The sequence below is a fragment of the Mucilaginibacter sp. P2_A4 genome, assembly GCF_056405015.1.
On record NZ_JBFUCX010000003.1, the window covers coordinates 288,358 to 518,121 of the forward strand.

The 229,764-nt window shown below is 42.0% G+C and carries 236 protein-coding genes, 1 tRNA gene, 2 pseudogenes and 1 riboswitch (1 of these 240 only partly in view); of the genes and pseudogenes, 153 read left to right on the plus strand and 86 right to left on the minus strand.

Annotated features, from left to right (window positions below; translation table 11 throughout):
* Both AC1DYB_RS07820 and AC1DYB_RS07825 read left to right on the plus strand, forming a co-directional pair.
* Positions 1-395 carry the 3' portion of a SulP family inorganic anion transporter gene (locus tag AC1DYB_RS07820; RefSeq protein WP_477433793.1) on the plus strand. Its footprint begins 1,162 nt before the window's first position, so 395 of the gene's 1,557 nt are visible here — the last part of the coding sequence; its start codon lies beyond the left edge, outside the window; it ends in the stop codon at positions 393-395.
* A 175-nt stretch (positions 396-570) separates the two neighbouring features.
* A complete protein-coding gene (locus AC1DYB_RS07825; RefSeq protein ID WP_477433795.1) occupies positions 571-3,618 on the plus strand; it encodes a thiopeptide-type bacteriocin biosynthesis protein in 3,048 nt (1,015 codons plus the stop codon).
* Positions 3,619-3,623: 5 nt separating this feature from the next.
* Here the strand turns inward: AC1DYB_RS07825 and AC1DYB_RS07830 are convergent, their stop codons facing one another.
* Together AC1DYB_RS07830 and AC1DYB_RS07835 are read right to left on the minus strand one after the other, a co-directional pair.
* On the minus strand, positions 3,624-4,355 hold the full coding sequence (locus AC1DYB_RS07830; protein WP_477433797.1) for a LytR/AlgR family response regulator transcription factor: 732 nt from the start codon (positions 4,353-4,355) through the stop codon (positions 3,624-3,626).
* Positions 4,352-5,410, minus strand: a complete 1,059-nt coding sequence (locus AC1DYB_RS07835; RefSeq protein WP_477433799.1) for a sensor histidine kinase — start codon at positions 5,408-5,410, stop codon at positions 4,352-4,354. Before AC1DYB_RS07835 ends, AC1DYB_RS07830 begins: the two co-directional genes overlap by 4 nt.
* A 132-nt stretch (positions 5,411-5,542) precedes the next feature.
* Here AC1DYB_RS07835 and AC1DYB_RS07840 point away from each other — a divergent pair, with 132 nt between their 5' ends.
* The 19 genes from AC1DYB_RS07840 (at position 5,543) to AC1DYB_RS07930 (ending at position 20,528) form a co-directional block, all read left to right on the plus strand.
* The gene (locus tag AC1DYB_RS07840; RefSeq protein WP_477433801.1) at positions 5,543-5,722 is read left to right on the plus strand and encodes a hypothetical protein; all 180 of its coding nucleotides are present in this window, start codon (positions 5,543-5,545) and stop codon (positions 5,720-5,722) included.
* Positions 5,723-5,733: 11 nt separating this feature from the next.
* Positions 5,734-6,975, plus strand: a complete 1,242-nt coding sequence (locus AC1DYB_RS07845) for a hypothetical protein (protein ID WP_477433803.1) — start codon at positions 5,734-5,736, stop codon at positions 6,973-6,975.
* A gap of 98 nt (positions 6,976-7,073) precedes the next feature.
* Complete coding sequence (locus AC1DYB_RS07850) at positions 7,074-7,925, plus strand: RteC domain-containing protein (RefSeq protein ID WP_477433805.1); 852 nt, start codon at positions 7,074-7,076, stop codon at positions 7,923-7,925.
* Positions 7,926-8,083: 158 nt separating this feature from the next.
* Positions 8,084-8,623: a hypothetical protein gene (locus tag AC1DYB_RS07855; RefSeq protein WP_477433807.1), complete on the plus strand. Its 540-nt coding sequence runs from the start codon at positions 8,084-8,086 to the stop codon at positions 8,621-8,623.
* A gap of 11 nt (positions 8,624-8,634) precedes the next feature.
* Positions 8,635-8,982, plus strand: coding sequence for a DUF4134 domain-containing protein (locus AC1DYB_RS07860; protein WP_477433809.1), 348 nt, complete (start codon positions 8,635-8,637; stop codon positions 8,980-8,982).
* Positions 8,979-9,314 (plus strand): DUF4133 domain-containing protein, encoded by a 336-nt coding sequence (locus AC1DYB_RS07865; RefSeq protein WP_477433811.1) that lies wholly within the window; start codon positions 8,979-8,981, stop codon positions 9,312-9,314. The genes AC1DYB_RS07860 and AC1DYB_RS07865 overlap by 4 nt, the downstream gene beginning before the upstream one ends.
* Positions 9,301-11,748 carry a TraG family conjugative transposon ATPase gene (locus tag AC1DYB_RS07870; RefSeq protein ID WP_477433813.1) on the plus strand — a complete coding sequence of 816 codons (2,448 nt, stop codon included), beginning with the start codon at positions 9,301-9,303 and terminating at the stop codon, positions 11,746-11,748. The genes AC1DYB_RS07865 and AC1DYB_RS07870 overlap by 14 nt, the downstream gene beginning before the upstream one ends.
* A gap of 32 nt (positions 11,749-11,780) precedes the next feature.
* A complete protein-coding gene (locus AC1DYB_RS07875; RefSeq protein ID WP_477433815.1) occupies positions 11,781-12,029 on the plus strand; it encodes a hypothetical protein in 249 nt (82 codons plus the stop codon).
* Between the two features lie 127 nt (positions 12,030-12,156).
* Complete coding sequence (locus AC1DYB_RS07880) at positions 12,157-12,840, plus strand: conjugal transfer protein TraI (protein WP_477433817.1); 684 nt, start codon at positions 12,157-12,159, stop codon at positions 12,838-12,840.
* Positions 12,794-13,465, plus strand: coding sequence for a hypothetical protein (locus AC1DYB_RS07885; RefSeq protein WP_477433819.1), 672 nt, complete (start codon positions 12,794-12,796; stop codon positions 13,463-13,465). Before AC1DYB_RS07880 ends, AC1DYB_RS07885 begins: the two co-directional genes overlap by 47 nt.
* Positions 13,452-14,084 (plus strand): TerB family tellurite resistance protein, encoded by a 633-nt coding sequence (locus tag AC1DYB_RS07890; protein WP_477433821.1) that lies wholly within the window; start codon positions 13,452-13,454, stop codon positions 14,082-14,084. The genes AC1DYB_RS07885 and AC1DYB_RS07890 overlap by 14 nt, the downstream gene beginning before the upstream one ends.
* Before the next feature lie 2 nt (positions 14,085-14,086).
* The gene (gene traJ, locus AC1DYB_RS07895) at positions 14,087-15,211 is read left to right on the plus strand and encodes a conjugative transposon protein TraJ (protein ID WP_477433823.1); all 1,125 of its coding nucleotides are present in this window, start codon (positions 14,087-14,089) and stop codon (positions 15,209-15,211) included.
* Positions 15,212-15,264: 53 nt separating this feature from the next.
* Positions 15,265-15,873 (plus strand): conjugative transposon protein TraK, encoded by a 609-nt coding sequence (gene traK / locus AC1DYB_RS07900; RefSeq protein ID WP_477433825.1) that lies wholly within the window; start codon positions 15,265-15,267, stop codon positions 15,871-15,873.
* Positions 15,870-16,061: a hypothetical protein gene (locus tag AC1DYB_RS07905; protein WP_477433827.1), complete on the plus strand. Its 192-nt coding sequence runs from the start codon at positions 15,870-15,872 to the stop codon at positions 16,059-16,061. The genes traK and AC1DYB_RS07905 overlap by 4 nt, the downstream gene beginning before the upstream one ends.
* Positions 16,062-16,063: 2 nt before the next feature.
* The gene (traM, locus tag AC1DYB_RS07910; protein WP_477433829.1) at positions 16,064-17,161 is read left to right on the plus strand and encodes a conjugative transposon protein TraM; all 1,098 of its coding nucleotides are present in this window, start codon (positions 16,064-16,066) and stop codon (positions 17,159-17,161) included.
* A 16-nt stretch (positions 17,162-17,177) separates the two neighbouring features.
* Positions 17,178-17,957 (plus strand): hypothetical protein, encoded by a 780-nt coding sequence (locus tag AC1DYB_RS07915; protein ID WP_477433831.1) that lies wholly within the window; start codon positions 17,178-17,180, stop codon positions 17,955-17,957.
* 534 nt (positions 17,958-18,491) lie between these two features.
* Complete coding sequence (locus AC1DYB_RS07920) at positions 18,492-19,091, plus strand: hypothetical protein (RefSeq protein ID WP_477433833.1); 600 nt, start codon at positions 18,492-18,494, stop codon at positions 19,089-19,091.
* Between the two features lie 63 nt (positions 19,092-19,154).
* Positions 19,155-19,322 (plus strand): hypothetical protein, encoded by a 168-nt coding sequence (locus AC1DYB_RS07925; RefSeq protein ID WP_477433835.1) that lies wholly within the window; start codon positions 19,155-19,157, stop codon positions 19,320-19,322.
* Between the two features lie 141 nt (positions 19,323-19,463).
* On the plus strand, positions 19,464-20,528 hold the full coding sequence (locus AC1DYB_RS07930; protein ID WP_477433837.1) for a DUF932 domain-containing protein: 1,065 nt from the start codon (positions 19,464-19,466) through the stop codon (positions 20,526-20,528).
* Between the two features lie 25 nt (positions 20,529-20,553).
* Here the strand turns inward: AC1DYB_RS07930 and AC1DYB_RS07935 are convergent, their stop codons facing one another.
* Entirely contained in the window at positions 20,554-20,766 is a 213-nt protein-coding gene (locus AC1DYB_RS07935) for a hypothetical protein (RefSeq protein ID WP_477433839.1), read from the minus strand.
* 194 nt (positions 20,767-20,960) lie between these two features.
* On the opposite strand from AC1DYB_RS07935, the gene AC1DYB_RS07940 reads away from it, so the two are divergent.
* The 4 genes from AC1DYB_RS07940 to AC1DYB_RS07955 all read left to right on the plus strand — a co-directional run bounded on the left by AC1DYB_RS07940 (position 20,961) and on the right by AC1DYB_RS07955 (position 24,065).
* The gene (locus tag AC1DYB_RS07940) at positions 20,961-21,338 is read left to right on the plus strand and encodes a hypothetical protein (protein ID WP_477433841.1); all 378 of its coding nucleotides are present in this window, start codon (positions 20,961-20,963) and stop codon (positions 21,336-21,338) included.
* A 135-nt stretch (positions 21,339-21,473) separates the two neighbouring features.
* Positions 21,474-22,010 carry an OmpA family protein gene (locus AC1DYB_RS07945; protein ID WP_477433843.1) on the plus strand — a complete coding sequence of 179 codons (537 nt, stop codon included), beginning with the start codon at positions 21,474-21,476 and terminating at the stop codon, positions 22,008-22,010.
* A gap of 113 nt (positions 22,011-22,123) precedes the next feature.
* Positions 22,124-23,764 carry a hypothetical protein gene (locus AC1DYB_RS07950; protein ID WP_477433845.1) on the plus strand — a complete coding sequence of 547 codons (1,641 nt, stop codon included), beginning with the start codon at positions 22,124-22,126 and terminating at the stop codon, positions 23,762-23,764.
* A 58-nt stretch (positions 23,765-23,822) separates the two neighbouring features.
* Positions 23,823-24,065 (plus strand): hypothetical protein, encoded by a 243-nt coding sequence (locus tag AC1DYB_RS07955; protein WP_477433847.1) that lies wholly within the window; start codon positions 23,823-23,825, stop codon positions 24,063-24,065.
* 172 nt (positions 24,066-24,237) lie between these two features.
* On the opposite strand, the gene AC1DYB_RS07960 is transcribed toward AC1DYB_RS07955, so the two are convergent.
* On the minus strand, positions 24,238-26,085 hold the full coding sequence (locus tag AC1DYB_RS07960; RefSeq protein ID WP_477433849.1) for a chloride channel protein: 1,848 nt from the start codon (positions 26,083-26,085) through the stop codon (positions 24,238-24,240).
* A 289-nt stretch (positions 26,086-26,374) separates the two neighbouring features.
* Between AC1DYB_RS07960 and AC1DYB_RS07965 the strand changes: the two genes are divergently transcribed.
* A complete protein-coding gene (locus tag AC1DYB_RS07965; protein ID WP_477433852.1) occupies positions 26,375-27,763 on the plus strand; it encodes a chloride channel protein in 1,389 nt (462 codons plus the stop codon).
* 150 nt (positions 27,764-27,913) lie between these two features.
* On the opposite strand, the gene AC1DYB_RS07970 is transcribed toward AC1DYB_RS07965, so the two are convergent.
* Both AC1DYB_RS07970 and AC1DYB_RS07975 read right to left on the minus strand, forming a co-directional pair.
* Positions 27,914-28,288: a response regulator gene (locus AC1DYB_RS07970; RefSeq protein ID WP_477433854.1), complete on the minus strand. Its 375-nt coding sequence runs from the start codon at positions 28,286-28,288 to the stop codon at positions 27,914-27,916.
* A gap of 66 nt (positions 28,289-28,354) precedes the next feature.
* Complete coding sequence (locus tag AC1DYB_RS07975) at positions 28,355-30,040, minus strand: tetratricopeptide repeat protein (protein ID WP_477433856.1); 1,686 nt, start codon at positions 30,038-30,040, stop codon at positions 28,355-28,357.
* Between the two features lie 1,005 nt (positions 30,041-31,045).
* On the opposite strand from AC1DYB_RS07975, the gene AC1DYB_RS07980 reads away from it, so the two are divergent.
* Positions 31,046-31,510 carry a DUF2147 domain-containing protein gene (locus AC1DYB_RS07980; RefSeq protein WP_477433858.1) on the plus strand — a complete coding sequence of 155 codons (465 nt, stop codon included), beginning with the start codon at positions 31,046-31,048 and terminating at the stop codon, positions 31,508-31,510.
* A 42-nt stretch (positions 31,511-31,552) separates the two neighbouring features.
* On the opposite strand, the gene AC1DYB_RS07985 is transcribed toward AC1DYB_RS07980, so the two are convergent.
* Entirely contained in the window at positions 31,553-32,116 is a 564-nt protein-coding gene (locus tag AC1DYB_RS07985; protein WP_477433860.1) for a helix-turn-helix domain-containing protein, read from the minus strand.
* 395 nt (positions 32,117-32,511) lie between these two features.
* Between AC1DYB_RS07985 and AC1DYB_RS07990 the strand changes: the two genes are divergently transcribed.
* From AC1DYB_RS07990 to AC1DYB_RS08070, 17 genes and pseudogenes are all read left to right on the plus strand, one after another.
* Positions 32,512-32,877: a cupin domain-containing protein gene (locus AC1DYB_RS07990; RefSeq protein WP_477433862.1), complete on the plus strand. Its 366-nt coding sequence runs from the start codon at positions 32,512-32,514 to the stop codon at positions 32,875-32,877.
* 383 nt (positions 32,878-33,260) lie between these two features.
* A pseudogene (locus tag AC1DYB_RS07995) lies at positions 33,261-33,418 on the plus strand (class I fructose-bisphosphate aldolase); the annotation flags it as partial.
* Position 33,419: 1 nt separating this feature from the next.
* On the plus strand, positions 33,420-34,058 hold the full coding sequence (locus tag AC1DYB_RS08000; RefSeq protein ID WP_477434218.1) for a class I fructose-bisphosphate aldolase: 639 nt from the start codon (positions 33,420-33,422) through the stop codon (positions 34,056-34,058).
* Between the two features lie 424 nt (positions 34,059-34,482).
* A complete protein-coding gene (locus AC1DYB_RS08005) occupies positions 34,483-36,480 on the plus strand; it encodes a copper-translocating P-type ATPase (protein ID WP_477433864.1) in 1,998 nt (665 codons plus the stop codon).
* A gap of 48 nt (positions 36,481-36,528) precedes the next feature.
* Positions 36,529-36,885: a DUF6799 domain-containing protein gene (locus tag AC1DYB_RS08010; protein WP_477433866.1), complete on the plus strand. Its 357-nt coding sequence runs from the start codon at positions 36,529-36,531 to the stop codon at positions 36,883-36,885.
* A 459-nt stretch (positions 36,886-37,344) separates the two neighbouring features.
* Complete coding sequence (locus AC1DYB_RS08015; protein WP_477433868.1) at positions 37,345-37,488, plus strand: hypothetical protein; 144 nt, start codon at positions 37,345-37,347, stop codon at positions 37,486-37,488.
* A gap of 175 nt (positions 37,489-37,663) precedes the next feature.
* The gene (locus AC1DYB_RS08020) at positions 37,664-38,305 is read left to right on the plus strand and encodes a PRC-barrel domain-containing protein (protein WP_477433870.1); all 642 of its coding nucleotides are present in this window, start codon (positions 37,664-37,666) and stop codon (positions 38,303-38,305) included.
* A 76-nt stretch (positions 38,306-38,381) separates the two neighbouring features.
* A complete protein-coding gene (gene ppk2 / locus AC1DYB_RS08025) occupies positions 38,382-39,122 on the plus strand; it encodes a polyphosphate kinase 2 (RefSeq protein ID WP_477433872.1) in 741 nt (246 codons plus the stop codon).
* 15 nt (positions 39,123-39,137) lie between these two features.
* A complete protein-coding gene (gene atpD, locus AC1DYB_RS08030; protein WP_477433874.1) occupies positions 39,138-40,589 on the plus strand; it encodes a F0F1 ATP synthase subunit beta in 1,452 nt (483 codons plus the stop codon).
* A 29-nt stretch (positions 40,590-40,618) separates the two neighbouring features.
* Complete coding sequence (locus AC1DYB_RS08035) at positions 40,619-41,002, plus strand: F0F1 ATP synthase subunit epsilon (protein WP_477433876.1); 384 nt, start codon at positions 40,619-40,621, stop codon at positions 41,000-41,002.
* Entirely contained in the window at positions 41,003-41,293 is a 291-nt protein-coding gene (locus AC1DYB_RS08040; protein ID WP_477433878.1) for an AtpZ/AtpI family protein, read from the plus strand.
* A 55-nt stretch (positions 41,294-41,348) separates the two neighbouring features.
* A complete protein-coding gene (locus AC1DYB_RS08045; RefSeq protein ID WP_477433880.1) occupies positions 41,349-41,642 on the plus strand; it encodes an N-ATPase subunit AtpR in 294 nt (97 codons plus the stop codon).
* On the plus strand, positions 41,639-42,349 hold the full coding sequence (locus AC1DYB_RS08050) for a F0F1 ATP synthase subunit A (protein WP_477433882.1): 711 nt from the start codon (positions 41,639-41,641) through the stop codon (positions 42,347-42,349). Before AC1DYB_RS08045 ends, AC1DYB_RS08050 begins: the two co-directional genes overlap by 4 nt.
* Positions 42,350-42,352: 3 nt before the next feature.
* Complete coding sequence (locus AC1DYB_RS08055; protein WP_477433884.1) at positions 42,353-42,622, plus strand: F0F1 ATP synthase subunit C; 270 nt, start codon at positions 42,353-42,355, stop codon at positions 42,620-42,622.
* A gap of 7 nt (positions 42,623-42,629) precedes the next feature.
* Complete coding sequence (locus tag AC1DYB_RS08060) at positions 42,630-43,406, plus strand: F0F1 ATP synthase subunit B family protein (protein WP_477433886.1); 777 nt, start codon at positions 42,630-42,632, stop codon at positions 43,404-43,406.
* 4 nt (positions 43,407-43,410) lie between these two features.
* Positions 43,411-44,958: an alternate F1F0 ATPase, F1 subunit alpha gene (locus tag AC1DYB_RS08065; RefSeq protein ID WP_477433888.1), complete on the plus strand. Its 1,548-nt coding sequence runs from the start codon at positions 43,411-43,413 to the stop codon at positions 44,956-44,958.
* A complete protein-coding gene (locus AC1DYB_RS08070) occupies positions 44,958-45,851 on the plus strand; it encodes a F0F1 ATP synthase subunit gamma (protein WP_477433890.1) in 894 nt (297 codons plus the stop codon). Before AC1DYB_RS08065 ends, AC1DYB_RS08070 begins: the two co-directional genes overlap by 1 nt.
* 393 nt (positions 45,852-46,244) lie before the next feature.
* On the opposite strand, the gene AC1DYB_RS08075 is transcribed toward AC1DYB_RS08070, so the two are convergent.
* From AC1DYB_RS08075 to AC1DYB_RS08085, 3 genes are all read right to left on the minus strand, one after another.
* On the minus strand, positions 46,245-46,679 hold the full coding sequence (locus tag AC1DYB_RS08075; RefSeq protein ID WP_477433892.1) for a hypothetical protein: 435 nt from the start codon (positions 46,677-46,679) through the stop codon (positions 46,245-46,247).
* A gap of 204 nt (positions 46,680-46,883) precedes the next feature.
* Positions 46,884-48,098, minus strand: coding sequence for a glycoside hydrolase family 130 protein (locus AC1DYB_RS08080; RefSeq protein ID WP_477433894.1), 1,215 nt, complete (start codon positions 48,096-48,098; stop codon positions 46,884-46,886).
* Positions 48,099-48,149: 51 nt separating this feature from the next.
* A complete protein-coding gene (locus AC1DYB_RS08085) occupies positions 48,150-49,157 on the minus strand; it encodes a type I phosphomannose isomerase catalytic subunit (RefSeq protein ID WP_477433896.1) in 1,008 nt (335 codons plus the stop codon).
* 298 nt (positions 49,158-49,455) lie between these two features.
* Here AC1DYB_RS08085 and AC1DYB_RS08090 point away from each other — a divergent pair, with 298 nt between their 5' ends.
* On the plus strand, positions 49,456-50,697 hold the full coding sequence (locus AC1DYB_RS08090; protein ID WP_477433898.1) for a cation:proton antiporter: 1,242 nt from the start codon (positions 49,456-49,458) through the stop codon (positions 50,695-50,697).
* Positions 50,698-50,742: 45 nt separating this feature from the next.
* Here AC1DYB_RS08090 and AC1DYB_RS08095 read toward each other — a convergent pair whose 3' ends face one another.
* The 11 genes from AC1DYB_RS08095 to AC1DYB_RS08145 all read right to left on the minus strand — a co-directional run bounded on the left by AC1DYB_RS08095 (position 50,743) and on the right by AC1DYB_RS08145 (position 62,752).
* Positions 50,743-52,119, minus strand: a complete 1,377-nt coding sequence (locus AC1DYB_RS08095) for a HAMP domain-containing sensor histidine kinase (RefSeq protein ID WP_477433900.1) — start codon at positions 52,117-52,119, stop codon at positions 50,743-50,745.
* Complete coding sequence (locus tag AC1DYB_RS08100; RefSeq protein ID WP_477433903.1) at positions 52,116-52,796, minus strand: response regulator transcription factor; 681 nt, start codon at positions 52,794-52,796, stop codon at positions 52,116-52,118. The genes AC1DYB_RS08095 and AC1DYB_RS08100 overlap by 4 nt, the downstream gene beginning before the upstream one ends.
* 145 nt (positions 52,797-52,941) lie before the next feature.
* A complete protein-coding gene (gene nhaA / locus AC1DYB_RS08105) occupies positions 52,942-54,168 on the minus strand; it encodes a Na+/H+ antiporter NhaA (RefSeq protein WP_477433905.1) in 1,227 nt (408 codons plus the stop codon).
* Positions 54,169-54,241: 73 nt separating this feature from the next.
* Positions 54,242-55,771 carry an ammonium transporter gene (locus AC1DYB_RS08110; protein ID WP_477433907.1) on the minus strand — a complete coding sequence of 510 codons (1,530 nt, stop codon included), beginning with the start codon at positions 55,769-55,771 and terminating at the stop codon, positions 54,242-54,244.
* Between the two features lie 866 nt (positions 55,772-56,637).
* Positions 56,638-57,522, minus strand: a complete 885-nt coding sequence (locus AC1DYB_RS08115) for a mechanosensitive ion channel family protein (RefSeq protein ID WP_477433909.1) — start codon at positions 57,520-57,522, stop codon at positions 56,638-56,640.
* An 11-nt stretch (positions 57,523-57,533) separates the two neighbouring features.
* Positions 57,534-59,279: an APC family permease gene (locus AC1DYB_RS08120; protein WP_477433912.1), complete on the minus strand. Its 1,746-nt coding sequence runs from the start codon at positions 59,277-59,279 to the stop codon at positions 57,534-57,536.
* A 9-nt stretch (positions 59,280-59,288) separates the two neighbouring features.
* Positions 59,289-60,611, minus strand: a complete 1,323-nt coding sequence (locus AC1DYB_RS08125) for a TIGR00341 family protein (protein WP_477433914.1) — start codon at positions 60,609-60,611, stop codon at positions 59,289-59,291.
* 399 nt (positions 60,612-61,010) lie between these two features.
* Positions 61,011-61,226 carry a hypothetical protein gene (locus tag AC1DYB_RS08130; RefSeq protein WP_477433916.1) on the minus strand — a complete coding sequence of 72 codons (216 nt, stop codon included), beginning with the start codon at positions 61,224-61,226 and terminating at the stop codon, positions 61,011-61,013.
* A 40-nt stretch (positions 61,227-61,266) separates the two neighbouring features.
* Complete coding sequence (locus tag AC1DYB_RS08135) at positions 61,267-61,473, minus strand: hypothetical protein (protein WP_477433918.1); 207 nt, start codon at positions 61,471-61,473, stop codon at positions 61,267-61,269.
* 460 nt (positions 61,474-61,933) lie between these two features.
* Positions 61,934-62,254 (minus strand): hypothetical protein, encoded by a 321-nt coding sequence (locus AC1DYB_RS08140; RefSeq protein ID WP_477433920.1) that lies wholly within the window; start codon positions 62,252-62,254, stop codon positions 61,934-61,936.
* A gap of 60 nt (positions 62,255-62,314) precedes the next feature.
* Entirely contained in the window at positions 62,315-62,752 is a 438-nt protein-coding gene (locus AC1DYB_RS08145; RefSeq protein WP_477433922.1) for an Hsp20/alpha crystallin family protein, read from the minus strand.
* A gap of 189 nt (positions 62,753-62,941) precedes the next feature.
* Between AC1DYB_RS08145 and AC1DYB_RS08150 the strand changes: the two genes are divergently transcribed.
* The 4 genes from AC1DYB_RS08150 (at position 62,942) to AC1DYB_RS08165 (ending at position 65,062) form a co-directional block, all read left to right on the plus strand.
* Positions 62,942-64,144: a GAF domain-containing sensor histidine kinase gene (locus tag AC1DYB_RS08150; protein ID WP_477433924.1), complete on the plus strand. Its 1,203-nt coding sequence runs from the start codon at positions 62,942-62,944 to the stop codon at positions 64,142-64,144.
* A gap of 68 nt (positions 64,145-64,212) precedes the next feature.
* On the plus strand, positions 64,213-64,404 hold the full coding sequence (locus AC1DYB_RS08155; RefSeq protein ID WP_477433926.1) for a hypothetical protein: 192 nt from the start codon (positions 64,213-64,215) through the stop codon (positions 64,402-64,404).
* Positions 64,405-64,462: 58 nt separating this feature from the next.
* On the plus strand, positions 64,463-64,690 hold the full coding sequence (locus AC1DYB_RS08160; protein ID WP_477434220.1) for an MBL fold metallo-hydrolase: 228 nt from the start codon (positions 64,463-64,465) through the stop codon (positions 64,688-64,690).
* On the plus strand, positions 64,691-65,062 hold the full coding sequence (locus AC1DYB_RS08165; RefSeq protein WP_477433928.1) for an MBL fold metallo-hydrolase: 372 nt from the start codon (positions 64,691-64,693) through the stop codon (positions 65,060-65,062).
* A gap of 67 nt (positions 65,063-65,129) precedes the next feature.
* On the opposite strand, the gene AC1DYB_RS08170 is transcribed toward AC1DYB_RS08165, so the two are convergent.
* The 7 genes from AC1DYB_RS08170 to AC1DYB_RS08200 all read right to left on the minus strand — a co-directional run bounded on the left by AC1DYB_RS08170 (position 65,130) and on the right by AC1DYB_RS08200 (position 73,219).
* The gene (locus AC1DYB_RS08170) at positions 65,130-65,516 is read right to left on the minus strand and encodes a response regulator (RefSeq protein WP_477433930.1); all 387 of its coding nucleotides are present in this window, start codon (positions 65,514-65,516) and stop codon (positions 65,130-65,132) included.
* Between the two features lie 273 nt (positions 65,517-65,789).
* A complete protein-coding gene (locus tag AC1DYB_RS08175) occupies positions 65,790-66,227 on the minus strand; it encodes a MarR family winged helix-turn-helix transcriptional regulator (protein ID WP_477433932.1) in 438 nt (145 codons plus the stop codon).
* Between the two features lie 46 nt (positions 66,228-66,273).
* Positions 66,274-66,891: a hypothetical protein gene (locus tag AC1DYB_RS08180; protein ID WP_477433934.1), complete on the minus strand. Its 618-nt coding sequence runs from the start codon at positions 66,889-66,891 to the stop codon at positions 66,274-66,276.
* 88 nt (positions 66,892-66,979) lie between these two features.
* Entirely contained in the window at positions 66,980-68,062 is a 1,083-nt protein-coding gene (locus AC1DYB_RS08185) for an efflux RND transporter periplasmic adaptor subunit (RefSeq protein WP_477433936.1), read from the minus strand.
* 4 nt (positions 68,063-68,066) lie between these two features.
* Positions 68,067-71,300: an efflux RND transporter permease subunit gene (locus tag AC1DYB_RS08190; protein ID WP_477433938.1), complete on the minus strand. Its 3,234-nt coding sequence runs from the start codon at positions 71,298-71,300 to the stop codon at positions 68,067-68,069.
* A gap of 12 nt (positions 71,301-71,312) precedes the next feature.
* Positions 71,313-72,704, minus strand: a complete 1,392-nt coding sequence (locus AC1DYB_RS08195) for a TolC family protein (RefSeq protein WP_477433940.1) — start codon at positions 72,702-72,704, stop codon at positions 71,313-71,315.
* A gap of 119 nt (positions 72,705-72,823) precedes the next feature.
* Positions 72,824-73,219 carry a hypothetical protein gene (locus AC1DYB_RS08200; protein ID WP_477433942.1) on the minus strand — a complete coding sequence of 132 codons (396 nt, stop codon included), beginning with the start codon at positions 73,217-73,219 and terminating at the stop codon, positions 72,824-72,826.
* Between the two features lie 655 nt (positions 73,220-73,874).
* On the opposite strand from AC1DYB_RS08200, the gene AC1DYB_RS08205 reads away from it, so the two are divergent.
* The 13 genes from AC1DYB_RS08205 to AC1DYB_RS08265 all read left to right on the plus strand — a co-directional run bounded on the left by AC1DYB_RS08205 (position 73,875) and on the right by AC1DYB_RS08265 (position 83,735).
* A complete protein-coding gene (locus AC1DYB_RS08205) occupies positions 73,875-74,300 on the plus strand; it encodes a MarR family winged helix-turn-helix transcriptional regulator (protein WP_477433944.1) in 426 nt (141 codons plus the stop codon).
* A gap of 105 nt (positions 74,301-74,405) precedes the next feature.
* Positions 74,406-74,843 (plus strand): hypothetical protein, encoded by a 438-nt coding sequence (locus AC1DYB_RS08210; RefSeq protein ID WP_477433946.1) that lies wholly within the window; start codon positions 74,406-74,408, stop codon positions 74,841-74,843.
* Between the two features lie 90 nt (positions 74,844-74,933).
* On the plus strand, positions 74,934-75,359 hold the full coding sequence (locus tag AC1DYB_RS08215; protein WP_477433948.1) for a MarR family winged helix-turn-helix transcriptional regulator: 426 nt from the start codon (positions 74,934-74,936) through the stop codon (positions 75,357-75,359).
* Position 75,360: 1 nt separating this feature from the next.
* Positions 75,361-76,539, plus strand: coding sequence for a prolipoprotein diacylglyceryl transferase (locus tag AC1DYB_RS08220; RefSeq protein ID WP_477433950.1), 1,179 nt, complete (start codon positions 75,361-75,363; stop codon positions 76,537-76,539).
* 349 nt (positions 76,540-76,888) lie between these two features.
* On the plus strand, positions 76,889-77,248 hold the full coding sequence (locus AC1DYB_RS08225) for a YidH family protein (protein WP_477434222.1): 360 nt from the start codon (positions 76,889-76,891) through the stop codon (positions 77,246-77,248).
* A 61-nt stretch (positions 77,249-77,309) separates the two neighbouring features.
* Positions 77,310-78,401 (plus strand): c-type cytochrome, encoded by a 1,092-nt coding sequence (locus AC1DYB_RS08230; RefSeq protein ID WP_477433952.1) that lies wholly within the window; start codon positions 77,310-77,312, stop codon positions 78,399-78,401.
* Between the two features lie 11 nt (positions 78,402-78,412).
* Complete coding sequence (locus tag AC1DYB_RS08235; protein WP_477433954.1) at positions 78,413-78,868, plus strand: DsrE family protein; 456 nt, start codon at positions 78,413-78,415, stop codon at positions 78,866-78,868.
* A 53-nt stretch (positions 78,869-78,921) separates the two neighbouring features.
* Positions 78,922-79,566, plus strand: a complete 645-nt coding sequence (locus tag AC1DYB_RS08240) for a Crp/Fnr family transcriptional regulator (protein ID WP_477433956.1) — start codon at positions 78,922-78,924, stop codon at positions 79,564-79,566.
* A gap of 75 nt (positions 79,567-79,641) precedes the next feature.
* Positions 79,642-80,445 carry a sulfite exporter TauE/SafE family protein gene (locus AC1DYB_RS08245; RefSeq protein ID WP_477433958.1) on the plus strand — a complete coding sequence of 268 codons (804 nt, stop codon included), beginning with the start codon at positions 79,642-79,644 and terminating at the stop codon, positions 80,443-80,445.
* Between the two features lie 139 nt (positions 80,446-80,584).
* Entirely contained in the window at positions 80,585-82,006 is a 1,422-nt protein-coding gene (locus tag AC1DYB_RS08250) for an MBL fold metallo-hydrolase (protein WP_477433960.1), read from the plus strand.
* A gap of 332 nt (positions 82,007-82,338) precedes the next feature.
* Positions 82,339-82,899 (plus strand): YeeE/YedE family protein, encoded by a 561-nt coding sequence (locus tag AC1DYB_RS08255; protein WP_477433962.1) that lies wholly within the window; start codon positions 82,339-82,341, stop codon positions 82,897-82,899.
* Positions 82,896-83,309, plus strand: coding sequence for a DUF6691 family protein (locus tag AC1DYB_RS08260; RefSeq protein ID WP_477433964.1), 414 nt, complete (start codon positions 82,896-82,898; stop codon positions 83,307-83,309). Before AC1DYB_RS08255 ends, AC1DYB_RS08260 begins: the two co-directional genes overlap by 4 nt.
* Positions 83,310-83,351: 42 nt before the next feature.
* Entirely contained in the window at positions 83,352-83,735 is a 384-nt protein-coding gene (locus AC1DYB_RS08265) for a hypothetical protein (protein WP_477433966.1), read from the plus strand.
* A 42-nt stretch (positions 83,736-83,777) separates the two neighbouring features.
* Here the strand turns inward: AC1DYB_RS08265 and AC1DYB_RS08270 are convergent, their stop codons facing one another.
* Positions 83,778-84,113: a response regulator gene (locus AC1DYB_RS08270; RefSeq protein WP_477433968.1), complete on the minus strand. Its 336-nt coding sequence runs from the start codon at positions 84,111-84,113 to the stop codon at positions 83,778-83,780.
* 178 nt (positions 84,114-84,291) lie between these two features.
* Here AC1DYB_RS08270 and AC1DYB_RS08275 point away from each other — a divergent pair, with 178 nt between their 5' ends.
* The 17 genes from AC1DYB_RS08275 (at position 84,292) to AC1DYB_RS08355 (ending at position 95,770) form a co-directional block, all read left to right on the plus strand.
* Positions 84,292-85,746, plus strand: coding sequence for an ATP-binding protein (locus tag AC1DYB_RS08275; RefSeq protein ID WP_477433970.1), 1,455 nt, complete (start codon positions 84,292-84,294; stop codon positions 85,744-85,746).
* Positions 85,747-86,203: 457 nt separating this feature from the next.
* Complete coding sequence (locus AC1DYB_RS08280) at positions 86,204-86,797, plus strand: sigma-70 family RNA polymerase sigma factor (RefSeq protein WP_477433972.1); 594 nt, start codon at positions 86,204-86,206, stop codon at positions 86,795-86,797.
* A gap of 3 nt (positions 86,798-86,800) precedes the next feature.
* The gene (locus AC1DYB_RS08285) at positions 86,801-87,073 is read left to right on the plus strand and encodes a hypothetical protein (protein ID WP_477433974.1); all 273 of its coding nucleotides are present in this window, start codon (positions 86,801-86,803) and stop codon (positions 87,071-87,073) included.
* A 2-nt stretch (positions 87,074-87,075) separates the two neighbouring features.
* A complete protein-coding gene (locus tag AC1DYB_RS08290; RefSeq protein WP_477433976.1) occupies positions 87,076-87,306 on the plus strand; it encodes a GDCCVxC domain-containing (seleno)protein in 231 nt (76 codons plus the stop codon).
* Between the two features lie 206 nt (positions 87,307-87,512).
* The gene (locus AC1DYB_RS08295) at positions 87,513-87,857 is read left to right on the plus strand and encodes a TlpA family protein disulfide reductase (protein ID WP_477433978.1); all 345 of its coding nucleotides are present in this window, start codon (positions 87,513-87,515) and stop codon (positions 87,855-87,857) included.
* Between the two features lie 122 nt (positions 87,858-87,979).
* On the plus strand, positions 87,980-88,399 hold the full coding sequence (locus AC1DYB_RS08300; protein WP_477433980.1) for a DUF6789 family protein: 420 nt from the start codon (positions 87,980-87,982) through the stop codon (positions 88,397-88,399).
* 18 nt (positions 88,400-88,417) lie between these two features.
* Positions 88,418-88,645, plus strand: a complete 228-nt coding sequence (locus tag AC1DYB_RS08305; protein ID WP_477433982.1) for a hypothetical protein — start codon at positions 88,418-88,420, stop codon at positions 88,643-88,645.
* Positions 88,646-88,681: 36 nt separating this feature from the next.
* A complete protein-coding gene (locus tag AC1DYB_RS08310) occupies positions 88,682-89,017 on the plus strand; it encodes an arsenosugar biosynthesis-associated peroxidase-like protein (protein ID WP_477433984.1) in 336 nt (111 codons plus the stop codon).
* A complete protein-coding gene (arsS, locus tag AC1DYB_RS08315; protein ID WP_477433986.1) occupies positions 89,017-90,066 on the plus strand; it encodes an arsenosugar biosynthesis radical SAM (seleno)protein ArsS in 1,050 nt (349 codons plus the stop codon). Before AC1DYB_RS08310 ends, arsS begins: the two co-directional genes overlap by 1 nt.
* 20 nt (positions 90,067-90,086) lie before the next feature.
* A complete protein-coding gene (arsM, locus tag AC1DYB_RS08320) occupies positions 90,087-91,061 on the plus strand; it encodes an arsenosugar biosynthesis arsenite methyltransferase ArsM (protein WP_477433988.1) in 975 nt (324 codons plus the stop codon).
* Positions 91,062-91,082: 21 nt separating this feature from the next.
* Positions 91,083-91,682: a TIGR04282 family arsenosugar biosynthesis glycosyltransferase gene (locus AC1DYB_RS08325; protein WP_477433990.1), complete on the plus strand. Its 600-nt coding sequence runs from the start codon at positions 91,083-91,085 to the stop codon at positions 91,680-91,682.
* On the plus strand, positions 91,679-92,368 hold the full coding sequence (locus tag AC1DYB_RS08330) for a TIGR04283 family arsenosugar biosynthesis glycosyltransferase (RefSeq protein ID WP_477433993.1): 690 nt from the start codon (positions 91,679-91,681) through the stop codon (positions 92,366-92,368). Before AC1DYB_RS08325 ends, AC1DYB_RS08330 begins: the two co-directional genes overlap by 4 nt.
* A gap of 28 nt (positions 92,369-92,396) precedes the next feature.
* Positions 92,397-93,833 carry a dihydrolipoyl dehydrogenase family protein gene (locus AC1DYB_RS08335; RefSeq protein WP_477433995.1) on the plus strand — a complete coding sequence of 479 codons (1,437 nt, stop codon included), beginning with the start codon at positions 92,397-92,399 and terminating at the stop codon, positions 93,831-93,833.
* The gene (locus AC1DYB_RS08340) at positions 93,833-94,165 is read left to right on the plus strand and encodes a hypothetical protein (RefSeq protein WP_477433997.1); all 333 of its coding nucleotides are present in this window, start codon (positions 93,833-93,835) and stop codon (positions 94,163-94,165) included. Before AC1DYB_RS08335 ends, AC1DYB_RS08340 begins: the two co-directional genes overlap by 1 nt.
* Positions 94,166-94,418: 253 nt before the next feature.
* The gene (locus AC1DYB_RS08345) at positions 94,419-94,910 is read left to right on the plus strand and encodes a sterol desaturase family protein (RefSeq protein WP_477433999.1); all 492 of its coding nucleotides are present in this window, start codon (positions 94,419-94,421) and stop codon (positions 94,908-94,910) included.
* 18 nt (positions 94,911-94,928) lie between these two features.
* Entirely contained in the window at positions 94,929-95,195 is a 267-nt protein-coding gene (locus tag AC1DYB_RS08350; protein ID WP_477434001.1) for a hypothetical protein, read from the plus strand.
* 56 nt (positions 95,196-95,251) lie between these two features.
* A complete protein-coding gene (locus tag AC1DYB_RS08355; RefSeq protein ID WP_477434003.1) occupies positions 95,252-95,770 on the plus strand; it encodes a DinB family protein in 519 nt (172 codons plus the stop codon).
* A gap of 1 nt (position 95,771) precedes the next feature.
* On the opposite strand, the gene AC1DYB_RS08360 is transcribed toward AC1DYB_RS08355, so the two are convergent.
* From AC1DYB_RS08360 to AC1DYB_RS08370, 3 genes are all read right to left on the minus strand, one after another.
* Positions 95,772-96,011 carry a hypothetical protein gene (locus AC1DYB_RS08360; RefSeq protein ID WP_477434005.1) on the minus strand — a complete coding sequence of 80 codons (240 nt, stop codon included), beginning with the start codon at positions 96,009-96,011 and terminating at the stop codon, positions 95,772-95,774.
* A gap of 6 nt (positions 96,012-96,017) precedes the next feature.
* Positions 96,018-96,212: a hypothetical protein gene (locus tag AC1DYB_RS08365; RefSeq protein WP_477434007.1), complete on the minus strand. Its 195-nt coding sequence runs from the start codon at positions 96,210-96,212 to the stop codon at positions 96,018-96,020.
* 289 nt (positions 96,213-96,501) lie between these two features.
* Positions 96,502-96,651 carry a hypothetical protein gene (locus AC1DYB_RS08370; RefSeq protein ID WP_477434009.1) on the minus strand — a complete coding sequence of 50 codons (150 nt, stop codon included), beginning with the start codon at positions 96,649-96,651 and terminating at the stop codon, positions 96,502-96,504.
* A gap of 143 nt (positions 96,652-96,794) precedes the next feature.
* On the opposite strand from AC1DYB_RS08370, the gene AC1DYB_RS08375 reads away from it, so the two are divergent.
* The gene (locus AC1DYB_RS08375; RefSeq protein WP_477434011.1) at positions 96,795-97,127 is read left to right on the plus strand and encodes a site-specific integrase; all 333 of its coding nucleotides are present in this window, start codon (positions 96,795-96,797) and stop codon (positions 97,125-97,127) included.
* A gap of 462 nt (positions 97,128-97,589) precedes the next feature.
* On the opposite strand, the gene AC1DYB_RS08380 is transcribed toward AC1DYB_RS08375, so the two are convergent.
* From AC1DYB_RS08380 to AC1DYB_RS08390, 3 genes are all read right to left on the minus strand, one after another.
* A complete protein-coding gene (locus AC1DYB_RS08380; protein ID WP_477434013.1) occupies positions 97,590-98,411 on the minus strand; it encodes a HipA domain-containing protein in 822 nt (273 codons plus the stop codon).
* A gap of 105 nt (positions 98,412-98,516) precedes the next feature.
* Positions 98,517-98,843, minus strand: coding sequence for a HipA N-terminal domain-containing protein (locus AC1DYB_RS08385; RefSeq protein WP_252793649.1), 327 nt, complete (start codon positions 98,841-98,843; stop codon positions 98,517-98,519).
* Positions 98,833-99,036 carry a helix-turn-helix transcriptional regulator gene (locus tag AC1DYB_RS08390; RefSeq protein ID WP_477434016.1) on the minus strand — a complete coding sequence of 68 codons (204 nt, stop codon included), beginning with the start codon at positions 99,034-99,036 and terminating at the stop codon, positions 98,833-98,835. The genes AC1DYB_RS08385 and AC1DYB_RS08390 overlap by 11 nt, the downstream gene beginning before the upstream one ends.
* A 1,095-nt stretch (positions 99,037-100,131) precedes the next feature.
* Here AC1DYB_RS08390 and AC1DYB_RS08395 point away from each other — a divergent pair.
* From AC1DYB_RS08395 to AC1DYB_RS08420, 6 genes are all read left to right on the plus strand, one after another.
* Positions 100,132-101,853 carry an HAD-IIIC family phosphatase gene (locus AC1DYB_RS08395; RefSeq protein WP_477434018.1) on the plus strand — a complete coding sequence of 574 codons (1,722 nt, stop codon included), beginning with the start codon at positions 100,132-100,134 and terminating at the stop codon, positions 101,851-101,853.
* 9 nt (positions 101,854-101,862) lie between these two features.
* Positions 101,863-102,105, plus strand: a complete 243-nt coding sequence (locus AC1DYB_RS08400) for an acyl carrier protein (protein WP_477434020.1) — start codon at positions 101,863-101,865, stop codon at positions 102,103-102,105.
* A 7-nt stretch (positions 102,106-102,112) separates the two neighbouring features.
* Positions 102,113-102,493, plus strand: a complete 381-nt coding sequence (locus tag AC1DYB_RS08405; RefSeq protein WP_477434022.1) for a VOC family protein — start codon at positions 102,113-102,115, stop codon at positions 102,491-102,493.
* A gap of 517 nt (positions 102,494-103,010) precedes the next feature.
* Entirely contained in the window at positions 103,011-104,066 is a 1,056-nt protein-coding gene (locus tag AC1DYB_RS08410; protein ID WP_477434024.1) for an MBOAT family O-acyltransferase, read from the plus strand.
* Entirely contained in the window at positions 104,066-105,013 is a 948-nt protein-coding gene (locus AC1DYB_RS08415) for a hypothetical protein (protein WP_477434026.1), read from the plus strand. The genes AC1DYB_RS08410 and AC1DYB_RS08415 overlap by 1 nt, the downstream gene beginning before the upstream one ends.
* A 445-nt stretch (positions 105,014-105,458) precedes the next feature.
* Positions 105,459-105,737 (plus strand): hypothetical protein, encoded by a 279-nt coding sequence (locus tag AC1DYB_RS08420; RefSeq protein WP_477434028.1) that lies wholly within the window; start codon positions 105,459-105,461, stop codon positions 105,735-105,737.
* 175 nt (positions 105,738-105,912) lie between these two features.
* Here the strand turns inward: AC1DYB_RS08420 and AC1DYB_RS08425 are convergent, their stop codons facing one another.
* Both AC1DYB_RS08425 and AC1DYB_RS08430 read right to left on the minus strand, forming a co-directional pair.
* Positions 105,913-106,725 carry a 3-keto-disaccharide hydrolase gene (locus tag AC1DYB_RS08425; RefSeq protein WP_477434030.1) on the minus strand — a complete coding sequence of 271 codons (813 nt, stop codon included), beginning with the start codon at positions 106,723-106,725 and terminating at the stop codon, positions 105,913-105,915.
* Positions 106,726-107,086: 361 nt separating this feature from the next.
* Positions 107,087-107,923: a helix-turn-helix domain-containing protein gene (locus tag AC1DYB_RS08430; protein WP_477434032.1), complete on the minus strand. Its 837-nt coding sequence runs from the start codon at positions 107,921-107,923 to the stop codon at positions 107,087-107,089.
* Between the two features lie 94 nt (positions 107,924-108,017).
* Here AC1DYB_RS08430 and map point away from each other — a divergent pair, with 94 nt between their 5' ends.
* Together map and AC1DYB_RS08440 are read left to right on the plus strand one after the other, a co-directional pair.
* Positions 108,018-108,782 (plus strand): type I methionyl aminopeptidase, encoded by a 765-nt coding sequence (map, locus tag AC1DYB_RS08435; RefSeq protein WP_477434034.1) that lies wholly within the window; start codon positions 108,018-108,020, stop codon positions 108,780-108,782.
* Positions 108,783-109,146: 364 nt separating this feature from the next.
* Positions 109,147-111,588, plus strand: a complete 2,442-nt coding sequence (locus tag AC1DYB_RS08440) for a TonB-dependent receptor domain-containing protein (protein ID WP_477434036.1) — start codon at positions 109,147-109,149, stop codon at positions 111,586-111,588.
* A 206-nt stretch (positions 111,589-111,794) separates the two neighbouring features.
* Here the strand turns inward: AC1DYB_RS08440 and AC1DYB_RS08445 are convergent, their stop codons facing one another.
* The 6 genes from AC1DYB_RS08445 to AC1DYB_RS08470 all read right to left on the minus strand — a co-directional run bounded on the left by AC1DYB_RS08445 (position 111,795) and on the right by AC1DYB_RS08470 (position 116,159).
* Positions 111,795-112,823, minus strand: a complete 1,029-nt coding sequence (locus AC1DYB_RS08445) for a 2Fe-2S iron-sulfur cluster-binding protein (protein ID WP_477434038.1) — start codon at positions 112,821-112,823, stop codon at positions 111,795-111,797.
* Positions 112,824-112,887: 64 nt separating this feature from the next.
* Positions 112,888-113,499: a superoxide dismutase gene (locus AC1DYB_RS08450; protein WP_295718471.1), complete on the minus strand. Its 612-nt coding sequence runs from the start codon at positions 113,497-113,499 to the stop codon at positions 112,888-112,890.
* A gap of 171 nt (positions 113,500-113,670) precedes the next feature.
* Positions 113,671-114,141, minus strand: a complete 471-nt coding sequence (locus AC1DYB_RS08455; protein ID WP_477396077.1) for a nucleoside deaminase — start codon at positions 114,139-114,141, stop codon at positions 113,671-113,673.
* Positions 114,142-114,477 carry a tRNA-binding protein gene (locus AC1DYB_RS08460; RefSeq protein WP_477434040.1) on the minus strand — a complete coding sequence of 112 codons (336 nt, stop codon included), beginning with the start codon at positions 114,475-114,477 and terminating at the stop codon, positions 114,142-114,144.
* Between the two features lie 163 nt (positions 114,478-114,640).
* Positions 114,641-115,639 carry a polysaccharide deacetylase family protein gene (locus AC1DYB_RS08465; RefSeq protein WP_477434042.1) on the minus strand — a complete coding sequence of 333 codons (999 nt, stop codon included), beginning with the start codon at positions 115,637-115,639 and terminating at the stop codon, positions 114,641-114,643.
* On the minus strand, positions 115,620-116,159 hold the full coding sequence (locus AC1DYB_RS08470; protein WP_477434044.1) for a hypothetical protein: 540 nt from the start codon (positions 116,157-116,159) through the stop codon (positions 115,620-115,622). Before AC1DYB_RS08470 ends, AC1DYB_RS08465 begins: the two co-directional genes overlap by 20 nt.
* 69 nt (positions 116,160-116,228) lie before the next feature.
* On the opposite strand from AC1DYB_RS08470, the gene AC1DYB_RS08475 reads away from it, so the two are divergent.
* Positions 116,229-116,960 (plus strand): pyridoxine 5'-phosphate synthase, encoded by a 732-nt coding sequence (locus tag AC1DYB_RS08475; protein WP_477434046.1) that lies wholly within the window; start codon positions 116,229-116,231, stop codon positions 116,958-116,960.
* Here the strand turns inward: AC1DYB_RS08475 and AC1DYB_RS08480 are convergent.
* On the minus strand, positions 116,943-119,915 hold the full coding sequence (locus AC1DYB_RS08480; RefSeq protein ID WP_477434048.1) for a T9SS type B sorting domain-containing protein: 2,973 nt from the start codon (positions 119,913-119,915) through the stop codon (positions 116,943-116,945). The genes AC1DYB_RS08475 and AC1DYB_RS08480 overlap by 18 nt on opposite strands.
* Before the next feature lie 124 nt (positions 119,916-120,039).
* Here AC1DYB_RS08480 and gcvP point away from each other — a divergent pair, with 124 nt between their 5' ends.
* Entirely contained in the window at positions 120,040-122,931 is a 2,892-nt protein-coding gene (gene gcvP, locus AC1DYB_RS08485) for an aminomethyl-transferring glycine dehydrogenase (protein ID WP_477434050.1), read from the plus strand.
* 115 nt (positions 122,932-123,046) lie between these two features.
* Here the strand turns inward: gcvP and AC1DYB_RS08490 are convergent, their stop codons facing one another.
* A complete protein-coding gene (locus tag AC1DYB_RS08490) occupies positions 123,047-123,424 on the minus strand; it encodes a response regulator (RefSeq protein WP_477392149.1) in 378 nt (125 codons plus the stop codon).
* A 296-nt stretch (positions 123,425-123,720) separates the two neighbouring features.
* On the opposite strand from AC1DYB_RS08490, the gene AC1DYB_RS08495 reads away from it, so the two are divergent.
* Positions 123,721-125,130: a glycoside hydrolase family 30 protein gene (locus tag AC1DYB_RS08495; RefSeq protein ID WP_477434052.1), complete on the plus strand. Its 1,410-nt coding sequence runs from the start codon at positions 123,721-123,723 to the stop codon at positions 125,128-125,130.
* 34 nt (positions 125,131-125,164) lie between these two features.
* On the plus strand, positions 125,165-126,934 hold the full coding sequence (locus AC1DYB_RS08500) for a cellulase family glycosylhydrolase (RefSeq protein ID WP_477434054.1): 1,770 nt from the start codon (positions 125,165-125,167) through the stop codon (positions 126,932-126,934).
* A gap of 404 nt (positions 126,935-127,338) precedes the next feature.
* On the opposite strand, the gene cfa is transcribed toward AC1DYB_RS08500, so the two are convergent.
* The 8 genes from cfa to AC1DYB_RS08540 all read right to left on the minus strand — a co-directional run bounded on the left by cfa (position 127,339) and on the right by AC1DYB_RS08540 (position 137,899).
* Complete coding sequence (gene cfa / locus AC1DYB_RS08505) at positions 127,339-128,454, minus strand: cyclopropane fatty acyl phospholipid synthase (protein ID WP_477434056.1); 1,116 nt, start codon at positions 128,452-128,454, stop codon at positions 127,339-127,341.
* A gap of 154 nt (positions 128,455-128,608) precedes the next feature.
* Entirely contained in the window at positions 128,609-130,147 is a 1,539-nt protein-coding gene (locus tag AC1DYB_RS08510; RefSeq protein WP_477434058.1) for a YifB family Mg chelatase-like AAA ATPase, read from the minus strand.
* Positions 130,148-130,338: 191 nt separating this feature from the next.
* Positions 130,339-130,989, minus strand: coding sequence for a hypothetical protein (locus tag AC1DYB_RS08515; protein ID WP_477434060.1), 651 nt, complete (start codon positions 130,987-130,989; stop codon positions 130,339-130,341).
* Between the two features lie 157 nt (positions 130,990-131,146).
* Positions 131,147-131,539: a hypothetical protein gene (locus AC1DYB_RS08520; protein ID WP_295720514.1), complete on the minus strand. Its 393-nt coding sequence runs from the start codon at positions 131,537-131,539 to the stop codon at positions 131,147-131,149.
* Positions 131,540-131,827: 288 nt separating this feature from the next.
* Positions 131,828-133,453 (minus strand): carboxylesterase/lipase family protein, encoded by a 1,626-nt coding sequence (locus AC1DYB_RS08525; RefSeq protein WP_477434062.1) that lies wholly within the window; start codon positions 133,451-133,453, stop codon positions 131,828-131,830.
* A gap of 199 nt (positions 133,454-133,652) precedes the next feature.
* On the minus strand, positions 133,653-135,236 hold the full coding sequence (locus tag AC1DYB_RS08530) for a M1 family metallopeptidase (RefSeq protein ID WP_477434064.1): 1,584 nt from the start codon (positions 135,234-135,236) through the stop codon (positions 133,653-133,655).
* Positions 135,237-135,413: 177 nt separating this feature from the next.
* Entirely contained in the window at positions 135,414-136,742 is a 1,329-nt protein-coding gene (gene ffh / locus AC1DYB_RS08535; protein WP_295720521.1) for a signal recognition particle protein, read from the minus strand.
* A gap of 140 nt (positions 136,743-136,882) precedes the next feature.
* Positions 136,883-137,899 (minus strand): DUF3078 domain-containing protein, encoded by a 1,017-nt coding sequence (locus tag AC1DYB_RS08540; RefSeq protein ID WP_477434066.1) that lies wholly within the window; start codon positions 137,897-137,899, stop codon positions 136,883-136,885.
* A 272-nt stretch (positions 137,900-138,171) separates the two neighbouring features.
* Here AC1DYB_RS08540 and AC1DYB_RS08545 point away from each other — a divergent pair, with 272 nt between their 5' ends.
* The 5 genes from AC1DYB_RS08545 to AC1DYB_RS08565 all read left to right on the plus strand — a co-directional run bounded on the left by AC1DYB_RS08545 (position 138,172) and on the right by AC1DYB_RS08565 (position 143,254).
* Positions 138,172-138,408, plus strand: a complete 237-nt coding sequence (locus AC1DYB_RS08545) for a hypothetical protein (protein WP_477434068.1) — start codon at positions 138,172-138,174, stop codon at positions 138,406-138,408.
* Between the two features lie 124 nt (positions 138,409-138,532).
* Positions 138,533-140,269, plus strand: a complete 1,737-nt coding sequence (locus tag AC1DYB_RS08550; protein ID WP_477434070.1) for a glycoside hydrolase family 13 protein — start codon at positions 138,533-138,535, stop codon at positions 140,267-140,269.
* 27 nt (positions 140,270-140,296) lie between these two features.
* Positions 140,297-141,187, plus strand: coding sequence for a helix-turn-helix domain-containing protein (locus AC1DYB_RS08555; RefSeq protein ID WP_477392139.1), 891 nt, complete (start codon positions 140,297-140,299; stop codon positions 141,185-141,187).
* 258 nt (positions 141,188-141,445) lie between these two features.
* Entirely contained in the window at positions 141,446-142,771 is a 1,326-nt protein-coding gene (locus AC1DYB_RS08560; RefSeq protein ID WP_477392138.1) for a sensor histidine kinase, read from the plus strand.
* A 252-nt stretch (positions 142,772-143,023) separates the two neighbouring features.
* Positions 143,024-143,254, plus strand: a complete 231-nt coding sequence (locus AC1DYB_RS08565; protein WP_295720534.1) for a hypothetical protein — start codon at positions 143,024-143,026, stop codon at positions 143,252-143,254.
* 60 nt (positions 143,255-143,314) lie between these two features.
* Here AC1DYB_RS08565 and AC1DYB_RS08570 read toward each other — a convergent pair whose 3' ends face one another.
* The 4 genes from AC1DYB_RS08570 to AC1DYB_RS08585 form a co-directional block, all read right to left on the minus strand.
* Positions 143,315-144,991, minus strand: coding sequence for a C45 family autoproteolytic acyltransferase/hydolase (locus tag AC1DYB_RS08570; protein ID WP_477434072.1), 1,677 nt, complete (start codon positions 144,989-144,991; stop codon positions 143,315-143,317).
* Positions 144,984-146,492, minus strand: a complete 1,509-nt coding sequence (locus AC1DYB_RS08575) for a phytoene desaturase family protein (RefSeq protein ID WP_477434074.1) — start codon at positions 146,490-146,492, stop codon at positions 144,984-144,986. The genes AC1DYB_RS08570 and AC1DYB_RS08575 overlap by 8 nt, the downstream gene beginning before the upstream one ends.
* A 178-nt stretch (positions 146,493-146,670) precedes the next feature.
* Positions 146,671-150,516: a 1-acyl-sn-glycerol-3-phosphate acyltransferase gene (locus AC1DYB_RS08580; protein WP_477434076.1), complete on the minus strand. Its 3,846-nt coding sequence runs from the start codon at positions 150,514-150,516 to the stop codon at positions 146,671-146,673.
* 11 nt (positions 150,517-150,527) lie between these two features.
* Positions 150,528-151,718 (minus strand): DUF2062 domain-containing protein, encoded by a 1,191-nt coding sequence (locus tag AC1DYB_RS08585; RefSeq protein WP_477434078.1) that lies wholly within the window; start codon positions 151,716-151,718, stop codon positions 150,528-150,530.
* A 552-nt stretch (positions 151,719-152,270) separates the two neighbouring features.
* Between AC1DYB_RS08585 and flxA the strand changes: the two genes are divergently transcribed.
* The 12 genes from flxA to AC1DYB_RS08645 all read left to right on the plus strand — a co-directional run bounded on the left by flxA (position 152,271) and on the right by AC1DYB_RS08645 (position 162,128).
* Positions 152,271-153,839, plus strand: coding sequence for a flexirubin biosynthesis tyrosine ammonia-lyase FlxA (flxA, locus tag AC1DYB_RS08590; RefSeq protein WP_477434080.1), 1,569 nt, complete (start codon positions 152,271-152,273; stop codon positions 153,837-153,839).
* A 44-nt stretch (positions 153,840-153,883) separates the two neighbouring features.
* Positions 153,884-154,612 carry a flexirubin biosynthesis SDR family reductase FlxB gene (gene flxB / locus AC1DYB_RS08595; protein WP_295720543.1) on the plus strand — a complete coding sequence of 243 codons (729 nt, stop codon included), beginning with the start codon at positions 153,884-153,886 and terminating at the stop codon, positions 154,610-154,612.
* A gap of 103 nt (positions 154,613-154,715) precedes the next feature.
* Positions 154,716-155,933: a beta-ketoacyl-[acyl-carrier-protein] synthase family protein gene (locus AC1DYB_RS08600; protein WP_477434082.1), complete on the plus strand. Its 1,218-nt coding sequence runs from the start codon at positions 154,716-154,718 to the stop codon at positions 155,931-155,933.
* Positions 155,934-155,946: 13 nt separating this feature from the next.
* Complete coding sequence (locus tag AC1DYB_RS08605; protein WP_477434084.1) at positions 155,947-156,204, plus strand: phosphopantetheine-binding protein; 258 nt, start codon at positions 155,947-155,949, stop codon at positions 156,202-156,204.
* Positions 156,205-156,249: 45 nt separating this feature from the next.
* Entirely contained in the window at positions 156,250-156,672 is a 423-nt protein-coding gene (locus AC1DYB_RS08610; protein ID WP_477434086.1) for a hotdog family protein, read from the plus strand.
* Positions 156,673-156,724: 52 nt separating this feature from the next.
* On the plus strand, positions 156,725-157,150 hold the full coding sequence (locus AC1DYB_RS08615; RefSeq protein WP_477434088.1) for an acyl-CoA thioesterase: 426 nt from the start codon (positions 156,725-156,727) through the stop codon (positions 157,148-157,150).
* A gap of 127 nt (positions 157,151-157,277) precedes the next feature.
* Positions 157,278-158,528, plus strand: coding sequence for an NAD(P)/FAD-dependent oxidoreductase (locus tag AC1DYB_RS08620; RefSeq protein ID WP_295720551.1), 1,251 nt, complete (start codon positions 157,278-157,280; stop codon positions 158,526-158,528).
* 6 nt (positions 158,529-158,534) lie between these two features.
* Entirely contained in the window at positions 158,535-158,792 is a 258-nt protein-coding gene (locus AC1DYB_RS08625; protein ID WP_295720553.1) for a phosphopantetheine-binding protein, read from the plus strand.
* Positions 158,793-158,982: 190 nt separating this feature from the next.
* Positions 158,983-159,618, plus strand: coding sequence for a flexirubin biosynthesis/transport protein LolA2 (gene lolA2, locus AC1DYB_RS08630; RefSeq protein WP_477434090.1), 636 nt, complete (start codon positions 158,983-158,985; stop codon positions 159,616-159,618).
* Positions 159,581-160,213 (plus strand): flexirubin biosynthesis protein LolB2, encoded by a 633-nt coding sequence (gene lolB2 / locus AC1DYB_RS08635; protein WP_477434092.1) that lies wholly within the window; start codon positions 159,581-159,583, stop codon positions 160,211-160,213. The genes lolA2 and lolB2 overlap by 38 nt, the downstream gene beginning before the upstream one ends.
* 92 nt (positions 160,214-160,305) lie before the next feature.
* Positions 160,306-160,671 carry an ApeI family dehydratase gene (locus AC1DYB_RS08640; protein ID WP_477434094.1) on the plus strand — a complete coding sequence of 122 codons (366 nt, stop codon included), beginning with the start codon at positions 160,306-160,308 and terminating at the stop codon, positions 160,669-160,671.
* On the plus strand, positions 160,668-162,128 hold the full coding sequence (locus tag AC1DYB_RS08645; RefSeq protein WP_477434096.1) for a cation:proton antiporter domain-containing protein: 1,461 nt from the start codon (positions 160,668-160,670) through the stop codon (positions 162,126-162,128). The genes AC1DYB_RS08640 and AC1DYB_RS08645 overlap by 4 nt, the downstream gene beginning before the upstream one ends.
* Here the strand turns inward: AC1DYB_RS08645 and flxY are convergent.
* Together flxY and acpS are read right to left on the minus strand one after the other, a co-directional pair.
* Complete coding sequence (flxY, locus tag AC1DYB_RS08650; protein ID WP_477434098.1) at positions 162,109-163,410, minus strand: flexirubin biosynthesis putative acyl-CoA ligase FlxY; 1,302 nt, start codon at positions 163,408-163,410, stop codon at positions 162,109-162,111. The two genes, AC1DYB_RS08645 and flxY, sit on opposite strands and share 20 nt — an antisense overlap.
* Complete coding sequence (acpS, locus tag AC1DYB_RS08655; protein ID WP_477392150.1) at positions 163,407-163,781, minus strand: holo-ACP synthase; 375 nt, start codon at positions 163,779-163,781, stop codon at positions 163,407-163,409. The genes flxY and acpS overlap by 4 nt, the downstream gene beginning before the upstream one ends.
* A 504-nt stretch (positions 163,782-164,285) precedes the next feature.
* Between acpS and AC1DYB_RS08660 the strand changes: the two genes are divergently transcribed.
* The 7 genes from AC1DYB_RS08660 to AC1DYB_RS08690 are packed head-to-tail and all read left to right on the plus strand — an operon-like array spanning position 164,286 to position 170,309.
* Positions 164,286-164,543, plus strand: coding sequence for an acyl carrier protein (locus AC1DYB_RS08660; protein ID WP_295720566.1), 258 nt, complete (start codon positions 164,286-164,288; stop codon positions 164,541-164,543).
* A complete protein-coding gene (locus tag AC1DYB_RS08665) occupies positions 164,543-165,421 on the plus strand; it encodes an LpxL/LpxP family acyltransferase (protein WP_477434100.1) in 879 nt (292 codons plus the stop codon). Before AC1DYB_RS08660 ends, AC1DYB_RS08665 begins: the two co-directional genes overlap by 1 nt.
* A gap of 34 nt (positions 165,422-165,455) precedes the next feature.
* Entirely contained in the window at positions 165,456-166,583 is a 1,128-nt protein-coding gene (locus AC1DYB_RS08670; RefSeq protein ID WP_477434102.1) for a beta-ketoacyl synthase N-terminal-like domain-containing protein, read from the plus strand.
* A 56-nt stretch (positions 166,584-166,639) separates the two neighbouring features.
* Positions 166,640-167,290, plus strand: coding sequence for a hypothetical protein (locus AC1DYB_RS08675; protein ID WP_477434104.1), 651 nt, complete (start codon positions 166,640-166,642; stop codon positions 167,288-167,290).
* A gap of 1 nt (position 167,291) precedes the next feature.
* A complete protein-coding gene (locus AC1DYB_RS08680; protein WP_477434106.1) occupies positions 167,292-168,497 on the plus strand; it encodes a beta-ketoacyl-[acyl-carrier-protein] synthase family protein in 1,206 nt (401 codons plus the stop codon).
* A 1-nt stretch (position 168,498) separates the two neighbouring features.
* Positions 168,499-169,542: a beta-ketoacyl synthase chain length factor gene (locus AC1DYB_RS08685; RefSeq protein ID WP_477434108.1), complete on the plus strand. Its 1,044-nt coding sequence runs from the start codon at positions 168,499-168,501 to the stop codon at positions 169,540-169,542.
* Positions 169,536-170,309: a polysaccharide deacetylase family protein gene (locus AC1DYB_RS08690; protein WP_477434110.1), complete on the plus strand. Its 774-nt coding sequence runs from the start codon at positions 169,536-169,538 to the stop codon at positions 170,307-170,309. The genes AC1DYB_RS08685 and AC1DYB_RS08690 overlap by 7 nt, the downstream gene beginning before the upstream one ends.
* Positions 170,310-170,330: 21 nt before the next feature.
* On the opposite strand, the gene AC1DYB_RS08695 is transcribed toward AC1DYB_RS08690, so the two are convergent.
* From AC1DYB_RS08695 to AC1DYB_RS08740, 10 genes are read right to left on the minus strand one after another with little or no spacing between them, the layout of a single operon-like run.
* Positions 170,331-171,380: a hypothetical protein gene (locus AC1DYB_RS08695; protein WP_477434112.1), complete on the minus strand. Its 1,050-nt coding sequence runs from the start codon at positions 171,378-171,380 to the stop codon at positions 170,331-170,333.
* Positions 171,377-172,567, minus strand: coding sequence for a beta-ketoacyl-[acyl-carrier-protein] synthase family protein (locus AC1DYB_RS08700; RefSeq protein WP_477434114.1), 1,191 nt, complete (start codon positions 172,565-172,567; stop codon positions 171,377-171,379). Before AC1DYB_RS08700 ends, AC1DYB_RS08695 begins: the two co-directional genes overlap by 4 nt.
* Positions 172,568-172,578: 11 nt before the next feature.
* Complete coding sequence (locus AC1DYB_RS08705) at positions 172,579-172,845, minus strand: phosphopantetheine-binding protein (RefSeq protein WP_295720582.1); 267 nt, start codon at positions 172,843-172,845, stop codon at positions 172,579-172,581.
* Positions 172,846-172,848: 3 nt separating this feature from the next.
* Positions 172,849-174,132 (minus strand): ABC transporter permease, encoded by a 1,284-nt coding sequence (locus tag AC1DYB_RS08710; RefSeq protein WP_295720583.1) that lies wholly within the window; start codon positions 174,130-174,132, stop codon positions 172,849-172,851.
* The gene (locus tag AC1DYB_RS08715; protein WP_295720584.1) at positions 174,132-174,878 is read right to left on the minus strand and encodes an ABC transporter ATP-binding protein; all 747 of its coding nucleotides are present in this window, start codon (positions 174,876-174,878) and stop codon (positions 174,132-174,134) included. The genes AC1DYB_RS08710 and AC1DYB_RS08715 overlap by 1 nt, the downstream gene beginning before the upstream one ends.
* Entirely contained in the window at positions 174,875-175,891 is a 1,017-nt protein-coding gene (gene darH / locus AC1DYB_RS08720; protein WP_477434116.1) for a BtrH-related acyltransferase DarH, read from the minus strand. Before darH ends, AC1DYB_RS08715 begins: the two co-directional genes overlap by 4 nt.
* The gene (gene DarG / locus AC1DYB_RS08725) at positions 175,881-176,288 is read right to left on the minus strand and encodes a flexirubin biosynthesis protein DarG (protein WP_295720588.1); all 408 of its coding nucleotides are present in this window, start codon (positions 176,286-176,288) and stop codon (positions 175,881-175,883) included. Before DarG ends, darH begins: the two co-directional genes overlap by 11 nt.
* A 19-nt stretch (positions 176,289-176,307) precedes the next feature.
* A complete protein-coding gene (gene darB / locus AC1DYB_RS08730) occupies positions 176,308-177,456 on the minus strand; it encodes a dialkylresorcinol biosynthesis protein DarB (protein ID WP_295720590.1) in 1,149 nt (382 codons plus the stop codon).
* Between the two features lie 7 nt (positions 177,457-177,463).
* Positions 177,464-178,363, minus strand: coding sequence for a hypothetical protein (locus tag AC1DYB_RS08735; protein WP_477434118.1), 900 nt, complete (start codon positions 178,361-178,363; stop codon positions 177,464-177,466).
* Positions 178,363-178,875, minus strand: a complete 513-nt coding sequence (locus AC1DYB_RS08740) for a hypothetical protein (RefSeq protein ID WP_477434120.1) — start codon at positions 178,873-178,875, stop codon at positions 178,363-178,365. The genes AC1DYB_RS08735 and AC1DYB_RS08740 overlap by 1 nt, the downstream gene beginning before the upstream one ends.
* A 316-nt stretch (positions 178,876-179,191) precedes the next feature.
* Between AC1DYB_RS08740 and AC1DYB_RS08745 the strand changes: the two genes are divergently transcribed.
* The 6 genes from AC1DYB_RS08745 to AC1DYB_RS08770 all read left to right on the plus strand — a co-directional run bounded on the left by AC1DYB_RS08745 (position 179,192) and on the right by AC1DYB_RS08770 (position 183,701).
* A complete protein-coding gene (locus AC1DYB_RS08745; protein WP_477434122.1) occupies positions 179,192-179,998 on the plus strand; it encodes an SDR family oxidoreductase in 807 nt (268 codons plus the stop codon).
* A 17-nt stretch (positions 179,999-180,015) separates the two neighbouring features.
* Complete coding sequence (locus tag AC1DYB_RS08750; protein WP_295720596.1) at positions 180,016-180,477, plus strand: 3-hydroxyacyl-ACP dehydratase FabZ family protein; 462 nt, start codon at positions 180,016-180,018, stop codon at positions 180,475-180,477.
* The gene (locus AC1DYB_RS08755; RefSeq protein ID WP_477434124.1) at positions 180,474-181,775 is read left to right on the plus strand and encodes a beta-ketoacyl-[acyl-carrier-protein] synthase family protein; all 1,302 of its coding nucleotides are present in this window, start codon (positions 180,474-180,476) and stop codon (positions 181,773-181,775) included. Before AC1DYB_RS08750 ends, AC1DYB_RS08755 begins: the two co-directional genes overlap by 4 nt.
* Positions 181,750-182,007 (plus strand): acyl carrier protein, encoded by a 258-nt coding sequence (locus AC1DYB_RS08760; protein ID WP_295720600.1) that lies wholly within the window; start codon positions 181,750-181,752, stop codon positions 182,005-182,007. The genes AC1DYB_RS08755 and AC1DYB_RS08760 overlap by 26 nt, the downstream gene beginning before the upstream one ends.
* Positions 182,004-182,675 (plus strand): 4'-phosphopantetheinyl transferase family protein, encoded by a 672-nt coding sequence (locus tag AC1DYB_RS08765; protein WP_477434126.1) that lies wholly within the window; start codon positions 182,004-182,006, stop codon positions 182,673-182,675. The genes AC1DYB_RS08760 and AC1DYB_RS08765 overlap by 4 nt, the downstream gene beginning before the upstream one ends.
* 159 nt (positions 182,676-182,834) lie before the next feature.
* A complete protein-coding gene (locus AC1DYB_RS08770; RefSeq protein WP_477434128.1) occupies positions 182,835-183,701 on the plus strand; it encodes a hypothetical protein in 867 nt (288 codons plus the stop codon).
* Here the strand turns inward: AC1DYB_RS08770 and AC1DYB_RS08775 are convergent.
* A complete protein-coding gene (locus tag AC1DYB_RS08775) occupies positions 183,690-184,175 on the minus strand; it encodes a hypothetical protein (protein WP_477434130.1) in 486 nt (161 codons plus the stop codon). The genes AC1DYB_RS08770 and AC1DYB_RS08775 overlap by 12 nt on opposite strands.
* Before the next feature lie 95 nt (positions 184,176-184,270).
* A riboswitch (Fluoride riboswitch) is annotated at positions 184,271-184,335 on the plus strand.
* Positions 184,336-184,549: 214 nt separating this feature from the next.
* Here AC1DYB_RS08775 and AC1DYB_RS08780 point away from each other — a divergent pair.
* Complete coding sequence (locus AC1DYB_RS08780) at positions 184,550-185,941, plus strand: voltage-gated chloride channel family protein (protein ID WP_477434132.1); 1,392 nt, start codon at positions 184,550-184,552, stop codon at positions 185,939-185,941.
* A gap of 377 nt (positions 185,942-186,318) precedes the next feature.
* Here the strand turns inward: AC1DYB_RS08780 and AC1DYB_RS08785 are convergent, their stop codons facing one another.
* On the minus strand, positions 186,319-188,895 hold the full coding sequence (locus tag AC1DYB_RS08785; RefSeq protein ID WP_477434134.1) for an OstA-like protein: 2,577 nt from the start codon (positions 188,893-188,895) through the stop codon (positions 186,319-186,321).
* 51 nt (positions 188,896-188,946) lie between these two features.
* Between AC1DYB_RS08785 and tilS the strand changes: the two genes are divergently transcribed.
* Both tilS and AC1DYB_RS08795 read left to right on the plus strand, forming a co-directional pair.
* Complete coding sequence (tilS, locus tag AC1DYB_RS08790; protein ID WP_477434136.1) at positions 188,947-190,281, plus strand: tRNA lysidine(34) synthetase TilS; 1,335 nt, start codon at positions 188,947-188,949, stop codon at positions 190,279-190,281.
* Complete coding sequence (locus tag AC1DYB_RS08795; protein WP_295720614.1) at positions 190,278-190,763, plus strand: hypothetical protein; 486 nt, start codon at positions 190,278-190,280, stop codon at positions 190,761-190,763. The genes tilS and AC1DYB_RS08795 overlap by 4 nt, the downstream gene beginning before the upstream one ends.
* A gap of 7 nt (positions 190,764-190,770) precedes the next feature.
* Here the strand turns inward: AC1DYB_RS08795 and AC1DYB_RS08800 are convergent, their stop codons facing one another.
* Positions 190,771-191,460 (minus strand): CPBP family intramembrane glutamic endopeptidase, encoded by a 690-nt coding sequence (locus AC1DYB_RS08800; protein ID WP_477434138.1) that lies wholly within the window; start codon positions 191,458-191,460, stop codon positions 190,771-190,773.
* Between the two features lie 453 nt (positions 191,461-191,913).
* Entirely contained in the window at positions 191,914-192,795 is an 882-nt protein-coding gene (locus AC1DYB_RS08805; RefSeq protein ID WP_295720617.1) for a LysR substrate-binding domain-containing protein, read from the minus strand.
* 142 nt (positions 192,796-192,937) lie between these two features.
* Between AC1DYB_RS08805 and AC1DYB_RS08810 the strand changes: the two genes are divergently transcribed.
* The gene (locus tag AC1DYB_RS08810; RefSeq protein ID WP_477434140.1) at positions 192,938-194,176 is read left to right on the plus strand and encodes an MFS transporter; all 1,239 of its coding nucleotides are present in this window, start codon (positions 192,938-192,940) and stop codon (positions 194,174-194,176) included.
* A gap of 49 nt (positions 194,177-194,225) precedes the next feature.
* On the opposite strand, the gene AC1DYB_RS08815 is transcribed toward AC1DYB_RS08810, so the two are convergent.
* Entirely contained in the window at positions 194,226-194,579 is a 354-nt protein-coding gene (locus AC1DYB_RS08815; RefSeq protein WP_477434142.1) for a hypothetical protein, read from the minus strand.
* 55 nt (positions 194,580-194,634) lie between these two features.
* Positions 194,635-195,597, minus strand: a complete 963-nt coding sequence (locus AC1DYB_RS08820; RefSeq protein WP_477434144.1) for an isopenicillin N synthase family dioxygenase — start codon at positions 195,595-195,597, stop codon at positions 194,635-194,637.
* Between the two features lie 193 nt (positions 195,598-195,790).
* Here AC1DYB_RS08820 and AC1DYB_RS08825 point away from each other — a divergent pair, with 193 nt between their 5' ends.
* The gene (locus AC1DYB_RS08825; protein ID WP_477434146.1) at positions 195,791-197,719 is read left to right on the plus strand and encodes a DUF6600 domain-containing protein; all 1,929 of its coding nucleotides are present in this window, start codon (positions 195,791-195,793) and stop codon (positions 197,717-197,719) included.
* 97 nt (positions 197,720-197,816) lie between these two features.
* Positions 197,817-198,266: a thioredoxin family protein gene (locus AC1DYB_RS08830; protein ID WP_477434148.1), complete on the plus strand. Its 450-nt coding sequence runs from the start codon at positions 197,817-197,819 to the stop codon at positions 198,264-198,266.
* A 66-nt stretch (positions 198,267-198,332) separates the two neighbouring features.
* Here AC1DYB_RS08830 and AC1DYB_RS08835 read toward each other — a convergent pair whose 3' ends face one another.
* Both AC1DYB_RS08835 and AC1DYB_RS08840 read right to left on the minus strand, forming a co-directional pair.
* Positions 198,333-199,187 carry a ferritin-like domain-containing protein gene (locus tag AC1DYB_RS08835; RefSeq protein ID WP_295720628.1) on the minus strand — a complete coding sequence of 285 codons (855 nt, stop codon included), beginning with the start codon at positions 199,185-199,187 and terminating at the stop codon, positions 198,333-198,335.
* A gap of 10 nt (positions 199,188-199,197) precedes the next feature.
* A complete protein-coding gene (locus AC1DYB_RS08840) occupies positions 199,198-199,893 on the minus strand; it encodes a ferritin-like domain-containing protein (RefSeq protein WP_295720630.1) in 696 nt (231 codons plus the stop codon).
* A gap of 539 nt (positions 199,894-200,432) precedes the next feature.
* Here AC1DYB_RS08840 and AC1DYB_RS08845 point away from each other — a divergent pair.
* Positions 200,433-200,744, plus strand: a complete 312-nt coding sequence (locus AC1DYB_RS08845) for a hypothetical protein (RefSeq protein WP_477434150.1) — start codon at positions 200,433-200,435, stop codon at positions 200,742-200,744.
* 131 nt (positions 200,745-200,875) lie between these two features.
* Here the strand turns inward: AC1DYB_RS08845 and AC1DYB_RS08850 are convergent, their stop codons facing one another.
* Positions 200,876-202,252, minus strand: coding sequence for a hypothetical protein (locus AC1DYB_RS08850; protein WP_477434152.1), 1,377 nt, complete (start codon positions 202,250-202,252; stop codon positions 200,876-200,878).
* Positions 202,253-202,281: 29 nt separating this feature from the next.
* Complete coding sequence (locus AC1DYB_RS08855; protein WP_477434154.1) at positions 202,282-203,529, minus strand: hypothetical protein; 1,248 nt, start codon at positions 203,527-203,529, stop codon at positions 202,282-202,284.
* 241 nt (positions 203,530-203,770) lie between these two features.
* On the opposite strand from AC1DYB_RS08855, the gene AC1DYB_RS08860 reads away from it, so the two are divergent.
* Complete coding sequence (locus AC1DYB_RS08860; RefSeq protein ID WP_477434156.1) at positions 203,771-204,604, plus strand: helix-turn-helix domain-containing protein; 834 nt, start codon at positions 203,771-203,773, stop codon at positions 204,602-204,604.
* 65 nt (positions 204,605-204,669) lie between these two features.
* On the opposite strand, the gene AC1DYB_RS08865 is transcribed toward AC1DYB_RS08860, so the two are convergent.
* Positions 204,670-204,747, minus strand: a tRNA-Val gene (locus AC1DYB_RS08865).
* 335 nt (positions 204,748-205,082) lie between these two features.
* Between AC1DYB_RS08865 and AC1DYB_RS08870 the strand changes: the two genes are divergently transcribed.
* The 6 genes from AC1DYB_RS08870 (at position 205,083) to AC1DYB_RS08895 (ending at position 211,447) form a co-directional block, all read left to right on the plus strand.
* Positions 205,083-206,312 (plus strand): phage integrase SAM-like domain-containing protein, encoded by a 1,230-nt coding sequence (locus AC1DYB_RS08870; RefSeq protein ID WP_477434158.1) that lies wholly within the window; start codon positions 205,083-205,085, stop codon positions 206,310-206,312.
* Positions 206,313-206,362: 50 nt separating this feature from the next.
* Complete coding sequence (locus AC1DYB_RS08875; protein ID WP_477434160.1) at positions 206,363-207,262, plus strand: hypothetical protein; 900 nt, start codon at positions 206,363-206,365, stop codon at positions 207,260-207,262.
* 71 nt (positions 207,263-207,333) lie between these two features.
* Entirely contained in the window at positions 207,334-207,750 is a 417-nt protein-coding gene (locus AC1DYB_RS08880) for a hypothetical protein (protein WP_477434162.1), read from the plus strand.
* Positions 207,751-207,839: 89 nt separating this feature from the next.
* Positions 207,840-209,717, plus strand: coding sequence for a hypothetical protein (locus tag AC1DYB_RS08885; RefSeq protein WP_477434164.1), 1,878 nt, complete (start codon positions 207,840-207,842; stop codon positions 209,715-209,717).
* Positions 209,718-209,743: 26 nt separating this feature from the next.
* Entirely contained in the window at positions 209,744-210,295 is a 552-nt protein-coding gene (locus AC1DYB_RS08890) for a hypothetical protein (protein ID WP_477434166.1), read from the plus strand.
* Between the two features lie 153 nt (positions 210,296-210,448).
* Complete coding sequence (locus tag AC1DYB_RS08895; protein WP_477434168.1) at positions 210,449-211,447, plus strand: toll/interleukin-1 receptor domain-containing protein; 999 nt, start codon at positions 210,449-210,451, stop codon at positions 211,445-211,447.
* Positions 211,448-211,533: 86 nt separating this feature from the next.
* Here the strand turns inward: AC1DYB_RS08895 and AC1DYB_RS08900 are convergent, their stop codons facing one another.
* The 3 genes and pseudogenes from AC1DYB_RS08900 to AC1DYB_RS08910 all read right to left on the minus strand — a co-directional run bounded on the left by AC1DYB_RS08900 (position 211,534) and on the right by AC1DYB_RS08910 (position 212,778).
* Entirely contained in the window at positions 211,534-211,917 is a 384-nt protein-coding gene (locus tag AC1DYB_RS08900) for a hypothetical protein (RefSeq protein WP_477434224.1), read from the minus strand.
* Positions 211,918-211,929: 12 nt separating this feature from the next.
* Positions 211,930-212,115: pseudogene (locus tag AC1DYB_RS08905) on the minus strand (helix-turn-helix domain-containing protein); the annotation flags it as partial.
* Between the two features lie 45 nt (positions 212,116-212,160).
* Complete coding sequence (locus tag AC1DYB_RS08910) at positions 212,161-212,778, minus strand: hypothetical protein (RefSeq protein ID WP_477434170.1); 618 nt, start codon at positions 212,776-212,778, stop codon at positions 212,161-212,163.
* A 778-nt stretch (positions 212,779-213,556) separates the two neighbouring features.
* Here AC1DYB_RS08910 and AC1DYB_RS08915 point away from each other — a divergent pair.
* Together AC1DYB_RS08915 and AC1DYB_RS08920 are read left to right on the plus strand one after the other, a co-directional pair.
* Positions 213,557-214,036, plus strand: a complete 480-nt coding sequence (locus tag AC1DYB_RS08915; protein WP_477434172.1) for a hypothetical protein — start codon at positions 213,557-213,559, stop codon at positions 214,034-214,036.
* A 34-nt stretch (positions 214,037-214,070) separates the two neighbouring features.
* Positions 214,071-214,601, plus strand: coding sequence for a hypothetical protein (locus AC1DYB_RS08920; protein ID WP_477434174.1), 531 nt, complete (start codon positions 214,071-214,073; stop codon positions 214,599-214,601).
* Positions 214,602-214,627: 26 nt separating this feature from the next.
* Here the strand turns inward: AC1DYB_RS08920 and AC1DYB_RS08925 are convergent, their stop codons facing one another.
* The gene (locus tag AC1DYB_RS08925; RefSeq protein ID WP_477434176.1) at positions 214,628-214,876 is read right to left on the minus strand and encodes a helix-turn-helix domain-containing protein; all 249 of its coding nucleotides are present in this window, start codon (positions 214,874-214,876) and stop codon (positions 214,628-214,630) included.
* Between the two features lie 154 nt (positions 214,877-215,030).
* Between AC1DYB_RS08925 and AC1DYB_RS08930 the strand changes: the two genes are divergently transcribed.
* The 3 genes from AC1DYB_RS08930 to AC1DYB_RS08940 all read left to right on the plus strand — a co-directional run bounded on the left by AC1DYB_RS08930 (position 215,031) and on the right by AC1DYB_RS08940 (position 217,066).
* Entirely contained in the window at positions 215,031-215,441 is a 411-nt protein-coding gene (locus AC1DYB_RS08930) for a hypothetical protein (RefSeq protein ID WP_477434178.1), read from the plus strand.
* Positions 215,442-215,527: 86 nt separating this feature from the next.
* Positions 215,528-216,070: a hypothetical protein gene (locus tag AC1DYB_RS08935; RefSeq protein WP_477434180.1), complete on the plus strand. Its 543-nt coding sequence runs from the start codon at positions 215,528-215,530 to the stop codon at positions 216,068-216,070.
* 123 nt (positions 216,071-216,193) lie between these two features.
* Complete coding sequence (locus tag AC1DYB_RS08940) at positions 216,194-217,066, plus strand: hypothetical protein (RefSeq protein ID WP_477434182.1); 873 nt, start codon at positions 216,194-216,196, stop codon at positions 217,064-217,066.
* A gap of 224 nt (positions 217,067-217,290) precedes the next feature.
* Here AC1DYB_RS08940 and AC1DYB_RS08945 read toward each other — a convergent pair whose 3' ends face one another.
* Positions 217,291-218,025 carry a hypothetical protein gene (locus AC1DYB_RS08945; RefSeq protein ID WP_477434184.1) on the minus strand — a complete coding sequence of 245 codons (735 nt, stop codon included), beginning with the start codon at positions 218,023-218,025 and terminating at the stop codon, positions 217,291-217,293.
* Positions 218,026-218,100: 75 nt separating this feature from the next.
* On the opposite strand from AC1DYB_RS08945, the gene AC1DYB_RS08950 reads away from it, so the two are divergent.
* The 12 genes from AC1DYB_RS08950 to AC1DYB_RS09005 all read left to right on the plus strand — a co-directional run bounded on the left by AC1DYB_RS08950 (position 218,101) and on the right by AC1DYB_RS09005 (position 228,472).
* Positions 218,101-218,616, plus strand: coding sequence for a hypothetical protein (locus AC1DYB_RS08950; protein WP_477434186.1), 516 nt, complete (start codon positions 218,101-218,103; stop codon positions 218,614-218,616).
* A 172-nt stretch (positions 218,617-218,788) separates the two neighbouring features.
* Entirely contained in the window at positions 218,789-219,919 is a 1,131-nt protein-coding gene (locus AC1DYB_RS08955; protein ID WP_477434188.1) for a hypothetical protein, read from the plus strand.
* 1,029 nt (positions 219,920-220,948) lie between these two features.
* Positions 220,949-221,770 carry a DNA adenine methylase gene (locus AC1DYB_RS08960; RefSeq protein ID WP_477434190.1) on the plus strand — a complete coding sequence of 274 codons (822 nt, stop codon included), beginning with the start codon at positions 220,949-220,951 and terminating at the stop codon, positions 221,768-221,770.
* Positions 221,763-222,266, plus strand: a complete 504-nt coding sequence (locus AC1DYB_RS08965) for a hypothetical protein (RefSeq protein ID WP_477434192.1) — start codon at positions 221,763-221,765, stop codon at positions 222,264-222,266. Before AC1DYB_RS08960 ends, AC1DYB_RS08965 begins: the two co-directional genes overlap by 8 nt.
* Positions 222,267-222,271: 5 nt before the next feature.
* Positions 222,272-223,447, plus strand: a complete 1,176-nt coding sequence (locus AC1DYB_RS08970; protein ID WP_477434194.1) for a DGQHR domain-containing protein — start codon at positions 222,272-222,274, stop codon at positions 223,445-223,447.
* A gap of 24 nt (positions 223,448-223,471) precedes the next feature.
* The gene (locus tag AC1DYB_RS08975) at positions 223,472-223,696 is read left to right on the plus strand and encodes a DUF2158 domain-containing protein (protein WP_477434196.1); all 225 of its coding nucleotides are present in this window, start codon (positions 223,472-223,474) and stop codon (positions 223,694-223,696) included.
* 215 nt (positions 223,697-223,911) lie between these two features.
* Complete coding sequence (locus tag AC1DYB_RS08980; RefSeq protein WP_477434198.1) at positions 223,912-224,205, plus strand: hypothetical protein; 294 nt, start codon at positions 223,912-223,914, stop codon at positions 224,203-224,205.
* A gap of 566 nt (positions 224,206-224,771) precedes the next feature.
* Positions 224,772-225,248, plus strand: coding sequence for a hypothetical protein (locus AC1DYB_RS08985; protein ID WP_477434200.1), 477 nt, complete (start codon positions 224,772-224,774; stop codon positions 225,246-225,248).
* 10 nt (positions 225,249-225,258) lie between these two features.
* On the plus strand, positions 225,259-226,101 hold the full coding sequence (locus tag AC1DYB_RS08990) for a hypothetical protein (protein WP_477434202.1): 843 nt from the start codon (positions 225,259-225,261) through the stop codon (positions 226,099-226,101).
* 701 nt (positions 226,102-226,802) lie between these two features.
* A complete protein-coding gene (locus AC1DYB_RS08995; protein ID WP_477434204.1) occupies positions 226,803-227,534 on the plus strand; it encodes an N-6 DNA methylase in 732 nt (243 codons plus the stop codon).
* 67 nt (positions 227,535-227,601) lie between these two features.
* Positions 227,602-228,045, plus strand: a complete 444-nt coding sequence (locus tag AC1DYB_RS09000; RefSeq protein WP_477434206.1) for a hypothetical protein — start codon at positions 227,602-227,604, stop codon at positions 228,043-228,045.
* 121 nt (positions 228,046-228,166) lie between these two features.
* Positions 228,167-228,472 carry a helix-turn-helix domain-containing protein gene (locus AC1DYB_RS09005; RefSeq protein WP_477434208.1) on the plus strand — a complete coding sequence of 102 codons (306 nt, stop codon included), beginning with the start codon at positions 228,167-228,169 and terminating at the stop codon, positions 228,470-228,472.
* Positions 228,473-228,511: 39 nt separating this feature from the next.
* On the opposite strand, the gene AC1DYB_RS09010 is transcribed toward AC1DYB_RS09005, so the two are convergent.
* Entirely contained in the window at positions 228,512-229,255 is a 744-nt protein-coding gene (locus AC1DYB_RS09010; RefSeq protein WP_477434210.1) for a DNA/RNA non-specific endonuclease, read from the minus strand.
* Positions 229,256-229,764: the final 509 nt, after the last annotated feature.

The window sequence follows — 229,764 nt, forward strand, 5'->3', positions numbered from 1 at the left end:
TTATCTCCGCATTGGTTTTTGCATGGGAAAGCGCCAAACGTATCAGGGCCAGAAAGTACCTCGATGATGCCGGGGTTAAACATTATGAATTATACGGGCCATTATTCTTTGGCTCGGTAACGGCTTTTAATGAAAAGTTTGATATAAGGAACGATCCTTACGAAGTGGTTATTAATTTTAAGGAAAGCAGGGTATCGGATATGTCAGCTATAGAGGCCCTAAATAAACTCACAGAGCGTTATCAGCAGGCCGGTAAAAAATTGCACCTGAAACACCTGAGTGAAGATTGCCGCCTGCTGTTAAAAAACGCCGCCGGAATTATTGAGGTAAACATTATCGAAGACCCAAGCTACTATATCGCTACCGACAGCATCAAAAGAGCAGCCCGGCCTTAATTAGCTGATGGGTCTAACGGTTAGCTGGGCGACCAGCTATAGCTCAGGGCCCTCGGGGCCTGTATTTTGGCTTCCCGAAGCCAAACATTTCTTCAGTTGATCGTTATAGATAATAACGTGACGCCTGTTTGGATAGGGCTCGCCGTTGTTCTGGCTATTTAAACTGGAGGTTGCTATGGATGAATATGAGTTCTTGGATGATTTGGTGCTCCGGACGCCATTGTTCAGCTATCGGGATTATCATTTGAACGGTCTCCCTGATATTGTCAATAATGAATCTTTCAAAGCCGCGCTTTTTTTGGCGAATCCCTCATTATACCAATTGGTGGCAGCTAAGAATTTTGAGTGGGTGAACCTCAGTACTAAAGAAAAACTGACTGTTTCCCGTTACTATAACCGGATGTGTTACCGGCCCACTCCTTTCGGCGCCTTTGCGGCGTTTTATGCGGCCAAATGGGGCAAAGTTAGCACCAAGGGAATGCGCATCACTAGCGACAACAGCTTGCATCTGTGGCTGGACCAGGAAATTTCTTACCAGCTGGCGAACGCTTTAGCAGATCAAAACGCCGAAAAACAATTGTATATCCTCAATCCAACGATCTATATGATTGACCGGGAAATGCGATTTGTAAAAACGATCATCGGCGATCAGCCCAAATTTGAATTTTCCATAGAATCAATGGATAAAAACCGGCTGATAGTCGCCTTGATGGATTTTATACGGCCGGAACCAAGGCCCGCATCAGCTATTGCCGGACTGATATGTCAGATGACAGGATGCGAACAAGATGCTGCCCGGGAGTATGTTGATTTTATGATCGACGCGCAGCTCATCAGATCCCTGTGGGATGGTAATATCTCCGGGGAGGACCGGCTGGCCCGCGTCCTGAAGGATGAGTGGGTAGCGGAATCGCCCCTAAAAGAAGAGCTGGCCGGGCTATACCGGGCTTTAAATGACACCCATAGCTTAGATGCAGGTGTGTTTCAGCGGATAAACGTACATATCAACAAATTGTTGGCAGAGACCGGCAATGATAGATCGATACAGGTTTTCTATGCAGGTTTGGAAGGCCGCATTCAGGAAGGCCATCTGGATGACCATTTTCAACAGGATATCAGGGGCGCATTAAAGGCTTTGTCATTATTGGTAGAAGGTACCCGTCCTGCCGGTTTAAAGCAATTTATCGCTGATTTTAAAAGCCGTTACGACCGGCAACGTGTTCCGCTGTTACAGGCGCTTGACCCCGAATTCGGCATTGGCTACGGCGGGGCATTCAGCAATAAAACAGGGGCCGATCTGTTAAAGGATATCAGGTTTAACAACGTTCAAAATCAACAGCAAACAGTTGATTGGACGATTGCGCATCGCTTATTATTTCGAAAATGGACTGAAAATACGATAGCTGGCTCGCCACTCGTTATCAGTGAACATGATCTTTCGGAATTGCAGGCCGCTATACATGATGTGCTACTACCTCCTTCTTTTCCCATAATGTTCAGGATATTAGATAACCATGTTTTCCTGGAATCAGGTGGCGGGGCTTCCGCTACTGGCCTGATTGGGCGTTTTACCCTTTGGAGTGATGAGTTGATGAGGGTAGCCAGGCGTATTGCGGACCTTGAACAAGCGGCAAACCCGGAAATCATCTTTGCGGAGATAGGCCAGTTATCCGGGCATCATGTTGATAACATCAGCCGCCGCCAGGTGATCTATCCTTTTGAAATACCCATCAACGTGGTCTCTGTATTGCCACGGGATAAGCAGTTACCCTTAGCTGATCTTGTCCTTTCCGTCCGGAATGATGAACTCATACTGGAGTCACAGCGTTTAAACCGCAGGGTAATACCCAGGATGAGTTCTGCCTTCAATTATAACCACAATGAGCTTGCCATATTTCGTTTATTAGGTGATCTGCAATACCAGGGTGTGCAGGCTAACCTTACCCTGGATATGGAAAAACTTTTTCCCGGTATGGACTTCTATCCCAGGGTAAATTATCAAAATACGATCCTGTCCCTGGCAAAATGGTATCTCAACAAAAAGCAGGTCGATTATCTCAAGGAGGGTGGCCTAAAAGACTTCCCTGTTCGTTTAAAGGAAATCAGGCAGCAATTACAGTTGCCGGAAACCGTTGCCATAACGCGGTATGACCAGCAGATTGTTTTTAACCTGTCCACCAAACAGGATCAGTTATTTTTTTGGGACTGTATCCGGGGAACCGAACAACTATTGTTACAGGAGTACCCGATCGCTGAGGAAACATCCGTCTGTAATTCTGTCGGAAAGCCGCTAACCGGGCAGTACATCGCCTTTTTGTACAAGAATAAGGCAGTGTACAATCACAACGTTATTCCAGTGAAGCCTTCGCTTGCCAAAGTGAAGCGTGACTATATGCTGGGGAGTCAATGGGTTTATTTGAAGATTTATTGTCATCCCGGCAGCACCAACCACCTGCTCGTGCAAAAGATACTCCCCCGGATTCGGGCCTGGGAGCCGCGGCACCTCTTATCCTGGTTCTTTATACGGTACATTGATTCAGGGCACCATATCCGTTTGCGGCTGAGGGTTGAAGAAGGTGCCCTTGAGCTCATACTTCGGGAGTTAAAGGCGGATTTAAGCGGTGCGTTTCGTTTTCAGCTGATCCGTGAATACCAGGCGGACACCTACCGGCGGGAACTGGAGCGGTACGGTGCCGATATTATTGAACAGGTAGAGGATCTTTTTTGTGTAAGCAGCGAACTTATTGTTGCTTTTATCCGGCGAAGCCTGGCTAAAGGTTTCATGTTTTCTTATCATAGCCTCGCATTTGTGACGGTTTGCAGCATGGTAGAGGCATGCTGGGTGTTATTGGAGGACCAGATTCTCTTTTTACAACAAATGTCAGGTTCTTTTTACGCTGAATTTTCTACCGATAAATTACTCCGGGTTGACCTGGACCGGAAGTATCGCAGCATCAAAAGCGAAATCTCCGGCCTCTTGAAAAATGACCGGTATTTCAGGGCGCTTAGGATCATGAAATGGGCAGATTGTTTCCGGTTAACTCAAAACCGGTTACTGGCCGCCGCTGAAGCATTTGCTGCTGACCGGAAAACGCAGCTTTTGGCGGATCTGATCCATATGCACCTGAACCGGCTTTTTACCGAAAAGCAGCGAAACCAGGAACTGGTCATATATTATTGCCTGTATAAATATAAATTGACTGAACAGGCGCTAAGGAAATGAATCCGTCAATATTTCCTTTTCGTCTTGACCAGTAAAAACTTCATTCTTTCCAGGAATGGCTCTTTAAATGCCCGCCCGATGCTGATCGTTTTATCATTGACCAGCGTTACTTGTCCGGGTTCCACCGTCCTGATCTTTTTATCGTTGATCAGGAAGGAATGATGTATTCTTGAAAACTTGTACCGGGATAAAAAATCGGTGACCTCCGTCATGGTCAGGTAGGCCATAATCCGGCCTGAATGAAGATGGATCTGAACATAATTCTGAGCGGCTTCCACAAAAACAATATCGCTGATCGCTATTTTGACCATTTTTCCTTTGGTTTCTGTGGAAATGAAGAAAAAGTCATCTTCCGTAGGCGGGGTAGGTTTTCGTGCTGAAACGGCTCTTTTAGCCTTCTGGATGCTTTTTAGAAAACGTTCATAACTGACCGGTTTGAGCAGGTAATCAAAAGCCTCCTTTTCGAATGCTTCTACCGCGTATTCAGGAAATGAAGTGGTGAAAATAATTTCTGTATGCAGCTTGGCCAGCCCGGCGAACTCCATGCCCGATAGTTCGGGCATATCAACGTCCAGGAAGGTTAAGGCCGGGGAATCCGTTCGGATAACCTCGTTTAAGGCGGTGACAGGGTTGGTTGCATACCCGATCAGCTCCAATCCATCCGTTTGTTCTATATACTGCCGAAGTATTTTAACCGAATGATGTTCATCATCCACGATATAACAAGTTAATCTCATAACTGCATCTTTAATTCCAACTCATAGCTTTCTTCTTCTTCATAAATATTTAGTTTAAATTGATGCGGATAACTGTACTCTAATCGTTTAATCGTGTTCTCAATGCCGATTGTTCTGATTCTCCGCCTTCCTGTTTGATTTTTTTTCAGGTTCCAGCTGTGAAAGGTTAGTTCCTGCCGCTGGGATATGCTGATATATAACATGGCTTTTTTTTCCGGCCGCTTCAGGTTGCCGTGTTTGAAAATATTTTCTGTAAGGGAAAGCAGCACAAGCGGAATGATCCGGCAACCTGCTGTATCGCCCGTTACTTTCATGTCTAGCTGCAAATCAAATTCGAAGCGGTGCCGGTTCAGGATAATAAAGTTATCGATCTGCTCCAGTTCCGTGTTCAGCTCCTTTTTACCATCAGGCCCGGGCTCCAGCATCGTATAATGCATGATTTCCGAAAGTAACATTACACATTTTGCTGCGTCCTTGGAGTATTCGTAAAAGGTATTATGGATGAAGCTGAGGCTGTTAAAAAGGAAATGCGGATTGATCTGGTGATGGAGGTAGGCATTTTGCGCAGCAACCAGGTCCCTTTCCAGCACCGCCCGCTCTTTTTCTAACTCAAGTCTGTCCTCGTTAATAACATGCTCATGTTGCTGGTATGCTATTAACCGTAACACAGACCAGTATAAGATACTGATACCCAGAAAATATAAACCCCGCCATAGATTAAGTACCAGATATTTTATCGGATGATCCCAGTGTACATGAACAAGATGCTTTTTCCAGTCAGTTAGCTCATCCAGTGAAACCTTGATCAGCAGATAAATCATCATCTCCCCCAGGATCAGAAGGAAAGCCTTCAAGTAAGGATTTCGGCTCTTACCAAACGCATAGGGCAGGATAATAATTGAAGTGACGTAAAATAAGCTGATATTCAGCGCATAATAAATCAGGTAATCCATAAGGCGCTTAACCGTTCCTGTCGTAATGTAAATTACACCGATCTCGTATAAGGCAAAAACCAGCCAGCCTAAAATATGCCATATAACATCTTTCTTTTTCATCCTTCATTTTTTTAACCGGAATCTGTCGCCGAATTGTCATCTGATGTTTTCTGTCGCAGGCAAATGGTCGTCGGTGTAACAAATTAATCCTGAAGCTAAGGGACTCGATATTTTGCTTAAAAGTTAATAATTATGAAGCACTTATCAGTAAAAAATTTGAAAAAGAGAGCGAATACCATATTTAAATACGGCTCCGCTATCAACCTTTCCGGGGTAGAAACGGAAACAGGGAACGACCCGACAAACACTACCGTAACGGTGTTAACCACAACCAGCCATGTTTTCATGGCCAATGAGAAAGGCCGGATATAAAAGACCGGGCAATGGAATTACCAATTAAATGGCATCGTATTTTGCTGAAGGACGAACTAAAAACATTACAGGAAATGGCGGCAGCGTTTCTTGCAGAAGATCAGGTGCCTGGGGGCACTTCCCCACAACAGCCGGAAGAGCAACACCTGGCAATGGTGACGGAAATCCGGCGGGTCAAGATGGCATGGAGCGCGCTTTTGTCTTCGTCCGTAAAGGACTACGTATTAAAAAGGCACGTTACCTACCATCAAACCTTGCTGGTTGATCTTTCGGACCGGCTGTTCGTTTGGCTGACCAATAAGGGGCAATCCCATGTATCGGATTTTTCCCAAGGGGAGTTCGCTCCGGCACAGTTATTACTTGACTGTCTATTGAAATTGCTTGCTTTTCTCGAACAATATTTTGAAGCCTATTTCAATAGCGCAGGCAAGTTACCGGCAGCACTTGTAGGGGATGCTTTAACCGAGATCGGCGGGCACACAGCCGCCATAGTTCAGGTCCTGGATGATCAGGGTATCGAAGAATTGCTGAAACAGTGTTTGACTGACTACCTGGAAATGCTCCCGCAGGAAAGCTACCGGTCAAAATTGAATTTCCGTACCGCTCATTATGTCAGGGATATGGCCCAGTTTTTAAACCCGGCTCACCGGAATTATCGGGAGGGTGACTGGAACAGCATCATTACGGATAGCCTGCTATACCTCAATTTTAATTTTCCGGGCTTCTTGGCCTGGTACCGGGAGAAAATCAATCGGAAAATCAGTACGCTCACGACTAGCGAAGAGCGCCTGCTGTTCCTGATCGAAGAATTGGTCAGGATAAAAACAAGCCCGGTAATGCTGTCGGTCGCTTGTGAGCTTTCGCTGCCTCCGCTTGCCGAATTATTGGAAAACTGCCTGAACGAAATGATCAAAAAGGAAAGCGGAAGATATTTTCCAAGGGAGCCGGAAGATTCAGAAAAGAAACTTGGCTTATCCTTGTCGGTTACGCAGCTATCCCTGTTCATCCGGCTGCTTTACGAAGAGGGTTTCTTTACCCTGAAAAATATAACCGCCATTCTGCGGTTTACCGCTAAACATTTTACGACCAAACGGCAGGAGCATATTTCCGCTGTAAATATGGGCAGGACTTACTACGGTACGGATCAGTTCACCGCGGCAGCGGTAAAGGATCTGCTGATCAGGATGCTGGCCCGCCTCAACAGGATGTTTTTTCCCTTGATCGCTTTAACTATTATTTTATGGACCTCTTAATCGGAATCGTATGATTTGAAATATTACCAACTGGTTCTGTTTGATACACTTATTGCCTGTGATGGGTGGCGGATCCGGGATAACTCATATTTTATGTTATGATCCTGAAATATAGTGAACGTTTGTACGAGGACCTCAACAGGGAACTGACAAATCTGAAATTAGATGAAAAACCGGTATTCAAAAGACTTGAACTATCCATACTAACCTGTATCCGTACATTGACTAAACTGAAAACGTTCTTTAAGGAAAATGGTCCGTGGACCAAAGCCGAAGAGATCGAGTTTTTCAAAAAGGTCAAACCCAAATTCAAATCCCTCCTCATCTTTCACCAGCAGGTGCTCAATATCGAAAGCCGCAGGCCTGTAGGTGACACACAAGCGGTTAGCGATTATTACCTCAATGAGCTTAAAGTGCTTACGCATTATTTTGATAGCCACATGTCTTTTTATCAGTATGTCCGGACAGAGGCCACGCATTTCGATGAGCAGTATTTTGTCAGGGATGTTTACCATATCCATCTGAATCCCTATGAAGGTATTGTGGACTTTGACACTTCTTTTAATACGAGTCACGACAGCCAGGTTGCTCATATCCTGGCTAACGAAATGATCCTGGCTTATTTGGAAAAACAAATACTGGGTGCAAATAACAAAGAGAATTCCGACCTGAAGACGTTTATGGAAGAGGAACTCGTAACCTGGACCCAGGCCAACACCGCCCTCGTGGAAAACATCTATGGCTGGTACGAAACCAAAGCCCTCAACCACGGCAAGCTCTCGCTGACCCGTATTTCGAGGTATATGGAAAAAGTCTTTCATGTCAAACTCGACGACTTTTTCGACACCTGGGGCTATATTTCTGACCGAGCCAATAAAACCATTTATATGGACGAAATGAAAGTAGGCATATTAAACAGGATCAGCCAGAAACTCGGGATTCGGAAATAGGCGATCAATGACTCACAAAGCGGCTCAGGCCGCTTTTTTTATGCATAAATATTAAAAAAAGCTTATCCGACGTAGGATAGCGTCGGATAAGGCGCGGATTTTAACCGGGCAATTTTGTCTCAACAACCGCAATGCAGCGGTTGGGTTAAATCATAGTCATGATCATACATTGCACATGGACACAGTATGGCATCACGGCCGGGGCCTGCTGCCTGCTGTACTACCTGCTGGTTTTGGGACGCTATTACCGGCAGGAGATCACTGTTTTTTTTCACCGGGAGAAACCGGAGCCGTCCCCCGGTACAAAGGCCGCTGTTCCCGCTGTATTTGGGCAGGTCCGATCAGACGATACGGAAATGGCGGTGATCTCCGCCGATGAACTTGCTTTTGCGGATAACGACGGCGGGGACGAGCCTTTAAGGGAGCCAATGCCCGATAAAGTATTCCTGCTTGGCGGCCTGGCCGATTTTCAGCAGGAACTGAAAACGCTGGTCCGTATCACGATTGAATCGCAGGATACCAGGGAAAATTTCCTTGACCTGCTACAGCTGGTTGCTTCCGGTTATCAACCGCTGGCCGATCAGCAATACATCGGGCCGATCACGGCGATGCTACTCGAAAACAGCGGTGACTTTCCCTTCGAACTGAGGGAGGCCGACATCCGGGAGGCCTTAATCAACACATCCTTTAACGATTAAAAAACACATTCATGAACAATCAATTTGTAACTCCCCGAAAAAGAATACTGGCCAAAGTCTGGCTGCTGGCTCTAACGCTCACCGTATACCAAATGCTGCTGATGGTTTTTGACGCCCGGGCCCAGGATGGCAATTCCGGTATTCAACAGGCCACCACGATGGTCAAAGGCTATTTTGACACCGGTTGTAACCTGATGTATGCCATAGGCGCGGTCGTCGGCATTGTAGGAGCCGTTAAGGTCTACCAAAAATGGAATGCCGGGGAACCGGATACCAGTAAAGTAGCAGCCTCCTGGTTTGGATCCTGTATCTTTTTGGTAGTGGTCGCCACCGTCATCAAATCATTTTTCGGATTATGAGCAGCGTCTATTTCATCAATAAGGGCATTAATAAAAGTATTGAGTTCCGCGGTTTGCGGGCTCAATACATTGCCTACCTCGCCATCGGGCTGGTTGGCTTACTGATCTTGTTTGTCGTCCTCTACATTTTGGGCGTTAATGCCTATGTCTGCCTTGCCCTCATAGCTGGATTGGGTGTCGCATTAGTGACCTGCACCTTTAGGCTTAGTCATAAATATGGCAAATATGGCCTGATGAAGAAACGGGCCCGACGCAGCCTGCCGAATTGCCTCAAATCCCGCTCACGGAAACTATTCATTCACCTTAAAGCCAAAACCCATGATCAACATTGAAAAGATACTTCCCATTTATCAGGTGGAGCATGATGCCTTGCTGTCTGCTTACGGTGATATCACGATCGTGTATGAGGTTGCACAACCCGACATTTTCACGCTTTCGGGTAACGACTATGAAAATTATCACCAATCCTGGATAAGGGCAGCCAGGGTATTTGGAAAATATACGATCCTGCATAAAAAAGATATATACCAGCGCAACACTTACAGGGCCGACAAGGCGAACCGTAGCTTTTTATCCGCAGCCGCTGACCGTTACTTTACAGGCCGGACCTGTCTTGATCATCATTGTTATATCCTGGTTACCAAAATGGCAACAGATCGCAAAGCGGCCAGCAGTTCCTATTCCGGCCTGATGCGTAAAAGTATTGTCCCCAGGCAGACCATCGACTCCGGGCTGTTTCCCGAATTCCTGGAAAAGGTGGGGCAGTTCGAGCGCATCCTGTCCGACAGTGGTTTCGTCACCTTACGCAGGCTTGGTGATGATGAACTGGCAGGTACGATGGATCATGCCGGGATACTGGAGCAGTATTGCTTCCTTTTAGGTCCCGGTGAAAGGCCAATGATCAGGGATGTGCAGTTCAAAGAGGGCTTGCAGATAGGTGACCTATATGGTCAGGTATTTACACTAAGCGATGTAGAAGACCTGCCATCGATGTGCGGGAGCCGTATCGATTATGATAAGTTCAGTACCGATCAGAGCCGTTTTCCTATCGGTTTTGTGGCCAGGCTTAACCTGTTACTGGACTGCGACCATGAATACAACCAATATGTTTTTATCGAAGACGCGCAAAAAACACTCAAGGCTTTGGAAGCAAAAAAGCGCCGCCTGCAATCGCTCTCTGCTTACAGCCGGGAAAATGCCATCGCACGTGACGCCACCAATGATTTTCTGAACGAAGCCATCAGCCAGGGTCGCCTGCCGGTTCGCGCTCATTTCAATGTGATCGCCTGGACGAGGGAAAAAGAGCACCTCCAGGATATTAAAAACCTGGTGGGTTCTGCGATGGCGCAGATCGGCGCCACAGCCAAGCAGGAAACAGCAGGTGCACCACAAATATGGTGGGCCGGGATCCCGGGCAATGCCGCTGATTTTCCGATGAACGATACTTTCGACACTTTTTTAGAACAGGCCACCTGCTTCCTGAACCTCGAAAGTAATTATAAAAGCGACCCGGTTGAAACAGGAATCCGCTTCTGCGACCGATTCGGCAGGCCGGTCTATGTTGACCTGTATGATGCGCCCCGAAAATCGGGAATTACCAGTAACATGGGCACACTGGTATGCGGCACATCAGGAGGTGGGAAATCAATGACGGTCAACCATATCCTGCGCACCATGCATGACCAGGGCGCACACAGTGTGATCGTGGATATCGGCGGCAGCTATAAAGGCTTATGCGAACTTGTCGGGGGCTATTATTTCACCTATGAGGAGCAAAACCCGATTAGCTTCAATCCCTTCTTCCTGTCTGCCGGGCAAATATTGGACACCGAAAAAAAGGAAAGCTTGAAAGCGCTGTTGATCGCCTTATGGAAGCAGGAGAATGAAAGTTTTAACCGGAGCGAGTATGTCGCTTTATCAAACGCCTTGCAGGGTTATTACCGGCACCTGCTGGGTGACTCCTCCGTGTTTCCGTGTTTTAATACATTTTATGATTACCTCGAAAACCACTACACGGAAGTATTAAAAGATCAGCGGGTAAAAGACCGGGATTTTGACATAGACAGTTTCCTGTATGTATTAAGGCCTTTTTATACCGGTGGCGAATTTGACTACCTGCTCAATGCTACCGAAAACCTGGACCTGCTGAACCAACCCTTTGTGGTCATTGAACTGGATCAGATTAAGGATCACCCCATCCTGTTTCCGGTGGTGACGCTCATCGTCATGGAGCTTTTCCTATCCAAAATGCGCAAACTGCACGGGGTGAGAAAAGTGCTTTGTATTGATGAGGCCTGGAAAGCGATTGCTAAGTCTGGGATGGCCGAATTTCTGAAATATGCCTTTAAGACCATCCGGAAATTCAACGGAGTGCCCATCGTGATCACCCAGGAGCTGGATGATCTCATCAATTCGCCGGTCATCAAAGACGCCATCATCAATAATGCCGACATCAAGATTATGATGGACATGCGCAAGTTCATGCACAAGTTTGATAAGCTACAAGATACACTTGGCGCTTCAGATAAAGCAAAGACGATGATGCTTTCCGTCAATAAGGACAACCGGGAGATCAGCATCGACATCGGCGGCCAGGTCGTCAGGGTTTACAAAAATGAGCTCTGCCCGGAGGAATATTATGCCTTTACCACAGAGGGTAAAGAACGGGTGAAGGTTCGTGAATATGCCGCAACATATGGCAGTATGGAAAAAGGCATCACCGCACTGGTTAACGACGAACAGCGGATCAACCTGGAGAACCCATAAAATACAACGCCATAAACTAAACAATCCATATTATGAAAACAAGAATCATCATGGCGGGATTGGCATCAATCTTTGCCGCCTGCAATCCGTCCGCAAAAACCACGGATTTTATTCCTGGTACTTATGTCAATCATGCGGAAAGTGCCTACAGTGTCGCCAATGACACACTGGCCATCTCCGCGGACCGGGATGATGCCAACAGCTATCATATTGTCCGCCGCACAGGTTTCTGGCGGAAAAAGAAAGGCAGATACTGCAGTACCAGGTTAAAACCTTTATAGGAATATGGTCTGAGCAACAGCAAACCTTACAGTTTAGCCCAAACGGCGTCCTGATCCTGTTCCACCCGGATAAGAATGAGTTGAGCATCGAAAACAGTACTTATTTAAAATTAAAAAAATGAACCTCATGAGATTTTATAAGATCGTCCTGCCCATCAGTATGGCGGTGATACTCATTGCCTTGCCGGAAAAAAAAGCGGAAGCCCAGTTGGTGATCACGGAAGTGCTCAACCAGACCGTTGGTAAGATCATTCGCGCCATTGACCTCGGCGTGCAAAGGGCGCAGAATAAAACGATCTGGTTGCAAAACGCCCAAAAGGTGATCGAAACCCAGCTTAACCAGCTTAAGCTGACCGAGATTGCCGGGATCGGCCAGCAGCAAAAAGACCTGTTCAGCAATTATTACCAGGAGCTATATCAGGTCAAGTCCATCATCAGCGGTTACCGTCAGGTAAAAAATATCACGCTCAGGCAGGCCGCCTTGGTCAAAGAATATCAGCGTGCCTGGGGCATGACGCAGCAGGACGATCATTTCTCAGCCGCTGAATTACAACATATATCTGCCGTATATACCGGGATACTGCAGGCCAGCATCAAAAACCTGGATGAGCTCATGGTCGTGATCAATTCCTTCCGGACCCAAATGAGCGATGGCGAACGCATGGAACTCATTGATCGCATTGCCGCAAGAATCGACGGGAACTACAATGACCTTAAACAATTTAATAACCAGAACATCCTGTTAAGCCTCGGGAGGTCGCGCAATGCACAGGATGTTCAAAGCCTCAAAAATCTTTATGGGATCAATTAAAAAAGCATGGACCCTCATTTTTCTTGTTGCTTCCTGCCTGCGGCTTTCGGCGCAGTCTTTCAGCTTCGGCGACCTGTTCGGACAGGCCGGCAAGCTGCAAAAAAACTACCTGGCCCAGATCGCAGCTTACCGGTTGTTTGAATCGGAATTAAAGCAGGGTTACAACGTCATCAGGCATGGCCTCGGCGGTATCCGGGATATCAATACGGCAGAGTTGAATGCCCACAGCAGCTACTACCAATCACTTGTACAGGTGAACAGCGCCCTAAAAGATGATCCGCGCCTTGCTGAAATACCGCAATGGCAGCGCGAAATCAACGGGAGTTTTAACCAACCGGTCAAGGGGCTGACCGGTGATGAGCAGGCCTACCGGGCTAATGTAAAAACCGCGGTGCTCAAAGGATGTAATGACGACCTGACCGACCTGCAACACCTGATGCAGGAAGGTGATCTGCAAATGACTGACGACGAGCGGCTGCAACGCCTGGCGAAGATCCATGCTTCCATGCTGGATAAATACGAGTTTACCCAGCGCTTCATCGCCACTGCCCGGCTCCTGGTTGCGCAGCGGCAGCATGAAATTAACGACACACAAACTTTAATAAAACTATATGAAAACCATTAGATCACTTTTTGCAATGGCGGTGCTCTTGATCATGACAACTACCGCTAACAGGGCACGGGCGCAAAGTTCCGACCTGATCCAGTTGATACTGGATATAGAAAAGCTAACACAGCTTAAAAGTATCCTGACTGATATGAAAACCGGTTACGACATCATCAATGGGGGGTATAACCAGGTTAAACAGATCGCCAGCGGGAATTTCAGTATCCATTCCGTGTTTCTCAACGGCCTTTTAGCCGTAAACCCCGGGATTGCCAAATATGGACGCGTAGCGGATATTGTCCTAGATCAGGCTACCATAGTCAGCGAATACAGCCGCTATTACCGGTACTTTAAAAATGGTGGAAATTTCAACCCTGATGAGATCGGCTATATGGCGAATGTCTACAGCCAGCTCCTACAGGAAAGCCTCAGCAATCTCGACCAACTAACCAGCATCCTGGCGGCAGGCAAGCTGCGCATGAGCGATGACGAGCGTATCAAAGCCATCGACAGGATTTACACGGCGACCGCTGACCAGCTGCAATTTCTGCGGCATTTCAACCGGCAGGCCAACGTATTGGCGGTAGAACGCCAAAAAGAACAGCATGAAATAACCGTAACACAAAAACTCTATTGACCATGGATAACCTTACAGGCCTGCAGGCCACCCTACAACAGGTCTATGACCAGATGCTGCCGCTTTGCGGTTCCCTGATCGGAACTGCGCAAGGATTAGCCGGACTGGCGGCGTTGTTATACATCGCCGTGCGGGTATGGCGCCACATCGCCGCCGCCGAACCCATCGATTTTTTTCCTTTACTGCGACCATTTGCCTTGGGTATTGCGATCCTCTTGTTTCCCGCTGTTATCGCCGTGATGAACGGTGTGCTGCAACCGGTTGTTAGCACAACCAATAATATGGTGCAAAACAGCAACCAGGCTATCGCCCTGCTGTTACAGCAAAAAGCCGAAGCAGTAAAGAAGACGGATGCCTGGCAAATGTTTGTCGGTTCTGACGGTGAGGGCGACCGGGACAAATGGTATAAATATACCCATCCCAAGGACCCGGGTGATACAGGAGAGGGGATATTAGGCAGCATCGGCAACGATATGAAATTCGCAATGGCCAAAGCGTCCTACAACTTCCGCAATAGTATCAAGGAGTGGATGTCTGAAATTTTGCAACTGCTATATGAAGCGGCCGCGCTTTGCATCAACACCATCCGCACCTTCCAGCTCATCGTCCTGGCTATCTTAGGGCCTTTAGTATTTGGAATTGCGGTCTTTGACGGTTTTCAGCATACCTTGACCGTATGGATGGCGCGGTATATCAATGTATTCCTGTGGCTGCCCGTCGCCAACATCTTTGGCAGCATTATCGGAAAAGTTCAGCAGAATATGATCCAGCTGGACATTTCGCAAATTCAAAGCTCCGGGGATACTTTCTTTTCCAGCACGGATACCTGCTATTTGATTTTTTTACTGATCGGCATTGTCGGCTATTTTACCGTACCCGGCACTGCCAATTATATCGTTCATGCAGGTGGCGGCAACGCTTTGCTGCACAAGGTAAATACCCTGGTCATTAGCTCTTCACGGTCGGCTGGCAGCATCATTTCCGGCGGTATGACGGCCGATGCTTACGGTAACCAGCGGGAAAATGTCAGCCAGGGTATGGCAGCCACCGCGATGACCGGGGGCTATTTTAAAGACAAGGACGATAACGGCAGCAACTACCAGAAAGATAAATTATCCGGTAAATAATCAATTATTAACCATTTAAACGCTTCCGCCCAGGGCGGAGATTGGGGGCCCTTATGTTTACACAAACCAAAAACATCGATACTGTAGCTAAACTAAACAGACGTTTTAACATCCTGCTCATGCTGGTTACCGCCGCTGTTTTATGCTTCGGTATCTATAAAAGTTATGATTTCGCCGACCGCGCGCAAAACCGGGTGCGTATCCTCTACAATGGGAAAGTGCTCGAAACTTTGCTTTCAGACCGCAAACATTCCCGGCCGGTTGAATTACGCGACCATATCAGGACTTTTCATGAGGACTTTTTTAACCTGCTGCCGGACGATAAACAGATACAGGCCAACATTGCCAAGGCTTTGTATCTGGCCGACGAGAGCGCCAAACGTCAATATGACGACCTGCGGGAGAAAGGCTATTACGCCAACCTCATCGCGGGTAATATCAGCCAGCAGATCAGCGTGGACAGCACGGTACTGGACCTTGATCAGCTACCATACGCTTTTACCTGCTATGCTACCGAAAAGTTGGTGCGGGCAACCAATACCGTGACGCGTAAACTCGTCACGAAAGGCAGGGTCCGGGAGCTCAGTACCGAAACCGACAATAACCCGCATGGCTTTCTGATCGAACGCTGGGAGATCGTCAATAACACCGACCAGCCATGAAGAAAATCACCAGCGATACTTTGGCCAGGCCCATCGCGGATCAGATCATCCGCTTACAAACGCGTGTAGCCAATAACCTCAACCACAGAACACAGCATTGGAACAAGGCATCCAAACTGGTCGCCTTAGCATCATTCGTCATGATTTTTGGCGGCCTGAGCATTTATTTAATCATTAAATCAATTTAACTATGGAACCACAACATTCAATTCAGTTTTTGCGGACACGCAGATTCCTGCTTATCCTGCCCCTGATGGTCTTACCGTTTTTGAGCCTGGCTTTTTATGCAGCTGGCGGGGGACGGGGAAGCAAAGCGGCTGACCCGTTAGAAAAAAACCGGGGATTAAATACCAGCCTGCCGGCCGCGGCATTTGGCAAGCATGAAAAGCCCAAGGATAAAATGGGGTTTTACGACCAGGCCAAACTGGATTCCGCCAAAGAACATTCTTACAGCAATAATCCTTTGTTGCAGGAAATGGGGATCAAAAAGGACAAGGCAAACATCCCTGACATCAGGTCTTCTGGTTTGCCTGCAAGTCAACCCGATGTCCGCCAGATCAATCAAAAACTGGCGGCTATTGACCGGCAGATCAGCCGGCCCGCTATACCATCCGTACCGGCAGCGGCGCTGAACCAGCCGGTTGAAAATAAACAGCTCACCGAGCAGGTAAACCGGCTGGAAACGATGATGAGATCCATGAAAGCGGATACGGGGCCAGACCCGGAGATGCAGCAATTGAGCAAAATGCTTGAACAGATCCAGGACATCCAGCGCCCCGAAACCCCTAAACACGATCATCAAGCCGATTCGGCAGGGACGAATCCCTTTAAAGCTATTCCTGCGGCTATAGATGGCAATCAGAAGATCAGGCAGTCGGGGGCTGTCAGGCTTTGCTTAAATGATACGGTCACCATTAAAGGGCAATTGATTCCTAAAGGAACTCCCGTGTACGGTACAGCCAATATGATCAACCAGCGCCTGCTGATCATTATTAAAAATATCCGGCTGGGTCAGTCCATTATACCGGCTGATCTAACCGTGTACTACATGGACGGGATGCCCGGAGTACCTGCACCGGAGGCTGAATTGGGCGAAGCTGCGGGTAACGGTGCCGGCAATGCCCTGCAAGGGATGCAGTTCCTTAGTATGGATCAGTCTCTGGCTACGCAGGCCGCCGCAGGCGGCATCAATGCCGCTAAGGGGCTGTTCAGCAAAAAAGTCAGGCGCATCACCGTTCATCTCAAAAACGGCGATGCCGTACTGCTACGCAATAACCAGATTCGTTAACCTTAAATAATAGACCATGAATACCGAAAATTTAGATTTCCTGAAAAACAACCTGTTGAACCTGGGCTTCGGCGATAAGGTCAACGCGGAAATGGAGAAACAGATCAAAGCCAAAGTCCCCGAGTTTAGCCTCAGCACGGAACAAACTTACAACCAGAAGAAAATGGATTATACCCTCCATTTTAAAGCTGGCGATCAGCATGACATGTATTTTTTCAACCGCTACGATGCCTCGCTCAAAAATGAAGCCGATCCCACTAAAGACCGGATGCAGACCCTGTATATCAATAAAGGCAACGGCATTACGGCTAAGGAAGCTTTTAATTTATTGGAGGGACGGGCTGTCGAAAAGAAACTGTACAATAAAGAAAGTGAGCCATACATCGCCTGGCTTAAACTTGATTTCAAGGACACCGACGATCGCGGTAACCATAAACTGCTTAAATTTGGCGAAGGCTATGGCTACGACCTGGAGAAAACACTGGCTCAATACCCGATCAAACAACTGGGAGATCAGCAGCAAAAGGAGGAATTACTGCGCTCCCTGAAAAAAGGGAATGCACAGCAGGTCACGATAGAAAAAGACGGGCAAAGCCAAAAGTATTACCTGGCCGCCGAACCCCAGTATAAACAGGTCAACGTTTATGATCAGAACCTGAAAAGCGTCAGGCGTGAATCCCTCAAACAGGATAACACCCAGGACCAAAGCCAGGCCAAAAGCAACAAGCAAAACCAAAAACAGCAACCGGACGATCAGCCCCGGAAGCAACAGTCTCGCAAACAAAAGGTCCATTGACCACAAGCCCCGAAAGGGGCTTGTTTGTTTCAGGCTGTTGCGGTCTGCCCCGTATGATTTATCAGCCTCTCCTTAACCGGGACAGGATAAAGGCGCAGTAAAAACCGCTTCGCTCATTTGCTCCATTACATTCCGTTCATTCCCTCAGCCATTTTTACTGCTTTAGGCAAAAGCCTTCCTGCCGTATCCCCAATCACCGCCTGGTATCCCCGATCCGGCAGGCAGGCATTTGCTTTTCGTAAAGACATCATTACAGGAAGACCTTCATTTTTTCAAAAGAAGGAAAAAAAGGCAGCCAAGTTGTGCCTTTAGAGATGCGATTGCTGCAACAACAGCAAAAAGCTTCCGGCATAATGGCGCCTGTTATTTTTTTTGGCGCGCCACCCTGCGGGACTTATTCCTTTTCCTTTTTGCCTATGTCAGGCACCTTGTATTGCTTTCTTTTTTTCCTTTTTCTTTTGAAAAAAAGCTTTTAAGGGAAAGGGTTGAAAGAGAAAAGAATAAACAGATTTTTTAACACTTAATTTTTTAACCATGCAAAACGCAGAAAAAAATGCAAAGGAAGTACAAGTTGTTGCTGCCGGTGCCAAAGGAACAAATCCCGCAAAAACTGAAAACCGCCCCAACATTCCGGGCAAAGCCAAAAATGATGAACCCACTCAAAATCAAAACCCCGGCACTGCGCCGGAAGCTGCGAAAGCCAATGGTGCCGAAGTTAAGACCGTTCAGCCCGCTGCCGGCAATAACCAACCCCTTAACGGTACAGCCGCAGCCGAGAAACAGGAACTGAGCGGTTCGGAGCCGAAAGCAGAAGTGAAGTACATCAAACCAGTGATGAACTTAGAACAAACTATTAAAACCGTGAACGACCTGCACCGCAGGAGTATTCAGCGATTGGCCCTGATTGCCCGCATCAAATTACTCGAAGATTTTGAGGTGAAACTGGTGGAAGAAAACGACGAACTGGAAAGCAACCCTTATCAGGGCTGCAAACTGATCATTAAAGATGACAAGGGCAGGGATTTTACCACCAATACGCCCGGCCTTATCCGCATGGTGGCGCAATTTATTTTTGATGCCTGCCATGAAAAACTGGCGGAGATCGAAGCCAATATCGTGCTTCCAAATGCTTAAAGGCTGATGCTCCCGGCTGTTGCCGGGAGCATTTTTTAAGGTTTACCAAAAATAGGAATTAAGATGTACGAGCAATTTATCGAACTGACCGACCAAATATTTTGGGACGGTTACGCTGCAAAACTGGCAGAGGAAAACCCGGCCAAATTCAGATTTGAATTCAACGAGTTCTTAAATACTTACGAAAATGATGACAGACAAAATGTTTTTACTGGTGAAAATTACGATTAGCACCGGGCACCGGGACATACACCATGCCATAGCGGAACTACAGGCGAACACCCGGCTATCCGTTAGCAGCACCCGAAATGTAAAGGTCCTGAAAACAGAAATTATGAAACTAAAAACAAGGAAACACTAAAAATTTAAGCGATGGCACACCATATCAATTTTAATGAAAAGACAGGAAGGCACAGCTTTATGAGCGTGAAGGAAAAAGCCTGGCATAATTTAGGGCAGATTGTTGACCGCTACCCCACGAGCAGCGAGGCGATACAATTTGCCGGTTTGGATTATATTGTTGAAAAACGCCCGTTATTTACCTACGATACCAATAACCATTTGTGGAATAATGGCGAAGCCATTCCCGAAATAGCCGTACCGAATTATTACGCCACAGTACGCGCCGACACGGAACAGGTATTGGGCGTCGTGGGTAATGATTATGAAGTCGTACAAAACCGGGATGCGTTCAGCTTTTTTGATGCCATCGTTGGTGGCGGAGACGGTATTCTTTATGAAACAGCCGGAGCTTTAGGGCAGGCAGGTACGCGTATATTTATTACAGCCAAACTGCCAGGTTATATCCGGGTAGGAAAGAATGATCTGATTGAGAAATATATTTTTCTGACCACCTCCCATGATGGGTATGGCAGTATAACCGCCGCCTTTACGCCCACAAGGATTTGCTGCAACAATACACTTCATGCCGCCTTAAATAATATGACCAACTGTGTAAAGATACGCCATACCCAAACCGCTCAGGAGCGGTTGACTCAGGCGCATAAGGTTATGGGCATATCCAATAGTCTTTCCAATAAGTTAGACGATATATTTAATCGCTGGGCGCATGTCCGGATCAACGATAAAGAGGTGTTGCGACTGGTGCAACAGGCGATGGCGCCCAGTAAGGAAGTATTACAAAAGGTGCTGGATGAGAATATAGACGAATATTCCAGCCAATTTTTGAACACGGTAGAAAAAGTATGTGAATTTGCTTTCAGCCATCCCACCCAGCAGACCGATACGACGAGAGGGACCCTTTTTGGTGCGTATAATGCGATCAGCGGTTACCTGCAAAATGTCAGGTCCTACAAAACCGAAGATGCCAAACTTAAATCCATCCTTTTTGGCAATGGCTTTAATAAAATTCAATCGGCGTTCGATCTCTGCGGGGAATTTGAAAAGCGGGGCAGGACGGTTTTTGAAAGAAATTGACATAAGGGGCGATGAGCCCCTTTTTCTATGGTTCAAAATTCCCGGACGCTACTTTTCTTTCTTTCAGTCGCCGGAAAGAAAAGTAGCAAAAGAAAGAGGCTTCAAATAGGAAGAATATCGCTTTGATACCAGGATTCAATGATTTGAAAACCGGGCCTACATAGTTCCATGCCCCGGAAACCGCCTTTAATGCCTGCAAAATATCCGGCCCGCTGTTGGTGAGATCTGGTATCCGCAAAGATTAAAACGTATATTATTTAAAATCTGCCAGCCATAAATCAGATTTTTATACGCTTGTAAACAATTATAATCTCAATTCGGAGTTTATATTAGGTTGAATCAGCTGGAATGCTCAAAAACCTGAAACTTTTCGAAGTCCGGGCTATGATAACTCAGCGTCTTTCAAAAAGGTATAACAGTTTGTCCAAAAGAATGAGTAAGTACAGGTCAAATGGCGTTTTTAAGGACTGGGTGATGTTTTTTCTGCTCATCTACCTTTTTTACTCATTTACCAATTTGTTTTTCATACCCAATTATAATACGGCAACTGCTGCCATGCTACCCGCGCATGGAATAAGAAGACAAACCATACAGCTCCATCACGATGCATTTGGGTTTATTAACGTTGCCGAGAAATCTATCATAGATGATGACCTGCTGAATTTTATCAAATCAGCTCCCGTTTTATTCCTGATCGCGTTCTTCGGGTATCGTTTTCTTCGTATGGAGAAACGATCCATAGCACCCCTCCGGTCCATATTAACCGACTCGCAGCACGCCTACCTTTCTTTTGGTATTTTGAGAATTTGATGCGTAATCAAAATTGATTTTCGAGCTGATGGCTTCTTTGCCATCTGCCGCCGCTTTTTCCTGACCAAAGGTCAACGGAACGGGTATGTCCATTATTGTAAACTCAAATCTTCATTACCAAAAGAAATTTCACTCATGAAATCTATAAAGTCAGGCTTCTTGCCCATCCTTGTGTTATTCGCAATAATTGCGTTACCGGCATGTAAAGCCAAAAAATTAGTTCAGAAACCTATACCGCCAACGCAAACTACCAATACCGTTCCGGCTGTACAGCCTAAACCAAAGCCGGTTACGGAAACGAAGCCTCCGGTTCCACCTGTCAAAAAAGCTGATCTCAACATTGATGATGTTAAAATTCAATTTGACTTTAATTCCAGTGTTTTACGCACTGGTTCTTACGCCATTCTGGATCAGGCAGCATCGGCCATTAAGGCGAATCCCACCGTTACCTATCAGTTGAACGGCTATGCTTCGATAGAAGGAACAGAAGAACATAATATGATATTGTCAAAAGACCGGGCGAACGCCGTTAAAACCTATCTGGTTAACGCTGGGGTGAGTCCGGGTAATCTGGAAGTCAAAGGATTCGGTACGCGCAACCCGGTGGCGGATAATAATACAGAGATGGGAAGGGAGCTGAATCGTCGCGTCGAAATCAAAACAAGATATTAAAGGATGTTTTCGGCACGAACCCGCTATTCGGCAGGTCATCAAAAACAGCTGAATAGCAGGATTTCAACAGTTTATATCCGGGAGGATATTCGTAATACTTTAAAGCTAATGCTATGTTTGAATACTTGCAACAACTTATCAGGTCAACTTACTCAACAACACAACCCGGTAGTTTACCAGACCGGTGCATTCCTTCTTTCTTGAAAAAGTTTAGCATCCCGTCTGCTATAATGGCTATTTCCGTCGTTTGTTTTCCCGGGACCTCCTTCGCCCATGGCTTTAAATTTAAGCTGAAGAATATATCAAAAACCGATGTTGCCGTATTTTATAAGGTCAGTAAAAAATCAGGATCAGCTAAAATTAAAGCGCTAATGAATCTGAAACCCGGTGAGGAAAAATTGAAGGATATCAAGGTAGATAAGGAGGATACAGTGGCTTTCTATGGGCAGGATGCTGAAAACAATACTTCCGTGATGATCAAAAGGGACTATAACTCTCTGGAGAAAAACAAAGACGGGATTTGTTACGTGCCTATTATTGTCCCACAGAAAGAAAGCTCTAATTTCGAGTCGCTGGATGGCCTCAGCGTAAAACTGGAACATAACAAAGTCCTTAGTTTTCTGCTTAAGATGGATTCTACCTCTATGAGCAGCCTCTCGATGCTGGAAAATAACTTTCAGAATATTTACCCCCTGGGGACTTTTATTTTTGTGGATACCAAAACTAACCGGTTATTGCTCCCTCCCTTAGAGCCATCGTTCTGGAACAGTAATGAAACTTACCTGACGATCCAGGATAGTCTTTACGCTATGGTCAATGCGGAACACAGGGGCATGGCCAATGTACAGGTCGCTTATTTCGTTGCAAAAATGTTTGATTCATTACGAGTCAACAATACGGCTGAACTCGAATTCAAGGCCAGAGTTTCCCTGTTAAGATGGAAACCGACGCCAAGTGCAAATATATACCAGGTATTTAATGATAAAGCCGTGCAGGGCTTTCTGCAGAATTGCTATGCCCAGATCGATAATCCTGATGTGGAATACCAGCGGTACCGGCTTTATTTTCTTTCGTCCTATGAACGGATAGATGACCTGGAAATATTCGGCAAACAGTATTACAACTTTGGGAACGAAACAGACCTTTCGTTAGGAAATATCGCCCAGGTATTCAGTACCAGCCTTGGTGTAATGTATACCAAGAACAAGACATTGAGTAATTATTATTCTGTCCAGGGAGCGGTTTTACGTACCAAAGCCTACGATTTCACTTCACAATTGTTTAACGGTTTTAAATATAATGTCAAGAGTAAGATTATTGCCAGCACCTATGCCAACCAGAACAAGATCATTGCGGGCATCGTCGATGAATATAAAAGCCTGGTTGCATATAACCCGGATCCGGTACGGTTAAGTCTCCAGGCGATTGATCCAAAAGATACGAGCCCGTCGCTGGTGCCCATCCAAACAACGATCAGCAACCTGTCACCTTATACCTTACTACCGGCTGATACCACCAAACAGGCATCGGCAACAGCCAATAACTATAAAATCGATACCTATAACAACAAGGCCAAATTCTATAATTCACATTTAAAACAGATCAACGACCTATTTAAGCAACTTGATCAGACCAACAGCGATCTCGCCAAAATATCACAATCAAATCCGGACAAAGGATTCAGTAGTTCTGTAAATGCCTCCGGTCTTATAAAAGAAATTGAGGTTAATAGCCAGATTGTGCGTAAAGAATAGGCAGTTTTTCCTGCTACAATTAATTAATAAACAAATTCATCATTAAAAAACAATCATTATGAAAAACTTCAGTATCGTACTAGCTATAGCAGGACTGCTGCTAACGACAGTTCCTAATTTTTTTTACAGCAACACTGCAAATGCTGTTGACAGCGGAGGCTCTACAGAAATTGTCACCTATTCCGATGGTACATGGACCAATAAATTACCTGTCTTTTTTGGGGCGGCAATCATAGGAATTGCCATGGTGTTTTATGTAGCTTCCCGCCCGGTGGTAAAAAAGAATGCGGCTTTGTTGTAGATGAAGCCGAAATTGCGGATCGGTTAAGATATCGCCTCGCCGTAGCTGCATAAAAGAGAAACAAAGGGCAAGCGTTCTTCATGCCTGCCCTTTGTTATTAGTAACTTTCATCATGTCATGAATTTTGTTCATGATCTGTTGCCGATAAGCAACTGTCGGTATGGAGATGTTTTTAGTCTGAAAGCTCTTTTAGCAACTGTCTGTATTGATTTAACATGCTTCTTTTTGATATAAAACCAACGAGCTTCCGCTGATCAATTACAGGAAGGTTCCAGGTATTGGTTTCATCAAATTTTTTAATGATCTCCCGCGCATCATCATCAATATCAATAAGGGCAGGTGGAGGTATCATAACTTCCTCGACACTTAATTTATCATATAATTCCTTATTAAACATAATCGACCTGATATCATCAAGCATGATAATACCTTCCAGTACATGATCATCATCAGTAACGGCAATGAAATTTCGCTTTCCAACGCTGATCAGCTCAATTAAATCCTCAAAGGAAGCATCCATGCTGATTTCTTGTACATCTTTGTCTATAAGATCAGAAATTTGTAGTACAGAAAGCAGGTTTTGGTCGTGCTCCCTCGTAAATATTTTCCCATCTTCAGCCAGTTGTTTTAAATCCGGCGAAATGCCGGAGAAGCGTTTGGCAATCAGGAAAGATACTACTGAAACGATCATCAGAGGTATGAACAAATCATAACCTGTACTTGACTCGGCAATGAGGAAAATAGCCGTTAAAGGGGCATATAATACGCCACTCATCACACCGGCCATCCCAACAATTACCATATTGGTGGTAGGCACATTTTGTATACCCAGTTGCGTACAGACCAGGGCCATAAAATACCCCAAGGTTCCTCCTGCAAATAATGCAGGTGCAAAATTCCCCCCGTTGCCGCCACCATAAATCGTAATAGATGTGGCAAAGGCTTTTAACAGACATATAAGCCCTAAGAACAATAAAATAAACCACTGATGGAAAGTGAAATATTTAAAGAAACTAACCGAAACAATAGATGCTATTTGTCCTGTAGCCAATGTCTTAACGGTAGAATACCCCTCTCCAAATAAGGGTGGAAATATTACACATAAAAGGGAAAGCATGATTCCTGCAATCAATGCCTTTTGAAGACGGCCTCTTTTAGAATGCTTAAACTGGTGCTCAATCCATTGCGATATCACTACAAAGTATCGGGCATATAAACCACAGGCAATACCCAGCACAATATAAAAAGGGATATTTTTATAATTAAAAGAATCCCTTGATGTGAATTTAAATAAGGCCTCTTCATTGAGAATTATCCGGGATACCAGACTGCCGCAAACGGCAGCTACCACTAACGGTATAAAATCGGTAAATACTACACCGGTAAGCAATATCTCAAATGCGAACATCATGCCCGCGATGGGGGCGTTGAATGCGGAGGCAATCCCAGCTGTAGCTCCGGCGGCCAGTAACAGGGTACGGTCTTTATATTCTAAATTATATGTTCTGGCAAAGTTAGAACCAATGGCCGATCCGGTTACTGCGATAGGACTCTCCAAACCGGCAGAGCCACCCAGCCCAACTGTAATTGCACTTTGCACAATTTGCGAATACATTTTTACCGGCGATACCAGACTGGAATTTTGAGCGATTTCATATAATATGGCGGGAATCCCCTTGCGATCATTACCCCTGTATATGTACATAACCACCAGCGTGGTAAGGAAAATACCTAATAACGGAAATACGATGTAAAATACAACTTGCTGTTCAAATTGAAACTTTGAAGTTATAATATGGTGTATGTAATGAACCAGCATTTTTAAGATCACGCCTGCAAGACCGGCGGTACAACCGACAAGCGCTCCTGATAATATTAAAAATTGGCTACGTGAAAGAAAACCCCGTACCCATAGCAGGATGATCTCATAACTTTTAACCTTTTTAACACTATTGGCTCTAAAATCTCTTTGAAATTTTAAAAAACTATGAAAACGCCTTGACTTGTTGAAACTGCTCACTATATACCTCCTGTTGCAAGTTAGGCATAAAATTAAAATGTGATGTTCAAATAATCTAATACGGAATCATTTTAAGGATTGAACATCTTAACGAGAACCTGATGATTATAGATATGATAAGTTCATTGAATATAATTAAAGAACACTTTCTGTCCAGATTCGATTTTTCCCAATAAAATAGCTAACTTATGCATTTCCTGATTGATTAACCACCAGGTGTGCCCATTTCATTGTTATTTCCTGCCAGTGGAAGATCAATTTAAATCCAGCATAAAATCTAATAAGTATAATGCTAAAGATTCGGTCCCTTTTAAAACGTTTAGATCTAAGAACCAACCTCCTTCAGGCTTTGCCGTTTTGGATCGCATCTTTAATAACTGGCGTAATAGCCGTATTGTATACCAAGTTGTTTGAGCGGGTCGAAAAATGGGGCTTCCTGATCTTTCATGCACATGGCTTGCTATTATTCGTCATCAGCCCTGTCGGTTTTATCTTGGCTTGGTGGGTGGTTAAACGGTTTAATACATACGCCAGGGGAAGTGGCATTCCTCAGGTAATGGCCGCTATAGAATTGGCAACACCAAAAGAAAATCACCAAATAGATAAGTTGCTAAATATCAGAATGATGCTGGTTAAAATAGCATCCAGTTTACTGATGATTTTTGGAGGTGGTGCTATAGGCCGGGAAGGGCCAACCATTCAAATTGCAGGAACTGTTTTTCGGAAAATAAACCAATGGCTTCCGCCGTCATGGCCAAAGATATCTTATAAAAACATGCTATTGACAGGCGCGGCTGCCGGCTTGGCAGCGGCATTCAATACACCGTTGGGAGGAATTGTATTTGCCGTGGAAGAATTGGCCAAAACGCATATTAGTCAGTTCAAGACTGCTATTTTCACTGCCGTAATTATTGCCGGTTTAACAGCGCAGGCATTTTTGGGCCCCTATTTATATTTAGGATACCCTGATGTGAGTCATCTTTCCAACTATGTGTTTTTAGGGGTTGTGTTGGTGGCCGCTGTGGCTGGCTGGTCCGGAAGTTTGCTAAGCCTCCTGATCTTAAAAGTACTTATCTGGAAAGACCGTTTAACACATAAATATGCGGAGGTGCTTTATGTATTGCTCTGTGCGTTAATTCTGAGTACCGTTGCTTATTTTGTTAATGATGCTATTTTAGGTTCAGGAAAGGCAGAGATGGCCAAGCTATTGTTTACGACAAACAAAAGCGTTGATTGGCAAATTCCTGTGGTTAGGATGCTGGGGCCGTTATTATCCTTTACCACAGGAGCTTCAGGAGGGATATTTGCTCCATCTTTGGGAGCCGGAGCTACCATCGGATCCTATATCGCCGGATGGTTTGATCTTTCGGCATCCAATACTAATTTATTAATCCTCTCTGGTATGGTTGCTTTTTTAACAGGGGTAACCAGGTCGCCTTTTACCTCGGCAATTTTAGTACTGGAGATGACGGATCGCCATAGTGTCATCTTTTTCTTAATGCTGGCGGCAACTATAGCGAGTTTGGTATCTTCGATGGTTAGTAAGCACTCTTTATATGAACATTTGAAGGTTCAGTTTATTGTGAAACTTCACCAGGAAGATATGCTAAAGGAAAATGTAATTGCTAAAGATGATACCAAGTCTTTAATTACGAAATCTCAAAACTCAGTTGATTGAGCCTTTTTTAAATATGGCTTGCTCTCTTTTGAAGTTAAAAATCACCGCTTTTAAAAAGCGGTGATTTGTTCCTCAGTTTCGTTGTGCACCAGCTATCCCCAATGATAATAAATGGAAGGGCTGTTATAATTTGATCTTTTTTTAAACTATTTAACTGTCTATATTTTTCCTGACTTTAGATAAAATGTCATGGATATTGAAAGGTTTGCTAATGTAATCATCAGCATAATAGTCTTTCGCTATTGATTCAATATCAGGCTCCGCAGAAATCAAAATCACCGGTATATTTTTGGTATTGATATTCGTTTTTATCTTTAGGCAAATTTTTGCCCCGGCTTTTGCAACGCCATGCATCCGCAGATCGAGCAACACGAGGTCAGGTAAAATCTCGTGAAGCACATCGGCTTCTTTACCATCAAAAGAGGTTACAATCTGATACCCCTCTGCCGCGAGGATATAGGTTAACAGTTCCAGTATATCCGGGTCATCATCGATGATTAGTATTTTATGTTCATGAGCAGGCATGTTGATGGTTTTTAAGCAGCAGACCATTTATTTCGGACCTGCTGCAACAATAATTTGATTTGTTATCTATTTACTCTTATTATCAGAAGCCTCTTTTTGGGCTAAATAGGCCTTGGCCTGTTTGTTATCAGGATAGATTTCGCTCGCCTTTTTGAAGTTCTCTATGGCCTTATTGTCGTCTTTCTCCTTGTAGGCATAATAGGAACCTAAATAAGCATAAGCCTCTGCCAGGTTTTTCTTGGTCCTTTCATCGGTCGGTGCATTTACGGTCTCCAACGTGATGTATTGCTCATACAAAGGTTTAGCAAGTCCTGCGATATTATTTCGGTCCTTTTCTTCCAGGTCCTTGATTCTTGCCCGGTACAGCAGTACATCGCCCACGGGTTTTGTAATGGTTTTTTGCTGGATATAACTAAACGCAGAATCCGCTTTGGCCAGCAACGTAGAATCCGGCGTGGCAGCGCCTTTGTCACTGGAGGATTTATAATACTGGTCACTATAACCGTAGTAATAACTCATGCCTTCACGGAAATATTCGGTGAGTCTCACATGATGGCTGTGTTCGATGTACTTTTTATAAGCATCGCCTGCCGCTATATATTTCTTCTTCGCATATAATGAACCGGCAATATCGTTGTAAGCTTCGTCAAAGGTGCTATCCAATTCGACTGCTTTATTTAAATTTATTATGCCCAAAGAATCCTGGTTTGTTTTTAACTGTAGCCTGCCGAGGTATAAATAGTCCCGGGGAATTACGCGCTTGACATCAGCTTCTTTGATAAATTTCTGTAAAGCATCAAGGCCAGCCTGGTAATTTTTGTTTTCATACCCGGCATAACCCATGTAACGGTAGATACGCAGATTGGACTTGCTGGACTTCGCCAGGTCATTGGCCACCTGTTCCAACCCCTGATAATCACCGGCCTGTATGAGAAAATCAGCATAACGCATTTCGGATTCTGCTGAACGGTCCGTCAGGTCGAGATATTTTTTATAGTAATCGGCACCCTCTTTCACTTTTACCGATGCCACTTTGGGATCAGTAAGTGCCCATCTCAGATCTGTCTCTGCTAATTCGCGGTAGGCCGGACCATAATTCGGATTGATAACCAATGCGTCCTTAAATTTCTGTGTAGCATCTTCAAAATTATTGGCTTGTTTCCAAAGGGAGCCGATGACTACATTGGTTCTTGCTGATTTTGGATCGAGGACCTGAGCTTGTGAATAGTTCGCGTAGGCATTATTATTATCCAGTTTGGAGTGGTAAATTTCGCCCATTGTTAAAAAGTATTCGGGATCTTTTGCACCGGATTTAGCGGCTTTGGTTAGGGTATTCAGCGCCAGATCTGTTTTAGGCGTGGGGTTTAACAGGTACGCTTTGGCCATATAAATATAGGGCTTATCACTTTTGCCGGCTAAAGAGGTGGCCTTTTCAAAATTAGCTAACATGCCGATGTCGTCTTTGTCTAATTTCGCAACTATACCTAAACCAACATAATTCAATGCTGATTTTGGATCGGCGGTGATGCCCTTGCCAAAAACAACTTTTGCAGAATCAGGGTAGTCTTGCAATACATAAACCCAACCCAGGTAAAAATAATTCTCATCCTTAGCGGGCTCTTTCACGATCAATTGCTGTAATTGTTGCCTGGCTTTTTGATATTGCTCGGCGTCGATCGCTTGTTGTGCCTCATTGGTACTTTGTGCCAATACAGGCATAACCATAGTTAATAGGCCCAGAAGGCCTATCATATTTTTAAATTTCATAATCAATAATTTCATTAATAAATTTACCCCTTTTTGCTAAAAAACTAAAAGTTGAACAGGGAAGAGTTGATAATTGCCAATTTGGCACCTCCGATTTTTGAACGGATACTGATAAAACAATCCCGTATTTGGCGATTCGCTTTAAAGGTTATGCCTATACGGAAGATTTAGCAGCAAATACTGCTTCAATTCCTTAAAGAAATCGGTTAAACAATAATGAAAGAATAAATGATCAGATCCTGAAATTACAATAGGCGAGATAAGCGTGCTGAAGATTATAACATATAAAAATTCGGGGCGGTGTTATTTTGGATAGAATTCGAAGTAAGGAGATGCCGAAAAAAAACAGTAGCAGGCACACAGGTATTAAATGTAAGCTCCTCAATTGGTTATTTTCCAGTATGGATTTTTCTATTACCCTGAATGAATTATTTGTGCTCAGGTGCAAATGTGGTAATGAATTTTTATCTGCAAAATGGGAATCGGCTCTGGGGCAGGCAATCGCTGAGACATACCGTGGAATGATCAGTACATTGGTAATTGTACCTAACACATACACTAAAGAGAAGCATATGACAAAAGATTTAAAAAAAACATGTGATTTAAATTCTGCCATTAAAATCAAGTGTAACTAACATCCCGCTAAAAATAACCAGAATAATGCTTGCTGTCAACTAATTTTCATCTTTTTAATCAAAATGAAAACAGGAATCGCCTAAAATGTTATTATATAATACATTGAAATACAGGACATTGCAAATTTAACAATGAAGTCGTAATCTGTTTTTTAGAAATCTTTTTGCTTTTAAACAGCTTGAGTACCCTCTATTCAATTTTTCAAGTAAACAAGAAGCAGGACCTTCATTGTTAATTTTCTCATCAAATGTTTTTGAGAATTCCGATTGAAAAGACAATGTGGTTTTGTAAGCTGCGTTAAATAGTTATTGTTTTACCCCAACTATTGTTGGAGCATATATTATTAAAATAATTATGATCGTTTGCCTTTCAACTAAATCTTATGTTTTAACTATTATCATCTCGTTCTTCATGGCTATTGTTGCAAGTGCGCAAACGGTTCCGCCCAGGTCAAAAATTTGCGGAAAATGGGAATCTACAAATAACAGCCTGATCATTACCATTTCATTGGTAAAAAATGAGTACAAGGCAGTCATAGACTGGTTTAGTGATACCGAAGGTAAGCCGCTGGATTACTGGAAAGACAGGCACAACCCTGATCCTAAACTTCGTAATCGTAAAATCCATGGTCTTAGTATCCTTAGAAATTTAACTTATCACATAGATACCAAATCATGGGAGGATGGAATGATCTATGACTCCAAGCATGGTAAAGAATGGAACGCATCGGCTTACATTGATGAGCAGGGTCTTCTGCGGGTAAAGGGCTATTGGCATTTTAAATTTATCGGCCGTACCATGAAGTTCAGGCGGATCTAATTTTTTGACAAATTATTTCCACTGCATCTTACCAATTGTTGATTATCCAGGGTTCACAATTCCCTTACGTCTGTATACTTTTAACTTCTTAAAATGTGACGGTGTTAAGCCGGTTATCTTTTTAAACTGATTGGATAAATGCGCGACGCTGCTATAGTGCAGTTTGTAGGAAATCTCGGTAAGCGATAACTCATCATAAACCAGCAATTCTTTCACACGCTCTATTTTGTGCACGATGATATAGTGTTCTATGTTAACCCCTACTATTTCGGAAAATAAATTGGCTAAGTAGGTATAATTATGGTTAAGTTTTTCGCTGAGGTAATCAGAAAAATTAATTTTCTCCGGCTCATCGGCATAGTGAATCAGCTCAACAATTACTTTTTTGATTTTTTCGATCATAATACTTTTCCTATCATCCATTAACTCTAAACCATACTTCAAAAGTGCGACGTTAAGTTCTTCCAATTGGACCGGAGAAATATTTTCTAGGATCTCTATTTCACCTAATTCTACGATCACATAATGCAAAGAAAGCTTTTTCAGCTCTTGTTTGACGATCATCTTGCAACGGATACATACCATATTTCTAACGTAAAGTTTCATGATAGCTCCAGTTGATTAAAAAAGCGAAGTGATGTATTTAAAACGGGTTTCAGATTCTGCCCCAAGCGCGTGAGAACTATTAGCATATATCTTATTAAGAAAATAAGGAAAGCAAACAGCTTTTATTAATTAGCTATTTTGTATCACTCACTATAGTTCAAGCGGGAAACAGGGTAAATGTTTCGTTTTTAAAAGTTAATTCTTCGGGACAATACGACAAAGCATAGAAATTATTTCACAAGTGTGAATAATGTAACTTATTTATAAAGTTGTGTAACTCTCCCGCAAAACAGAACCTCACCTTTACAGGGCTTGCAAATATCCTTTTACTGTGAATTAAAATACCGATCTCCGGTAAAGCAAGATGCTTACAAATTCATTTAAGAAAGAGGATCATGAATCAAAAATATAACCAGGTTAAGCCAAATACTACTGAAATAGAAAAGGCAAAGTCACACATTATCGTTGAAATCATTGAATATGTGCCCAATGCCGTAGTTATAAAAACCATTATTAAAAAGTCGACCGGAAATATCAGCATCATGTCTTTTGACAGTGGGGAAGGATTGACGGAAAAAACGTCTCCTTTTGATACGTTCGCGCAGATCATTGAAGGAAAAGCGGAAATTGTTATCGATCAGGTTTCCAATCATCTTCAATCAGGTCAAGGCATCATCATTCCGGCGCACCTTTCCAGTTTCATCAAACCCAACGGCCGGTTCAAAATGATCCAAACCATTATTAAAAGCGGCTATGAATAATGTTAGGCCTAAATCATTTAATGAAATGACTGGCGTCTGTTTTTATCGAGACCAGAATGCCGGCTTATATAGTATGGAGTTTACCTTAAAATCAAGGCTACGCTATGAAAAAAGAATATCAAATAAATACACTATTTCTTGATGTTGGAGGCGTTTTACTTAGCGACGGATGGGATCGTAATTCACGTAAAGCCGGTGCCAAAACATTCAGTCTTGATCTTCATGACATGGAAGAGCGGCACCATCTCAATTTTGAAACTTATGAATTAGGTAAAATGAGCCTGGATGAATATCTGGAAAGCGTTATATTTTATAAAGATCAGAATTTTACCACGGATGAGTTCAAGACATTTATATACGAACAATCGCGATCTCAGCCGGAGATGCCGGGTCTTAACGAAAGCATTAACGGAGTTATACTATTTGATGAGACCATAAGGCAGCAAAAAAAAGACGGCACCTTTTTTATTAAAGTGCTTGTTGATGCGGGAATTATCACGGGATCAAGGTAGACATTGGTGCAAAGCAATTGGCGGAATTTAATGGCGAAAAAGTTACGGAAGGACTTGAAGGTTTGCGTAGCCGGTTGGCTGAATACAGCGAAATGGGGGGCCCGTTTTGCCAAGTGGCGGGCGGTAATAGCTTTAGGCGATGGCCTCCCCAGCCGGGGTTGCATGCAAGCAAATGCCCATTCATTAGCCCGCTATGCGGCGTTGTGCCAGGAAGCCGGGTTGGTACCTATTGTTGAGCCGGAAGTGCTGATGAATGGTAGACACACGATAGAAGAATGCCTGGCGGCAACCCAGGAAATGCTTCACATCGTATTTGACCAGCTTTACCAGCAAACTATTTTATTGGAAGGCATGCTGTTAAAGCCAAACATGATTTTACCAGGTATCGATTGCAGCCTTCAAAAAGATGCTCATATCGTAGCACAGGCGACGATAAAGTGCTTATTGATGTCAGTACCAGCCGCTGTGCCGGGAATTGCATTTTTATCGGGCGGGCAACCTGCTGAAAAGGCCTCCGCGGGCTTGGACGCGATTAATGGCAAATACAGACCAGCTTTGCCCTGGGCGCTTACCTTTTCTTTCGGCCGCGTTGCCACAACAGACTTTGGAACGGCAATAAGGCCAACACAAAGGCCGCCCAACAAGTGTTATATCATCGGGCTAATGTAACCGCGCGGCCTGTATGGGTAAATATAATAGCGGAGTGGAAAATGCACCGGGAGCATCACCAGCACAAATGAATGTCGGACTACAAAAAAAATGAAATATTAAAGCGATGATGAATCATAATAGAGAATACAATTTTGGAGGAATGTAAATGTATTGGTGGATCACCTTGCTGGTCCTTTTTTTGCCGGAGTAGTATGGTATAGCCGCTTCCGGAAAAGAAAATAATTGGTGATATTCAATAAAATATATTCTTAGAATAGTGTTGCTTGGTGTCACATGCAAACTGTTATGCAGAGACTGTGCGGAAATAAAATTGGGGCACAAATTGAATAGAGAAATGGGGCTTGGTTCAAATGCAACCTTTATTTACCTGCATTTGAAACAGAAAAAAATCGAAAAATAAAAACGTCAAAAACATTCAAAAATGGACCATCGTAAAATGCACAAAAACCATGACCAGCACAAGGGAATGTCGGAGCACGATCATCATGCAATGATGATTGCTGATTTTAAAAAGCGGTTTTATGTGGTATCGGCACTCACCGCTCCGATTATGCTCTTATCAACCATCATCCAGCATTTTATGGGTGTGAACTGGTCTTTCACCGGCTCTTCTTACATTTTGTTTGCCTTGTCTTCGGTGGTGTTTATTTATGGCGGATGGCCTTTCTTAGTAGGACTTGTTGATGAGGTAAAGACAAAAAATCCCGGAATGATGTTCCTGATCGGCTTTGCTATTACCGTGGCTTACTGCTATAGTACGGCTATTGTATTCGGTTTAAAAGGAATGGATTTCTTTTGGGAGTTGGATACCTTGATCCTAATCATGCTTTTAGGGCACTGGATAGAAATGCGGTCCGTAATGGGAGCCTCCAATGAACTGGAGTTATTGGTTCAGTTAATGCCGGCAGATGCGCATAAGGTGGTGAATAATGGGATACATGATGTTAAAACGGATACCTTAAAAGAAAAAGACATCATCCTAGTCAAGCCAGGGGAAAAGGTTGCTGCCGACGGGATTATCCTGGAAGGTGAAAGTTACCTCAATGAAAGCATGCTGACCGGGGAATCAAAACCGGTAAAAAAAATAAAGGGAGATAAAGTGATCGCCGGTTCCATTAACGGCAACGGATCTTTTAAAGTTACAGTATCCCATGGCGCGAAGGACTCTTACCTCTCGCAGGTAGTCAAACTGGTGGATGACGCGCAAAAGTCAAAATCTCAAACGCAGTTGCTGGCGGATACGGCAGCAAAATGGTTGACCATTATAGCCCTGGTAACAGGTATTTCAACGTTCCTGTTTTGGTTTTTAACCGGTCACCCTTTATCCTTTGCGATGGAAAGAATGGTTACGGTAATTGTGATCTGTTGTCCGCATGCCCTGGGGCTTGCTGTACCCTTAGTAGTAGCAAAATCAACAGCGTTGGCTGCAAAACATGGACTACTGATCAAAAACAGGAATGCATTTGAAGATTCGAGAAAGATCACGACGGTTGTGTTTGATAAAACGGGGACACTCACGGAAGGAAAATTTGAGGTTTCAAAAATAATTTCCCTCAACAAAGACCTAAAAGAAAATGAAATCATACGGGTGGCTGCGGCCCTGGAGCAAACTTCAGAACATCCTATCGCTACGGGCATACTGCAAAAGGCAAAGGAGTTGAAAATAGTTATTCCTCCTGCCGAAAACTTCAAAGCAATTACGGGCCAGGGAGTTCAGGCTACGGTTACTGGTAAAAAAGTTTTAGTCGTTAGTCCCGGCTATTTAAAAGCGCATAAGATGGATCTGCCAGACGGCTTTTCAGCGGATGATACGGAGACTGCTGTGTTTGTAATCATCGATAAAAAATTGGCCGGATATATGGCCCTGTCTGATAAGATAAGGCCCGAATCGGCGGAGGCAATCAAAACGCTGAAGGATGAAAATATCAAATCTATCCTGCTTACAGGCGATAACACTAAAGTGGCCGCAAGCGTAAGTAAAACTTTGGGGATGGATAGCTTTATCGCAGAAGTATTGCCAGATCAAAAGTTGAAGGAAATAAAAGCCTTGCAGCAAAAAGGAGAATTTGTAGCGATGACGGGTGACGGCGTAAATGATGCCCCGGCACTCGCGCAAGCCGATATTGGTATTGCTGTCGGTTCAGGGAGTGATATTGCGGCTGCCACTGCGGGAATCGTTTTGGTGAACAGCAACCCGAAGGATATTGTGAGTTTGATCTTGTTTGGTAAAGCGACTTATCGGAAAATGATCCAGAATTTGGTTTGGGCAACAGGTTATAATGTGATTGCCTTACCACTGGCGGCAGGAGTTTTATACAACCAGGGTATTGTATTAAGCCCTGCCATAGGGGCGGCATTAATGACGGTTAGTACCGTGGTGGTAGCAATTAATGCCAGCATGCTCAAAGTAAAAGAATGAGCCTGTAAATGACTGTAGATTAGTAAGCATATATTAAAATTTGAAAACATGAAAAGAATGATGATCTCCTTAATTGCTGTTACACTGGGTTGTAGCGCAATGGCACAAACCAAAATGGCCGACACCTCCATGCATAAGATGTCGCACATGTCTATGAAAAAAATGAATCACTCCGCTATGATGATGGATGGTAAAATGATGACAATGATACATGGCAAAAGCGTGCCAATGACTAAAACAATGACCATGGCCAACGGAACTATGGTGATGACGGATGGTACCGTGAAAATGAAGGATGGTAAAACCATGACGCTAAAAGAAGGCCAATGCATAATGATGAATGGCGAGTTGATGAAAATGCCAATGAAAAAGGGTGTGATGATGAGGGATAGCATGAAAATGTAAAATATATTATGAGCTTCCGTCATCCGGGTAAAAGGTGTCCTTGTTGTTGTAAAAGCACCATCGCTAAGGCACAAAACAATAAAGAACATCAAACAGACCTCCTTCTTCGCCCTTGTTTATAAGACAACTGCAACCCCGATTGTAACAGTGCGTTATAACCTGGGCGGGGGGGGGGGGGAGCCCGTTTGCGGGACAATTTTTATGATGGTAAGCATGACCCTAGAGGCTATAAATATCAGCTTGCGTTAAGTAAACTTGCCATATTAAAGCCACTTTCTCCTCCGGCTCTAAGGTGTGAATCATGTAACTTTTGATTGGAGTTATGTAATATCCATCCGCCTCAAAACCCGACCTTTAACAAAGACGATTCCAGCTTGGTAAAAGCTAACACCGTTTATTTAATTCACATTTAAGATTTGAAATTACGTTTTACAACAAGTTCGGAGGCATGAACTTCATATGGTGGATCATTTGGATGATCATGCTGTTCTGGATATTTGCAACACCTTATATATTCCCGGTCAGCGCATCAGGAAAGATTCGCCGCTTGATATAATAAAAAAAAGACTGGCGTCCGGCATGATCACGAATGATGAATACTAGGAAAAGAAAAAAATCATTAAAGGATGGTATGAGTTTGGTTTGTATAGCCCACCTGGAACGGTAAAAGAAACCGAATAAATGATGAGCGTCATTTTATTCGCATTAGACCATCATTTATTAGCTGAAACGAAAATAGGATTTTTGTTTCAGCATCATTTATAAAGATCAAAACCATATGGAACGCAACGTTAACAGTTTAATATACTACAGCATTGGTGCTTCCGATGGCCCGATCGGAGAGGTTGAGGGATTTTACTTTGATGATGAAAGCTGGAAAATACGTTACCTCATCGTGAAAACGGGCGACTGGCTATCCGGCAGAAAAGTATTGATTGCACCCGGTGCCATAGTTAAACAGCCCTGGAAAAATGGTTTCTTCCCCGTTTCATTAACAAAACAACAGGTTCAGGAGAGCCCGGATATTGATACCGAAAAGCCGGTTTCTCACTTACAGGAGATTGCATTATACGGCCATTACCAATGGGAAAACTACTGGGGTAGCGGTTTTTACGGAGGTGGTTCTTTGGGTATTAGTATGCCCTTTCCTTCAATTGACCGCGAAGTGCTAATTGAGCCAGATAAGGATAAAATATCCGGGAATCAGATTCATTTACGTAGTACAGAACGGGTTACAGGTTATCACATTCATGCAACTGACGGAGAGATCGGTCATGTCAATGACTTTATTATCGACGATCAAACCTGGCAAATTACAGCTATCGTGGTAGATACACATAACTGGTTCGGTGGGAAAAAGGTGGTCATACAGGTCGCCCACATCAGGAAAATTGAGTGGAGTGATAATTGTTGTTCTTAGATATCGCCAAAGCCGGCATAGATCAAAGTCAGCTTTTCAAAGAAGATGACTACCTCCATTTATCGATATCAAGATCATGAAAAATAAAGAAATAATGCACGGGCTATACATTGAGCTGGTCAAGCTGCAAAAAGAAATCATCGCTTCCGGCCTCAAACTGGTAGTAATACTGGAAGGCCGGGATGCAGCCGGTAAAGACGGCACTATAAAAAGAATAGTCAAGCATCTTAGTCCGCGTGAAACTATAGTCGTGGCATTAGGTAAGCCATCAGACCGCCAAGATAGTGAATGGTATTTTCAGCGCTATACCGCCCACCTGCCAGCATCGGGCGAACTGGTGCTTTTTAACCGAAGCTGGTACAACCGCGCAGGGGTAGAAAAAGTCATGAAATTTTGCACAGATAAACAATACAAGTCGTTTTTTAAGGAAGTTGAATTGTTTGAGGAAACACTGGTAAATGCAGGTTTTATCATTTTAAAATACTACCTGGATATCAGTAAAAAGGAACAAGAAAAAAGGCTGGAAGATCGCCATAAAGACCCGCTTAAACAGTGGAAAATAAGCCCAATTGATGAAGCGGCCACCAAACATTGGAAAGACTATTCCGATGCCAGGGATGAAATGCTGTTGAAAACCAATTTCGAACATGCACCCTGGTATATTGTTAAGGCCGACGACAAACATGAAACCCGCATCAACCTGATCAGCCATTTATTGCGGCATTGCGATTACAACAAGGATGAAAAAACCCTGTCGCATACCTGCGATTTGGTCTATCCTGCTACGAAGGAAAATATAAAAGAAAAACTCTTCTAAAATGATCACAAAAAAATGAAGGCAGTCTTAAAAGATGATAAAGAGGTACTAAACCGTGGCAAAATTATTTCGGTACGCGGCAGCGTTATTGATGCCTGGTTCAACCATCCCTTGCCTGCAGTTTATACCTTGCTTCATGCAGGTGAACAACAGGAGATCGCCATCGAAGTATTGGCGCAACTGGACGATCACTTTGTCAGGGGGATTGCGTTAACACCCACACAGGGCCTGGCCCGCGGTATGGAGATAATTACTAACGGACAAGAGTTAAAAGTACCTGTCGGCAAACGAACGTTAGGCAGAATGTTTGATGTTTTTGGCAATACCATTGATCATTTGAAACCATTGGCAGAAGGCGAAAAACGAAACATACATCAGTCGCCACCGCCATTGCACAAACGCTCAACCCAATCCCAGGTTTTTGAAACGGGGATCAAAGCTATTGACATATTAATTCCGCTGGAGCGCGGCGGCAAGGCAGGATTATTCGGCGGTGCGGGCGTAGGCAAAACGGTTTTACTGACTGAAATGATCCATAATATGGTTGGCCAGAATAAAGGTATCAGTCTGTTTTGCGGCATTGGCGAGCGCTGTCGTGAAGGCAATGAACTTTATGAGGCAATGAAAGATGCCGGTCTATTGGAAAATATGATCATGATGTTCGGACAAATGAATGAGCCCCCAGGTGCCCGGTTTCGCGTAGGCCATGCCGCTTTAACAATGGCGGAATATTTTCGCGATGATGAACATAAGGAAGTTTTATTATTGATCGATAATATTTTTAGGTTTATACAGGCGGGTATGGAGGTATCCGGCCTGATGGGTCAAATGCCCTCACGCCTGGGTTATCAGCCTACGCTGGAAACAGAATTATCTGAACTGGAAGAACGTATCGCTAACACCGATGCCGGGGCCATCACGTCTATTCAGGCGGTATATGTACCGGCGGACGATCTTACAGACCCGGCGGCCGTTCATGCGTTTTCACACCTTTCCGCTACTATCGTGCTTTCGAGGGAAAGAGCCAGCGAAGGCTTATATCCATCTATTGATTTTCTGCAATCCAACTCCAAGATGGCAACCCCCGGCATTATAGGAGACAGGCATTATAAACTTGCCCAGCAAATCAGGCAAACCCTGGCTCAATATGAAGACCTTAAAGATATTATTTCCATGCTGGGCATGGAGCAATTATCCACCGGTGACAGGTTAGTAGTCAACCGGGCGCGTCGACTGGAGCGTTTTCTGACGCAACCTTTTTTCGCCACTGAACAATTCAGCGGCGTGAAAGGCGAAGTGGTCAGCTTAAAAGACGCGCTGAATGGTTGTGAGCGTATCCTGGCTGATGAATTTAAAGACCTGCCGGAGAATGCTTTTTACATGATCGGAAATATTGATGAAGCTTTAAATAATAAGGACAAGGGCGCTAAAAAGGATGAGCGGGTAGCGGCTACTTCTCCCAAATAGGTTATTAAACAATAGAAAAATAAAATATCATGGACCTCAAGATCTTACTTCCGTACAAAGTTTTCGCCGATATCAAAAACGTATATAGTGTTGTTGCGGAAACAAGCGAAGGTTCTTTTGGCTTCCTGCCGCTACGGTTGGATTGTGTGGCAGTTTTGGTGCCCGGTATTTTCGCTTACAAAACAGATAAGGTTCATTATTTGGCGGTGGACGAAGGGCTGTTAATAAAAGCCGGTAACCAGGTAATGGTTTCCGTCAGGAATGCGGTGGGTGGGGTTGAGCTGGGCAAGCTTGCCGATACCATACAAAACGAGTTTAAAGCGATAAGCGCCGATGAGGAAAAAGTGAGGTATATGGCATCAAAGCTGGAAAACGGGTTTCTATCCAGACTAAAGAAATTTCGGGAGGTGTAAATGGCAAGATCAGGAAAGGATGATGGCGATATTTTTCACCGCTTGATCTCGGAAAAGGAAAAACGAAAGCTAAAGGCGCTTAGTGAAAAAAAGCGGGCAGAGTGGTTTGGCCTGGGTATGTTCGGAATGGTCGGTTGGTCCGTTACCGTGCCGACATTTTTGGGTACTATCGGTGGCATATGGTTGGATAAAAATTACCCACAGTCGTTTTCATGGACAATAACCGGTTTGATATCTGGTTTAGCCGCCGGCTGCTTCATCGCATGGAATTGGGTAATTAAACAAGATTAAGCCCCACCCAACCGTCCCCGGTAGGGAGGGCTTTTAAAAATAAAGGAGGATAAAAATGATGATCATAGCATTAATAAGCGGAACAATATTAGGAGTGATATTCTTTGGCGGCCTTTGGTTCACGGTCAAAAAAACAGTGGGGAGCAGTTACGCAGCCATCTGGATACTGGGTAGTGCCCTTGTCCGGACGGTTATTGTTTTAACCGGGTTTTATTTTGTCGCACAAGGAAACTGGCAACGATTGTTAATAGCTGTGGCGGGATTTATTGCCGCGCGATTTTTAGTAATGAGGGTTACCAAAGCGCTTGATCAAAAACAAACTATACTAACTGCAACAACTCAGCCATGAATTTAACACCGGATCAGACCGTTTTTTGGAGCCGTGGTTTCATCACCATTAACCTCACCATAATCACTACCTGGTGCATCATGTTATTTATGGTTATAGGGGCAAAACTGGTGACACGCAAGTTAAAAACCACACATAAAATTTCCCGCTGGCAATGCATGCTGGAAATAATCGTGACCGGGATAAAGGATCAGATCCAGGAAGTCGGCCTGGAAAATCCCGGTCAATATATCGGCTTTATAGGTACACTGTTCCTGTTTATAGCGATGTGTAATCTTTGGATCATACTGCCTTGGTACGAGCCGCCAACCGGCTCGCTGTCAACTACGGCGGCACTGGCTATCGCCGTATTCCTGGCAGTTCCTTTTTTCGGAATTCAGAAGAGCGGCTTCTTTGCCTATCTGAAGACCTACGTTAAGCCTACTTTTATTATGCTGCCCTTTAATATCATCAGCGAACTGTCGCGGACCCTGGCATTGGCGATCAGGTTGTTCGGCAATATCATGAGCGGCGGGATGATCATTGCTATTTTACTAAGCATATCGCCATTATTTATACCGATTGTAATGAAAGCCCTCGGGCTGCTTACCGGCATGGTGCAGGCCTATATATTCAGCATCCTGGCCACGGTTTATATCGCGGCAGCGGTACAGGAAAGCATCAAGAAGAAAAAATTAATACATCAAACACTAATTAAAGGAAGATAAAAAATGGATAATGTATCAGCAATAGCAATAGCTTCAATTATTACGGCAGGCCTTACAACGGGCATCGGCTGTATGCTCCCCGCCTTGAGCGAAGGTAAAGCGGTTGCTACCGCTTTGAGTTCAATTGCACAGCAGCCCGATGCGGCGCCAACCATAACCAGGACCTTGTTTGTTGGGCTGGCGATGATCGAATCAACGGCTATTTATTGTTTCGTTGTATCTATGATATTGATATTCGCAAATCCGTTCTGGACGCATATCATCGCTAAATAATTACATCATGCAAATTAACTGGTTCACAGTAATAGCCCAGCTCGTCAATTTCCTGATTTTGGTATGGCTGATGAAGAAATATCTTTATAAGCCAATTCTGCAGGCTATCGATGAGCGCGAAAAAAAAATAGCGGCCGAACTTGCCGATGCTAAAAGCAAAGTGGCTGAGGCCAAAAGCGAGCAGAATGAATTTCAAAAGAAAAACGATGCCTTTGACCAACATAAAAAGAAAATGATGGACAAGGTAACAGCCGATGCGGAAAATGAGCGTCAAAAGCTAATTGATGCCGCAAAGACGGAAGCAGCAGCGATAAAGCATAAACTGGAAGAAGCCTCAAAGCAATTGCACGAAAGCTGGAATGAACAGTTAGTGCAAAAGACCCAGGAAGAAGTTTTATCCATTACAAAAAGAGCCCTTTCCGAACTGGCCTCCACCAACCTGGAGGAGCAAACCGTTCATGTTTTTATCAGGAATATTAACGCAATACCAGAAAAGGACAAAAAACAATTCATCGATGCTTTTCATTCAGATTCGGGGCCATTAGCCATAAAGAGTGCCTTTGATCTTCCTGAAAAAGAACAAAAAAGTATCAGAACGGCTATAGCTGGATTACTTGGGCCCGATGTTAAATATGCATTTGAAACTGATCCGAAAATGATCAGTGGGATTGAATTGATAACGGAGGGCTACAAACTCTCCTGGAGTTTTGCGGCATACATGAGTTCACTCAAAAAAAGTATTGCCTCAAGTGTAAAAGAATCCCCCATTGCAGTTAAGCAATAACGATATGCCAGCAACCTCTTTAAAAAACAACATTGCACACACTTTCGAATCTCTGGATAAGGGAATCGCGAAACATGTATTCCCATTTGCCCTACGTGAGGTCGGCCATGTGACAAGCGTAGCGACCGGAATTGTAAAAGTTTCAGGACTCGAAGGCGCAGGGTTTGAAGAACTGCTGAAATTCTCAGAAAATCTTTACGGTATTGCCTATAACCTCGATGAAAGGGAGATTGGCGTAATACTCCTTGGGGAGGACACCTTATTGAACGCGGGCGACGAAGTAGAACGTACCGGCAGGGTGATGGACATCCCGGTAGGTGATCACCTGATTGGCCGGGTCATAGATCCAATGGGCATACCTATTGATGGTAAAGGTGCCATATCTACTACTAAAAGACTGCCCATTGAAAGGCCTGCCCCTGCCATAATGAATAGGACTGCGGTAAACGCACCATTACAAACCGGGATAAAGGTTATTGACGCGTTGATCCCAATTGGCCGCGGCCAGCGCGAATTGATCGTTGGCGACCGGCAAACCGGGAAAACACAAATTGCTATTGATACCATCCTTAATCAGCGGGGAAAAGATGTGATGTGTGTATATTGTGCTATCGGGCAGCGTGCAGCGGCAGTCGCCAAGGTAATTGCCACCCTTGAAGAAAAAGGGGCTATGGAATATACCGTTGTTATGGTTGCTGAAGGGAATCAAACGGCCGGGCTAAAATACATCGCACCTTATGCGGCAACCAGTATCGCAGAATATTTTATGGAAGAGGGCCGCAATGTTTTGATTGTGTATGACGACCTCACCCATCATGCGCGCGCTTACCGGGAGTTATCGCTGTTGTTGCGCAGGCCGCCCGGACGGGAGGCTTTTCCAGGTGATATTTTTTATATTCATTCCAGGTTATTGGAAAGGGCTACACACCTTAACGATAAATTAAAGGGCGGCTCGCTGACCGCGCTGCCAATTATTGAAACGGAAGCGCAAAATATTTCCGCATACATTCCAACCAACCTGATCTCCATTACAGATGGCCAGATCTATCTTTCCCCCAAATTATTCGAAGCCGGCATTTTACCAGCGGTTGATGTGAGGAAGTCTGTTTCACGTGTAGGCTCAAATGCACAGTTACCCGCCTATAAAGCTATTGTAAACCTTAAATTGCAATATGCTCAATTTGAAGAACTGGAAAATTTTTCACGGTTTGGCACCCGTTTAGATGAAAACACCAAAAAAATTATTGACCACGGGGAACGTATCCGAAGTTGCCTCAAACAAAACGAACTTCATCCATTAACGGTGCCGCAGCAGATCGTGGTATTGCTTGCATTAACAAACGGTATTTTTGACAATGTTACTGTAGACAAGGTACAAGATGCTGAAGACAATATGCTGAAAAGTATGGATCAATTCCCCGGTGAATTACTTAATCGACTATTTGGTGCCCTGCCTTTAAATGATGAAGATCATGATCTGATCCTGAAAATCGCTGGTGAACTACTCGCTCCTTATAAGGAAAAGGCCGAGCCAGATCAAACCCCAAAGTAATGGATACTTTAGAAGATCTGAACGGGAAACTCGATGGCGCAAAAGACATTAAATCTGTTGTGAAAGCGATGAAGGCTATGGCCGCTTCCAGGATAACGGAATATGAATCGGCTGTAAAGTCGCTCGGGGATTACTACCATACCGTAAAATTGGGGATCAAGGCCTACCTAACAGCAGAAAAAATTCAGACAGTAATTCAAAAGCCGGTAATTCAGCCATCTAATGATCAGATCGTTTGCGCTATTGTTTTCTGTTCTGACCTGGGCCTGGTCGGGCAATTTAACGATTTGATCTCGGGGTATGTGCAGCGATCATTAAAGTCGATACCTGGCAAAAAAGAGGTTTGGGCGATCGGAGAGCGTGTGCAGGCACTGTTGACCGATGCCGGGCTGCCGATTACAAAATCTTATCCTGTTCCGGGTTCGATAGATGCGGTTACATCGCTTGTTCAGCATATTTTAATCGATATGGAAACCATCCGCGAAACACGCGATGTAAAGCAATTTTATTTGTTCCATAACCAGCCAAAAATAGGTTCCGGTTACGATGCGGTAATGCAGCGTTTGTTGCCGCTTGACGACCAATGGATGCAGGAGATTATAACGACACCATGGCCCACCAATAATATACCTGGAGTAGCCGGAAATTCAATAGCCACATTAACAGCACTCATTAACGCCTATTTGTTTGTATCGGTTTTTAGGGCTTGCGCAGAATCGCTGGCGGCTGAAAATGCAAGCAGGTTGGAAGCCATGCAGCGCGCGGAAAAAAGCATAGGTGATATGTTAGATAGCCTCGGTAAGAAATTCCAGAGTTTGCGCCAAAGTACGATCGACGAAGAACTTTTCGATGTGGTTTCAGGATTTGAAGCCTTGAAAAACACACATCGTTAACACAAATACGACCACTAAAACGATCATATGACAACTATTAAAAATATTAGAACATTAACCGCCGGGCAGCTTTTCAACGTGCTAAAAAGGGACTTCGCCGAATATGTGAATTCAAAATAGATTCTACCTTAACGATCGAATATGCTCACGTTTATAATCTGATCAATGTATTATTCCCTGAGGTTATTGAAGGCAATGCCTTTATAATAATCGTTACTGAAGATGAAATAACTATTGCCAAAAATGAAGAAGGTATGGAATATGACGCAGATCTTCTTGAAAAGTATTTAGTAGATTTTCTTATCGAAAAATGTGAGTAACCTTGCGTTAAGGTTCCGCCGAAACGATACTATCCAGTACAAAACGGCTGAAACCCTGCCAAGGCAGCGAATATTAAATGGTTAGTCCTTTTATAGGAATGGGAAATAAAAAATCTTCCAGCACGCTATGATGCGCCTCGGATACATGTTCTTTAAATGATTTCATGCTTTGGTGCATCGCATTGGCGTATGCCGGGCTGAATTTTTTCAGTAGTTCTTTTATCCTGCGTAACTCTACCTTAATGGCCACATCGCGCTGGAGTTTGCCTTTCGGTAGTTCATTGTCGATCTGTTCCAAATTTGTTTTAAAAACCCGATCAGCTTGTTCATAAAAACCGAGCAGTAACGGGTCCGCCGTATAAGTTTTAGTATGATCAAACTCGATAGCGCTGTTTTTTTCAGCCTCATCCGTTTCACCATTTGCATTGGCTGCCAGCAGTGATATATAAACAGGGAATTTAAGTAAGGCTTTTTGATCTTCTTCAGATAGTTCCTGGTAGGTGTCCATAGTTCAAATTTTAATCTTAATTAAGTTTAAGTCTTTGAATAGACCCACAAAATAATGATGAACCGGTTTGTTCTTAAGCTTAATCGAGAAGTGTATTTAAATAACTTTTAATCTGCCAATTTGTTTGATAAGACCGTGCAATTTGTCATGATTAACTTGTGGTGAAAGGAATTCTTTCTCAAAAGGAATATAATCAGATTTAAATCATAGCCATTCCAGGCTTTCAGGAAGATCAAGACGCGCCACCCCGATCCTGTTATCGGCCATGCCGTAATATACATCATAGCGGTCCGGCATGCCGATATCATTCCGCTGGTCTATTCCTGTCGGAAAAACAACATCAGCGATAATCCCGACTTTTTCTTCAGGAAGGGTTGGCACCAATACCGGCTCAAATGACCTGAACGCAATATCGTAAGGGTTATCGGCAGATAGAAACATTACTCCGGCCGAATAAATCAATTGCTGCCTCTCAGGCGTTGAGTGAGAACTTGCGTGTACGCCATGATACATAAACATCCAGCCGAATCGTGTCATTACCGGCGGTGTGCCGGAACCTATTTTTATGTTTTCCCAGTCAAATACCGGGACAGCGAGCGGCCGGTGAGATGTGAATGCCGCCGGGTGCCATTTTTCGCTTTCCTGTTTTTCCGGGTGAATGTGGCAATAAGATAGCCAGATACATTCATGGTATTTATCCATCGCTTTATCCCATGGATGCGCTGCTTTTTCTTCGGGTGATGTGCCGGGGAACAGAGGGCGATGCAGCATACCAAGGGCACGGTGGCCATGCGGGCTTGGTATTTGCATTGGGAAAACGCAGGCGTCTTTATTATTGATATGATTGAATTCAATATTTTCGTAAGGTTTATAGGTAACCAATCCAAGCCGTTCCCAGGTTAATAAATCTTGCGATTGAGCCATGGCGATCCTTGGGCCATCAGGTGAAAATGCTGTATAGGTCATGATGTAGCGCTCTAAAGGCTCAACGTAGGACACACGAGGATCTTCACAACCGCCACCGCCATCGGAACGCTTCTCATAATCCGCTTCCGGCTCCAGGGCAATGCCTAAACGTTCAACACCTGTAGGGTCTCCTGCATCATTGAACAGTACCTTAACAATGCCGATCCTCGAATAATTATCTTTTGTAGCAACTCGCGGAAACAGGTATAAATTCCCGTCTTTTCCCCTCACTGCGGCCGGGTTCAAAACACCGCCAGCTTCCATCGGGTTATTCATATCAGGCTCCATGATCGTGCCTAACCGCTTCAATTTTAATCCATCCATAGGTTTAGTTTTGGCAGGTGATGTTCGTTTGGATAATGATTTTATTAGTATCCTCAGGGCCGAGTGCCTGAATACAGGCCGCGCCAGTTGTTTTACCCGGATGATCATTTCCACCTTCAAAAAGGGCATCACCCATAAAATAACATGCCTACTTTATCGACCTTAAGCACATCTTTCATATTACGAATTGGTTATTGGCACACGTTTAACAGGTATAGCTATTTCCAGCAATGTAATTTCAGTATCCGGTTGAAAATTGCATTGGCCGATCAATGCGGGTAACAACATGACATCACCTTTGTTTATGCTGAAATCATTCCCATCATAGGTTAGTTTTCCATTACCATCTATACAAACTAAAATACGCGGCTCATTTTTACATCCTGCAGTGAAAAAGGAATCGCTTTTAGTGCGCCATAATATAAAGTGCTCATTATCGAATAATTTTTCGGTTTTTTGATTATCTTCTTCATAAACGGGTATTACTGGGCCAATATCAACTTGGTCAAAATCAATACATGCAAGTGCCTCGTCCACTTGGAGATCGCGGTGTTTACCTGTTTTGGCATCAGTACGATCCCAGTCATATAAACGGAAAGTGACATCACTGTTTTCCTGCACCTCAAAAACAACTGCTCCCTGAAGGGTATGTACCGTGCCTGAATGGATAAATATACCATCGCCCGGTTTAGGCACAAAGCTATGGAGGTGCTCGTCCACGCAATTGTTTTGCACCGCTTTGCGTAAATTCTGTTCGTTGGTTCCAGGCGTTAACCCGGCGTATATAAGGCTATCTTCAGCAGTTTCTAAAACTACCCAGGCTTCTGTTTTTCCGGTATCTCCCTTGGGTATAAATTTCTTTTGATCGTCTGATGGGTGTACCTGCACCGACAACACTTCTTTACAGTCTAAAAATTTCAACAGTAAAGGAAAACGGTCAAACTCGTCCTTTAACTTCCCCATTACCTCATATGGATAATCTGTCATCAATTGAGTAATCGTACGACCCTGTAAAGCTCCTTCAGAAACCATACTGGCATGATCCTTTCTGTCGCTTAGTATCCATGCCTCACCGACAGGTTCATCATTTGGCAACGGTTTGGAAAGCAGGCTTTCTAATTTCCTTCCTCCCCACAAACGATACTGGTAGATAGGTTCGAATTTTAATGGATACAATAAACTTTTCATACCATGTATATAAGCTTATTTACCCGAATTAGTTTTGATTATTATTGGCTTGCTTTGTTCGGCTTTACCTGGAAACAATTTTATTGACTTGAAGATTTATTGAATAATCAGACAGCCCCTTCGTTTGTAGTTAACTTTATATAGTGTGACTAACTCCGTTTAATTTGATAATTTAGCTGAAATGAGTAAAGTGATCGCAGGTGTTGTTTAACCGTGAATTGAATTAATTGAAAGTGTTAGATCCGAACGCGCTAGACACTTACCCCAATTTAACACGTTGCAATAATTATATCTCTTGATGAATATTAACGAAATACTTACTATTACCATCGTACTGGCTGCGATATTTGCATATATCAATCACAGGTGGATCAAATGGCCCCCTACAATTGGTATCATGATCCTTTCCCTGGTTTCTTCCATACTCATGGTGGTCTTGGGCAGCTCGCATTACCTGCTCTCCAGGAAAGCCATTGAACTGGCCTCTTCTATCGATTTTCAGGACGTATTGATGAATTTTATGCTCAGTTTTTTATTGTTTGCAGGAGCGATTCACATTGATGCGGGCAAATTAAAGCAGGAAAGAGTCCCGGTGATCGTACTGGCTACTATCGGTATTCTGATCTCCACTTTTCTGATTGGCGGAATGGTATGGTTTTTATTTGGTCTGTTTCATTTCCCGATTCCGTTTATATACTGTCTGCTTTTTGGCGCATTAATATCTCCCACCGATCCGATAGCGGTTTTAGGTATATTAAAAGAAGCTAAAATACCGGCTTCGCTTGAACTTAAGATCTCCGGAGAATCCCTGTTCAATGACGGTGTTGCGGTAGTGATTTTTATAAGCATTGCCGAGGTAGCCAGATCAGGAGATTTTTCGGCTGTGGATGTCGGCAAATTATTTTTTCAGGAAGCCATTGGCGGTCTGTTGTTTGGTGCCATTTTGGGCTACGCCGGCTTTCGGGCGCTGCGTTCTATCGACGATTATAAAGTGGAAACGCTGATCACCCTGGCGGTTGTAATGGGCGGTTATTTTATCGCGGGGCATCTCCATGTTTCCGGACCGCTGGCTATGGTGGTGGCCGGGATGATCATCGGTAACAAAGCCAAAGGGGAAGGTGTTTCGGCTATTACCAGGGACTATCTGGGCAAATTCTGGGAGCTGATCGATGAAATTCTTAACGCAGTGCTTTTTCTTTTTATCGGACTGGAAATGCTGATCATCAAAGTTAATACCACAGTGCTGATCATTGCCGGGTTTTCTATCCTGATTGTATTGTTAGCTCGATGGGTCTCTGTGATCATCCCGGTTTTCTTTTTAAGGTATAAAATTAAATTCGAAAGGAATGCTGTTGCCATCCTGACCTGGGGTGGCTTACGGGGTGGAATTTCCGTAGCCCTGGCTCTTTCTCTGGGGACCAATATGTATCGTGATCAGTTTGTTCTGATAACTTATGTGATCGTGGTGTTCTCGATATTAGTACAGGGGTTAACTATTGGAAAACTAGCAAAGAGACTACTGAAACCAGTTAATCAGTAACAGTAATTATGCAGTGGTGATTTTAAACGATTAAACTTGATTCTTTTAGATCTCCCGGTACAGCGAAAATAATACCTGTACCTGGTTGGTATTCTGATCGATGATATTATAGATAACATGGGCTTTATGATATTCGATTACCCGCTTAACAATACTCAACCCGATTCCGCTTCCCGCAACGTTTCCAATATTAGTGCCCCGATAAAAGGCGGTAAAAAGAGTGGCCGTATCTTTAATCTTCGGTACCTCACCTGTATTTGTGATCACGAGTTCTATTCCCTCATCACCCTGTCTGATTAGGCATTCCAATAAATTATTATCAGAGTAGATATAGGCATTTTTAAACAGGTTTAACAGCGCGATTTTTAACAAGGTCTCGTCACCCAGAATTTCGGGCTCTGTTGTACTCCCCGTGTTGTTCTCGATTTCAAACTTTAATTTAAAATCCGGAAAAACTTTTGAAAGGTCGGCTACGGAATTAAATATCAGCTCATCCAGCCTGATCTTGGTGAAAGAGAATTTATGTTCACTGCTGTTAATATCTGCCAATGCTACCAATGAACTGATGATTTCTGAAAGCTGAAATGTATCTTCAAAAATGCTGGTCAGGTTTGCCCTCCAGATTTCGTTTATGCCTGGCTGGTGGATTAAATTCTCCAACTGTGCTGCTACACGGGCAACAGGTGTACGCAATTCGTGGGAAGCATTGCCCGTAAATTCTTTTTGCCTGTTATAGGCATTGTCAATCCGGTCCATCATCTGGTTAAAGGAATGGGCCAATGCATTGATTTCATCTTCCCGCTTGGCTTCCGATAGCCTGATCTTTAAATTACTATCCGTAATCTCCTGAATTCGTTTGCGGAAATTATCCAGTGGTCGCAGCGCTTTTTTACTTAAACTAAAAGATAAAACCCAAACGACGGTAGTGCCAATGATAAAAGCCCCCAATAGCAGGTATTTTAAATAATTAAGTTTATGGTTGTCGTAGGTGTCTTCGGCGGAGACGACAACATAATAATGTTTGTGGTCATACGTATAATACAGCCCGAGTATATCATACTGCGCTGTCTTTTTAAATATCCTGCGTTTTTTTCTTATTTGGTCAAGATCAGCTTTTGTTAAATTTATGGTTAATGTATCGTTGCTATTGTAAATAAGTTTGTAATTTTCATCGTAGATCTGGGTGTTTTCCTTGTAAAGCTTATTGATACTGTTACTATCGATGATCTTTTGCATCCTATAATCGATCTCTTTCACTTCGATCAGCAACCTTGCCGTAGTCTGCGCTTTTTCGGCCATTAATGCGGAAAACTCACCCTGCCTGAACTGCGCAAAAAGCAGGTAAACCGTTAGCGTAACCGTCGCTAAAAGCACCGAAAAGAGGCAGCTGAAAATAAATGAAAAGCGCTGTTTTAAATTCATTTGAGATAATAGCCAAATCCTGCACGGGTATGAACCAGTGGCCTGTTAAAGCCCTTATCTATTTTGTTTCTTAAATAATTGATATATACTTCTATGGTATTGGTTCCCGTTTCAAAGTTGATATCCCATACCTTAGTCGCTATCGTTTGCTTGGAAACCGGTTTGCCTTCTTCCATCGCGAGTAATTCGATCAATTTGTATTCTTTAGGGGTCAGGGCTATTTCCTTCCCAGCCCTGGTTACCTTCATTTCGCCCGTGTAAATAACGAGATCGTCAACAATAAAAATTTGTTTATTATACTCGTCGATATGATAACTTCTTCGCAGGAGTGCATTAACGCGTACAAATAATTCTTCCAGGTGAAACGGCTTGACGAGATAATCGTCTGCACCGGACTCAAAAGCCATAATTTTGCTCTCAACGTCGCTATAGGCTGTTAACATCATGATCGGTTTAGTTTTATCCGTTACCCGGATTTTTTTACATACTTCAATACCGTTAATAGAAGGAACATTGACATCTAATATAAACAATTCATAATTTTCAGTCTGTAAATGCTTGAAGAACAGTTTGCCGTCGTAAACAACATCACAAATAAGGCCTCTGCTACCAAGAAAAATCTTGATTTCATTGGACATTTTATAATCGTCTTCTAATAGCAGAATTTTGTAAATCATGTATAATGAAGAGATGGTTGTAAAAACGTAACGGACAATGACCCAATATACAGATAAAGCTCCGGTTGATTAGTCCGAAGCTTTAAGTAGTTTCAATTATTTCCCTAAATAAAAGACCCAAAACAAGATATATAGTAAATATAACTTATCCTAACTCCAGCTCCAGCTTACCTTCGGCTGTTGAAGGGGCTTGCTCTGTTTCACCTGTGTGTTCAAATTTCATATTGACGCTGATGATCATAAAGTAAGCCATGCTGAATATTAATGACAGTAAAACGCTGACTAATATGGCAACTTTAGCGATATCCTGAAATGCTTCGGCTTTAAAGGCCAGCATCGTGGTGAAGATCGACATCGTGAAACCTATGCCTGCCAAAGTTCCCATCCCAAAAACCTGTTTCCATTGCACGTTGCTTGGCAAACTGGCAATTTTGCAGGCAACGAGTATCCGGCTGAACAGGAAAATGCCGATGGGTTTACCGATCACCAGGCCGAAAATGATGCCAAGGCTAACGGTGGTGCCTAAAGAACCTATAATATGTTCCGGCAGTAATATCGCCGTGTTTGCTAAGGCAAACAAAGGGATGATCAGAAAATTCACCGAGCGGTGAATAGCTTTTTCAATTTTTGGCAGTTCCGCAACTGGTGTGGCGAAGGCGACCAAAACGCCGACAATACTTGACTCTATTCCTGAATTAAAGAAAGCATACCAAAGCGCAAGGGAAAGTACAATTTGCATCGGTCCGAATTTGATTTTGACATAATTGACAGCGAACAATGCTGCATAGAGCAACGCACCGATTCCTAAAAACATCCAGTTGATATGCCCGCCATAAAATAGCGCAATAACAACAATAGCCCCCAGGTCATCAATAATGGCCAGTGCCATCAGCAGTATTTTTAAACCTACAGGTATTCGTTTGCCCAGTAAGGACGCTATCCCAACAGAAAAAGCTATGTCGGTAGCGGTTGGTATCCCCCAGCCGTGCAGGTAGCTGGTGTGTAGGTTAAAGGCGACAAATATCAGTGCGGGTACGACCATGCCGCCCAGCGCGGCCCCAAAAGGGAGTACCGCCTTCTTGAAGGATGAAAGTTCTCCGCTTACCAGTTCGCGTTTGATCTCCATGCCGGCCATTAAAAAGAAAAAAGCCATTAAGAAATTGTTGATCCAGCTTAAAAAGTTTTCGGGCATGGGTATAGATGAGAGGGTTATCAGATCATCATGCCAAAACTGCTTGTAGGCAGTTGCGAATCCCGAATTGGCCAGGCACATGGAAAGTACGGTGCAGGCAATTAACATCAGGCCGGTAAAACGGCTGTCGTTAATCAGAATCCTTAATGGATTAATGGCTTTTAATAATATCCTTTTCATGTAGCATTCCCTTTCCTTTTTAATAAAATTACCTGCCCCTCGCAGGCAGGTAATTTTCAACTTTCAAACTTAATTAATCGACGTAGCCCAAAACACCCATTTCTGGTATGTCCAATCCGGCAACTTCGTCTTCCGCTTTTACCCGTATTGGGGTAATTTTATTTGATATCTTGAAGAAGATATACATCACTATAAATACAAAAACGCCGCAGGTGAGTGTACCTACGCATTGCGCACCAAACTGGCTGGCATCACCATAAAACAAACCTTTTACCGGGCCTGCCACACCATTCCATCCATCACCATAAGTACCATCGGCAAACAAGCCCAATGATAATACTCCCCAGGCACCGTTTACACCGTGTACTGCAAAAGCACCTACAGGATCGTCTATTCTGAATTTATTATCCATTAAATGAATGGTTAAAACTACCAGGCAACCTGCTATTGCGCCGATAATAACCGATGATATCGAATTGACGAATGCACAGGGAGCTGTAATAGCCACTAAGCCGGCCAGCATACCATTCGCCAGCATACCCGGATCAGGTTTCTTTTTCTGTATGTAAAGAAGTGCCAATATGGCCAGCGTTCCGGCAGTACCAGCCATCATGGTATTAACCGCAACAATGCTGATACGGAAATCGCCACCCGCTAAAGTCGAACCAGGGTTGAATCCAAACCAGCCCAAAGCCAGGATGAAGGTACCGAGCAAAGCCATTGGTATATTGTGACCGGGAATGGTATTTGCAGTACCATCGGCATTAAATTTACCGATACGCGGCCCAATAATGATAGCACCGGCAAGTGCAGCAACACCACCCACCATGTGTACAACTGATGAGCCCGCAAAATCAACCATGCCATGGCCTAAATGAAAGTTAGCGCCTAATTGAGACAACCATCCGCCGCCCCATACCCAGTTACCATATAAAGGGTATACGAACATAGAGATGAATAAACCGAAAATGAGGAATGATTTAAACGACCATCTTTCGGCCATTGAGCCGGTAGGGATGGTAGCAGTCGTATCCATGAACACCATCTGGAACAGGAACAGTGTAAATACACCTACATCATAGACCTTGCTGTTCAGGAAAAACCCTACAGAACCTGCAATGCCAAAATCATGACCGAATAAGTGCACAACAACTTCATGGCTAATTACGCCGGGAGCACCACCTAAAGTAGCAGCATTTAACGCACCGCCAAACATAAAGGCAAAGCCACATATCCAGAAACCAAACATACCCAACGCGTAAACCAAAAAGTTCATACCCATGGTATGCGCTACATTTTTCTTTTGCGTGAAGCCTGTTTCAACCAGCGCGAAGCCGGCCTGCATGAACATTACGAGGAAACCTGCGATCAGCGTCCACATAATGTTGATGGCGATTTTGTTATGACCAACAGCGTCGCCAAGTTCAGCGGCTGTTGGAGCACCAGGCTTGGCAGCAGTAACATCAGTTATAGTTCCTGTTTTTGAACCGGAAGCATCCTGCGCAAAAGAGCGAACTGGTTCTATTAAAACAAAAACAATGAGTAGAATCATACCTAAGACCAGGTAAGCTGGGATTTTTTTTTGTAGAATTTTAATTTTCATGTGTTGAAAGGGTTAGTTTGGTTTGACTTATATGTAAATTTTAAGCTTTTTTTAATATCAAATCAAAATTAAAAGCATTAGTCGTTATTTTTTAACGCTTTGTAAATGATTTATGCTAAAAATACAGAATAATGAGTCGACAAAACCTTAGAAAAACCTTAGAATTTGAATTGTGTCACATTTTAATGGTTGTTATAAATAGATTTATATAGTTAAATTGAATTTATTCAATTTTTTACACTGATTTTATATTTTAAAACAGCTAAAAACCCGGCTATTAATAATAAATGAATTAATAAAGCAGGGTTTTCTATGAAAATATTAAAATTTCATCACTATGGTCTTGGCAATTATAAAAATCATCCTATTTCTTTGTTTCATCTCTTTGCCGCTCCTTCCATTGAAAAAACGCAAAAGTGAAGGAACTGCGGGAAAACAATCAGTTGAAGTCTATTCTAAATACAGTGTAAATGAGGATGGTTATATTGTTTCGAACGAAGGAGAAAAAAGAGAAATGTAGAAGTCATGTGACTTTATTGAACAATAAACAATATTTTGATAGTATATTTTTTATACCTTTTCAGTTATTAACGTTTTAATGGTGATTGTTGTATCAATATTATTCCTAAGTATGTTTGTTTGCCTAATTGCCGTGCAGCTTCTTCCCAAAGATTAATGGGCGTTTCTGAGCGGAGTTAGGTGGTTTTCTCCTTAAAGGATGTAAGTCCTGGCTGACCAAAGCTAGCTATCAACAAAGGTATGCGGGCCTATAATAGAAAACTGCTGATGATGCCATCTTAATCCTCCTTCAAATCCTTGGCTGATAATAACATTTTAAAATGTAATGGAAGAATTCCAGTAAAAACTTAGCTATCTTTTATCATTTCGTTTAAGGGAACGCCACCTTTAATACCGAAATCCATCGTACGGATAGGAAATGGAATCATGATGTCGTTAGCGTCATATGCTTTTTTTATGCGCATGATCGCCTGACTTTTGACATCCAGGAAATTTATCTGTTCGGTAGTAGCCAACCACAGCCGGATTACGTAGTTAATCGAGCTGTCACCAAACTCTGTATAGAACATGGTGATCTCATCATCAGCCGACAGGCCTTTAATGCCTTTTACCGCTTCCAGGGTTATATGACTTACTTTCTCCAGGTCATCCCCATATGATATTCCCACATTCAAATCCATGCGTCTCTTACCCAACATGGTGTAGTTTTCGATAGGGTTTTGAAAAACATCTTTGTTGGGAATGATAACCATTTGCCCCTGGAAGGTCAGTATTACAGTATCACGCAAATTAATGTCTTCCACCTTGCCCATGTAATCTTTGATCTTGACGATATCTCCGACGTGGATCGGGCTGCGAAAGGAAATAAAAATGCCTGAAATAAAATTTGCCGCGATATCCTGAAATGCAAAAGCCAGGGCAAGTCCCAAAATCCCGGCACCGGCCAGTACCGATGTTACTGCCGTATCCAGGTGCAAAATGCTCAGTACTGTAAAAATAGTCAGGCCGATGAAAGTGATATAAACGATAGATATCAGTAAATTATTAAGGGAAGCGTGTTTTGATATCCGGCTCACCAGCTTTTTGGCCGCCTTTCTGACCAATTTGGCAATATAAAAACCGAGCACCAGCACTACTGCTGATAAGATGATATTGGGCAACAGTTTTATCAGGTCGTGCACCCAGGTAACCAGTTTTTGCGAGATAAGTTGATAAGCTTTTTGAATATCCATTGGATTAAGATTTACATGATGAGCCTGACACCGCCGAGCTCAGAAACGTGATAAGGGAATTTGTTACTTGGCGAACCGATAAACATAAAGTTTTTGGGGATGCTCCACTTTTTAGAAAGCTCATCAATGATCTCCGGCCCGAATTTACCCTCGATCTCCACAAAATCAATGTCAATGTCGGGATAGGCCCTGTCCAATACCTCAATGTCTTTTTTCAGGCTTTCGTTATTGCTGTCTTTATTGGCGACATGGACGATCTTCAGCCTTTTTGTTGATTCGTTTTCTTCCACATAGATCATCACCCGGTTCAGGATTGATACGTTATCCCCGCGTGTGAAAAAAACCAGCGTTTGTGCGTTAATCTTTACTAGCGAACGACTTAACCTCATTTTACTATAAATGAAAGGCTTCAACGGTTCCTTTAAATAATTGACGGTATAGATGAGCCACCGTATGATAAGCGCCCTGTTCAGCATCACAATGATAAACAACATAGCCGGCACCAGGTACCTGATAAAAACATAAAAAGAGAGGATGTTCAACTCCATATTGCCTAAGAATGCAGCCAGGATAAAGGCAATGGCCAATACCACCGAAAGCACCGGTGCATTCTCCGTTCTTGGCAATTTGCTGCGTTTCGCTTTCAGCAATAAGTTACCTACACCAAACAGCGCCATCACCATTAAAAATGAAAAAGTATACACCCCGGCTAGGTTGGCCAGGTTGCCCTTGGTAACCAATAATATCGACACACACAACAGGAAAAAACCGACCACGATGCGGTAATTTACGCCCCTGCGGTTCTTAGCCAGAAAAAAGTTGGGCAGTATCCGGTCGAGCGTGATCCGTTCAGCAAGCCCGGTAACGCCCACATAAGAGGTGAGCACCGCACCGCTCAAAACCAATACGGCATCAATAGAGATGATATAACTCAACCAGCCGCCGCCCGCTGTCTGGCCCATGAAGGAGAGTAAAGATTCCTGATGGTTATTGATGGATGCCATTGGGATAATACTCAATGCCAGCAGGGCGATAACCGGATTGAAGAAACTAACCACCCGCCACATATTGCGAAGCGTTTTTGGGAAAACCCCTTCCTGCTGCTCTTCCACGAAATTCGCCGAACTTTCGAACCCAGATATACCGAGCATGGCCGCGGAAAAACCCAGGAACAGGGCCATGATTAATCCTCCGGATGTAACCGGCAGGTGCCAGTTGGCCTGAAAAATGGCGAAGCCATTATTAAACAGGAACCAGCAACACGTTAATACCAGCAAACTGAGGGAAGCTAAATGAGTGATAAATATAATTACTGCTACAACAGCTGATTCCCCCATCCCGATGATAGCCAGCATCATGAAAATGAGCAGGATCATAATTGTGGCCGGTATTAGCGGGAGCGCATGTACGATATCATGAAAATAGAACATCGCTTCATAAGCAGAGATAACAGCTGTTGCCATATAGGAAAGGATAGTAAGACAAGCGGCGAACGAAGCGGTTCTTTTAGAAGCAGTGTTCAAGAGGACATTATAAGCACCGCCATTTAAAGGCAGCGCGCCGACCACTTCCCCATATATTTTGCGAAACAGGAATAACACCAGCGCAACTATTAAAAGCGATACCCAGGCATACTGCCCCGCATAAGCAATGGTTAAAGCTGACACATACAGGCAGGAAGAACTAATGTCATTGCCACAGATAGATGTCGCCTGCAATTCGTTTAATTTCAGATGGGCGGCATCGGTTTCTTTCATCGGGAGATTTTATTGAATAATTAATTTTAGTGAGGGAGACTGGTAACGTTGCTGCAACCATCGTTGTAATTTTACAACGTCTGCTTTCCTTAATGGTTTGCCAAAGCGGGCTAAAGCGATTCGCTGGGTATCAACGCGGAGCGAATCAGCGGTGCGTATAGCTAATTTGGTTACGCCAAAAGTTTCTATCGCGGGATAAAGCACCTTCATTTCTACAATCACCATGCTGTCTATAGCAGCCTTTTTTTGGGGCATAATATGTATGGTATCCGTCTTAGCGCTATTGTTAAATACATCCTCCAGTATGCTCGCTTTGATCTGCGAAAGGTTTAGTTGGTGCTTCGCATTTAAGCCCTGCCGAATAGTAAGGCTAACATCTCGTAACCTATACTTATTCATTTCTTTTTTTAGTGAATCAATCTCCCGTTTATCAAGCACACTACCGATCAAGAGCAGGTCTATGCTTTTCTTATCACCAGTGTATTTAAAAGATTTAGAAACTACCTGGGTGTTATGAAAATGGAATTGTTCTTCAACAAATTTGCGCGCATTACTTTCAAAGATGTTTTTGTTGACGATACGGTAGGCCATATAGATGCTTGGCAAGATGGTAATCACAACGATCATGATGAGATATCTGGTTACTTTTTTCTCTGCCCCGGCAACTTCAAAAACCTTTTTATGCATTTTCAAATACCGCGCCATCAAAAATGTGGCGATAGCTATAAACACGCTGTTAATGAAGTAGAGATAGATGGCGCCAAAAAAGAAATACCAGTTACCCATAGCCAAACCAAACCCGGCCGTACATAATGGCGGCATCAATGCTGTAGCAATTGCTACACCCGGAATCACATTGTTTTTTTCTTTACGCGAGGCTGCAACCATGCCCGCCATACCTCCAAAAAAGGCGATGAATACATCCCAGGTCGATGGGGACGTCCTCGCCAGTAATTCTGACTGTGCTTCATGTAATGGCGTAATGGAAAAATAGATGGTAGAAGTAATGATAGCAATGATCGTAGCTACTAATAAATTCATCCCGCCCTTCTTTACCAGATCCAGGTCATTGATGCCTATACCAAGGCCTATACCCATCACCGGCCCCATGATAGGCGAGATCAGCATTGCACCGATGATTACGGCAGTGGAATTTACGTTTAATCCTATAGAGGCTATAAAAATTGCGAAGATGAGCGCCCATAAATTTGCACCACGGAAATCAACGTTTTTTCTGATAGAAGATATGATATCCTGCTCTTCGGCTTTATCTTCCTGTAGGTTAAACCGGTGAGTAAGATAATAACGGATTTTAGTGATTACTTCTTTCATGGCCTACTTATACTATTACCCTGTAGTTTTGGAACGAGTTTGCCGATTATCAATCCTTGCAGCAAGATAGAAAAAACAACTGTTATGTACGTCACAGGTACAAATTTACCCTGGCGTGTTTTCGCGCTTAACGATAAGGGTAGCGCGACAAAAACCCTTCTGGGTAATCCACCCCAGGTTAATATAGAGAAGGCATAATCTTCAAATTTAATCTTATAGCGCAAGAGCAGAACAGAGAAATTTACTGATATACAAGGAGCTATCAATACCATCAGTATCGTAATTCCCCCATCGATCATCATCTTCGTGTTGAATAGAGCGGCTAAGACGATGGCTAGAATTTCCTGCGTGTCCATCAGCGTAAAAGGATTAAAGAGCCATTATATGTATGCTCATAAATTAACGCTTCCTTTTTTCCATTATGATCAGGACAACTCCTCCGATCACCAAAATTCCTCCCGCATAAGGCGGCCAGTTTACAGATTTTTCTTTGTCAGCCGAAATCTGTATAGGTCCTGCATCTACTACTTTTTCTCTTTTTGTATACGTAAAGCCTGTCCATATGAGCATCGCAATGCCAACAACAAGTAGCACAATTCCTATAGTTCTTTTCATAATATATTTGATTAGTATATCAATAAAAGAGATAGTGTGCCTAATTGTTTGTCAAATGGCTCCAACGGCTGTGATTGCGTAATCCGCCTGTAACGTATTGCTCAACTTTATTCAGCTGGTAATTGATATCAAACGGTTTGCTGATAAAATCATTAGGGGCTCCTTTTTGATTTAAAGCAAGTGAAAGATCATGGCTGGCAGAGATCAGGATGGTATTGCCCGGACATGCCCAGCAGTTGCCGTACATCCTTGTTCTTCATCATTTCTGCCGCGAAAGGAGTTTACCGCACAATAAAGGCGCGAGGGTGTAGAACAGTTCCTTTTTAAAATCGGCAAGGTCCTTTTTGCTCAGCAGTTCATCTGCGGTCATAGGCTGTAGGGCTGGGTCCCTCAATTTCTACCACCCAGCTTTAGAAACGATCGCTGGGATGTCAAAACACTAAAATGCCTGTTCAAGAGGCGGGTTTCCAAATTTTGAAGCAGTTCTCGTAGCTGCCGTCCATGTCTCTGATGATAAGAGCTAGATTTTCTTTCCGGACCGGGAAGTGCTGGTCGACCGCGCGGTAAATTTAATTTAGCAGATTGCCCAGGCGATGTTCCACTTGAAAACGCGATATAGAGTCATTGACCGGCCCTACTACTGCCTGAACCGAAACGTTCATTGGGTTCATTTGATTCGTTAGTGTCCCGCTAATAAATGTAAGGCTTTACCGTATTCTGCAAGTTTTAAACGCTAATGGCATCTCCTCCAAATTTTTCAAACGGAAAATCTCTTTGGCGATCAGCTTACAATTAAAGCCGAGTTCTTCCAGTGTACAGCAAATGCTTTTGATTTTCACTGGCAGGCTATCAATGGTCTCCATCAGGTCGATATGCAACGGGCAGCGGGCGGCCATGTCCGGATCGCCCTTCATCTGACGAAATAAATCGTAAGCCGCTTCGCGGTTGTTCCCGAAAAAGTATTGTCCGTAATCGACATAGCCCTGGGTTGTTTTAAGGCTTAACAGGATATAAAACTGTGTTTCCATAAACCATCCAAATACCAAAAGCCCCTGCAAGCAGGAGCCCCTGAAAAAAAACTATTGCACTTATTTGATCTCGATCCGGCGGCGTACCGCTTTGGCTTCTTCACGTTTAGCAATATCGATGCGGAGGATACCATCGGTATAGCTGGCTTCGATCTGAGCGTGGTCGGCGCCGTCCGGCAGCGTGAAGGAACGCACAAAAGAACCGAAGATATACTCGTGCTTACTGTAATTTTTTTGATTATCCTCGTGTTCCGCGGATTGCTCTACCGAAATACTTAGCTGGCTGCGTTCCAGGTCCAGTTTGAAATCTTCTTTCTTCAGACCCGGTGCAGCCAGTTCCACATGATAGTTGTTCTCGCTTTCGTTGATGTTCACTGCAGGCACACGGCTGATCATACCATCGCTAACGAAAGTATCGTTGAAAATAGAATCAAAAACATCATTAAAGACTGGTATGAATGAGTTGTTAGCTTTGTGGTTGAATTTAACTAAAGTCATGGCCTTTTACTTTTTTAATAAATCAACAATTGATTAATTAACTATCGAGTACCTAACAAGCGTTTTGCCAGTTCATTAAGTCTGAAAAATTTGCAGGTTTCATCTGAAAAATTTTCAGTGGACTTGTCAATTTTTCAGCTGCCGTAACAATTCGTACCTTTAAGGGTTGTATGCAGAAGCAATAACCAGGTGAACAATACATTTAAACGCGATATCATTCCTGTTAATGACTCGGAACGCCTGGCGGTGCTGGCGAGGTACGGCCTGCTCGATACTCCGGCGGAGCGGGTCTTCGATAATATGACTGATCTGGCTGCTGCCACCTTCCAGACACCAGTCGCGCTGATCTCGCTGGTGGGCGCGGGAACCGTTTTTTTCAAGGCCACTACCGGCGTGGGTAAACTGCGCTGCGTGGACCGCGGAGAGAGTTTATGCGCCCTGGCCATCCTGAGTTCCGAACCGCTAGTCTATGAAGACACGCTGGAAGATCCAGTTTTGGTTGAAAGCGCACCTGTCAAACAAGGCGTTCGCTTTTATGCCGGAGCTCCGCTGACTAACCCTGACGGCTACCTAATCGGCACCATCTGTATCGCTGACTACCAGCCCCGTAGATTCAGCCAGAAAGATCGTGACGTATTGGAAGCCTTGGCTCGCGTGGTCATGGAACAAATGGAATTGCGGCTGAGCGTCATCAGGGAAACCGAACTGCAAAAGGAATTGCTGGAAAAGAAAGATGAGTTCATCAGCGTCGCCAGCCACGAACTTAAAACGCCTATCACCAGCCTGACCGCATCCCTGCAATTACTCGACCGGATGAAAACCAGCCCGAAACCTTTGATGGTGGAAAAGCTGATCACGCAGGCGAATAAAAGCCTGACTAAACTCAACCGCCTGGTGGCAAACCTGCTCAATACCAACCGGATCGCCTACGGGCAGCTGGAACTATGCAAAACCCGGTTCAATCCCGCCGAACTGGCGCGGGATTGCTGCAACCATGTCCGCAGTGAGGGCAAATTCGAGATCATCGTAGAAGGCAACCACGAGGTCGAAGTTGACGCTGACGAGCAAAAGATAGATCAGGTCTTGGTCAATTTCGTGAATAATGCCGCCAAATATGCGCCGGATTCCCCTCAAATCTTGATCCGGATCAGCGGCGAAAGCAATTTCGTTCGTATTTCCGTGACCGACAAAGGCCCCGGGATCGGACCTGACCATTTACCATACCTATTCGACCGCTATTACCGCTCCGGCCAGCACAATGTTTCCGGGCTCGGCCTGGGCCTTTACATAAGCAAGGAGATCATCCGCCGCCACGGCGGGGAGATGGGGGCGGATAGCGAAATTGGCAAAGGTAGTACCTTCTGGTTTACGCTGCCACTGACGGAAAACTAAACAAATACTCTGTTAATGCTGTGTTTATTTTTGATCAGCAAGGCTTATATTAGCTTCATTTGAATGCTATGAAATCCAAGAACCATCATTTTTTTGCTGCCGGTATTTTTTCGATCGTTGTGATAGTAGTACCCGAGGTTCGTGTTTATGGCCAACAATCGCCGCCTGTTCCGGATTGGTGCAGCCTGCCGCCACGGCTGGGCCTGGAGAATTTGAAAGAGATCAAAATAAACCGGCCTTGGTTTAAGGTATATGACTAGGTCAGCATACTTACGCAATAGCAGAGCCTTATAATGGGAGGAAACAATCGCTTACCTGATCCAGGGTAAGAACAAAGCCTTATTATTTGATACCAGGATGGGACTGGACAGCATTTCCCTGGTGGTGAAACAATTAACCAAACTACCAGTGGTAGTGTTCAATTCCCATACGCATCCGGATCATATAGGTTGCAACAATGAATTCAGATATATTCTGGCGATGGATACTAAATTTACCCGGATCAATGCTGCTAACGGCTATCGTCACGATGCGGTTAAATGGTAAGTGAGTCTTGCTTCGTTTTGCGTGGCCCGCCTGCCGCATAAAGATACTACGCATTATACGTTCAGGCTTTTTAAAGTGACACAATTCATTAAAGGCGGCTATATGATAGATTTGGGTGACCGAAAGATAAGGGTGGTCGCCACGCCTGGGCATATGCCTGACGCGGTTTGCCTTTATGATAAGCAGAGTGGTTACCTCTGGTGCGGTGACAGTTTTTACGAAGGACCGATGGGGACACTTTCTTCATGGTATAAATTTAAAGCGTTTAAGATGGCTGATTTTGCGCGTACTTCAACACTCCTGGTTACATTCAGGGCAACTAAATATTACAGAATTAGCTGTTTCCATAACAATTATTTTTTTTATTTTTAATGATTTTAATTATTCATTTCGGGCTCAGTTTACAATAGAGTTGCAAATAAAGTGATAGTCAAAGCAGTTACACTATTTTAGTTTTTTGCTTTTCCTTTTTTAAATGGAACCTGACTCGTTCCTTCAGGAATTTGATGTCGAATGGTTTTTCCAGAAATTCATCACAATTATAGGTACCTAAGGACAAAAATATCCGGGCGTGCGCGGATGTTAAAAGAATCGGAACGTGTAGCGTTGTGGTTTCGCGTTTAATCTGAGCGCACATTTCACCGCAGTTTATGCCCGGTAAAAGGTAGTCAATGATCACCAGGTCCGGGTCGGTGGTTTCGATAATGACCAGTATATCAACGGCCCCTTTCATAGCAGTCACTTCGTGGCCCTCATCGGTAAGTATAGCGGTGAAGAGATCCAGAATAACCTCATCGTCGTCAATTACTAAAATATGATTTCCCATAGATGTGTTTTTTTGACCTTAGCCCAAAAGCTACCGGTTAATATGGTTTAAAACTTACGCGTCCAATAAACCCAGTATCGCTGGAAGCAAATAATACAGGAGTAGCATAAAAACGGCTAAGGATAGTATATATAGAATGCCCAATCGGAATACCGGATCTTTGATCTGTTTCGTTCTCGGACCGGCATCTCCTTTTCTTTTCAAACGAATAGCTTTCATTGTAATATTTTAACAATTTATATTTTAATTAAATCTTGATGCTATTAAATAATTTTAGGTAAGAGAATTCTTAGCTAACAAATTAGCTTCCATTTGCCGTAACACATGGTAAAACACAAATGATGAATGATCGTCCAGGTGGTGGCTGATAATGGCATTTACGCTTTCTATGGCCAGCTGGATGGCAGGAATAAGTTCACCCCCTTTAGCTGTGAGGGAGACATAGTGCTGCCGTCGGTCGGCGGTATTTCTTTCTGTAATGATGTATCCTTTTTGAATCAGCGTGAAGATCACATCGGACACGCGCGAGACATCCATATTTAGTAAACCCGCTATTTCTTTTTGGGTCATTTCACGTTTATTGGAATGCAGGGTGGCCAGGATCGCCACCTCAATATCTGTGCGGATATCACTTTCGGGCATTTCAGCCATGATCAAATCTTTGTATAACCTGCTGATCTTGAAAAGCCGTTCGGAAAGTAAAAATTGCATAGCGCTCTTTTAATTCATTATCCTGGTCGGCGAGCAGTCTCCTCTGTTAAAGGATGGACATCGCGCAGGCAAACTCTGTCATTTTAACTGTTTTCTGAGCATCCAACCCGTCCGCGTATTCAACCATCAGCGTACGGTTATTGATATTTATGGAAAATTTCTCCTGGCTGTAACCCATGAGCAGGTCCCTGAAGTCTTGGTTGAGCAATTCATCAGCACATTCACCTCCTTCTGCCGATACATAAAACTTACTGCTAAAGGTTTTATCTCTTTTAAAATCTATGGATATAGCCGTAACAGCGTTGATCACCTTATCGATCAAAGTTTTGCGGCGGATAAAAATCTTACCATGATCTTTTCGTAAGATGGCAAACGCACGCACCTTATAGCTGCTTTCGTTGCTCCCCGGGTTGTTCCAGTCCATATGGGAGGCCCTGCTCTGACTTTTTGTAAATATCAGAAAACACTTTCTGATCTGCTTCTGGATCATCAGGGTCCCCGCCAGGTTTGCTTGCAGGGCGATACCCTTAAAATTCAGATTTCTGTTATCCTTAAATTCAAGAAACTGCGTCTTATACTTATAATTGAGTAATTCATATGTTTCTTTGAGCGTAACCACTTCTTCAGCCGCTATGCCTAACGTATCAAATTGCAGAAATTTCATAATATACCCCACTATCATTTGATGTATAGCATTATTCCCATTAAAAAAAACCGGCATGATCCCAAACGTGGCCATGCCGGTTCAGAATTTAATTGATAACTGTACCGTCTTTAACATCGTCGCCGGCTTTGGTAACGATGCGATCTGATGGCACCAAAGCGCCGAAAACTTCCGTAGAATCTTTTCCTGCCAGCCCTTCTTTGATATCGATCAGTTTAGCCTTACCATTTCTTACCGTGATCACATATTCCCGCTCGGTGGAGCGAACGATTGCAGCATTTGGTACCAGCAATGACTTGGCCCCAGAAAGCATTGGTATCTTTACCTCGGCATACATCCCCGGTTTAAGTTGTCCGCTTTTGTTGATGACATCGATTTCTATTGCTTCGGAACGCATATTGCCCAAAGCATTCGCTGAACGGCTGATCTTTGCGGTGTGCTCGGTGCCCGGCATCGCATTGAAGGTGAAAGTAACCGCTTGCTTCAGATCCACTTTATCTACATAATCCTCAGGAATGGCTACTTCTAAACGCAGCTTGCGGGTATCTTGTAACACCAGCATGGGCTGGTCGGTACCCTTGCCTGGTGCAACCAAAGCACCCGGCGAAACATTCCGCTGCACTATGGTGCCCTCAAAAGGCGCGTAAATTCTTAGATAACCCTGCATTGTGCTTACCGATTGCATATTAGATTTCTCAGCATTGGCTATGGCCATATCTGATTTCATCCGGGATACGGCATTGTCCAGGTCCAGTGGCGATACCGAACCTGGTTCAGCGGCGGCCTGTTTTAGACGGTTATACTTTTCCTTACTCGCATTGGCTGTTTCCTGCGCCTGCAAAAAGCGCGAATTGGCAGCCTGTAATTGTGATTCCATTTCGGGCGCTTCCAGCGTGATCAATAATTGCCCACTGGTGACCTGGGAACCCCGGTCTACGAAGATCTGCTTGACAAATCCGTTAGCTTTGGGGAACAGATTTACCTCGTTAAAGGCGTTTAATTGTCCAGGTAACCTGGCATAGCTGGACAAAGCTTTTTCGGTGATCGTTCCAGTCTCATATTTCTTGTTACCGCTTGCTTTCGCTTCGGTCAGGTCTACCGGCTTTTCATTACCGGAGCAGGCTGCTAAAAAACAGGCCGCAGCACCTAAGATGATTATTTTCGTTTTCATGTGTTTATATCGTTGATGTTTGAATAGCTGTAGTTTCTTCCGGCATTAATGACGGTGATTCATAAGTGGTTTTGTCTTGTACCCAAGCAAATACCAAGGGTAAAATGAACAGGGCGGCAAGCGTAGAGGCAAATAAGCCGCCGATAACAGCACGTCCCAGCGGCGCTGTCTGTTCACCTGCCTCACCCATGCCCGATGCCATGGGCACCATACCGGCCATCATCGCAAAACTGGTCATCAATATCGGGCGCAAACGAATAGCCGCGCTGGTGATCGATGCGCGGGTTGCGTCCCTAAATTCCAGGCGCAGCTTTTCACCATTAGTTACGATCAGGATCGCGTTCGCTACCGATACCCCGGTAGACATGATCATCCCCATATAGGATTGCAAGTTTAGCGTAGAACCCGTCAGCAGTAAAGCAGTCAGCGAACCTAAAATTACTGCCGGAACAGTCGAGAGTACCGTCAATGAGAGCTTGAACGACTGATAATTAGCCGCCAGTAATAAGAAGATCACCAATACCGCGAAGGCTAAACCGCTTTGCAAACTGCTCATAGTTTCGGTCAGCAAACTCGACATACCTTTTAGCTCTGCAACCAATCCTTTTGGCGGCGCGCCTAACAAATTCATCACTTTTTGTACATCGGCAGTAGCGGTGCCCAAGTCCATTTTATAGATGTTAGCGCTCACCGTTAAAAAGCGGCGTGGCCCCGAACGGTCATATTCACCGGGTGAATAGATCACCTTAAAATTGGCAACATCTGCTAATGTTGGGGTGCTTTGCCCCTTTAAAAGCGGTATTTCTTTTAACTCATCCATGGTATTCATCACATACTCTGGAATTTGTACCTGCACCTGGTAAGTATAGGCAGCCTTTTCATCCAGCCATTGGTTTTTTTCTGTGAAGCGGCTGGATGAGGTACTGGCGGTGACAGACCGTGCGATATCGGTTACATTCAACCCGAACTGCGATACCTTTTCGCGGTCCAGCGTAATAGCCACTACCGGAATCCTTAAAGGCTGAACTATCTGCACATCTCGCAGATAGCTAATCTGTTTTAATTTGGCTACCGCTTTATTAGCATAACCTTCAATTTGTGTCATATCCTTGCCGGCTACCCGGATCTCGATAGGCGTTGCCGCGCCCTGGCTCATGATCTTTTCGGTCATATCGATGGGTTCAAAGGTGATCCGCAGGTCTGGTAACTGATGCGAGATATTTTTTCGCAGTGCGTCCTTCAACTCATCCATATTCACCTTATAATGCTCATCCAGGTTTACCTGCAACACCGCTTCATGCGTACCCGTATTGAATATGTACAGGTTACTGGTACCATAGCTACTGGGGACGATACCCACATAGCCTGAACTGATAGCGATATGATGGTCTACCGTTTTATCGATAATGTTCAGCACCTCTTTGAATTTGTCTTCTGTGCGTTCCAAACGGGTTCCGTCCGGTGCTTTTATACGGATCAGGAATTGGCCGTTGTTCAGTTTTGGCATCATGTCTTTCCCGATGACCACAAAACCCACACCGGCCAGCACGATAATAATCACGGCATAAATCGGTACGATCAGTTTTTTATTCGGCATCCAGCGAGTGATGATCCCCATGAACCGCATTTTGACCTTTTCAAAAAAGTCGTTGTCTTCGGGATGATCCTGTTCTTCTTTCAGGTGTCTATTGACCTGTGTTTCTTCTTTTTGATTTAAAGATTCGCCTGCGTGAGCGTGGAGCTCGCCATGTACATAATACTGGTACCGCTCGGCTTTGATCAGCCAGTTACTCAAAATAGGCACCAAGGTTTGTGCCAGCAGGTAAGATACGATCATCGTCAAACCGATAGACATCGATAAAGGCAGGAACATGGCTTTAGGCACACCGTTCATCAGGAAGGATGGTGCAAATACAGCCAGTATACAAAGCAGTATCAATAATAACGGAAAAGCAATTTCTTCGCATGCATCATAAATGGCAAGTTTCTTTGGTTTGCCCATTTCCAAATGCTGGTGGATATTTTCGATTGTAACCGTCGCCTGATCGACCAGAATACCGATAGCAAGGGCCAATCCACTCAAGGTCATAATATTGATCGTCTGACCAAACATCCATAGCAGGAACACCCCCAATAAAATAGACACCGGGATAGTGATCACCACGATTAAACTGCTGCGCCAATCGCGGAGGAAAAGCAGCACCATCAAACCGGTAAGTAAAGCACCTAACCCACCTTCTGTTATTAAGCTTTTTACAGCATTGATCACAAAGACAGACTGGTCAAATTCATAAGATATTTTCACGTCGTCGGGTAGCAGGCCCTGCATTTCTGGTATTTTGCTTTTCAGATTTTGCACCACCGACCAGGTAGAAGCATCGGCGGTTTTAACTACCGGGATATAAACCGACCGTTTGCCATTGATCAACGCATAATCTACGGTAACGTCAGCAGCATCGGCTACGCGAGCAACATCTTTGACCAAAACGGACACCCCGTTTTTGGTCTTGATGGGGATATCACCAAACTCTTCTGACTTTTTTACCAGTGAGTTGATCGTAGTTGTAAACATCGTATTGTTGATACGAAGGTTACCCGATGGCGACATGGCGTTAAATTTAGCCAGCGCCTCTACCACCTGGTCTGGGGTAAGGTCATAACTGCGCATTTTGTTGGGGTCTACACTAACGGTGATCGAGCGCGAGTTGGCACCAAACGGCGGCGGCGCTGACAAGCCAGGTACCGAAGCAAACATAGGCCGGATACGGGTAGCCGCCATATCGTAAATTTCCTTCAGGCTGCGGCCGGGAGCGGATAAGACCAGCTGACCTACCGGCAGGGATGAGGCATCATAACGCACTACTTGCGGAGGCAGGGCACCCGGCGGAAAGAACTTCATCGCCCGGTTCACCTGCAGGGCAACCTGCGCCTGGGCCTCGGCCATGTTTACGTTTTCGTAAAAACTTAACTTCAGCATCGTTAAACCCTGAATATTCTTACTGGTAATAGTTTTGACGCCATTTACATACAGGAACTGGTCTTGCAAACGGGTGGAGAAAAAGCCCTCCATTTGTTGGGGCGACATACCCCCGTACGATTCGATAACGTAGATCGTGGGCAGATTCAACTGCGGGAAAATATCGATCGGTATTTTTATTGCACTAAGCACTGCAAATATCAAAAGGCTCATAGTAACCACCACTACGGTGATCGGCCTTTTGAGTGCGGATGTGACCATTGACATAGTTAATTAATTTAAAAGGTTTAAAACTGCACTGACCTGATTGCCTGTCACGGCCTTTTGGAACAAGGCAGTCGTGTACGAAGATTTTGCCTGGACATAATCGGTTTCCGCACGGTATAAAATATTTAAGGCGGCGTTCAGTTCAATAATGTCGGTCAAACCGCTTTTATATAAGGAAAGCTTTTGACGGTAGCCTGCATTGGCCGCCTTCAACTGGTTAGGGATTTCCTGTAAACGCTGCTTTGCGGTGTTTAATTCCACATCGGCCTCGTTTACACTCAGGGTTAAAGCGTTCCTTTGTTCATCCAGTTGTTTTTGCGCATAATTGGTCGCCGTTTTTTGGGTACGGAGTTTGAGTTGCCTGCGCCGTATATCAAACAGGTTATAGGAAATGCCTACGCCTACCAGATAATTATTCCTATTGAATCCCCAGCCGGCAGAAAGGCTGTTGAATTGATCATTGGCATCTATACTGGAACCACGGCCCCAAACAGCCGCTTCCAGTAATATCTTAGGGTTGTACTGTTTCCTGACAAGTTCTTCACGGTCGAGACTGCCCTGATATATCGACTTGTAATAGTTGATCAGGGGATTGCTGGCAGTATCGGCATTCAGCATGGCCGGGGTTACCGCCCCCGAAATCATCCTGGTCTCCGCTGCCGTATCAGGAATGATGGTTTGATAAGGCAGGCCACTAATAGCTGAAAGCTGCAGCTGAACCCTTTTCAACTGATTATCCAGCTCTATATAAGTTAGTCTTGCTTTGGACAGTTCTGCTTCAGCGATACTAGTATCAACACCGGGGCGGACCCCGCTTTTGGCCAATGACTGTATAGACCGGCGGATTTCCTGGTTTCGCTCGATATTCCTGTTTTGAATAGCCAGATAGTCCTGCAGGCGCATCAATTGCAGGTAGCTGCCTATAGTGTATGCCTGCAGTTGGTATTTGGACTGGGCGAACTTGTTCTGTTCGATATTAATATCTGAATTGGCCACCTTATTCTGGGCGCCGTAAGCGCCGAAATTGTAAACCTCCCAGTCCAGTGCGGCAATACCCAGGTTGGTTAATACCGCGCTCGTGTTACTTTCGGTCCTTACACCGCGCGAATTGGACGGGATAATACCAAAACCAAAGTACGGGCCGGCATCATTATTATTGGTACCGACATCAGCCTGGTAATTCAGTTTCAAATTGGGCAGCCAGTTGCTGCGGGTCTCAGCTGCCTGAGCCTGCCTGATCGTAATGGCAGCAGAATCCGTGAGCAGGGAGGGCGCTTTTTCATTGACCCGGTTTAACAGATCCTTTAATTTGACCGGCGGATTTGCTTGCTGTGCGTAAGTATGCCCTGCAATAAAAAGGCAAATGACGACAAATAGCTGTCTTTTTGAACTTTGCATATTGATTTTTCGGAAATGAAATAAATGGTGAGTGCCGTTTATAACGGCAATACCTTAAAATAATAGCATGTAGATAGCGTAACAGGCCTGGTACGGCACTAACGCAGGAGTGGTATTAATCAGATCCTGATCACGCAAAGGGATAAATACGAATGAATTGGTGGATAACAATAGCCAGACAAATCAGCAACCAACTTGGGCTTTAGCATCCAGACCAGCGGGATAAATAGCAGGATAGTAAAAAAACTTAAAAAGGATCTGATGGTATCCGATACCACTTTACGCTCTTCGAAGATCGATTTATCGGGCCGCTGAATATAACCCAACTGGTTACCGGCAACCGCACAATATTCCAGCTTTCTTTTAAAAATAGAATTATGGGAAAGCGCCGCATGATGGGTGCCTTGGGTCAGGCAGGGGATGAAAAAAATGTGGGTGGAGGCCGTGATAAAATACACCGCCACAAGCGCGAGCACTAAGATATTCCTGGCAAATGTGGCCTGCTTTTTTTTCACCTTTTAATATTTCACTGCAAACATCTCAAAAATAAAATAGTTTTTGTGCAAAACTATTGTTGCAATTACATTTATTTACTGCTGAATAATTATTAATCAGTAAATAACGGATTTTCTTCCCGTCGACTGTAAATAGTATTGATTCAAAACGGCATGTCCGGTCAATCTTTGCATTTTGCATTAACCAGATCAAAATACTTACATTTGCATATATGGGGCTTCTCGATCATCGGAAAATAAGCGTATTGCTGTTGACCGCAGCTTACCTGTTTGTCGTGCTTACCCATATCCTATTGCTGCCAAACCATCACCCGGTCTCTTCAAAATCACAAGCGCGTTTTAATTCGACCTTTAAAAGGAAACTGGATAACTCCAGCGCCCAGGCGCTCTGTTTGATGCACCGCACCGATAAGTCTGTCTTAAATAAAGATCAAAACACCCAAGATCTATTTATTAAACTGGCCGGCTCCTTTTTGATATTATTTTTAATTCCCAATATCATCCGGAAAATAAGGCGGCCTGCGCTCTTACGACATTACTTTTCGTCCTTTTTACCTTTCCGGCTTTCCCTCCGTATTTGATTCCCTAAGTCATTGAATGTTTGACAACTGCCCGTTTCTGGCTTGTTTCATTTCTGTTTCTTAAAGAATTTATTATGCAAATCTTATTATCGAAAAGCCTGCGTCGTTTAAGCAGACTTTATAGCCGTGCTATCGTTAAAGTCCTTCCTGACCTCCGCCTTGAACATTACGCTGAGATCATCCTGATCCTGGCATTCGCGGAACATACGCTAACACACAAGGAACTGGCTGAATTATTCCAGGTGGATAAGTCGCGAATTGCGGTGCTCATTGAAGGAATGACAAGGAACGGCTTTGTGTATACTGAACAAAATGCCGCTGACAGAAGAGCCCATTTTATTTATCTGACCTGTAAAGGCAAAGACAGCGTGCCAAAGATACAGGAAGCGATAGAACAGGTCAATCATATGGTCAATCAGCAATTGGACAAGACGCATTTGGATCATTTCTACGAAACACTTTATAAAATGCAGTCCAACCTGGTTGATATTGCTCGTTAGAGGTAACGACAGTAGCTGCAGCCAGTTGCCGATAATTAAGATCAACAGCGGCGCTCTGGTCGTTGATCTTAAATCATCGCCCGATCACCTATAATAAATGATAATATGATTGCCAAAGATCTCAGGAGATTCCCCCTTTTTTTAATAATATCAGAATTACTACATTTGTATATGATAGGTTATGTTTTAAAACAGCTTAAAACATTGCTGCTGCTGGCGGTGTATTTGTTTGTGGTCATAACCCATATTTTCTTTGTCGCGCATCATTCCCCGGAATCAGTTAAGGCAAAAAGCAGCTACAATTCTATTTTTAAACGAAAGTTAGAAGATGGCCTTGCGAACAAGCTTTCATTGCTGAAGCGGACAGATAAAACTGACTTGAATGATAGGAACGACGCTATTAGCCTGATCCTGATTTATGCAGGCATATTCCTAGTACTATTCTTTGGTACTCAACGTTTTCTTAAGTCTGCCATTTACCGGTGGATTGATTTTCTGTATTTTTCTTGGTACAGGCCCTTTAACTCCTCACTGCGGATTTGATTTTTAATCGTCCGAATGCCGGGCCGAGACCTGTTTTTTATTTCAAAACTTCGATCAATTAAAAGATTTTTTCCTTTTTACTGAGTTATTATGCAATTATTATTGTCAAAAAATCTGCGCCGCTTAAGTACGTTATATACCCGCACTATTACCAGGGAACTGCCTGTATTCCAGCCGAAATACTTTATAGACATCCTGCTGTTCCTGTCTTCCAGGACCAGCCCGGCCACTCAAAAAGAACTTGCAGATTTCCTCCAGGTTGATAAATCCCGGGTGGTGATCATGATAGATGAATTAACCAGGCAGGAATATATATTCACCCAACGAAATCCGAAAGACAGGAGAGAACATTTTGTTTTTTTGACCGGACAGGGAAATTTACTGGTTCCAATCATCAGAAGCGCAATCTACAAGGTTGATGCAGTCCTGTATAAGGAATTCAATAAGGATCTACTGAATTGTTTTCATTCTACGCTCCTGAAAATGGAACAAAATCTAATCCAAACCCAGTCGTAATATGTATCCTACTTTGTCTGATCTTTTACATGACCTGTTTCGATTTGATATCCCCCTGCCAGTTCAGACTTTTGGGCTATTTGTCGCCTTTGCTTTCCTGACCGCATCCTTTATTTTAACAAAGGAGTTGAAAAGGAAGCAAACTGCGGGCCTGTTATCCTCCGTTAAAGAAACGCTTAGGGTTGATCGGCCGTACGATTTTGTCAACGTTGCGATTGATTTTACCGTCGGTAGCATGATAGGGTTATTGCTATTGACTTTGATCAGTATCTGCTTCGGTAAGACCAACTGGGTTAATGCTTTTAAAAGCCTTGGAATGCTGCTTTATTTTATGTTAAAGCAGCACTGGGTTCTTTTATTGGTATTTGGCGTCACGTTTTCAGCGATACGATATTTCATCGAAAGGAAACAAATACCCATAACGCCGATCACTCAGGAAAAAGAAGTGTGGCCACATGAACGGGTAGATATCATCCTCACCATCGCCGCAATCGGCGGCCTGGTCGGCGCGAAGTTTTTTGATGCACTCGAAAACTGGAACAGCTATATGGCTCATCCTGAAAATTTTATTGCTTTTAGCGGACTGACTTTTTATGGAGGATTAATTGTTGCCGCCATTGGCATATTTATCTACGCGCATAATAAAAGAATTAATCCTTGGCACCTCGCAGATAGCGCGGCTCCGGCCCTGATGATCGGTTACGGGGTCGGTCGGATTGGATGTCACATGGCCGGCGATGGCGACTGGGGTATTGAGAACCCCTTTCCTAAACCATTTCGAGGCTTGCCTGACTGGCTCTGGAGTTACAGGTACCCGCATAATGTCAGCGATCAGGGAGTTTCTATTCCCGGGTGTAGCGGATTGCACTGCTTTGAATTACCACGTGGAGTATTTCCCACTTCTTTATATGAATTTGCGGCTTGTTGCTTATTGTTCTTTGTTTTGTGGAACATCCGTAAAAGGCTAAAAGTTCCGGGTTGGTTATTTGGCATCTATTTGTGCATGAATGGCGTGGAACGTTTTTTAGTGGAATTAATCCGGGTGAATAACAGGTATCAGTGGGGCTTTTTTCGGCCGACACAGGCAGAACTGATTTCGGTCGCTTTATTACTTACCGGAACTGTCCTTATCATTTTGAGGTCTAAGGCCGGTCAACCCCAAAAAAGGATCAGCTCTTAAATCATCTTTGCGGAACAGACACTCTGGTTGCTCAGGCTTATATGGCTATCGCATTTGTATAAAATAATCGTTGGGTCCATTTAATTGAGGCAAACAATCAGGCTTTATTCTTATTAATCATAAAGCAGTTTATAGACGAAGGCGAATGTCCCGCGAATGTTTGCGGGGCTTGGATTCTGCTCATAAATGGCTGCGGAGATAATCAAACAACATAGCCATCAAATCAGGTATACCAGCAACAGCAAGGGCTCGGCATTAAGCTTGGTTTGCCTTTAAGGACTAATGAGTAGTTGAAATCTCACTATAATTAAATTGTAATAAGGATAGCAAACAACAAGATCAACAGCCCATTAGCCCTGGGGATCACTTAGCCAACGAGCGTACGTTCTTAGCCTGGATTCGCACCAGTATCGCGATTATGGCGTTTGGGTTCGTCGTAGTTAAGTTTGCCCTTTTCATCAAGCAGATATCAATAGTATTGGCTGGTAAAGCAATTTTACCGGGAAAAGGTTACTCTGCATCTATTGGGATCATATTAGTTGGAATAGGCGCCTTTATGGCGCTTATGGCTTTCCTGAGGTATAAGCAAACAGAGCGTCAGTTATTGAACCGGGGTTACAAACCGTCTTATACATTATCACTCGTCATGACCGTAGCTATAATTGGAATGAGCGTTCTGTTGACTTATTATCTGTTACCGAGTATTTAACAAAAGCTTAAGTGACTTTGGTCACCGAAATATACTGACAGAATAACCAGCTTTGGTGTATATGAATATCGATCAGGTAAAGGAAATACGCAATGCATTAGTTAAAATCTCCCGCTATCTGATTTGGTTTTCATTGCTTATTGTGGGCCTAATTATCCTGCTTGTGAGTTTGGTGATTAATCCATCAGAAAATAAGGATCATAATATTTTGGTGCCGTCAATACAGGTCAAAACTATTAGCGCGCTTCCGGCAAATACAGAAAAAAAAAGAAACCTGCCGAATGACGCATGGAAAGCTCCGGGTATTCGATCTATCCCGGCTGGAAAGACTGGAGAGGTGATCCGTTATGGACGCGCGCTTGTTATTTCAACTGCTTCCTATCTTGGTCCCCGTGGAAGCGTTGCACACATCACCAATGGCATGAATTGCCAGAATTGTCATGAAGATGCGGGTACAAAATTATTCAGTAATGACTTTGCCGGCTTTATAGCGACTTATCCCAGAAAAAGCTCCCGTAGCGGAAGATTGGAGCCGGCATCAGCGCGTATTGCCGAATGTTTTGAGCGAAGCTTGAACGGCAGGGTTCCCGATACTGCTAAAAAGGAAGTACAGGCGATATTGGCGTACATGAAATGGTTGGGGAAAGATGTCGGAAAAGACCGAATACCCGCCGGAGGATCTACGGAAAAATTAAACTTTATGGTTAGGGCAGCAGATCCTAAAAAAGGACAGTTAGTCTTTGTCGCGAAATGTCAAAGTTGCCACGGAACTTCAGGTGAAGGCCTGCTCAACCCAGACAAAATATCATATACTTACCCGCCGTTATGGGGACCGCAAAGCTATAATGATGGTGCCGGCATGTACCGGTTAAGTAACCTCGCAGGTTTTATAAAAAACAACATGCCTTATGGTGCAAGCTATCAGTATCCACAGTTGCCGGATGAAGAATCCTGGGATGTTGCCGCCTTTATTAATTCGCAGCCCCGTCCACACAAAAAACAGCAAGCTGACTATCCTGATGTAAGCCAAAAACCAATAGATTTACCATTTGGACCATATGCGGATAAATTTAGTGCAAGGCAGCATAAATATGGGCCATACCTACCCATACAAGACGCTATACGTCTTAAAAAACTTAAATTAACGTTTTAATATATATCGCAATGAAAAACTATTTATCCTTATTGATCCTCGTCGGTGGCTTGTTTTTCTTTAACCCCGCATCCGCTCAAACGACAGTAAATGAATTTAAAGGAGCGGAAGCCCGGCTATCACATTATAAAGCGCTTTATTACCTCGATGAAGCCGACCCCAAAAAGATCAAACAAACACTCCGTAATATGGAAAATGCGTTGGAAGATTCGCGCCTAAAAGGTAAACTCGAAGTGGAATTGGTAGCTTTTGCTGATGGGGTAGCGGTTTATGATAAAACAGGGCCTTACGAGGGGCAACTACAGGCATTACAGCAAAAGGGCGTTGTCCTGGCGCAATGCAGCAATACAGTTCGTGAACGACACATTGATAAAGCGTCACTTTTTTCATTCATAAGTTATGTTCCGAGCGGAAACGGCGAGATTATTATTCGCCAGGCTGATGGTTGGGCGACCATACACCCGTGATTGGCCAGCCCGGTACACCGGTTAACATTTTTCTAACAATCGAAAGTTTTAATATGCAAGATAACCTTATGGTGAGGAGATATTTAAATCACCTTTTTCCGGATTTTGAGCCGGGACTGAAAGATTACCTGGAGGAGCACGCCGTTGTTTTACATATCCCGGCAGGAGAGGTTATTTTAAGAACCGGACAATACATCAAATCAACAATGATGATCCTGGATGGCCGTGTGAAATTATACCGGGAAGGTGAAGATGGCGGTGAGTTTTTTATGTATTACCTGGAACCGGGAAATGCCTGCGCGCTAACGATGATCTGTGCCACAAAGCAGGAAACCAGCGAGGTGATGGGAAAGGCGATAAATGATACTACCGTTTTAGCAGTGCCGATAACGTTAATGGATAAAATGATGACCACTTACAAAACATGGTATTATTTTGTGTTGGAAACCTATAGATCGAGGTATGAAGAGCTGCTGGTTGTTATTGACCATATCGCCTTTAAGGGAATGGATGAACGCCTTTTTTATTATCTCCAGAACCAGTACCTGAAGTTAAAGGCACGTGAACTCCGGATCACCCATAATGAAATAGCCACTGATCTGAACTCATCAAGGGAAGTGATCTCGCGGTTGTTAAAGAAAATGGAACAACGCGGCGATATTATATTGCACAGGAGTTTCATAGAGTGGAAGAAATAAATACCATACGTGACATAAGTCACCGTATCCCGCTGCTCAGCTGCCGAAATTTGTGCCTATCAAAAAATCATAAGTATGCAAATTTTTGCCTATCTCGCTTCTGCCTTAATCGGTATCTCACTTGGCCTTATCGGTGGTGGTGGATCTATCATGACCGTTCCGGTGCTGGTCTACCTTTTTGGTACAAGTCCGCTTTTAGCTACTTCATATTCCCTGTTCATTGTAGGATCCACGAGTATGGTGGGTGCTTTTAACAATTATCGCAAAGGATTGGTCAGTGTAAAAACCGCGCTTCTTTTCGGTCTAACATCGATCACAACGGTTTTTCTTACCAGAAAACTGCTGATTCCGATCATCCCTAAGCACATTACAAGAATTGGTTCGTTCGAGCTGACGGAGAATGTATTAACGATGGTGTTATTCGCTGTGCTGATGGTTGCTGCAGCCTCCGCGATGATCCAAAGCGGGCGGAACAAAGAGATACAGGCTAAAGCAAGCGAAAAGCAACTGAACATCCCCAGGTTGCTGGGGTATGGGGTTGCTATTGGTCTGGCCACTGGATTATTAGGCGCAGGCGGCGGATTTTTGTTGATTCCGACACTTGTATTACTCGTTGGTTTACCGATGAAAGAAGCAGTTGGCACTTCATTGCTCATTATTGCCCTCAACTCCCTCATTGGTTTTACCGGAGACCTTGGCCATTTTACAATCGACTGGATCTTCCTTTCAAAAATTACAAGTATAGCAGTTGCCGGAATATTCATCGGCGGTTTCATCAGTAAAAAAGTAGATGGTGCGAAACTTAAAAAAGGCTTCGGCTGGTTTGTGCTTATCATGGGCATTTACATTATCATCAAAGAGTTGGTTCTTAATAAATAAATGCGGATTATCTTATAAATGCTGAAATGCAGGTCGCTGCATTCAATTAAAAAATAACTGATTAAAAGGGGACCGGGTGACTTTAGTCACCGACAAAGCGAGGTTTAAAACCGAATTTTATACTATTAAACTCTAAGTAATGACTGTAGAACAAATATACACCGGATGTTTAGCGCAAGGGGCTTATTTCATCCGTTCCGCAAACGAAGTGGCTATTATTGATCCGCTAAGGGAGATAAGCCCTTATATAACTAAAGCCCATTTAGCAGGCGCAACCATTAAATATGTTTTCGAAACTCATTTTCATGCAGATTTCGTTTCCGGGCATATCGACCTGGCACGGAAAACCGGTGCCCGTATCGTTTACGGTCCGAATGCGGTTACAGGCTTTGAAGCTTATATTGCCCATGATAATGAAGTGTTCCGGTTGGGCGAAGTTAGTATCAGAGTATTGCACACGCCCGGGCATACGATGGAGTCTGCATGCTATCTGCTGACAGATGAACATGGAAAAGAAACGGCGCTGTTTTCTGGTGACACTTTATTCATAGGCGATGTAGGCAGGCCCGATCTGGCACAAAAAGCAACGGAGATGACGCAGGAGGAACTGGCTGGAGTTTTGTATGATTCGCTGCGCAACAAGATCATGACTCTCGGCGATGACATCATAATTTACCCCGCACATGGAGCCGGCTCAGCCTGCGGCAAAAATATGAGCAAGGAAACTACGGACACATTGGGTAATCAGAAGCAATTTAATTATGCCTTAAGAGCGGATATGACCAGAGACGAATTCATAATCGAGGTAACGCGTGGGCTTACCGCTCCGCCTGCTTACTTTCCTCAAAATGTTAAAATGAATCAGGATGGCTACGCGGATTTTAACACCGTATTGCTCCGGGGAACGCACCCTTTTTCACCCGATGAATTTGAATCTGCCGCAAATGACGTTGGTGCTTTATTACTTGATACTCGGGATCCGCAGGTTTTTGCGAAAACCTTCATTCCAAATTCCATAAATATTGGTATCGACGGTAGCTTTGCCCCCTGGGTTGGAGCATTGATACCTGAAATTGAACAACCGATATTATTGATCGCTGATGAAGGGCGGGAAGAGGAAGCAGTAACCCGCCTTGCCAGGGTGGGCTATGATCACGCGATTGGTTATTTAAAAGGTGGTATTGCTGCCTGGATGGCAGCCGGGAAAGAAACAGATACCATCCAATCCGTAACTGCTAAAGAACTGGCTGAAAAGATCGCATCAGAAGGCGCGGTAACCATCCTTGATGTGCGTAAACAAACAGAGCATTACCCGGAACACGTCATAGGGGCGGAAAATCTGCCGCTTGAGCATATCAACGAAAATATGTCGCAAATAAATAAGGATAAAACCTATTATGTGCATTGTGCAGGTGGTTATCGTTCAATGATTTTTAATTCTATGCTGCGTGCGCGTGGGTTTGATAACCTGATCGATGTTACAGGGGGCTTTAAGGCGATTAAAGAATCCGGCGGGCTGGAAGTAAGCGCTTATATGTGCCCAAGCACCATGATCCAGTAACATCTAATATTTGATATCAACAAAAGGCCCGGTTTCGCCGCTTTTTACAAAACAGGAAGTCGACACGGAAACTTTCTTAGTGTGGATATAAAGGCTCCTTAGTTGATATATCTATTTAGGCGCTTTCTGCTTATTCCCTGGTTGCAAAGCGGGAAATGTGATCTTCGGATTGAAAGAAAATTAAAAGATGTGCTCCGTATCATCCGATATTTTGTACTGCCGAACTGAGAAGTTAAGTGTATGGGGTTGGCTTAAGTGGGTTCAACTTGACGGGCGCTCCGGGACTGTTTCCGAATAATTTATCAAAAACTTAAAAAACAAAAATAGAATATATGCTCGATTTGCTCAGACAACCCTGGCCCTGGTACGTATCCGGTGCAGCGATTGCTGCTATCATGGTTTCATTACTATACTTTGGAAAGTCTTTTGGATTTTCGTCCAATCTCCGCACCATCTGTACGATAGCTGGTGCCGGCAGAAAATTACCATTTTTTAATTTTGACTGGAAAACGCAAAAATGGAACCTGCTTTTTTTAGCTGGTTCGGTAGTCGGCGGTTTTATATCTGCAACCTTGTTAAAAAGTGACATTCCACTACAACTTTCAAGCGCTACCGTTAAGGACCTGAGGGCAATGGGCATTCGTTTCGATGGACAGTTAAACCCCTTACAGTTGTTTGGAAATGGCGCGTTATCGTTGAAAAACGTTTTGATCCTGTTATCGGGTGGTTTGCTGGTCGGATTTGGGTCCAGATATGCTGGCGGCTGTACTTCTGGCCACGCTATTAGTGGTTTATCGAACCTTCAATTGCCCTCTCTCGTGGCTGTTATCGGTTTTTTTGCAGGCGGGCTTGTTATGACCCATTTTATATTACCCTTAATATTATCGCTATGAAAGGATTAAAATTTATTATTATGGGGGTAATCTTCGGTATCGTTATGACCAAATCAGAGGCCGTTTCATGGTACAGGATACAGGAAATGTTCCGCTTCCAGTCATTCCACATGTACGGTATCATCGGTACGGCTGTAATAATGGGTACTTTAGCAGTTTTCCTGATCAAGAAATTCCGGATCAAAGATTCACAAGGCAACCCAATCATATTCATGGATAAAGAGAAAAGCTGGGCCAAATACATTTTAGGCGGATCCATTTTTGGCTTGGGATGGGCCTTAACCGGTGCCTGTCCGGGTCCCATGTTTGTGAATATCGGGTACGGATACGTAACCATGATTATTGTTATCATGGGGGCCTTGGGAGGCACTTATCTTTACGGTTTACTGAAAAATAAATTACCTCATTAGAATTTGGGTTAGAAATTTTGCCTTAAGTTGATCAATTTAACCATGCAAGAAGAGCCGGTGGGTTACAAAGGCAGAATAAATTGTTTCTTAACCCCATGGCAAGCACAATCCTCCGATCACTTGCATGATATGATTAAATGTGACAAAAATGTAATGAAAATTTACAGTTCTGATTTTTCAGCTTTAAAGCGGAGCCAATCTCTGGGCTTTGAGCTTCGCGATTCTAAATGCATCTATAAGGCTCAATGTAAACGCTACCGCCGTGATCATTGGGGCGATGTTGATTTACCCATTATAGAACTTTTTGCCGTCAACTTTAACATTGGAAACTTATTAAATTTAAACGCTTGCGTTATAAATATTCTCCTTATTAATTTTAATTTGCCCAAAATACCGACTTCTTGTATTCTGAAGTTAAGATGGTAATATAGATGCCTGCAACCCTCGAGCTTGTTTATTATTGACGGCTTATTTATCGGGCATATCCGCAACGTATTGCTCAAATTTGTTCAGCAGATAATCGATATCAAACGGCTTGCTGATAAAATCATTAAGTGCCCCCCGTTGATTTAAAGCTAGCCAAAGATCATGGCTGGCAGAGATCAGGATCACGGGCAAATGCTTGGTTTCGGACGTTTCTTTCATATTCCTGCAAATCAATCTGCCGTCCATATCATCCAGTATGACATCCATCAGTATCAGGTCTATGTGAAAGCTTTTGATTGCTTCGAAAACATGTTTGCCATTTGAATAAGCCTGAATTTTATATCCCTGTTCTATTAAAATATAAGTGAGAATATCCAATATATCTTAATCGTCATCAAAAACCAATATTCGCTTACTCATAATCCCAGGGTTATCCTAATCTATACATCAATACAATGCCATGTTTGGACGCCGATCTTGTTTACTCTTTTTAGAAGTATGCTTTTGCTCAAAGGATATGCTTACTTTTGCCTCGGTTAAAATCAATAATATGGAAATGAAAGTAAAGAGTGCGAGTAACTTAGATAGCAATTTCTATAAAAACATACTGGAAAGCCTGGAAGATTATTGTGTTTTTACTACTGATAATGAACGAATCATTACATCCTGGAATAAGGGAGCAGAGCATGTCTTGGGTTATACAGAGGAAGAGATCTGTGGACAGCCTGGTAATATCATTTATACAGAGGAGGACCGAAAGAACGGGGTGCCCGAACATGAATTTACAGAGGCACTGGAAAAAGGCCGGGGTATGGATGAGCGTTATCACCAACGAAAGGACGGCTCCCTCTTTTGGGCAAGTGGGTTAATCTTTCCGTTAACTGACAACGGGAATAATCAGATCGGCTATACCAAGATCCTGCGAAACCTAAGCCGAAGGAAAGAAGCAGAAAATGAAGTATTGGAGGCACGTAAGTACGCCCAAAGTATCGTCGAGACTTCCAAGGAGCCGATATTAATCCTGAACGCTGATATGGCCATCAATTCGGCCAGCAAAGCTTTTTTTAAGCTTTTTGAGCTGGAAAAAGTACAGTCAGAAGGACGTAATATATTTGAAACCATCTCTGCCGGGCTGGATACGAAGGCCCTGGATGAGAAAATGCAGCATTATGAAAGCTTTGAGAATTTTGAGCTGATCTACAAGGGCGGGGACGCCGAAGAACATACCCTGCTGATATCGTGCCGTAAGGTTTTTCAAACCTTTAAAACTGTTGGCCAGCACTTGCTTACTTTCCAGGATGTTACACTACAACGGAAACTGGAGCAGGCCCAGGAGGATTTTATCAGCGTGGCCAGTCACGAACTCAAAACGCCGATTTCGGTGATACGGTCCTATACACAGATCCTGAATATTGAATTAAAAGGAAAAGTAAGCGACCGTGTAAATACCACCATCGAGCGCATCATTGTTCAGTCTGAGAAACTGAACCGACTGACTTCGTTCCTACTGGATGCATCAGCCTTTAAGGCCGGCACCATTCAGCTCAAAAAGGAACCTTTTGTTTTACTTGAATTAATTATTGACTTGGTACAGGAGATGAACCAAGCCAACACCAAACACCATATCCAGGTCAATGAAATAAGCGATGTATGCATATTGGGGGACCGTATGCGCATTAGCCAGGTGCTGACTAACCTGCTTACCAATGCCATCAAATATTCCCCCGATAACGCCAACATCAACATCAACTTAACAGTTGACGAAAAAAAGCAAACAATACGCACCAAGGTAACCGACCGTGGTATTGGTATCCCTATAGAGAACCAGGCCAGTTTGTTTCAGCGTTTTTCGCGTACCGATAATGTAAAAGCCCGTAAAATGGATGGTTTCGGAATGGGTCTTTATATTGCTGGAGAAGTTATCAAAGCGCACGACGGTAGCATTGGCGTTGAAAGCGATGGAAAGCAGGGGGCAGCTTTTTACTTTGACCTACCCTTATTAGTAAATTAAACATTGGATTTGCTGGTTTACCAGAATCTCAAACTAAGGCCCCTGTTTGAGATATCATCCAATGTTTTCAACCAAAAAACCTTGTCTTGGCTGAGTTGAGTCCAACAGTAGCATCAATGAAATTAACAAGGTATTGAGTGGTGAAGTAAAAAATAATCGGGTTAAAATCAAATGGTTTTATTTGCTGGTATATGCCATGATGGCTAAATGGAAAATGAACAATGTATGCAGAACTCTCATCAGTGACGAGAGTTTTCCCTGATAATTCCAATACCACCGATGGCGGGGATGTAGTTTTTTGAAGACTTATTCCTAACGTACTCCATGGTGTTATTAAACGTCGTCAAAATATCCTGCGATTGGTAATAACTACAAATAACTTATCGGAATGGTAGACGTAATTAGCGAAAATGGATAGGATTGCTTTCCTTTACTTAAGATTGCAGGACTACTATAGATGAACAAAAAAAAGGATACGGAAAGCGCTTCTGGAATTATAGAATCCTGGATAATAGAGTACACCAATAATTTGTATAGCTGGGCATTTTTTAAAACATCTAATAAAGAATCTGCCGAAGACCTGGTGCAGGACACATTTTTAACAGCGCATGAGCAATTCGCAAAATTCAGAGGAGAAAGTACGCCTAAGACTTGGCTTTTAGCCATACTAAATAATAAAATAAGGGCGTATTACCGTAAAAAATATCGACAACTTGCCGAAAAAGAACGCAGCGAAACAAGTAACAGTTCAATTTTCGGTCAGTTATTTGATGAAAATGGCCGCTGGAAAAATAAGGAAAAGCCGTTAGCGTGGCACGGCGATCAGGGGCACCTTTTGGATAACGTTGAATTTAATAGTGTTTTAAAGTCCTGTTTGGATAAATTACCGGAACATTGGCAGGTTGCCGTTAATCTGAAATATATAGAGCAAAAAAAAGGCGACGTCATTTGTCAGGAACTTGATATTGCGCCCACTAATTTCTGGCAGGTCCTTCATAGAGCAAAATTACAATTAAGGAAATGCCTTGAAATAAATTGGTTTAAAGTATAGATCATGCATAAAATAATGAATTGGTTGATGTTGTCCTGTAAAAAGGCAACCGAGCTGATCGAAAAGAAATCTCTTGTCGGGCTTTTATGGAAAGAAAACGTGCGCTTGCGCATGCACATAACTATGTGCGACGGCTGCACGGCATATCAAAAACAAAGCCTCCTTATCGACAAACTAGTCCAGCATCATATCAGCGATGACTCATCAACAACGATTTCACTGGTCGAAAATAATGCCCTGAAAGATCGTATTATCACCAAATTAACAGAGAAATAACAATGGACTCAACGACTTCGCTTTTGAGATCAATTCTTTCCTGCCCTTATTGCGGTCACAAAAAAGAAGAATTGGTGCCGTTAGACTCCTGCCTTTTTTTCTATGAATGTGAAAGTTGTAAATCCATGTTAACACCTCAACCTCGGGACTGCTGCGTATTTTGCAGCTATGGTACCGTGAAATGTCCGAGTCATGATTCAAATGAAACAAATCAGCCTGGATGTTGCGTATAGTAAAGGAGGAAGCTGAATTTCTGTTTTTTAATAATTACTTCTTTCTATTGGATGCTTTTGCTTTGGCATTGTAGTTTAAAGCCAGTCCGACCCAGAACTCAAAGTCATCGTTACTTAGGAAAATAAATAAATTCTTTTGTCAGGATTCTCGATTGAACGCAACTATTAGAACATATTAATCAAATTTTTACTTAAATCAACAAACGATGAAAAAGTTATTAGTTGCCACCATGCTTTTTATGGGCATCGCGATCTCCGGTTTTGTGCAGCAAGCCAAAGTTATCGCTTTAGTAAATAAAGCTTCCTGGTGCCCGGTTTGCCAAGCCAACGCCCCCCGTTTTGAAAAAGACATCATGCCTATGGCGATGGCAAACAAAGATGTTCAGATCGTGATGAACGACTTGTCTGACGACAAAACAAAGGCTGCTTCTTTACCTATGTTTCAAAAAGCTGGCATCGCATCATTTGCCAAGAAAAACACAGGAACAGGTACTTTGTATTTTATTGACGCGAAATCGAAAAAATTAATTTCAGAAAGTAAGCCTTGCTAAAAGCGACGAAGAAATTAAAAAAGTTTACATCGCTGCACTTGCTAAAGGATAAGCTATTTTCTGACATTTTATTACAAGGTTAACTCAATTTTCAAAGTTAACCCTGTTTAAACCAACCAAAGATGAACACGATAAAATTAAAACAAGGGCTGCTGGGGGGCATCATAGCTACCGTGGTGATGACGATGCTGATGCTTGCCGCACCGATGATGGGCATGCCTGATATGAATATTGGTAATATGATGGCTAACTTCTTGGACATTCCGGTTTGGCTGGGCTGGGCGATGCACCTGATGATCGGGATCTTTTGGGCTCTGGTCTATGTATTCCTGGTCAAAGACAGGCTTATAGTAAGCCCGGCAATCAAGGGTATGTTGTTTGCGCTGCTTCCATGGATACTCATGCAACTGATGGTGATGCCGATGATGGGCATGGGCGTATTCTCGGCCAACGCGCCAAATCCGTTTATGATGGTAGTAGGAATAATGATGGGACACCTGGTGTACGGGCTTGTATTGGGCCTGAGCACGAAGGGTGAATAACACTAATAATATTGAAAGATGAATAATCAAATCATTTTTAAAAAATTAACCAGGCTGAACTTCAGGCAGGTTATTTACGTGATCATAGGGCTTGTACTATTGGTTAACGGCATAGTTAGAAAAGATTGGACAACCGGTATATTAAGTTTGGTTTTTTATATCAGGGCATATTTAACACCTGCCTGTTCGGATCATGCGCTGTTCCCAGGCGCTGATAACTCTGTCAGGTCAGAAACATTCGTCTAATTCCGGGGTTAATTCAGATATTGAAAGAAAAAAGAAATGAGTGATCACTATTACAACGCTGGCGATCTGGCCAAATTTGGCAATATCGCTGAATATCAAAAGGAATTGGCTGATAAATTCTTCTCCTATTACGGAGATGTTTTTAAAGACAGCCATTTAACAGCTAAAGAAAAGTCACTCATCGCCCTGGCGGTAGCCCATGCGGTACAGTGCCCTTATTGCATCGATGCTTACAGCAGCGATGCTTATGAAAAGGGCTATAGTGAAGCGCAAATGATGGAAGCCGTGCACGTTGCGGCGGCGATCAAAGGCGGCGCGGTACTTGTGCATGGCGTACAGATGATGAACAAGGTAAAAGAGATAGGCATGTAATGATTAAATCACTTCACGTTTTACAACACCACTTGGCAGATTCCAATAATCAGCTGGCGATCCTTGAAGACGAAGGGCTGCACAAACACGCGTCCTTTAAAGAGAAACTGGCCGGGCTGGGTGAATTTCCTTTACGGGCGACCGGAGTAGAAATATTTCAGGTCAATGTCGGTAAAATGTGCAACCAGGTATGCAAGCATTGCCATGTGGATGCGGGCCCTGACCGTAAGGAGATCATGACCCGTGAAACCATGCAGTTATGTTTAAATATACTGGCGCAGTCAGACATACAAACAGTAGACCTTACGGGAGGCGCGCCCGAAATGAACCCTGACTTCCGCTGGTTCGTAACCGAGATCAAAAAACTGAACAAACACATTATCGTCCGGTGTAACTTGACCATTATTTTGGCTAACAAAAAATACCATGACCTGCCTGAATTTTTCAGGGAACATCGGGTGGAAGTAGTATCATCCTTACCCAGCTTCACCAAGGACCGCACGGACAGGCAGCGCGGTGATGGTGTTTTCGAGGATTCTATCAGAGCCTTGCAGATGCTAAATGCGGTTGGTTATGGCGAACCGGACTGCGGCTTGTTGCTTAACCTGGTGTATAACCCGGCGGGGGCATTTCTGCCGCCGTCACAGCAAGCTCTTGAAAAGGAATATAAGGACGAATTATTGAAAGCGTTCAGAATCCGATTCAATAATTTATTCGCCATCACCAATATGCCGATCAGCCGTTATCTGGATTATTTGCTATCAACGGGTAATTACGATAAATACATGGAAAAGCTCGTCAGTGCCTTTAATCCTGCGGCTGTTCAGAATGTCATGTGCCGCAATACGATCTCTGTTAGTTGGGATGGCTATCTGTATGACTGCGATTTTAACCAGATGCTGGATCTCCCGGTCAGCACCACAGGTTCCCTTCATCTCAGCGATTATAATGCCGCTGTTTTAGATAAACGGTACATCGTTCTAAAACAGCATTGTTATGGCTGCACTGCCGGTGCGGGTTCAAGCTGTGGCGGGGCAGTAGCCAGTTAGTACTATTAATAAATGAATCTATGAGCACAGGATATTTAGAAACAACCAGGAATATTTATAAAGAAGCGGCTGAAAACCCGCAGGTCGGCTTATGCTGTACAACAACCCCGTTATGGCAATTACCGGGTTTGGACATTCCAAAAAGAATGCAGGAGATGAACTACGGCTGCGGAAGTACTGTAAACCCCCGCGACCTGGTGAACGATCCGAAAATATTATATGTGGGTGTTGGCGGAGGGATGGAATTATTGCAGTTCGCCTATTTCAGCCGTCAGACAGGCGGAGTGGTCGGTATAGATGTAGTGGATGAAATGCTCGAAGCGAGCAGAAAAAATTTCGTGGAAGCGGAGCGGGTTAATCCCTGGTTTAAAAACGAGTTTGTTGAACTCCGCAAAGGGGACGCCCTGCATTTACCGGTAGAAGATAACAGTATTGATGTAGCTGCCCAAAACTGCCTATTCAACATCTTTAAAGAAGACGAACTGAAACAGGCATTAACAGAAATGTACAGGGTATTAAAACCCAATGGCCGCCTGGTATTGAGCGACCCAACATGCGAAACTTTCATGCCCGATGCCTTAAAAGATGATGAACGCCTTCGGGCCTTATGCCTGAGCGGCGCGCTGCCGCTTAAAGCGTATATCAAAATGATCACTGATATCGGGTTCGGCACCGTAGAGGTACGGGCCAAACGCCCCTACCGTATCCTTGACCCTAAACATTATGCAACGAAAGAACTGATCTTTATTGAAAGCGTGGAGGTTTGCGCGATCAAAGACCCAATGCCAGAAGACGGGCCTTGTGTTTTTACGGGTAAAACAGCCATTTATTACGGTGACGCTGAATATTTTGATGATCATAAAGGGCATGTATTGATGCCTAATCAGCCGCTGGCCGTTTGTGATAAAACGGGTGGCAAGCTGGAATCATTGAACAGGGATGACATTTTCATTTCCGGGTCAACCTGGTTTTACGATGGCGGTGGCTGTTGCTAAGTCGGAATAATTAAAATCACCATGAGCAATAATATCTTATTGATATTTACACGTAATCTGATCTACGGCAAAGTAAAAACAAGGCTTGCCGCAACGATTGGCCATGATCGTACGCTTTCTGTGTACCGGTTATTGCTTGAACATACCGCGCAACTCACAAAAACTATTGATGCTACCTGGATCGTATATTATTCGGATGCGATAGCAGACGGAGATGAATGGGACAATTCTTACCTGAAAACCGTTCAGCAAGGCGGCGATCTGGGTGAGCGGATGGCAAATGCCTTTGATGACAATTTAAAAAACGGGATTAAAAAGGTCGTTATCATTGGAACGGATTGTTACGAATTGACCGGCGGAGTTATTGCGGATGCTTTTGCGCAATTGGAGCAGCATGATGTGGTTATTGGCCCTGCGTTGGACGGCGGCTATTACCTGTTGGGCATGAAGGTATTTCATCCGGAATTGTTTGTTGATGTCGCCTGGAGTACCCCTTCGGTATTAAAAGATACCTTATCCCGTTGCGAAAGCCTTACTTTGAACTATTTTCTTCTTCCGGTACTTTCAGATATAGACGAAGAAAGGGACTTGTTGCATACCGATATACTTGATAAGCTATGATCAGCATTATTATCCCCACATTTAACGAAGCCGATCAGATCGCGAAAATCATTACCAGAATAAGAGATGCAGGCAATGGCGATACCGAGATTATCCTCGTAGATTGTGGAAGTAGCGATGATACGAGGGCAACAGCCCAAGCAGAAGGGGTAAATGTTATCATAGGCCCTAAAGGGAGGGCCAAGCAAATGAACTATGGCGCGTCAATAGCAAAGGGCGACCTGTTATATTTTTTGCATGCCGACAGTATTCCCCCTCAATACTTTACAGCAGCTATTTTAAATGCTCATAAAAACGGGGCCTCAAGTGGGTGCTTTCGTTTGGCATTTGATCATCATCACTGGTTCCTAAAAGCTAACAGTTGGTTCACCCGTTTTGATGTGAACGCGGTACGTTTTGGCGACCAAAGCCTTTTTGTAACTAAGGAAGTATTTGAAAAAAGCGGCGGCTTTAGAGATGACCTGATCTTAATGGAAGACCAGGAAATTATTCATCGCCTCAAAAAACATGGCAGGTTTGTTGTTATGAATGGATATGTAACCACATCGGCAAGAAAATATTTGGACAACGGGATTTATAGAATGCAAGGTATCTTCTTTCGGATCTGGGCACTTTATTATTTAGGTTACCCACAGCAACGACTATTAGAAGTGTACAGGAAACTCATACACAAACACAAACTGTAATAAGGAAGTCTAAAGAGGGCAATTCAAAATGGCAAAACACGAATTCGATATCATCGTGATCGGCGCAGGTTCCGGCGGGTTAAGCGTTGGGCTTTTTATGAACCAGGCCGGTTTTAAAGTACTGATGATCTCCCGGTTGGACAAGGACATTGGTGGGGATTGCCTGAATGACGGCTGTGTGCCAAGCAAGGCGTTGATCCATACGGCGAAACTGGTCAGGCAAGCAAAAGAGGCGGCGCAATTTGGCCTCGATGTAAATGGCAGCATTGACATAAAAAAAGTTATCGGCTATATCCGCTCAAAGCAATCAGTGATCAGAAAGCATGAAAATGCACAATGGCTACGGGATCAGGGGATCACTGTAGCTTTGGGAAATGCAAGCTTTGCCGGAAAGAACAAGGTTAAGGTAGATGGAAAAATGTACTCAGCCAAGAAGATTGTCATTGCCACCGGCTCGAAACCCCGGAAATTAACCGCCGAAGGAGTTGAAAAGGTAACTTATTTTGATAATGAAAGTATATTTCATTTGGATACCCTGCCGGAAAATATCTTATGTATTGGCGGAGGCCCTATCGGAATAGAGATCGCGCAGGCGTTATCCCGGTTGGGCAGCAATGTTACCGTTGTTCATAAAAACGCTTCGATACTCGAACACGACGATGCCTCCGTGACCATGGTATTAATGGAACAATTAAAAAAAGAGGGTGTAAAATTTTTATTAGACACCCGTATTGACCATTTCATATCCGCTAACGAGGCAGCTGTGAAGAATCCCGCAGATAAAATGGAAGTTGTTTATTTTGATGCTGTATTTGTGGCGATAGGCAGGGAATTATCTTTGGAGCCTTTAATACTTTCAAACGCTGGTATTGCCGTCGACGGAAATAAGATCATTACCGACCAGTATCTGAGAACGACCAATAAAGATGTAATGGTTTGCGGCGACGTGGCGGGCGACCTTCAGTTTTCCCATGCTGCCGAATTTCATGCCCGGCTAATCCTGAATAACCTATTTTCCCCTTTTAAAAAGAAACTCAATAATCAATATATGTCCTGGGTCACTTTCACCGATCCGGAATTGGCCACATTCGGCCTTAACGAAAATCAGTTAAAGGAACATCATATCAAATACCGCAGGCTGGAAAAAGATTTTAAGGACGATGACCGGGCCGTAGTAGATGAATATCAATATGGCAAATTAGTGCTGTTTTTCAGCGAAGCGGGCTTCCTAAAAAAACAATGGCTATTGGGCGGAACAATGGTTGCCCCGAATGCAGGGGAACTGATCCAGGAACTTATCCTGGCGAATACAGAGCAGCTTTCTGTCAAAGCGATATTTAATAAGGTTTATCCTTATCCTGTCGCCTCAAGGATCAATCAAAGCCTGATCACTGACCTAATGTCGGAAGGGCTGACACCGCTGGTAAAAGCGCTATTGCAAAAGGCCTATCAAATTTTCAGCTGATGGGATGGTGGCATACGATAAAGGATTGGTTTCTGGGGCTTGGAGAACAATACCATGTTAACCCTTTTATTTTTGGTGGTATATATGTTGGCGCTATCCCGTTTTTCTTTGCTTCACTTTCGTGGACAGTTCAGAATATCAGGAAGAAAAAGCCATTTTTGCTCCCATCAATGTTAACTGGTTTCTTTTTTATTTCGGCCTATTTGTACCTGATTGTAGTTGGAAAACATATCCCCATTTGGGTTTATATATTTTTAGCGTTGATGGTAAGTTATGGCGGATATTCCACCTTGATGAAGATCAAAGCGAGAACAAAGGACAATAATAATTAAATGTTCAAAGAACCTTATCTTGATGAATCATATGAAATTTGATCTTCAATTTTTTCAAGCTTTTGGGTTGGCAGTCTTATTCGTCTGCCTGTATGTTGTTGAACATATCATTCCCGCGCGAAAAATAATTTTAGGCAAAAAGCATGATCTCGTAAATATGCTGATTGGGGTGTTGAACTTAGTTATCGTATTTAGCGGCGGATATTTTCTGGGGAAACTGCTTATGGCGGGCCAGGCCCATCATTTCGGCCTAATGAACTTATTTTTCATTCCCCAGCTAATTAGACTTACTTTACAGGTGATTTTGATTGACCTGGTGATGTATTGGTGGCACCGGATAAATCACCTCATCCCGCTGTTCTGGCGTTTTCACAAATTTCATCATGTCGACGAGCAAATGAACAACACCACCACACTAAGGTTTCACCCGGTAGAACAATTGCTGTCATCGCTGATGAAATTGGCACTGTTTCCTTTACTGGGCTTGACTCCTACGGGCATATTGATTTATGGGTTTTTGTTTTTTCCTGTGATCCTGATCCATCACTCCAATATTTGTGTGTCAGAAAAAACCGATCACATTTACCGGAAGTTTTTTGTTTCACCGCTAATGCACCGAACCCATCATTCCAGGATCAGGCAAGAGACCGATTCTAATTACGGGTCGGTTTTCCCCTTTTGGGACAGGTTATTCAAAAGCTATACAAAAAAGCCTTCAGGACCTGTAATCTTCGGTATCGAATAAATATTTTAATGGTGACCAATGAGTTGTAAATTTAGTATAAAAACAAAACAGGATATAGCAGAGACCTACCAGATCGCTGTTCGGGAAATTGAACGGTTTGGAGCGACTTATAACGGGGACGCTAATGGCGGAAGTTTTAAGCTTGAAGTTGTGGGGATGGTTTTTAAGGGACATATACAGGTTGAAGGCAATACCATAGATGTAACGCTGACAGGTAAGCCTTTGCTGGTTCCCTGTTCCGTCATCGAAAGCAGTGTTAAGACCTACGTTGATAACTTGAAATAAGTTTAGGTTTCGGCGAATTTTCAAAAATATTCACGGATTAATAAACACATTTATAAATGAAACGAATTTTAACATTAATGATCTTTTTGGGTGCCATTTGTACTGCCAAGGCACAGTCGGCAGATAGCTTACAGGTGCAGCTCGCCCGCAAATGGGTAAATAGTAAAACCTACGCTTTGAAACTTGCCGCTCTAATGCCTGAAGAAGGGTATGATTTCAAGGCATCGCCGGAGGAAATGAGTTTCCGTGAGCAATTACTCCATATCGCTGAGAACATAACCTGGCTATCGTCATCCTATCTTTTGGTCGATGCGCCTGCTAAAAGTACCGGAACGCAAAAATTATCAAAATCAACGGTGTTAAAAGTTTTAGGGAATGCCTATGATCTCGGACTGAGCGCACATATGAAAATGAATGTCGGCCAATTAGATGAAAAAGTGACGTTCTTTGCAGGCCCTATGACCCGCAGGCAAATATTGATCTTAATGCATGACCATCAAACGCATCATTTGGGCCAATTGGTAGTTTACCTTCGCTTAAAAGGGATCAAGCCACCGGAATACGTGGGCTGGTAATTTATTCTTCCAGTTTTTTCATCCCTGCCTTTACAAAGGCGATCAGTGTTTTTGCATCCATATAACCTTCAGCTGCCTGTAGCGGTTTGCCTTCACTGTTCAAAATAATAAGCGTTGGGAATGCTCTTAAGCCGTAGGCCTGGAATAACTGCAGCCCTTCGCCCTTTTCTCCATTAAGTGAAAGATTGATGAAGTTCGAATTGAAGAATTGTCCCGCATCCCTATTCGGGAACGTTTTCAATTTCAGCTACATACATGGCCCGCACCAGGTGGCATAAATGTCGATAAAAATTAACTTTTTTTCGGCCTTCGCTGTTTGCAGTGCATGTGCCAGGCTCATTTTGGTAAACTGAATATCTTTTCCCGATCTTTGCGGCTCTGTTTTTGCACCAGCCATAAAAATCAGGGATAACACGCTCGTAAAAACAATAAGTTTTTTCATAAAAAAAGGTAATCAATATCTCTTTAAATATTAAGGATATCCAAAATGCAGTCATTATAATGCTTTTATAAATTTTATTAACGAAGGTTGGTTTTTATTCCAGCGTTTCAGTAGCGGTGCAAGCAACAGGCCAAAAACTATATGGGCGATCGAAACGGTCAATGCAAACTGATAGCCATTTTTATATTCCAGGCCCAAAAGGCCGATTCCCAATGATTTGACTACCGGTGTTACCATAAATCCCAATCCAATAAGGAAGCCATAAACAGCGCCATGCCAAACCTTCGGCTTAACCCATTACCAGGCTAAAGATGATACCAAATGCAGCGCCATTCCAGAAATGATACGCCCAGCCAGCCAGATCAGACCAAACATCAGGTCCGGAAGCAAACTGATCGAGCATAACAACCCCCATCAAGCGCGGCAGGTCGCCGGGCATGGTACCCCAGCCTGAAGCCGGTTGGCCTGGCTTATGTGGATGTAAATAGGCTGAAACGCTCGGAACTTGTCAGGGGCATTGATGGTGACTTATGAATATACACCAGCAGGCAAAAAAAGGACACACTTTCAAGGATACCTGTGTTGCCCGTTGCTCTAACCATTATTCGTGCCTATGAAGACCACGCTCAATGCGTAGTTAAGGACACGTTGCTTCCGGTGATGAGCAACCAAAAAATGAATGCTTATCTCAAAGAGATTGCAGACCTGTGCAAAATTAAAAAGCCTCTGACCTTTCACATTGCCCGACACACCTTTGCCACAACGGTAACGCTAAACAATGGTGTACCTATTGAAAGCGTTGCAAAGATGATGGGGCATACCAGTATTAAGACTACACAGATATATGCTAAGGTGATGGATCATAAGATCAGTTCGGATATGCAGCAATTAAGAGAAAAGTTAGGCTTGGGTTGATCCATTGCGCGCCGACTACCGAATAGAACCCGGTAGTTGATATTCAAAAATAGATTACCTTTTATATTTGATTATATAAATAAGCTTGACTCTTATCATACTCAGCCACAACTATACAAATTTAACCATTTGTGGCTGAGTATAAAAAATGATAACCAGCCACGAGTGTATTAGAGCAAGTTATGGCCGCTTATGGTGACAGCTTAAGTTAATGTCATGCTTTTTGCAGGTAACCATTTAACAGATCAATGAACGCCCCATCGTTATTCAACGCTTAAGCAACAAAAGCGCTTAGCCGGATCAAATGTCAAGGGTGGGCCAACCGCTGGAAGCGGACACAACGGCCCGCTTGTGTACCCTTGACTTTTGATTCCGGCGTGGGCTATCTTCGCGACTGCGGTGAATAAGGGTTTTATTTTTTTCTCACCAGGAGGAAAATCCACAATGTATAACTGTGGCTTGTCAATTAAACAACCGTTGCTTTTTATTCCAAATTTCCAGGTATAGTGCTTTTTTTTCGGGGCTCAGGAATGATGCTTCAATCATCCTACCAACCTCCTTATTACTGGAGGAAAATTTGTTATACGTATTCCTAACGGCGGTTTCAGGTATATTCATGCTTCTAGCCAACACATCAAAATCAGATAGCCTGATTCTTTTCTTTTTACCATTCATGGTCAGCGCCAGCTCTTCATCATCTTGTGGATTAACAAGATTTACATTGAGCAGGTCATAGGCAGGACTTAGACTTACCCCCTCGTCCGTATATAGCACAGAAAAGTTTTTCAGGTGCATATCATTGTTCCCTGTCAAAAAAGAAAATAACACCAGTTCAAAATAAGTCAGTGCATCAAAACCAGTTTGAGTGCAATATTTCAGAATAAGCTTGCCGATCTTTTCGTAAGAGCCCTTGTATTTATTTTCCGTTAAAAATTCAGAAAGCTGGCAGAAATCTTCCATGTGAACTTTATGGCCTTTTACCCGGTCAAACCTCCGGGCAAGATAAACCAAACTACCGTCTGACGCCTCCATTAAAGTATGATCACAAGTTGGCATTTTAAATAGGCTTGCCAAATGCATAGTCAGATCTTCTGATTGCGGCATTTCCGGAAAATCAGGATGCTCCGGTTTAAGTATGTATTCCCCCCAAAGTCCTACTATAGTCAAACGGTTTTGCTCCTTCGTCTTTTCCAGGGTAACAGAAAGCTTGGGCTGAACTCCGGTCACAGAGATCCTCTCGTTGATAGTCCGTTCGGCCAACGTTTTCAAAAGTTTATTATTCAATTCCAGCTCAGGTACCTTAGCCGTACCAAAAAATCGCCTTGAACATTTTCCATGATAAGACGATGTCCCTGCATCCTGATAACAAAACCAACAATTTGCCATAGTTTAATCTATTTCGGGAATAACCGTTACCGCTCCGATTGCATCCCTGCATGTTAATAGCAATAATTCAAACCGGTCATTGCTTTTGACCTTCCAGTGTGTTGTTGCCAAATCCAGTAGCCAACCTTCCGGTATCAAGCCATCGAAAAAAGCAAACAATACTTTACTTTCATATTTCTGGGTTGACAATGGCAGCGTTAAGCTTACCGGCTTTGCGTTCTTATTCTCTAAATAATCAGCCTGGTAAGTAAATTCGTAACCATCATCAGTTTCCGCAAGTACACCAGCCAGCGTATCCTGAAAATACACCAAACCTTTCCTACTCATCATTTTTTACTTTTAATATCACTCCGAGTTCTGCGCCAAATAACATCAACACCTGATTCACTTTATCCATCCGCAATGTTGGTTTTCCCTGTTCCATCTCACGAACGACCCTAAGTCCGACCCCCGCTTTAGATGCCAGGTCTTCCTGTGTGAGATTTAGTGATTTCCTTTTTTTCTTCAAATACTCTGACAACATATTATACCCTTTCGGGTACAAATATAATTTAAATTTATTAACTATACCCTATCGGGATCATATTGGCGATTTGTAATATAATTATACCCTATCGGGATTATTAAATCTCGTTTATTGCGCTTTATACCCTATCGGGATTACGGTATAATACTTAATCAGTGTGTATGCAGCTTTCCTACTTGCCTGACTTCACTTTTTTCAGGCTATCCTTTGCCGCTTTCTGTTCTTTATCTGCTTGCTCTGCCTGGGCTTCAGCTGCGGTAATCGCGTCCTGCTTTTCCATTTCCTTTTCTGCCTGCTGGTTTAAGCTCTTTGAGTCATCTGTTAACTTTTTTTCGATGGTTTGCTAAAGAAACTTAATTTTAATCTTGTATTTGTTCAATTGATATCAAAATAAAATTCCTTAAATTCGCTTTAGAAATTAGTTCTTTCCAAAAATCGCTAAAAAGAATCAATGTTGTAGGGTAACATTGAGGGTAACAAAGGCGATAATAGATTTTATAATTATTTCACAATAAGGCATATAGCAGCGTCAGATTGACCCCGAAACGGTCCCGTCCATTCCGCAAAAAGCAAAAAGCCTTACTGAAAAGTGAGGCTTTTTTGCGTTTAAGCCTTTTTTAAGAGGATATGGAAAAAAAGTGAACATCAACAGCTGGCAAAACGGGGATCAAGTTGAATTCTTGGGGTAATAGACTTATACAACAAAAAGACTTTAATCACTTCAATATTTTGCCTCAATTAACCCCTTTATTTTGTTTGTACCCGTGAGGCCGAATAGCCCCGCCCGTGCGGGATTAAGGGTGGTCCCGCACGGGCGGGGTATCGGTGATGATGTTTCTGCAATGAAAAAAGGGCAAAGGGGTTGGCTAATTTATTCGAGCGCATGGTCAACTTTAACGCGGATGAACTTAACGCAAAAGCAAGTTGACAAGCGGTATGATGCGAGAGTATCACGTACGGTTGCGTGAGAGGCTTGGGGTGCCCCCCTTGCCTACTCGACTCTTTAAACCTTTTCAAACATTCAGAATAATTTAATACCCGACGGTTAAATAAGTTTTATAAATTTACCCGGAGATTTATTACCCAAGAATAATGAAAGTTTTTTCTCATCTGAAGAAAAATTTAAAGAACGACTTTTCGCATTTGCAACCGATCCGCGTGGCACTTCTTGGTGATACAGCAACCCAATTTCTTTCGATAGCTGTACGCGGCACAGGATACGACCGCGGGTTGAACCTTGAAATATGGGAGGCCGATTTCAATCAAATTGAACGACAGGTTTTTGACCAACATTCGGAGTTGTATACCTTTGAACCCGAAATAATCGTTCTGTTTCGATCTACCCATAAGTTGCTGGGCAAATACGGAAAGCTTGAGGCTGGTTTGCATGAAACCCTTGCGGAAAGCGAAATGACATTGATCGAAAGCCTGCATGCTGCTATTATCACGCGGTGCAAAGCTAAAGTCATCTATTACAACTATCCGGAAATCAATGACGCGGTTTATGGGAACCATGCCAACAAAACCAGATCGTCTTTCCTGTTTCAGCAGCGAAAACTCAGTTACAGCCTGATGGAATATGCCGCGAAATCTTCTGGCTTTTTTATATGTGACCTTGCCGCTATTCAAAACCAAGCAGGTAAATGCGCGATGTTCCAGGCATCTATTTATATTAATACTGAAATGGTTTTAAGTGTTGATATTTTGCCTGAGGTCGCGGCTAAAACGCTTGATATTATCGGTGCTATCCATGGCAAATTCAAAAAGTGCCTGATACTCGACCTTGATAATACGCTATGGGGCGGCATTGTTGGCGATGATGGCTGGGAAAATTTGGAGATCGGCACATTAGGTATCGGTAAAGCCTTTACCGAGTTTCAATACTGGATCAAAAAACTAAAAAACAGAGGTATCATATTGGCCGTTTGCAGCAAAAATACCGAAGCAACAGCTAAAGAACCTTTTGAAAAACACCCAGATATGGTGCTGCACCTCGAAGATATTACCGTATTTGTTGCCAACTGGGAGAGTAAAGCCGACAATATCCGTCACATACAAAGCATTTTGAATATCGGGTTTGATACAATGGTTTTCCTGGACGATAACCCATTTGAACGGAACATCGTTAAGGAAAGCCTGCCGGAAGTTGAGGTGCCTGAGTTGCCGGTTGATCCGGCTGATTACCTGGAGTACTTGTATCCTTTGAATTTGTTTGAAACTGCTTCATTTTCGAAGCTTGACGCAGACAGAACAAAACAATACCAAATAGCAGCAGCGGCAGGCAATGTTCAGCAAAACTTCAAAAGTGAAGACGATTTCTTAAAAAGCCTTAATATGGTTTCGCTGGTGGCACCATTCAATACTTTCAATACGCCCCGCGTTGCACAACTTTCACAACGATCAAATCAATTTAACCTGCGGACGATCAGGTACACAGAACAAGATATTGAACGCTTGATAGAAACTGGCAACGATTTTACCTTTGCCTTTAACTTAGCTGATAAATTTGGCGACCATGGGTTGATTTGTATGATCATCCTCCAAAAGGAAACCAGTGACACATTGTTTATTGACACCTGGCTCATGAGTTGCCGTGTATTGAAACGTTGCATGGAGAATTTTGTGCTGAATACGATTACTACTTTCGCCAGAGAAAACGGTTTTAAGGGCTTGAGAGGGGAATATTTACCGACTGCGAAAAATGAGATGGTAAAATACCACTATGAAAACCTTGGATTTGAAAACGTTAAAGAGTATTGGCTATTAAACGTTTTGGACTATAAAAACAGAAGCTGTTTTATCAACAAAAAATAAAATTTGAGTATGGAAAAAAGTGAAATTTTAAAAACCTTAAATGATGTGTTCATCGATGTATTGGATAATGATGATATTGTTTTAACTTACGAAACCACAGCAAATGATGTTGAAGATTGGGATTCGTTAAATCATATCCAATTGGTAGTTGCTGTTGAAAAACTATTTAAAATCAGGTTTTCGTCCCAAGAAATACAAAATTGGGGCAACGTGGGTGATTTGATTAATTCCATAAGTGATAAACTTAATTAAGCAAATCATGAAATTTCATCACGTCGGGATTGCTTGCGCAAATATTGAAGAAGAAATTTTAAATATTTCAAAAATCCATGCGGTTATCAAACAAAGCCCTATTGTATTTGATACAGAACAAAATGCGCAATTGGTAATGTTAACCCTATCAGACGGATCAAATTTGGAATTAATATCGGGTAAACAAGTTGAACTGCTGGTAAAAAAAAGGATCACTTATTATCATATTTGTTTTGAAGTTGAGGACATATATGCGGAAATTGAGCGGCTTATCAATGGGGGTGCCTATCTAATTTCGGCTCCAAAACCTGCGATCTTATTTGATAACAGGGAAGTTGCTTTTCTAAATCTTTCTTATGGAATGATAGAATTGTTAAACTCAAATTGATTAAATAAGGATCGTTTCGGTTTTGGAAATGCAGAAACTTTATAGTTTCAAATAAATTTCGCTATCACTTTCAAAGTGATATCTTTAACACTACAGACTTATAACAGTATAATATCTCTTTTTAATGCTCTTTAATTCCATTACCTTTTTAATATTTTTTGTTGTAGTTAGTACTTTATATTTTGCGATCCCGCACAAGTTCAGATGGCTGCTATTACTATTGGCAAGCTGTTATTTTTACATGGCTTTTATACCTGTTTACATCTTGATTTTGGGCTGTACGATTTTAATAGACTATTTTGCAGGTTTACAAATCGAAAAGTCAAATGGCAAAAACCGTCGGCTATTTTTAGTTTTCAGTTTGATCGCCAATATTGGTATCCTTGCTTTTTTTAAATATTATAACTTTTTAAATTCAAACCTATCCCTTCTTTTACATTTTACGGGCCAGCGTAATCCCTTTCCTTATCTTTCTATTTTATTACCGATTGGTTTATCTTTTCATACATTTCAAGCGATGAGTTATACCATCGAGGTTTATCGTGGAAAACAAAAAGCAGAAAGACATTTTGGAATATATGCTTTATATGTGATGTTTTACCCACAATTGGTTGCCGGCCCTATTGAACGACCTCAAAACATGATTCATCAATTTCACGAAAAGCATGATTTTGAATATGAAAGAGTAACCAATGGCTTGAAATTAATGCTATGGGGATTTTTTAAAAAGATAGTAATCGCAGATCACCTGGCACTTGTTTCAAATAATGTGTTTGATCATTACCATAGTTTTAATGGCGCTGCTTTTTTTCTGGGTATGATTGCTTTCGCTATACAAATATTTTGCGATTTTTCAGGCTATTCTGATATTGCCATAGGAAGTGCCCAGGTAATGGGTTTTAAACTAATGACCAATTTCAACAGGCCTTTTTTTAGCAGGAGCGTTACGGAATTTTGGCGACGATGGCATATTTCATTGTCTACTTGGTTTAATGATTATCTTTTTACCCCTCTTATTGTTGCTAATAGGGACTGGGGTAAATTGGGGGTTGTATTTGCCTTGATGATAACTTTTTTTGTCAGCGGATTGTGGCATGGGGCAGGGTGGACATTTATTGTTTTCGGCTTAATGCACGGCACAGCAATGGCTTATGAATTTTTAACAAAAAAAACCAGGAAAACCTGGTCGAAAACTGTTCCTAAAATTATTTATAATAACGTATCCGTTGCTTTAACTTTTTTGTTTGCAGCTTTTTCATGGATATTTTTTAGATCGCACGATTTGGGAGAGGCAAAATATATAATTACGCACTTATTTAAAAGCTGGCAAGCAGCCGACATCCAAAGTGCTTTGTGGGTTTGGGGTGCAGGAAACGCTAATACTGTGCTAATGTTATCTTTTATAGCGGTATTATTATCCGTTGGTTTTTACCGGGAAAATTTTGGAAGTGTATCACAACTTATCTCCAAACAGAAACTTGTGATACGATGGTCGGCCTATTTCTTTCTTATTTTTTCAATCGCTTTGTTTGGAGTTTTCGAAAATATTCAATTTATTTATTTTCAATTCTGATGCCTGTTTTTTTAAAGAAAGCTGCTATATTTTTACTGGTTGGTTTAATTTTGGCTTACCTGTTGCAATGCATAATTGATGCCGGTTTAAAAAAATCCGGGTATTCCTTAAGTTACAGGGAATGGTACAACTTATATCATTCAGATATAAATGCTGATATTTTAATACAAGGCGGATCAAGAGCGAGGTTGCAGATCTCACCCTTGGCGCTGGAAAGAAATTTTAAACTTTCTGCGTATAACATAGGTATTGATCGCGCTAGTTTCCCAATAGAAAACTACATGTTTAAGGAATATGTTAAGTATAACAAAAGGCCGCGGTACATTATACATTCTATAGATGTAGGTATTTTTAATAACCCGGTAGAACAGTTTGACTATAAGCAATTTATCCCCTATTTAAATAAGGAATTCTTGCGATCATTTAAAGATCATAGTATTTTTACACTGAATGACCTCTACATTCCGTTATACAAATACAGCCATTCGCCGGGTATTGTTATTGCTGGGTTAGAGAGCCTTTTAAATAAACGGCCGCCGGATAATGGCAGATATAATGGGTTCGAATCTATCGATCACCACTATGTTGCCACGGTTCTGAATAAAAGATTAAAAGATTTCCCCAAAGGAATTATAACCAAAGATAATGACTCTGTTTACAATGATTTTATTTCCTATATAAAATATTGTAAAAAGGAAAATATCAAATTGATTTTGGTAATTACCCCGGCCTTATTTACGTTCCAAAACACACTTATTAATAGAGATTCAATTATGAATGTATATAATAAAACCGCTCAACAATATAATATCCCTTTTCTAAACTATTCGCGTGATAAAATGGGCCTCGACACCTCTATGTTTTTTGATTTTTATCATCTAAATAAAAAAGGTGTTAAAGTTTTCAATGAAAAATTAATGAAAGATTTAAGTGTTTATATAAAGTGATTTACACTCATATTTCTTTCCATTAAATAGTTCACGGATTTAACACATTAATTAGCCCTATATAGCAATTTTTATTTTTACTGCAGTTGTTGCAAACAAAATTGAATCGGTGTACACTATTTTACTTAAGTGATCAAACTAAAAATTTCATGGGTTTTGCGCAGAAAAACTTATCACCTGATTCCCAACAAAGCGAATACTCTAAATCCTGATCTTCCTAATATCCTGAATGCTGATAAATGACGTAATGAATTTGCTTTTTACTTCCGGTCTGGTGGTGGCAAGTCTGCGCCTTTACCCATAGTTTTAATTGATTATGTAAATTGTATGCAACTTGGAAGTTTTAATGAAAAATGCTTTGGCTATCAACTCTTTATCAAAAAATTTGTTATTTGATAAAGAAATAAAGTCAACATAGTAATGCTAACCCAAAACGGACAAAATCATGAGAATAAAAAACATCAGTAAAAAAATGGAGAGCGCTAAAGCAATAGGCGCTTACGCTTTGGGCGCCAGGGCGATAGGCGCGGGTGCAACAGGAGCCTTTGCGTTGGGGTGCATTGCGATCGGATCTGTCGCGATTGGTGCGTTTTATCTTGGTCGTTTATCTGTTAAAAAGGCCTCGTTTGGCGATATGCGTATTGGCAAGCTAACTATTGAGGACCTGGAAATTATAAACAGCAAAATCAATGTTAACGGATGTACCGATGGAAAAAAAATCTAAATAAAGGGACCGACAAAAACGTTGAAAATGAAATCTGCCTGAGCCATCTTTCAAACCCAGGAAACATTATAAGATTACTCTTGTATCGTTATTTTCAACAGTTCTGCGAGTTGATGAAAGCAAGACAATGACCAAATTTCCAATGCTTTGGGCTTACAGTATTTTTGCTTACTATTTAATTGTCAACACCCGGCAGCTGTTTGATCTCGATGTTCCTGAAATCGACAGGCTGCCCCTCACTTTGTAAGGCGATAAAACCACTGCTTAGTAATTTTCCGTCCTGTTTGTACTTCGGATCGTAACCATGTGCTACCCCGCCGCCTATGGTAGGTCTGGAATATTGCAGTACGGTATCGCCGTTGATGATATGCGTAATTAATTTGTTGCCCTGAACAATCAGTTCCCCCTTTACCCACTGTTCGCCATCATAGGTCTTTGAAGTAGAATTGATACAATGATCGGGCGAAACGCTGCCTTTGTAAACAACATCGGTGCCGGGTGAGCACATATTACCCGTTGGTCTTGGTTTCCCGTCACCGAGGCCGCCTAATAACTGCATTTCTATTGATATTGGCCAATCCTGGTCCTTTAGCATTGTCCTGGGATCCTGCGAATGAAACATCATACCGCTGTTAAGGAGCGTGTAGTCTGGTGCGCCTTTTTGTTGTTTACCAACAAAGCGATATTCAAAACGCAAATGATAATGAGAAAATGGCGTTTTGTAATATAAGTGGCCAAACTGATCGTTGAAATCGCCGTACTGGTCATAGCTGATCCTGATCATGCCATCTTCTACCCGAAACGTATTTCCATAATTTTCGCCAACAAGGTGATGATTGATCTTGACAAACCAATCGTTAATGTCTTTGCCATTAAACAGCTTCTTCCAGCCTTGGTCGGCATCGTTGGTGCCAGCCAGCTTTTTTACACCGGTACAGCCCAATATAAGGAAGCAGGAAAACATAAAAAGATAGTGCGTTTTTTTCATAGGTGATAAGTGTTGTGCTCTTCTTATTATTTATAAATTGAATTCTTTGTTCAGGTCTTAACCATTCGCCCGGCTATCAATTTCTCAGTTCAATATCCTTAAACAAATGGTTTACTAATTATAAAGGGGCGGTGATTCCACTATACGGGAGATCTCCAATTTATTAAAAGATTTTTTTTTGCAAAACATAATCCGAAGTCCGTCATAAATACTGGTTTTTCCGTACCTATTATAACCTTAACGTACAATTGCTTGAGAAAGCTAAATAATTTCATCGAATATGTTTCGAAATTTTTTTCATTTATTTCGATAATCAATATACTATAATTAATACCGGTTAAACACAAATTCCAACAGCATATTAAGCACGATTGCTGTTTTGAAAGAAAGCTTTGGGAGACTGCCCTGAAAAACTCCTAAAGTCTTTGATCAGGTGGTTATCATCATAATAACCATGTTCTAAAGCTATTTGCAACAGCGCTTTGGGAGATAATGAATCCAAACTGCGATAAGTATTCAAAAAGCGCCTGAGCAATAAATAGTCTTTCGGGGATACACCGATGTGCTTTTTAAAGTTTCTTTCCAACCATTTGTAGTTTATGCGCACACCGCATGATTTTGCGAGCTCCCTTACGGTGAGGCTCCGTCCCTGTTCAATATGATTAATTACGTCTCCTAATAGATTTGGAAATGCAGTTGCGCATATCCTTTGGGATAAAAAGTTAGTTACTGCTTCAACTTTATGCTCAATAGAGGCATTACTGTAAAAGTGGTTGTTGAAAACGCCGAAATCATCGGTTACAATTTCCGCGAGATCAAAAACTGGCTTATGCTTAAAAACATTTCCACGAATATTGAACAGCTTAAAAAAAGTAATGGGATTAAAGCGAATAACAAAAAGCTCTTCGGTACTGATGGAGGATTCACAATAGACGTTTTTTAGAACACCACCACAAACCCATGCATTGCCAATATTTATAATATCGCCGTTTAAATTGATTAGCATCTTACCTGCACGGTGTTGCATCAACGTAATTACAGGATAACCATCATTGAAAAAGAGTTGTCTTCCATACAAATCCTGAGTTTTAAATACATAAAACCCTTCAACAAAATCCCGTAAGCTTTCCGGTGGGCTTATCCTGGTAATAAGCGCGTTATTAGGAGTGTAGATATGTCTAAAAAAATTGATAGGCATAATGCGAATATACCAATTTGTTGATTAGTGAACAGATGTCTAATTTATACTGTCAGCGATAGCTCAAGGTTGATATTTTTGAAGCAAAATAGATATGACGATAAATAACGAAAAAGATCTTCAGGGAATGCGGGCCGTTAGCGAAGCCGTCGCCGTGACTTTAAAGAAAATGCGGGCATATACCCGACCAGGAATGAGTACAAAACAATTAGATAATTATGGAGGGCAGGTATTGAGCACTTTTGGTGCGCGGTCTGCTCCGCATCTTACGTACAATTTCCCTGGATTTACCTGCATTAGCTTAAATAATGAGGTGTGTCATGGAATACCCTCAAATGATAGGATCATACAGGACGGTGATGTTATAAACATTGATGTTTCTGCCGAACTTGACGGCTATTGGTCAGATAATGGCGGTTCTTTTATCGTGGGACAGGACATCCATGAAAAAAAGCACCTGGTAGATACTTCGCGGGAGATCCTTAAAAAGGCAATCAATAGCATTAAGGGCGGTGTAAAAATCAATGAAATTGGCGGACTGATTGAAAAAGAAGTCAAGAATGCCGGTTACAAAGTGATAAAAAACTTAGGTGGACATGGTATTGGAAGGGGGCTCCATGAACAACCGGACAGTATTTTGAATTACAAAGACAAGCTTGATCAAAGACGGTTCAGAAAAAACAGTGTTGTGGCGATTGAAACTTTCATCAACACAGCCTCAACCTGGACTGTAGAGTTAAGTGACGGATTTACGCTTGTGGGCGACAAAGGAGGGTTTGCGGTGCAACATGAGCATACCATTGTTGTAACAGATGGCTTGCCGATTATCCTGACCGAAGCTAATGGGATTTGGGATTAAAAGGTGATGACTTTTTTGGGGAAAATTTGTTTTTTTGAACAGACAGGTACTTTTAAATTCTCCATAGAGAAGGATTTATCAAGGATACCAATTAATATATTTGATTGTAAAAAATCTTTAAGTGAAATCATTTCAGCAGAATGTACAGCCCCCTCCATTCCACTGAAAACAAAAAGCCTTACTGAAAAGTAGCTTTTTTTGCGTTTTAGCCTTTTTGAGGATCAGTCCGAAAATTTGAGAAGTTAGCTATTTATGCCCCAACCTTTTACTAAATAACTATATCACAAGTAAATAATACAATTGCATTTGGATTAATTCTAAATAGACACTATCATTGCATCAATTTGTAATTAGTCTAAATAAAATGCTCTCGAATTTACTTTTCTGCAATAAACTACTTTCCAAAATTCTATTTGTCAATTGTCTGATTTTCTTTTCTGCGTTGCCTGGCTTTTCACAAGTCATTACATCAAAAATAGAAGGCCGAATAACCAATGAGAATGGGAATAGCATTGCAGGAGCCTCCATTCAAATAAATTACCATGCACAAAAAACAGTCACTGATAATAACGGATATTTTACTTTCAACCAGATCCCGACGGGAACCTACTTTGTTAAAATAACTATGCAAGGCTTTCAGCCGCAGGAAAATATTGTGAGTATCCAAAATGGGGAAAACGGAACCGTCAATTTTAGACTTAAGGCTTCAACGAATCAATTAAATGAAGTTGTAATCAAAGGCTATAAAGCCATTAAAGGTATGGGATACCTTAATGATGTTCATGATGGAGTAATTTATTCCGGTAAAAAAACGGAAGTAATATTATTGGATAGCCTGAATGCCAATACTGCTCAAAATAATCCAAGACAGGTATTAGGTCGTATACCAGGTGCTAATTACTCTGAAACAGAAGGCAGTGGCTTCCCCTCTAATGGAATCGGGTTCAGAGGACTAAACCCAACCCAGTCTGTTGAAACCAATATTCGTCAGAACGGCTATAACGTGGCTGCTGATATTTTTGGATATCCGGAAACCTATTACCTGCCACCTTTGGAGGCCATAGAAAGAATAGAAGTGACCCGAGGTGCGGCGTCCTTACAATTTGGCCCCCAATTTGGAGGTGTCATTAATTATATCACCAAAAAAGGCCCGGCTGATAAACCTCTTGAAATTAATATTCAGCAAACCGGGGGCAGTTTTAACCTTTTCAATTCATTTATATCGGCTGGCGGAACATTGGGTAAATGGAATTATTATAGCTTTATTCAATATAAAGCTATACAGGGCTGGAGGCCAAACTCGGATATTCAGCAGGTATCGGGTTTTGCAGGAGTGAATTACCAGGCCAATGACAAGTTGAAATTAGGCCTGGAATACTCCGTGCTACGGAACCGTATTCATATGGCCGGAGGATTTGATGATGAACAGTTTAATTTAAACAGCAGGGCTTCATACCGGGCCAGGAACTGGCTCAATAGCCCATGGAACATTCTGACCGGAAAGTTAGATTACCAATTTTCACCGTCTACTAAACTTTCCGTAAAATCAGCCTACCAGTTCAGCTCAAGAAACCTGGTATGGAAAAATGAGGATGGTGGACCAGGTACACCTGACAGCATCAGCACGGTAACTCTGCAACCGGTTAACCGGGAAGTACAGCGGGAAATATTCCATGCCAATACCACAGAGGCGCGTTTTACATCTGGTTATACTATAGGAACTATAAAAAACACATTGGCCGCTGGTATCAGGCTATTTTATGGCAAAATGAAAAGAGAAGGCGGAGGGCTGGGCACAACAGGGTCGGACTTTGACCTTACTCTTTTAGATCCTCGTTATGGATATAACCTGAATTTTACAACCACAAACATATCCCCTTTCGTAGAGAATATTTTTCGTTTGGGTAGCCGCTTATCAGTTACGCCCGGTTTTCGTTATGAATACCTGAAGTCTACCACGGATGGTTATATAGAAAATGATGTGGAGCAAACAACTCACGCTACAAGAAACCGCAACTTTGCTTTATTTGGTGTTGGCGCCCAATTTATCACTACCTCGACAACCAATGTTTATGCCAATATTTCCCAGGCCTACCGCCCGGTTACTTATGATCAGCTTACCCCCTTCGGGTCAGCTACTAAAATTGACCCGAATTTAAAAGACGCTAATGGCTATAATGCCGACCTGGGATGGAGGGGATCTGTTAAAAACTTTTTTAATTTTGATGTCAGCGGCTTTTACCTGCGTTATAATAACCGTATTGGGGTAACTGAAAAATTTGATGCCAGCGGTACTTCCTATCTTTTCCGTGCTAATATTGCCAATAGTGTGCACAAAGGTGCTGAAACTTATATAGAAGTTAATATCATCAAAGCCTTATTTCCGGGCAGTGCCATAGGCGAATTTAGTTTTTTCAATTCCTTTTCTTATGTTGATGCAAAGTACGTTTCAGGTGATTTCAAAGGCAAATCAGTGGAATATGCGCCTAAAACCATCAATAGATTTGGGGCAACTTATACCTATAAAGTATTTTCAACTACCTTCCTGATCAGTAATACTGCAAAATCTTATGGCGATGCGACAAATACAGTAAGCAGCGATGATCCGGCGGTTGGGCTGATCCCGGCTTACCAGGTAATGGATTGGTCTTCAGCGCTGCATCTTGGAAAATACAATTTTAAATTTGGAGTTAATAACCTGGCCGATAAAAGATACTTTACCGTCCGTACCAATGAATATCCGGGACCGGGCATCATCCCTGCCATAGGACGAAGTTTCTATTTTGGAATCGGAACCAGATTTTAAATAAATAGAATATAAAATTGTGTGAAAGCGAACTTGAATATTTCGGGATCACTGACCGCCACTTCTATCTTTTTGCGTCTAAAATTCCATCTAAGTGTTCTGATAGATTCCCATTTACCCCGCATCAATAATTAAGCAGTTGCATTAATTTGCAACTTCTTTTTGTTCCCGGCCGTCAAAAAGAGGACACAGCCAATTATGATCATCTACTCCCCAAATACAATCACCACATCATCACTCACGGGATGCCCGGTACAGGTGAGGATCCAGCCATCGGCAATATCGGCATCGGTAAGCACATCGTTTTTGATCATTTCTACTTTGCCGCTGAAACATTTGGCAGTGCACGTGGAACACACGCCGTTGCGGCAACTATAGGGCAACGGCACATTGTTTTGCAGGGCGGCCTGTAAAATGGATTGGTTTTCGCCCACCGCCAGGTCATGCAGTTCATTCCTGAATTTGATCATGATATTACGCGGCGAAAAGTTAATAGCAGTACGGGTTACAGCTACGGTTTCCAATACAAAATTCTCCTTTCTAATCCGCCCTGGTTCAATCCCCATATACACCAACGCGAATCTGATCATGCGCATATAAGGAAATGGTCCGCACAAATAAAACTCAGCCTTATCTAATCCAACGGGGACAATCTGGCGGGTGAGTTCCTCGACCCTATCAGCATTGAGTCGGTTAGCCTCGCTGCTTAGCAGGTGGGTGATTTTAAACCTTTCGGGATGTTGTGTTACCAGGAGTTCAAGCTCAGTCTTAAATAAAATAGAGTTTGCATCCTGGTTGCTGTAGATGAGTGTAAGCCTGCTGTTGCCCGGGCGGTTCAACACATATTTAATCTGCGAAAGTATAGGGGTGATGCCGCTGCCTCCAGCAAATAGTAAAATGTCTTTATCCTGTTCATAACGGTTAATGGTAAATCTGCCGGCCGGTGCTAAAGCATTCAGGGTATCGCCCACCTTCATTTTAGTGAGCATAAAACGCGAGATCTCGCCGTTTGTGATCCGCTTAATAGTGACGGATAATCTTGGCTCATCGGGCGATGAACTGAGCGAATATGACCTGCGGATCTCCTCGTTCCGGTGATTAAATATCAGGGTAACAAATTGTCCCGCCTTGTATTTAACAGGTTCCCCCGATATATTATCCAGGTAAAATGTAGCCGTATCCGGCGTTTCCCATTTTATTTGTTCAATCCTTAACTTAAGTATATCCTCGGTCATGTGCTATAAAAAAGCGGCAGAATGATTTAAATCCCGCCGCTTCAAATTTATGAGCTTAATTGAATTAAGCGATTGCTTTTGTATAAAGTTCAGCAACGTGAGCCCAGTTGATCACGCTCCAGATGCCTGCCAGGTAATCCGGGCGGCGATTTTGATATTTCAGGTAATAAGCATGCTCCCAAACATCAATACCTAAAATAGGCGTACCTTTTACTTCTGCAATATCCATTAATGGATTGTCCTGGTTAGGGGTTGAACAAATAGCCAGTTTTTTATCTGCAGTAACAATTAACCATGCCCAGCCAGAACCGAAACGGGTTGCACCAGCTTCGTTAACTTTTGTTTTAAGATCGGCAATTGAACCGAAAGTGCTTTTTATAGCATCGGCCAAAGCACCTGTAGGTTCGCCGCCACCGTTTGGAGAAAGCAAAGTCCAGAACATAGTGTGGTTAAAGTGACCACCGCCGTTGTTACGTACCGCAGGCGCAAATTTCGAGATATTTTTGATGATATCCTCGATGCTGCTGTCAGCTTCAGGCTTACCCTCAAGGGCTTTATTTAAGTTAGTAACATAAGCCTGGTGATGTTTACCATGGTGAATTTCCATGGTCAGTTTATCAATGTGCGGTTCCAATGCATCAGTAGCGTAGGATAACGCCGGTAGTGTAAATGCCATAATTACAATTTTAAAGTTTAATGATTGTGATGTAACAAATATAAGAGTAGAATTTGCTTTTTGTTCTAATTTAATGTCAAGTTTTAAGTCCATAGACGATAGACCATTGCCCATAGCCAGAATCAAAACATAATTACCATGGACGATGGTCTATCGTCCATGGACTTCCCACTACTTCCGCTTATTCCTAAAAAAGTTCTTCACCAGTTCAGAGCATTCATTTTCGCGGATGCCGCCGGTAATAACTGTTTTGGGGTGAGTGATCTTTTGATTAAGCCGGCCGAAGCCCAGCTTAGCGTCATAGGCTCCAAAAACTATCCGGCTCACCTGGAACCAATAGGATGCACCGGCGCACATTACACAGGGCTCCATAGTTACATATAGCGTACAACCCGGCAGGTATTTACCGCCCATAGAGTTGGCAGCGGCGGTAAGGGCCTGCATTTCGGCATGGGCAGATACATCGCTCAGGCGCTCGGTAAGGTTATGCCCCCGGCCGATGATCTTGCCACCATAAGTTACTATGGCGCCAATGGGAATCTCATCTTCTTCCAGGGCGTAGCGGGCTTCTTTTAAAGCTTCGCCCATAAAAAACTCATCGGGAGAAACTGCAGGCTCCTCCTCAAAATTTATATATCTCATTTAAATCAGTTTACTGCCATTCGGCACGGGTTTATCAACTGCGGCCAAAATTATATCGCCATTTTCATCAGCAAAGCCAGTCACCAAAAACTCTGACATAAACTTGCCGATCTGCTTTTTTGGAAAATTGATCACGCCAACTATCTGCCTCCCCTGCAATTCCTCCTTAGTATAATGCCTGGTGATTTGCGCGCTTGACCATTTGATACCAAATTCACCAAAATCAACTCTTACTTTAAAAGCCGGCTTGCGGGCCTCAGGAAAATCAGCGACTTCCAGGATGGTGCCCACCCGTAATTCTACTTGCTCAAAATCATGCCAGGTAATGGTTTCCATAATGGCAAAGGTAAAGTAGAATCAAGAGACAAGAATCAAGAATTAAGATTTTTTTGTTGCGTTCGCAACAGGTGAAACACCTCAAATACACAGCTACTTAAAGATCAACTAATTAAGAATTGTCATAAAATTCAAAACGCAACACTTTCCTTTCCCCGAAGGCTTATTGCCCCTGAAACTCCTCGTCTACACTCTCCCGAAGATCGTACAGCAGCCATTGTTTATTAGCGATGGCGCGTGTTTTTGATTGCAGCAGCTTTATAAAATCATTAACACCGGTAGGTTCATTACCATTGCCATGTATCAGTACAATGCTGCCGGCTTGCGGCTGTTGCCCTTTGGCCAGCCAGGCGTCCGTGCCTACAGGGATCAATCCAAAGTCGGTTATCTTATATACCAGTTGCTGGTCTGATACCAAACCCGGGAATCTGAAAAACACAGAGGGCTGCAAGCCATTTTTAAGCATGGCTTTCTCCGTTTCTAACACTTCGTAGCCAATATCGGTACCCGGTTCCAACAGGAAATTTTCCTTAAGCGGTGCTTTCATACTCACGCGATGGTTAAAAGAATGATTTATCCAGGTGATATAGATCTCGTGCTTTTGCTGCATTTGCTTTAGCCATTCCAGATCCTGCGGGTGCTGGCGCATCCAGATCCCGGTAACGGATAAGGCTACAGGCACCGGGCGCTCCACTTTCTTAAATTCATTAAATATATCTGTAAAAATGCGCTTATCTAAAGGGCGGTGCGAGGGGCAAAGATCAGCCGTCAAGCTGATACCGGTTTCTTTGGGTACACCGCTCTCAATACCGGCATCCTGAATGGCTACCGATTGTTTTTCGGCTTTGCGAAGTGCTTTTTGATAGGGCGTATTTTTAAAATATTCGCGGGCTTCGCTCATACCCATCGGCTTAACCTTGTAAAAGCCAGGTTCGTCAATTTTGGTTTCCAGCGTTTGCGGGTTTACAAGCAGGAGGTAGCTTTTTCCTTCGTTCTCAAACTGGCGCAATATCATCCAGTCTTGCGGAAAATGGTGGGCCCATCCATAAAACACTTTGTAGTTTTCTATTTTACGGTAATTGGCCTGGGCAAATACGTGTTGTTGCAGGCCGCCCAAAATTAAAAGTACGAAAGTAAGAAATTTAAGCTTTTTGTAGTTCATGTTTGTTTGCATTCCAGTTTTTGCCGGTTAGTACAGCACTTATAACCAGCAAGATTAGGAAAATGATTAAAATAATAAATATAATATGGCTGAACGGCTCCGATAGCGGTGTTTGATTTACTTGTTTCGGGGTATGGCCTAAAGCCGATAGTGGCGGGTATATCGTTAGGCCTCCGGATGCCGATGAAGTCATTCTATCAATACTAAGCGCAAGTTTGTATACCCTTAGTAAGATCAGCACATTTACAAATACTCCCGCAACCAGTATTATGTTTACCGCTCTTTTTGTAAAGCGACCGGCTATTGCCCGGATCAAATAAACCAAAACTAACAACACAAAAAATGGCGGGAATGTAAGTATCCACCATGAAAACTTACTGACAATGTAGGTATCATGCAGGTTGATATCAAGCGTTGAATAGCCAAACAGCATACTGCTAAACAATAATGACAATGCTGTAGTGAGTATGAAGATACCTAACAGCATAACCAACTCTGTGAGTACAGGTTTCCATTTCATAATTTAAATATAAACTTATCCCTTAATAATAGGTTTATTTATAAGTAAATGATGTATTAACTTTGCCTCATGACCCGTTTATCTGTCAACATCAATAAAATAGCTACGCTGCGTAATTCGCGCGGAGGTGATAATCCTAACCTGGTACAGGTTGCCAAAGATTGTGAACGTTTTGGAGCGCAGGGCATCACCGTGCACCCACGCCCCGATGAGCGCCACATCCGTTACCAGGATGTTTTTGACCTGAAGCAAATTGTTACCACCGAGTTTAACATTGAGGGCAATTGCCAGGAACAAAAATTTATCGACCTGGTACTGGCCAACAAGCCAGAGCAGGTAACTTTGGTGCCAGATGTTTTGGGTCAGATCACATCCAATCATGGCTGGGATACTATTACCAACTATCATTATTTAAAAGATATGATAGCCGTTTTTAAAGAAGCCGGTATCCGTGTTTCTATTTTTGTTGACCCCGTTGCCGAAATGGTTGAAGGAGCTGCCAAAACCGGTACCGACCGCATTGAATTATATACCGAAGCCTATGCCACCCATTATCATCAGGGCAAAGAACTGGCTGTAGCGCCGTATATCCAGGCTGCTAAAATAGCTCATGATGCAGGCCTTGGCATCAATGCCGGGCATGATCTTGACTTGCATAACCTTAAATATTTTGCTCAAAACGTTCCCGGTTTGGATGAGGTCAGCATCGGCCATGCCCTTATTAGCGACGCCTTATATTATGGACTGGAAAACACCATCCAAATGTATTTGCGGCAGCTGGCTTTACCTGATAATGGTTAAACTGCCCGATAGCAGGTTACAGTTTTTATTGAGGTTGATGATATAAAAGTAGGTGCCATAGGGTAGTGGCTTGCCATTATAACTACCGTTAAAAGGCTGCGTATATCCTTTTGATTCAAATAGTTTTTGCCCGTTGCGGTTAAAAATCTGAACAACCGCCTGCGGGTAATTTTCAATACCGTCAATCTTCCAGTAATCGTTATGGCCATCGCCATTAGGGGTAAAGGTGTTGGCAATATTGATGGCAGAAAGACTTAAAACAGCCTCGACAGGTGTACGGAGGCTTTCGCAGCTGCCAGTCGCTTGTGTAATATAATAGGTAGTATTTCCTGTCACGCTTACTTTAAATGTTCCATTAGTTTGCTCGGCAATAGGCTGAGGGCTGTCGGCCGTTGCATATAAACGATATGTATTGCCTGCAACCGGGTTATTTACCGATATCAGCGCATCGCCCGGAGTACATAACTGTATGTTGCCCGCTACAGGAGGCTGTACAATATTAGTTTGGGCGTTTATGGTGAAGCTGGCGGTAACCGGGCTGCATCCGGTTACATCATTTACAATTAATTTATAATCGCCGGCGCCCACACTTGTTAACGATGGCGTTGAGGCCACCGGTACATCCTGTTTATACCAGGCGTAAGTATAAGGCGGATTGCCACCGCTTACTTGTACGTTTTGAATACTGCCTGTTTTTAAGCCACATTCATCCGGTGTTTTCTGCACCGTATTCGAAACTACCTGTAGTTGCGCAAATTCATTGATGGTAAAGCTTTTATATAAACGTTCACAATCATTCTGATCGGTTAAGTAAAGAGAATATGTGCCTGGCGGCCGGTCGGTTAGCTTATTACCTGTCCAAAGGGGTTGCTCCTGGCTATCTTTCCATAGCAGGGATTTAACCAATGCATCCGTAGTTATAGAAACAGATCCATTACTTTGGCCATAACAAGCGTCTGCTTTAACAAAGGGATAATCGGGGTAATGTGTTGGCGAGTTTTCATTGATTTGATAAGGGCCGGTTGTGTTACTGCATCCAAAATCATTTGAAGCGGTAAGAGAGTATGCGCCTGCAGCTACATCTTCCAAGTCGGCTTTTTCTCCTTTTAGAAGATTATTGGCATCCCTCCACTCAAACTTTGTGGCTTCTGGTGCAGTAATACCCTTAATTGACCCGGTTGCCTTATTGCAACCCGCATTTATTTTTTTGAGGTTTGTATAATTAAACACGATCTCTGTTGATTCAAGCGTTATTGGCTTCGAAAATGCTGAGCCGCAACCTGTGCCTTTCACTTCTAACGTGTAGGTGCCTGCAGGTACATCCGTTAAATCCAGCGTTGTACCAACTTCAATATTATCATTGTTTTTCCAACTAAAGGTATACGTATCCGTGTTCGGCCCTAAATTATAAAGCTTGATGTTTTTTATGTAACCATTGGTAGAATTACAGTTTGCCGGCCTCCTTACTATTTCACCATCATCGATATTTAAAAAGAGAGACGATATGGTAAAATTTGACGTGCTTTTACCAAGCGTTGCTGATGCTATTACAGTTCCGGTTATAAGACCGTTATAACTCCAATTGCCTTTAGCATCTGCAGTTACCGATGCAAAATATGTTTCGGGCAAACAAGTGCCGCATTTATCGCTATAAAACAATTCAACAAGCGAATTTGGCGTAGCTGTACCCGCCACCGATGTATTAGATATTTTAGTAAGCTTAACCTCGGGGTAGGTAAAAAAGCCGGAACTGCCGAAATGCATAGGCTGTTGATACGGAGCACATGAAAAGCTATTTTTGTTCACTGTAGCATAAACGTAATCAAATATCCAAACAGGTATACAGTTAGTAACGTAGTTCGCATCCGCCTGGCTGCTACTACCTATAGTTATTTGGCCTGCATCTCCATTTAAAAATATTCCTCCTGTTTTAAAACTTTTTTGGCGGGCTCTATCAGTGCCAATATAATTTCTCATAATGGTTACATCACGACCAATATTGCTTATATAAATTGCCATACCAAACACGCTTTGAGCAGTTATTACATTATCCTCAATGTATATTGTGTTTTTACTATTTGGCGTGATGGATTCAATATTTATACCTGTCGATTCGACGAATGACTGGCTAACAAAATAATCAACTCCAACTTTATTATTGTTTACAATTATGGTAGCCGGAGCAGAAATATAATAGTCTTCCGGGCTTGTAGAATCGTAAACGTTTCCCTGATAAATAAACAGCCCTTGCGTAAATACGTTACCTTCGGCTGCGGTGCCGCCAATTATAACTTGCCCAATTACAAAAAAAAGGGCACACTGGTCTGTCTTATTTACCGACAATGTTTGACCGTCAGGGGCGATGCCAAAGAAATTTGCTTTGATTGTAAGGTTTTCGAAAAATTTTATACCCGGGCTGTCGGATTTATTTACTATCAATGGATTATAAAATCCAAAGAATACATTTCCCTTGCCTGCCGCTCCAATTTGTATATTTTTATCGCTTGCAAGTTCAATTCCGTTCCATGATTTTATTGTTAGGGCACCCGTTACATCTGTGAGATTGTTCACATACATTCCGTAAACTTCCACATCGGTTTGATTAACAATTTTTAAACCTGATATATCCTGATCCAAAGGCAATTTATAAGCAAGGCATACTTTAGCATCGCTAACACCAAATTTATTGCCCGGTTGTGTACTACCGTCTAAAACTAAATTCGAGGATATATCCGGCAACTGGGTAAGCAAGTTTATCGTCCTTCCTCCCACACTCAAATCCGGCAAATTAAAATTGATATAATCTTTCTCCGTACTACCATTAGCCGCAGCCAAAGTCAAAGCCTCCCGCAATGTTCCCGGCCCGCTATCGGCATTACTGGTAACTACAAATACCGCGGCAATACAGGTATTTGTTACAAATATTAAAAACAGGATAAGGATTAAGCGATGCATATGGTAGTCAAGGTACTAAAATACAATAATTGCCTGTAAACGTTTTGTCAATATCATATTACGCAATTGTTACTCATATTGTAAAACCGTACCTTTGTGGCAAATTTAAGGGGACGACTACTTCATGAAGCTTAACGCAGATTACCAGGAACAATTCCAGTCAAGGCATATTGCTCCAAATGAGGCCGATACGGCAAAAATGTTAAAAACCATCGGTGTTAATTCACTTGATGAATTGATAGCGCAAACTGTACCAGACAGAATCAGGCTTAAAAAACCACTCAATTTACCTCCCGCAAAAAGCGAATTTGATTACCTTACTACTTTAAAGCAAACATCTTTAAAAAACAAGGTTTTTAAATCATTCATTGGTAAAGGTTATTATGATGTGATTGTGCCGGGCGTTATCCAGCGTAACATCCTCGAAAACCCGGGATGGTACACCCAGTATACGCCTTACCAGGCCGAAATTGCGCAAGGCCGTTTACAGGCATTATTAAACTTCCAAACCATGGTGATTGACCTTACCGGGATGGAAATTGCCAACGCATCATTATTAGATGAGGGTACCGCCGCTGCCGAAGCTATGTTTATGCAGTACAGCCTACGCAAAAACACTGCTGCCAACGTGTTCTTTGTATCCGAAGAGCTGTTCCCGCAAACTATTGATATTTTAAAAACCCGTTCTGAGCCTTACGGCATCGAACTACAAATAGGCGACCACCGCACTGTTGAACTAACCGACAATATGTTTGGCGCTATAGTTCAATATCCGGCCGGTAATGGCGCTGTTTATAACTATACAGGTTTTGCCGCTAAAGGTCACGAAAAAGGCATCAAATTAACCGTTGTTGCCGATATCATGAGCCTGGTGCTGTTAACGCCTCCGGGCGAATGGGGTGCCGATATTGTTGTTGGCTCAACCCAGCGCTTTGGTGTACCAATGGGCTTTGGCGGTCCGCATGCGGCATTCTTTGCCACTAAAGATGAATATAAACGCTCTATCCCGGGCCGTATCATTGGTGTAACTATTGATAGCGCAGGTAACTACGCTTTGCGTATGGCTTTGCAAACCCGCGAGCAACACATCCGCAGGGATAAAGCAACTTCAAATATTTGTACCGCGCAGGCATTATTGGCTATCATGGCTGGTATGTATGCGGTATATCATGGCCCGCAAGGCGTTAAACTTATTGCCGAAAGGATTCATGGCTTAACCGTACTATTGGCTAAAGCCCTGGGCGAATTAGGTTATGAGCAACTGAACGAATCATATTTTGATACGTTGAAGTTTGATGTTGCCCACTTAGATGGTCCAATTCATTCTGAGGCATTAAATAACGAGATGAACTTTAGTTACAATGGCTCAGTTGTAACTATTTCTGTTGATGAAACTACATCGGCAGAGGATATCAAAACTATAGTAAGGTTTTTTGCCAAAGTATTGGGCAAAACGCTTAGTGATGTTGATTTTGACGGATTGAAAGCCGGTTTGGAAACTGTTATTCCTGCTGAATTACAGCGTACATCAGCTTATTTAACCCACGCATTATTTAACACGCATCATTCAGAACATGAAATGCTGCGTTATATCAAATCATTAGAGGCTAAAGACCTTTCGCTTTGCCACTCTATGATCGCTTTAGGTTCATGTACCATGAAACTAAATGCAACCACCGAAATGGTACCGGTTACCTGGAGCCATTTCAGTAAAATTCACCCATTTGCACCAACCGATCAGGTAGGTGGCTACATGCAGCTGTTTGATGAAATCAACAACTGGTTAAGTGAAATTACCGGCTTTGCAGCCATGAGCTTACAGCCAAACGCAGGCGCGCAAGGCGAATATGCCGGCTTAATGGTGATCCGCGCCTACCACCGCGACAGGGGCGATAACCATCGTAATATCGCTTTAATCCCATCATCAGCACACGGTACCAACCCTGCATCAGCAGCTATGGCCGGTATGAAGATAGTGGTTGTTAAATGTGATGATAACGGCAACATTGATGTTGCTGATATGAAAGCCAAAGCCGAGCAGTATAAAAACGAGTTATCGTGCTTAATGGTTACCTATCCATCTACCCATGGGGTATTTGAGGAGTCGATCATCGAAATCTGTGATATTATTCACCAGAATGGCGGCCAGGTTTACATGGATGGCGCCAACATGAACGCGCAGGTAGGCTTAACCAGCCCGGCTAATATTGGCGCTGATGTTTGCCACTTAAATTTGCACAAAACCTTCTGTATTCCGCATGGCGGTGGCGGCCCTGGTATGGGCCCTATTGGTGTGGCTAAACACCTGGTTCCTTATTTGCCAGGACACGCTGTGGTTGATATTGACAGGGGTAAATCTATCCACGCTGTATCTGCGGCTCCATGGGGTTCGGCTTCTATCCTCATCATCTCTCACGCTTATATAGCTATGATGGGCGGCGAAGGTTTGACCAATGCTACCCGTTATGCCATACTAAACGCTAATTATATTAAAGCAAGATTGCAGGACCACTTCCCGGTACTATATACCGGAGCCAATGGCCGTTGCGCTCACGAAATGATCCTGGATTGCCGTTCGTTTAAATCGTTCGGTATTGAGGTTACAGATATTGCCAAACGCTTGATGGATTATGGTTTCCACGCGCCAACTGTATCCTTCCCTGTTGCAGGAACGGTGATGGTGGAGCCAACCGAATCTGAGCCTAAACATGAGCTTGACCGCTTTTGCGATGCCATGATCGCTATCCGCCATGAAATTGCTGATGTAGCAAATGGTGTGTTAGACAAAACAGATAACCCATTAAAAAATGCACCGCACACCGTATCGGTAATTACCGGCAACGAGTGGGAGCATCCATATACCCGTCAAAAAGCAGCATTCCCGCTTCCTTATGTGGCCGACTTTAAATTCTGGCCATCTGTGGGCAGGGTAAATGATACCTATGGCGATAGAACACTGATCTGCTCATGCCCTCCGTTAGAAGAGTATGAGTTTGAAGAAAGTGTGATTGAATAAATTTACAGATTGTCATCTGCGCCAAGGCGCAGATGATTTTGCATAATTGGATTTATGCATTCATAAAAAAGACCGTCAGATAGCTGGCGGTCTTTTCTTTTATATCTAATTTTTATTAGTGCGCAGGTACCAACACCCGGTTAATAACACGTTCCAGTTCTTCTAGGTCAAATGGCTTGGCCAAATAGGTTTGAGCCCCGGCATGGCTGGCCAGTACCTGAATATCGCTGTTTGCCGAAAAGTAAATCACCGGGATATTCTTTAATTCTTCTGATTTTTTTAGGGTCTGTGTAGCTATAATACCTCCAGCATCCGGGATCCAGTTATCCATAAGGATCACATCCGGCAAAATCCCTGATACCTTTTCAGTAATATTATTACAATCGGTAAAGGTATGCACTTCCCAGCCCTGTTCTTCTAAAATGTAGCTGCAAATGGAAAGGATGTCTTCGTCATCATCAAAAATGATGATTTTTTTTGTGGGATTTTTCATTCGATAGTGCAAGTGAAACTAAGCATAATTTTTTATAAAAGCAAATAATTTTAGCTTCTAATTAAAAATACCGAGCATTCGGCTTTAATAACAGGCACTTCAAATCCACTACTCTATTGTTTCTAAAATATATCTGCCAGGCAATTACATAGCTTTGCATACCCAACCAGGTAATTTATCTGTTACTTAATAATTTACCGTTTTAAATACAAAAACTATAATAAATTTACTTCACCAATTATTCAACAACCCTTAATCCTTTTAGTATAATGCACAGCTTGCTTAATACCAGATCTATGAATAAATATATCAGTTTATTTTTATTGGGAACCACGCTTTTGGGTACAACAACCATATCCTATGCCCAGAAACCTGCAACTGCCAGCCTTTGGCTTACCCGGGCAGATAGATCTGCACTGTTCGAAAAGCAGAAAGAGGCCCTTAAATTTGAAGCAACCGGGAATAATAATTTCACCATTGCGGTTGATGATAAACAAACCTACCAGTCCATTGATGGTTTCGGCTTTGCGCTTACCGGGGGCAGTGCCATGCACATCATCCGGATGAGTGCTGATAGCCGGGCCGAATTGCTAAAAAACCTTTTTGCTACTTCCGAAAACAATATCGGGGTAAGCTATATCAGGTTAAGCATTGGCGCTTCTGACCTTAATGAAAAAGTTTTTTCATATGATGACATGCCCAACGGGCAAACGGACCCCACTTTGAAACATTTTGATCTTGGTCCCGATAAACAGGATGTTATTCCGGTAATGAAACAGATATTAGCCATCAATCCGGCTATAAAAATATTAGGGTCACCATGGTCGCCGCCGGCATGGATGAAAACCAACAATGACACCCGCGGAGGCAGATTAAAACCCGAATATTGGGGCACCTACGCCCAATACCTGGTTAAATATATACAGGGCATGCGGACACAAGGCATTAAAATTGATGCCTTAACCATTCAGAACGAGCCCTTGCATCCGGGCAATAACCCCAGCTTATTGTTAGCAGCTCCCGATGAAGGCGCGTTTATAAAAAACAACCTGGGCCCGGCGTTTAAGGCAGCCGGCATCAAAACAAAGATCATCTTATATGATCATAATGCCGACAGGCCTGATTATCCCATCTCTATTTTAAATGATGCCGCTGCCCGTAAATACATTGATGGCTCCGGGTTTCATTTATACGGAGGCGATATAAGCGCCTTAACCACTGTACACAATGCCCACCCCGATAAGAATATTTATTTTACCGAGCAGATGGTAGTGGAGCCCGAAAATCAATCAACCATTGATATTACATGGCCGGTTAAACAACTTATTATTGGCGCCACCCGCAACTGGAGCCGCAACGTACTGGAATGGAACCTGGCTGCCGATCAGGATTACAAACCCTACACAGACAGGGGTGGCTGCCCATCATGCCAGGGCGCTGTAACCATCAACAAAAATGAGGTAAAGAAAAACATTGCTTATTACTCAATAGCGCACGCTTCAAAATTTGTTAGGCCGGGATCGGTACGTATAGCCTCAAACAATACAGATAAACTACCCAATGTGGCCTTTAAAACACCCGATGGCAAAAAGGTTTTAATTGTAGCTAATGCCAGCGATGCCGCGCAGGATTTCAACATACAGTACGCAGGAAAAACCCTCGCCGCGCATTTGGACAAAGGGTCGGTAGGTACATACATCTGGTGATTTTTAAACAAAACGTTCATTATAATTTAGTATCATGTTACTCAAATCTGTTAAAAATATTTTAGTTGTTAAGGGCTTATTGGTTGTTGCTGCTGTTTCCCTTGTATCCTTACGAAGCAACGCACAGGGCTTTTTAAAGGCCGACGGCAAAAAGATAGTGAACGAGAAAGGTAAAAATGTATTACTGCGTGGCATGGGCCTGGGCGGCTGGATGCTGCAGGAGGGATATATGCTGCACGTGAACAAGGATAGCCGCCAGTTCCGCATTCGTGAGCGGCTGGAAGAACTGATGGGGCCCGCCGAAACCAAAGAGTTTTATGATACCTGGCTGGCCAACAATACCCGCAAAATTGATGTGGACTCTATGCGCCGCTGGGGCTTTAATTCGGTACGCCTGCCTATGCATTATAATTTGTACACGCTTCCTATTGAAAAGGAACCTGTTGCCGGGCAAAACACCTGGATTGATAAAGGCTTTAAAATGACCGACGCGTTGCTTACCTGGTGTAAAGCCAACCATATGTACCTCATCCTTGATCTTCATGCCACACCGGGCGGGCAGGGTAATGACCTCAATATATCCGACCGGAATACCGATCATCCATCACTGTGGGACAGTGAGGCCAACAAACAAAAAACGATTGCGCTTTGGCGTAAACTGGCCGACAGGTACAAAAACGAACCCAATATTGGCGGTTATGATATCATTAATGAACCAAACTGGGGTTTCGACGATCCTGCAAATGACAAAAACGGCCTGAAAGAAAAAACCAACGCGCCTTTAAGAAAATTGATGGTTGATATTACCGCCGCCATTCGCGAGGTTGATAAAAAGCACATCATTATTATTGAGGGTAATGGATGGGGCAATAATTACAACGGCATACTTCCTACCTGGGATAAAAACATGGTGCTCAGCTTCCACAAGTACTGGAATTATAATGATCAAAAATCAATTGAACATATTATTAAAACCCGCGACCAATATAATGTACCCGTATGGCTTGGCGAAACCGGCGAGAACTCGAATGTGTGGTTAACTGAAGCGATTGGTCTGTTGGAAAAAAACAATATCGGCTGGGCATTATGGCCGCTTAAAAAGATGGGCAATAACAACCCTATCGAAATTCCATCAAACCTGAACTATGATGATGTAACCAACTACCTGAATACCGGGCACCACAAGCCCAAAGAAAGCAATGTATACAGCGGGACCTTAGAGATGGCTACCTATGCAAAGTTAGAGAACGCCATCATTCATCATGATGTGATCGATGCTATTTTCCGCCAGCCCTTTACTACCGCTACCAAACCATTTAAGGCCAACAAAGTTGCCGATGGCACTATCATTAATGCAGTCGACTATGACATGGGCCGAAATGGCTACGCCTACTTTGATACCGATACCGCGGATTACCATGTAGCAACCGGGAAATATGGCAAAGGCAACAACGGGCATGTTTACCGCAACGATGGGGTGGATATCAGCAAAGATTCTGCCGCATATAACAGCTACTATGTTGATGATATTGAAAAGGGCGAATGGCTGCAATACACGTTGCAGGTTAAAACAGCGGGGGTATACACCGCTAAGCTGAAGATCGCCGCCGCTGCCGATGATGGCAAACTTTCCTTAATTGTAAATGGAGTAACGCAATCCATTAACGTACCCAGCACCGGCGGATTTAAAAAATGGCAGGTTATCGATTTAAAAAATATCCACCTAAAAGCAGGGATTAATAAAGTAAGGGTTTATGCCGATATGGGAGGATATAATTTCCATTGGCTGCAGTTTGTTAAGTAAATTAACAGGCTATCAGAGGGTGTCTAAATTTGATTCATTAATTGTTTTTATGCTTTTAAAAAGGGCTGTCATGCTGAGTTGTAAAATCCGCGGCCTCTGAAGATGGAAATGACAAAGCGATTTAAACCCAATGTCATGCTGAACTTGTTTCAGCACCCCACTTGCTAAGTATATAACATGTGGGCTACCTGTCCTGTGGGGTCCTGAAACAAGTTCAGGACGACTTCAGTTTTATAACTTGTCATAGGTAGCCCCGTCGAAGCATAGCGGGCAAAGGCCTCTCCGCGCGAGTCTTCGACAGGCTCAGACTGACAGGCCTACCCACCTCGATAAACAAGACGTCATTGCTTCGTGCCTCGCAATGACGATTTATTTATTTTTAGACAGCTTTTCCGTACAAAGCCCTACCGTACAGCCTCATACAATCCCAGCTTTACCGGCTTTGTATAAACTACTTGCCAAAGGTGATTTTTGCGCGACCTGAATGAGGCAGCACTTGCGTTGAGGTAATACTCCCACATCCTGTAAAAAGGCACGCCATGTTCAGCTATAAATTCATCTTTAAAATGCGCCAGGTTCTTTAACCATTCCATACAGGTGCGATCATAATAAACACCGAAATTATGCCAGTCTTCTAAAATGAACAAACCCATGGCCGCGGTTGTAATCTGGGCAGCCGAAGGGAGCATTCCATTGGGGAATATATACTTATCTATCCAGGGATCGGTAACTTTGGTTGAATAATTGCCGCCGATGGTATGCAGCAGAAAAATACCCTCATCGGATAGGTTTCTTTCTACTGTCTCCATTAATACCCGGTGGTTTCGGTAACCAATGTGCTCCATCATGGCTACACAGGCAATTCTATCAAACTTATCATTCAAATCGCGATAATCATGCACCCTGATCTCTACCGGTAAGCCTTTATTAACTTCGCGGGCCAAAGCTGCCTGCTCCTCAGAAATGGTTATTCCCACTACTGATACGCCATAGTTTTCGGCAGCAAATTTTGACAGTCCGCCCCATCCGCAACCCAGGTCGAGCAGGCGCATGCCGGGTTCTAACTTAAGTTTACGGCATATTAAATGCAGCTTGTCATCCTGGGCCTCATCTAACGTTTTCGCGGTTTTCCAATAGGCACAGGAATACAACATGTGCTTATCCAGTATCCGCTTATAAATATCATTTCCAATATCATAATGCTTACGCACAACATCTTTTGATCGGCTTTTGGTTTGCCGGTTCATAAACTTTGCCTTAAGCGCATATTTTAGGGTGGTAAAATCGCGGGGGATCATTTTATCAACCCTGTTATACTGCACCCGGAAAAAAAACTCGTCTAAAGCCTCACAATCCCACCAACCTTCCATGTAGGCTTCGCCGAAACCCAAAGAGCCTGCGCTAAGCAAGCGATCGAATGTTTTCGGGTTGTGAACTTGTAAATCCCAGGGGTTATCGCCATTCATTTTGATACCACCGGCGGCAAACATCTTTTCAATAATTTCTTTAGACGAACTCATATATTTAAGCCTTTAACCGTTTGTATGGTGAAGTTAATTTTTTTTTCGCGCTAACGCAAGAGCACTTTATAAGCGTAATTAATTTAATCTTTATTGGCATTACAAGCAATAGGGACTGTTTTCCGGGTTTACAAATTGCATAACAGCGATAGCATTACCCGGCCCAGCCTTCTCTATCCAAACTCCTGAAATGTATTGCCTCCGCCAAATGTTCCAGCCTTATTTCTTCGCTACCTGCAAGGTCGGCAATGGTGCGGGATACCTTCAGGATGCGGTCATAAGCACGGGCAGAAAGGCCCAGTTTTTCCATCGCTTTTTTGAGCAGCGTTTGGCCTGCAACATCTATCTTGCACTGGTCGCGTACCATTTGTGGACTCATTTGGGCATTGGCATGCAGATCTGGCCTGTTACCAAAACGTTCTATCTGGATCTCGCGGGCTTTGATTACCCGTTCGCGGATGTGCTCGCTTTTTTCGGCCAGCCTGTCTGATGATAATTCGGTAAAATTAACCGGCGTAACCTCCACGTGCAGGTCAATCCTATCCAACAACGGACCAGAGATCTTACTCAAATATTTTTGCACCATCCCCGGCGGGCAGATGCATTCCTTCTCGGGATGATTATAATATCCGCATGGGCACGGGTTCATACTGGCTATCAACATAAAGCTGGAAGGGTAATCAACCGTAAACCGGGCTCTTGATATGGTTACTTTGCGTTCCTCCAGAGGCTGGCGCATTACCTCCAACGCGCTCCGTTTAAACTCTGGCAATTCATCCAAAAACAAAACGCCATTATGAGCTAATGAAATTTCGCCGGGTGCCGGGTTACTTCCTCCGCCTACTAAAGCGACATCCGATATAGTGTGGTGGGGGCTCCTAAAGGGGCGTATGGTAACCAAAGCATCCGCGGCAGCAAGCTTTCCTGCTACAGAATGAATCTTGGTGGTTTCCAGAGCCTCATACAAACTCAGCGGCGGCAAAATGGAGGGCAGTCTGCGGGCCAGCATGGTTTTACCAGCCCCCGGCGGACCAATCAATATCACATTATGCCCTCCGGCAGCGGCAATTTCCAAAGCACGCTTGATATTTTCCTGCCCACGTACTTCGCTAAAGTCGCTGTCGTAATTGCAAAGGCTGTCGTAGAACTCCTCGCGGGTATTTACCAGCACGGGTTCCAATTTAGTATCGCCATTAAAAAAACCGGCTACTTCTTTTATGTTTTCTACGCCATAAACTTCCAGATCGTTCACAATGGCTGCTTCACGGGCGTTTTGCTTGGGGAGAATAAAACCTTTAAAGCCATCCTTGCGTGCCTGTATGGCAATAGGCAATGCCCCCTTTATAGGCTGCAGGCTGCCATCAAGCGAAAGTTCTCCCATGATGATATACTTATCAAGCTCCCCGGCTTCTAACTGCCCGGAGGCGGCTAAAACAGCGGTAGCAATAGTAAGATCATAAGAGGAACCTTCTTTTTTTATATCCGCAGGAGCCATGTTAACTACAACCTGCTGGCGGGGCATTTTGAAATTACAATTTTTTAAAGCCGAATCGATGCGGAAATAGCTTTCCTTTATGGCCACATCCGGCAAGCCCACAATAAAGTATTTTGTGCCCGCCACAATATTTACCTCAACTGTTATAGTGATAGCTTGTATCCCATAAACTGCACTGCCAAAAGTTTTAACCAACACTATGATAAAGTTTAATCAATGCGAAAGATAAATATTTTTAATTGTGTGGTAAAAATATGTGTGTATTAAAATAACCCGGCTGTAGGAAGCGCGAACGCTTTTATTGTTTCACTTGGCTATTACTCTCTAAAATCTACAAAAAAACTGCCCAAAAACAAAAAAGGCACCCTTTTAGGTGCCGTTGCTGTAATTTATTTTTTCTTGTAGCTGTCAAAATCGCTGGCGAAATCTTTCAGGATGTTATACCATGAATGTGCCCAATAATTTCTGAAGCCAAAGCCCCGGCTATTGCCTGTTTTATAAACAGTAAACAATACTGTTTTATCGTTCATATTTACAAAGGTTACCCATGCACCGGCCAAATGGGTTGCTTTACTCATGCCCTCTACAATCAGCATCATGCCTAAACCTTTTTGACCCTGAAAATCGTAGTTCTTAACTACTTCAACTATATCTTTTTCTTTAAGGGTGCTAAAGTCGTTCGGGTTTTCGGTAAAAAAGTTTTTAGTAAGGGCATTATTTGCTACTTCGGTTACTTTAAAAGCAAAATGTACAGTATCGCGATGAGATGCACGCGGAACATTATAAGTTTTGGGTTCGGTTATAAACAGGTTGGCCCAGGCCGGAATGTATTTATTAACAAACTCGGAGTTTAACAGCTCGCCTGAGGCTTTATATGCGGCTTCAGACCCAATAAATCTCATTTGCGAAAAATCAATTCCCAACCAGGTAACAGGTACCTTGGGGTTAAAAACATCTGCTTTGGTTTGTGCGAATAGTGCTTGCGTGGTAGTGCAAATAATTAAGGCAATAAGCCAGGTAAATTTTGTGATAATTTTCATGGTTGTTTTATGCAATTTAACAGTATCAAATAATAGTACCGCAAAATATACAGAATTCCTTAAAATAATATGCCCTTAAAATAAACAGATGGTTAATTTTAAGGGCACACGTCAATAATACTTTATAGATCAATATCTTAAATACCGTTACTGATCACTATATTGTGTTAGCAAAAAGGAAAAATACGCAGGAAACCACTGCATACACCATCAACATAACCGACCATACTTTCTGGTTGTTTTTGCTCAGTTTTTCAAATGCAACATTCCATCTTTTAAACCGGCCGTTGTTAAGCAGTATAAAATAGTTAAGCAATAAAACGCCGGTAGTTGCCAAAAGCATAATGGTAGCAGTTGTAGCATTGATGTTAAACCATTTTTGGTTTAAACAAAGCTGAGTGAGCACCAGTAAATTGGTTAATAATAAGATCATCAGGAAACTTACACCAAAAAGGGAATTAAACTTAGGTAAGCCACCTTGTCCGAAATTTTTTGCACTCCATCTGTAAGCTGTTACATAAATGGATTTTGAGATTCCTGATGCGTTCATAATGTTAGGGTTTTAGGGTTAATATTCAAAACAAGTAGCCTATACTGCTCAATTGTTTGGTTAATAACGCAACATACAAAATTTTGTTGTGTAAAAATTAGCTTATTTGCAAAATTCAACTGTCATCGATTAATATTTACGTTGCGGTAAAAAAACAATCGCATTTGTTAAAATAATAAAGCCTATCCTAAATAAGCGGCATATATATAGTCGTATCGCCGGTAATACAATAAAAACGGCCACTTTAAAGCGGCCGTTTTTATTGTATTCTGAAAATTTGTTAATTATCTATTTTGCCGATGCCATTTGAAGCAATGTTGCATCATGATGAAATTTAACTTCCGGCTTATTATCAAACAACATTTCGGCCCCATTTTGGGCGGTATAAGCAGGCCAGTTAGGAAGCCCTTTGGCATTAGGATTGCCGGTACGGGCAAAATTAACCCATGCCTGGCTCATCTTTGTGGCTAAGGCATAAGCTTCTTTACCACCACCTGTCATTTCCTCACATCGTTTAATGTTATCAAACTCAAAGCAGATATCAATACAGTGGATAGATTTGAACATGCCATCGGCAACGGGTGATTGCCAGGTGAACATATACATATAAACCGGCGCAGCCCCGGCAATGGCCTTAGCATTTGCCTGGCGGATAACACCCGGCCTGAATGTAGCCAGGTCAATATCCAGGTAATCTGATGGCTTTACAGTGCCTGGGTAGGATTTTAAAACCTCGGCCATATAAGTATCTGTTTTATCGCCATATTTCTTTTGCAGGTTGGTTTTAACTTCATCCAGGGAATAGTTTCTTATTGCCGGGTTAATAAGCGAAGCCATAAACTCGGTTTTGGTTGATCCTACCAGTAAGGGGATGTTTTTTGATAGCTCGATTGCCGCCGCGTCATTTAGCTGATAAGGCAAAAATACACCATCATTAACCGGCTCCCAGCCTAAACCAAAGCCAGCTACCGGTTTACCCTCGGCCTTTAATTGCTGCGCAACTTTTGGCAGGGCTTTTTTTGCCGCCGCGCTCAGGCGTTCGTAAGGTATGGTTTGTAAGGAATCTACTTGTGATGGTTGCAGATTAAGTACTTCCAGCATGGCGGCGCCTATCCTTTTTGATACATCATTATCCATAAATTTGGATTGATAGCTCCCACTCTGTACAATAGCTTTGTGAAACAAACCCTTTGCAGATGGCGCAGCCATTAAGGTAGTAACCTTACCGCCGCCCCCTGATTGACCAAAAATGGTCACATTGTCCGGATCGCCACCAAAGCTGGCTATGTTTTGCTTAACCCATTGCAGCGCGGCAACAACATCCATCATGCCCACATTTGCCGATGATTTATATTTATCGCCATAGGCCGAAAGATTTAAGAAACCCAATAAGTTTAACCGGTGATTGATAGATACAACTACCACATCACCCTTTTTACTTAAGTTTTCACCATCATAGGATGGCAATTCAATAGCCGAGCCTGCAGCAAAGCCGCCACCATGCAGCCAAACCATAACCGGTCGTTTTTTTTGATCATTAAGCCCGGGGGTCCAAACATTAAGCTTAAGGCAATCCTCGTTCATATATCCCCAGTTGTGCTGAAAGCCAAACTCAATAGGATCATTAACCGTAGCGGTAGCATCAATAGGGCAAACTGCGCCATAAACTAATGATGCACGGACGCCTTGCCAGGCTGTTGGCTTTTCGGGAGCCATAAAACGTTTGGCCTGCGCGTAGGGGATACCTTTGTAATTATAGGTGCCGTTGTGAATGTAGCCGCGCACCTGCCCGTTATCGGTACTGGTTACAGCTATGTTTTCACCTGCGGTAACGGCTTCGCCGCTTTGGCAATAGCCCAATACAGGCATCAGGCAAAGAGCCAGCAAAGCCCAAAATGTAGAATTTTTCTTCATGGTTATCTGGTTTTATATAATTGGTTTATGGATTATTCGCGGGTTGAATAATTTATACCAGTACCATGAAATTGCGTAGATGATAACTAATCATTAAGCACAATTATCATTGTGTAGGTATTACACAATGATAATTATAAATTTCTATTTTACAATAGCCTGAAACAACTTTATTACAAATGATTTGATTGCCAATCAGCTATTTAGCCAGCACATCAAACGAGGCCAGCAAATTAACATTAGGGTCGATGTCTATGGCTTGAGGCTTTGCCTTTAAAGGGATCTGCACTGTGGTTGTTATATTTTTTACAGTAATGCTGTGGATATGGTCATCAACAGCGATTTCAAGGGGAAATTCATACAAATTGCTTTGTTTTTGCTCAATAGTAATATCAAGCATTTCTTTAGCGGCATCATATTGCCAGGTTAACTTCAGGTCGGGGTGCCCGGCAGTTCTCAACCATTGTTTAAAAAATGGTTTCAGGTTTTGGCCGCTGGCTTGCTCCATTACCAGGCACAGGTCTGCAGTATTGGCATTGCGCCCATTATATTTTGTGTAGTAATTGCTTACACCTTTCCAAAAGGTGGCATCGCCCAGCTTTCGCCTCAGCATGTGCAACACCCAGCCTCCCTTTTGGTAGCTATTGGCATTAAGTAATTGCATGTATTGGTTTTTAACCGCAGTATCAACCACAGGTGTCATTCGTTTCTTTTCAAAATCAAAAACGGTTTTCCTGTCTGCGGCTAATCGTTTTTTTAAGGTATCTGCACCATATTTATTCTCCAGGTACAGGTTGGTCATGTAAGTAGCAAAACCTTCGCTCAGCCACAGATGAGCAAAGTTTTTTTCGCTCGCGCCATCGCCAAACCATTGATGCGCTATCTCATGGGCCATTAACTCCTCTATGCCTTTATCGTTAACCGACTCCTCGAAATAGAATATGGCGCTTGCATTCTCCATGCCGCCAAATATGGTTTTTGATTGCACATTAGCCAGTTTTTCATAACTGTAAGGACCAACCTTTTTAATGAAGAATGGCAATATCTCTTTAGCTATTGCGTAGCTTTTAAATCCTGCTTCTTTATTCTCGGGGAACACATACGTATAAATAGGAATACCGCTAACATCGCCAGTATGATCTATATCAAACTCCGCGACACCAATTACCATCACCTTGGTGGGCAGGGCTACGTTTTCCTGCCAGTGGGTGAGTTTTAGGTTGTTGGGCAATGCGTTTTCCTCCAATTTTAACCCGTTTGATACCACCTGGTAATGATCTGGAGCTGTAACCACAAAATCAACAGTAGCTTTATCTGCCAGCGCATCAACGCAGGGCAGCCAGTTATGCGCCCTGTTGGGCCAGTTATCGCCAAAAAAAGTACGATGACCAAAGTTATTGGTTGATATGATTAATCCATCGGCAGGTATACCTTCATAATTAATCACATAACTATGCCTACTGGGTGCTACAACAGTGGTATAAATTTTAACCGCGCCGCTATCCTGTTCAAATTTCAGATTTTTACCGTTTTCTGTTATGGATGACACGGTCATCCCTTTACCTGCGCTGTTTTTCTTAACCAGGTCCAAGCTAAATGACGATGTGCTTTTCAAAAATTTTATGGCAACCGTTGCTTCGCCTTTAATGTTGTTATCAACATCATTAAGTTGCAGCGCAAAATTGTAGTGTTGTACATCAATAGGTGAACCGGGGACCTGCCCTTTCGCGAATAATGAAAATATTAATGATACGCCAAAAATGACAAGAATTCTTTTGCTCATGGTAAAAAGATGTTTAACACCGGAATTACGCAAAGCTAATGAAAAGTGGCCTTTAAACTCATCAATATATTAACCTGGAATAAGCGAAAGTTTTTAAACTAAATAAGCCTTTGGCAAATGCCAAAGGCTTATTTTTAATATGATAAAGTGCTTCCCTTACGGGATAAAAGGCATTGTTTACATCTTCGGCATTCTGCGCATCATGCTGGCCATGGCGGCAGGGTTGCTCATTTGCTTCATTACCTTTTTCATGTCATCAAACTGCTTCATGAGGCGGTTTACTTCGGTAAGATCGGTACCAGAGCCCTTTGCAATACGGTTACGGCGACTTTGATTAATGGTTTCAGGGTTTGATTTTTCGAAAGGTGTCATTGACTGGATGATAGCTTCGATAGCCTTAAATGCATTGTCATCAATCTCCACATCCTTCATCATTTTACCCACACCCGGTATCATCCCCATCAGATCTTTCATGTTACCCATTTTCTTGATCTGCTGTATCTGGCTGTAAAAATCGTTAAAATCAAACTTGTTCTTACGAATCTTCTTTTGCAGCTCGGCAGCTTCCTTTTCATCAAACTGCTGCTGGGCACGCTCAACCAGGGATATCACATCACCCATACCCAGGATCCTGGATGCCATACGATCGGGGTGGAAAACGTCAAGCGCTTCCATCTTCTCGCCTGTACCAACAAATTTGATAGGCTTATTAACAACCGATTTAATAGATAACGCTGCACCACCACGGGTATCACCATCAAGCTTGGTTAAAACCACACCGGTAAAGTCAAGGCGATCATTGAACACCTTGGCGGTATTCACAGCATCCTGACCGGTCATGGAGTCAACTACAAACAGGATCTCATGTGGTTTCACGGCAGCTTTTACCTGCTCAATCTCCACCATCATGGCTTCGTCAATAGCTAAACGGCCGGCGGTATCAATGATAACCACATTGTTACCATTTTGCTTTGCCAATGCAATACCCTCCAGAGCAATAGCCACCGGATCTTTCGATTCCAGGTTGGCATAAACCGGCACACCAATCTGCTGGCCTAATACCTGCAATTGGTCAATAGCCGCGGGGCGGTATATATCATCGGCAACCAGTAATGGTTTTTTGCCCTTTTGTGTTTTTAAGTAATTGGCCAGCTTACCTGTAAAGGTGGTTTTACCCGCACCGTTTAAACCAGCAATCAATATAATGGTTGGCGACGCTTTAAGCTCCAGTTCGGCGGTGGTGCCGCCCATAAGCTCAGTAAGCTCATCATTCATCAGTTTGGTAAGCAACTGGCCCGGCGATATGGACGTTAGTACGTTGTTACCCAATGCCTTTTGCCTTACATCATCGGTAAATGCTTTGGCGGTTTTATAGTTTACGTCGGCATCCAGAAGGGCTTTGCGAATTTCCTTCATGGTCTCTGCCACGTTTATTTCAGTAATAGTTCCTTGTCCCTTCAGTACCTTAAAGGCCCTGTCGAGTTTATCCGAAAGATTTTCAAACATTATTATTATCCTAATTTTGAGCTTACAAAGGTATGATTTTTCTTGTTTGGAAAAAGGATGAATGGAGCAAGGAAAGGGACAAAAGAAAATAAAGGATGCTGTGTCATATATTCTTATCCCAAAAACGTTGTTCTATAAAATTATGGAAAACGATAAAGTATCCCGAGCGCAAGCCCCTCTGTACCCTGGGCGGCGGTAGCTGTATGTCTATCGTACAGCAGCGTACCATTAATGGTTACGTTAACGAGGCGGTTAACCCTGGCTGATAGTACGGCATCCAAACGATGGGTAATAAATTTAGGCGATTCGCCGTAGGGAATAAAGAGTGCATAACGGGCGTTAAGGTGCACGTTTTTCATCAGGTCTTTATCAAACAAGCCTACTATCTGGAACGCGAGGTCGTTTTTTACGGTATGATTGGGGCCAACGCCGTAATCATTGCTTTTTCTTACACTATCATCCAACACAAATGTTTGCCTTGCGGTACCGGTACCCAATCGCAAATCAAAATAACCTGTTGGCTTATACTCAAAACCTATCGATTCTGTTAAGTAGCCCGGCGCCATAAAATTCGAGATCTGCTGCGCGGCGAATTTGCCTCCGCCCAGGTCTGTATAGTTAAAGCCCTTATCAAACTGCGATTCAAACGTAAGCGCGCCAAAAAAGTACCAGTGTTTGGATAGCTGCGATGCAAGCTTATTATCAAAGTAAATACGATCGTTAGTTTTGCGTTTGCCCTGGCCTTTATTTTTAGCTACGCCATACGTAAGATTAAGCTCGGATACATAGCTGAAGGGAGCTTTGTTATATTCGGTATGGTAAATAAAGTTAGTACCCAGTGCTACCGAGTTTACACCACCCGCGCTGTAATTATTGGTAAACGCCGATTGGCTAAAGTTTAGCCCAAAAAGAACCGTTTTTTTCCAGTAATTTATTTTATAATCCATCAGCGTAACCGGAATTTGTTCCCGCTGTATTTGTATTGCCCTTGCCCTTGTAGGAATGGCGTTACGGCGCGAATCGATCCTGAGTTTGTTAATCTGCGCGGTATCAATTTTGATGGTGTCCTTTTTCAGCGAATCGGTTTGCTGAGCGCTTACCGAAATACTGCAGGCTATTAATGCTAATAAAAGCAGTCCAAGTCTGGGTTTTAACATAGTACACAAATTAAAGCAAAAATCTCCTTTATAACCGTGTTTAATTAAAAATGTTGTAAAACGATTTAATTAAAAAATGTTTTTGGCCCCTCTTGGCGGATATTAAATGCCAATTATCTGTATAAACAAAATGGCATTATAAAAACTAAACCGAATGCATTTTAGCACTCAAAACAGTCAATTATGTTATTAAACAAGAAAAATTTCGGCATTATTTACCCACTTCTAAAACATAGCTTTATAGCCCATTGTTATCATATAAACTTAAAATTATGAATACAAAAGCTGCAGTTAGTATACTAACTATTTACCTGGCCTGTTACATAATTATATTCGCTACCGGTTATTCCATTACCTTACTTGCCGCCATGTTCCTGGTCTCGCCCTTTTTAATATGCTGGATGGTTTACAAAGTTTTAAAAGATGATAGCTTTAAATATCCGGCATTAGGCCATAATGAAGAATGGGGTTATCTTGATAAAGATAAAAATGATCTGGAGCTGTTTTAATTATTTCAGATTTCAACTCTATTTAAACCGGTGCCTGGTGTTGCCTGTCAATTAACTTTTATAAAACACTACCTTTCGATTATTTGTGCATAATTTAGTAATTATAAACCATTCATTTCCGGTTATGAACAAGCCCTCCATTCCATTTATTATCGCCATGACTTTTTTTATGCTTACTGGCACATTTGGCCGCGCGCAAAACAGTTTAAATAATAAGGACAGTATTGACCGCAAATGGTGGAAAGAGGCTGTGGTATATCAGCTTTATCCGCGGAGTTTTAAAGATGATAATGGAGATGGCATTGGCGACCTGAAAGGAATAATATCTAAACTGGATTATATAAAAAGCCTGGGAGTAGATGTGGTATGGCTAAACCCCATATACAGTTCGCCAAATGATGATAATGGTTACGATGTAAGTGACTATCGCGACATCATGAAGGATTTTGGCACCATGGCCGATTTTGACACGCTGCTAAAAGGCATGCATGCGCGGGGCATTAAACTGGTTATGGACCTGGTAGTAAACCATAGCAGCGATGAACATGAATGGTTTAAGCAAAGCCGAAGCTCGCGCAACAACCCCTACCGCGAATATTACCACTGGTGGAATGCCGAGAAGGGAAAGCCGCCATACCGCTATAGTTTATTTGATGTTAACCATGATGCCTGGCGCTATGATTCACTTACTAATGCCTATTACCTTCACTACTTTTCGCGCAAGCAACCCGATTTAAACTGGGAAAACCCTAAACTGCGCCAGGAGGTTTATGACATTATGAAATTTTGGGCCGATAAGGGAATTGATGGCTTTAGGCTTGATGCATTCCAGTTTGCGGCAAAGGATACAACCTTCCCGGCATTTCCGCAGGGGTTTGAAAAAAACTTTACGCAGTACTATGGCATGCAGGGAAATTTGCACGGCTATTTGCAGGAAATGAATAACCAGGTGCTTAGCAAGTATAATGTAATGAGCGTGGCAGAAGGCGCCGGCAATACATTTGAAGACGCGCACAATTTGGTTGATGCCGATAGAAATGAATTGAATATGGCCTACGCATTTGAGGGAGTGGATATTGCCAAGCCCGAAGGATATAGTTTGCTGCACTTAAAAAGCGTGTTTAGCAAATGGGATAGCGCTTTTGCCGCCAAAGGGTGGCTGTCGGTCTTTTTAGCCAATCATGACCAGGCAAGGCTGGTAAGCAGGTTCGGCAATGATAGCCCGCAGTTTAGGGCGCTATCATCAAAAATGCTGACCACCTTTTTGATGACCATGCGCGGCACACCCTACTATTACAACGGCGATGAGTTAGGAATGACCAATGCCGGCTTTACCAAAATTGAAGATTACCGTGATGTGCAAACGCTTAATGAATACCAGCGTCAAAAAAACCTGGGAGCCGATCTGCAAAAGTATTTACAGCGAATAAGCTTTGAAAGCCGAGATAATGGCCGTACACCCTTTCAATGGAATAGTACCGGAAATGCAGGCTTTACAAAAGGGAAGCCATGGATAACGGTAAACGCTAACTATAAAACCATTAATGCGGCCGCCCAGGAAAAAGACCCGGCCAGTACATTAAATTATTTCAGGAAAGCTGTAAAACTGCGAAAAGATAACCTTGTGCTGGTGTATGGCAAATACAGCCTGCTGGATAAGCAAAATCCGGATACCTATGCGTTCACCCGGGAGTTAAATGGCAAAAAACTATTGGTATTGTTAAATTTCAAGGATAAAACAGCCACCGCACAAACGGATATCAACCTGAGCAATGCCGCAGTATTGTTGGGCAATTATGATAAGCCATCAAAAGACGGAACCTTAAAACCTTATGAAGCTGTTGTGTATGAGTTGAAATAAGTTTTAATTTTACAGCATAAGGCACCTATGGAAGTAATAACGTTAGATGAATTTTATAAGCAAACCGCGGCTCTTGTTCCGGAGGGGATCAATAAAGAGATAGGCCATTTTAATGTTTTCAACATTGCTGAGCTAAGCAAAACAGGTGTAATGCCTTATAACAGGCGCACTTATTATAAAATTAGCATGATTCGCGGCCGCAACAGGGCCGAGTATGCTGATAAAGTGATCGACATTGAAAAAAATGCCCTGCTATTTGCCACCCCCAGGATCCCTTATAACTGGCAACCGCTGGATGATGATCAGCAAGGTCATTTCTGCATTTTTACCGACGAGTTCCTGGTTCAGGCCAAGAGCGGGGTTGTGCTCGATGATCTGCCTATCTTTCAACCAGGGGGCTATCCCATATTTCAGCTTAGCGATGATGACACCATCGCGATAACTGCCATATTTAGCAAAATGCACCAGGAGCTATCATCAAACTATGCCTACAAGTATGATTTGATACGCAATTACATTTTGGAACTTATACACCAGGGTCAAAAGCTGCAGCCTGCTTCCGCGCTTTACCCTGGTCATACAGCCTCGGCTAGGGTGTCATCCCTGTTTATGGAGTTGCTTGAGCGGCAGTTCCCTATCGAATCGCCCAGTCAAAAGCTCAAACTGCGCACAGCCAAGGATTATGCTGATCGTCTTGCCGTACATGTAAATCATCTTAATAAGGTACTAAAAGAAAATACCGGTAAAACTACTACCCATATTATTAGTGGCCGCGTTATCCAGGAGGCCAAGATCCTCCTTAAACAAACCGACTGGAACATATCCGAAATTTCCTACTCCCTGGGTTTTGAGCAGGTAGCTCATTTTTCAAACTTCTTTAAAAAGCAAACGTCATTAGCGCCAATGGCGTTCAGGTAGTAAATTTTCATTTTAAACGCAACTTGTTATTCCCGATAAATAATCCGGGTTGTTTTGTTTTGATTTTCGTTTAGCCAACAAGTTCGGCAGCCAGCAAATAAAGCGGTCATGTTATTTTTAAAGGATAAAACTAAACAACAGGAGACTACGTAAAAAGAATACTCCTGTTTTTATACCCAGGTTTAAAACCCTGATTGCCTAAATTACACCATTAATGATCAGCCAATCAGTAAATGATTTTAATATAGATTTGATATTTTGAAAAATCACGCAGCTTTTGAATTTTGGAATAGATTAGTTGGCCATAGATCAAATGTTTCGCTCGAAGGTCGAATTTTTCATTCCGTTTGTATAGTTATATTAGTTGTACTTGGCGTTAATATCCCATTCAATTATTTAATTGGCCTTCCTCAGCTGGCCATTCTAATGGCGATAATTTCCTTCGTCGTCGCCTTCGTATACTATAATTCCAGAATTAAAGACAGGCTCAATAGCAGCATTACTATTTTCCTGATAACCAACAACCTGTTACTTATTGCCAACTACTATTACAATTCTGGCATTAATGGGCCCGGGTACGTTATTTTTATACTATCGTTTTTTACCACGGTAGCCATCATTCCGCAAAAACAATACAAGATCTGGCTTCCACTTAACGTAGGTATTATTTTAAGTTTGCTATTTATAGAAAACGCACATCCAGACCTGATCGAGAATACCTACAACAGCAGAACAAGCCGTTTTATTGATTTTGGCTACAGTTATATTGCAACGGTTTCACTTATACTGGTAGTTACGGTTCATATCCGCACTGCCTATAAAAAAGAGCGAAGAGTTGTAGAGCAGAAGGCAAAGGCACTTGAATTGACAAATACCACCAAAAACAAACTCCTCTCCATACTGGCTCATGACCTTAAAGAGCCGCTATCATCATTACAGGGTTTCCTGGAGTTACTTACCGAATACAACCTGGACGAAGCTGAAAGAGTAAACATTGAAAAGGAACTATTAAGACGCACGCAAGACACTTCCTATATGCTAACCAATGTACTTTCCTGGACCAAAAGCCAAATGGAATCTGTTCAGGTAAAGCTAATCCCTTTAAACTTGCTGCAAACATTAGATAATACACTCCGGATTTTAAAAAGCATTGCCAAAGAAAAATCTATTGAGCTTCATGATGATTTAGCAAGCCATATTTGGGTAATAGGTGATAGGGATATGCTGCAATTGGTTATTAGAAACTTAGTTATAAATGCCATTAAGTTTACTTATCCCGGCGGCAAAGTAACTGTAAGTGCCGAAGTTGTAGAAAACAATTGCATCATTAAGGTAGCCGATACCGGTCAGGGCATTCCTCTTGCACAGCAAGCCAGCTTATTTTCACTTTCGGCCCAGTCCACATTCGGAACCGGAAAAGAAAAAGGCGCAGGATTGGGCCTGGTGCTTTGCCAGGAATTTGCAGCCTTGCAAGGGGGCAAAATATGGTTTACAAGTGAGCAAAATGTGGGGAGTACCTTTTTTGTAAGTTTTGAGTTTTACTCCTTAGCCAAACATGGGGAGTTGTCAAAACTGTCTTCATAAAAGTACTGCAATCAAAGATCTTTGCTACTTACTCAAAAACAAATGGCTTGCTGGCTAAGCACAGGATTACACAATAACGGTGCATGTACAACTTACAGGCAAATATTCTTTAGCTCTTACACCGCACTTTATTTATTTATCGTTAAATTTATCAATAACTATATGGGCCTGCTTTAATTGGCTCATTTATTGACTATATAAAAGAACAAAATCAAACCTTCAACCGTTCATGCTAAAGATCAATTTATCACTATGGAAAATTTCGACATACATTATGCGGCCAACAACAGGGAGTTCGATCTGCATATTTTAGCTAAAAAAAACTCTATCAAGGGTGTTTATTATTCGGTTTATGACCATGGGGTGTGGCTTGCAAACATCTGCAAAAAAGGCAGAAATAAATACAAGGCACTATCGTACACCGGGGCCTTTCCGCAAAACGATCTGGATATTATAGGGCAGCAGATTGATTTAATCAATTAAGCTTTTATCAACGGAGGTTAACAAAGGGCTGAGTAATGCGCTGTAATTTGCTTTATGAAACTATTTTAGCTTTTCCACACACTTGTTAAGTTGTATTTTAACATGGTCCTCTTCCTTTTTAGTAGCGATAACCTTTGTTAAAGCAGCCTGGTAATATCCCAAAGCTTTTTTGTACTCCTCGCGCTTAAACGAATAATCGCCGGCTATTACGTAGGCATGGTAGTATTGAGGATTGGTAGCTACCAGGCTATCGGTATTTATAGTTTCGCCATCGAGCACACGCTGCTTCATTTTACGGAAGTTCACAAAATCCTGGTATTGCGCGGTTGAAAGAAAAGTATCCGCCGGTACCGTGAGCTTCTGCTCGTTAATTTCCTGGTCTTTTTTCATCCCCCGCAGGCCAAACACTTTCTTCAGGTCATAGGCTACATATTCGCCCAGTTGCCATGGCGAGGTGCTTACCCAAACCAACAGTTTCTTAGGCTCAAAAACAATACTATGGTGCGACATTAATTGGTTAATGGCTTTCTCGTTACCCATGCCAATATCTGCTCCATGCATGCCTTTCTGATCGCGCAATATGGCTATGGTTTTTTGTACTGTATTTTTGCCGTTGGCATTCAGCAGTTCCATGAGGCGGTTATACCGGTATGGCGATGCGCTCTCGGCCACCTGGATCTTGTTTTCTTTTGAATGACTGAGGCCCTTGCTTTGGAAATGGTTGGCACAAACAATGTAATCCTGGTGCGGGTCATACATATCCAGCGTATCGGGGGTTTTCTCAATCACAACGGCCTTGTTATCGGCAGCGGAGGCAACCAGGAAGGCTTCAGATACAAACATTTTACGCCTTTTGGCAATAGCGTATGCTTCCTGCGTGTTTTTAGCATACTGCAAGATCTCGCGGGCTACTAATGATACCGGTGTGGCAGCGCCTGTAGGTATATTAGTTTTATCGGCATTGATGGTTACACTTACCCCTTTTTCATTCATCCCGGATACTGCGCCAATAAAACCACCCCAGGTAACGGTCATAAATTTGTACCCTTCGGTAGGGTTAAAAAATGCCACGATCTTATCCTGCGCAAACTTATCGCCCACATAAAAATCAAAATTACGGCCAATGATCATCGTGCTATCTTCAGATTTTACACCCCAGGTACCAAACGATGTACAGCCCACCAAAGCCATACTTTGCAGGGCATGGCCAATATCATGCGCTGCATGGTAGTTCAATATCCGCTGGTAATTGGAACCAATGTACTGGTATTTATCTGATGCTGATTTAGAGATCCCGTAAATCTCTTCCTTATATTCTTCGGTAACGTTTTTATCCAGGTTGCGGTTAAACCAGGCAATAAAGTATTTTAAAAAATGCCGGTAAAATTTAGAGGGCACTATCCTGCTTATCTGCTCTACAAAGTGGTCTTCCTGCGCCACAACCAGTTCCTGGCTTAGTTTGCCGTTAATAACGCCACGTTCAAAGGGCTTACCTTCTACGTACATTTCAAATAAGCCACTGTTGCTTTTGCGAAACCAGTCGTTTTTAATGGTGTAAAAACCTTTGGAGGGCTCGGCGCGCTGTAGCTCCAGGCTGCTCAAATCTTTAGGCTCGGGCGGGTAATCAATCGCTACCGCATACAGGTAAGCCATGCCAATAATAATAATCAGCACAAAACCCAGGAAAACATAAAGTGTCCTCTTCCCAAATTTTTTCCAGCTGAATTTCTTATGCATTTCGTATTTTCCCTATTATGGCATCGTTGCCTAGTAAAGTAGTGCAGGTAACTATAGCGCTCATCGCCGTACCTAAAATACCATGTAAGTTAAGGTTTTGCCCGGTTAGGTACAGGTTAGGTATTTTTGTGCGCGGCGATATAAACGTTTTTAGCGTGTGTTTATAATCTTTCACGATGCCGTAAAGTGAACCATCGCCGTTGCCAATATAATCGCGGTAGGAGAGCGGTGTTGCCGAGTAGTAGGATTTGATATGGCTCCTGAAATCCGGGAATTTTTTCTCTACCATATCAAGCAATTTCTCGCTTTTGCGGATCTTGAACTCCTCATAGGTTTCGCCCCGTTCATTAACGTCTGATACCGTGTTAAAGGTATCCTCCCAGGGTTTCATCTCCTCAAAGCGCATATAGGTGAGTATAGACGCACCATCAGCAAATTTAGCCGATCTGGAAGATGGAGCCATAAAATATGCATAGCCAAGCGGCCAGTTCTCTTCGTTATAATCGGCAATATCCCAAACGTGGCCATCCTTGCCAATGTAATAGTTGGTGTTAAAATAAGGAAAGCTGTCCTTTTTAAAAACCACATTTAGCGTGAAAGATGATACCGAATTTTCTAATCCTTTTAAGCGGTTGCGATAAGCAGGTTTAATTACATCAGAATCTGTCATTTCCAGCGTTTGCACCGGGTGCATGTTGCTGATAAACTGCCTGCCATAGATGTTTACACCATTGGTAGTTTCCACATGCGATACCTTTCCATCTTCCACAACAATCCGTTTCACCTCGCAATGGCGCTTGATAACCCCACCCCTTGATCGGATATTTTTGGCAATATACTTTGCTATCTGCGATCCGCCGTCCACACATTTATAGGAACTTTCAATATAGCTGTTCAGGATGAGCGCGTGTACATAAAACGGGGTTTTATCTGCCTGCCCGGCATACAAAGCGTTATTACCCGCCAGTACAGCCTGCAGGCGCGGATTATCAGTTATGGATTCTATAAAACCTTTGGTATCAATTTCCAGCACGGCCGACTTTTCGTTGAAATCATCGCTGCTTTTTAAGTTATACAAGGAGAATTTGCTGCAAACCTCTTTGATCTTATCGCAATAGGCATTAAGCGCGGCTTCCTCTCCGGGGAAATGTTTTAATATATGACTAATGAAGTTATCATAACCCTGGGCATATTCGTATTCAATCGCTTCGCCATAAATGCCAATCTTATCAAAAACAACATCTTGTTTTTGCAGCTTCAGCTTATCCATCAGGTTAAGGTATTTGAATATCTGGTACAGGTTTTGGCCTTCATCAAGCCCGCCAAGGTAATGCACGCCCGAGTCAAAGATCACTTTATCGCGCACATAGGTTTGCAGCGAACCGCCAATCTGCTTGTTTTTTTCTATCACGCAAACCTTAAATCCTTCCCTGCTCAGTAAATCGGCGCTCACCAATCCCCCCATACCGCTGCCGATAATTACGGCATCATAAATCTCCATTTATCTTATTCCCTGTTTTATGTTATCGTTTATAAATCTTTATTGGGGTTTAAAGTGGGGCCGTGCGGTGGAATCCCCTCTTGAGAGGGGCAGGGGTGCATTATCGCGCGTTTAACACACCCCTGCCATTTCGCTATCCCGGCCCGCCCCCTCTCAAGAGGGGATTGTAAACCCGCTATTATTTTTTTATTACAAAAGTAATATTTGAAGTGTACTTTGTTTCATCAATTATATGGCAGTCCATATTATTGGCAGCCGCAATGTCCTCAACCAGTCGAGCTGATAAAAACGACAAGCCCTTGCTTGCCTTATTGAATTTTACAAATCTGGTCGAAAAAAACTCCGTAAGCTCAGTACCCCGGTGTTTTTCTTTCAGGTCTTTATTGCCATCACGGATAATCATCATCCCGCCGGCATTCAGGCTATTGATGCAGTGTTGTACAATCAGCTTTTGCTCATCGGGCTGCATATAATGCAGCATATCGGCAATAATAATAGCATCGTATTTTTCAAACTCAAAGTCGAGCACATCCGCATGTTCAAAATTGATATGCGCGTCTTTGTTAAAGTTATTATTGGCTAATTCGATCTTATCCTCATCATAATCTATCCCTGTAAAGGCGCGTTGTGGGGCAGCAAAGTGTAACATATAAGGCATAAAGCCATAGCCACAGCCAATATCCAGCATTTTGCCCTTTACGGGCAGCAGGTTATGAAATTGCTGGTAGTTTTTTTCTAATCTTACCTTAACCCTCATATACCACTCCAAAACCGGCCCTTTATAAAGGTAATTATATATCAGCTGCTCGCGGTAATAGCGCGGTTGCTGTACCTCTTCGCCCAGTTGTTTGTATTCGGCCTTAAAATATTTACTGATGGATTTGGTACGTTCATAATAACCTGTTCCAAAAGCACCGTTGCCCGGTTTTATGCGGGGGAGGTATTTGAGGGTGATCTTGCCGTTCTTTAAAAGAAAATCACCCTTGGTCATACAATAGCCGGTGCCGTGGAGGAGGATAGGCTGAATATCCATATTCAATTGTTCGGCCAGGTAAAACGCCCCTTTATGAAAGCGTTTTATATCCCCGTCAACAGAGCGGGTGCCTTCGGGGAAAATCACAATAGAGTAACCTTGCTTCACCCTGCCGGCCAGCAAATCGATATTAGCTTCGGTACCCTGGGCTACCGGGAAATAATCGGCCATGCGCACCACCGCGCCAAATACCGGCGAGTTCCATACCCAGTTATTGGTGAACAGGATGAGCTTTGGATTAAGCATCACCAATATCAAAATATCCAAAAACGACTGGTGGTTAGCAATAATTACCGATGGCTTATCAAAATCGGCAAGCAGCCTGTTAATGACCTCCTTTTTCACATTACCCATGATATAGATCATTGACCAAGAGAACCGCGCGAGGATAGCGTGATAAACGAGTTTCCCTTTTTCCTTGCTGAACGGATTCAGCCTGAATAAAAAGCCTAATGCCGATAGGATTAAACAGCCCGTTACAAAATAAGTGAACGCGAAAATACTGATCACAAAACCGCTGATGGTCCAGGGGAATTGTTTCTTCTGTGTGCGGTTTTTAATGAGGATATTGAACAGGAAAGGGATCAGTATCTGCGACATGATGACCACACAGCAGATCCCGATGATCGAAATAAAAGCTATCGACCGCAAAGCGGGATGTTTGGCAAATATCAATACCCCCAAACCGGTAATGGTAGTTATAGCCGATAAAAAGATGGATGATTTATAAGATGATAATACCTTTTTGCCTGTTTTGTATTCCTGCAGCAGGCCATCCATAATGTACAGGCTGTAATCATCGCCTAAGCCAAATATCAGGGCCGATATAATGATGTTCACGATATTAAAGCCAATGCCGAAAATCCCCATCAACCCCAGGATCCAGATCCATGAAATAGCCATCGGGATAAAGGAAACCAGCGCCAATTCCATACGACCGTAGGTTAACAGCAGCACTATAAAAACCAGCAGGGATGACATGACCGCTATTTTGGTAAAATCGGCATTAATGATCTTTACCAGTTTATTGGTGAGGTATTGTTTATCTATAACGGTAACATTAGGGTCGTTTTCAAAGGCTTTGTAAACGGCGGCCTTTTTATCGGGCGATGTTTGCACCAGCGTTACCACGGTAGAGTGACTGGGATACTCATTAATAAAATTATCCAGGAAACTTTTCCTGATTCCGGCCACATCACCTTCATTGATATGCGAGAAATCTTTATTGAGCAGCGTTTTAAATTTATCAAAGGCCGCGGCGCTAAAGCCTTGTAGCTGGCCTTCTTTATCCAGGGTGGCAAACAGTTTCTGTTTCTTTTCGGGACTCCAGTACGTATTCCAGCGGGCTATCCTTTCTTTTTGCAGAGAATCGGAGAGGATGAATGATGATACATCTGAGGATTTTTTTACAATGCCCTGCTCCTTCAGTTTTTCAATTTGAGCAGCCAGCTTTTCATTGTTCACCAGTGCCCTGTCCAGGGTTTTCCCTTCGGATACCAGGTACACCGATTGCAGTGCATATTGATTGATCTTGTTGAGCTTATTTTGCGATTGCTGCAGTTGCAAAGGCATGTAGTTCATTTTGGCTACATCAAACTCAAAGGTTACATCATTGGCCTTGTAAAAAAATACGCCGGTAAGCAGTATGATCCCGGTAACAATGAATTTATTATACTCGGGGTTAAAGGAGGCCAGTTTATCTATCCATGAAAGCAGGATCACCTGGTGGTTTTCCTGCTCTTTTTTGGTCGATATAAACTGCGGCAAAAATACCAGCGAGCAAATGGAGGCCCCTATCAAACTAAAGGCGGCAAAAAGGCCCAGGTCTTTCAGCATTTCCGATTCTACAAACTCCAGGCACAGGAAACCGCCAATAGTGGTAAAGCTGCCAACGGTAAGGGGCATTACCAGGTCTTTAAGCACCTGCTCCACACTTTTAGTATGCCGGTAATGGTTAAATACATGCAGCGAATAATTGATAGCGATGCCCAGCACTACTGAACCCGTACCCAAAGCTATAACCGAAATACTGCCCTTTAAAAAGTAAATAGCCGTTAAAGAAAACAGTGAACCAAACAGCACCGGGATTAAAATAATTATGGGTGCCCGTTTTTTTCTGAAATACAAACCCAAAAACAAAATAAGGGCCAGCACGGTGATGCCTTGCGTAAGCGCGGTATCTTTCCTTAATTGTAAAGCATTGCCGTAATATACCGCTGCCGAGCCAAAGTAGGAGGCTGTAACAATTCTTTTAGGTTTACTGCTTAAGCTATCTATCAGCTGGTTTAAGCCCTTTATTAAAACGCCGTTCTTCCCGGTATTATTTGGCGGGTAGGCCGGGGTGATGAACATGAGCAGGGTTTGATGATCTTTGGTGACCACATAATTATCATACAGTTCAAAATTTTTATCGTACTGCAATTGCTGTAATTTCTTTAGTCCGATGAAGGAGATCCCCACCGGATCGTTACTGATGATGCTTTTTAGGGCTATGCCTGCAGGCGATGCAAGTGTGCGGTAATCGTATTGCAGTGTTTGTTTTACTTTTGCCGGGGTAATAAGGGTATCAATAGTTTGGTAATCCTTCTCCGTTAAATAAACAGGCAGCCTTTGGGTAATGGCGCCAAACAGCCTCATCACCACATCATCATCAACCTTAAAATTGGCTTTGCCTATGTAGGGTTTAAATTGGGGTTCGGCGGTAGCCGCAAATTCATCGGCAAAGGCTACAAGGCTATCCGGGTTTGCAATAGCGGTACTGTCTTTTAGCGATACCATGATTACCAGCTTATCCAAAAATTTGGAGTTCTGGAAAACCTCATTAAGCTTGTTGATCTTTTTATCCTTCGGGATAACCTTGCTGATATCTTCCTCAAACTTTACCTGCGAAGCAAAATACCCCATGAACAAAAAGCATGTAGCAAATAAAGTATAAAAAACAGCCCTGTTCCTGGCAAAATAATGGTATATGAGGATAAGGCCTTTTTCCATTAATGGCTTACTTATATGGCAGCAGGAGCCTTTTTCAATAATTTAAGCAAGGCATACGTTATAAGCCCAACTGTAAGGGATGCAACAACGGCCAGTGTAAGACTGCCATAAATATATTGCTCCATGTGCTCGCCAATGGTTTTGAAAGATATTTTTGAGCTGAACGCCATGTTGGTCACTTTGTCGCCCATCCAGTATTCGCCGGCCTTATAGCTTAAAAATATAACCACCGGAATCATAGGCGGGATACTGATGTGTGCCGAAAATACCACCAGCGCCTTATTGAGCTTAAATATGATAGATAAAAATATGGCTACGGCGAGTTGCAAACCCCAGATAGGTACTATCCCCATAAAAATGCCCAGGGCAATGGACAAGGCCTTTACCTCGTCGGTATCGTTAGGGTTATACAGAGTGGCTATTATCTTTTTACGTCCCTTTTTTTTTGATAAATCGAGAAAAAAGTTGCGAGGTTTAATCCAAACAAAGGCGATAACTACCAGAAAGGCATTCAATACGCCAACCCTTGAAAAATCGGTAAAGGGCCGGAAGTGCGACACTCTTGTTTCTTTGGGTGCATAATAAACGCTTACCGGTACCGAATCCATGTGTACACCGCGCCAGGAGGCCCGAACGATCACCTCAATTTCAAATTCATATTTGCGGGTATAAAACTTCATTCCCTCTAACAGGTAAAGCGGATAAAGCCGGAAGCCGGATTGTGTATCGGGGCAATGGATTCCTGTTTCTACCCAAAACCAAAAATTGGAGAATTTATGCCCGAAACTACTTTTACCCGGCACCGCTGCCTGGTCCATATTGCGGGAGCCTATAATAATGGCATCCTGAACCTGTTCAAGTCTGTTTAAAAAAGCGGGGATATCTTTAGCAAAATGCTGCCCGTCGGAGTCAATGGTGATAGCGTATCTGTAGCCTTTTTGCATAGCATAGGCAAATGCCTGGCGTAGTGCCCAGCCTTTGCCTACATTATCGGGGTAGCTGATGAGCTGTACATGAGGAAATGTTTTTACAATAGCTTCGGTATCATCGGTTGAGCCATCATTAACAACGATGATCTGGCTGCTATATGCAGATACATCGGTAATTACACCGCCCAAAGTAAGGTGGTTGTTATAGGTGGGAATAATAACACATACCTGCAGTTCATCAAACCGCTTACTTACTAAACCCTCAAATTCCATTAATTACCCTTGATATATAATAAATTGAAAACAGCATTTTTCTACATAACAAAATTAGCGTTAATGATGATATAGCGGTTAAATAGTTTTAAATTAATAATGGGGATGTAAATTCCAGCAATTCCACCTGCACGTGTAACGTTTTCAATATTTATCTCGTCTTCGTATTTACATTTTATAATATATAAAATCGCTCAACATTTATGGTGTTAATAACAGCCAAACCTTTATCAACAAAGAAGGCAAAAAATCGCTTTTAAAATTAAAAACAAACAGGAGGCACCTACGGAGCCCGGCTTTTGGGTTTTATTGTGCTATAAACACGTTACTCCTACGGAGTCAATGACACGCCAATCATTTCCAACTCCAGCGGAGTTGCGTGTTTATAGCGAAAAAATATTTTGTTTTTTGGCTCCGTAGGTGCCCCCTTTTTTTAAGCGATTTTCCTGGACAAAGAAGCAGGAAAATATCATATCTGAAATATTTATCCTATTTTCGGACGTTTTTTGTGTGAATTTTTTTGAAGTTTTTCATTTTAATAATATTTAGTTCATGATACATATAGGGGGGCGGTACATTACTGCTGATGATTTTTCCAAGATCCTGTTTGATGACGAGGAAATTGGATTAGATACATCGGCTGTAAAGAATGTGGAGGTTAACTACCAGTTTTTGCAGGGCTTTTCATCAAATAAACTCATATACGGTATTAATACCGGTTTTGGCCCAATGGCGCAATACAAGGTTAGCGAAGAAAACCTGTTGCAATTGCAATATAACCTTATCCGCAGCCATGCTTCGGGCGGTGGTAATTTAATGCAGCCTTTATTGGTAAAAGCATTAATGATTGCCCGGTTAAACAGCTTTATGCAGGCCCGCTCCGGTGTACATACCGATCTTCCCGAACTGCTTGTTCAATTAATAAATAAAGGCGTAGCGCCCAATGTTTACGAACATGGGGGCGTAGGTGCATCCGGCGACCTTGTACAGTTAGCTCATTTAGCGCTGGTACTAATTGGCGAAGGAGAATCAAGCTACAATGGTGAACAGCACTCTACCGAAGAGTTGTTTAAAGAAATTGGCATAACACCTCTCTCTATCAAGATCAGGGAAGGACTGGCCATCATCAATGGTACATCGGCCATGACCGGGATTGGCATGGTGAACATCATCCAGGCTAAAAAATTGCTGGAATGGTCTATCGTGCTATCATCCATGATCAACGAAGTGGTGCAGGCTTTTGATGATCATTACTCCTACGAGCTGAACATCGTTAAACACCACAAAGGGCAAAACGAAGTGGCGGCCATTATGCGCGATGTATTAACCGGCAGCAAAATGATCCGCGACCGCTCTGAGCATTTGTATAATCCCGACAACCTTAACCAGGAAGTATTTTTAGATAAGGTACAGGAATACTATTCCCTGCGTTGCGTAACGCAGGTATTGGGCCCTATTTATGATACCATTTTTGAGGTTGAAAGGGTATTGACCGACGAGTTGAACTCTGTGAATGATAACCCGGTTATTGACCATGATAGCAAGAACATTTTCCATGGCGGCAATTTCCATGGCGACTATGTGTCCCTGGCGATGGATAAGCTCAAGATAGCTATTACCAAACTGTGCATGCTATCTGAAAGACAGTTAAACTACCTGCTGAATGAAAAACTGAACCAAAAATTCCCGCCCTTTGTTAACCTGGGCGTTTTAGGCTTTAATTTCGGAATGCAGGGCATGCAGTTTACGGCGACATCAACTACTGCCGAAAATCAAACACTATCATATCCCATGTACCTGCACAGCATTCCCAACAATAATGACAACCAGGATATTGTAAGCATGGGCTGTAATGCCGCGTTAATGACCAAACGGGTTATCGATAACACTTTTGAGGTGCTGGCCATACAAATGATGGCTATTTTACAGGCTATTGATCACCTGGATTGCAGCGAAAAGCTATCGCCAATAACCCATACAGTTTACACCGATCTGCGGGCCATATTCCCTAAGTTTGTGGAAGACAAGCCTAAATACAAGGATATGGTAAACGTGAAGCAGTACTTTGAAAAGGCAGAGCACGTGCACCTGATAAAAAATAGAAGCTCGCATATTTTATAATAACAAGGCAAATATTTCAGTAAAACAATTTAACAGATCAGCAAATGAAGTGTGCATTAGTAACCGGCGGATCAAGAGGAATAGGCAGGGCCGTTTGTTATAAATTGGCTTTAATGGGCTACTACGTACTGGTAAATTATAAAAGCAACGAAACCGAGGCACTGCATACCTTATCAACCATAAAAGAAAACGGTGGCGATGGCGAGATCATCCGGTTTGATGTGGCCGAAAAGGAAGATATCAGGGCAGTATTAGGTACCTGGATTGAAACCAATACCGAAAAATATATTGAGGTGCTGGTAAATAACGCAGGCATTAAGGATGATACCCTGATGATGTGGATGAAGGATGAGCAGTGGGACAGCGTTTTAAAAACCAGCTTGGATGGTTTCTTTTATGTTACACAAATGGTGCTAAATGGCATGCTGGTTAAAAAGTACGGCCGCATCATCAACGTAGTATCGCTATCGGGCTTAAAAGGATTGCCAGGTCAGGTAAATTACTCGGCTGCTAAAGCTGGTGTAATTGGCGCAACCAAGGCTTTGGCGCAGGAAATAGCCCGTCGCGGGGTTACGGTGAATGCCGTGGCGCCAGGGTTTATTAAAACCGATATGACCGAAGGGCTTGATGAAAAAGAACTAAAATCAATGATCCCTATAAAGCGGTTTGGAACAGCTGAGGAAGTTGCCCACGCGGTAGGCTTTTTAGCTTCGCCAGAGGCATCATATATTACGGCCGAGGTACTTTCAGTTAACGGAGGCCTGTATTCTTAATTAATCATTTGTTCACAAAAGCATCATTTTAATATTTCAGCGATTAAGTATTTTTATTTAGTTTTAAAGGTATCTGTAAATTGATTAAGCCGGTTTTAGTGTTATGAACAGAGTTGTGATTACGGGGATGGGCATTTACTCCTGTATAGGGAAAAACCTTAACGATGTTAGGGATTCGCTATTCCAGGGTAAATCAGGAATAATACTTGATACTATTCGCAAGGAGTTTGGTTACCGGTCTGGTTTAACCGGCTTTGTGGACAGACCAAATTTAAAAGAAAAACTCGACAGAAGATCACGCATCATGCTGCCCGAACAGGGAGAATATGCTTATATGGCCACTATTGAAGCACTGGAACAAGCCGGCATTGATATGGATTACCTTGATCAAAACGAGATAGGCATCCTATACGGTAACGATAGCTCTGCCAAACCCGTGATTGATTGTACCGATATTATCCGTTTAAAAAAAGATACGATGCTGGTAGGGTCGGGCGCGGTTTTCCAAACCATGAACTCCACCGTGAGCATGAACCTGGCCACCATTTTCAAACTTAAAGGCATCAACCTTACCGTAAGCGCGGCCTGCGCAAGCGGATCGCATGCCATTGGCCTGGGTTATCACCTTATCAAAAGCGGATTGCAGGAAGGTATCATCTGTGGCGGCGCCCAGGAACTTAACCATTTTTCGATGGGGAGCTTTGACGCGCTTTCGGCCTTTTCAATCTTAGAAGCAACACCAACAAAAGCATCCCGCCCGTTTGATCGCAGCAGGGATGGCCTTGTACCCAGCGGGGGAGCGGCAACCGTAATGCTGGAGAGCCTGGAATCTGCCCAGCGCCGGGGCGCAAATATATTAGGCGAGGTTATTGGCTACGGCTTTTCATCAAATGGGGGCCATATCTCCAACCCTACAGTTGGTGGCCCGGTACGCTCTTTGGCCATGGCCTTAAGGGATGCCGGTATGGGCGCTGACGATATTGATTATATCAACGCGCATGCAACCTCAACCCCGGCCGGCGATGCCAGCGAGGCAAAAGCCATTCACGAAGTTTTTGGATCAAGCAAGCCACTGGTGAGCTCAACCAAATCAATGACCGGGCATGAATGCTGGATGGCCGGCGCAAGCGAAATCGTGTACTCTATGCTGATGATGCAAAATTCATTCATCGCACCAAACATTAACTTTGAAACCCCAGACGAGGATTCAGTTAAGTTAAACATAGCAACAACCACCATCGAGAAAGATTTTAACGTGTTCTTGTCAAACTCTTTTGGTTTTGGAGGTACAAATTCGTCCCTGATTATTAAAAAATACTGATTAACCTAACCTTATGCAATTTTTAGAGATCGTAGAAAAAACAAATGCTTTTTTAGCAGAGGAGTTTGAGGTCGACATAGAAAAGATCACTCCTGAAGCAAACCTTAAGGATACCCTTGAGCTGGATAGCCTGGATTATATAGACCTTGTGGTGGTAATTGAAAGCAATTTCAACTTTAAGGTACAGCCCGAAGATTTTGTGGGCATTGTTAACTTCCAGGATTTTTACGAGTACGTAGATACCAAAGTAAACGCTAAAGAGCTGGCATAAACGCCATCGCTATTGAGGTAATTAAAGAATTTACGCCTTGCTTCTATGTTTGTACAGCCATCAAATACACCGGATCTTATCCCACAAAAATTCCCATTCGTGATGATTGATCATTTGATCTACAGCGATGAGACAAGCAGCCGCACCCAATTTTGTGTAAAAGCCGACAATATTTTGGTTGAGGATGGTGAGTTTAGCGCAGGTGGCCTGGTTGAAAACATAGCACAAACTGCCGCGGCAAGGGCCGGCTATGTTGCCCAAAACGAAGAAAAACCCGATGCCATTGGCTATATAGGGGCAATTAAAAACCTTGAAGTATTCTCGTTGCCTAAAATAAATGATATCTTAGAAACAGAAATTATCATTGATAATCAAATATTTGATGTTACGCTGATATCCGGAAAGGTAAAATGCGGAGATGAATTACTGGCGCAATGCCAAATGAAAGTGTTTATAATTAAACCATAATCTTAATTAACCATACCTGCAAAAACAGGTTTCGATCACAAAAAAACAGAAATTGCAAAAAACACTGAAACATGTCACCGAGATAAGTGTAAAGTTTAGCGAAGTAGACTCGCTGGGCATTGTGTGGCATGGGCACTATGTGCGTTATTTTGAGGATGGCCGGGAAGCTTTTGGAAAAGCCTTCGGAATAGATTACCTCACCGTATACAACAACCAATACGTTACACCAATTGTAAAGATTGATTGTAATTATAAACAAGTTTTGCGCTATGGCGATAGTGTAATTATTGAAACGGAATATGTACCAAGCGAAGCCGCGCGCCTGAATTTTAACTATCGCCTGTTAAACGCTGTTACCGGCGAGGTTGTGGTAACAGGCTCAACCGTGCAAGTATTTTTAAACCGGGATAGTTTTGTGCTTCAATTAACAAATCCTCCATTTTTTGAGGAGTGGAAAAAGAAACATTCGCTGGCCTGATGGGTATGATTTTCTTTAGAACATTTTACCAATTTGATACTTTTATAAACAACATAAACGCTAAAGGCTTTAATTAATAAACCCGCGGCAATACTAACAATAAACAAACGCTAAAGAATTTAAATAGATGAATACGGAAAAAGTTGATGTGTTGGTAATTGGCGCTGGTCCGGCGGGTACTGTGGCCGCTTCTATCGTGAATAAAGCCGGTTTTAAAGTTAAAATTGTTGAAAAGCAAAAATTTCCCCGTTTTGTAATAGGCGAAAGCCTGTTGCCCCGTTGTATGGAAGCATTAACCGAAGCCGGTTTTGTTGAAGCTGTGGAAGCAAAGGGTTTTCAGAAAAAATTTGGAGCAAAGTTTGTAAAGAATGGCGTAATCTGCGACTATTATTTTTCGGACCAGTTTACTGATGGCTGGAACTGGACCTGGCAGGCACCCCGTGCCGAATTTGATAAAACCCTGGCCGATACTGTGGAAGCAATGGGTGTACCGGTTCATTATGAAACCACCGTTACCGGTATTACATTTAACGGATCAGATTCTGTTACTACTGTTGAAGACATTGACGGTAACCAAACACAGATAGAAGCCCGCTTTATTATTGATGGCAGCGGATACGGTCGTGTGATACCCAGGTTATTCAACCTGGATAAGCCATCTAACATGTCTGAGCGGAAGGCTTTGTTTGCGCATACCAACGATGTCAAACGCCATTTAGGCGATGAGCCAAACCGCATAACGATAGTAGTACATAAACCCGGTGTTTGGGTATGGGTCATTCCTTTTTCAAACGGAGTTACTTCATTGGGTTTTGTAGGCAACCCGGAGTTTTTTAACCAATACGAGGGCAATAACGATGAAGAAAAGCTACGGAGCCTCATCGCGTCTGAGCCCTATTTAAGTGAAAGGTTCGAGGATGTTGAATTTGTTTTCGACCCTAAAATATTACAGGCCTGGAGCAGTACTACCGATACCTTTCATGGTGAAGGCTTTGTACTTACTGGCAATGTTACCGAGTTTTTAGATCCTATATTTTCATCGGGAGTAACGCTGGCTACTGTATCCAGTCAAAATGCTGCACATTTAGTTATCCGCACCCTAAACGGCGAAACGGTTAACTGGGAAAAGGAATACACTGAAAAAGTAATGCAGGGAGTAGATGTTTTTCGCTCCTATGTGAATGCCTGGTATGACGGTACACTGGATACCATCTTTTTTGCCGGATCATTTGTGCCCGAAATAAAAAACATGATTTGCTCTGTTTTGGCAGGATACGTTTGGGATTTAGATAACCCATATGTTAAAAACCATAACAAAGCGTTAAATAAATTAGCAAGAATTATTCAGCTAAGTGATCGGATAGATCAAAATGTATAAAATAAAATGGACAAATTAATTAATGATCTAAAAGTACAGATCATAGACCAATTGAACTTACAGGACCTTAAACCAACAGACATTGGCGATGATGAATCGTTATTTGCAGATGGGTTAGGCCTCGACTCTATAGATGTTTTGGAGCTCATCGTTTTAATGCAAACTAACTATAAAATTAAGCTTTCAAAAGCCGAGGACGGCCCAAAAGTATTCCAGTCGGTACGTACCATGGCCGAGTATATTACAGAAAATCAGGCCGCTTAGGAGAGGGGAAATTTCCATGTCATTGCGAGGTACGAAGCAATCGCGAACTATGCAAGTACGCTCTGTATAGTATGCGATTGCTTCGTACCTCGCAATGACATATTAGAGAATATTCATAAGCTTAATTCAGTTCTTGTCATAGAATTGATGCCTTTTCAAACCTTTTAGAAAAAACGCTGTCTATTTTAAAATGTATAAGATATTTGTAACCCTGGCCATACTTTCCGCTGCTTTTACAGCAAGGGCGCAGCATGCCGGCTATACCCAGCTTACCGATCTATCAAAATTTAAAGAACAGTTTACCGCAACGGCTCAAAAAACAAACAGCATTAAAAGTGATTTTGTGCAGGAGAAAAACCTGAGCATGTTAGCCGAAAAGATCACCTCAAAAGGGAAGTTCTGGTTTAAAAAAGACAATATGGTGCGGATGGAATATACCCAGCCCTCCAAATACCTAATGATCATCAACAAGGATAATATCCTGGTGAAAGATGAGCAAAAGGAGAATAAGATCAACACCCGGTCGAACAAGCTTTTTCAGCAGATCAATAAAATAATTGTTGATTGCGTGCAGGGTTCTATCCTTAGCAACCCCGATTTTAAGGTTAAGGTATTTGAAAATAAAAGCAATTACCTGGTGGAGCTTTCACCATTATCAAAAGGGATCAAAGACTTTTTTAAAAGCATCAATATCTCTGTTGATAAAAAAGATAATTCGGTAAGTAATATCGATATGCAGGAACCATCGGGCGATAATACCACCATTCATTTTATAAATAAAGAGATCAATGCCAGCCTCCCGGATGCGCTTTTTGCTGCTAAGTAGCTGCCTGCTCTTGTTGGCCGGCTGCTCCTCGGTCTATAAAAACCTGAAGCCTGCAACCGGCAATTTTAATCACATCTACAAATTCAGGCCGCAATTTTCTGTTGTGCTTTATAATGCGGAGATCAACGTTACCAGCCATCATTTAAGCGGCTTGCTATTAATGAAAATAATGCCCGATAGCAGCACCCGTATTGTGTTTTCCAGCGAGATGGGGGTTAAGTTTTTCGACTTTGCTTTTTTAAAAGATGGCAGCTTTAAGGTGTATTACATCATCCCTCAAATGAATAAAGGGCCTGTAATAAAAACCCTGATGAAAGATTTTGATCTGGTACTCATGCGCCAGCAGGGCAGTCATGAGCATTATATACTGAAGGATAGTGCTCATCTATATTATGTATTACCCCAGCAAAAGGGCGCCAACTACTACATCACCAACATGGCCGGCGATTCCCTGCTGCGGATGGAAAAATCATCAAAAAGAAAACCGGTGGCCGTGGCTACCATGATGAACTATAAAAATGGCCTGCCTGATACCATCGGTATTGACCACAAAAACTTTAAATTTACCATCGGTTTAAAAAAGATAGAACGATAGCGGGAAGCTGAAGGCCAAAGGCTGAAAGCTCAAAGCTTTAGTAAAAAACATTTACAATATAAGAAGCTCGAAGTCGAGCAAAAAACTCTCGTATGCTCCAGGAATCCTTTTTTCAGTTTACTACGCCGCAAACCGAGGGGAATACCTCAAAAACTACCATTACCCTGAATGCGGCTCACCAGATATTTGAAGGGCATTTTCCCGGGCAACCGGTTGTGCCGGGCGTTTGTATGATGCAAATGGTTAAGGAGGTTTTGGAACACCTTATCGGTACAAAAACCAAGCTGGTAAAAGCAGGGGATATGAAGTTTTTGGCAATATTAAACCCACAGGTAAACAGCACTGCCGATTTGCAGATAACCTACACTGCCACAGACGGTGATACATTAAAGGTAGATGCCATGATTCAACATGAGGCCTCCACTTTTTTTAAATTTAAAGGCGTATTTAAAAGATGAAGAAATTCAGAAACATATTTTTTTATATCATCCTCATCGGCGGATTTTCCTTTTTAATTTACCTGGCATTAACAGCCGGTAACGAGCTTGAAAAAGGCCGCCACATAGTTAAACTGGCGGCAAGCAACAAAAGTTCCGTGCATCAGTTTACCGATGGATTGGTAAAAAACCAAACCGGGCCGCTGGCTACTTTGCTGGCACAGATAGCGGTTATTATTGTAGCCGGCAATATAGCAGGATGGGTTTGTAAAAAGCTTGGTCAACCGCGTGTTATCGGCGAAATTTTTGCGGGCATAGCTTTAGGCCCCTCGCTTGTAGGTCGTTTTTTTCCGGCATTTTCGCATGCCATTTTCCCGGCTCAATCATTAGGACCACTGCAGTTTTTAAGCCAGATTGGTTTGATCATATTCATGTTTGTAATAGGGATGGAGCTTGATCTGCACGCCATCAAAAACAAAAGTAAGGATGCCATCGTCATCAGTCATGCCAGTATTATCGTTCCGTTTACCTTAGGTATCGGGCTGGCTTATTTCATTTACCAATCTTTAGCACCTGCGGGCATACCGTTCTTTTCGTTCGGCTTGTTCATGGGTATTTCTATGAGTATCACCGCGTTCCCGGTTTTGGCCCGCATTTGCCAAGAACGGGGTATTAACAAAACGCGCCTTGGCGCTTTGGTAATTACTTGCGCTGCGGCCGATGACATTACGGCCTGGTGCCTGCTTACTGTTGTTATAGCGGTAGTAAAGGCAGGTTCTGTAATGAGTTTTGTTTATACCGCAATAATGGCTATTGTATATGTAGTAATTATGCTGAAGGGGGTAAAACCACTTTTAAAGCTCATTTATAGTCGCAACATCAGGCCGGGTTACGTGGGTATGCCGGTAGCTATGTTTTTTTTGACGCTGATCATTTCATCTTACGCCACCGAATCCATTGGCATTCATGCCCTGTTTGGTGCTTTTATGGCCGGCATTGTGATGCCCGATAACATTACCTTCAGAGGTGTGTTTGTGGAACGGATAAAGGATGTAGCCCTGTTTTTATTACTCCCTTTATTTTTTGTATTTACCGGGCTGCGCACACAAATAGGCTTACTAAACGATGCGTACCTGTGGGGCATTTGTGCAATAACTATACTGGTAGCCGTTACAGGCAAGTTTGTTGGCAGTGCTTCAGCGGCCAAATTTGTTGGGCAAAGCTGGAAGGACAGCCTATCAATAGGCGCCTTAATGAACACCCGCGGCTTGGTAGAACTAATTGTATTGAATATTGGCTACGACCTTGGCGTACTGAATAAAGAGGTGTTTGCCATACTGGTTATTATGGCACTCGTAACCACATTTATGACGGTGCCTATACTAAACCTGCTGGATAAGATCTTCGGCAAATCACCATCAGAAGAAGAACTCCCGGATGAATTGCCCGAAGATATTTTTATTTCCGGCGATCAATAAATTTAAACGGTTTTCTGCCCGATTCCTTGTACTGCATTTTCTGGATCTCGTCATACTGCACATACGTAACATGCGGACTAACCCTCAACCTGGCCTGTAAATTGGCCCGAATTTTACGGTCGCACTCATCGGTATAATTGATGGGCAGGATATGCAGCAACACCTCATCCATGCCAATCTCGTTGGAGTAAACCTCGGCCACAAAATCCAAAATCTCTTCCATCCCGTTCAGCAGGTCAAAAAGCGAAGGGGGATAAAGTGTAGTTCCCTTAAACTTAATCATCTGCTTTTTACGGCCAATTATAGATGATAGGCGCAGGGTTGTTCTTCCGCATTCGCAGGGCTCGTCATAATATTGGCAAATATCGCCGGTTTTGTAGCGCAGCAGGGGCATACCTTCAACACCCAGGGTGGTAATGGTTACCTCTCCCGGTTCGCCGGGGGCTACTTGCTGGTTATGCTCATCAAGCAGTTCAACAATCAGCAATTCCGGCTGGTGGTGGCCTCCTCTTCCATGCCCACACTCTGTAAAAGCTGTTTGCATTTCGGTAGAGGCATAAGTAGAGTAGAGTTTGATATCCCAGGCATCCGTAATTTTTTTACCAAGTATATTGAGCGAAAAATCGGTATTGCGAATATTTTCACCAATACAAATAGCTTTTTTTACCGTGCTTGAATTAATATCAATATGATGCTCGGTAGCATACTGAATGAGTTTGTGGATGAATGATGGTACAGCAACAATCGCGGTCGGTTTTAACCTTAAAATGGTATCCCACTGCAATGAAGGCACTCCCGGACCAAGGCGAATAATACCCGCGCCAATCATCCGGATGCCCGAATAATAAGCCAGGCCGGCCATAAACTGCCTGTCGAGCGTAAGCATCAGCTGGTACACATCATTGGGGCTGCCATCGGCACAAATAAACGAGCTGTATTCGTTATAGGTAAGTCGCTGCAGGTCATTCTCGGTAAGCGCGATAGTAACCGGGCTGCCCAATGTACCTGATGTAGAACTGTATTCAATGATCTTATCGCGGCCTACGCACATAAAATCATCATTCCGCGTCTGCAGGTCTTCTTTAACTGTAGTCGGGATGCTTTTCAGGTCATCCAGCGTTTTAATATCGGCAATATTGATATCGTTAGCCGCAAACAACTCTTTATAAAACGGCGAATTTTGGTTAAGATAGGCCAATAATTGCTGCAGTTTTTGCTCCTGCATAGCTACTATCTCTTCACTTGACTGGTATATTGGTGTATGTGTTAATGGAGTAGTCACTTTTCTATAATTACGATGGCGGATGCTATTGTTTTAAGATGGGTTAATGATACGGAAATTTTCAATGGTCCTTGTTCCTTTAACAATTCGGCAGTTTGGCCAATAAGTGTAAGTTCGGGTTTTCCGTCGGCATTATTGCTAATCTCAACCTCATTAAATGCGGTTCCGTTTAGCCAACCTGTGCCCAGGGCTTTAAAGAATGCCTCTTTTGCGGCAAAGCGGGCAGCGTAATGCTGATACTTATCGGCCATAGCTTCGCAGTAACTGATCTCCACCGGCGAAAATACCAACTCCCGGAAGCCCATATCCTTCCCAATTTTGCTGGCCACACGGTCAACTTCTATCATATCTATCCCAACACCGGTAACCACCTATCAGTTTTTTTTAAGTTTAAGTTTTTTTTAAGATCCATTGTGACCTTTTTTCACGCTTAAGCGTCTTCTACAAAAATAATATTTGGTTTATCTTTTAGAGTATGTAATTGCAGCTATGATTAACTGTTTAAACATTTTATTTGGCTATACACAAAAGATGAACAAATGTTTTTATTATTTTGTATTTTTGCGGCGTTATTGACTTATTTTTTAATTACGTGTTATAGTATTTTCCTAAATGTAGAGGCAGGGCGCAGGAGGAGTAAGGAGTAGGGATTTGAAAAAAGTTCATTGAGATTGTCTTGCTACCCGTAAGCCAACAAAATACCTAAACCGTTCTTTACACTGTTAACAAAATCAACAAATTTCAGAATACTTTTAATTGGTATATAAACAGCACCAATTAAATAACATATTTTAAACTTTTACAACCTATTGCACTAACGTTTGGATATACCCTGATTCAACCCAAATGTTGGCCTAATTAATTTAAACAAGATCATGCAAATTGAAGAGATCATTGCGAAAATAAATTCTTTCCTGTCTGAAGAATTCGAGGTAGATCAAGATACAATTACACCCGATGCAGTTTTAAAAGATACCCTTGGGTTGGACAGCCTTGACTATATTGACCTTGTAGTGGTAATAGAAACCAACTTTTCATTTAAAGTACAGCCCGAAGATTTCGCCGGCATTATTACTTTCCAGGATTTTTACAATTACGTGGTAGCTAAAGTACAGCCGAAGGAGCTGGTATAATGTCGTCCTGGAAAGGAAAATCTAAAGGGAAACCCTGGGGGTATTCTATTTTTCTGGCTATCTTAAAATGGGCCGGAGTTACTCCTGCTTACTTTCTTTTAAGGTTTGTTTCCTTTTATTACGTCGTTTTTTCCTATCAGTCGTCAAAAAGTATCTATTACTATTTCCATCAGCGCCTAGGCTACAGCCGCCTGAAATCGTTGCTTAAAGTTTACCAAAACTATTACATTTTTGGCCAAAGCATTATCGATAAGGTAGTTGTAATGGCCGGCATCCCCAATAAATTCACCTTTGAATTTGATGGCAAGCATAACCTGCACCAGATAGCAGCCATGAATAAAGGTGGCCTGCTTTTAAGCGCGCATATAGGCAGCTGGGAAATTGCCGGCAACCTGCTTAACACCATCAATACACGCATTAACATTGTGATGTATGATGGGGAAGACCAGCAGATAAAAGCCTTTATGGAAAAAGTAACGGGCAAATACAGCGTTAACATCATCGTGATTAAAGACGACATTTCGCATATATTTAAAATAAACGAAGCTTTTCAGAATAACGAACTGGTATGTATGCATGCCGACAGGTACCTGGAAGGCAATAAAACCATTACCAAAAACTTTTTGGGCGAGGATGCCAAATTTCCGTTAGGGCCATTTGTTTTGGCGGCAAAATTTAAAGTGCCTGTGGCCTATGTGTTTGCCATGAAAGAAACTAAGTTTCATTACCATTTTTACGCCAGTACAATAAAGGAATATTTACATTTGGGCAAAGATGCCGGGATGGAGCAAATGACCAATGATTTTGTGGGCGAGATGGAGAAGTACGTAAAAAAGCACCCCGAGCAATGGTACAATTATTATAACTTTTGGCAATAAAAACAACTTGATGAGAGGAACTGTTCAATAAGCGATGAAATCTGTTTTTATTGTTGCCGATAATATCCTATCGCCGGTTGGCGGCACTTCTGCCGAAAACTTTGATAGGCTTACCCAAAACATTTCGGGTGTTAAACAACACGCAGGTGGCACGCGCTCCGATGTACCTTTCTATGCCTCGTTATTTAATGACGACTGCAAATTTGTAGCAGACCAAAGTAATTACACAAAATTTGAGCAACTGCTTATCGCCTCCATTAGCGACGCGTTAAAAGATAGTGAGATTGATTGCGCAGATAAAAAAACGATCCTCATTATCTCTACCACAAAAGGCAATATCAGCATGCTGGAAACGGCGGCCGATGATCCCGAACTAAACAACCGGATTGCGCTTAGTACTTCGGCAACATTGGTTGCCGGGCATTTTGGTTTTGTAAATCAGCCTTTAATTGTTTCACATGCCTGTATCTCGGGACTGGTAGCACTTATTACCGGGATGCGCCTATTGCAAACCGGCGAGTATGAAAACGCGGTTGTTGTTGGGGCCGATGTGATCACCAAATTTGTGTTGTCGGGCTTTCAATCATTTCAGGCCATCAGTGCGGCGCCATGCAAGCCATTTGATGCCACCCGCGATGGCATTAATTTAGGCGAAGGCGCGGGTACGGTGATCCTTTCATCAAACCCTAAATATGCCAATGGCATAAAACTGGCAGGTGGCTCCATCAGCAACGATGCCAACCATATTTCGGGCCCATCAAAAACCGGCGAAGAGCTTTTTTATGCCATAGAGGGTGCATTAAAAAGCGCCGGCATTGAGCCGGAAGCGATAGACTTTATCTCAGCCCATGGCACCGCCACCATTTATAACGATGAAATGGAAGCAAAAGCTATCAACCTCGCAGGCATGGAAACTATCCCGGTTAATAGTCTTAAAGGATATTTTGGCCACACGTTAGGTGCATCGGGCATCATTGAAACCATTATAGCCGCCCACTCCTTGCAACAAAACGTGATTATCCCCACAAAGGGCTTTAATAAATTGGGGCTAAGCCAATCCATAAATGTGAGCCATGAACTACAATATCTACCTTTAACCAATTGCCTTAAAACAGCATCGGGTTTTGGGGGATGTAACGCGGCAATTATACTTACTAAATAAAGCCGAAAGCAAAATACATAAAGCCGAAAGCAATTAAATATAAATAGCAACAAATATTGACAGCAAATAATCATATCACTTCCCATTGCGTAATCAGCAACAATGTTGTTTACAGCAATGGCCTGCCTGTATTTGAAAATAAAGACGCCGACGCCGGGGCTTTTCTGCTTTCTGTTTACCAGTTCCTGGAGGTAAAATATCCTAAGTTTTACAAAATGGATAACCTGTCAAAAATGGGTTTACTGGCCGCAGAAGTTTTACTGAAAAACAACCCCATTAGCGAACTATATGAGGAGAACGAAATCGGCATTGTATTAACCAATGCCAACTCGAGCCTGGATGCCGATATTAAATACTATGAAGGGGCAAAAACGGTTGCCAGTCCGGCGTTGTTTGTTTACACTTTACCCAATATTGTTATTGGCGAAATCAGCATTAAAAACAAGTTTAAGGGAGAGAACGCGTTTTTTGTTTTTGAAACTTTTGATGCCGCTTTTGTAGCGCAATACGTGGCATATTTATTAAATAACAATATATTGCAGGCCTGCATTTGTGGCTGGGTTGATCTGCTGAAAGAAGATTACAAAGCGGTTTTGTACCTGGTGGAAAAACGCGAAAGCGATGCATCGGTACCGTTCACTGTAGAAAATATAAACAAAATTTACCTGTCGGATACAGAAAAACCCGGCAATGATATTGGAGCATAAGATGAGTCAATCTGTTTTTGTAGCGGGAGTAGGTGTAATTTCGGGCATTGGTAATAACACCGCCGAATGCCTTAGCGCGCTCGAAAACAGCCGGGCGGGTATTGATAAGATCAGGTATTTAGAGACTGTTCATAAGGATACATTCCCCGTTGCCGAGGTTAAATTAAGCAATGATGAGCTGGCAGCACTTTCTGGCTTTGGCCCGGATATTAGCCGCACGGCCATGCTGAGTTTGATAGCCACACGGGAAGCATTGCATAGCGCGGGAATAGAAAATTTCTCCTCCTTGCGTACAGGTTTCATATCGGCTAACACCGTTGGCGGGATGGATAAAACCGAAGATTTTTTTACCCAATTTATGGCTAATCCTAAAGCCGGCCGCTTAAGGAATGTAGTTAACCATGAATGCGGTAAGGTTACCGAACTGGTAGCAGATCAACTCGGAATAAAAAACTACGTAAGCACCATCAGCACGGCTTGCTCTTCATCGGCAAATGCCATTATGTACGGCGCAAGGCTAATCAAAAACAATATACTTGATGTGGTTATTGCCGGCGGTACAGATGCGTTAACCCGGTTCACGCTAAACGGGTTCAACACCCTCATGATACTGGATAACGAATACTGCCAGCCCTTTGATGCTAATCGTCGGGGTTTAAACCTGGGTGAGGGTGCCGGTTATGTTACTTTGGTATCTGAGCGCGTGGCCGCATCGCTTAAAACATCGCCATACTGTGCGCTTAGCGGCTATTGCAACGCCAACGATGCCTATCACCAAACAGCTTCATCGCCCGATGGAACCGGCTCTTATATGGCCATGCAGGGTGCTTTAAAAATGAGCGGTTTAAAACCCGGAGATATCAATTACATTAACCTGCACGGTACCGGCACACAAAACAACGATAACTCCGAAGGCACAGCTATAAAAAGGCTATTTGAGCCGCATTACCCCAAAATGAGTTCCACCAAATCGTTCACCGGGCATACGCTGGGGGCAAGCGCGGGCATCGAGGCCGTATTTTCGGCATTATCTGTTCAGCGGGGACTCATCTATCCAAACCTGAGATTTGAAACCCGAATAGAGGACCTGCCTTTTGCGCCCGAGACAAGCTTTTACAGGCAACCCGAATTGAAACATGTACTCTCCAACTCGTTTGGCTTTGGCGGTAATTGTTCATCACTCATATTTTCAAAACTACAGGATTGATATGTATATACGTGCAACAGGAAACATATCGCCACAAAAAACATTTGGTAATGCACCGTTCCCGGGAGAGGTTGTTGCCTATGAGGGCAACCGCTTAACCTGCATCACGCCGGATTATAAAGAGCTTATTGATCCTAAGCTCATCCGCCGCATGAGCCGGGTGATCAAGATGGGTGTAGCATCGGCCATGGCCTGTTTAAAAGAGGCCGGGGTAACTTCGCCCGATGCCATTATCACCGGAACTGCCTATGGCTGCCTGGAAGATACCGGCGTATTCCTGAGCAAAATGATAGAGCGGGGCGAGGAGCTGCTTACGCCAACATCTTTCATACAATCAACCCATAACACTATTGGGGCGCAGGTGGCGCTGCTGCTGCATTGCCATGAATACAATAACACGTTTGTAAACGGTGGTTCCTCTTTCGAGTGCTCCCTGCTGGATGCCCAAATGCTGTTACAGGAGGGCGAAGCTAAAAATGTATTGGTTGGAGGGATAGATGAAATTACAGACATCAGCCATGCCATACTAAGCCGGTTTGGCTTGTACAAACAAGACAATGTTTCAAACCTCGATTTATATAATACTCCCTCAAAAGGTACTATTGCAGGTGAGGCCTCCACGTTTTTCCTGTTGACTAATGCGGCTTCAGAAAATGCCCTGGCGAAGCTGGATGCCATAACAACCTTTTATAAACCGGGAAGCTTTGAAGAAGTTGAACAGCAGATCTCTTCTTTTTTATCGGCACAAAATATCAGTTTTGACGATATTGATCTGATCATAACCGGTAAAAATGGCGATGCTAAAAATGACGAAATTTACCATCATTTAAGCAAAACCCTGTTTAATAAAACTACCGCTATTAACTACAAGCATCTGTGTGGTGAGTATCCAACATCATCTGCTTTTGCATTGTGGTATGCCGCCCATATTATCAAAACAAACAGCATACCGGGTACGGCACATGCCGCCCCGCTTAAAAAAGTGCTCATTTATAACCACTACCAAAACACCTATCATTCCCTAATGTTGCTATCGGCGTGCTGACATTCAAAAACACCAATATTGCATTGATTGTATTGCTGGCGCTAACCATTGCGGTCGATAAAATGTATGGTGTAAGCTGGCTGATTTATGCGGCAGTCATATTGATTTATTCGCTCATTGTTGCCTACGGCTGCTACTTTGTTAACTCCAACTTTTTCATGCCGATGTATTGCTCGGCAAAAACTACAGAGAAAGTGATCGCCATTACCTTTGATGATGGTCCGGTAGCGGACGAAACGCCTAAACTTTTACGGATACTAAAGAACGCTAATATTGAGGCCGCTTTTTTTTGCATCGGCAAGCGGATAGCGGGGAATGAAGAGATCATTAAACAGCTAAATACCGAAGGGCATATCATAGGCAACCACAGCTTTACACATGCTGCTTTATTTGATATGTACCCGGCAAAAAAGATGCTTGCAGAAATGCGGCAGACGGATAGTGCGCTATACCAGGTAATTGACAAAAAGCCAAGGCTCTTTCGCCCGCCCTATGGCGTGATGAACCCCAATTTAAAAAACGCTATAGTTGAAGGCAATTATTTACCTATAGGCTGGAATGTACGTTCATACGACACCATGAGTAAGGATGCCGATCAATTGTTTAACAAAGTAAGTGCTAAAATTAAACCCGGCGCGATATTCCTCTTTCATGATACCTGCAAAAACACCGTCGCCATGCTGCCCCGGTTTATTGAATTTGCTAACTCCAAAGGCTATAAAATTGTAAGGGTGGATAAAATGCTGGGGCTGCCGCCCTATGCCTGATTAACAAAATACCTCAATCGTTTAGGGCATACTTACCAGCATACAGCTATGCTGAGCAGTTTTGTGCGTATTGTAGATCAATATATTTTTAAGGGCGGAAACTTTACCAGCCTTTTTAAGCATATGTTCAGGAACTGCTACCTGCCCGCTTACAAAATTACAGGCCAGCCAAAGCGCAAATGATGATGCTGTAGGATATTCGCCGCACAGGTGTTTAAAGCGGGCAACGGGCGTTCCGCTATCCAGCAATTGCTCACAGGTTGTATAATAATTCAAGGCACGCTTATCGCCGTTTTCGCCACTTAAAAGGAGGTCTATTTTTTCTCCCTGCGGCAAATTTTTTAACAGGAAATTTTTGATGTGCTCTTTTACAACATCAACATCTGTATTGTGAATGGTGGTAATGGCCTTCAATTGTGCTAAGGCGTTTGTTTTATTATTGCTCACATAAAACATCGCGGCACCTTCGCCAGATAAACTTCCATTGGTATTTGATTTATAGAGATCCTTATTGGCGCAATCTTCTTTTTTAAACCAGTCGGCAAGGGTATCCAACGTGTAATTATTGGCACATATCTCATCAACCCCACCTAACAAATAGGTGCTCTGAGGATTTTCGTTCAGTAACATTGCGGTATCTATCACCGCGTTTTCAAAGGCCAGCCCCCGGTGTACATGCGTAATATTATAGTTTTTATTATTGCTGATCAGCGCAATTTGCGATGATATGGTATTTGGCGTACCCTGTACAAAATTGCCCGGCGTAAGCATATCCTCATCATACTCGATGATCTGATTCAAAAACTTACCATTTTCTTCCATCCCGCTTACCTGGGTGCCAATAATAATTCCGTCGGGTTGGGTACTATCAGCAAGTAGGGGGAGTGCTGCTCCGCACCCCATCCTCGTGCTCTTGCTCATACGGCGTATGGCATTAGCCGTAAAAGCAGGGTAGGGAGGCTCTAAAACTTTTAATTTATTATCAACGGATGCTTGCAACTGTTCAATATCGATATCGCCAAAAGTTTGTTGGGGCGATATGCAATTGGTTTTATTGATATAGAACATCATGCCTTTGAAAAAATTAATGATGTACAATTACCACCAAAACCAAACGAGTTCGACATGACGTGATTTATTTTTGCCGGCTTATAAGCCAAAACAGGCTGCACTCCAATACCTGTTATAGGCTGCTTAAAATTCAAATTCGGATATAACTCCTGCCTGTCAATATTCAAGATACTATACACCGCCTCAATAGCGCTGGCTGCACCAAGCGTATGCCCGGTAAACCCTTTTGTAGATGCAAAATTGGGCAGGGTGCCAAACAGGTTTAACATCGCACGGCTTTCTACCTCGTCATTATTTTCGGTACCGGTGCCATGCGCGTTTATAAAATCAATATCAACGGGGGTTAAGTTAGCATTGCCTAAAGCATTCTTCATCGCCAAATATGGACCATCGCCCCCTGGCGATAATGATGAAGGATGATAAGCATCATTGGCATTACCATAACCGCTCACCGCCGCGTATACTTTTTTATCGCCGGCATCGGCTTCTTTTTCCAATACCAAAAACGCCGCGCCTTCGCCTAAATTAAGTCCCTTGCGGTTTTCATCAAATGGTGTACAAGCTTCATCAGATAGGATGCGGAGTGCGTTAAAGCCATTAACAGTAAATTTTGCAAGGCTATCTGTCCCGCCAACAATTACCCGCCGGGCCAATCCATTCTTTATCAACCGGCAACCATACATAATAGCATTTGCCGATGAAGAACAGGCCGTGTTCATGGTGTTTACCACCCCGGTCATTTTATAGCGGGATTGTATGAACAGGTTTACCGATGCGTAATCATATGATCCCACATATTCAATATTTTCATGATCACCATGCGTATTAGCATAAAGCTCATCCGTAAGGCACATGCCGCCAACTGTGGTTGCGCCTACCAGCGCGGTATCATCAGCCGTTAGTTGCTCATCTGTTAACCTCGCATTAGCAATCGCTTCATTAAAAGCATGAAGTGCCAGCAGGGTAGTGCGGGTAACACCGGGCTCCGTAACATGAAGCCCTGCTCTCAGATCCCCGGTACTCATCAAAACCTCAGCAAATGGCAGGATACCCGCATACCGCGAAGGAAAATTACCGCCACCTTTTATGATACCGGTTTTTCCATTTACCAGCGCAATATGATTTTCATCTACGGAATTACCAATAGCACTGATCACTCCCATACCGGTTACCAGGATCCTGTCCAATGTTTTAAGCTTTATTTTTCTCTGTGTTGTTCAATATATGCAGCCATCGTGTTTACATCAATCAATACTTTACGCCCCTCTTTGGGATCTTGTATATTGATGCCGTACTCCCGCTTCAAAAGCACAATCAGTTCCAGCGAATCGATGGAATCAAGGCCCAGGCCATCACCAAATAACGGCTCATCGTTTTTAATGTCTGCCGGCGTAAGGTCGGTTAAGTTAAGGAATTGAATGATCTGAACCTTTAACTTTTCCTTTAATTCTGCTATTTCCATCATTATCTATATTAAATTTTTTCTTTTTAAACCAAGGTACGTTACCGCCTGAAACGCTATGGTAATAGCCACCAGTGGTATTATACTAATCATTACATCCTTTAAGCCCGCACCCTCTAAAAATAAGCCATAATATGCTTGTATACACCAATGTAATGGCGATAACTGACTAATTGTTTTTAATGCGCCCGGCATTACAAAAGATGGCACCATTAAACCGCCAATGGCAGCTAATATTACAATAGATACCGCCCCGAAACCGTTAGCCTGTTCCTGGGTATTTGCAAAAACGCCAATGCAAATGGCATAGCTTACCGCACAATACCCACATGCCAAAGTAACAATAAACAGGCCGAAAATGTCGGCTGGCAAATTCAGGGCCGGTAAATTAATATACGGAAAAAACCACAACCCCAGTGAAAATATCACCAAAGCCTGGAACATGGTAACACCCAAATAAGTTATTTGCTTTGATAGCAGCCCCACCGCGTAATTGGTTGGCAATGTTTTTAGCCTGATAAAACTGCCACTTACCTTTTCCCTTACCACGCTACCGCTTAACGACATGATGATGAAGAACATGGCAAATATTGTCCATGCCGGTACATTGTGCTGTGTCGCGTTTGGCGCTTTTAAGCTGCCGTTTTTTGAAACAGGAACCTGGTTAATCTCGGCTTTGCCATTCAGCATTTCGTTTTCCAGTTGCTGCGGCATCTCCTTTTCGTTAATGGCAAAGTAAAGTGTGCGCAAGGTTTCCCGGCTCTCTACAATTTGCAGGGCACTTGCCAGGGCGCCGTTTACCGAAAACCGTATTGATTCAGGTATCGATGGGTTGTAATATAATATAAGCGGCGTGGCCCCTGTTAACTTTACTTCTTTGGCAGAATCGGCCTGCAAGCCAAAACTTTTCAATGCTTTGTTTGATGAGCTGTTGGCTTTGGCTTCTATTTTAGCCGAAAAATCCGAAGGAATGGTCACGGCCAGCATGGCATCGTTAGCGTGCATTCCATCGGCAATTTGCTGCGCATTTAGCTTTTTATCAACCTGCGCCACCTTAAACATCCCTATCTTATTGATGGTAGCTATCAACTGTGTACTTAACTTTCCAGCATCTTTATTACAAACCACTACTGTAAGCTTGTTTTTATTCATGAGCTGAAAAGTGCTGTTCTGTATGGTGGTTACTACAATAACCAAAATCACAGGCATAATAAACATAAGTGAAATGCCCACCTTATCGCGCAGCAAAACCCTCACATCTTTTACTATGGAAGCCCAGAGTTTAAACATTAGTTTCTGAAATCCTTTCCGGTTAAATTTAAAAACAGATCTTCTAAATTCTGATGGTCATATTCTTCCAACAGCTTATCTAAATTACCCTCTCGTACAATTCTGCCGTTATCAATTAAGGCTATCCGCTCGCACAAACCCTCTGCCTCACTTAACTGGTGCGATGTGTATATTAACGTCGTGCCATTGTCATTTAACTCTTTTAAATAATTGATGATAGCGTGCCGTGTTTGCACATCAACCCCTACGGTTGGTTCATCTAAAAAAAGTATCTTGGGGTTATGGATCACGCCGATAGCCAGGTTAATCCGTCTTTTCATACCGCCACTAAAATTCTGAACAGGTTTATCGCTTACGTGTGATAAGCCCAGAATCTCCAACAACTCTTTAGTGCGTTGCGCTATCTGTTTGCTGTTTAAGCCATACCAGGCGCCAAAAAACTCCAGGTTCTCTACCGGGCTTAACTCCTGGTAAAAAGAAAAATCTTGTGGTACAAAACCAAACAGCTTATTTACCGCCTTGCTTTTTGTACCGATGCTGTGCCCCAGCAGTTCTATCTTTCCTGTATCGGCAACCAGCAAGCCGGTCATCAAATTCATTAACGTGGTTTTGCCGGCTCCGTTGGGGCCAAATAAGCCAAAACGTTCGCCTTCGGCTATTTTTAAATTAAGGCCGTCATAAGTAATTCCGGAATTACCAGGATAATGAAACCCCAGGTTTTCGATATTTACAGCTAAGGAGCTCATGACTGCCATTTTATATTTTTGAGAACCGTAAAGGCGTTTCTTTCAATTTCGGCTATCTCAAACAAGTAATCGCCCATCACATTAAAATCAGCCTGACTGCCAATACGCCCCTTGTATATCCCTGCTGCCTGCACCGCGGCTGTTCGCCACAGATCACCGGCCTGGGTAAACATTTCTGATGCCTGAAGCAAGGTATCATTGGGCAAATAATCATTTGCTTGTTGTAAAAACGCGGCATATATATACCTGAAACCACCGCCACCGGTGCCAATTTCCTCCTGCATCCGTACCAGTTGCGCCAGGTAAAGACCGGCATCATGCAATCCTAATTTATCGCGCCAGCCTTTAATTTTATTGCCGGTATATTTTATACCATTTACACCAGCAAACCAACCGGGAATGGATAACATATTAAACACATTTTTTTTGATGCCGCTTTTGATGGCGCTTCTTATTTGCTCATCAGAAATTTCATTTTGATTACCCGGATAATACAATTGCCCCCTGGGTGCTAATGCTCCTTTGGCAAAACGCACACGCTCCAACTCATAGCTGGTTAGGGTTGTGGCATGTTCCATAATTGGATCGCTGATTAGGTAGTTATCATCTTCCTTACCAAAAACAATCAGGTTATGGGCATTAAAGTGAAACCGGTATTCTTTCGGGAAGTACGACAGGTAGTAAACTCCCACCTGGCAACCCACCGGATTGCCGGCATTAAGGCTCTCCAATAAAAAAGATTCGGCCCTCTCTTTTGAGCTGAACTTTTTCTGCACCACCGGCACACCCAATGATTTACATGTACGGTTAAATATAAAACCAGGCATCGACCTAAATGCGATGGACGGCCCGTTGTTCACCTTTATCAGGGGCACGTATACAAAAAACAAGCCGGCACCAATGCCAAAAGCCAGTGGCTCGGTTATTTTACCGTTTGATATTTTCTTTAATAAATTACTGGTAACTCCCGATTCGCAATGTGCCGCCTGTCCGTGTTCAAAATCAATCTTCATGCACATCCATACTTTTTAGCTCGTCGACCTTTACGTTAAAGGCCGCGGCATATTTTTTCAATTTTGTTTCTGATAGTTTATTAAATACTTCGGGTTTTAAATGGCGCTTTATCTGCCATTTCCAAAACCCGGTATAATCGGCTAAAATACTAAAGTCCATCAGTCTTAACTCCATAAAAAACAGGAGCGGACTGGCCTCATTATTTAAAACCTGTTGTTTTGCTTTAGCAATGCGCCCATCAATCTCCTCCCAGGCTACATCAAGCGCTTTTATTTTAACATCCCAGCCGTTGCTTAGCTGGGTAACATACTTTCCTGTACTATCGGTTGCGTAGCATACTTCCCTGGTTATTTTTCCAAGCGAACTCAGGTCCTGGGGTACGTTTTCTTTTTTCATGGTATATACACCTTTCCGCTTAACATACGGTAAGCATCGCATACATATACGAGAATCTTGAACTCTCGGGTACCAAAAGCAGGATCTTTTCACCCACCTTCAGTTTACCGCTATGAAACAACTCGTTAATCATGAGGTAAACCGATGCGGCCCCAACATTACCTACGGTAAACAGGTTCATGAACCATTTTTCGTAAGGGATGCCACCGCCGTATACCTCAACCATTTCATAAATTTTCGGCCTGAAAAAATCGCTGGAGATATGTGGCAAAAAGTAATCAATATCCTGGGTTGTTAACCCTCTTCTTTCAAAGATCTCTTTAATTTTCTGCCCTCCAAGCGGAACAATGTTATCGCTCAGTAAGCTAATATCCTGCTTCACGCTAAAGATAGATTTGTTCTTGATCTCTTCGGGTGTAAAATCCATAAATCCCTTCAGGCTGCCATCGTCCTGCTTTTCGGCGCCCATGTACATGCAGGCATCCATTTGGTTGGCGTATGATACACCCTCAATCCATTCTACCCGCAGGCTCAGGCCTGTTTCATTAGGTTTATCGGTCATTAAAAATGCCGACGCACCATCAGATAGCATCCACCTTAAAAAATCCTTTTGAAACGCTATGTATGGATTCTCAGTAAGCTCCTTCAATTTTTGAGCTTCTTCCTCAAATACATCAGAAACCAATAAGCCCGAAAATTTTTCAGATCCGGTTGCTACCGCCTGCTTAACCTCGCCCGATTTGATGGCCAGGTAGGCATATTTTAAAGCGTGCATTCCTGCGCAGCAAACACCAGATGGCGACACTACTTCAATAGCACCAGCCTCTGGCAACCAGCCATGTGTCATTACACCGTGGCTCGGCATCATTTGGTCTGGCGATGAGGTGCCGCATGATAGTAATTCCGTTTCCTCTATTTTGGCTTCGGTATTTTTAAATAGTTCCCTTACCGCCAGGGCTGTCATTTCCGCATTGGTATGGGTAGATTTTTTATTTTTATCTAAAGCGTAATACCTGGTTTTAATGCCATTGTTACGCAGCACAATTTTTTTTGATTTTGATGGTTTGTTGTCAATATAACCCAAATACAGTTCCATATCATCACTCGCGACAGGCTCGTTAGGAAGAAAAGCAGATGTAGTATTTATATAAACCTGATTAAAAGACATGTAAGTATTAATTTAGTTGTAAATAGTAGTTCTTTCTGGCTTCGATTCTATCACCAAAAAATGGTCGTATAAAAATCATATCCAGAATTAATAATATAGGTGCACCAATAAACAAGGCAATAAAAAGATAATATTTAAATGCCGCAATCCAGGGCTCCTTTTTTTTGCGTTTGGCAATAAATTTAGCCCATACTGCAAAAATAATTTTCGCCTTTCCCTCAATAAACATCAGCGGGTATTTTATGTGAACCGCTTCAAGGTTCATGAGTTCGTATTGCAGGCTTTCCCAGTATTCCATATTGATCCTGAAGGCTATCGCCCGCCCAAATTTAGCGGTATCTAATATTTCCTGCTCATCAATACCGGGCTTAGGGAATATATTAAGATAACGTTCTTTTTTACCGGTTAGCATCCAGTAAAAAATGGTAACAAAACTTATGGGGTTAGGATTTCTATCAACCAGCGCTATATTGCCTACCAGTTTAGCCCCCGCATCCTGGAGAGATTTGCGAACCCGTTCAAAAGCATTTAACCACATGTTGCGTGCGGCGCTGATGGTAACAACCGGTGTACCTTTTAACACTCTTAAAAAATCCGGGTGGTTAAGCAAGGAGTTTGAAGGAATACTTGGCGATAAAAACCAGGGCTGATAACCCAAAATAATCAGATCGTACTTTGTTTCTTTTAAGGTAAAAGGCTGAATTTGGGCCGGCACACTTAAAACACAATCGGGCATCACATTAAAAAAACTGGACCCCGTCCATGGAAAAGGATAATTATCCACCATTTTTATAACAACCTTTTCAACCGAAAAGCCTTCATCAATAATCGGCTGGGTAAATGAGTCGATGATTTCGCCCATCTGTCCGGATTGGGTATAGTAAATAACTAAAACTTTTTTATCCATTACGCTGCCGGTTTAAGGTCTTCTGTGTGCAACACCTTTGAGGTTTTGCTATAGTCAACTACCGCACGTTGTACAACAGGCGATAGGCTGTTAAAGTTTTTTACTACCGTATTTTTATCGTTTTCAATATCTGCACGGTAATGAACAATTTTGGGGGCCTTTTCCTGGATCACCAATCTAAGGAAATGCAGATCGGTATTATCCGGATCGGCAAGTAAGGCTGTTTCCAGCTTTATGCGTCCGGCTTTAAAAAAGCGTAGTTTATCTTTAGGCTTACCAACCAGGCTGGCTTTTTTCATTAATAAAGCACCTTCGTACCCCTCTTTCAGGTCGGTACCTGCATCGGTAAAAACGGATAGTTCCTGGTTTATTTCATCCACATTATCAGATGCCATTGCTTTATAAAAAGCGGCTTTCTCCAGCTTTTGCGCCCAGCCCTTTGTACTTCCGGCAAGCAAAATCCCCAGGAATAAACAAACAAAAGTAACGGGCCTTTTTATATAACTCTTCATAAACCTAACCAAATGTAATAAATAATACGTGCAGCACAAACCAACTGTTGCTTTACCAATATAGTAGTATGCCCAACCTTTTAATCGGCAATTAGTTTTAATTTTTTACCGTTAGCTGAATTAAAGCAACACGATATAAGATATTTTATATTGATAATGGTTTAACCTATAGCCTAATAAATAGCATTTGAACCATTAAAAATCGGTTTTCTTTCGCTTACTTTGGGGTTTGAATTTTTTTGAGGAACTTAATAGCATAAATATTTAACAGTATCTTCCCAAGCATAAAGTATGACATTAGCAATAAGCGGTTTACATGGATAAAACTCAACAGTTTGCTGGCTCCTGGGCTGTAATTTTAGGCGGATCAAGTGGCTTTGGGTTTGCCGCTTTACAAAAGTTAGCAGCGCATGGCATGAACATTGCCCTTTTATACCGGGAAACTGCTATTACAGAAAAACCGCTTAAAGAACAACTAACTCAAATAGCAGCAGAACACAGCGTAACCATTTTACCTTTTAATATAAACGCACTTGAACAAACCGGTCGCGATTTATTTTTAAAACAATTTGCCCAGCTTGCTGTACATAAACATTGTGTTAAGTTATTGCTGCATTCCATAGCCCGTGGTAATTTAAAACCATTGGCAGCAGGAGCCAATAACGACCCCGTTCTTTCAATTGAAGATATACAGGCAACAACCTACGCCATGAGTAACAGTTTATTGGACTGGACAAGGCTGCTGTTGGATGCTGAGCTTTTTAACCCTGATGCCCGGGTAATTGGTTTAACCAGCGATGGCGTTCATAAATACTGGGAAAGCTACGCGGCGGTATCCATTGCAAAGGCATCACTGGAGAGCCTTACCAGGTATATGGCAGTTGAGTTTAGCCGTTACGGATTAAAAACAAACCTGATACAGGCGGGAGTTACCGAAACGCCATCCTTAAAAAGGATTCCGGGCAGCGATAAATTGATAACACTGGCCGCGGCTAATAACCCAATGGGGCGCATAACTATGCCAACAGATGTGGCAAATGTAATTTACATGCTTTGTACCGATGAAGCATTTTGGATAAATGGTTCACTAATTCATGTAGACGGGGGTGAACATTGTTTGTAATTATTAGTTTTTGATACATGATGAATAACCATATACTTAATCATTTACCCTATAAATCAACGTTTCGCTTTATTGATAACATTACATCGTTGAATGAGGATGGTGTTACGGGCGATTTCACGTTGAAGCAGGACGCCTTTTTTTACGAAGACCATTTTGAGGGCAACCCGGTTACACCCGGTGTTATCATTACAGAAATTATGGCCCAGATAGGATTGGTGGTACTGGGTATATTTTTAATATTGAAGGAGCCAGGGAACGATTTTACCAGCGACTCTTCCTTATATCCTGTACTTACCTCAACCGATGTTTCTTTTTATAAAATGGTATTACCCGGTCAAAAAGTTACCGTTATTTCCAAAAAACAGTATTTCCGTTTTGGAAAACTGAAGTGTACTGTGGAGATGCTGGACAGCTCAAAGGAGATTGTAGCAAGAGGAACATTTGCCGGCATTATTAAACATATTGACTTAAAATGAGCAGGCGTGTTGTAGTTACAGGAATGGGCGTTGTATCGCCAAACGGAATAGGCATCAGCGCTTTTTTAAACGCCATACAAAATGGCATATCGGGCATAAAATTTATGCCGCTTTACGAAGAATTAAAGTTTAGCTGCCAGGTTGCCGGCAAACCCGCCTTTGTATTAGAAGATCTTAAAAATAAAAACTACATATCCGAAGTTACTTTTCATGGTTTAAAAGGTACCAACATCGGCTATGGCTTAATGGCCGCCCTTGATGCCTGGACAGATGCCGGCTTAACTTATGATACCGATGAGCCCCGCTGGGAAACCGGATGCATTTTTGGAAACAGCGTTTCTGATACGGAGGCCATGAAAAATGTAATTACCCGGGTTGATAACAAAGAGGTGAAAAAATTAGGCTCGCGCGTGGTTGAACAAGCCATGAACAGCGGTGTAACCTCCTATATATCGGGCAGGCTGGGCCTGGGTAATAAGGTGATCACCAATTCGGCAGCCTGCGCAACGGGTACGCAGGCCATTTTAATGGGATACGAAACCATTAAAGACGGTTATGCTAAACGGATGCTGGTTGGCAGCAGCGAATATGTGGATACCTATGTATTCGGTTCGTTTGATTCTATGCGGGTACTATCCCGTAAGTTTAACCATGAGCCAGAAAAGGCATCACGCCCCATGAGCGTAACGGCCGGCGGCTTTGTTCCCGGATCGGGCGCAGCAGCATTGGTTTTAGAAGACCTTGAATTTGCCCTTGCACGCGGCGCAACAATTTATGCCGAAGTTTTAGGCGGATCAGCCAACAGCGGCGGTCAGCGCACAGGCGGATCAATGACGGCAGCCAATCCGCTGGGTGTAATAAGATGCATAGAGGAAGCCATGGCCAATTCCAAAATCACGGGGCAGCAAGTTGATCTCATCAGCGGCCACCTTACTGCCACAAATGCCGATATGCAGGAAATTCAAAACTGGTGTAAGGCCCTGAACAGATCAGGAGATGATTTTCCGTTGATGAATTCCCTCAAATCAATGATCGGTCATTGCTTAAGCGCGGCTGGGTCTATTGAATCTGTGGCATCAATATTGCAAATTGTACATGGGTTTGCACATCCAAACATTAACCTTGATGACCCTAATCCGGAAATAAGTAAACATATCAACTTAAACCGTTTGCCTACTTCTGTAGTCAATAAAGATATAAATATAGTTGCTAAGGCCAACTTTGGCTTTGGCGACGTAAATACCTGCTTAATATTTTCTAAATTTAACCCTGATGACACGACAAGAAATTTTAATTGAACTAAGAAAAGTTTTATCGCCATATACCCTTGATAAAGAAACACTGGCTAACATTGATGAAGGCACCAACCTTATTACAGACTTGAAAATAAACTCGGCCAATCTTGTTGATATCATTATTGACGCCGAAACTAAATACAACATTGAAATAGATTACGACGCTGCCGATAAAATGGTAAATGTGGGCGGCTGTATTGATGTAATAGAAGAAAAGACAAACCAGCAAATATGATCATAAGTGCCGGTAATGATATTGTAGACCTTGGTACAATTAACGCTACGCGTACAAAAGAACCAAGGTTTTATACAAAATTTATTACCGGTACCGAAACAGCATTATACAACCAGCCCCACCTGGCCGATATGCCGTTTGAGTATTTTGTATGGATGCTATGGTCGGTTAAAGAATCTGTTTACAAATTCATACAAAGGCACCATCCCGGCCTTGTTTTTTCTCCCTCAAAAGTTACTGTTGAACAAATTGAATTGCAACGGGAGGCTTCCATCCCGGCAATAACCCAAGCCCAAATTGAAGCTAAAGGCTTTGCCGGGCTAACTACTTATAACAGTATTATTGCCTTTGGTACAGATAACTTCTATTCCATATCGATAGTCAATTCAAATTATATAGCTTCCACTGTAAACAACAGCAAGGATTTTGAAAATATATACTGGGGCATTAAACATATTGACCAAACCGAGCCTGAATACCAATCAAGAGCGGTAAGGCAATTCCTTTTAAAACAGCTGGCTTCTGTTTTTGACACGGATGACTTACATATTATTAAAAACAGTTCCGGATGCCCGGTTTTATTCAATGGAGATAATAGGGCAGATATCCCGGTTTCATTGGCTCATCATGGTCATTATGTAGCTTATGCTTTTCCTAATCTCCAATAACAATACTATATAGCTCCAGGAGTTTTCTGTAAGTTTATATCCTCCAATCAGCAACATTTAGCGCCCCGATACGTAAAACACCACCTGATTATCTGTTTGTTTACGAAACCCAAACCATGCTGTTTGTTTAACCGTAAAACGCGCAACGACATCTATTATATGAAAAGATCTGTTAAGTTAGTGCTGTTAGCTGTAGCCTTTGTTGCTGTAGGGCTGGGGTATTATTTTAACAAGCGATATGCCTTAGAGAAAAGATATGCATCGGTACCCGAAAAACGGCACAAGAACAATATTTTACGGATAGGGATCATCGGCGATAGCTGGGCAACCGGCATTTCATTGGATACCATCATAAGCGATGAGTTTTTAAGGCGCGGTATAAAAACGGAGGTCATTTCCTTTGGCGAGCCGGAGGCAAAAACGAAAGATATTTACGACAATTTATACGCCGGACCGGGTACACCTTATTCAAGCAGTGAGATACTGCATCATAACCTTGATTATTGCATAATTTTGGCCGGGACAAGTGATGCAGCGGGTGAAATGGGCGCAAAGTTTTATGCCTATTACAGTTCGCTTATCATTGGCGATTTGGCAAAAAACAATATTGAGCCTGTTTTTGTAACCATGCCCGATTTTGGTTTTAAGGAGGTTACCGATAGTTTAGGAATATTAAAAAAAGTGCGTAATGAGGTAAGCTCATTAATTATTGATAACGGCAGCACCGGAAATTTGGATGATTACCGCAAGCAGGTAAGTGAAGTTTTAAAAGACACCCACCTACAGGATTCTGCCATTGTGGTTCCCTTTAACCTGGTATGCGATAACTATCAAAAACATAAGATATTGTATCGCAACAACAGCCATCTTTCAACTGCCGGGAAGCAAAAAATGGGAAGAATTATAGTGCAGTATATTTTAAATAAAATAAATCAGGGCAATTTGCATTCGCCACCAGCCGGAATAGGAGCACCCAATATTGCCAGTTCAAAGCCGCTGGCCAATATACGCCGCTCAGGAAGTTAAGGCCGCTATCTTTTTAATATCGCGATAACAGATATACAGCGGGATAAAACCAAAGATGCCAAAACAGCAATCGATACAACGCCAGTAAATGGGGATTCCCCGGATTGGTCCTGCAATAAATGCCAGCGGGAACACCATAACACAAGCTATCATCCCGAACTGGATTATCCAGATATTTTTAACCGGATCTTTTAACGGACCAATAAACACGGTGGCAATAACCAGATGACCAAATGCCAGCCAATCGGTACCATAACTCAAATAGGGATAGTTTTCATTGGTTGTTTTTACCGCCAGGTAAACCTTTATTAACCAATCCTGCATAAAGGATGGAAATATATTGGCGTGTGCTGCAAAAAACGCCAGTTCGCTTTCAATTGGGAAAGCCGTAACGCCACTTAATACCAAACCGATGATGAATACAATAACCCAGGTTTTTACTTTTTTCCGCAGTTGCAGTTCGGTTTGTATCATGGGCTGAAATTAAAGATTATTTCGAGCTTGTATAAAACTTTCTGTGGTACCCGCGCAGATTTATACAGAAACCAATTCAATAGTTTTTTCTATATTTGTTTTAAGGAAATGGTGTCTTCCTATTTAACCGCCCTAAAAAGCTGATGGCGCCTACAATAATTAACCCGTGGAATTTATTCCGCGCTAATTTTTTGTAGGTGAAAAAACTGCTGATCAAATCCATTTTAAAGACATCCCGCCGTTTAATACAGCGCGTTTTTCCTTTCTCCCATTCAATATCATTTAAGGTATCCGGCATCAATATTTCTGTATTGAAGTTTCTCTGCATCGTTAACAATCAATCAATTTTAAAACTAAATTAGCATCGCCATAAAATGAACGATAAAGAATTCCTGTCAGAGCATTTTTCGATAGTGAAAAACCTGTTGAGGTGGACACTCCTCATCATCCCCATTGCAATTGCCATTGGCAGCATGGTAGCCTTGTTTTTATGGCTGCTTAACTGGGCCATCCATTTCAGGTTTCAACATCCTTACCTGTTGTATTTTTTACCTGTGGCGGGTATTGCTATTTACTTTACATACAAACTATTTGGCGGATCATCCGAAAAAGGGAACAACCTGATCATAGATGAAATACATCAGCCGGGATGCGGTGTACCAAAACGCATGGCGCCGGTTGTATTGATCACCACTATTATTACCCACCTGTTTGGTGGCTCGGCAGGGCGCGAGGGCACAGCGGTACAAATTGGCGGCAGCATAGCCCAGGCCTTTGCACATTGGTTTAAACTGAATGAAGCCGACACCAGCATTGTATTAATTGCAGGTATTGCCGCAGGCTTTGGGGCGGTATTCGGCACACCACTCACCGGGGCCATATTTGCCATGGAAGTTTTAACTATCGGCCGCATACAATACAACGCGCTGTTACCCTGTTTAATAGCCGGTATTTTTGGCGATATTACTGTTGCTATATGGGGTGTTCACCATACAGCGTATCATATTGATACCTTCGCCAACACAGCCCATTGGTATTCAGCCTATACCTCCTTTGATTTTTTACTCCTGGTAAAAATCATTATTGCATCTGTTGCCTTTGGTTTAGCCAGTTACTTATTTGCCTACATGGTTCACGGAATAAAAGCGTTTTTTGTAAAACGCGTTCGCAAGCCCTGGCTTATTCCGGTAATTGGCGGCTTAATCATCATTGGCTTAACTGCCCTGTTGGGCAAACCCGATTACCTAAGCCTCGGCATCGACCCTGAACATGCCGGCGCTGTCACCATTCCATCGGCCTTTAACGCCGGCGGCGCCAATACCTGGAGCTGGCTGTGGAAAACCATCTATACTACAACTACGCTTGCAACCGGCTTTAAAGGTGGCGAGGTTACGCCCTTATTTTATATTGGAGCCACCCTGGGCAACACCTTATCCGTGATAATGGATGCGCCGGTTAGCCTTTTCGCCGCATTGGGTTTTATCGCCGTTTTCGCAGGTGCCACCAATACACCATTGGCCTGTACTTTTATGGGGATTGAGCTTTTTGGCAGCCAATACGCGCTATTCTTCGCGGTGGCTTGTTTCACGGCTTACTTTTTTAGTGGGCACTCGGGCATTTATGGATCTCAGCGAATAGGGGTTCCTAAAACCATCAGCCAGTTTTCTGATTCGGCTACCATATCAGAAGCCGGTAACCGAAGGCAGAGTTACGTGCAAAAAAAGCTGGAGAAGTATAAAATAAAGGCTAAAGATAAAAAGGGCTAATTCTGTTAATGTCCCCTCGGGGTCTCCTTGAAAAGGGACCCTGAGCCGCTTGCTAAGTATAAAACTATGCATATCCGATCTGCATAACGCCTCAGGGTCTCCTTGAAAAAGGACCCTGAGGCCGCTTGCTAAGTATAAAACTATGTATATCCGATCTGCATAGCGCCTCAGGGTCCTCTATCGAGAGACCCTGAGGGCACAAAATATAAACTAAAGGCTAAAGATAAAAAGGGCTAATTCTGTTGATGTCCCCTCAGGGTCTCCTTGAAAAGGGACCCTGAGGCCGCTTGCTAAGTATAAAACTATGCATATCCGATTTGTATAACGCCTCAGGGTCCTCTACCGAGAGACCCTGAGGGCACAAAAGATAAAAAGGGTTAATTCTGCTGCCCAGGCTTTTTAGCCGAGCTTTTAACTGTATCCTTTACCGCCTTAACCGGCTCTGGCAATTTAGCGGGCGGCGTTTTAGCCACCGTGTCTTTCACCGTTTTAATAGGCTTCTGTTTGGTAGTATCGGTTTTAAGCAAACTATCCTTGCCCATTAATGATGGCTTTTTCAAACTATCGGCAGCTGTGCCTTTTACTGGCTTGGTTACAGGCACACCCGGTTTGCCTTTTGCCGGCGACTTACCTCCCGGCAGTTTTACATCAGTTGTTTTGTGCGGCGAAATGATAGACTCCTTTGATATTGGCCTGTCCTTAGGTTTCCAGATAAAACCTTTTAATATTTTATCATCATCCACCACTTTTTTAATAGGCAGATACCTATTCTCGGGTTTGGTTTGGAGGCGAATATTGGTAAGTTTACTCTTCCTGAATGATACCACCATACGGCTGCTGAGGGATCGCTGCATTCCCTCCACGGTGTTGCTCACACTATCCCGTTTAAAGTAGATGCTTTCGGCATTGCCAACGGTGTACATCTTATCCAGCTTATCATCTTTAAAAAAGCCGCGCATTTTTTTACCACCCATCTGGTTAAAATGCAGTGAATCGTTCTTTTCAAGGTTTACAATAAATGCCGATGGAAACAGCTCCATATTATCCATCTTTTTGTTCCGCATTTGTACATATATCGTGTCGCCAGATAGTTGCGAGCCCTGGGTCCAAAACATGGGTTTCACATAGCACCTGATGGTTGAATCACTGTTACTGTAAAAAATTGAGTCGGCCTTACCCTGCAGATCCGATTTAAATAATTTAGCGTTGTGGTGCGCTATCAGGATCCTTACACGGGCGGTATCCTTCAAATTAATTTCTCGTTGGGCAAATACCGGGTCGCGTTTAATTTCTTCGGTACGTATACTATCCTGCTTTGCTTTTCTTACAGCCGTTACCTTATCTTTTTTTATTTGCGCCGAATCTACTATCACCTTGGGATGCCCAAAATAATCAGTGTGCCTATAAGTGGTATCCTTAGGTATAGAAAGCCTGCGCGCTACCAATACCTTTGATAATTTCTTAATCTCAACTATCTGTTTCCTTGCTGCCGCCGATGTATCACGAACGTAAGCATAGGCCTGGCGTTGCTTTTCCTGGTAAAGCTTCAGGTTTTTATAAGTCATTATCTGGGTTTCCAGCGTATCGGCCGTCATGTAAACAGAATCTCGTTTTATTTTTCCGGGCTTGGCGGTATCGGCCGGGGCCTTTATGTTTTTTGTATCCCTGCCGGGTTTAACCGCTGCAGCTACCTGTGCTAAACTGGCTATCTTCTTTTGGGCATCAGCCGGCTTAATATTTTTAGCCTGGGCTGCTGCTTTTCGTATTACGGAATCAATTTTGGTTGAATCTTTTTTGGTGAGGTTAGGCTTCAGTTTCTCCGCCATATTTGCCAGCTCCATAGCGCTTTTTATTTGGCCCGGCGTAATGGTTTTATTGCTTACTGCCAACTTGCGTACCGACGAATCAATTTTAGCCGAATCTTTTTTTGACACAATGCCATTAGGTTTAACCTGCCCAGCCAGGTTTGCCATGTTGGTTATCTTCATGGTATTGGCCGGCGCCTTTAGTACTTTGTTTTTAGTTGTAAGCGGCATCGGGGGAGGCACCGAGTCTGTTTTGGTGGTATCTTTTTGTTCGGTAACCAATACCATGTAGGCGTTTTTAGTAACCACGGTGCGCTCATCGGCCTTAAAGTAGGTGGCCAAATCGCCTTTCATGGTTATTTTTTGCTCCCTATCAATAAAGGTGATGTTTTTAACTGCCCGGCCATATCCTTTCAGCTTATCGTAAAACAAACTATCACCTTTTAATGATTTTGTGCCTTGTTTATACTGGTTTTTTTTGCCAAAAAAAGCTTGTTCCGTTACGGTGTTGTACAGGCCGTTCTCGGTATACAAAGTATCTTTGTCCTTTTTGCCATAAATATTGGTAGGCCCATAAAAATAGGCGATCCGGGTACCTGTATTATACTTCATGGTGTCGGTTTTAATAACGGCATCCACCGTTGTTAAAACCACATCATAACGAAAATATGAATCGCGCGAAAAGGCAAAGTAGTAGCCATTTTTGCTGGTAAGCACATTGTCCTTATTGATAAGCTTACCACCGCCGGTGTAAGTTCCTATGCGGGTTGCAGTATTGTAGGTGAGGTAATCGGTAGTAAGCGTAGCATCCTTATCCACCATTTTAACATTATTAGTTAAGATGGCAATTTTTGTATTCCCGTTATAGTTTAACTTGTCCGAATAGATATTCAGCGTATCGCCCTGGTTAATGTTTACATTACTAAAAGCATCAAAGGCATTATCCTGGGGATAAAAATAGGCGCTATCTGATCGCAGGATTGAAAAATCCTGTTTAAAAACCCCTTTATAAACCTTGATAACATCGCGGCCATTTATCTTTGTGCCAGTGCTGCTTGCTGATTGTATCAGGTTTACAATTGATTTTTTTTGCCCCATAACGGTGGCTGCCATCATCAATAACAAAAAGCTTAAAACATATTTTCTCACTGTGGCAAAATTAGTTTTTTGTTGGGGTTATTAAATTAATAATTTTGATGAATGCTACCAGTTACCCAGTTTGTTAATTTTATTGAACAAAATGCCTTGTTTACCCCAGGCAGCAAGGTTTTGGCTGCTGTAAGCGGTGGTATGGATTCTGTTTTAATGACTCACCTGTTAAAAGCTGCGGGAATTAATTTCAGCATTGCCCATTGTAATTTCCAGTTACGGAGCAACGAAGCCCTGCGCGATCAGGAGTTTTGCAATAACCTGGCTAATAAACTGCGGGTACCTTTTCATACCATCAATTTTGATACCATAGCATATGCCGCCGAACATAAAATATCTATCCAGATGGCCGCCCGCGATTTGCGTTACCAATGGTTTGATACTTTATGCCAGCAATCAGGCTACCAGGCCATTGCGCTTGCACACCACCAAAACGATGCGATTGAAACAATATTGTTAAACCTTACCCGCGGAACCGGCATTGCCGGCTTACATGGCATATTACCTAAAAACGGTATGCTGGTGCGCCCGCTGTTATTTTTAAAGCGCGAAGAAATAGCCGCCTTTATTGCCGGTAACAAATTAGATTTTGTGGAAGACAGCTCAAACGTTTCTGCAAAATATGCCCGCAATAAAATAAGGCTTGAGGTTATCCCCAAACTAAAGGAGCTTAACCCATCGCTTGAAAAAACGTTCGAAAACAATCTGAAACATTTCAGGGATCTGGAACTCCTGTTAGATAACCAGGTTGCCGAGTTAAAGAAAACGCTGTTGCAATGGGGCACCGATGAAATATTTTTGCTTATTGATGAGGTTAAAAAATTAAACCCCGCGCGTTTGCTCCTGTTTAAATTATTACAGGAATACGGTTTTAATGAAACCACCGTTGATGATGTGCTATCGGTACTGAACAAGCATTCGGGCCGGATCTTTGAATCAACGGGATTTTTGTTGGTACTTGATCGCGAAAGGCTGATCATCAAACAAAAGAAAACCGGGGTACTGGAACCGGTAAGCATATTTGAGCAGGAGCATGAGGTTTATTATGGCACATATAAGCTTAATTTACTGCATGACGATAGCCCGCTGATTATAAAAGATAACCCACTGGCAACATCAGTTGACGCGGCTTTGCTGGTATATCCGCTTACGGTACGGGCCTGGCAGGAGGGCGATTATTTTTACCCGCTGGGGATGAAAGGACGAAAAAAACTGAGTGATTATTTTATCAACCAGAAATTATCCTTACATCAAAAGGAGGAAGTACCCATCCTGGTAAATGGCAATGGCGATATAATTTGGGTGGCAGATTACCGGCCCGATGAAAGGTATAAAGTAAACAATAACACTAAAAAAGTTACTATATTCGAATTGTACAAATTATGACGAGCGAAAAAACTGTATTTGTAGAAAAGCAATACCTGGGCCGCGAATTTATCCCAATTACCATACGCCTGGTTTTGGCCATGTTTTGTTTTGCAGCCTACTTTTTTACCGACGAGCGTGAGCGCAACGGCGATTTGTTGGTGGTAGTTGGCTTCGCTATTATCATCATATCCATCATTATGGGTTTTCTGTTGCATTATAGTACCACGGTTGAAAATAAAAGCATCCGCCTGAGCGGCTTATGGACTGCCCGCGTTGTAAAAATTGATCTTAATGGCATTGTAAAAGTCGAAAAAGGATTATATAGCCGCTACCTGTTTAATAACCCGGTTTATAACCTGCATACCAAAGGTACTATCCGTTTTTATGCTGCCGGTAATGATGCTATTCATTTAACCGATAGAGACGGCATGGTTTATATTATAGGTTCCCAGCATGTAAATGAATTTTTACGGGCAATTACGGATGAGATGAAAAAGTAAACCCTCTTTAATGCTTAATGTGGAAAAAACCTATTAATGCGTTATAGTCCATTAAAATATGGCAAATGATCAGCATTTTTAAGTTACGGTATTTATAGTAATGGTAGCCAAAAACCAAGCCGATCCATACAGGCATTAATACATTTATTATGGTACCATAACCTGCATGTAATAAGCCGAAAAGCACCGCGGTTATTATTATAGGTAAATGTTGGTTTTTAAAAAATAGCTGCAGCCGCGGTATCATGTATCCCCTGAAAATTAATTCTTCCAATACCCCCGCAGTAAAAACACCAAATAATTTAGCCGGAAAACTTAATTTAAGCATCAATAACATAGCATTGCTTACTTTAAGCGTACCCCATAATTTAATTGGCAGGGCAATTATTACGGCGCCTATCAGTATGATCAGCAAAATTGCGAAAATAGACAGGATAGAAAAGCCTATCGAATAACGCTTCTCTCCCCATAATAAAAGAGGTTGTTTTTCTTTGTTTAAAACGTACCAGTAAATAACAGCAAAACATAACCAAAATGCCAACCGGCTTACCACAAACCGGGTATCCATTGATAAACGTTGAACGGTAAGCATGCTGAACACCTTTGAGCCAACCATAAAGCATAAAAGCAATACCACCGTTAGCAGCAGGCTATAAATTATGGTGGCGTGGTGGTTTTTACGGATAAATTGTATCATTAAGGCTTGTTTACCAATGATACTAAAAATAAGCAATAATAACGCGGTTGATTTTTTTTAAGAATGGTGGTTCCCCTCTGGGGTACCAATCTTTTGTTTATGATTTTCTACAAAGCTTTTGATCCTCTGGATCAATCAAATCGCTAATCCAATCTCATAAATTTTGGCTGTTCATAGCCTTTTGATCCTTCGGATAAACTATCACACTTCTATCGAAAAAATCACACCAGATGCTAAGCTGATGTGCACAGCTTGCATGAAAGTTGCATAAGATTTCTCCTCGTACCTCGTTCGATGACATCGTTTTCTAAATACAGTATGAGAATAAAAAAGATATGCTCACACTATAGCTGATCCAGAGGATAAAAAGCTTTGTAGAAAAATACACGCTATTGTTTTGTGCTCCAGAGGAGTACCACCCCAGCAGATGAAAAACATGTACTAACCGGGCCGCTACTCATGCCCCATAACCTCCACCAACTGTTCAATAAATAAAATAGCTGCTTTTTTACGGTAAACCCCTTTTTGCCAAAGGATATAGGATTGCCGTTTGATGCCTTTGGCCGCTATAGGAACAGCTACAACCTTATCCCAGCCTATTAAGGCCTTTTCATTAAGCACTGTTGCCCAATGGCCGTTTTGAATCAGCGATAATAAGGAGTGCATATCATTCAGCTCGATCCTGATATTTGGAGCGATCTTGCCTTTGTAAAACAAGCCATTAATGAACTCCCGGGAGCTAAAGCCTTTACCGGGCAATATCAGCTCTTGTTGGGCCAACTCTTCCAAACTTATTTTTTCGAGCTTAGCCAGCGGGTTATCTTTAGCAACCACCATAACAATACTGGAACTGAACAGCACCTGCATTTCCAGGTCTTCATCGTCAGACTGGTTGTGAAATGCCAGGATCATATCCAGCTCTGCCAGTCTCAATTTTTTTTCCAGTTCCTCGGGACTGCCATAAGTGATAAAGATCTTTATACCGGGATATTTATTTGAGAATGGCGCAAGGGCCGGTAATAGCAACGAAGTAAAGGCATAAGATACCCCTAAATTTAATTCGCCGGTAGCTGCATTGTTTAACTCTGTAATGGCCTGTTTTCCTTTTTGTACGTCGTTGAGTATTTTAGTTGCGTGGGTTAAAAATATATGCCCGGCTTCCGTAATGCGCACATGCCGGCCTATTCTGTCAAACAAAAGCATTCCTAACTCATCTTCCAGTTGCTTTATTTGTTGGGATAGGGTGCTTTGGGTAATAAATACAGCCGCGGCAGCTTCTGTGAAATTCATCGTTTCGGCAGCCTTAACAAAATATTGTAACTGTCTAAGTTCCATAATCAATCGTTTTTACCGATCATTTTCATTAAAACAATCTATTTTACAAATATATCATCATTGCGGATATTTGCATCATAAACAATTTCAATAGTCTTACATTAAGGTCTCCCCTGAATTTGCTTGTGTTATGAATGAATAAATGAACATTTTCCGCTCTCTCAAATACCGTAATTTCAAGTTGTTTTTTTACGGTCAATCTATATCACTCATCGGTACCTGGATGCAAAAAACAGCAGTAAGCTGGCTGGTTTACAGGCTTACCGGCTCGGCAGTATTGCTGGGGATAGTTAGCTTTGTTAGTTTGATCCCGTCACTAATCCTGGCACCATACGCGGGCAGCATTGTTGACAGGCATAACCGCTACCGCATATTGGTTATTACCCAGGTAGTATCTATGCTACAGGCAGGGGCATTAGCCTTTTTAATATTATTTAAGTTTTATAACATCCCCGCCATTATTGGCCTAAGCCTGGTTCAGGGTATCATCAACGCCTTTGATGTAACCTGTCGTCAATCCATCATGGTAGAAATGGTTGAAGATAAAGCCGATTTGCCCAATGCCATAGCGCTAAATTCTACCATGACCAATTTTGCACGTATAGCAGGCCCCGCTGTAGCAGGTATTATTTTAAGCACTTTTGGAGAAGACTTTTGTTTCTTCGGCAACTTTTTAAGCTACATCCCCGTGCTGGCCTGTTTGTTTATGATGAAGTTGAATACTACCGTAATAGGCAAACCGCAAAAAGGTATCTGGGCCGAATTACAGGATGGTTTTAAATATGTATCCGGCGATCGCGACCTGAGCAGCCTCATCCTGATGCTTACCATAAGCAGCTTATTTGTTATCCCCTTTAATACCCTGATGCCTATTTTTGCAAAAGATATTTTTAACGGCGATGCCAAAACTTTTAGCTGGTTTGAAAGCGCAGCCGGTGTAGGATCAGTGATCAGCGCAGTTTACCTGGCCAATTTAAAAACAGGTAAAAACCTGGTAAAGATCATCATTACCGCAAGCCTCATTTTTGGATCAAGCGTGTTAATGGTGGCTTATGCAGGCAAGCTGTCTTTTGCTTTAATCTTTATGGGTTTTACCGGTGTGGGGATGATGGCGCAAACATCGGCTATCAATACCTATATCCAAACACATGCAATACCAGCCATGCGGGCGAGGGCTATAAGCTATTACGTAATGGCCTATCAGGGAATGATACCCGTTGGTAGCCTTTTGGTAGGCTGGCTGGCCAATGAGCGCGGGCCAAGGCAAGCGGTTTTCATTGAGGGCGTAATTGGGTTGCTGGCTACAGGTGTTTTTGTTTTGTATAAGAGGAGGCAGGGGGCCGAAGATAGGGTTAACGGCAAGGCTATGCTGGCTAAGTAGTCATTAGGTTAATGATTACTATTTATAGTAATTGCAACTCAATCATAGCCTAGTCAATATCAATTACCACCCAGTCAAACAGGTTCTCACTGGGCAGGCAGTCTTTTATATTTTGGCCTTCAGCATATTTTGCAAGTGATTCCGGACCGAACTTTATAGTCATATTATAAATGTCTTGCCCGTTAGCTCCTATCCATGCCTTTGTTTCGATCTTTTTTAATGTGCCAATATTTCTGGTGGACAGTTGATATTCGTTGTATGGCATTTGAACACCATCGCACCAAAACCCATTTAGCCTTTGATCTGTTGAATTTCCAAAGGTGCGGCTCAAATGATATTCCAGGTATAAACAAAAGTCCTCATTAAACGACCCTCTGTCAGAATTATTAGATATATCTGTCATGAAATAAAATGGTTATCAAAAGGCCCTCTCCATCAAGGAAAGGGCTTTTACTATTTTACATCTTCAAACCAATCTCTCTCAATCGCTCATCCAAATATTCGCCGGCGGTAATATCGGTATATAGCTTAGGGTGTTGCTCATCAATACATGAATCCAGGCTTGTTAAATCCATTCCCGATTTTGGGTGCAGGAAAAACGGTACCGAAAAACGGGAATATTTCATCAGCTCGCGCGGTGGGTTCACCACCCGGTGCGTGGTTGATTTCAATTTGTTATTGGTTAAGCGTTGCAGCATATCGCCAACGTTTACTACCAAATCTTCACCATGTGCCTTTACCGGAAACCATGCGCCTTCGCGGGTAAGCAGCTCCAAACCATCGGCACTGGCGCCAATAAGCAGGGTAATGAGGTTGATATCCTCATGCGCACCGGCACGTACCGCGTCATCAGGTACCGAATCTGGATCGGTTATCGGGAAGTAATGCAACGTACGCAGGATAGAGTTTCCGTTGTGTACCTTATCGTCAAAATAATTTTCGGGCAGGTTTAAATAAATCGAGATGGCCTGTAACAGGTGTTTGCCCGCGGTTTCCAGCTTTTTATAAACCTCCAGCGTGGTAGTGTTAAATGATGGCAATTCATCAACCGCCACGTTATCGGGGTAAATATCTTTAATCGGATCGCCATCGGTAACGGTTTGGCCTATTTGCCAAAACTCCTTCAAATCGGGTGTTTTAAAGCCTTTCGCGGTTTCTTTCCCTTTACCGGTATAGCCACGCTGACCAGCCAGGCCAGGGATCTCATATTTTTGCTTTACAGCATCTGGCAAAGCAAACAGGGCTTTAACCTGCTCATAAAGCTCATCTATCAATTGTTTGCTTAAGCCATGATTGGTTATGGTAACGAAACCGGTTTCATTAAATGCTCTACCAATATCGTCAGAAAACTGCTTACGATCGGCAGTACTGCCGTTTATGTAATTATCAAGATCAAGACGTGGAATATTTACTGTGCTCATAAGTGTAGCTTTATAATAAAAAGTAAAATTATTTAAATTTTAAGATAGCAGGCACAAAGTATAAATAAAAAATTGTTTAGCCCCTGTAAACCAAGCATAAACAATATTGGCCCTTTAAAACAATTTTTGAGTTAAACGTTTTATACTTTGTCTCGTCATACACTTAGTATCGACTATATAATCCTAAAGAAAAATGAAATATATAAATAAAATATGCGGCTTAGGTTTAATAGCATTTTTAATAATGCTTGCCGCGCCCAATAAAAGTAAGGCCCAGGATGGGGGCTATGTATCTGACCAGGAGTTTTATGATAACCTCGCACCTTATGGCACCTGGGTTGATGACCCTCAGTATGGTAATGTTTGGGTACCAGATGTTGAAGATGGCTTTAGGCCCTATGCATCGCGCGGGCACTGGGTAGTTACCGATTATGGCAATACCTGGGTGTCAGATTATCCATGGGGATGGGCTACTTTTCACTATGGCCGCTGGCGCTATGATGATTATTACGGATGGGAATGGATACCGGGACATGAATGGGCACCAGCCTGGGTTAGCTGGCGCAGGGGTGGTGGCTACTACGGTTGGGCACCATTAACACCGGGTATAAGCATTAGCCTATCATTTGGTAACAGCTATAGGGTGCCCGATTCTTATTGGGTATGCGCGCCACAGGCTTATATTAACAGTCCTAATGTTTATAACTACTATGCACCGCATACCAGGGTAGTGAATATTATAAACCAAACAACTGTTATCAACAATACTTATGTTTATAACAACCGTACCTATGTAACCGGTCCGCGGGTTGCCGAAATCAGGAATGTTACGCACAATAATAATGTGCCGGTTTATAGAATTGGCAACGATAGCAGGCCCAACGGTGGCGGCAGAATTGTAAATAATACTGTAAATATTTATCGCCCGGAGATCAGAAAATCGCAGGATGCAAGGCCTGCGAGGGTTATAAACGCGGCCGAATACCGGAATGCTAACCCCAACCAGGGTATAGCTAACCGTGCAGGCGGACAAGCAACTGTAAACCGTAATAACGCCACTCGATTAGCAGAGGTAGCTAAAAGCAACGATGCTAAATTTGTAAAGGTTAATAATAACAGGCCAGTACAAACGCCGGCACAACAGCAAAATCGTCAGGGACAACCAAACGCAAGAGCTGGGGGCCAACCCGGACAACCAAATGCCAGGCCAGATAACCAACCAACAACTGAGCAAGCTAAACAACAGCGCGATCAGCAACAAAATCAAGCCAGGCAACAGCGTGATCAGCAGCAAAACCAAGCCGTTCAGCAGCGTCAGCAACAGGTTAAGCAACAGCAGGATCAGCAGCAAAACCAGCCTGTTCAACGTCAGCAACAGGCCAAACAGCAACAGGACGCCCAAAGGCAGGAACAGGTTAAGCAACAGCAGGATCAGCAGCAAAACCAGGCCGTTCAGCGTCAGCAACAGGTAAAACAGCAGCAGGATGCCCAAAGGCAGCAGCAGCAGGTTAAGCAACAGCGGGATCAGCAACAAAACCAGGCCATTCAGGAACGTCAGCAACAGGCTAAGCAACAGCAGGATGCCCAAAGGCAGCAGCAGGTTAAGCAACAGCAAGATCAGCAGCAAAACCAGGCCGTTCAACGTCAGCAACAAGCTAAACAACAACAGGATGCCCAAAGGCAACAGGTTAATCAGCAACGCCAACAACAGCTTGATGCTCAAAGGCAGCAACAGCAGGCGCAGCAGCAACAGGCTAATCAGCAAAGACAGCAACAGCAGGATGCGCAAAGACAACAGCAGCAAGCTCAACAAAGACAGCAACAGCAGGCTCAGCAGCAACAGGCTAATCAACAACGCCAGCAACAGCAGGATGCGCAAAGACAACAGCAGCAAGCTCAACAAAGGCAGCAACAACAAGCCCAGCAGCAGCAGGCTAATCAACAACGCCAACAACAGCAGGCTCAGCAACGCCAACAACAGCAGGCCCAGCAGCAGGCCCAGCAGCAGCAGGCTCAACGCCAACAACAGGCCGCTCAACAACAACAAGCCCAGAGGCAACAACAGGCTCAGCAAAAACAACAACAGGAGCAACAGCAACGTGAGCGCAGACCAGCCAATTAAGGCTCAGTTTTAAATTATAATCAATAGCACATATAAACCCGGATTTATTGGTTTATATGTGCTATTTTTATTGTTGCTTTATACCAGCTTAATAATTATGAGATACTTGAATCCTGCGCGCGGCCTTACGCTTTGTGTACTTTTAACTATGTTTCTTTATCCATTAAAGGGTAAAGCCCAGGCTGTAAAAACATCAGGCCAGATCAATTTTATTGAAAACTCCTGGGGCGAAGCTTTAAAACAGGCTGCTGCTAAAAACAAATATATTTTTGTTGACGCTTACGCCACCTGGTGCGGTCCGTGTAAAATGTTGAAGGCAACCACCTTTAAAAACAATAAAGTAGCCGAGTTTTACAACAACAATTTTGTAAATGTGGCTATTGATATGGAAAAAGGCGATGGTCCGCAGCTGGCAGCCCAGTGGGGCCTGCAGGCTTATCCTACCATGATTATTTTTAATTCAAAGGGAAAAGCCGTTTACGGAACCGTTGGCTTTATCAGGCCGGATGATCTGATAAAATTTGGGGTTAAGGCCCTAAACAAATAAAAACGGCACAAAAAAACCGGGAAGCTATGCCGCCCGGTTTAAAAAAAATTAAAAATTGAAAGTTCGTTACTTCACGATAAAGGTACCCGATAATAAGGCCAAAACCTGTGTCATACTTAATGGCTCATCAAATGCAGCCGTAGCAACAGCAACGGATGTTGATCCTCCGCTGGCGTTTTTTAAAGTAGTGACATCTACACCTCCCTGGCTCACATTTTGTTCACCATCATAATTACCATCAACCAATGATACACCGGTATCATTTCCTTTTGATGCAGTGCTGGTGATCCATGGCGTAACGCCCAATAAGGAACGAATTGCAGACGCGTGGCGGGCCTCAACAGCATGAATTGATAAAGCTGCTGTTAAAATATCTTTATTACCCAGCAAATTAGGTGCCTGACCTTTGTATGCGCGCACCCCGGTATCTTCAAATGCAAGAGCTACTTTCAGGAAAATACTGGTGTAATTACCTGCGGTAAAAACTCCTTTAAACGGACCATTACCGGTACCGCCGCCAGCTGTAAAGTCAAACGTTGGCTTAGCCACGGGTGTACCGCCCGAAGCAGTAATAGCCGAGCTTAAAAATGTGACATGCTTGTTTTCATCATCCTGTATATCTGCTATATAAGCTGTGTCAGAAGCAGGGATTAAGCCTGACGCTGCCACGCCGGCGTTATAAAACGATGATTCAAGGTATTCCAGGGTAAGCGCGTAATTCAATACCTCAACCACCGATGGTGCCATAGTATCAGCATACGCCCTTTTTATCATAGTACCTAAAGCAAAGGGCATGGCAGCCAGGGCCACTTTTGAACCAAAGCTGGTTATGTTTTTGATCGCGGCCCTGCGTGGGTTCAACCTATCGTTGAATTCCGGATCAATTTTTTCTATTTCCTCTATTATGTTAAATAAATTCATGGCGTTGGGGTTAAGCTGCTACGTAACTGTAATTTGATGCACTCACTTTTGTTTTAAGGTATGTATTGGCAATGGCCAATACCTGGGCAATGGTTGCTGATTTGTTTAAGCCATTACCATCCACCTGATCGGTAGCTGCAAATGAGCCCCTGGTTATCAGGTTGCTTATTAAAGCGGCATGCCTTGCCTCAACAGATACAATTTTACCGGCCAACGTGAGGTAAGCCGCATCTTTAATAAGATACCCAGCGCCGTCGTAAGCTGTAACGCCCGTATCTTCAAATGCTTTGGCTGCACCAAGAACTTTAGCACGGTTAGTAAAATCAATGCTGCTAAAATCAACAGTTAAACCAGGAATAGCGTTACCGCCTAATGCAGCTTTAAAAAACTCGCGGTGCAAAATTTCGTGATCGCGGATGCTGGTTAATAACTCCTTTTCGTTTGATGAAATTCCGGAGTAAGGCGTTAATATCACCTGGGTATAAAACGCGGCCTCCAGCTGCTCTAATGCGTAAGCATAATTAAGAATGGCCAAATCGCCGGTTGCACCGATATCAATACCTTTGGAGGTAATTATTTTGTGATCTTTGTGGCATGCCGCGGTAGCCAAAAGACCTGCCGATGCAACCCCCACACCTGCATAGCGCAAAAACGACCTGCGGGCCATATTTGCACCAGATATGCTTTCTTGTGATTCTGTTTTCATAGAAGTAGTGTTTTAATGATTCGATTAGTTTCGTTTATAAATGGACATACGCTTATAAAAACTCATCGGTTTGTAAAATGTTGACAATTAGTTTACTCTGAAATAGAGTAATTTTCTATTTGGTTAAATTTTGCCATCATTTAACAGGAAAAGAAAGATTTCAAAAGCCCGGAAGGAGGGAGGCACAGCAAAAAAAAGCGACCAGAAATTTAATAAATAAAAAAAGGTCGGAAGACTCTCGCAGTATTCCGACCCTACATCTACCTATGAAAAACAACCCTTTGAGAAGGGTATTGATACATATTCAAACGCAATGCCAATTATTAAATATAAGTTAAAACGCGCCAAAAGGCCTTTTCCAATATTTTCCCCAATTTATTTGTGGAAACTCTTCCCCGGCCAATGGGGATAAAATACACAATAGACTGGTTTATAGCCCCATATCCGCAATTAAAACATATACAAATCGCGGTTTAAAGTTTTGTTAACATAAATAAACATTCCAGAAACCATACACTACAAATATTGTTACTGATTATATGGATCACAATGTTTATTTATTGGCAACCGACCCTAAAAACGCTTGCCGGGATATCATTCATTCGCGAGATACCCCTTTAAAGGTTAGGGTATTTTGCCTTGATGAAGAAAGGTATAGCCCGAATGCTAACGAGATCCAGCTATATGGGTATGCCAATAGCAAACTATACGCCTTTGAAACCATAAATATTGCGGCCGATGATGCACTTGACCTGGTAGATGCTATACAATGGTATGCCGATTATATTGATGATCCCGAAATGGAAATCCTCCCCGAAGACCCTCGCATGGGCAAAAATATAGCGATGTGATAATCGGCTTGCGGGTAAGGTATTGCTGTAGCGTTTTAATTTCGGTAATCTTGATAGGGGGACTAAACACAATGTTTTGAAACCATTTTGCTAAGAGCCTCGCTTTAAATGCTCTTTCCAAACCATTACAATCATGTATTTACAAGATCCCGAATGCTTTTTACCGGTTGCTCGTTTATTCGCCATTCCCTTAATTTGTTATATAGTACACATTTAACACTATAGTCGGGCGATCCATCAATCTGGAAGGAACTGCTGCCGTCAGAAAGGGCGATATCATGCGTACGCCGGTAGGTTTTCAGGCTAAATGCAAAATTCTTAACTATTTTAATAACAATCTTTGAATCGCCTCTTATTTCAAGAATCTTAACTCCCATGTTGGGTTCAAAGTTGATAATTGTGTTATTAGCCGGTGAAGAAAATTTTACTGGTATTTGCCCGATAAATGTGCCGTTTGTAGTATGGCGGCCATCTTTTTCGCCGGCGGCTATACCGCCTGATACTATCCCTACCACAACCATAGCATCAAAGCCCAACAGCGCTATTGCCGCATCATTTTCATCTTTAGAAGAGCGGTATTCCACAAAAAATTTCCGGTCTCCTTTTTTAATAAATACCACCTGGAGGCTCCGTTGGTTTGACCCCAAACTTTGAATTTCAAATTCGGCCTCGTTTTCATTTTCAAGATCGAACTCAATACTGTTTGCCCATCCAAGAATCGCCCTTGTTCCGCCGCAAAAACCGGGGCCTCTGTTGCCCTCCTCGGGCGTAGATGCCGTTTTGGGTGTAAAATAGGCATAGGCGCCTCCATAGGTTTCCGCGCTCATTATACAATAAGGATATCCATATACACCACCTGGATACCCCGTTGTTTCTAACCCGAAAGAATGAGTAAAAAGTTTGTTGATATTGCCTATAATATGCCCTACTTCATGACAGGTGTGGTTGTGGTTAGTCCCAATAGCGAAAGTAGAATCCGGGCCGCTATTATCTCCATTCACAACATATTTAGATGTATCTACCCCCATAATAGCAATAAAACCATCATAGCTATCAAGCGATTCACCTTGACTGCTTGCTGTATCTTTCGCGATACCTATTGCCGTATTACGATTAATGGTATTGACGAGATTGCCATTTTTATCTTTATCCAGCACGGTTGCAGGGTCTTTTGGTACGAAGGTCCAGTCAAGAACTTTTCCTTCTATTTTAAGTCTGCCAAAACTTTCCTTATACCAAAAACGGGCTATTCCATTCGGGTTTTCCCAATTCAAAAAGAAGTTCTCATAAAAGCTTTTACTTTTTTTTGTAAAAGGAGGTTCTGCAGTGTTAAGCGGCCCCCAGCTAAAAAGTACAACGCATAACCTTAATTTCTTTTCGTCTTCCGAACAATTACTGCGGATAAAGCTTGAAATAGAAAATGGAACATTCAAACCGCACTTAGCGGCAACATCTATCACGCTGATGTTAGCCCCGTTAAATCTTCCTGTATCCCGTAAACTTAGCATCTTGCTTATTTAAACGTCAATAAATCTGCCTATTGTAACACAACTAAAATCGGGATCAACCCCTTACCTTCTTTTAATGAAGCAAGCGCTTTTCCTATTACCGCGCCAAAGGCCTGGAAGGGATCAATCGCCTTCATGGCATAACCGGGAATGTTTGAAGAGGTAAGCATATCACCCGTTTCAATTGGGGAAATATCTGCATCAACTTTACAATACACCTTTCCCATCATGGCAACGGGTTTCCTATTTTCATTATCGCTTTTTTTATCGAGAATGATAGCAGGCTTGTAACTCCCTGCTCCTGAAATAACACCGACTACTTTTTTATCATAAGCTTTCGAACTCCGTATTAAAGCGCCAGACTCTGTCAGAACCATCACTTCGCCCGGTTGGGTTTCTTCAATCACATCAAAATCTTCAGCAAAATCTGCATTCACCAGTGTTATATCTCCGGTCACCTCTACGTTTCCTTCAAATCGCCCGGCAAGTCGGCCACCTTTGCCAAATACGCCAATTCCGAGTTTGCTTACACCATGCACACCTGCACCTTCATCGCTTAAGCCAAGTACGCCGTCACCTTTAACGCCCCAGCCTTCTACAGCAGATGCCAGTCCAGATGATGCCCTAATACCCGCGATTTTATCGCTATGCGCCCGAACACCATAATTTTCAACGCTCTTGCCCTCAACCCCTCTTCCAAGGGTCGACTCGCCTAAAACCCCTGGCTGTTTGCTGGTAGGTTTGCTTATTCCATGCACGCCTGCACCTTCATCACTTAAACCAATCACTCCGTCACCTTTCACTCCCCAGCCTTCAACAGCAGGCGCTAATGCAGATGATGCCCTGATACCGGCAATTTTATCGCTGTGAGCCCGAACACCATAATTCTCTACACTCCTGCCTTCAACCCCTCTTCCAAGAGTCGACTCGCCCAAAACACCTGGCTGTTTGCTGGTAGGCTTGCTTAGCCCATGCACGCCTGCGCCTTCATCGCTTAAGCCAAGCACTCCATCACCTTTCGCTCCCCAGCCTTCAACAGCTGGCGCCAATGCAGATGATGCCCTGATACCAGCAATTTTATCACTGTGGGCCCGAACACCATAATTTTCTACGCTCATTCCCTGAACGCCTCTTCCAAGGGTAGATTCGCCCAAGACTCCCGGGCCGGCATTTTTACTCAGGCCGTGAACACCCGCCCCCGTTCCACTGGGAACTGCATTTGTTCCTAATACACCCTCATTAGTTAAAGTGTTTGCATCGCCTTGAACTGGTACCATAAGCTTAATTTTTTGAAAAATGGTTTAAATGAGAAGCTAGTTACCAAATGACTTTACATCAACTCAAACGATTAAAAGTAAATATCAGATCATCAGTAACAATAAGCAGCATAAATTTATAAAGAGACTCTCTCTTCTGTTAGTACGAAAACGACAAGTTTGCCCCTAAAGCAAAAAATGGTTAGTAATAGCCATTTTTTGCAAGTAAAATGCTCGGTAGTTTTAATAAAAATTAAGATACATGGTTAAACTCACCAGTCTTAAACCCCATCCGGCTCTCTTTCCCTTTGTCAATGAGTATCTGTTAGCGAAGTTTAATACAGGGCGTGAAATTTTAACCCATCCATGGCGCGCTTCGTGTCAATTCTGCCTCGTATTTTTTTTAAAAGATAAATCGTTAACCTTAAAGAATAACAAAACCGGATATTATGTAGCCGGTTCTCATCAAATAGGGGTGGTTGGTAATTCAACCCGGTTCAATGGGTTGATGACATTTAAAGGCGACTATTCGTGCTTTATGATCCAATTTCAACCAAATGGTTTCCATCGATTGTTTGGTCATCCTCCCGAATATTTTATTAACCAGATTATCTCTGCAGATGATTTGTTTGCCCACGGTACCGCAGCCCTAATCAATCATTTGCAAAATGTAGCCACTTTTAAAAATATGGCAGGGGCTACAGATACCTTTTTGATGAAGTACCTTACCAAAAAAAATCTGCAAATAAACGGATTAACCCGCGTCGCCGATATTTTATATAAATGCCCGGAGATAAAAACAATCGAAAAATTAGCATCTCAGGCGGGCATGGGGCTTCGTAACCTCGAACGTCAGTTCCTGGCACAAATTGGAATGTCGCCTAAACTATTTTGCCGCTTGATGCGATTTAACAAAGCCATGAATCTTAAACAGCGTAATCCACAAAAGCAATGGGGCGAAATTGCTTTTCAATGCGGCTACTATGACCAGGTACATTTTAACAAAGAATTTAGAGAATTTACCGACAGCAGTCCCACCGTTTTCTTCAATGAAACTCCGCCTACCGAAGTTTTAAAAACAGCGTTTGTGGTTTAAAGAATATACACAAAATGCATAAAAAGACTTTAAATAGAAAAAGCCTGATATTTCTATCAGGCTTTTGGTGGGAGTTACTGGGTTCGAACCAGTGACCCTCTGCTTGTAAGGCAGATGCTCTGAACCAGCTGAGCTAAACTCCCTTTTGTTTGTTATTTGTCTTTCAACAATAACGTTCCTTGTTTTGGGTCTGCAAATATAGAAGCTTTGATCTATTCTTCAAAAAATATTTTAAACTTTATATTAAACAGCTGTTTTTTAGGTTATTAAATTTTTAATAAGCCCTTGAAAGGTCATCATTAAGGGCTTAAATGGCCATATTTTCAGCGTGCGAGGGGGCTTGGAGAGTATTTACATTGCAGAATTCTCGATGTAATTTACTTACCATTACTTGCCCACCAACAAGTCAAGCTAAGCCAAAACACTAGATTGTTTGCACATAGTTTGCACAAACAGAGTAGCCATCATTTAGAAAAACATGGTTACTTACAAAGTATTATTAGATGAAAGACGAGCAAAGTCAGATGGATCCTATTCAATTATTATACGAATTACTTGCGACAGGAAAGTAAGCACTATCAATTCAGGCGTCAATATTCAAAAGGAATATTGGGATAACAAAAGCCAAGGAATTAAAAACACGCACCCAAACGTGCAATTATTAAACAAAAAGGTCACAGAGTTTTATCTAAAGGTTCAAAAAGCTGTACTCGAACTTGAAAATGAGGACGCTTTTAATTTCGAAAACTTAAAGGAAAGAATTAACGTCAATTACAAGCCGATTAAAGTTTTACCCGTATTGGCTTTTAAAGAATATTCTCAACAACTAGTGCAAACAATGTTTTCTATTAACAAAGCAGGCAATGCGATTATATATCAAACAGCAACAAACAAATTGATGTCATATGCTAATAACCCAAAGCTTAAGTTTACCGATATAAATTATAAGTTCCTGGAAGGATTTAAAAATGATTTAATAAAGTCTGGTTTAAAAGCCAACTCCATTAGCAATTATTTTAGAACCTTAAGAGCTATTTACAATAAGGCTATCAAAGAAAAGATTGTCGACAGGGCACATTATCCATTCTTAGATATCACAGTGAAGACTGAGAAAACCGCTAAACGTGCGATAAGTCTAGAGGAATTAATTAAGATCACCAAGCTTGACTTAAAGCAGCACTCACAAGAATGGAAAGCAAGAAGCTACTTTCTTTTGAGCTTTGCATTACGAGGAGCGTCCTTTACTGATATCGCTTACCTAAAACCAGAAAATATCAAGAAAGGGTATATCGTCTACAAAAGAAGAAAAACCGGAAAAGAACTTAAGGTGAAACTGCTGCCATATACCTTAGAGCTTATCAATCATTATAACAGTTGCAATTCAAAATATCTTCTGCCAATATTGCCCCCTACGATTATTGAAGATAGTTTACAAGCAAAAAAAGTTATATTCCAATGGATTAAAACGTCGAACAAATATCTTACTAGGATGGGTGGGAACTGTGATATTGAAGATGATGTTACGAGTTATGTAACCAGGCACACGTTCGCAACATTAGCAAAGAAAAAACTTGGCTACTCTAACGAGGTAATTGCAGAATGCTTAGGCCATGAATTCGGCAACAAGATAACCAATATCTACCTTGACACATTTGATCAATCCTTAATAGATGAGGTGAATGAAAAGGTTGTTAAACTAATAAGTTGATAACTTAAATCCTACTTCATTATCGGAGTAGGATTTTCTATTTTCGGCCCGTGATTGAAACCGATGAAGAGTTCGATCTATTAATCTTAAAAGATTATAGCGACGAGATCAATGCCTATTATAAACTTAACGCAATTAAAGGCGAAAGCTATGTCGAAAGCCGTACCTGTTATGTTGACATAAACGAAGCTGAAACACATTACTTCATTGATGCCTGGGAGCAACTAATGTCAAAGTTTAAAATTCCATCTGCCCATCATAACTACATTTTATATATAACCCAATCCTTTTACTCCAAACTCGAAGTTGACAACCAAAACATTTATGATTTAACCAATGCCGCTAATGCAATAGATTTCTTTATCGGATACATGAACGAAGCCGAGATCGCCAAATCTAAAGGAAAGCATAATACCATTGAAGAAGCCATAGACAAAAAGGTTCAACTACAGATCAAAAGCCCTCATTCTGGATTACCGATAACGCTTAACTACTATGGTGCAACCCGTTTTGCTATAGACCATCTTTATAAAGCCATCAAAGCAAATGATGTTATACTATTGGGTTTACTTAAAAAGCACAAAGCAATCCCCTCTTTAGATGTGCTTACTACCTTTAAGGAAAGCCTGCAATTCAAAATTGATAATCCCCATCACTTTTACTTGTTAGAAATAATAAGCTTGCTACAACGCTATTTTAACAGATATCTCGCAACTGAATTAAGCAGGAAACAACATCTATTCCTATTTGAACTCCTTTACCTATTCGACTTCCTCAAATATTCCGGCAAGGTGAATAATCATTACGGATCAGACTTTTCTTTAAAAAGTAACCTACCCGACAAGAAATTCACATCGACGAAACGGGTTAAAGACATCGATAAAGTAGCTTTCGTTAAAGCGTTGATCAAGAACTCAAATCGCACCACTCGGTACCACAAAACCAAATAATTCTATGAGGGGGAAATTATGTTGTCAATTCCTCCTTGATTGTTCCCTTATTCCCCTGGTTTCTTTGGGGCATGAAAGATCACACAATAAACACCGAAACTCAAGCAGTTATAGATGCTTACAATGCTTTACGAGTTAAACCTTGGGGCGAATCCACAATTGTAGAAGGATTTTACCACATTGGAGTAATCGAGGAATTGGAGAACTCTGTAGCTAATAAAAAACAGGCTATTGGTTATACATATTGGAAGCGCAATCTTGAGGACGCGTTCGATACAAACGTTATTTTTCCTATACCGCTAGCCCCCCTGTACAATAAGCACTCTAATGGCTCAAACATCTCACTTGAAAACCTATTAGGTCAGGTCATTTGTATCAACAGTCTCGATCATTATTTAAAAGATAATAAAAAGGTCTACGTGATTAATTGGCGGCTCCTCGACGAAATGGGGTTTCTTCCCTCCGATATTGAACTTGATTTTTTCTAACTCAAATCTAAAGCCTTGATGAATCCACATTAAAGACAAAATTTCCTACTACCCCTAGTATTAACTTATAAATGTCCCAGTACCAGATCATGAAAACAGTTATCAAATACATAAAAGAAGGTCAAAAGATGTTAGAGATCATACCTTTAATGCAAACCAATACTATTTACAATAAAGGTATTCCAGGCATCGGAGCAACTACATCAGAAATGAATGCACGACGTAATTCTATCATCGTTTTGCCATTCGTTCCTGTAATTGAAGGAAAGATACTTAACAAAGAAGGCAGGTTACGTATAGATTTAATAGGCGTTTACGACAACGTAAATATTGAGAAGATAACTACATATATAGAGTCCAGAGGAACCCAAACGAAGAAAATCCTTTGCACCCCTGAAAAATTCAACATGGTAATTCAGGCTATAAAAAACCAGGGCGAAGACCCATATGAAACTTATTTCCTATTGCTTGACGAATGTGAGTCAATGATTAAGGATGTTGACTACAGGCCTAAGATCAAACTTCCAATGAAAGATTTCTTCCTATTCAAAGGAAAGGCAATGGTATCAGCTACACCAATAACCCCAAGGGATTCAAGATTTGAAAGGCATGGGTTCACATATGTTAAAATCAGACCTCATAAACAATGGAAAAGTTACAGAAAGCCACTTGATTTAATCGGTACCAATAATGTAGCGTCGGTCTTAAGGAACTTTATAAAAGATAATCCAGAGGAAACAATCTGCATATTCACCAACTGCTCAAAAACGATAACCAAGACAATATCCGACCTTAAACTCGAGAGCGAAGCAATGGTGTTTTCGTCGCATCGGTTATATATCAAGCGTTTTAAGGTTACTGGAGTTAAGCACAGCTATACCTCTATTAAAGGCTGCAAAGGGGAGCTTGCCAAAGTGAACTTCTTTACTGGCAGATTCTTTTCAGCCGTTGATATGATCTTTCCTGATATCAAACCGGTTATCGTTATGGTTACCAATATCTATCACTCCACTCATTCAAAAATCGACCCCATGACAGACGCCATACAAATATCAGGCAGGTTTAGAGAGGGAATTAAGAAGATGGTTCATATCAGCAATTATAATCCCGACATCCCATTAAAGGCGCCTAAGGAAATGAAAGCGGAAATAGACGAACTGTTGTCTCTTTATAGACTTCTTGAGAATTATAAAAAGGCATCTCCAACTAATCCTTTTAAAGCACAACTTGTCGGTCAAATGTTAGAAGAAGCGCCCTTTATTAAATTCATGACAGATGGAAAGCTTGACACGTATTTGGCCGATAATATCCAGCACCAGCAGTTTGTTTCCTCCTACTACAGCAATCATTTAAAGTTAATAGCGGCATACGAAAGGACTAACTACTTCATTGTAAACGAAGATTTTGTCCGATTAAAAATAACCGACGAGGACATCATGCGAAAAGATGCTGTAGCGGGTGCCAAGCGCAGAGAAGAAGTCGCTATTATGCTTGACGAGTTTGTAACTAAAAATGGCCCCTTCAATCTTGATTTATCCTTCTACGAGGAACGAAACGAATTTTATCTTATGGACGAGGTTGTTTACAGTGCCTACTTTGATTTAGGTATGGCTTTTATGATAAATGCAAAGTTTAAACTCAAAGCTCTAAGGTTGGGACTTCTTAACAGGCATAAAGAGAAGGTAAAGGTATCCGAAGTAATTACCGAAGCTGTAGATATTTCCTTTCACACCAACCAAACTTTAACTAACAATGAATGCAAGGAACAACTACAAGGTATTTATGACACATATTCAAATACCCCAATGGTTGCGACCGGCACAGATATTAAACTATACTTCGAAACAACTGAAACACACAGCATTATTAGGGATGGAAACCAATTAAGAGGTTATCGCTTAGGCGAGTTTAAATATCCCAGATCAAACAAATTAACTTCTCCCAACGCTCATTTAAACACATTTTAAACAATAAACAATTTAATAATTATAATATGACAATTATCCACGCAACATCGTTACCAGAGTATAACACTTGGTCAAAATTCAACTCAGGCATAATGCACACAGTGCTCGTCCCTGAAGAAAAAAGGGCAGCCGAGAAGGTCAAGATTCAATATCACCTTAAATCAATTTCTGACGATTGGCAAACGAACTTTGGTAAAGGCCTTTATCTTATAAAAGAACTCGGCTATGTTACCAATGAAAAAGGGAAAACAATTTATTACGCGAATGCTAATTACAAAAGCCTCCCGACTGATCCATTTATTGATGAAGTCAAATTTAAGCTTTGCCTTAATCCGCTTTATTATTATAGCTCAATTGGTAGAAAGGATTTATCATATGAAAATCTCTTAGGGGCTACTATTGAAGTAAAAGGAGTATCCAAAAAGAGAACGATAACCACTAAAGCAGATTACACTACATTCATTTATAATTGGGAAATCGCTCAATTTCCTGACTCGGATGATAATTTACCGGGTAAGACTACTTCTAACAATGACGATTTCGACGATGAAGACCTACTTAATTTTTATGGCATGTAAGGACATTAAATGTTCTTTACTATAGCATGGTCGGAAATATGTCCCTACCAATCAACGACCAGGCTTATCAGCTTGGTCGTTTTCGTATTTTAAAATGTGCCTATCTTTATATACTTTTAAAAATAAGCTGAACCATAAATATCACAGATCAACATGCAGGACTTAACAGTATTTATATCATATTCATGGGATTCACAAGAACTCAAAGAGTGGGTTCGAAAGCTTGCGGATTATTTAATTGAAAAAGGCAGCATGGATGTCATTTTGGATCAGTACGATTTAAAAGTGGGAAAAGTAATGACCTACTTTATGGAGTCATCTATAGAGAGAGCAGACAAGGTTTTGCTAATTTTGACTCCCGGTTATAAAGCAAAAGCAGAATCCGGAAAGGCTGGTGTTAGTTACGAACATTCAATTATTACAACAGCGTTGTTTGATATTCAAAATGACAACACAAAGTTTATCCCTGTTTTACGAACCGGCAATAAATCCACAAGCAGTCCAGGTTATGTAAAAGCGTTGATTTATCATGATATGACATCTGATGATAAATTTGAATCAGATGCCTTTAATTTGGTAAAGGTGCTTTACGAAGAACCTGAAATATCGAAACCTGTAAAAGGTTCTAAGCCAGACTTAACACAGTCTTTTGATCCGGTGCTAGAACAGGCTAGAAATTTAGCTAATAGTATACAATTAGCAGAAAAGGTAAAAGCCTATGCTAATTCATATGACGCAGTAAATCAAATAGCAAATGAACTTAAAGAGTTATTTAAATGCATCAAGGATAAATCAATAGAATATAAAAGCCTTACAGAGCTATTTATTAAATCAGACTATAAAGACCACAGATGCATTTTAAACATTAATGATGTCGGCCTGAACATCTATTACAAATATTCCTTTGAGCGACCAATAGAACAGAATGAACTAATCGTTTCAGTTTGGGATAAGTATGTGTTAATGGACAGCTCAGAATATTATTTCCCAGGAGATGAACCGAAAGAAATTTGGTCAACGATATTTAAACCACGATTTACCACTGATTTACATGTTATATGGAGCAATAACAATGAGCAATTACTCACAAAAGCATTAAACGGCTATATATATTCAACACTATTTGAATTTGTGCGAAAGAAGCGCACATAGCTTCATCATTCATTAAATAAAACGCCTTGTCTTAATCAGCCAGGGCGTTTATTATTAGTTGTTTCAATTTCTTTTAGGGCTTCGCATTAAGCGAGCAAAAAAATAAAATCTTCCGCCGTGGACTTTATACTACTAAATATATCCCGTTCATAATACCAATCTAAAAGGTCAGTTAACTCGTATCTTGTTGCCTTATAATGAATCTTTTCTACCAAATAACCCTTAGCGATAAGCCCCTGAATCTGAGTGTAAACAGTTTTATAAGTCACCCCCAATTTATTTGAAATCCAGGTTATATCGTGCATTATAGTAGTAGGTGTTCCACTAGCAAACTGTCGCATTACTAGTAGCATTGCCTTCTCATATATCGAGAGGTCCAGTTGTAAAATTTGTGGAGGGACCTTTGTTGAAAGATCATTACCTACAAAATGATATTTATTACTGTTGTTGTAACGTTTGTCTTTAAACATGAAACCCGATTTTATTAATCGGTCAACTGAGCTTATAACGAATGATCTTGATGCCCCCATCCTTTGCCCGATAGTTTCGTAGGCTGGATAACAGCTATTATCCTGATGGTTCCTAAATGATTTAACGGCCACATAAGTCAATAAGTCGACGTATTTCAGACCTAATTTGTCCAAGCCTATTATATAAGGCTTGGACACATAAAAGCGGTTCAATTTTTAAATAAATGAGAGTAAAAACCTTCTTTAGCCTTTATCTGACAAATTCTTATTCAGAACAATTTCTGAATAACTTTGATAGAGGCCCTTATTATCGTTTGTTTCCCAATCAATTCGACCACATAGCTGGAAGTAGCGGTTTGGCTTTTTACCACCACCACACGCCAAACGGAGATATTTTTTTGATTCGAGACTCTCGAACATTTCAACCATTTTTTCACCCGAAATACCTACCTGGTTGATGAACATTTCAATACTCATTAATATGTCAACAGGGTTTTCGATACATGATAGTTTTAAAACAAGCAAGGCAGCTTTCTCTTCAAATGTAAGTTCAGTAGTTAAAATACTTACTGGAACCATGATTTTGGGAACGGGAACAGCGGTAAAACTGTAAGTAAATCCAAGTGAATCTTTTTGTTGTGAAACCAATCCGAGAAGTACTAAAGTCGATATACTACTTTTCACGAAGGATTCCCTTGCACCAATTCTTGATGCGATATCCTCATAAGTAAGAATGATGGTGGTATTGTTATCGGTTTCGATGAACGTCTTTAGAGTAAAATATGTTAAAATATCTGTGTAATTGATTACGAGTCCTTTCACACCGAACAATACCGGCATTGGAATATTTTTTAAATACATTATAAATTGTGTTGAGTTTTTTATTAGTTTCAGCTCGGTCGAGCTATTATCTGTAGAATTTTGATCTTTCGATTATAATATAAAGATAAGGAAATCTGCCCAAACTTCCTAAGCCAATTTCTAATAATATTGAATTTAAAACCCTGTAAATTAATCACTTAAAATCAAATTCACTTGGAATATCAAGTTGTCTTTTTAAGTGTTTATTCCTGACAAATTCTCTAACCATATCAGGAAGAGACGGGCCCGTTTATACCCAGCAATAGTCTATATGTTTGTGTGTTTATCAGGAAGATTATAACATTTTACTTTTTATATTACTGACTTTCAATTGCTTAATCCACTCGAACATTTCCTGTCAACTACTACTGATACAACTTACAACACATGTGACAGTTCTTTCATAAAAAACTGATTAATAGTGCATAATGAATTATTTTTTTATAAAAAAATGACGAGGCGGTAAATCACCATCTCCTGTAAACTTTTATAAATTAAAATTTTGTGTGTGTTGTCTGGTCGAGGAGTCTATCACATTAGCACCCCTCCGCTATGTTGATGTAAAATCGATTCGACAGCACTCTATCATTTATACATAGTGTACAGTAATTTAAAAATCACTTTACCAATGACAATCGTCCTACTGCCAAATCGATTTTATTCCATCGACCTACCAGCGAAGGGCCACATTTCAAGGCACTTTCTAAGGTAAAAATTCCACTTTACCACCCCATCATACAGTAATTCAACCCCATTTTAACCCATTTAACTCACTAAAATGAAAGCAACAACACAAACTACACCAACAAAAGAAGTGGCTTTAGAAGCCAAAAATCAAGCTGTAACAGCAAGTTATTTCGCCATCATCACTGATGTAAAAGACTTTATTAAACGGTATCCTACAGATTATTTAAGAACGCTGATAGAAATTGACTACAATTCCATCGGGCTTAGTACAAAACATGGTTTTTACAGTCCTTTAATCCATTTACAACTTGAAGAACACGAGGGGCAAAACTTCATCAGCTTTGCACGGAACTTTAATTTTAAACAGCAAATCGGTAATCATCTGGATAGTCTGCTAACGCGTTGTGTTTATAAACATACTGCGGAGGCATACACTTCAATATTTATCGAGGACGCTCTTAACGTGACTCTTTATAATGTCGATGATTTCCGACAAGCTATGCTACTCTTAGACAAAGGGTTTAAAGACTGCAAGAAAATCACAATCGAACAACTACAGAAGGGAGCCTAATACGGCTCCTTCTTCATTTAACAACAATTCATTTATGGAAACAACAGTATTAGAAATGCTTAACGCTGCGCCCGAAGAGGTGCAGCGTTTATTTCAACCCTATCATCCACCTTTTATTGACACCCATCATAAAAATATGGAGATCACCAAAGTGTTTGCAGGGATCATGAAAGATTTACGGTATACCCTTTCAAGAATGAGTAATGCAAAATACCGTACTTATATAATGACCAATTATGAAAAAGGTGATACCTATAAGGGCTGTGTTTTATTCGAATTTGTCAGTGTCCTTTGCAGCCTGACATTATCAGTGAAGGACTATATTTATTTTATCGAACTACAGACCGATACAGACATTCGGAAAGTTGTAGGTAAGCATAATTATAACCGAATGATTCGTTGCGCGTGGAGAGCTACAATGTACGAAACAACACAACACGACCTAGAGGATTCCATCACTGTTGACACCGATTTGTTAGATCATTACAATTATTGGAAAGCCCGTCTTTTAGAGGCTGACAATGATAATACTTTAATAATGGTCGAGGATGCTATAGTTGAATGACAAGCAAAAATGAGCTTCGAGTGGGCTCATTTTTGTTTAAATGGATTGTCGGGCATAAAGTCTTTAATTGAACAGTTAAATATAATAGATAACTTATATAAATGATTCAGATTATACTTCGTTGGTGAATTGGAACTTTCAGCCTGTCCGATAAAGCCATTTGACACATTTAATTTAACAGCAAGTTCAGATTGAGAAAGGTTTGCTTGCTCCCTCTTCTCTTTAACCTTATTAATCACAAAGGTTTCGATATCCGTTTTAAGCTGTTTTGACACAGCTACTAAAGAATAAAAAGATACGCGACTGTTTACTTAGTAATAACTAAGTGTTTTTCTTAATTTAGGCTCGTTTTAATAGTCCAGGCATCCAGTCAATGCTTTTAAATTAATTAACCATAAGGACTGATTATGGTGACTCAAACCTTATCAAATGAAATATTATCTATGCTTTATCTTCTTATCATTAAATTTTAGCCTTAAAGCACAAACGTTTAAGATAATCAAAGCGGAGCCTACGAAAGATGCTGAATGGATTTCTGATGTACAGCAAAGCCGATTACAAAAATATATTGGAATGACCGTGAAATTGATCGTTAATAAGAACTCAGCAACAATGACTATATCGGGAACTAAAAGAACATTCTATTTGAAAAAGAAGTCCGACGAAGTATATGCTTTACAGGAAAGCAATGATCATGAATCTTCAAGTTGGGAATTGGTTTTAAGCAGGAAATTGTCTTTTACTACTTCTATTTGGATTAAAAACAGATATGTTGCTTGGAAGACTTACACAGACATTGTAAATGACACTTCCTATGAATTGACGGCTGATCGATTTTAAAACTTCATTACTTGGATGAAAGAGCATAGTTTAGGGTATGCTCTTTTATAATATCTTGTTATATTTATCATTCTAAACTCAATCACATGGCAGAAGTAAAAGTTATTAATAAAATAGTCTATTATTCAATTAAAGAAGATCTTACTTACAAGGAGCATCAGAATTTCGAAGCCGCAAAAGAAGTACTAAACCTTAAGTACATTTTAAAGCAAGTCATTGGAAGCATTCCTTTCGAATTAACTAGCGGTTCATTCATCCAAAACTATGCTTCAACTATGCATTTGCTTGATTTGAATGGAATAGAAATCGAAGATATTGAGCAAAACGGATGGAGATTTAAGATAAACGGCTGTGGCGTTTCTGTTGGATATGCTTTTAACGTAATGTACATAGCATATACAGATACGTTTGGGAATGTTAAGGAGGAGAATTTCAGCATTTCAGTTGATGGCTTTATAAAAGCATATAAGCAATTTGAAAGACTCGATAAATATCAGGGTTATAAATTAGCTAAAGTTTCCATTGAAAATGAAGATCTTAGATTAGAAACACAGAGTCAAAAAGAACTAATAGCTACGCTATCGGCAGAGAATCGAAAATTAAAAGAACAGCTATCCGAATTGGCCTAATAACTCTGCCGCTATGGCTGGTTATTGGGATGAATTTAAACCGCGAAGAGTTGCAATATTAATGGAAAATTTCTTTAATCTTTACTTGATAACTAATAACAACTAACCTAAACATAACTAATTGTGAACTCGATTATCAGAAACTTAATTCCAAGATTGAAAGAATTCAGTTTATCGTTAAATGAGGGCTCATTAATAGCAGATAGACCTTGGATATTAATTGAACATAATCGTATGGAAAAACTTATTTTTCGAAGTAACGGTGAGGTTCTAATTCTGAATAAAGGTTCTGTTAAAATTGGTAAATGGGAGTATATCCCAGCTTTGAAATCCTTGTTAATAGATCGATTGTACGACAAACTTTTACTAAAATGCGTTTTTCTCGACCCATCAGTAATGATATTCGATAACAATTCAGGAGCAAGTGATAATTTATTAATATTTATAAATGAAGACAAAATTCCAGACCTTAATTACGAAGATTATTTAGTGAATTATGGTTCAAACAAAAATGTTGGAGGGATAACTACAGGTCAGATTTATGGGGGTGGAATAGTTTTTTATGTCGACAATACAGGAAATCATGGTTTAATCGTATCTAAAGAAGCTCCCATCAACAAAGTTGTCAGCTGGGCTCAGAAAGGTAAACCTATTCAGAAAGGCTCAGAGAGTCGTACAGATGGATATAAAAACACCCTTAATATTATTAAGTCACAGGGGGAGAATTACGAATATGCAGCAAAAATCTGCCAAGACTATAGCGGCGGTGGGTTTAAAGATTGGTTCCTGCCTGCAAACGATCAATTAATGCAGCTATATGTTCAAAGAGCGTTGATAAACAATATAAATCAGTTCGCTAAACTTTGGAGTTCAACTGGGAGTAGCGAATATCAACTGGCATACTATTTGGATTTCTTTAATGGTAAATTTTCAGGAGAACTACACCAAAGTTATGGGGGTGGGGCTCATATGGTCAGACCGATTCGCTTATTTTAAATTCACTTGAAATAAGGAGTTCTTTACCCTTAAGCTACACATACAATCACGCCAAGCGTCGCTTATTTGGTCATTGCCGCTAATGGAGGGCCTAGGATAAGGATAATAACAAAATAAAAGATTCATGGAGAGTTCGTTAGATAATGATTACAATAGAGGGTTTGCCAAGCAGGCTCTCTATTGTAATTTTAAAGCCCAAATATCTCAGTCAACATAAAGAGTAACTAAACTACTTTTTGTGTAACATCCTTGCCAACAAAATCAATAACTTTGTCAAAGTGTCCATTTAATCTTAAGGTTAGCGGATGTTCGGATTTATAAGAATGATAAGGCAATAATTTATGTTTTACACGAGAAATAGCTTCGTCTATCTCTTCTACTATCACTCCTTTAAAAACAGATCGCAAGCAGCCTTCAAGTTTATTGCCAGTAGTAAAGACAACAACATTTGGTTTCAATATCTCAAATTCACGATTGATTATTGAATGGCTACTTGTAGCACTTAATCCATGGAAAATGTCCCAGGCAGGAGTGCCACCATTCTCATCTACTTTGCTGATATTATTATGCAAGAAAGCTTCAGAAGACGAATTGAATTTGCTATTTAATTTACGAGCAAATTGCCAAAATGGAGAGTACTTATCTTTCCCCAAACCGAAGTTCCTATATAAACTCATAAGGGATTTTACCCTGCCATCAACCGTCTCATTTTTAATTGAAGTCACGTTTGGCGACATTGACCACGTTTGGGTTTCCTGTCCCACAATCATTAATTTTATTTCTGCCTTGAAATAATCCGGGAATGGTTTTATCAATAAAGGAAAGGAGATACCTCTATCAAATGCTTCTTTAGATTTTAGGAAATCAATAAGAAAGGGGTAGTATGCATCGTACAGGTTTTGTAATTGCAATGATGCCAAATTAGCTTGTTCTTGTGGGTTAGGTTGCTCTGAAGTCATTGGCAATATTATAATATTGATTGGATATATTTCAGTCCATCGTTGACATTAAAGAATTTATTTTAAATTTATCGCATGACCGAAACCGAGCAATACAATGCACTATGGTTGGCTAATGCCATGACTCTCCCTGTGAGCTACGACCAGGAGCATTATTATTATGACGGTCAGCGTAAAGACTTCTTTTACACCATCAAATCAATAGATATACCTTTCGGCTTCGGCATCTTGAACAAATTCGATCATCACTATTCAAAAGAGATTGAAAGTGATCTATGTGTAAGGTTAGAATTGATAAACGATGAAAGCAGCGAGATTGTTGAAATTCCACGAATTAACGTTGTAGAGAAGATAGATATTCAACTTCAATTTTTATCAAGGATGCCAGGAACTTATTGGCATAACGAACTTATAAAAGCTGTAGAAAACCAACAGGATGATTATAAGTTTGTGCTAGATACAATATTGATCGAAAATGATAATTCTGCTGCTATGGCCCCTTATTGGGATGATTTTAAATTGCAAGTTATTATAAATTATATAAAGGCGTTTAGCATGGCTATAGGAGCAAATCCTCCCTTTATTTTTTAGCACTGAATACATTTATTTATCTATTGTCTAGAATGATAAATAAATTACATCCTTTAATATGCCTAATAATTACATTATAATATTGAGCTTCGTGCCATATATAAATTAATTAGATAATAACTATATTTACCCGATAACCGTATTGTACTCCTAAGCTAAAACTGCATTATAAATGGACATAGATTTTGAACAGGTACTTGAGAATGTAAGGGTAGTTGATACCAATCGTAATTATTGGTTTATAAGAAGCTACTCTGGTAAGCTTTATAATGAGTACTACGAAAATGGATTTATTGGCTTAGGACTAAATAGTATTCCTTATGAGTTTATAAAGGTTGCCGCTCGCATAGATCAACCTACATTTGATCAACTTCGAAATTCGATAAAACGGAACTACGACTTCAAAGAGGGAACAGTTACCAGTTGGGCAAACCAACTAATTAATTTCGAACATGCCGTAAAGCCTGGTGACATGATCATCATGCCTGACGAGGGTTCTTCTCAATATGCTTTCGGAATAGTCGAGAGTTCTACGTATTTAACAAAAGACGAACGTACATTCGTTTTTGAAGGGAAGTTTGAGCCCATGCCTGAAAAGCGTAGAAAAGTTAAATGGCTAAAGGAAATTGACAAAACTGACTTAAATGATGATTTTCGGTCTTTAAGCTCCAACCATTCTGCAATAAGTTATGCAAATCCTTACCGTGAGACAATCGAAGGCCAACTCTCTTCCTTGTACATTATAGAGGATCGGATATATTTTACGATCAAAATCAACCAGGATGAAGATATTAACGCCTTTGCTTTCAATGACTTTTTATCCGGCTTAACTTACTTTTATAAGGAGTATTGCGAGGCTAATGGATTTGAGGATAACGAGCAACTTTACCTAAAAATAAAGATGCAATCTAAAGGTAAAATGTCTTTAAACGGATTGATTGTAGGAGGAATAGTTTTTGTAGCTACCTTGTTCGCGCTGTCTGACAACACTGAACTTAAAGCAGAATTAGGCAAATATAAATTCGATTTTAAATCAGATGGCTTGTTAAAATCTCTATCTAACCAATCAAATTATGATAAAGACAAAGACTTGGAGCGGAAAATAAGATATGAAAAGTGGCGAGATAGTATAGATCGCGTTAAAGCTGGTTCTGTTGCAAACCCGGTAAAAGCCGAGGATGAAAAGAAGATTTACAAGGAAATTAAACATATACACAATGAAACCATCAATGTTCAGAATATCCAAGTAATAAATAATAACAACAAAGACGAACTTGGCCCCGATACTTTAAAAAAGGATTAATAGGCTATCTTATAATACAGCCCTGCAGCATAAGGGAAAAGAATTATCGATAATATGAGAGATAGCGTCAACAATATTACAGTGAGCCTTCCGTCACCAACCTTTCGATCAAACTTGTAAACAACATAACATACGTAGTACAATGGACTATAAATAGCCAACATTTCTACGCCTATAATGCATACAACAAATATTAGGAACACGGCTGACATAGAACAAATATAGTAAAAATGTAATATCTAAGCGGATCACATTCATATGAGTATCAATAATAAATACAATTTTAAAAGGAAAGTGTTTGAATTTGAAAGAGACGAAATTATTTGAAAGTACATAGAAAATAACGATCGACAGACTTTGACTACTGGAAATAAGGTGTTCTTCGTTCCTAAGCAATTCAAACATAACGCCAGGTTTCATTTCGTTCAACAAGCTTTTCAAGCACGTTTCACTTCACCAGCTATGCTGACCTGTCATAATGTTTGAGTTTGCAAAGTCTCTCATCACATGAGCTGCTTCTGTCTTTATAAACCTTTCACTTATGCTGCACTTACACTTGGTCTATTCGACCAGGTGACGTTTGCAACGTTCAAGATTTATGCAGCCAGTCGCTCATTATAATTTTAGCTCACCAGCTAATCGCCAAAGGCTGCACAGGCACAAAGTTTTTCTTTATAGGAAGTAACTTAATGGCTTTGTGCCTGTTTGTGTAAGACATTCTTCATATCGCACTACGTGCTTCTCTAAGAAGACCTTTGGCTCAATTCGCTGTGGTGAGCTGGCTACTTATCAATTCAATTATCAAACCTATCGGTTTGATGCTGCATTTAATTCCATAACTGATAATTCTCGTAGCTAAATGTTTCATTTATGGAATTAAAAGCAGCCGATTAAAACCTCTGTTAATAGGAGAATTTCATCTAACTCATAGATAAAATGAGCGTATAACATATTATAATATGAAGTATGTTAAGAGATTATAAAATAATTTGTAACGAATCAGATAAACCGACTATATTTAAACGCTAAATGAGTAACCTGAAACCTTTTCTAAGATGGGCTGGTGGTAAAACCTGGCTTCTTAAGCACTTACCGGACTATATACCTATCAAAGGGTTTAATGATTATCATGAGCCTTTTCTTGGTGGAGGATCAATATTTTTTTCCTTACAGCCAAAGAAGTCTTTTTTATCTGATTTAAACAAAGAACTTATTGAAACTTATGAATCAGTAAAGACTGATGTTGAAAATGTAATAGTTGAGCTTTCTAAGTTCAAAAACACCGCTGATGATTACTACGAAATAAGAAGTGCATCATATGATAGCACGGCTCAAAAGGCTGCCAAATTCATTTATCTCAATCAAACTTCATTTAACGGGATCTATCGCGTTAATCTCAAAGGGAAATACAATGTTCCATTCGGCTATAGAAACAAAAATTTTTTTGATCCCGATGCGTTACGAGCGGCAAGCACAGCGTTAACTAACGTTGAATTATTCAATTCCGACTTTGTCGATACTTTAGTTAATGTTAAAGAAAATGACCTTGTTTTCCTGGACCCGCCATACACAGTCGCTCACGAAAATAATGGCTTTGTCAAATACAATCAAAAAATATTTGCTTGGAAGGATCAAGAGCGTCTAAGTAATTATATCAAAGAGATAAGTGGAAGAGGCGCATACTATATAATGACAAATGCAGCGCATAAAAGCATTGAAGAACTATACTATGACATAGGCGACTTTAAGAAATTGCAAAGGGCAAGCCTTATAGGAGGCAAAGGAGCAACAAGAGCTAAATATAATGAACTTATTTACAGTAACATAACAAATAACGAAAGCCATGAGTGAGACCATCGCAAAGTTAAAGATGTGGTTTAAATTGCCGAAGATTCCGCGTTATCGGTTGACATCAATTTATGATTCTATATTAGTTATCGTGTTTACGACACTGCCGACCATATTAGCGATTTTCAACAGCTATCGTAAGACGCTTTCAATTAATTTAACTCATACGTATCTTGCTGGGGACTTCTTTCTTTACTGCATAGCACTTTTGAGCTCCTCATATTTAGTCTTTAATCAACTCAAAATAAGTGCTAGTGACTGGAAAGTTGGAATGAATAAGCTTATACTGGTTGGCTTGGTTTTAATTTCTTGCACTTACGCTATAATTACAACAGATGAAAAATCAGATCCTGGCTTTATGAAATGGGCTTCAATAGGGTCATTGACCATTGGAATCGTAATATTTTACATGTCGCAGGTGTTTTTTAATAAGCAGTCCCTTGATGTTCCTCAAGAAAGACGTGACGAACAACAGACTATTCAGGACTCATTAAGCTAATAATCATGGAAATAGAATTAGAAGAACAAAATATATTTTCTGGTCAATATATAAGTGTTTCCTGCATTGAAGCAATACAGCCAATTGGTTCAATGTACATCGCTGTTATAGACTGTGGAGAGTTAGAATTTATTTGCTACGCAGATGTTCGACGATTAGAATTGGGAATCGATAATCGTGAAGTTGAAGATTATATAGGTATACAAAGGCAACTAAACTCCAATAGGGAAAAGGAAATTGGCAAATACGTAAATCTAATCGATGCAACTTTTCCCAACAGCATAATACTTGCTATATCTTCAGATGATGTTGTCTATGATAGTAATTCAAAAACCATGCATATTAGATATGCTGACAGCGTAGCAAAAGTTTTAGATGGTCAACATAGAATTGCAGGGTTACGACACTTTGAAAAACCTGCGGAAAAATTCCAAGTGATCGTAACTATATACATTGATATGGAGCTGGAAGATCAAGCATTAGTATTTGCGACTATTAATAAAGAACAGAAAAGTGTTAGCAATTCCTTAGTTGCTGATCTGTTCGCATTTGCTAAATCCCGTAGCCCACAAAAGACTGGACACAATATTGCAAGAGCGTTAAATAATAAGCAAGGAAGCCCTTTTTACAAGAAGATCAAAATCCTTGGGACCGCTGTCAATAAAGATACTGAAACTATAACTCAAGACACTTTTGTAAAATCGCTCTTAAAATACATTACATCCGATGCCCAGGCGGACAGGAATTTCTATAAAAAGAATAAGGATAATAGCTCTACATTACCTCTGGTTTCTGGAAATGAATTAAATAGACTTTTCCTAAGAAACATGTTTATATCAGACGAAAAGGATATAGATATAGCCCAGCTATTATGGAACTACTTTTATGCTGTAGAGCAAAAATGGCCAAAAGCATGGAATTCTGGTTCCGATGCCAATTTGTTAAATAAATCAACTGGGTTTGTAGCGTTAATGCGTTTCTTTAGAGATGCTTATCTAAGTTTTAATAAAATAGGAACTGTCATAAGCAAATTGGAATTCCAAGAGATTTTCAATAAAATAAGCATCAAAGAAAGCGAGTTCACAAAGGAGGTATATATTCCGGGTTCATCGGGACAGGGACAATTGTACCGGCATCTGCTTGAACAAAGTGGACTAAATAGTCCTCCTTCTACTACTTAAACATAATTTTACATAAAATAAAAAATGGAATTCAAAGTTGGAACACCTGTTAAATTGAAATCTGGCGGCCCCAGCATGACCGTCTTTAGTATAATTGGATCAAGCGAAGCTGGTGCTGGTCAAAAATTAAATCACAATCTATTAAAGCATGGGGGCTACAAAGACGGCGACGTAATTTGTCAATGGTTTGTTGGAAGTAAACTGGAATTAGCGCCATTTAAGATCGAGATGATCGAAAGCGCGGAGTAGTCTTAGCTTTATCAATGACTTATAAATTCAAAGCCCTACGACACTTTTACAGAACAACCGCTTTTCTGTCCGCGATAATTATCTTATTTCAGTCTTGTGATTCGACGAGGACTACTTCCAAAGAAGCGTCGAAAAATCAAACAGTAACATCATATCCTTATAAGTTTGTTGATGTTAAAAGGGAAACTCGAAAAAGTGACGGCTCATACAATGAAATGACTCTATATGTATGCGGCAATTATCCAAATATTGATACGCTAAGAATGTTTTGCAAAGCCAAGAAAGACTCTATTGCGGACGGTTATTTTCATGTAATCACTTTCTTTATAAATAAAGACTATGCAAAGTTTACCGAGTATCCGATTACCTCGATGTACGGGATCGATGAAGCCCCTGCAAAATATATAAAGGCAGATTATACCTATAATTTTAATAACGGATATAGTAAACTTACCGTTTATGAAAAGAACAGTTGGGAGAGCAAATCAATACAATACGATATAAACTAATTACTTACTATGACACAGAAAAAACTATTTGACAATGGTGATAACGTAATGAAGATCTTGGTTGGCTTATTGGTGTTTCTAATTATCGATTGTTGGAGCTTTTACCACACAGAAATATATTCTATTTCAGTTATTCATTATATCAGTTTATCACTCTGCTTTTTCTCAATTATTTTCCTATTGGGAAATTTTAAGAAACTCGAAGTTATGCCAATGATTAAAATACCTGGCATCTACATTATATCTGCCTTTTTGTTAGCAATCAACTTAGTGTCGTTTGCCGAGTTTTATTATCAAACGGGGCTTTTAAGCCACAATGTAATTACCAGAGATAGGGGAACATTGCTATATTACTCGATAGGGAACTTTTTGAATAGATCGGAATCTCTTGAAGTCCCTGCTCAAATCAGAAAATACGCTCTAATACAAACATTTACAGGTTACGTATCCCTCGCATATTTGATCTCGCGATTTATTGAAATGTCTTTACACAAGGCAAAACAAGGATCTGATAACCTCACGACATGATTCAGAAATATTTGAATATCATTTCTAATTATCGCAAAATGAGACTTGAAAAACCTGATACTTGGATTTCATATTGTGAGATGCAACCTGATTTATTATCAGCTATTCGTGTCGCCGCGTTAGCGGAAAACAACCACCTAAAAAGACACCCTCATCAATACAGACTTCAAAAGGTTAAAATGCAAGCGTTCTTGGAAAACCTAGTTGAAAATTCCAATGCTATTGGAAAAGCACAATATTTCGATGACCTATATAATATCGTTGATAGGTGCAAGGTTAAAGGAGTGGCAAGGTTGGCGGTCTATGACACTGCGAACAGGATAGGAAGATATCTAGGGCTTAACCCGCAGTTTATTTATTTGCATGCGGGCACAAGGAAAGGTGTCGAGAAGCTTATTGGTAAGGTTGTCGATTCTAAAATAAGTAAAGATCAACTGCCGGAACCATTTAAAAGTTCAAATCTTAGCGCGGCAGAATTAGAAGATATAATGTGCATTTATAAACAATTTTTATAATCTGATGGCTATGAGACAAGAGTGGCTTAATTACTTAAATCAAGATAAGCTATATATTAAGCGAGCCAAAGTAGTTTTACCCTATCTTGTTAGACAAGCTAAAGCCGGTGAGCCAATATATTATTCAGATTTAGCGCGGGAAGTCGACATTCCTAACCCAAGGAATCTAAATTACGTTCTCGGGGCCATCGGTAATGCCATCGAAATGCTAAACAAAGGAAAAAAAACTCAAATCCCACCTATACAATGCCTGGTCTTAAGTAAATCAACTAATCTTCCAGGCGAGGGCTTCGATGGGTTTCTTCGCATTAGCAACTTTCGGAAATTAACAAAAAGCCAGAAACGAGAAGTAATTAGTAGTCAGTTAATGATAATAAACACTTACTCCAAATGGGATTGGGTACTTGCACAGCTTAACCTCGAACCCGTTTCGATAAATTTAGCACCACTTATAAAAAAGGCTTGTGAAATGGGATTTGGTGGTGGCGAAAGTGAACATCATAGAGCGTTTAAAGTGGCTATTGCGAATGATCCTTATTTGATTGGATTAGAGACACTGACAGGAGAAGTCGAATATAAATTGCCTTCAGGGGATAGATTAGACATTTTATTTAAAGACAATAACCTCTTAATCGGAGTAGAGGTAAAATCATTTATATCTTCAGATGCAGATATATTACGAGGTTTATTTCAATGTGTGAAATATATCGCAGTTATTGAAGCTACTCAAAAATCAGAGAATCAGATACCGAACGCCAGGGTTATATTAGCCCTACAAAATCGATTACCCAGTGAGTTAATGCAAATTAAGAATATTCTCGGGATAGAGGTTATTGATAATATTGTTATTTAAGTCAAATGAAAAGGGCAATAATTATTAGAGGTCAAAGCGGGAGTGGTAAATCAACCACGTTACGAGTAATATTTAGATGGTTGCGGCTATACTATAAACCAGTCATCTCAAATTATTGGTCTAATGGAGATATCGGGTGCCAAATGCAAATTGGAAGCTTGTCAATTGGTTTTTGTTCAGCGGGAGACGAGGGGAGCCAAGTCCAGGAGTTTTTAAACAATTGCATAACAGGCAATTGCGATATTATAATAGGCGCTTGTAGAGCAAAAGGCGGCACAAATCAAGCGGTTTTAAAGACCCTGGGTATGCCCGCGTTTGTAAAAAGCTACATTTCCACATATCATGTTCATAAGCCATTGATTAAGTCATTTAATAAGCAGTGCATACGGGAAGTTAGAGCTCATTTGATTGGGCTTCCGAAATAGCAATTAAGCCTCAACCGCTAGTTACAATTCCAAGTAACAATGGGTTTGAGTATATGAACTAATCAATTGTGTTTTATTTTACGGGAATTATTACTCCTAATTCTACACACAAAGTTAGCTGATACATCCCCACGAAGTCATTTCATTTCAAGGTAGTATTTCCTAATTGGGTATCCCTATCGGGAGCCTCCACAATTACTCAATCTCCACCTTGCCTTAGTGCTGCTGTCCAGCAGTGAGTCGTTCGAGAATTCACTCGACATAAAACTTACCGCTATGACAGACATTAAACAACTTCTAAAGGAATTTGAACGATTTGCTTATGGACAATCCTTGCACACTGCGTTTGTTGACATACTTGATTGGACACTGTTACCTTTTAGGAAATTCGATGATGCAGAATCACAAAACGTTGCACTAGAAAAGTACCAAACTAATCCTAAAGTACAACAACTAGTAACACTTGTTACAATCATTGGGGACCTTTCAGAAGGCTTTAATGATCCACTTGGGGAACTTTATATGCAAGCAATTTCCAATGGCCATAATGGTCAGTACTTCACACCAACACCAATATGCGATATGATGGCTACAATGTCAGTTGGTGACAATTCATTGCCAGGACAAACCGTTGCTGATTGCGCATGTGGTTCCGGTAGAATGTTGTTAGCTGCTGCAAAGATCAACCGTCACCTCAAACTATATGGCGCTGACTTGGACAATACATGTTGTAAAATGGCATTACTCAATATGCTCTTTAATTCACTTACTGGTGAAATAGCGCATATGGACTCTTTAAGCAATGAGTTTTACACCGGCTATAAGCTTAATACCACTTTGGTCAATGGCTATCACTTTCCATACTATACAGAGTTTACAGAATCGTCAAAAAGCCACATCTGGCTGCATGATTTAAAAGGTACTGAAGTCAAACCTAAGTTTGATAAGCCTTTTGAACCAATTAGAGCAATGCAGCCCATTAACGGAGTGCAAGGAATGCTGTTTTAAACAGTGTTTAAACTGATTGCAGAATTACTGATTCCTTATTATATTGCGTACTTAAACCTATCACATAATGAATCTATTCGACGGTGAAAAAATCCTCACAACAACAGACAGTAACATAGTTGTTTTAACAACCCATCGTATTCGCTCTAGTAACAGCGTCAATTGGGGACAGCATAGCACTGTGTCAATAATGCTGGAAAAAGTAAGTTCAATTCAAGCTACATATAGTAGCTACCCTTTATTGCTTGTCCTTACTGGAATAATGGCATTAGGAGCCGCATTATTAGCTATTCAAAGAGGGGATGAATCCGCAATCGTTCTTCCTATTATCTTGGCAATCATATTTGTAATAGCATATTTCGCAACACGAAGACATGTTTGCATTATAGCGTCAGATGGTGGCGCTAAGTTAGCTTTTGAAACGGCGAGAATGGATAAAGAGGTACTATTAAGATTTATTGATCAGATTGAACAAGCCAAGTTCAACAGAGTTTCACAGTTGGCAATGTAGATAATCGTTATTGTTGACCTCAAAGTAGTCTTTATTCAATATGTTAAAGTGAGATAATTATAATTTCCCCCTTATAAACTAACCAATTTAATCTTTTTGTCTCACTTTAAAATATAAAACCATGCTAACTCAAAAGGACCAACACACCATTAAGGAACTTAGATTGAAGATTAAACTTAAATGGTTGGAACAAATCATGAAGCAGTTCTTCACAGAAAGTTTAGAAGCTGTACTATCTAAAAACCGAGATCAAATTATTGAGACCAAATCGATCTTTACAATAGCTGATATTTGTAAAAGATTTAAGGTTACTAAAACAACGATTCACAATTGGATCAACAGAGGAATCATTAAAGGAGTTAAGGTTGGAAAGAATCGATATTTTACGGAAGAGGAAATTAATAACATCTTGAAATTCATATCTTAACAAGTAAAATGCTTGGCTTAATCAGCCAGGCATTTTACATCAGTCACCTTTAACAACCTCCATTGGGTTAAACTCCAGTTTAGATACTAATTCGCCTAATGGAATCTCAAACTTAGGGTAGTTAGCCTGACCGGCTCCCTCATCATTATTAGGCATCCAGTAACAATGGACCTCTCCGTTATAAACAGCAATCTTCCAATATATAGCAGGAAAGTTTGCTGTTATCTTACCATCTGTTATAGCTCCTTGTGAGCCCCATGTTCCGCCCCAGCATTTCACTTCCCCGTACTTACGTGCCATATTCCGACACATATATTCTGTCCCGAGTTCAGTACCTACATTCTGGCTCTGATATTCTAAAGCCAAGTTAAAAGTGTACCTCATTGAGGTGTCCATGCCTCCAGTACTCCAGGAATAATCATCTGCTGATGCTACATGTCCTTTTGCAATTACATTCTTAGGGTTGATCTTACGGTATATTTTGTTGGCAGTACTATAGAGTTTTGTTTCATTAGGGAAACCATTTACAGGCTTGAAAGGATATTTAGCTCGGTTGATTTTAGTTGACTTGTCGGCCTTTAAACTATCAGCCATTTCAAGATGCCGTTTAGTTATAAGGTGATATACAATGATTGGATTGTGTTTAGCTGTGTCTGCAATACTTATATAGTACTTATTTACCCAGATAACACAGTTGGGACAGAGGTTTGATTTTATTATATCTTGGGTTTTAGCGGTTAAAGTAATAATACTAAAAGCAATCAATAATAAAAGTCTTTTCATAGTGGAGATTTCGGCTATAAATATAGGAACTCATTTCAATAATTGACCTAAGTCTCTATAGGGAGATTTTAACACGTTCTATATATAAATATACTCTCATTAGTAAATCTCCTATAAATTACGCTTATAAGGATATTATGATTTTGCTTTCAATATGCGAAAGTGAGACATTTTATAAATACCGGGTATAAATGTTGATTTTAATATATTTGTCTCAATAATATTGATTGATTTAACATTCAATATTATTGCAATTCTATAAAATTGGTTGTGGAGATTCCAGTGCAACTGACCACCCAATTCCGGTACAAGCTGACCATCGGTTCCGGCGCAAATTGACCAGGGCATTCCGGGGTAAACTGACCACCTGTAGCGCGTAGCAAATGCTGTAGAAGCAACCATCTTTTGGAGGTACATATATACCTTCTAAAGCATGGCCAACTCGATAATCAGCATGAGTAAGATAAGAAAGATACTAAGAATGTACAGCCAGGAGCGCAGCATAATGT

Excerpts from the sequence above, each read along its gene's own strand:
- AC1DYB_RS07825 (WP_477433795.1), top strand. The coding sequence starts at position 571 with ATGGATGAATATGAGTTCTTGGATGATTTGGTGCTCCGGACGCCATTG.
- AC1DYB_RS07830 (WP_477433797.1), bottom strand. The coding sequence starts at position 4,355 with ATGAGATTAACTTGTTATATCGTGGATGATGAACATCATTCGGTTAAA.
- AC1DYB_RS07835 (WP_477433799.1), bottom strand. The coding sequence starts at position 5,410 with ATGAAAAAGAAAGATGTTATATGGCATATTTTAGGCTGGCTGGTTTTT.
- AC1DYB_RS07840 (WP_477433801.1), top strand. The coding sequence starts at position 5,543 with ATGAAGCACTTATCAGTAAAAAATTTGAAAAAGAGAGCGAATACCATA.
- AC1DYB_RS07845 (WP_477433803.1), top strand. The coding sequence starts at position 5,734 with ATGGAATTACCAATTAAATGGCATCGTATTTTGCTGAAGGACGAACTA.
- AC1DYB_RS07850 (WP_477433805.1), top strand. The coding sequence starts at position 7,074 with ATGATCCTGAAATATAGTGAACGTTTGTACGAGGACCTCAACAGGGAA.
- AC1DYB_RS07855 (WP_477433807.1), top strand. The coding sequence starts at position 8,084 with ATGATCATACATTGCACATGGACACAGTATGGCATCACGGCCGGGGCC.
- AC1DYB_RS07860 (WP_477433809.1), top strand. The coding sequence starts at position 8,635 with ATGAACAATCAATTTGTAACTCCCCGAAAAAGAATACTGGCCAAAGTC.
- AC1DYB_RS07865 (WP_477433811.1), top strand. The coding sequence starts at position 8,979 with ATGAGCAGCGTCTATTTCATCAATAAGGGCATTAATAAAAGTATTGAG.
- AC1DYB_RS07870 (WP_477433813.1), top strand. The coding sequence starts at position 9,301 with ATGATCAACATTGAAAAGATACTTCCCATTTATCAGGTGGAGCATGAT.
- AC1DYB_RS07875 (WP_477433815.1), top strand. The coding sequence starts at position 11,781 with ATGAAAACAAGAATCATCATGGCGGGATTGGCATCAATCTTTGCCGCC.
- AC1DYB_RS07880 (WP_477433817.1), top strand. The coding sequence starts at position 12,157 with ATGAGATTTTATAAGATCGTCCTGCCCATCAGTATGGCGGTGATACTC.
- AC1DYB_RS07885 (WP_477433819.1), top strand. The coding sequence starts at position 12,794 with ATGCACAGGATGTTCAAAGCCTCAAAAATCTTTATGGGATCAATTAAA.
- AC1DYB_RS07890 (WP_477433821.1), top strand. The coding sequence starts at position 13,452 with ATGAAAACCATTAGATCACTTTTTGCAATGGCGGTGCTCTTGATCATG.
- traJ (WP_477433823.1), top strand. The coding sequence starts at position 14,087 with ATGGATAACCTTACAGGCCTGCAGGCCACCCTACAACAGGTCTATGAC.
- traK (WP_477433825.1), top strand. The coding sequence starts at position 15,265 with ATGTTTACACAAACCAAAAACATCGATACTGTAGCTAAACTAAACAGA.
- AC1DYB_RS07905 (WP_477433827.1), top strand. The coding sequence starts at position 15,870 with ATGAAGAAAATCACCAGCGATACTTTGGCCAGGCCCATCGCGGATCAG.
- traM (WP_477433829.1), top strand. The coding sequence starts at position 16,064 with ATGGAACCACAACATTCAATTCAGTTTTTGCGGACACGCAGATTCCTG.
- AC1DYB_RS07915 (WP_477433831.1), top strand. The coding sequence starts at position 17,178 with ATGAATACCGAAAATTTAGATTTCCTGAAAAACAACCTGTTGAACCTG.
- AC1DYB_RS07920 (WP_477433833.1), top strand. The coding sequence starts at position 18,492 with ATGCAAAACGCAGAAAAAAATGCAAAGGAAGTACAAGTTGTTGCTGCC.
- AC1DYB_RS07925 (WP_477433835.1), top strand. The coding sequence starts at position 19,155 with ATGTACGAGCAATTTATCGAACTGACCGACCAAATATTTTGGGACGGT.
- AC1DYB_RS07930 (WP_477433837.1), top strand. The coding sequence starts at position 19,464 with ATGGCACACCATATCAATTTTAATGAAAAGACAGGAAGGCACAGCTTT.
- AC1DYB_RS07940 (WP_477433841.1), top strand. The coding sequence starts at position 20,961 with ATGAGTAAGTACAGGTCAAATGGCGTTTTTAAGGACTGGGTGATGTTT.
- AC1DYB_RS07945 (WP_477433843.1), top strand. The coding sequence starts at position 21,474 with ATGAAATCTATAAAGTCAGGCTTCTTGCCCATCCTTGTGTTATTCGCA.
- AC1DYB_RS07950 (WP_477433845.1), top strand. The coding sequence starts at position 22,124 with ATGTTTGAATACTTGCAACAACTTATCAGGTCAACTTACTCAACAACA.
- AC1DYB_RS07955 (WP_477433847.1), top strand. The coding sequence starts at position 23,823 with ATGAAAAACTTCAGTATCGTACTAGCTATAGCAGGACTGCTGCTAACG.
- AC1DYB_RS07965 (WP_477433852.1), top strand. The coding sequence starts at position 26,375 with ATGCTAAAGATTCGGTCCCTTTTAAAACGTTTAGATCTAAGAACCAAC.
- AC1DYB_RS07970 (WP_477433854.1), bottom strand. The coding sequence starts at position 28,288 with ATGCCTGCTCATGAACATAAAATACTAATCATCGATGATGACCCGGAT.
- AC1DYB_RS07975 (WP_477433856.1), bottom strand. The coding sequence starts at position 30,040 with ATGATAGGCCTTCTGGGCCTATTAACTATGGTTATGCCTGTATTGGCA.
- AC1DYB_RS07980 (WP_477433858.1), top strand. The coding sequence starts at position 31,046 with ATGATCGTTTGCCTTTCAACTAAATCTTATGTTTTAACTATTATCATC.
- AC1DYB_RS07985 (WP_477433860.1), bottom strand. The coding sequence starts at position 32,116 with ATGAAACTTTACGTTAGAAATATGGTATGTATCCGTTGCAAGATGATC.
- AC1DYB_RS07990 (WP_477433862.1), top strand. The coding sequence starts at position 32,512 with ATGAATCAAAAATATAACCAGGTTAAGCCAAATACTACTGAAATAGAA.
- AC1DYB_RS08000 (WP_477434218.1), top strand. The coding sequence starts at position 33,420 with ATGGCGAAAAAGTTACGGAAGGACTTGAAGGTTTGCGTAGCCGGTTGG.
- AC1DYB_RS08005 (WP_477433864.1), top strand. The coding sequence starts at position 34,483 with ATGGACCATCGTAAAATGCACAAAAACCATGACCAGCACAAGGGAATG.
- AC1DYB_RS08010 (WP_477433866.1), top strand. The coding sequence starts at position 36,529 with ATGAAAAGAATGATGATCTCCTTAATTGCTGTTACACTGGGTTGTAGC.
- AC1DYB_RS08015 (WP_477433868.1), top strand. The coding sequence starts at position 37,345 with ATGGTGGATCATTTGGATGATCATGCTGTTCTGGATATTTGCAACACC.
- AC1DYB_RS08020 (WP_477433870.1), top strand. The coding sequence starts at position 37,664 with ATGGAACGCAACGTTAACAGTTTAATATACTACAGCATTGGTGCTTCC.
- ppk2 (WP_477433872.1), top strand. The coding sequence starts at position 38,382 with ATGAAAAATAAAGAAATAATGCACGGGCTATACATTGAGCTGGTCAAG.
- atpD (WP_477433874.1), top strand. The coding sequence starts at position 39,138 with ATGAAGGCAGTCTTAAAAGATGATAAAGAGGTACTAAACCGTGGCAAA.
- AC1DYB_RS08035 (WP_477433876.1), top strand. The coding sequence starts at position 40,619 with ATGGACCTCAAGATCTTACTTCCGTACAAAGTTTTCGCCGATATCAAA.
- AC1DYB_RS08040 (WP_477433878.1), top strand. The coding sequence starts at position 41,003 with ATGGCAAGATCAGGAAAGGATGATGGCGATATTTTTCACCGCTTGATC.
- AC1DYB_RS08045 (WP_477433880.1), top strand. The coding sequence starts at position 41,349 with ATGATGATCATAGCATTAATAAGCGGAACAATATTAGGAGTGATATTC.
- AC1DYB_RS08050 (WP_477433882.1), top strand. The coding sequence starts at position 41,639 with ATGAATTTAACACCGGATCAGACCGTTTTTTGGAGCCGTGGTTTCATC.
- AC1DYB_RS08055 (WP_477433884.1), top strand. The coding sequence starts at position 42,353 with ATGGATAATGTATCAGCAATAGCAATAGCTTCAATTATTACGGCAGGC.
- AC1DYB_RS08060 (WP_477433886.1), top strand. The coding sequence starts at position 42,630 with ATGCAAATTAACTGGTTCACAGTAATAGCCCAGCTCGTCAATTTCCTG.
- AC1DYB_RS08065 (WP_477433888.1), top strand. The coding sequence starts at position 43,411 with ATGCCAGCAACCTCTTTAAAAAACAACATTGCACACACTTTCGAATCT.
- AC1DYB_RS08070 (WP_477433890.1), top strand. The coding sequence starts at position 44,958 with ATGGATACTTTAGAAGATCTGAACGGGAAACTCGATGGCGCAAAAGAC.
- AC1DYB_RS08075 (WP_477433892.1), bottom strand. The coding sequence starts at position 46,679 with ATGGACACCTACCAGGAACTATCTGAAGAAGATCAAAAAGCCTTACTT.
- AC1DYB_RS08080 (WP_477433894.1), bottom strand. The coding sequence starts at position 48,098 with ATGCCCTTTTTGAAGGTGGAAATGATCATCCGGGTAAAACAACTGGCG.
- AC1DYB_RS08085 (WP_477433896.1), bottom strand. The coding sequence starts at position 49,157 with ATGAAAAGTTTATTGTATCCATTAAAATTCGAACCTATCTACCAGTAT.
- AC1DYB_RS08090 (WP_477433898.1), top strand. The coding sequence starts at position 49,456 with ATGAATATTAACGAAATACTTACTATTACCATCGTACTGGCTGCGATA.
- AC1DYB_RS08095 (WP_477433900.1), bottom strand. The coding sequence starts at position 52,119 with ATGAATTTAAAACAGCGCTTTTCATTTATTTTCAGCTGCCTCTTTTCG.
- AC1DYB_RS08100 (WP_477433903.1), bottom strand. The coding sequence starts at position 52,796 with ATGATTTACAAAATTCTGCTATTAGAAGACGATTATAAAATGTCCAAT.
- nhaA (WP_477433905.1), bottom strand. The coding sequence starts at position 54,168 with ATGAAAAGGATATTATTAAAAGCCATTAATCCATTAAGGATTCTGATT.
- AC1DYB_RS08110 (WP_477433907.1), bottom strand. The coding sequence starts at position 55,771 with ATGAAAATTAAAATTCTACAAAAAAAAATCCCAGCTTACCTGGTCTTA.
- AC1DYB_RS08115 (WP_477433909.1), bottom strand. The coding sequence starts at position 57,522 with ATGGATATTCAAAAAGCTTATCAACTTATCTCGCAAAAACTGGTTACC.
- AC1DYB_RS08120 (WP_477433912.1), bottom strand. The coding sequence starts at position 59,279 with ATGAAAGAAACCGATGCCGCCCATCTGAAATTAAACGAATTGCAGGCG.
- AC1DYB_RS08125 (WP_477433914.1), bottom strand. The coding sequence starts at position 60,611 with ATGAAAGAAGTAATCACTAAAATCCGTTATTATCTTACTCACCGGTTT.
- AC1DYB_RS08130 (WP_477433916.1), bottom strand. The coding sequence starts at position 61,226 with ATGAAAAGAACTATAGGAATTGTGCTACTTGTTGTTGGCATTGCGATG.
- AC1DYB_RS08135 (WP_477433918.1), bottom strand. The coding sequence starts at position 61,473 with ATGTACGGCAACTGCTGGGCATGTCCGGGCAATACCATCCTGATCTCT.
- AC1DYB_RS08140 (WP_477433920.1), bottom strand. The coding sequence starts at position 62,254 with ATGGAAACACAGTTTTATATCCTGTTAAGCCTTAAAACAACCCAGGGC.
- AC1DYB_RS08145 (WP_477433922.1), bottom strand. The coding sequence starts at position 62,752 with ATGACTTTAGTTAAATTCAACCACAAAGCTAACAACTCATTCATACCA.
- AC1DYB_RS08155 (WP_477433926.1), top strand. The coding sequence starts at position 64,213 with ATGAAATCCAAGAACCATCATTTTTTTGCTGCCGGTATTTTTTCGATC.
- AC1DYB_RS08170 (WP_477433930.1), bottom strand. The coding sequence starts at position 65,516 with ATGGGAAATCATATTTTAGTAATTGACGACGATGAGGTTATTCTGGAT.
- AC1DYB_RS08175 (WP_477433932.1), bottom strand. The coding sequence starts at position 66,227 with ATGCAATTTTTACTTTCCGAACGGCTTTTCAAGATCAGCAGGTTATAC.
- AC1DYB_RS08180 (WP_477433934.1), bottom strand. The coding sequence starts at position 66,891 with ATGAAATTTCTGCAATTTGATACGTTAGGCATAGCGGCTGAAGAAGTG.
- AC1DYB_RS08185 (WP_477433936.1), bottom strand. The coding sequence starts at position 68,062 with ATGAAAACGAAAATAATCATCTTAGGTGCTGCGGCCTGTTTTTTAGCA.
- AC1DYB_RS08190 (WP_477433938.1), bottom strand. The coding sequence starts at position 71,300 with ATGGTCACATCCGCACTCAAAAGGCCGATCACCGTAGTGGTGGTTACT.
- AC1DYB_RS08195 (WP_477433940.1), bottom strand. The coding sequence starts at position 72,704 with ATGCAAAGTTCAAAAAGACAGCTATTTGTCGTCATTTGCCTTTTTATT.
- AC1DYB_RS08205 (WP_477433944.1), top strand. The coding sequence starts at position 73,875 with ATGCAAATCTTATTATCGAAAAGCCTGCGTCGTTTAAGCAGACTTTAT.
- AC1DYB_RS08210 (WP_477433946.1), top strand. The coding sequence starts at position 74,406 with ATGATTGCCAAAGATCTCAGGAGATTCCCCCTTTTTTTAATAATATCA.
- AC1DYB_RS08215 (WP_477433948.1), top strand. The coding sequence starts at position 74,934 with ATGCAATTATTATTGTCAAAAAATCTGCGCCGCTTAAGTACGTTATAT.
- AC1DYB_RS08220 (WP_477433950.1), top strand. The coding sequence starts at position 75,361 with ATGTATCCTACTTTGTCTGATCTTTTACATGACCTGTTTCGATTTGAT.
- AC1DYB_RS08230 (WP_477433952.1), top strand. The coding sequence starts at position 77,310 with ATGAATATCGATCAGGTAAAGGAAATACGCAATGCATTAGTTAAAATC.
- AC1DYB_RS08235 (WP_477433954.1), top strand. The coding sequence starts at position 78,413 with ATGAAAAACTATTTATCCTTATTGATCCTCGTCGGTGGCTTGTTTTTC.
- AC1DYB_RS08240 (WP_477433956.1), top strand. The coding sequence starts at position 78,922 with ATGCAAGATAACCTTATGGTGAGGAGATATTTAAATCACCTTTTTCCG.
- AC1DYB_RS08245 (WP_477433958.1), top strand. The coding sequence starts at position 79,642 with ATGCAAATTTTTGCCTATCTCGCTTCTGCCTTAATCGGTATCTCACTT.
- AC1DYB_RS08250 (WP_477433960.1), top strand. The coding sequence starts at position 80,585 with ATGACTGTAGAACAAATATACACCGGATGTTTAGCGCAAGGGGCTTAT.
- AC1DYB_RS08255 (WP_477433962.1), top strand. The coding sequence starts at position 82,339 with ATGCTCGATTTGCTCAGACAACCCTGGCCCTGGTACGTATCCGGTGCA.
- AC1DYB_RS08260 (WP_477433964.1), top strand. The coding sequence starts at position 82,896 with ATGAAAGGATTAAAATTTATTATTATGGGGGTAATCTTCGGTATCGTT.
- AC1DYB_RS08265 (WP_477433966.1), top strand. The coding sequence starts at position 83,352 with ATGCAAGAAGAGCCGGTGGGTTACAAAGGCAGAATAAATTGTTTCTTA.
- AC1DYB_RS08275 (WP_477433970.1), top strand. The coding sequence starts at position 84,292 with ATGAAAGTAAAGAGTGCGAGTAACTTAGATAGCAATTTCTATAAAAAC.
- AC1DYB_RS08280 (WP_477433972.1), top strand. The coding sequence starts at position 86,204 with ATGAACAAAAAAAAGGATACGGAAAGCGCTTCTGGAATTATAGAATCC.
- AC1DYB_RS08285 (WP_477433974.1), top strand. The coding sequence starts at position 86,801 with ATGCATAAAATAATGAATTGGTTGATGTTGTCCTGTAAAAAGGCAACC.
- AC1DYB_RS08290 (WP_477433976.1), top strand. The coding sequence starts at position 87,076 with ATGGACTCAACGACTTCGCTTTTGAGATCAATTCTTTCCTGCCCTTAT.
- AC1DYB_RS08295 (WP_477433978.1), top strand. The coding sequence starts at position 87,513 with ATGAAAAAGTTATTAGTTGCCACCATGCTTTTTATGGGCATCGCGATC.
- AC1DYB_RS08300 (WP_477433980.1), top strand. The coding sequence starts at position 87,980 with ATGAACACGATAAAATTAAAACAAGGGCTGCTGGGGGGCATCATAGCT.
- AC1DYB_RS08305 (WP_477433982.1), top strand. The coding sequence starts at position 88,418 with ATGAATAATCAAATCATTTTTAAAAAATTAACCAGGCTGAACTTCAGG.
- AC1DYB_RS08310 (WP_477433984.1), top strand. The coding sequence starts at position 88,682 with ATGAGTGATCACTATTACAACGCTGGCGATCTGGCCAAATTTGGCAAT.
- arsS (WP_477433986.1), top strand. The coding sequence starts at position 89,017 with ATGATTAAATCACTTCACGTTTTACAACACCACTTGGCAGATTCCAAT.
- arsM (WP_477433988.1), top strand. The coding sequence starts at position 90,087 with ATGAGCACAGGATATTTAGAAACAACCAGGAATATTTATAAAGAAGCG.
- AC1DYB_RS08325 (WP_477433990.1), top strand. The coding sequence starts at position 91,083 with ATGAGCAATAATATCTTATTGATATTTACACGTAATCTGATCTACGGC.
- AC1DYB_RS08330 (WP_477433993.1), top strand. The coding sequence starts at position 91,679 with ATGATCAGCATTATTATCCCCACATTTAACGAAGCCGATCAGATCGCG.
- AC1DYB_RS08335 (WP_477433995.1), top strand. The coding sequence starts at position 92,397 with ATGGCAAAACACGAATTCGATATCATCGTGATCGGCGCAGGTTCCGGC.
- AC1DYB_RS08340 (WP_477433997.1), top strand. The coding sequence starts at position 93,833 with ATGGGATGGTGGCATACGATAAAGGATTGGTTTCTGGGGCTTGGAGAA.
- AC1DYB_RS08345 (WP_477433999.1), top strand. The coding sequence starts at position 94,419 with ATGAACTTATTTTTCATTCCCCAGCTAATTAGACTTACTTTACAGGTG.
- AC1DYB_RS08350 (WP_477434001.1), top strand. The coding sequence starts at position 94,929 with ATGAGTTGTAAATTTAGTATAAAAACAAAACAGGATATAGCAGAGACC.
- AC1DYB_RS08355 (WP_477434003.1), top strand. The coding sequence starts at position 95,252 with ATGAAACGAATTTTAACATTAATGATCTTTTTGGGTGCCATTTGTACT.
- AC1DYB_RS08365 (WP_477434007.1), bottom strand. The coding sequence starts at position 96,212 with ATGAAAAAACTTATTGTTTTTACGAGCGTGTTATCCCTGATTTTTATG.
- AC1DYB_RS08370 (WP_477434009.1), bottom strand. The coding sequence starts at position 96,651 with ATGCCCGGCGACCTGCCGCGCTTGATGGGGGTTGTTATGCTCGATCAG.
- AC1DYB_RS08385 (WP_252793649.1), bottom strand. The coding sequence starts at position 98,843 with ATGATGAGTAGGAAAGGTTTGGTGTATTTTCAGGATACGCTGGCTGGT.
- AC1DYB_RS08390 (WP_477434016.1), bottom strand. The coding sequence starts at position 99,036 with ATGTTGTCAGAGTATTTGAAGAAAAAAAGGAAATCACTAAATCTCACA.
- AC1DYB_RS08395 (WP_477434018.1), top strand. The coding sequence starts at position 100,132 with ATGAAAGTTTTTTCTCATCTGAAGAAAAATTTAAAGAACGACTTTTCG.
- AC1DYB_RS08400 (WP_477434020.1), top strand. The coding sequence starts at position 101,863 with ATGGAAAAAAGTGAAATTTTAAAAACCTTAAATGATGTGTTCATCGAT.
- AC1DYB_RS08405 (WP_477434022.1), top strand. The coding sequence starts at position 102,113 with ATGAAATTTCATCACGTCGGGATTGCTTGCGCAAATATTGAAGAAGAA.
- AC1DYB_RS08410 (WP_477434024.1), top strand. The coding sequence starts at position 103,011 with ATGAGTTATACCATCGAGGTTTATCGTGGAAAACAAAAAGCAGAAAGA.
- AC1DYB_RS08415 (WP_477434026.1), top strand. The coding sequence starts at position 104,066 with ATGCCTGTTTTTTTAAAGAAAGCTGCTATATTTTTACTGGTTGGTTTA.
- AC1DYB_RS08420 (WP_477434028.1), top strand. The coding sequence starts at position 105,459 with ATGAGAATAAAAAACATCAGTAAAAAAATGGAGAGCGCTAAAGCAATA.
- AC1DYB_RS08425 (WP_477434030.1), bottom strand. The coding sequence starts at position 106,725 with ATGAAAAAAACGCACTATCTTTTTATGTTTTCCTGCTTCCTTATATTG.
- AC1DYB_RS08430 (WP_477434032.1), bottom strand. The coding sequence starts at position 107,923 with ATGCCTATCAATTTTTTTAGACATATCTACACTCCTAATAACGCGCTT.
- map (WP_477434034.1), top strand. The coding sequence starts at position 108,018 with ATGACGATAAATAACGAAAAAGATCTTCAGGGAATGCGGGCCGTTAGC.
- AC1DYB_RS08440 (WP_477434036.1), top strand. The coding sequence starts at position 109,147 with ATGCTCTCGAATTTACTTTTCTGCAATAAACTACTTTCCAAAATTCTA.
- AC1DYB_RS08445 (WP_477434038.1), bottom strand. The coding sequence starts at position 112,823 with ATGACCGAGGATATACTTAAGTTAAGGATTGAACAAATAAAATGGGAA.
- AC1DYB_RS08450 (WP_295718471.1), bottom strand. The coding sequence starts at position 113,499 with ATGGCATTTACACTACCGGCGTTATCCTACGCTACTGATGCATTGGAA.
- AC1DYB_RS08455 (WP_477396077.1), bottom strand. The coding sequence starts at position 114,141 with ATGAGATATATAAATTTTGAGGAGGAGCCTGCAGTTTCTCCCGATGAG.
- AC1DYB_RS08460 (WP_477434040.1), bottom strand. The coding sequence starts at position 114,477 with ATGGAAACCATTACCTGGCATGATTTTGAGCAAGTAGAATTACGGGTG.
- AC1DYB_RS08465 (WP_477434042.1), bottom strand. The coding sequence starts at position 115,639 with ATGAACTACAAAAAGCTTAAATTTCTTACTTTCGTACTTTTAATTTTG.
- AC1DYB_RS08470 (WP_477434044.1), bottom strand. The coding sequence starts at position 116,159 with ATGAAATGGAAACCTGTACTCACAGAGTTGGTTATGCTGTTAGGTATC.
- AC1DYB_RS08475 (WP_477434046.1), top strand. The coding sequence starts at position 116,229 with ATGACCCGTTTATCTGTCAACATCAATAAAATAGCTACGCTGCGTAAT.
- AC1DYB_RS08480 (WP_477434048.1), bottom strand. The coding sequence starts at position 119,915 with ATGCATCGCTTAATCCTTATCCTGTTTTTAATATTTGTAACAAATACC.
- gcvP (WP_477434050.1), top strand. The coding sequence starts at position 120,040 with ATGAAGCTTAACGCAGATTACCAGGAACAATTCCAGTCAAGGCATATT.
- AC1DYB_RS08490 (WP_477392149.1), bottom strand. The coding sequence starts at position 123,424 with ATGAAAAATCCCACAAAAAAAATCATCATTTTTGATGATGACGAAGAC.
- AC1DYB_RS08495 (WP_477434052.1), top strand. The coding sequence starts at position 123,721 with ATGAATAAATATATCAGTTTATTTTTATTGGGAACCACGCTTTTGGGT.
- AC1DYB_RS08500 (WP_477434054.1), top strand. The coding sequence starts at position 125,165 with ATGTTACTCAAATCTGTTAAAAATATTTTAGTTGTTAAGGGCTTATTG.
- cfa (WP_477434056.1), bottom strand. The coding sequence starts at position 128,454 with ATGAGTTCGTCTAAAGAAATTATTGAAAAGATGTTTGCCGCCGGTGGT.
- AC1DYB_RS08515 (WP_477434060.1), bottom strand. The coding sequence starts at position 130,989 with ATGAAAATTATCACAAAATTTACCTGGCTTATTGCCTTAATTATTTGC.
- AC1DYB_RS08520 (WP_295720514.1), bottom strand. The coding sequence starts at position 131,539 with ATGAACGCATCAGGAATCTCAAAATCCATTTATGTAACAGCTTACAGA.
- AC1DYB_RS08525 (WP_477434062.1), bottom strand. The coding sequence starts at position 133,453 with ATGAAGAAAAATTCTACATTTTGGGCTTTGCTGGCTCTTTGCCTGATG.
- AC1DYB_RS08530 (WP_477434064.1), bottom strand. The coding sequence starts at position 135,236 with ATGAGCAAAAGAATTCTTGTCATTTTTGGCGTATCATTAATATTTTCA.
- ffh (WP_295720521.1), bottom strand. The coding sequence starts at position 136,742 with ATGTTTGAAAATCTTTCGGATAAACTCGACAGGGCCTTTAAGGTACTG.
- AC1DYB_RS08540 (WP_477434066.1), bottom strand. The coding sequence starts at position 137,899 with ATGTTAAAACCCAGACTTGGACTGCTTTTATTAGCATTAATAGCCTGC.
- AC1DYB_RS08545 (WP_477434068.1), top strand. The coding sequence starts at position 138,172 with ATGAATACAAAAGCTGCAGTTAGTATACTAACTATTTACCTGGCCTGT.
- AC1DYB_RS08550 (WP_477434070.1), top strand. The coding sequence starts at position 138,533 with ATGAACAAGCCCTCCATTCCATTTATTATCGCCATGACTTTTTTTATG.
- AC1DYB_RS08555 (WP_477392139.1), top strand. The coding sequence starts at position 140,297 with ATGGAAGTAATAACGTTAGATGAATTTTATAAGCAAACCGCGGCTCTT.
- AC1DYB_RS08565 (WP_295720534.1), top strand. The coding sequence starts at position 143,024 with ATGGAAAATTTCGACATACATTATGCGGCCAACAACAGGGAGTTCGAT.
- AC1DYB_RS08570 (WP_477434072.1), bottom strand. The coding sequence starts at position 144,991 with ATGCATAAGAAATTCAGCTGGAAAAAATTTGGGAAGAGGACACTTTAT.
- AC1DYB_RS08575 (WP_477434074.1), bottom strand. The coding sequence starts at position 146,492 with ATGGAGATTTATGATGCCGTAATTATCGGCAGCGGTATGGGGGGATTG.
- AC1DYB_RS08580 (WP_477434076.1), bottom strand. The coding sequence starts at position 150,516 with ATGGAAAAAGGCCTTATCCTCATATACCATTATTTTGCCAGGAACAGG.
- AC1DYB_RS08585 (WP_477434078.1), bottom strand. The coding sequence starts at position 151,718 with ATGGAATTTGAGGGTTTAGTAAGTAAGCGGTTTGATGAACTGCAGGTA.
- flxA (WP_477434080.1), top strand. The coding sequence starts at position 152,271 with ATGATACATATAGGGGGGCGGTACATTACTGCTGATGATTTTTCCAAG.
- flxB (WP_295720543.1), top strand. The coding sequence starts at position 153,884 with ATGAAGTGTGCATTAGTAACCGGCGGATCAAGAGGAATAGGCAGGGCC.
- AC1DYB_RS08600 (WP_477434082.1), top strand. The coding sequence starts at position 154,716 with ATGAACAGAGTTGTGATTACGGGGATGGGCATTTACTCCTGTATAGGG.
- AC1DYB_RS08605 (WP_477434084.1), top strand. The coding sequence starts at position 155,947 with ATGCAATTTTTAGAGATCGTAGAAAAAACAAATGCTTTTTTAGCAGAG.
- AC1DYB_RS08610 (WP_477434086.1), top strand. The coding sequence starts at position 156,250 with ATGTTTGTACAGCCATCAAATACACCGGATCTTATCCCACAAAAATTC.
- AC1DYB_RS08620 (WP_295720551.1), top strand. The coding sequence starts at position 157,278 with ATGAATACGGAAAAAGTTGATGTGTTGGTAATTGGCGCTGGTCCGGCG.
- AC1DYB_RS08625 (WP_295720553.1), top strand. The coding sequence starts at position 158,535 with ATGGACAAATTAATTAATGATCTAAAAGTACAGATCATAGACCAATTG.
- lolA2 (WP_477434090.1), top strand. The coding sequence starts at position 158,983 with ATGTATAAGATATTTGTAACCCTGGCCATACTTTCCGCTGCTTTTACA.
- lolB2 (WP_477434092.1), top strand. The coding sequence starts at position 159,581 with ATGCCAGCCTCCCGGATGCGCTTTTTGCTGCTAAGTAGCTGCCTGCTC.
- AC1DYB_RS08640 (WP_477434094.1), top strand. The coding sequence starts at position 160,306 with ATGCTCCAGGAATCCTTTTTTCAGTTTACTACGCCGCAAACCGAGGGG.
- AC1DYB_RS08645 (WP_477434096.1), top strand. The coding sequence starts at position 160,668 with ATGAAGAAATTCAGAAACATATTTTTTTATATCATCCTCATCGGCGGA.
- AC1DYB_RS08660 (WP_295720566.1), top strand. The coding sequence starts at position 164,286 with ATGCAAATTGAAGAGATCATTGCGAAAATAAATTCTTTCCTGTCTGAA.
- AC1DYB_RS08665 (WP_477434100.1), top strand. The coding sequence starts at position 164,543 with ATGTCGTCCTGGAAAGGAAAATCTAAAGGGAAACCCTGGGGGTATTCT.
- AC1DYB_RS08670 (WP_477434102.1), top strand. The coding sequence starts at position 165,456 with ATGAAATCTGTTTTTATTGTTGCCGATAATATCCTATCGCCGGTTGGC.
- AC1DYB_RS08680 (WP_477434106.1), top strand. The coding sequence starts at position 167,292 with ATGAGTCAATCTGTTTTTGTAGCGGGAGTAGGTGTAATTTCGGGCATT.
- AC1DYB_RS08685 (WP_477434108.1), top strand. The coding sequence starts at position 168,499 with ATGTATATACGTGCAACAGGAAACATATCGCCACAAAAAACATTTGGT.
- AC1DYB_RS08695 (WP_477434112.1), bottom strand. The coding sequence starts at position 171,380 with ATGATGTTCTATATCAATAAAACCAATTGCATATCGCCCCAACAAACT.
- AC1DYB_RS08705 (WP_295720582.1), bottom strand. The coding sequence starts at position 172,845 with ATGATGGAAATAGCAGAATTAAAGGAAAAGTTAAAGGTTCAGATCATT.
- AC1DYB_RS08710 (WP_295720583.1), bottom strand. The coding sequence starts at position 174,132 with ATGTTTAAACTCTGGGCTTCCATAGTAAAAGATGTGAGGGTTTTGCTG.
- AC1DYB_RS08715 (WP_295720584.1), bottom strand. The coding sequence starts at position 174,878 with ATGAGCTCCTTAGCTGTAAATATCGAAAACCTGGGGTTTCATTATCCT.
- darH (WP_477434116.1), bottom strand. The coding sequence starts at position 175,891 with ATGAAGATTGATTTTGAACACGGACAGGCGGCACATTGCGAATCGGGA.
- DarG (WP_295720588.1), bottom strand. The coding sequence starts at position 176,288 with ATGAAAAAAGAAAACGTACCCCAGGACCTGAGTTCGCTTGGAAAAATA.
- darB (WP_295720590.1), bottom strand. The coding sequence starts at position 177,456 with ATGTCTTTTAATCAGGTTTATATAAATACTACATCTGCTTTTCTTCCT.
- AC1DYB_RS08735 (WP_477434118.1), bottom strand. The coding sequence starts at position 178,363 with ATGGATAAAAAAGTTTTAGTTATTTACTATACCCAATCCGGACAGATG.
- AC1DYB_RS08740 (WP_477434120.1), bottom strand. The coding sequence starts at position 178,875 with ATGAAGAGTTATATAAAAAGGCCCGTTACTTTTGTTTGTTTATTCCTG.
- AC1DYB_RS08745 (WP_477434122.1), top strand. The coding sequence starts at position 179,192 with ATGGATAAAACTCAACAGTTTGCTGGCTCCTGGGCTGTAATTTTAGGC.
- AC1DYB_RS08750 (WP_295720596.1), top strand. The coding sequence starts at position 180,016 with ATGATGAATAACCATATACTTAATCATTTACCCTATAAATCAACGTTT.
- AC1DYB_RS08755 (WP_477434124.1), top strand. The coding sequence starts at position 180,474 with ATGAGCAGGCGTGTTGTAGTTACAGGAATGGGCGTTGTATCGCCAAAC.
- AC1DYB_RS08760 (WP_295720600.1), top strand. The coding sequence starts at position 181,750 with ATGACACGACAAGAAATTTTAATTGAACTAAGAAAAGTTTTATCGCCA.
- AC1DYB_RS08765 (WP_477434126.1), top strand. The coding sequence starts at position 182,004 with ATGATCATAAGTGCCGGTAATGATATTGTAGACCTTGGTACAATTAAC.
- AC1DYB_RS08770 (WP_477434128.1), top strand. The coding sequence starts at position 182,835 with ATGAAAAGATCTGTTAAGTTAGTGCTGTTAGCTGTAGCCTTTGTTGCT.
- AC1DYB_RS08775 (WP_477434130.1), bottom strand. The coding sequence starts at position 184,175 with ATGATACAAACCGAACTGCAACTGCGGAAAAAAGTAAAAACCTGGGTT.
- AC1DYB_RS08780 (WP_477434132.1), top strand. The coding sequence starts at position 184,550 with ATGAACGATAAAGAATTCCTGTCAGAGCATTTTTCGATAGTGAAAAAC.
- tilS (WP_477434136.1), top strand. The coding sequence starts at position 188,947 with ATGCTACCAGTTACCCAGTTTGTTAATTTTATTGAACAAAATGCCTTG.
- AC1DYB_RS08795 (WP_295720614.1), top strand. The coding sequence starts at position 190,278 with ATGACGAGCGAAAAAACTGTATTTGTAGAAAAGCAATACCTGGGCCGC.
- AC1DYB_RS08800 (WP_477434138.1), bottom strand. The coding sequence starts at position 191,460 with ATGATACAATTTATCCGTAAAAACCACCACGCCACCATAATTTATAGC.
- AC1DYB_RS08805 (WP_295720617.1), bottom strand. The coding sequence starts at position 192,795 with ATGGAACTTAGACAGTTACAATATTTTGTTAAGGCTGCCGAAACGATG.
- AC1DYB_RS08810 (WP_477434140.1), top strand. The coding sequence starts at position 192,938 with ATGAACATTTTCCGCTCTCTCAAATACCGTAATTTCAAGTTGTTTTTT.
- AC1DYB_RS08815 (WP_477434142.1), bottom strand. The coding sequence starts at position 194,579 with ATGACAGATATATCTAATAATTCTGACAGAGGGTCGTTTAATGAGGAC.
- AC1DYB_RS08820 (WP_477434144.1), bottom strand. The coding sequence starts at position 195,597 with ATGAGCACAGTAAATATTCCACGTCTTGATCTTGATAATTACATAAAC.
- AC1DYB_RS08825 (WP_477434146.1), top strand. The coding sequence starts at position 195,791 with ATGAAATATATAAATAAAATATGCGGCTTAGGTTTAATAGCATTTTTA.
- AC1DYB_RS08830 (WP_477434148.1), top strand. The coding sequence starts at position 197,817 with ATGAGATACTTGAATCCTGCGCGCGGCCTTACGCTTTGTGTACTTTTA.
- AC1DYB_RS08835 (WP_295720628.1), bottom strand. The coding sequence starts at position 199,187 with ATGAATTTATTTAACATAATAGAGGAAATAGAAAAAATTGATCCGGAA.
- AC1DYB_RS08840 (WP_295720630.1), bottom strand. The coding sequence starts at position 199,893 with ATGAAAACAGAATCACAAGAAAGCATATCTGGTGCAAATATGGCCCGC.
- AC1DYB_RS08845 (WP_477434150.1), top strand. The coding sequence starts at position 200,433 with ATGGATCACAATGTTTATTTATTGGCAACCGACCCTAAAAACGCTTGC.
- AC1DYB_RS08850 (WP_477434152.1), bottom strand. The coding sequence starts at position 202,252 with ATGCTAAGTTTACGGGATACAGGAAGATTTAACGGGGCTAACATCAGC.
- AC1DYB_RS08855 (WP_477434154.1), bottom strand. The coding sequence starts at position 203,529 with ATGGTACCAGTTCAAGGCGATGCAAACACTTTAACTAATGAGGGTGTA.
- AC1DYB_RS08860 (WP_477434156.1), top strand. The coding sequence starts at position 203,771 with ATGGTTAAACTCACCAGTCTTAAACCCCATCCGGCTCTCTTTCCCTTT.
- AC1DYB_RS08870 (WP_477434158.1), top strand. The coding sequence starts at position 205,083 with ATGGTTACTTACAAAGTATTATTAGATGAAAGACGAGCAAAGTCAGAT.
- AC1DYB_RS08880 (WP_477434162.1), top strand. The coding sequence starts at position 207,334 with ATGAAAGATCACACAATAAACACCGAAACTCAAGCAGTTATAGATGCT.
- AC1DYB_RS08885 (WP_477434164.1), top strand. The coding sequence starts at position 207,840 with ATGAAAACAGTTATCAAATACATAAAAGAAGGTCAAAAGATGTTAGAG.
- AC1DYB_RS08890 (WP_477434166.1), top strand. The coding sequence starts at position 209,744 with ATGACAATTATCCACGCAACATCGTTACCAGAGTATAACACTTGGTCA.
- AC1DYB_RS08895 (WP_477434168.1), top strand. The coding sequence starts at position 210,449 with ATGCAGGACTTAACAGTATTTATATCATATTCATGGGATTCACAAGAA.
- AC1DYB_RS08900 (WP_477434224.1), bottom strand. The coding sequence starts at position 211,917 with ATGTTTAAAGACAAACGTTACAACAACAGTAATAAATATCATTTTGTA.
- AC1DYB_RS08910 (WP_477434170.1), bottom strand. The coding sequence starts at position 212,778 with ATGTATTTAAAAAATATTCCAATGCCGGTATTGTTCGGTGTGAAAGGA.
- AC1DYB_RS08915 (WP_477434172.1), top strand. The coding sequence starts at position 213,557 with ATGAAAGCAACAACACAAACTACACCAACAAAAGAAGTGGCTTTAGAA.
- AC1DYB_RS08920 (WP_477434174.1), top strand. The coding sequence starts at position 214,071 with ATGGAAACAACAGTATTAGAAATGCTTAACGCTGCGCCCGAAGAGGTG.
- AC1DYB_RS08930 (WP_477434178.1), top strand. The coding sequence starts at position 215,031 with ATGAAATATTATCTATGCTTTATCTTCTTATCATTAAATTTTAGCCTT.
- AC1DYB_RS08935 (WP_477434180.1), top strand. The coding sequence starts at position 215,528 with ATGGCAGAAGTAAAAGTTATTAATAAAATAGTCTATTATTCAATTAAA.
- AC1DYB_RS08945 (WP_477434184.1), bottom strand. The coding sequence starts at position 218,025 with ATGACTTCAGAGCAACCTAACCCACAAGAACAAGCTAATTTGGCATCA.
- AC1DYB_RS08950 (WP_477434186.1), top strand. The coding sequence starts at position 218,101 with ATGACCGAAACCGAGCAATACAATGCACTATGGTTGGCTAATGCCATG.
- AC1DYB_RS08955 (WP_477434188.1), top strand. The coding sequence starts at position 218,789 with ATGGACATAGATTTTGAACAGGTACTTGAGAATGTAAGGGTAGTTGAT.
- AC1DYB_RS08960 (WP_477434190.1), top strand. The coding sequence starts at position 220,949 with ATGAGTAACCTGAAACCTTTTCTAAGATGGGCTGGTGGTAAAACCTGG.
- AC1DYB_RS08965 (WP_477434192.1), top strand. The coding sequence starts at position 221,763 with ATGAGTGAGACCATCGCAAAGTTAAAGATGTGGTTTAAATTGCCGAAG.
- AC1DYB_RS08970 (WP_477434194.1), top strand. The coding sequence starts at position 222,272 with ATGGAAATAGAATTAGAAGAACAAAATATATTTTCTGGTCAATATATA.
- AC1DYB_RS08975 (WP_477434196.1), top strand. The coding sequence starts at position 223,472 with ATGGAATTCAAAGTTGGAACACCTGTTAAATTGAAATCTGGCGGCCCC.
- AC1DYB_RS08980 (WP_477434198.1), top strand. The coding sequence starts at position 223,912 with ATGACTCTATATGTATGCGGCAATTATCCAAATATTGATACGCTAAGA.
- AC1DYB_RS08985 (WP_477434200.1), top strand. The coding sequence starts at position 224,772 with ATGAGACTTGAAAAACCTGATACTTGGATTTCATATTGTGAGATGCAA.
- AC1DYB_RS08990 (WP_477434202.1), top strand. The coding sequence starts at position 225,259 with ATGAGACAAGAGTGGCTTAATTACTTAAATCAAGATAAGCTATATATT.
- AC1DYB_RS08995 (WP_477434204.1), top strand. The coding sequence starts at position 226,803 with ATGACAGACATTAAACAACTTCTAAAGGAATTTGAACGATTTGCTTAT.
- AC1DYB_RS09000 (WP_477434206.1), top strand. The coding sequence starts at position 227,602 with ATGAATCTATTCGACGGTGAAAAAATCCTCACAACAACAGACAGTAAC.
- AC1DYB_RS09005 (WP_477434208.1), top strand. The coding sequence starts at position 228,167 with ATGCTAACTCAAAAGGACCAACACACCATTAAGGAACTTAGATTGAAG.
- AC1DYB_RS09010 (WP_477434210.1), bottom strand. The coding sequence starts at position 229,255 with ATGAAAAGACTTTTATTATTGATTGCTTTTAGTATTATTACTTTAACC.